This is a genomic window from Psychrobacter sp. NG25, assembly GCF_015234355.1.
Classification (GTDB): Bacteria; Pseudomonadota; Gammaproteobacteria; order Pseudomonadales; family Moraxellaceae; genus Psychrobacter.
Window position 1 is genome coordinate 1 of the sequence record NZ_JADGMV010000004.1, and the last position, 230,686, is coordinate 230,686.

Genomic DNA, 230,686 nt, shown 5'->3' on the forward strand with positions numbered 1-230,686 from the left:
CCTGCTGTCAATTTGTTAGATGTTAACTTGGGAAATTTTAACTACGCCACCTGGCGGTAATAATAAAACATACTTATGTTGATTTATGTAATCAGTCATTGTGACTTGAGTATTTGAAGATTATTGATGGAGCATGCTAATTATTGGACTTCAGGTTTTGTAAGTTAGGAAAGACTATGGCTAGTACTTATGAAAGAAATAAAAACCAGCTTATGTTCATTAAATAACTAAAAAAGGATTGAACAATTCTTTTGGCTTTGGTATGTTTCAAGCCATGTTTTCATTTCGTAGGAATTGAATTCCATCATGCGTAGTTCGGGCCGGTACAATCAGTACGGTCAATCGAATCCTCGTCTACCATTAATAAGGAAACCGCCATGACTAGTGCTGTTGCCCGACACTCCGGCACCGCGCTGCACCCGCTGCATGCGTTTTTTTTGGCCGGGATAGTGCCTCTGTTTATCGGAGTCTTACTTAACGATTACGCCTATTGGTCCAGCTACGAGCTGCAATGGAAGAACTTTGCTTCCTGGATGCTTGTAGGTGCGCTGGTGTTCAACGGTCTGGCCTTGCTAGGCTCGATTTTATCTCTAGTCCGCGCTGATAAGCGCATGGGTAAACCAGTAGCCTATTTTCTATTGCTACTGGCTACCTTTGTACTGGGTTTAATCAACTCGTTCGTTCATGCAAAAGACGTCTGGGCCAGTATGCCGACTGGGCTTATTCTATCTGTTGTCACTGTCATTCTGGCCTGTATTGCAACCTGGATTGGCCTCACAAGCTGGCGTATTGGAGGTGCAAGATGAAACCACTCAATATTTTATCAATATCTTTTTTAGTCGCTGCTCTCTTAAGCGCATGTGGCGAAAACAATGTAGACGATGCGGAACAGTTAGGTGCCAACCCGACCTTGCCCGAAGCCCAACGCGGTCTGTTACCCACTTTGAAAATCGCTGAGCCAGCAGGTTGGGGTGATAACCGACCCATAGTTCCATCAGGCTATAAAATCACAGCCATTGCCACTGACCTTAAGATTCCACGGCAGACGCTGGTCTTACCCAATGGCGACATACTGATTGCTGAGGGCAAGGGCGGTGGTGCACCCAAGCTACGTCCTAAAGACATTATTGCTACTTATTTCAAAGCCAAAGGCACCACATCCGTCAAAGGAGGCAACCGTCTGACTCTTTTGCGCGACAGTAATGGTGATGGTGCTTACGAGACACGTACTGTATTTGCCGAGAATCTGAATGCGCCTTATGGTCTTGCGCTAATCGAAGACCAACTGTACGTTGCCAATCAGGATGCGGTAGTGCAGTTTGATTATCAGCCCGGACAGACCACCGCTAGTGGACCGCCACGTAAACTCACCGATCTGCCTAGCATGGTCAATCATCACTGGACCAAGGCGATGACAGCCAGTCCGGATGGGCAATTCCTGTACGTGGGCATTGGCTCCAACAGCAATATTACTGAAAACGGACTGGATGTAGAGGCGGATCGCGCTAGAGTTTGGGAGATAGATGCCAAAAGCGGTGCTCACCGACCTTATGCAACCGGTCTGCGTAATCCAACGGCGTTAGCTATCCTGCCTGGCACTAACCAGTTATGGGCCGTGATCAACGAACGTGATGAGCTCGGTCCACGACTGGTACCCGATTACTTGACCTCAGTTCAAGAAGGTAAGTTTTATGGTTGGCCCTACAGCTATTGGGGACAAAATGTCGATCCGCGGGTCAAGCCAGAGCAACCTGATATGGTAGCCGCCGCGATTGCTCCAGACTACAGCCTTGGGTCGCACAAAGCTCCTTTAGGCATAGCATTCTCAACGGCAACCATGGGCGGCAAGTTCAGTGAAGGCGCATTCATCGGTGAGCATGGCAGCTGGAACCGTTCAGATCCAGCAGGTTACGACGTAGTGTTCGTCCCATTCAGCAACGGTAAGCCAGCCGGGGACCCAGTTAACTTTGTCACTGGATTCCAGGGTGAAAATGGCAAGACATTTGGTCGACCGGTAGGCGTGACAGTGGATCCAAAAGGGGCACTTATTGTTGCCGATGACCTGTCTAATACCATCTGGCGAGTGACTCCAACTCGATAATCGGCACGCAGAAAAACTCCTACGCTTGTTGCTTTAACTCGCGTAGGAGTACTGAATAACTGTTCTTTTATTATGACCGAACAACATAGACTATAGCCGCACCAAATGCCTTTTCGAAAACTAAATACCTCCGCTACTTTTCGCTTTTATAAAGGTAGGAATGCCTGACCCTTGCTGTCAAATCTGTACAGTGAAACTTGGGAGATTTTAGTTAAGCCGCCTGACGATAAAAGTCAAACCACATCTGTTTTGGCGAGCTGTAGCCCAAACTCTTTTGAATTCTCGTCTGAGTATAGTACAGCTCAACCTGAACCGCCCTGATATTGTCGGATACTCAACATTCTGAGAGAATACGACAATGAAAACACGCAACTACACTCCTGAGATTAAAGAACGCGTCGTTCGTATGCTCATTGAAGCAGCAAATGACTATTCATCTAACTGGTCATCTATTCAAACCATTGCCCCTAAGATTGGCTGCACACCTGAAACCCTACGATCGTGTCATAAAAAGCACATCGAGCGTACCATTCCTGTCTCAATGCAAGCTCAAAGTGACAAAGAGCGCATCAAAGAGCTTGAACACGAGAATAGAGAACTCAAGCAAGCCGACGAGATTATATGTAAGGCTGCCGCTTTTTTCGCCCAAGCGGAGATCGACCGTCCATCCAAATAATGGTTCAGTTTATTGATGACTATAGAGGTAGTTATTGGGCACTTGTCGCCTGAGCGTAGCTTTTAGGATTACAACTATTTTGCCACTTTGATGGTGACCTATGTGCTTAGTAAAGCAAATATAACATTGCCAGATCAAACGTTGTATAACATAACAGGTTTCGCTAATAAAAAGCTTAAGGAAAATAATTCGACAGTTTACCCAGCTTTAATAAGCTTTGGCTAAATATTCAAAGCAAAACTCAATAACACGCGTTTACCAGACTGAATTCGTGAAACACTGTGCTCATACTTATCGGGACGAAAAAAATAAACTCTGTCAAACAGATTTATAATGCAGTTTGAACACTCGAACACACCACCAAATTTAGGCTGAATTAAGACAAAGTTTAATTTGTAATAACGGCCTTTTTGCACGGGATCACAGTGCTTCATAACACTGTGGTTAGTAGGGTAGGTGACATAATTAATTGAAAAAACTCTACTACTGAAAATTGCTTTGTTGGTTACTCTTTCGGTCATATCTAATCCATTGTTTTACGTGTATTAAACGTCGCTTAACGCATCTCAAGCTAATTGTATTGGTTGTAACCTAGTTAAATACTAGCGCGAATAATGTAATGAAATGTTCTACTTAATCTGAATTTTCGACAATGAGTACTTGATAGGTAACGAATCAGCAACTTATAGGTAATTACATTAATTTTGCCAAAGAATTACATCAAAACTGCCAGTCATTATTATCTCACACTGCCATCGGATGACATTTACGATGATCACTGAACATTCAATATCAAAGTGACTTAAGATTGCTATCACCTTTGTTAAGTAATGTCTATCGTCTACGAGAAAAATCAGAGACTGACTGGACTTGGTTTATTGAGATATGTCGTGAGAAACTATCTATTGGGATTTTTGACCAGACAGACGGATAAGGATTTAATGGCAGATTTGGTAAAGGAGCTTGATACTAAGTGAGACACTTAACAAGACGACTGAAGCAATTCAAAGTATTAACATTAACTAGAAAAGTTCAAATAGTCATTCTGCTATTAACTTGGATATCGCTAGTAGTTTGGGCAATACTGAGTTGGCAAGGTAGAGACTTCCCTTTAGAGTCTGAGCTTAATTATAGTGAAGGTATTGTAGGCAGTTTGGACGTAGGTGAGGGAAATCACATTTTTATGTTGTTAGATCTCAGTAATCTTAACCGTAAAGAAGTATATGGGTGCAGCTATTCAGCTTTTGATACTGACTCCTCTTGTTTTGGCAAAAAATATTTAGAACCGATTGAAGGTAAAAAAGCCGTGATAGGGTGGTATATACAGAAAGATTTTCTAGGGTTTCATAATGGAATTAGACAGATGGTAAGTCTTGATGTGGAAGATGTCGAAGCTAGAATTAAGGAGGTAATCACTTATCAGGGGACTTTAGACGCTATAAAGGGTATGAATACGTATATGAATATGGGTTTTATTATATTTATAGCATTCTTTTCTTACTGGTTTTGGCGTTTTATGGATTTTATAGAGTAAAGAGGATACGGTTCTCTAGTGAGGACTTAAACCTTTGGCTGTAGGCTATATACGATAGTAGATATAGCCATCAAGGTTATGACAGTGTACTTGGTGGTGTACATGCAGTGACTAGTTTTATATAATTTATTATTGATAATAAAAAAATATAGGTGTGCTATGGCTCGTTTATCGCAATTATTTGATTTCAACTTAACATGGCAGATTGGGTTAGCCTTTATGTTAGGTATTGCTTTTTGGGCAATGATTAACATCTGGTCATTGCTTGGCACGCTTACCGGAGCAATCATTTTATTTATTGCTTACGGGATAGCGAAAAAATGGAGGTTTGTGACAACGAAAATAACTGTGTCAGATGTTTTCTATTTTATCGTTCCTACAATATTCTTTCAAATCTTAATAAGTACGCTATACAGCCATTGAGTAATTTATATGTATACCCTAGCGGAACCAGCTACTTTACTCTTCAAAGCTATTAACAGACTACTCAAAGCAGACTGTTAACATGGAACCATCTATAACAGACTTTTGAATTATAGGACTGGTTGCTGTACTTTTTTCCTATCATTAGCCTATACCCAAAACATAAAACTTCTAAACGACAACCTATCTATCATTAGACTTGTTTCTGTTATTAAACGATAGGGTGGTGTTCTAAAAAGTATGCTGGCGATAAAAGTCAATAAGAAATCTATACTAAGTTCTCTGGTTCTATAGGGGTTTTCAAAGCCTCAAAAATTGTTAAAATTTTAATCAGCATACTTTTTGATACACCACCAACTATATTTACGATGGGCAATTTTAAGGTGAGAATATGAATGAACTTATAAAAGCTGAGTTGTTGGAATTGAGAAGACATATCTTGACCGACTACCAACCTGCTAAGGTATCAATACAAGCTATGAAATTTTTGCTTGATTATTCTAACGAGATACCTTATGAATTTCAGAGTGATCTGCACAGCTTGATAGCAATGGATATGGATGAATTCATATTACCTCAAAAGGAATGTATTGAAATTATTGATAGACTAATCGCTTGGCGTTCATGATAAAAAGGCTCATTAATCAATTAATAGACTACTCATAGTAGACTGCTGTAGTGGAACCACTTAATGAGCAATGATAAGTTCCGATCTTTCCTTGGCCACATCAGCGATAATATGTCGTAAGCACTTAGCCATTTTTTGAATATCAGGATAGCTATGACCTGATTTGAGTAGACTAGCTATAATCTTGCGCTTTTCGGTATCTTTCCTACGTTCTAAATACTTACCTTCTGCCTTAGCAATACCTTGTATCTGACGGTTACAGCGATTCTCATAATCTTTTCGAGCAATAGCTGCAAGCATATCCAGCATCATCGAGTTAATGGCCTGTAATATACTGCTCATAAATTCAGTGCTGCTTTCAGGTTGAAGAGCCATATATGAGGTCGGCAGCTCTTTGATACGATAAAGAGGTTTTTTCTGATAGCATTCTTTTTAGAGTATCCCAATCAGCTTGGCTCAAACGTGCCAAGCGATTCATCTGCTCAACTAAGATAACATCGCCCTTATGAGCATCTTCAATCAGCTGCGTAAGCTTTGGTCGCACCAAGATAGCTCCTGATTAGTTTTCGACATAGAAGGCAGCAACTTTGTGGCCATGATCGTTGACAAATGCTATGAGTTCGCTTTTGGTACGCTTACATCTTACTCTTTGGTAGACGCTCATAGATACGCTCTAATAAACATAAACACCTAAAATAGTCTGTTATAAGTGGTTCCATTATACCAGTCTGTTTTAAGTGGTCTGTTAATAGGTTTGAAGGGTGAAATAACTGGTTCTCTTGGGGTCTGGGCTATTTTTATATAATGGTTAGCTTCGTGCTAAGGCCATAATTCTTCTTATAATTAGGATGCTGTAAATCTCAAGCTAGGCTTAAACAGCTAGCTTTACTGCAAACTTTCTTGAAGAGTTTCAAATAGAAATTGAGCATAGCTTTTAGCTACAACGTTCATTTCCTGCATTTCTATCGGTAAACTTGGAATCCACTCTAAAACTAGATTTGTTTCTTCATCGTAGCTCGAGCAATCTAGAATAATATAATTTCCTTCAACTGACTCAGCCACAACTGCAAATTTTTTAGGCAAACAATATTCTTCTCTACTTTGCAAAGTAAGCCATGCAAAATTGGGAATAGAAGAGTCATAAAAGTTATCATCAATTACACCATAGAATTCATTACCTAATATACTTCCTGCTCCGTACTTTTTAACAAATGTTAAAAAATCTGTAGGCAGTATCAAATCTAATACTTTTTCTACATCCAAAATTAAATTTTCTGATTTTGGACCAACAAAATAAGCATCGTCAAAAGGATTATTTTCTATTATTTTAAATGCTTCTTTTAAGTAATTTTTAATCATATTATTCTCTATTATTTAAAGTCCCCCCTATGGCATGATTGGTCCTTGTGCCCCTATTTGAATTAATATTTAGGGGTGAAAACTATCCTGCCATATGGGGGAACTGGTGCTTGTGCAAGAGATCTATTAATTTCATGTACACCACCAAGTACACTGTCATAACCTTGATGGCTGTATCTACTATCGTATATAGCCTACAGCCGAAGATTCGAATCCTCACTAGGGTGCCGAACCTGATAATCCCCACCAAAAAATAGCCTATTTTGGACGGTGACAGCCTAGCCTGTCATCAAATCTTTTCTTGACACTCTCTTAACTAGCAACATCAACTAAAAAACTCCTTGACATAATCACGGTTTTTTTTCATTTTCAGGGCATGGTCGTTTTAAGCATCGCTTACTAAAAACTTCAACAATGCTGGTACATTTTCTCTAGCACTACGCCCAGCACCGATTAGCGTGGCAGAACCAGGGCTTGCCCAGTCGCCATAACCAAACAACCATAAGCGCGGCTCTTTTACGGCTTGTCCTTGCTCTACTTGTATTTTTCCATCAGCTTCAATGATATTTAAAGGCTTCAAATGATCAAGTTGTGACTTGAAGCCAGTGCACCAAATAACAGCATCTATCGGCTCTTCATTGCCATCAGCCCAAATGACACCTCGTTCTATGAAGCGTTCAAACATAGGTATAGCATTTAAAACTCCTCTATCGCGTGCCGCTTTGACAGGGGGTACCATAACGATATCCCCTATACCGCCTACAGGGTTATCGCTACTACTAGCATTAATACGTGCTGTGGCGCGCTCAAACAGGACGCGTCCGTCGACATCATCGTTCAAAAACAATGGCGGCTCACGTGTTACCCAGCTTGCATTTGCAACCTCAGTCAGCTCGGCATAGATTTGCGCGCCCGAGTTGCCACCCCCGACTATTAGCACACGTTTGTTTTTGTAGTCATCTATACCTGCGTAATTGGCAGAGTGGCATTGCGCGCCAAGATAGTGCTGCTGTCCTTCTATGGAAGGAATTATAGGATGGCTCCATGTGCCAGTCGCACTGACCACGGTTTTTGCCAGCCAAGTGTAACGACCATCGGTGAGCCGCAAGCAGTCATTTTCATCATCACGCCTGACGCTTTGCACATGATAAGGACGGTATATAGGCAGCTGGTAATGCTGTTCATAGTCACTCAGATAATTGAGTACTTCGTCTCGATGAGGATACTCGCTGTTTTTGGCCTTTGGCATTAATCGACCGGGTAGAGAGCTCATAGCGGCAGGAGAAAACAAGTGCAGTGATGGCCAAGTATGTCGCCATGCGCCCCCATTTTGATCTTGACTATCCAGAATAATAAAATCAAGTTTGGCCCTTCTGAGATAATAGCCGACTGCCAAACCTGCTTGACCTCCACCAATGACTACTACATCGAATATCTTAGTTGACATAACTATCCTTATTCTCTGCTATAGAGATATTAATTTCTCATATTAGAATTTACTTTTTATCTTATCAGAGAGTATCGTCACCTGTCTTTTATCTAGACTACTATTATATTTAGTCAACTCTCACTGATATAAAAACACATTTTTCAGTACTTAAAAACAATATAATAAACGCCTTTACATACGAATTATTGTATATATAATAATTCGTATGTAAAGGCGTTTCTCGAGGGGTACCAATATGAAAAACACGAATAAGAAGACAGTATTATTCCTTTGTACCAGTAACTCAGCCAGATCACAGATGGCAGAAGTATTACTAAAGTATAAAGCAGGTGATAACTATGATGTCTATAGTGCCGGTATAGAAAAAGGTGAGGTAGACAAGCGTACTATCCAAGCATTAGAAAGGTTTGATTTGGATGCTAGTGGCTTAGAATCTAAGCATGTCGATGAATTTGAAGGACAGTTCTTTGATTATGTGATCACTCTATGTGAGAAAGCCAGCACCGAATGTAGAAGCTATCCTCATACAGGCAAACAGCTGGCTTGGGATATGCCAGATCCTAAAGCGCGCGAAGGCAGTCATTCTTTCTCTACCACCTTGATGGAGTTAAACACGCGCTTAACCATGTTCCTATCTGTGGAGCAGAACTCTATACATTCCAACAAAATAATAGAGTCTAGCGTTGATGATGTAGAGGGTTCAGTCACTACTGAGTTTGATCCTATTACCTTTTACAAGAGTTTAACAGATGAGGTTCGGCTAAAAGCATTGATGTTGATTGAGTACCATGGTGAGCTATGTGTGTGTGAACTGATGGAAGCATTGGAAGAGGATAGCCAGCCAAAAATATCTCGTAACCTCGCTGTTTTAAAAAAGGCAAATGTCATTACTGATCGAAAGCACGGTCAATGGGTGTTTTATCGTATCAACCCGGAATTGCCTTTGTGGGCAAAGTCTGTGGTCGTACAGACAACAGAAAATAATGTGCATCTGATTGAAAGCGAGATTGTACGGTTAGATACCATGCAAAATAGACCTGACCGAGCCAGTTTCTGCAAATGATCATGATTATATCGGTCATGCTCATACTGGCAATGAGCATACCGGCAAATAAACCCAATGAATATTTCTGAGGTAATCATTCTATATTTCATAAACCCTGTATTTAATCAATCTTGTACTTAATAAATCTTAAATCTCATAAATTTTAAAACTAATTAAAACCGTATCTCATATTGGTTTGAATGAAGAGGTGCGTTTTGCACCTTCCTATATCTAATAATGTGGAATAGCACTAGGAGTAATACCATGACAATTAAAGTGGGCATCAATGGTTTTGGTCGCATGGGCCGTTTATCAATGCGCGCAGCATTTGACTGGGACGATATCGAAATCGTTCATATCAATGATCCAGCAGGCGACGCTAAAACTCTCGCTCATTTGATGACTTTTGACTCGGTACATGGACGCTGGCATCACGAAGCCACACATGAAGGAGAGTCGATCATTATCAATGGTAAAGCCATTCCCTGTACACAAAATAAAGCGACCAAAGATACAGACTGGTCGATGTGTGATGTAGTTATCGAAGCATCTGGAAAAATAAAAACCAAAGCATTACTACAAGCCTATCTATATCAAGGGGTGAAGCGTGTGGTTGTCACCGCCCCTGTAAAAGAAGAAGGTGTGTTAAATATCGTCATGGGTGTGAACGAAGACCTATACGATAAGGACACATATCCCATTGTCACTGCCGCATCTTGTACCACCAATTGTTTAGCGCCTGTGGTCAAAGTAATACACGAAAAAATAGGTATCAAACATGGATCAATGACGACTATCCATGACATTACAAACACCCAAACGATATTAGATGCTCCCCATAAGGACTTACGCCGAGCGCGTGCTTGCGGTATGAGTCTGATACCAACCACAACAGGCTCTGCCACCGCCATCACTCATATTTTCCCTGAGCTAAAAGGCAAGTTAAACGGTCATGCCATTCGTGTGCCTTTAGCCAATGCTTCGATTACCGACTGCGTATTTGAAGTGGCACGTGGTACTACTGTCGAAGAAGTAAACGAGTTACTAAAACAAGCGTCTGAAAATGAGCTGAAAGATATATTGGGTTTTGAAACCCGCCCGCTAGTGTCAATTGACTACAAAACAGATCCACGTTCAAGCATCATTGATGCGCTATCAACGATGGTCGTCAATGACACCCAAGTGAAGCTCTATGTTTGGTATGACAACGAATGGGGTTATGCCAATAGAACGGCTGAACTAGTACGGATGGTTGGTCTAGCAGATAAGGGTTAATCATGGGGCTGTCATCCATCACGAACTTATCATCGCAAGTGAAGCAATACTTAGTCATCACGGGTAATTATTGGGCATTTACCTTAACTGACGGCGCACTACGAATGCTTGTGGTGCTGCATTTTTATCAGTTAGGCTATAGTCCGTTAAGTATTGCTATGTTGTTCTTATTTTATGAAATCTTTGGTGTTATCACTAATCTGGTTGGGGGTTGGCTTGGCACCAGCCTTGGACTAAATAAAACCATGAATATTGGTTTGGCGATACAGATAGTTGCCCTAGCTATGCTGGCTGTACCTGCGGATATGCTAACCGTGGTCTATGTCATGGTGGCACAAGCATTATCTGGTATTGCTAAAGACTTAAACAAAATGAGTGCTAAAAGTGCCATCAAACTATTGGTACCAAAAGATGCTGAGAGCCAACTCTATCAATGGGTAGCTATACTAACAGGCTCTAAGAATGCTTTGAAAGGCGTTGGCTTTTTTATAGGTGGTTTGCTACTGACTCTGATAGGGTTTAAAGGTGCTGTTATCTTGATGGCAGCACTACTGAGCATTGTTTGGATATTTAGTTTGTTAGTGCTAAAAGAAGACATTGGCAAAGCCACCAATAAGCCTAAATTTAAAGATATCTTTTCTAAAAGTCCAGCTATCAATATCCTGTCTGCGGCACGACTGTTTTTGTTTGGGGCTAGAGATGTTTGGTTTGTCGTGGCCTTACCTGTATTTTTGGCAGTGACTTTTAACTGGAGTCACTGGTGGGTAGGTAGCTTTATGGCAAGTTGGGTTATTGGCTATGGTATTGTACAATCTGTTGCCCCTTACTTTACCGGTAAGAAAAAAGGCGTTTTACCGACAGGAAAGGCCGCGTTTTTATGGGCGAGCTATCTAACTTTTATTCCTGCAGCGATTGCATTGGCTTTATACTTTGATTTTTATATACAGGCATCAATCGTTATTGGTTTGCTGATATTTGGCGTCGTATTTGCTATTAATTCATCGTTACATAGCTATCTTATTGTGAGCTATGCTGACAGTGATGGCGTATCGCTGGATGTAGGATTTTACTATATGGCAAATGCGATGGGACGACTCATCGGTACGGTGCTTTCAGGTTGGGTATATCAAGAGTTTGGTCTAGAGGCTTGTCTTTGGATATCAAGTTTATTTGTGGCAATAGCGGCCTTACTATCACTAAAACTGCCGACTCATTATAAAGAGGCGGCATACTGATTAGGCTTTTATTAGTAAATATACTGTTTATTTGAAGTCAAAACATACTCATGATGATATAGAGTTTATCTCAGTTGCACTGCGTTCGTTTTATCATGGATTGGTTATGAGCTATGCTTAAAGAAGCTATAGAACCCAAAAAAAACCGACTTTTCCCATAACGGACGTTATGTTAAAAATTTTTGAGACAAAAAACTTAGTTTGCAATAGATAGCTTTTCATCTGTAATCAGCATCATATGAATAAAAAAACGTAGTAGCGGTGAGTATTGCCATTTGTTCGTTTGTTCTCTATGGTCTTGACTAGCAATACCGATATGGAGAGCATTTTTCGACTCATTAGATTGCTGCTTAATATCTTGATAGTCAGTAGATGATATAGTTTTCATCAATAAAGCTTCGTTGCTACTCATTAGCCAGCGTTTCAAAGGCAGCAGTTTCTTAGCAATATCAATGAAACGCTTCAACTCATTCTCATCTCCTTTTCTAAATGGTAGGTATGCTCTGCTACTAGACAGTTTTTGACTACATATCTCAATAAACCAAGTCCAGTCAGCCCCTGACTTTTCTCGTAGACGATAGGCATTATTTAACAAAGGTGACAGCAATCTTAAATCACTTTGGTATTGAATGTTCAGTGGACTTAAGACAGTAGTTTCTGAGTCTATGAGTTTTACAAAACGAGGTTTACCGTGTTTGGTAGTGATGTTGGCAATCTCGCTCGCACGTTCTATTAGAACCTTTGCATCGTGAATAGAAATATTTGCTAACTGGGCTGCTTTACTTGAAGAAATCTCTTTATCATAGGTCTGTAGTAGCAGCTGTACTCGGTTTAGACCATAACGACCAAACAATTCATCAGTGGCTGGCGTATTGGTACTCAAGAGAAATTGCTTATCACAGTTTTCGATCGTGAATTTCGGTGACTTGCGTTTGCCTTCTATAATATTTTTAAATAACAGTGTACGAATACTAGGTATGCTGACGCTACTATTACTAACAGTCGCATTATTTTCCTTAAGCTTTTTATTAGTAAAACCTGTTATGTTATACAGCGTTCGCTCTGGTAATGTTATATCTGTTTTACTAAGCGCATAGGTCGCCATCAGAGTAGCAAAGTGATTGTAATACTCAAAGCTACGCTCAGGCGATAAGTGCCCCATAATACCTGATAGAGCGTACCAGCGATCTTGTGCATCTGTAGGCTCTCCAAGTAGGCCTGTTTTTATACGTAGTACGTCGCTTTCGTCATAATCGGTGAGCGCTTCTACGAGATCTGAAGGGCCTACTAGCGCTAAAGATAGGTTGCTCACTGCCGTGTGCCTAAATCCATGAAAGGTATGCTCTACCACGTTATCATCTACCGATATGTCTTTTAAGACTCGTTTGAGTAACTGCAACGGAACATGGTCATCAATAGGGCGCTGATCCGATGATAAGGTAAAGATAAATTTGTTTGAACTGTCGCCAATATTACTCTGCACAAAGTTAATAAAAAATTTCAGCTCATTAGGTTTGAGGAGGGCAAATAAGGGAACGCGGCGAATACTACTTTGAGTCTTGGTTGGACGATAGCTATTGGGTCTTATTACCACTGATGGTACAGATGTTTTTAAGCCTTCGATGTCATTATACTTAAGTCCCAACAGCTCTTTTTTGCGCATTCCAGTACGATAGACTAAGATAAATAGAAGCACGAACATCTCCTGCTCCAATATATCTACAGAAATCAGTATCTGCGTAATAATGGCTTGATACGCTTGCGGTGATATCAGCTCCGCACGTACACGCCGACCATTTTTGGACTGCTGGAAGTTCACGGAGGGTAGGTTGTATTTGCTCTTAGCAAAGTTGTGCATACTCTTTAATAAATTGGCAGAATATCCAATGTCAGTATTGTTTCGTACGACAGCTTTGTATTCTAAGATGTCTTCATAGAGCTCTTCAAACTCTTCCTCTGACCAAATATCAAGCGGCTGAGCTGTTGTGAAATATAACCATTCATAGCCTATGGTTCTAATATATTTCAAAATAGACTCATTACTAAGTGATTTTGACTCTTTTCGATTGAGTAAACTTAGCACCCAATCTAATAAAATTTTTTCACTTAAGTCATCGTATTGCTCATAGCGTTTTTGTACTCTTTCGATAAGAGTAGGCGGCTTTTTGCGGGTTTTTTTCTTTTTCTGTTTTTTATCCATTTTGAAGTCTTTAGTCAGATTCATAATTAAATCAGACTTTCTAACCTCTATCTTTTTGGTAGAACTACTACTAGATGTCTCGTTTTGATTAACAGAGTTTTTGCTGATAGACAGCGTCAAAATATGTTCTAGATCATACGGTTCCTCTTTATGCTGATATTTTTGGTTCAAAAACCGACCAAAGTCCTGCGTGCTCAGTCCAGCCGTGTTATGCATACCTCGCAGCACCCCAACTGAAGCATGATCAATATCAGCGTCCTCCAGCTCCTCCCAGTAGTAACTGGCGTAATATAAAAACCTCGAAAAAGGAAGTGGCTTAATACCCAAAGGCTTGATCACGTCAGACAAAGCCACGGTCAAATATTGTTTTATCTTATCTTCTGACAGCTTGGCAATGATATGTGTGGTCTCTGCTTGACTGCTGTTTTTATGGTAATGCATCAGCCAACACTGACTGACCATATCTACAACGATTTGCTTGGTGTTATAAAGTTGGTCACTTTCTTCTTCTCGCTCGTTACCAAAGCGCTTTTGTACAAAACGCGGCGAGACCATTATCCTTTCTTTGATGAATGGCTGATACTCTTTGGTGAGCAATGAGATAAGCCACCCTTGAAGCATTTGTACCTCGTTAATGCCACCATATACAATCCCTGAAAATATCAGCCAGCCTATGATTTCCTCTTGGCTGTAATCGGTTGTTTGCTCCCAATTATGCTTTACGGCGCTAATAATTTTGATCAGTGCTTTACCGTCTTTTAACCAAGCTGTATTTGTAATTAGTGGATTGATTTTAGTAGGCTGTGGCGCGATTATCTTAGGATAGTGATGCTCAGCAAGCATATAGTGCTTATTTTGATAGTCAACGAACTTAACGACGATTTGCCAGACATGTTTGAGTGTTCTGGATGACTCGTAAGCTTTTGCAATTTTGTTTTCAATGATTGACTGAAACTCATCAAATCCCTCTTGAGACAATGGTTTTAATTGCTTATAAAGCGCTCCCTGAAACTGGTTTAAAGATTGACTCCAAGATAGCCATGACAAATCAAAATAATCGCTAGAGCTTGGCAGAAATGAAAAGATGCGCTCATCGGGCCAAAGCGCTTGTTTGTAATATTTATCAAAAGACTTTATGAATCCGATACTTCCAGGATGAATCCTTTTTAATGACTCCCATTCGGTTTGTAAGTCGGCGAGTAGCTGTATCTCACGTGTCCTTACCGTGTCACTGTCTTTGAGTATAAATGGATAAGGCACGTAGCACTTTTTTCTACCATCAAACTTTGCTAAGTTATTAATAATTTTTGGTAGCTGTATTTCATTTATTAGCATGGTCAACCTCTGCAGGGCTCGTTGCCAAATGATTTGAATTAGGGTAATGGTTGATTGTGATATCTGATAACCCAAGCTGTGCTGCGATCTTTTCAAACACGGACGCCACACGCTTAATATCTGCTTTACTACTTGATGAGAAGCGCCCCAATACTTCTTGACGAGCTTTCTCATGACCAATAACCGTGTTAATCAGCGATAAGGAAACGCCAAGCTTTTCAAGCTGCGTACGAACAAAGTGGCGTGTCCAATAGGGATTGGCGTCAATGATGTGCTTGGTCATATGATAAGCATCGCCACGCTTAATGTCTTTAAGAGTAGGGGACTTAGCAGTAGGAGCTCGCTCATACAACAGCTTTAATAGTGCTTCATCATTACCCAAACGGATATTATCAATGATAGCGCTGATGTCATGATGACCTTGGTGTTTTGCCTGATAATTAATCAAATACGCTCTATAGTCTGTTAGATGGCGTATAAGTGTAGGGCATAGTGGAATGAGACGATCACTTTTAACTTTCTTAACAGGCTTGTCATTGATGAGCAGCCAACCCATATCAAGATCGATATCGTACATCTTGCCAAGACCGTTATTTGGTCGCACGCCCGTTAAAAGGCAAAAGACAAACCATACAAAAATACTGGTTCTATTAAAGTGCTCCTCATCGTTTGAACTTTGATCAGTCCAGTACTTTATCTCATTTACGATGTCGCAAACTGTTTCAATCTTTAGCGCAAACCCTGACCCCACTGTATATTTGCGCCAAGCGATGATATAAGTTAGGTCAAAATTACTATTGCTATTAAATATACCCAGTGCTGATTTATAGTGAGCCATAAGTGCTTCGCTGGTGTGGCTACTATAGTACATCGCAGGAGCATGGGACGCAGGCGTGCGACAGATGATATCGGCGATATGTGCATGACAATCAGGTGTATAACGAGAGAGCACGACATGTAGTGCAGTCTCTATACGATTGACGGACAGGTACGGCAATCCAAGGCTGCTACGTAAGGCGGCAAGATAAGCCGTAAAATCTTCTTTTGATGGTAACTCGCAAGCAAGTAAATCATCTATCAGCCACACCGGCAGTGGAACTTTGATGGTATCAGAAGTATTTTCATAATCATTTTCGAGCAGTGTTTGGCTTGTGGAGCTTTCGGTAATACCTAAGCTGTGTTTAATGTAATACTTTTTACCTTTAAGATTGAAAATCCTAGGATGACCGATATAGCCGGGTATTAGTAAGGACTTAACTGGAAGGCCAGTAAGCATCGATAACAGTAAAATACCCGCACAGGTTTTATCAGTCTCTGATTCTGGCAAGGTACTGGCGTCTTGGTTGAGTGCAGCAAATAACGCTTGGTAGCCGGCAAGGGAGAGTAAGCGCGTGTTAGAGTTAAGCGCGAGATTGCGCTGAGACATGTAGTTCTGCTGTAGCGATAAATCTATAGTTTGGAGTGGTATAGAGTGTTTGATTAACGAGTTTGGATATTCACCATAGCTGACATAGGGTGCCTCATAGTGATCAATACGCTCTTCAAAGCTGGTGGTTAACCCTTCATAGCTTTCAGTGTTAGCGTCTAAAAATGCAAGATCTATGGCGATAGCGCTGTGTTCTATATCATCATGTGTGTTACCCCATGCATCATTACTAGGCGTAGTATTCCAGTTGTGACTCGTTGCAGTAGAGTCTAAGGGTAATTTCGATGTGTTATCTGCTAAGTTGATAGCTATAATTTTAATATGTTTAGGCGGCTTCTTATACTTGGGTCTAGGCTTGCGTGACGTATGCGCATTTTGATAGGCGGTCGTTATTTTTTCTATTTGGCTCAGTTTATCTTTTGCCACTTTCTTTTCTTCGGCATGAGTAGCTTGCTTATCATTTAACAATTCATATGCACTTTTTTGCTGCTCTAATAGAACAGTGAAAATGGTGCATATGCTTTCCACATTCATGGTCATTTGAGTTAAATCAGGTAGTTCATGCCAAATCCATATTCGTCTAGGAGATCCTGAAAACTGAGCCTGTTTGAATTGCATCAGTATATTTTTGGTTTGCTGTTTTGGCCAGTGCTGCGTCAGCATCACACTGGTGTGCATTGCTATGGCTAGCCAAATTAACCGTTTCTGTAGGTAGTCATGCTGATGTTCATTGATAGAATGTTGCATGAGAATAAGCAATTGCATGATGAGTGGTTTTTTTGCTAATTCTGATCTACTAATAGTCATAGAAAGCTGAGGAACTGGCCTTCTTTGTAATACCTGTAATATTAATCTTAGTAGATTTTGAGGATTATCATCTGGTTGGCTATAGCTATTGTGTACTGCTAAAGTGATCTCAGATATGGCAGTCGATACTGCTTCTGGATATATAAAATTTTGGTCATTATCAATTTTTTTGATGATTTCTGTTAATGCTGGCGCATTCTCAGCATTCTCAGCATTCTCAGTATTCTCAGTATTCTCAGTATTCTCAGTCATAAAACACCCTTAGAAGGTCGCTTGTAATAAGTTTGCTCACTTATATTTATAAGCCGACAAAATGTAGCAATAGTAAAAATATTTTTACCAAATAATTTTTTATTCATCTCTGGATCCAAGATCTTGTTTAGCTGCGAGTAAACAAGCCTGATATCTATTGTCTTGTTATGTTGAGCAATGAGATTGATAAGCTCGTAAAAACTGATGTCAAAATTAAACTGATTCTTTGGTATATATTTCACGTCTACTTCTTTTCTTAATACATCAAAATCAATATAAGGGCTTTTTGCTATATGAAATAGCTCAAAGTTATTGAGCAAGAACCACTTTTCTTCCTCTTTTATAAAGCAGGTAAGTTTTGAGCAAGCATTACTTTGCTCAAGTTCGATAGCATGGCTATTCAGAAGTGGTCTGATATGGCAGGTATAAATATCAAACAGACTAATGATTTCTGGATATACAAGCACATTGAGTGTTTGTAGCTTAGCGATCGACAGTGATTTCATATCTTTCCCACTAAGATATTGAGTTGATGACTTGGTCGTTGTATCCCGTGTATTGACCTCCACTAATAACTTACGAGTATTAGCAAACAATTGAAAGCCAATTTGTGAGGTTTTGAGGCAAAAACTTAAATTAAGCGACAGCTGATGACGTCTTACTACGCTTCTGAGCTTTTGTAGACAAAACTGATGACAATTCTATCTATAGTGACTCAGGAATTAGCTAGAGTTTGTAGGTGAGTGGTGTGAATATAGAGATGGTTTAGGAGTAAAAGATGAAGTGAAAGTATCGTATTAGCAGAAGGGTAAAGCTCAGATATCTGATGCAGATTGATATTTTCTACTAGATATTGCAAAGTTTTTTTGCTCTGTGATATATCTCCATAAGTATCGAGTTGATAGCATTCTGACGAATTTTCATAGATTTCAATGTCTATACAGAGCCATGCAGTACTTGCGCTGGCACGTAATAGCGACCAAGTTAGGCTATGAAAATTTACTGGTATTTTTTTGCTACTGTCTGTGCAGATACGTTCATTGATAAACTGCCTCGAATAATCAATGCTTGCTATTTTGGGAATGACCTCTGTTTGCGTCGCTACTGAATACTCTCCTAAAGGCTTAATTAATCCATAAAAACTTAAAGAGTTAAGGGTAAAGTATTTGATATCGACTAACTCTTCGATCACCTCATCATCATACCTATAAGTGAAGCGTTGCTCGGCACCTTGAACAGGTTGGTTTTCAAATGTCAGGCTTCCTTTTGGTATTACTTTGATCTCAATTGACTCTTTATGACCATATACAATAGCCGATAAGGTTCTACAGCTTTCCCTCGTATAAATATTGAGTAAGGTAATCTCGATAGAAAGTTGATTCACTCTCTAATCAGCTCAGAATCCTAAGAAAATGGTGTGATCTTTAATTCCTATCTATTACAGCCCCCTAGATATTTATATTGAGTGTTTTTTATAACTAAATTTGATATTTGGTGAAATAGGTTTTGCAAAAAAAATGTGTACAGTTGTATAGTGAAGTAACAACGATATTAATACAAGGTAACCAATTTCAAATTATATATTATTACAACCGAAGGTAATTACATCATAGGAATCATCTAATGATACGACCATAAAAATTATTATTGAAGTGTAATTCTAATACGGATAGTATTATTTTCAATTATGAGTAATAAATAATTAATTAAGTTGACATTAATTTTTGATTCTGCATTTAATAAATTTTTTACCCTAAATTTTTTCATATTGTAAAATTCTATGTTTTAGATTTTATAAAAAATATAATTACTTAGTGAGTAAAATTCTATTTATTATTAGACTATATTTTGTAATATAACATCTAATTAATAGATCTAACAAAATGGAGTGTATTGTGATCACACGGACTGCGAGCAACATTACCAAAGACTCTGTTTCAGCTATGGATATAGCAGCTCGCCTAAAAGAAGGTAGTCTTTGTCCGGTAGCGATTGTTGAAGAGACATTTGCAAACATAAGAGCTTCTGATCCCGCTATTTTTACAGAGTTGCTCGAAGAACGGGCGCTGAAAGAAGCCTATGCTTCTAGAAAACGCCACCGTGAAGGTAATCTACTTAGTCTATGGGATGGTCTCCCTATCGCATGGAAAGACCTTTTTGATATAGAAGGTCGAGTCACTACCGCAGGATCTATTGTATTAAGATCTAACGCACCTGCTACTCATGATGCCGATATGGTTGTAAATGCCACTCGAGCTGGCCTCATATCGATAGGCTGTCTTAATATGACTGAATTTGCCTATTCTGGTCTAGGTCTTAACCCGCATTTTGGTACTCCTCAAAACCCACATGGTACAGGCCTTGCTCGTATTCCTGGTGGCTCGTCATCAGGTTGCGGCGTCGCCATCGCCCGCGGACTAGTACCACTTTCTGTCGGCAGTGATACTGGGGGTTCGATACGTATTCCTGCTGGATTAAATGGCATAGTCGGCTATAAAGGTTCTAGTAGAGCGTTTCCAAAAGGTGGTACGTTTCCACTCTCACCGACATTGGATACCTTTGGTCCACTTGCTGCTGACCTAAAAAGCTGTATCGGTGCGTCAGAAATTCTCAACGGGCGAGACGTCGCAATGCCCAAGCCAACATCTATCAGTCAACTCAAATTCTTTATTCCTAGTAATGTTGTCTTTGAAGATGCACAAGATGCTGTGATAGAGAATTTTGAAGCCAGTGTTCGCGCTTTAGAAAGCGAAGGGGCAATGATCACTCGGGGAGTGAGCAATGAGTTTGGAGAAATAGAGACCCTTGCTGCTAACCACGGTTCCTTGGTTGGCACAGAAGCGTTGGAATTGCACTGGGATCTTGTCCATTCTGAGCACGCGACCCAGATGGATCCACGGGTACTTGAACGTATAATTAGTGCGGAGAACATATCCGCACGTGACTTAATTGTTGTCCAAAGAGAGCGCGCAAGATTAATTCAAAAAAATAGCCAAATTCTAGGTGATCAAATTGTGCTATTCCCCACTACTCCTATTACTGCACCTGAACTTAAACCGCTTGAACAAGATAGTAATTTGTATGTACGTACTAACAAACTCATGCTACGTAATACAGCGCTTGGTAATTTCCTCGATTGGTGTGGTGTTGCCTTACCAAATGGAATAGACCAGAACCAAATGCCGACCAGTATTTTAATGTCAATGCCCGGTGGCCGAGAAAATGACTTGCTGGCGGCAGCACTTACTGTTGAAAGGCTACTACAGTAAAACTTCTAATAACTACCTGATAAATAAGTAAAGAAAATATAAGATCTTTAAAGAAATAAAACTAAACTAAAAGTGTCAAAGGAGAGAGACATGAGTAAAAAAACTATTATATGCGGCTTCGGTACAGATGTAGATTCAGTAGCAGGGTGGATTGGATCATATGGTGGCGGTGAAAGCCCGTCAGACATCCAGCGCGGGGTTTGGGCGTCTGAAGTTGGCGTTCCGCGCCTGTTAAGGCTTTTTAAGAAGTATGATCTACGCACCTCATTTTTCGTCCCCGGCCATAGTCTTGAGACCTTTCCTGATATTGCCAAAATGATTGTTGATCATGGTCATGAAGTAGGTGCGCATGGTTACCTGCATGAAAACCCTATTGCTATGACTCGCGCTCAAGAAGAAGCCGTGATGGAAAAATCCGTTGAGTTGATTACTAAGTTGACTGGGCAAAGTCCACGTGGTTATGTTGCTCCTTGGTGGGAGATGTCTAAATCTACCCCTGAGATTCTTGCTAAATATAATTTTAAATATGACCATAGCCAAGGCTACCGTGATTTTCAGCCTTTCTATGCTAGAGTTGGCGATGATTGGACTGTCATTGACTACTCGAAAACTGCAGAAGAGTGGATGCAACCTATGACCCATGGCGACGAGATTGATTTGGTTGAAATTGCTGCCAACTGGTGTGTGGATGATTTACCACCAATGTTGTTCATGAAAAACGTCCCTAACAGCCATGGCTTTGTCAATCCGCGTGATATTGAACAAATGTGGCGTGATCAATTCGATTGGGTATACCGTAATATGGATTACGCTGTGTTTCCTTTTACAATTCACCCCGATGTCTCTGGACGTCCACATGTACTCATGATGCTTGAGCGTCTAATTGACTATATCAATGGTCATGAAGGTGTTGTTTGGATGCCATTCGAAGATATTGCTGCTGATTTCCGCACACGTTTCCCATTTGAAGGCGGTAAGCGTCCGGAAGTTATTTAAGAACACTGTATTGATGAATTCATGGATCTTGGTGGCATTGTTAAAAGTACTGCTAAGATCATATATAGGGAGAACAGCCATGTGTAGTGCATGTGGAAACCCAGCTGCCCTAGGACATTGGACAGAAGCAGGTGCACAGAAGGGTGGTATCCGTCTCAGGGCGATGTTTAATCGAGTATCCATTTTGAAGCGAGTGCTGAAACCTTATGGGTTTTCAGTTTATGCCGATGGGGTGATCCCGCAAATTCAGCTGATATGTCCAGGTGGGGCTAGAGTAATGGTCAATAATTTAACCGAGCTGTGGGCTGAAGTAGAACGCCTTCAAGGTTTTCCAATCGACCCCTTAGAAACTCAATCAATGGCTTGACCTTAATGCAAATATTTCAGGAAAATCGTCTTAATATCGTTCTATTGAGCGGCTATTTAGGTTCAGGTAAGACGACATGGCTGCGTCATGCGCTTTTTACCAAAGTGTTTGGCAACGCTCAAGTTTTCATTCAAGAAGCGGCCCAGCAACCAGTGGATGACTTACTGTTAGGTGAGGCGATGAGTGTCACTGTTTTGACCGGAACTGCTGGTACTCCTAAGGGTAAAGAAGAGCTGATATCAGCATTACTTGAAGTAGCTGAGTTTCGAACGAGTGGAAGGTCAATCGGTTTAACTATTGATCAGCCTGATACTCTGATCATAGAAACAAGCGGCTTAGCTGATCCCGAAGAAATCATAGTTGCTATTAAAGAGCATCCCGTTTTGATTTATCATTTCGTCCTCAAAGAAACTATCATCATGGCTGACGCCCTACATTTTCATGTGGCGCTAAAGACTGACACATTGTGTCGTCAGCAAGTTTTATCAGCCGATCGTATTGTCATTGCAAAATCAGAGGAAGCGTCCGAGCAGTCCTTATCGAACCTAGTTTCAGCCATTGGCAAAATCAATCCAGCTGCACCAATTTCCTTATCCACATTCGGTGTCGAAAGCCCTGTACCTCTACTACCAGTGCCGACCGAAATCTACGAATCGATTCTCACTAATGCGTGCGCATCAACGACTGTGGTTTCGTTGACGATTCCTAAAGAAGTAGATTGGGTTGGGTTTACTATATGGCTCTCAGCTTTGCTGCACGCTCGAGGTAATACGATCCTGCGAGTTAAGGGTGTTTTGCATACGGATGAAGGCGCGCTATTACTGCAGTCTGTACGTAAGATCATGCAGCAACCTGAAGTTTTACCGCCTGAGAAAAGCGTCTCTAGACCTGGAGATATTGTATTTATAGGGGAGGGGATGAATCAAGAAGCTTTACTAGCTTCTCTATCTTCTTTTTTAGGACAAAGCTGAATTACTCATGTATTTAGGTTCAAACATCGTCTGCACTGGTACTAAAGCAAGTTGATTTTCAAGCCAATCTTTAGGACTATTCGCCTCAATATGTATGGTCTCACTTTTAGTATTGTAGGTATAGCAAGTTATCTTAGAACTGTCCGTTCATTTGAGTAACATACCAAAGCATACTTGTCGCCACTACCTTAGTTATCTTCATAATTAAGAGATAGCAAGAGCACACTATAATTTGAATGGATGCTATCTTTAAAGGCAACATAACTTAGCAAACAAAACATCCTCAGCTTAGCAACTAGGGGTTTTTTTGTCTGACTTCCTAGTTCTGCTAAATATCTACTATAATCGAATTTTTCAGCAATGACATCTGCCAATTATCTTAGACCCTGCTATCATTACCTCACTATAATAACCAGCAATTTCCCAGCGCGTTAAGGAATAACAAATGCCCGACAGTACTGCCAGTCATATTACCCAAATCAATCAAGACGACATCAATAAAGCCGTATGGAATGCTTGTGACACGTTTCGCGGGGTCATCAGTGCCGATACTTATAAAGACTTTATCTTAACCATGCTGTTCTTAAAGTATTTGTCTGACGTATATCGCGATGAGTACAATAAGCTGGTCGAGCAGTTCGGCGACAACCCCGAGCTGATCCACGCCATGATGTCCAAGCAGCGTTTTGTATTGCCTGAAGGCGCAAGCTTTTGGGACTTATACGAGCAGCGCCATCAGCCGGGCAACGGTCAACGTATTGACGAGGCGCTACATGCGATTGAAGAAGCCAACGGTACGAAGCTCAAAAATGTCTTTCAAGACATCAGTTTTAACACCGATAAACTGGGTCAAGAAAAGCAAAAGAACGAGCTGCTACGCCACCTATTAGAAGATTTTGGTAAAGACATTCTGAATCTAAGTGCTGAGCGTGTCGGTAGTCTCGATGTGATTGGTAATGCGTACGAGTATTTAATCAAGCATTTTGCCGCTAGTAGTGGAGCGACGGCTGGCGAGTTCTATACGCCGCCTGAAGTGTCCAATTTGCTAGCGACTATCCTTGAGCCTGTTGAGGGTGATGAAATCTGTGATCCAGCTTGTGGTTCAGGCTCGCTACTCATTAAGTGCGGGGCGATGGTACGCAACAACTCAAATTCCAAGAAGTATGCGCTATACGGTCAAGAAGCCATTGGCTCGACATGGGCACTGGCCAAGATGAATATGTTCCTACACGGCGAGGACAACCACCGTATCGAGTGGGGCGATACCATCCGTAATCCGCTGCTACTCGATAAGGACGGCAAGCACTTATTACAGTTCGATGTGGTGACGGCCAATCCGCCGTTTTCACTGGATAAATGGGGTCATGAGGATGCCAGCAGCGATCCTTACGGTCGCTTCCATCGCGGTGTACCGCCCAAGACTAAGGGCGACTATGCCTTTATCAGTCATATGATTGAAACGCTCAAGTCTGCGACTGGCCGCATGGGTGTGGTCGTACCACATGGCGTGCTATTCCGTGCGTCAAGTGAAGGTAAAATCCGTCAGCAACTCATCGAAGAAAACCTGCTCGATACGGTGATTGGCTTACCCGAAAAGCTATTCTTTGGGACGGGGATTCCAGCCGCTATTCTGCTGTTTAAAAAGAACAAGACCAATGACAAAGTTCTGTTTATTGATGCCAGTAATGAGTTTAAATCAGGTAAAAATCAAAACCAGCTGACTGAAGATAATATTGCTAAAATCATTGAGACGTATAAGGCGCGAGAAAGCGTCGATAAATACGCGTATCTAGCGAGCTTTGATGAGATAAAAGAAAATGACTTTAACCTAAATATTCCACGCTATGTCGATACCTTTGAGGAAGAGGCGGAGATTGATCTGGATGCGGTGCGTGCTGAGCGTCTTGAGTTAAAGGCTGAGTTAGAGAGTCTAGAGACTGAGATGGCAGGGTTTTTAAAGGAGTTGGGTTATGGTGCCTAAAGGTTGGAAATCTGTATATCTAAATGATATATCTGAAAAAATAATGGTAGGCATTGCTAGCGCAGCAACTCATGCATATTGTGACGATGGCATTAGAATGTTACGTAACCTAAATATAAAAGATGGTTGGATTGACGATTCAGATATTCTATTTGTAAATGAAGAGTATGAGAAACAACATAAAAATAAACGGTTGAAAACAGGAGACATATTAACTGTTAGAACTGGTTATCCTGGCGTATCTGCTGTAGTGCCGGAAAAATATAATAATGCTCAGTGTTTCACATCTTTAATTACTAGATTAAATACATCTAATGCACTACCAGCTTATATTTGTCGCTTTATTAACTCAGAATACGGTAAGAAATATATTACATCTGGTGAAGCTGGAGGAGCACAGAAAAACGTAAATGCAGCAATCCTAAAGAAAATGCGTATTCCACTTCCACCACTTCTAGAACAACAAAAAATTGGCAACATCCTATCCACTTGGGATAAAGCGATTAGCACGACTGAGCGTTTGATTGAGAATAGCACCCAGCAGAAAAAAGCCTTGATGCAGCAATTGCTGACGGGTAAAAAGCGTTTGCTTGATGAGTCGGGTAATCGGTTTGAGGGTGAGTGGGAGAAATACCCTGTAGGTGATATTTGTCAATCAATTGTGCCTGGAAGAAATAAACCTAAAGAATTTGATGGGGATATCCCATGGGTAACCACGCCAGAGTTTCAAGGGCGTTATATACCCTCTAAACTGCAAAAAAATTATATATCACAAAGTGTTATTGATGAATGTGGAGCTAAATTAGTACCTGAAGGTGCAGTTGTCATTGCAGCTGTAGGAGATTTGGGATTAACAGCAATAGCTTCAGAAACTGTAGTTTTAAACCAACAGCTTCACGCTTTTATTTGTGGCAAAAAGGTCTATAACGAATATCTGTTTTATTGGCTTTCATACCAGAAACCCTATATGGAAAGTATAGCTTCAAAGACGACAATTCAGTATATGAACAAGAAAAACTGTGAAAGTATTCCAGTAGGATTACCAACTTTAGAAGAACAACAAAAAATCGCCACCGTATTAACCAATGCCGATAAAGAAATTGAGTTACTTGAGCAGCAATTAGCTGATTTGCAGCAAGAGAAAAAGGCGTTGATGCAGGTTTTGTTGACGGGTAAGAAGCGGGTGGTTGATGGGGGGGTGCTTGATGGATATTGACATTACAAATAACATCAACCCGAGAAATATTCAAGATAGAGAAATAGACATTTCATTTAAAGATGCGACAGGAAAAGAGTTCAAATTTAATACTCTATATAAACTACAAGATTTTATAGCTTCTGAAACAGAGTTTTGGATTAAAGCTGAAGAGCCTCTTCAAATAAATGAAAGAGTGAGTCTTGAAGAGCGAACTCAAGTGCATAACTTTAGAACAGAAAAGACCCCTTTAGTTTATTTAATAATGAGCACTGGTCGATGCTTCCAAGATTTAAATCACAGATTTGAGATTGAGTTACATGGATATTTATTTGATACCCAGCCAGACCAAGACAATAAAATAAAAATGGCTATAAACTCTGTCCAGTATGGTCTTAACGGGGGTCAGTTCAATCACTGGATATGGTCCGAACATGTACTTTGTAGAAAAGGACTTAATATATTTAACGAGTCCGGCGCAATAGCAGCTAGTAGTTTTTTTGAAGCTTTCATTGAAAAACCTACATTTACCAACCTAAATAGTTTAGAAGGCTTCAAAGGTGCTCTAATAGCTTACGAATTTCAGATGCAAGGTGAGAACGGTTTAGAAAATAGGATAACTCTCGAAGCCAAATCCGTGAAAGACTTAAAAGATAATATTCTTGAGATACGAGATAACTTGTATACAGACGTGAATAAATCTAAGGAAGAATTCGATAATTGGAAAAAGGGTACAGCCGAATCATACAAGACGGATACCAAAAATTTACATGAGTCTCATAATAAAAAATTCAATCAATGGCTTGTTAAAGTTGAAAACCTTGAAAATACGTATAAAGAAAAATTACGTTTAGAGCCTGCTGCTAGCTACTGGAACACCAAAGCAGAGGACTATAAAAAGTTAGGCAATCGGTGGGCGTTCATTCTTTCAGGATTTGTCGCTGTTGGACTTGCCATTTTTGGTGTTTTATTTTATACGTGGGTAAATGCTCAAGCTACTGAGATAAGTATAGATAGTCTGCAGGGGGTTGTCCTGTTTATTACCCTTCTTTCAGTCTATGCCTTTGCTATAAAAGCACTTTCAAAATTGGTATTTAGCTCTTACCATTTGCAACGTGATGCAGAAGAGCGAGAGCAATTGACCTATCTATATCTGTCATTGACTCATGAAAAAGATGATTTTGATACCGATGCACGCAGTATTGTATTACAAGCCTTGTTTAGCCGAGCAGATACAGGGCTTATATCAGGTGATTCTAGTCCAACTATGCCTGGAGTACATGAGATTATTAATACGTCGTCTAATAGGTAGAGGTGTATGATGGATCTAAGATGTACTAGCCGCACCTTACGCGGCTTTTGGAGTAGTCAGTAGTTCTAAGGCATTAGATAATACTAGAATAAGAAAACCGCCCTAATTAGGGCGGTTTTGAATTTGGAGGGAGCTAAGGAATTGCACCTACGGTAATACTCTCCACAACGGGTTGGCACTAGTGCTTACTTGCAGCTGCACTCCCAGTATACCGCGCTCCAACTTACGTAATTTTTCAACTTATTCATCGTCATTTCTCCTTTTTAAGTATCTATACGTTCTAAGTACAGAAAACAACACTTTGACTTGTAGGTCAAAGGATAGATCCATGGGAATCAGTAAGAGAGCACCAAGTGTAAACCCAACCACTAGAGAAGTTGTTTGCTAACGAATCATACAAAAACATTAGCATATGGCAATTATATTCATTCGACCAAACCATAGTCAAGAGTTAATAAGTATTGACACCAATTAAAATATGACACTATAATAGTGCTAACACTAAATTGATGTCGTAAAATATGGGGTTAAGATGAGCAGCAAGATTCGTACTCAAAACCAAGATGATTGGAAACGTTCTCAAATTAGGATGCCTCAAGAGCAACATGATGAAATTGCCGAATTTGCTAAAGAGCATGATCTATCTCTCAATTCGGCAATGATTGATTTGATTGATAGAGGGCTTTCAACTCTGTATTCAGTAAACCCATCTAGCGTTAAGATTATCAATCTAGAAAATGGGATAAAACGTATTATTCACGGAAAAATGATTAACTCGTTTGACATCGATTTTAAACAGGAACTAAGTGATTTAAAGAAAGATATACAGATGTATTTGGAGTACATGAGTGAGTCACGTTCATTAAAAGATAGGTTTATGTTCTTTAACAAGAATGTTTTTGTGTATGAGGGTGGGCATCACCTTGATATAGTAGATGACGGTGTTGGCAGTCTTAATTGGCTAATTGTTGAAGATCACATAACTGATAAACATATGAAGTATCTTGAAAGTAATAAGTAGCTAAAAATATGTAATTGAATATTGTTTTCAATAATTAAAAAAACGAGAGTGTCTATGAAAGACTTTATTTTTAATACGTTTGACTCGATTGTCTATTGTTTGATGTTCTCTGGTAGAGCATTGCTAGTAGCTACTATCATGTTAATTACAACTTTAATGATTACTTATTTTACTCCAAATGAAATTGAGTTTTTGACTCAATCGATATCCTTTATGCCTTTTCATATGGCGATTTATACGATAGGTGGTATATACGCCGTCAAAACTTTTATCACTATATGGATTAAGGATTATAGGAATGAGTACATTCCGCGTTGGATGTTAGACTGATAATTCTAATACTTCTCGCAAAATAAGATTCTTTATAGATCGATCACATAAAAAAGCGACTGGATATACTCATGGACATAAAAAAACTCACGCTAAATAATCTAGGACGCTTTGAAAACCTTGAGGTAGACTTTGCCCCAACTGAGAGTTATCAGTCGAATGTCACGGTATTCATTGGTAATAACGGTGCTGGTAAGACTTCCATACTAAACGCACTAGCAACTTCTTTAAGCTGGTTCGTTGCACGTTTGCGCACTGAAAAAGGTAATGGCACGACCATCGATGAGCTGAATATCATAGACAATGCGTCAGCTGCTGGTATTTCATTATACTTGTCCGATGATATTAAAATGGATAGTGAGATATCATTTTCATTATACCAATGGACGCTCGTAAAAGTACGAAAAGGGCGTAAAAGTGAGAAGTCTAGCAATCTAAGTCAACTTTCTAAGCTGGTAGATAATTACCGTCAGAAGCTCACCGATAATGACAGTGCCAGCCTGCCTTTGATTGCTTACTATCCAGTCGAACGTTCAGTCTTGGACATTCCGTTAAAAATCAGAAGCAAGCATAACTTTGATCAAATAGACGGCTATGACAGTGCGCTCAATCAAGGCGTAGACTTTCGGCGATTTTTTGAATGGTTTCGTGAGCGTGAAGATATTGAGAATGAGGAAGAGAGTAGAAGATTTGACGAATTTATGGCAAATGACTTTGCTGAATTTATAGAAGTAGACAGTTTAATTAGTAATTATGAAGAAAGAATTAACGAAGCAAATGTAAAAGATATAAATTTTTTAAGGAAGGAGTTTGAAAATATAAAGAAAGCCATGGATCTTATTAAGAAAGTAGACGACGAACATCAAGACAAACAACTAAACGCAGTGAGAAATGCTATTACAGCTTTTATGCCTGATTTCAGCAATATTCGCGTTCAGCGTAAGCCACGCCTACATATGGCAGTTGATAAAGACGGTCGATCATTAAATGTGCTACAGCTCTCGCAAGGAGAGAAATCACTTATGGCATTAGTAGGTGATATCGCTCGTCGCCTAGCTATGATGAATCCTGAATTGGATAATCCTTTGCACGGTGATGGCATCATCTTGATAGATGAAGTCGATATGCACTTGCATCCTAGTTGGCAGCGTAACTTAGTGCCGCGCTTTACGACTACTTTCCCCAATTGTCAGATCATACTAAGCACACATTCGCCTTTAGTTATTAGCGACCAAAAAGATATTTTAGTCTACTTGTTAAATGATGGCGAGATCATCGCACTGCCTCCTTTATATGGAGAAGATGTCAATACGGTATTGCTAGAGGTGATGGATACCGACATTCGTGATCATGACATTAACGAACAGCTTGGCAATCTTTTAGATGCCATACAGGATGCTGATATTGTCACTGCAAAGATCTTGATAGAGACGTTAGAAAATGAGTTGCCATCAGGAAATATGGAGCTTGCCAAAGCAAGATTACTGCTTCGTAAAAAGGAGCTGCAACTTGCGAAAAATAACTAAGCAAGCAGGGTTTGAGCCACAAACCCTTACCCGCTGGAAGCGAGCAAACCCTCATGGCAATTATGATAACTTGAATAAAGTAGAAAGAGAAGATATCCGGCTTGCTTGTGCCACAGAACAGTTCTATCTTTGTGCATACTGCTGTAAACCCATCTCGGGGAATGGCAAAGATTGCATGAATGAACATGTCTTAGCTAGACGAATAGCACCGAATAAAAGCCTTGATTATACCAATATAGTAGCCAGTTGTAGGACACCTAAGCAATGCGATAATGCACATGGTTCGCAGCCATTGCCACTTACGCCTTTTGATATTGAATGTGAGACAGACTTAAAATTTAAGTTAAGTGGTAGAGTGGAAGGCAAAACTGCTCAGGCCAAAGAAACTGTTCGCGTATTAAATTTGGGCAATGACAATAAATCTTTGGTTGAGCAAAGAAGGCAATTTGTACAAGCTTTATTATTAGGTAATGGCATCGATCCTAATGATCTCATAGATGATAGTGATTTAATCCAAATGGTCATTGATGATTTATCGCATCCTAAGAATGGCAAACTTGAAGCCTTTGCGCCAATTGCTATAAATGCATTGAGACAATGGGTGGCGTAATGTCTAATAACACGATCAACTTCGCCGAAGAATTCAGCTCAAAAGTCCCTGCCTTAACCTTGCTGACTACATTGGGCTATGAGTTTATTTCGCCCAGTCAATGCCATGCCATGCGCTCAAAGGTTGCTTTAAACAAAGCCACCAATCAAGTGATGCTCCTGCCCGTTATGCGTGCATTTTTAGCCAAGCAAACTTTTACATTTGAAGGTAAGGCGCATCATCTATCAGACAGCGCCATTGATAAGATCATGCACGAGCTAAACCCTGCCATGAACTTAGGCTTGCAGGCGGCAAACGAGGCGTTATATAACGCCATGCTATATGGCGTGACCGTGACTGAGTTTATCGATGGTAAAAAAACCTCGCAAACCATCGCTCTGATAGATTGGAATAACATCGATAATAATAGCTTTCACGTGACCGAAGAGCTGGTGGTACTGAATAGCGAGGGCACGAGTAGTCGTAGACCTGATATCGTCTGCTTTGTGAATGGTCTACCGCTGGCAGTGATCGAAGCCAAACGCCCTGATTCGAGTAGAGAGTGGCAATCGACCAATGCCCAAGCGGTGTCCCAGCATATTCGCAATCAAAAGCCAAAAGAAATTCCGCATCTATTTGCCTATAGCCAGTTATTACTGGCCATCAATGGTAATGATGGTCTGTATGCCACCTGCGGTACGCCTGAGAAGTTTTGGGCAAAATGGGTCGAAGAAGAGATCTCTGAGCCTGAGTTTCATCGTTTAAAGAACCAAGTACTCAGTCCTAAGCAAATTGATAATTTGTTTGGTGATCGTCCTGCTTCTATTAAAAATGAATATCAGTCATTGATTGCTGGGGGTGATCTGGTCGTTACCGATCAAGACCGTTTAATCATCAGTCTTTTGCAGCCACAGCGTCTACTTGAGATGACGCGCATGTTTACCTTGTTTGATAAAAAAGTGGGCAAAATTGTCGCCCGTTATCAGCAAGTCTTTGGTATCAAAGCCCTGATTGAACGTATTAGTAGTTTCGATGAAAAGGGCAGTCGTGAGGGCGGTGTCATTTGGCATACCACAGGCAGTGGTAAATCTTTTACGATGGTGTTTTTCTCCAAAGCACTTATTTGGTTAGAAGAACTCGCCAAGTGCCGCGTCATTATCGTCACCGACCGTGTCGATCTAGAAACTCAGCTTAGTAAAACCTTTGCTTCTGGTGGTGTACTTAGCGATCGAGATAAATCCGATGCCATGGCAACTTCTGGTCGCCGCCTAGCGCAGCAAATCGGGCATGGTAATGAACGCGTTATCTTCTCTATTATTAATAAGTTTGGCTCAGCCGTTAAGTATGATGAATGTTATAACGACAGTCCAAACATCATCGTCATGGTCGATGAAGGTCACCGTAGCCAAAACGGTGAGAATAATATCCGTATGGCACAAGCCCTGCCAAACGCTGCCTTTATTGCCTTTACAGGCACGCCGTTACTGAAAGATGATAAGACCGAAAACAAATTCGGTAGCATCATTCACTCTTATACCATGCAGCAAGCAGTCAAAGACAAAACCGTTACCCCATTGTTATACGAAGAGCGTATCCCTGAATTGAATACCAATGACCAAGCTATTGATAGTTGGTTTGACCGTATCACCCAAAAGCTTACCGATGATCAAAAAACGGATCTCAAGCGTAAGTTCTCCCAAAAAGGTCAAATCTATCAGGTTGAAGGTCGTATTGAGCTGATCGCTCATGATATCTCTGATCACTTCCAAAACTTTAAACAGCAGCACCTAAAAGGTCAGTTGGCTTGTGACTCTAAAGCCTCAGCTATCCGTTATAAAATGGCATTAGATAAGATTGGCAAAGTGACCTCAGTGGTTGCCATGTCACCACCTGATACCCGTGAAGGGCATGACACCGTTGATGGTGAATCAAAAGACATTGTTCAAAACTGGTGGCAAGATAATGTCGCCAATCAATATGGTGGTGATGAAAAAGCCTATACCAAAGCTATCATAGAAGCCTTTAGTCAGGACGATGGCCCTGATATTATGATCGTTGTCGATAAGCTACTAACGGGCTTTGATGAGCCAAAGAATACCGTACTGTATATAGATAAGCCCTTAAAGCAACATAATTTGATTCAGGCAATTGCTCGTGTGAACCGCTTGCATGAGAAAAAGCGTTTTGGTTATCTGATTGATTATCGTGGCATCCTAAAAGAGCTGGATATCACCATTGAGAAATACCAAGACTTAGCAGAACGTACGCAAGGAGGCTTTGATATTGAAGACCTCAAAGGTCTGTATAACGCGATGGATACTGAGTATAAGCAGCTACCAAGACTACATAGCGAGCTGTGGGCGATATTCTCATCAGTGAAGAATAAACAGGATGGGCAAGCGTTAAGACAAGTGCTAGCACCTAAGATGCAAGAGATCGACGGCAGAGTAGTCGATACCAAGCTCAAAGAACGTGATGATTTCTATGCGGCTTTGACCGAGTTTTCTAACGCCATGAAAATTGCATTGCAATCGGCGTCTTTCTTTGAAGACAAATCATTTGATAGCAAACGTGATCGTTATAAACAGGATCTAAAAGCCTTTGTTAATCTACGCAAGCAAGTGCGCGAGGATGCTGATGAAACCATCGATTACGATGAGTATGAAGCAGATATTCGCAGCTTACTCGATAAGCATATTGCAGGGCTTGAGGTGAAAGAAGCAAAGGGCGTTTATCTAGTCGATAACTTAGGTAAGCTGGGAGAAAACGTTAAGCCTGAAGCGATGAGTGACGATGAAGCACGCAACCAAACCGATAAAATCACTGGTCGTGTTACTAAGATGATTGAGCAAGATTTGGCTGATGATCCTTATGCCCAAGAGTATTTTTCTAAATTGCTTAAGCAAGCGATTGCGGATGCCAAGGCAATGTTCGATGCGCCAGTGAAGCAATACATGATGTTTGCTGACTTTGAGCAAGCCGTCAAAGACCGTGATGTCGCTGATGTACCGAATGAGTTTATCGATGATAGTGGTAAGTTAAACAAACATGCTCAGGCATATTTTGGTTTGTTTAAGCACTTATTTGATGCTGATTTCTTGATAGATAAAGAGTTAGATAACGACAAGCTAGTCGCTTACGCCTTTGAGATTGATAATATCGTTAAGACAGCAGTGGCTGAGTATTCTATTAATCCAGCAGAGATCGAAAATGCTATTAGTGTCAAATTGCTGCCGATGTTATTTATGGATTTGGGTATCGATAAAGCGCAACAGCTCATCGAGGAAGTGCTAAAGATTACCCGTCTTGGACTTTCAAGAGACAAGTAGCCTAAGAGCAGCAAGAGGGTAGTAGGCAATGACTGAGAATGGTGTGTTTTATTATGGTCAAGATAAAATTGACTATGAAGTTGTGCGTAAAGAAGTAACTTATAAAGAAAAGATAAACCAGCCTGAAAGCGACAAGCTGATTGCTAAAAAGACCAAGCCTCGCAAAGTGGTCATCAAAGTACATCCTGATCAGCGTGTGGTTGCCACCGCACCTGTCGATGCTACCGATGAGATGATTTATGATGCCATGATGAAGCGTGCGCGCTGGATATGGCAAAGCCTACAAGGTTTTGCCAAACAACAAGATCATGTATTGCTCAAGCGTTATGTCAGCGGTGAAACCCAATTTTATCTAGGCCGTCGTTACGTGTTAAAAGTGATAACCAATATAGAAACTGCCAATGTAATACATAGCACTGTGAAGCTTAGTCGCGGTAAGTTAAATGTAGAATTGTCTCAAAGCGATTCTACATTAAATAGTGAAGAACGAATTACTATCGTCAAAAGCCTAATTGATAAATGGTATAAAGATAAATTTACATCAATCTCTAGAGAGAGGCTTGATGCCTTGATACATAAGGCTTCATGGGTAAAAAATAGTCCTTCATTGAGACTGATGTTAATGAAAAAACAATGGGGTAGCTGCTCTACTAAAGGCAATCTAATACTTAATCCGCATTTGGTAAAAGCACCAAAGGAATGCATTGACTACGTTATACTACATGAGCTCTGTCATATCGCTGAGCATAATCATAGCGAAAACTTTTGGCGGCTACTAACGCAAGTAATGCCGAACTGGAAAGAGGTGAAAGCTAGGCTTGATGGGATGGCTGAGCTTTATTTGAATGAGTGAGTATTAGTCATTGCTGCTACGGCAATGACTCTAGGATTATAGATAGTCCCATCTATCGAAACTTTCATAAGATGCATTCTAATTTCTATAATCCTCCCTTTTCTAGGTTACTAATATATATATTATTGGTATACTTGCCTGCTGTATAAGAACAAACAAATGTCTTTATTGTTGATTGATGGCGATAATTTTAGATCCTTTAGAAAATTATCATGAATGCTAAATTGATTTCACCTTTTGTCTTACTTTATAACTGCCAGTTAACTTGATCTAAGTATCAGCTGTATCTTTACAGTGCGCTATTAGAAAAACAGCTACAAGACTATTTCGAGAAATGAAATGCTTATATCTTCCATACCTACATCTACCCAGCATAGCTGGAAAAATATAGAAAATATTTCTATTATTGAATCAAATGAGTCATTGCTAACCATCCCAAATACGGAAAACCTAAAGCAATTTCCCATTTATTTTGATCATAATATTCCTCATGCCATCAATATTTGTGTTGCCAGGCATTCTGTTACCCAAAGATTACAACAAGCTGCTAACTTACTTCCTGACCATCTAGGTATTTTGGTACTTGATGCTTGGCGTTCTCGTGCTGTGCAAAAAGCCCTTCAAGAAGAAGTTGGTAATACTATTAAGATTAAGTATCCACATCTTAGTGTCAGTGAGCAACAACAGCTTCTATCAGATTTTGTTGCGCCCGCGCGAGCAGATTTTATTAGCCCGCATTTAACAGGGGGCTCTGTAGATATCACTCTGTTTGAGCGTGAGACAGGTGAGTGGCTAGATATGGGTGCTGATTTTGATGAACCTACAGAACGCTCACATACTCATTTCTATGAAGATCAGCCTGAGCATCCTGCTTGTCAAAACCGACGCTTGTTATATTCAGTTATGAGTAATGTGGGTTTCACCAACTTACCCACTGAATGGTGGCATTTTGATTATGGAAATCCACTTTGGGCCTATTATAACCAACAAAATCATGCCGTTTATGGCGCCGCTCATTGGGATGCTGTGACCCATTAATGACTACTACTTCTCCATTTTGAGACGTGTCTATATCAAGTTAAAGGAGGAATATTATGGAAACATTGATTCAAGCAGATGATCATTTAGCCTTATGGGCGTTTGTTATGGTCGCAGCAACCTCTGCTATTTTTATCGAACAACGTTATAAATGGGCAAGTAAAATTCCAGGTGCTGTCATTGCACTATTAATTGCTATTGCCGCATCCAACCTAAAAATCATCCCAACAGATGCACCTACATATGACATCGTCTGGGGTTATATCGTCCCACTAGCAATACCTTTGCTATTGTTCAAAACCAATATACAGTCTCTTATTAAAGAGAGCTGGAAATTATTACTGTTGTTTTTAGCTTCGTCTATGGCAACTATGGTTGGTACTATTCTTGCATTTATGGCTCTACGTCATTACATTCCAGAATTAGACAAAGTAAGTGGCATGATTTCAGCGTCATACAGTGGTGGAGGGGTGAACTACGCCGCCATGTCAGCCAAGTTAGCACCAAGTGAAAGCATTAATGCAGCTACTATTGTGGCTGACAATATGATGATGGCTTTTTACTTCTTGATATTAATTGGCTTAGCTGGAATACCTATTGTACGTCGCATATGGGGTTCGCCACATACCGATGCAATTGAGAAAAATCCGGAAATGTTAAACAGTCGTACATTGTCCGAAGCATTCTGGAAGCCCAATCTTATTTCTTTAAAAGATATTGCGATTTGCTTGGCTGCTTCAATGCTAATCGTATTAATTTCGTTCAAGCTATCAGCATTTTTACAGGCGCTATTGGGCACTAGCGATAATATTGTAGTTGGCCTTATCATTAGTTTGATTACTGATAAGTATCTTTTGTTAACGACAATCACGTTTATAATAGTTTCTATCTTTAAAAGCTCTTTTGAAAAGCTTAATGGTAGTCAAGAGTTGGGTACTTACTGCATTTACTTGTTCTTTGTAGTCATCGGTATTCCAGCATCAATTGGTTTGATAGTGACTCAAGCACCACTGCTGTTTGTATTTGTCTTGATAATTGCTATGGTCAATTTAGCGATCACCATGGGAGTGGGTAAACTGTTCAAGTTTAGCGTTGAAGAAGTAGTGCTGGCTTGTAATGCCAATATTGGTGGTCCGACGACTGCGGCAGCGTTAGCTATTAGTAAGGGTTGGGCTAACTTAGTAGGCCCTATCTTGGTTATCGGTACGGTAGGCTATGTAATCGGAAATTATGTAGGCACTATTGTATATTTCCTAGTGACTCAGATTGGTATGTAGTTATTAAAATAGAAAATACCATCAGTGTCGACCTTTGACTTCTTGAAGGTTAGACAAGAAAAAACCATATCAGTTGTACGTTTTTATATATTGTTCAGGAAATATAGACTAAGAAATAAAAAGCAAGCCACTAGAGGTGGCTTGCTTTTTATTTACTTTCTGAAAAACTTTCTAGTTATGGCGTGCCTGCATGCCCCACCTTAACTTGCACAGCTAACATACGTCCTTCGGTTTCTGCCTCAGATGAGACTTTAGCCTAGATTGGAAAGCTCCACTTAAAAAGGTACAAAAGAATATCTTGATGACGGTTATTTTTTAGCACTAGATGCTTACGGGGCCTATGATAAGGCTAAAGAAGCTAGCGTAGTCTGTAAGGTGTAATCTTATAAAAGTTTTAGTTAAAATATAGCTGAACTGACTAAAATGAAAAAGCCTCAACTTATGAGCTGAGGCTTTTTTTATTTTTCTGATTCAAATCTAGCAGATACTCCTCACTATCTAAAGCTCTACCTACCTAAGACAAGCTGCCCACCAGAAAAGCTGATACATCCATCACAGAACCAAGAGTTCAATCTCCTTGCATAATGTATATCTGCTGGAACATCTAATTGATAGGGACGACCACAGTACTCACAGTGTATGTCATCTAAATAAACCTGACATTTTGCAAGCGTAGCAAATAATGCATCAAGCTCCATGTCGTGGTCATAACAAAGTATTTTCAAATGCGCTATATAATCACTAGGGGACACATAAGACCAATACTCATGGCACAAATGCTTTGCTGTACCCTCTAGAGCTAAATCAAAGACGAAGTTCATACTCATAATATTCTCCTTAGTACCCATAGCCAGTGTGTGGTAGTAGCTCGTAAAGCGCACTCCGTAGCTGACCACGCATCTCATCAAGTACATAGTCAGGATTGGCATCTAAGCGTTTCTGAACCCATATGCGCAGCGCCATATGATTATCAAAGCAACTATCCACGTTTAAGAAACGAGCCAAACCACTACCTGACTGAATACAGAGCTCACAAATGAGGTAGTTACCTATATTGTTTGCGTCATTACTGACATAGCCACTAGGTTTGAACGTCGCATGCAGTTTATCGTAATCAATGATTTTCATTGTGACGTCTCCTTGTCAGTAGATACCTGAGCAATCTGACTGCGATTGACCAATGCTTCAAATGCACTACCATCCTGCCTAGTCATATTCGGTACGTAACGGCTATACGTGTTAAACAACATCTTGGTCGTAGAGTGTCCCATTTGGCTGGCTATCCACTCAGGACTTTCGCCAGCAGCTAACCATAACGTCGCTGCAGTATGACGGCTCTGATAGGCATTACGCTTCTTGAGACCCAAGATCTTAAGAGTAGGGTGCCAAACACGCTTATTCACATTGTTATAATCAAGTGGTTCACCTGTATGCGCGCAAAACACATAATCAGAGCGTCCATAAGTAATTGTCTGCTGCTCTTTTAGAGCGTCATAGACCCAAGGTGACATTTGAATCGCACGGTAAGACTCCTGAGTTTTAGGAGGAACAATTTTGCCTTTGACATAAGCTTGTTTGATCACAATCTCACGTCGATTAAAGTCAATGTTTTCCCAAGTCAACCCATCAATCTCACTCGTACGCATCCCTGTAAAAAAACGTACCAGATAATAATTGCGATAGTCTGCTCTCACACCGTTAATAAACGTCCAAACCTCATTCAGTGTGAATGGTTGAATATCCGTTTTAGGCTGTTTGAGTGCATTGATATCGTAGTAAGGATTATCAAACTGATAGCGTTTAGCTGCTTCTTTTAGTATCATACCTAAAGGTACCATGATCGAATTGATGCGTGCCGCTGACAGATGTTTGTTAGCTTTTCCGTACGTTACTTTGGCGAGCGATGAACGGAAGGCTAATACATCTGTCTTTTTTATGAGATGAATGGGCTTAGTCCCAAACTTAACAATCAAGTACATATCAATAATCTCCTTTATTTTGCGCTTGTAAGTATCACGCCATTCAATTTCTTTTTCAGAAAACCATAATTTTGCAAACTGTTCAAAAGAGGGCGTATCGGTATTAATGCATTCCTTGCGATCGTTTAACGCTACCATTTCTGCCGCTTTATCACTTTTTGGAAAGTACTTAGCATAGTTAAACAAACCTAGGATGATTTCTGCTTCCATTTTCTCAATCACTTTTTCAAGCTTTTTGCGATTCGCTGGAGTGTCCGTCAGGTTTGTCGTCTCCCGACAGCGTATACCCATATAATAAAAATCGACAAATAGCATATTGCTACCTCTGCGGGTTCTAATACTAGCCATCCTATTTCTCCTTATTGTAGTGCCATGGCGTTGATGCTACCGGCGATGCCAGTGCGCATATCTTTTTCAATCTCCTCCCAAATGTACAAAATCTTACGACCACCGAACGGGCGTATATAATGAATGCCCTCGATAAGCACACTATCCTTGAGCTCATTACGGATAGTACGAGGGTTATATTTGATGAGCTCAGAAAGCTCTTGGGTAGTTAGGTAGGTATGTGACATAATAAATTCCTTGTAAGCCAATTAAATAACTAGGTTGTTTTATCAAAATAACAAATAATTCTATAAAAGTAATTTGTTGTTCGATACAAGTACTTTACTAGCTATCGTTAGTCGATACAAGTACTTTTTTAGTCTATTAAGGAATTATTAATGATTTTATGTAATTTACCAGTGCTACTAGCTGAACGACGTATGAAGGTTGCAGATCTAATAAGAATGACAGGAATTAGCAAGTCGACAGTGCACAAGATATATAACGAACAGACTTCAAGAATAGATTTTGACACTATGGATAAAATTTGTGAGGCGCTAGATATTGAAGTAGGTGATTTATTTACTTATGTACCTAACGAGCCGCTAGATAAAGAGAAATAAATCTTGAAAGTGTTTTAGATAATTTAGGGTAGAGGTCGAAAGTGCTACTCTGAAAGAAAGGTGAATTAGAGAGCAGGCGCAACTTAGGCACAATTTGGGCACACACGTTTTTTGATGACGTTTACTGAAAGTGAGAAAAGAGGAGATTTGAATCGACATATAGTTTCCTTTTCCTCTATAGCCCATATATTACAGACAAAAAAAGCCCCAATCGTGAGATTGGGGCTTTCTAAATATTTGGTAGGCATAAGCAGACTCGAACTGCTGACCTCTACCATGTCAAGGTAGCGCTCTAACCAACTGAGCTATACGCCTATTTAGGTCATGCATTTTAGCAAGTTTTTCAAACTTTGCAAGCCTTTTCTATAACAATAATGACTTATTATCATAATATCTGATACGGCTTCAGATATTTAGTATTTATTAATACATTTTATTTAGTTTTAATAAATACTTATTTAATTAAGTTTAGTTTTTATTGTTAATTAGGTTGCAAACCCTACTATTTATCGAGATAGAGCTGATATGATATATCTTTAACTTTAGTGATAATGATAACGATTTCAAGTCAATCGTGTTCATTAAGAATAAAACGAGCACAAGTTGGAGGATAATATGGGTCTATTGGTAGACGGACAGTGGCAAGACAAATGGTACGATACAAAATCTAGCGGTGGACGCTTTGAGCGTGAAGATGCAGGCTTTAGGAACTGGATCACGGTAGACGGTAGTGCAGGGCCGTCAGGCGTAGGAGGCTTTAAAGCTGAAGCCAATCGTTACCATTTGTATGTTTCACTAGCTTGCCCTTGGGCACATCGTACCCTCATTTATCGTAAGCTAAAAGGTTTAGAGGATATAATTTCCTTATCTGTCGTCCATCCGTTTATGGGTGAGAATGGTTGGACGTTTGCAGCAGGCGAGAGCGTTATTGCCGATCCAATAAACAACGCCTCTTATGCTTATGAGATTTATACTGCGGCAAAACAAGACTATACAGGCCGCGTCACGGTGCCTATTTTATGGGATAAGCAGACTAACACCATCGTAAGTAATGAGTCGTCAGAAATTATCCGTATGTTTAACTCAGCTTTCGACGAAGTTGGTGCTGTAGCAGGTGATTTTTTACCGACTGAGTTATTAACAGAAATTGATGAGATTAATGCCTTTGCCTATTCTGCGATAAATAATGGTGTATATAAAGCAGGGTTTTCTACCACGCCAGAGGCCTATGAAGAGGCTGTGGGTGAGTTGTTTGCAGCACTAGATACACTTGAAGGTCGCTTAGCAACTCAGCGTTACTTGGTAGGGAGTACGATAACAGAGGCCGATTGGCGATTGTTTACGACCTTAGTACGTTTTGATGCTGTTTATGTCGGACATTTCAAATGTAATCTGCATCGCATCATTGACTACCCAAATCTATGGGGATATCTGTGTGATTTGTACCAAGTGTCGGGTATTGCGGAGACGGTGAATATGACGCATATCAAGCAGCATTATTACACCAGTCATGCCAATATTAATCCTACGCGTATCGTACCTGCTGGCCCAGTGATTGATTTTAATGAGCCGCATGACCGTGCACGTTTATAGTTTTATCTATTAAAAAGCATTCAGACAAAAAATAGCCCCAGCTACTATATAGTAGTTGGGGCTATTTTTTATGAGGTGACAGGCCGTTTACTTAATACTAAGCATTGTTTAGCTGGCGTGCTGCTTCTAGAGCAAAGTAAGTCAAGATACCATCAGCACCAGCGCGACGGAAGCCAATTAAAGACTCTAAAATGACCGCGTCACTCAACCAACCGTTTTGAATGGCTGCCATGTGCATGGCGTATTCACCAGAGACTTGATAAGCAAAGGTTGGTACACCGAAAGTGTTTTTGACTTCACGAATCAAATCTAAGTATGGCTGACCAGGTTTAATCATCACCATATCAGCACCCTCATTGATGTCCATGGCCACTTCATGCAAGGCTTCTGCACGATTGCCAAAATCCATCTGATATTGTTTCTTATGACCACCTTTTAAGTTGCCAGCACTACCGACTGCATCACGGAATGGACCATAATAGGCAGAGGCGTATTTAGCCGAGTAGGCCATGATAGCAGTATTCACAAAGCCTTCAGCCTCTAGGGCATCGCGCATGGCTTTAATACGGCCATCCATCATATCACTCGGTGAGATAATGTCAGCGCCAGCGCGTGCATGTACCAATACTTGCTTCACCAATACTTCGACGGTTGCATCATTGACCACATAACCGCTGTCATCGAGCAAACCGTCTTGACCATGTGAGGTATACGGGTCTAAAGCAACATCTGTCATAACTACCATTTCTGGTACGGCATCTTTCACTGCTTTTACCGTACGTGCTGTCAGGGCATTTTCATCATATGCTGATCTGCCGTCCGGTGTCTTTAGTGAGTTGTCAATCACAGGGAAGATATCGATAGTCGTAACACCTTCTGCTAATAGCTCTTTGGCATATTTAATCAGTAGGTCAATGGATAGGCGCTCGACACCTGGCATGCTCGCAATCGTTTCGCGCTGATTTTCGCCCTCTAGCACAAAGACGGGGGCGATGAAGTGCTTAGGGTGCAGCTCAACTTCACGAATCATGGCGCGTACATTATCGTTATAACGTAAGCGACGTAAGCGGGTGGCAGGATATTGGCGATTGAAGGTATAAGTCATATTAGTCTCGCTACATGGTGTTATCTGAGTTTTGATTTAGGTTTTTTATTACAGAAGGTTATAACAGCAGAGTTATAGCATGATATTAAAAAATCTATCGCTACTATAACCAATAGTGACAGTAGAAAGCAAAAAGCCCCACCAAGTCGGTAGGGCTGATTGTACGTATCGACTGTCAATGTGATGATATCGTTACGTCACAAGATGATGATTGTATGATTTAAGGCCTAACAATCTTTGTAACGTGAACCGACTCTACGCTATTTTTTAATTAAGCGCGTTTCTTCAGTGATCACACCTACGGCAGCATCTTTTTTACCATCATCGTTAACATCGACAACAGCAGTAGGTTTAAAGGTAGTCGTTTCTACAGGTTGTGCCTGTTTGATAGCCACGGCTTCTTGTTGAGACGCAACACGTGCCGAACCAGCCGCATCGATAGCTTTGGTCGCTTTTGCCTTATTGGTATTGGCAGCTACATTGGCGATTTGCGCTAAATTAGTATGTTGCGGCACAGGGATAGCAGTCGGTATGTCTAGATTGGAACCACCGCCGAGCACTTGATACAACTCAATCTGGCTAATGATTTTTTGTAGTTCTAAATTCAAGATACCTTGCTGAGTTGAGAACAACGAGCGCTGGGCATCGAGAACGTCTAGATAGTTAGAGATACCGGCTTTGTAGCGAGCATTGGCAATCTGATACGTCTGGTCAAAGTTATCCTGCAAGCGATACTGTGCGTCGAGCTGATCACCCAGTGTGGCACGTGTCGCTAGTACATCTGATACTTCGCGGAATGCCGTTTGGATAGAGTTCTCATAGCTAGTAAGCGTTTGCTCACGTTCAATCTGCGCCACATCATAGTTGGCATCCAAGCGACCAGCATCAAAGATAGGCACGCTAATGCTAGGGCCAAATGACCAGCCAACCGAGCCAGTATTAAATAAGTCGTTCAAGCTACCACTACTGACACCAATACTACTGGCTAAACTGATAGACGGGAAGTAAGACGCGCGCGCTACTTCGATATTGGCACCAGCGGCTTTCAGGTTGTATTCCGCTTGCAGTACATCTGGGCGATAGCGTAGTAGCTCACTAGGCAGTCCAGCACTAAATATCTGCTGGTTAGTGATGTTGGTAACAGATGCGTTCGGAATAAGATTACTAGGTATAGGTGCACCGACTAAATACTGCAAAGCATTACGGGCTGTTAACACACTGCTTTGTGCACTCAGCATCGCAAGATTGGCGTCTTCTAATGAGGCGCTGGCTTGTAAAGAAGCCAGCTTGTCATCAATACCAGCCTCAAAGCGCTTAGTAGTGATAAATAGCGACTCTTTACGACTTTCATAAGTTTTAGAAGCCAGTTCCAGCTGTGCTAGGCTATAACTTAAGTTAGCGTAGCTTTGAGCAATATTACTGATTAGACTGATTTGAGTGGTATCTTTTGCGGCAGTGGTGGCCAAAAAGTTCTGTAAAGCCTGATCTTTTAGGCTTGAGATTTTGCCCCAAAAATCCAGCTCGTAGTTTGCCAAACCTAGATTGACGTTATAGCTGCTACTAGAGTTACGATCCACGCTATTTTGAGCACTGCGAGAGTAACCACCACTACCATCAATCGTTGGCAGATCACTAATATCAGTGATTCGATATTGCGCACGCGCTTTTTCAATGGCCAAGCGTGCATTCTCAAAGTCTTTATTGTTTTCAAGACCGAGCGCAATTAAACTTTTTAAACGCTCATCGCTATAAAAATTCTGCCAGCGTTGACTGGCGATACTCGCCTGATCAGCACTACTGACAGTTTCTTTGTCATACGCACCATAGGCTTGCTGAACCGGAATATTAGGCTCAGCAAGTACAGGACGCATATCCGCTTTTGGGATGGTGTTACAGGCAGCCATGCTTATTGCTAAAGCGGTCAGGCCTATTAGACGACCGCCATTTCTGCGGGCGCTAGATAATGATAAAGGGGTAGAGGTCACGGGGCACTCACCTGTCGTTGCGCACGCGCCGGCAGTAATACTGACTGCCGAGTGTGCTGAGTTTGAGGTAAAAAGAGAACGAAAACTCATTGTGTATTATCTCCTAAGTTCACAGGCTGATAACTCTTAGAGAGAGTCGGGCTTTGTGGATCACCGTTTGGTGTATGTGGCGTATTATCACCACCGTCGTCTCTGTCATTTGGCTTATTATTCTCATACTTATGAGGAAAGATGCTACGTATCCAAATATAGAACATTGGGATAAAGAATACACCTAATAATGTCGCACTGACGACCCCGCCAAGTACACTGGTACCGATGGCGCTTTGGCTGCCAGAACCAGCGCCAGTGGCTAAGAATAGTGGTACAACCCCAAGTCCAAAGGCAAGCGATGTCATGATAATAGGGCGCAAACGTTGACGCGCTGCTGTCATCACGGACTCTTTGAGACTATAACCAGCTTCTTGATAGTCTCTCGCAAACTCGATAATCAAGATGGCATTCTTGGCAGAAAGCCCGACCACAGTCAGTAAGCCAACCTGTAAATAAACGTCGTTAGAGAAGCCGCGCATCCACGTAAATAGCACCGCGCCTAAAACGCCAAGTGGAACAACTAATATGACAGAGAAAGGTATCGACCAGCTCTCATACAGAGCAGCTAGACATAAGAATACCACTAAGAGCGAGATTGCATATAGCAATGGAGCCTGAGCACCTGATTTTTTCTCTTCAAGTGACGTGCCTGTCCACTCATAACCGACGCCTTCCGGTAGATTGGTTATCATCGTCTCTACCGCAGCCATTGCTTCACCCGTACTGAGTCCAGCAGCAGCAGCACCCTGAATGTTCATAGAAGGGAAACTGTTGTAACGGGTCAGACGCGGAGAACCTGCCTGCCATTCACTGCTAGAGAACGCATCGAATGAAATCATATCGTTATTGTCATTACGTACGTACCATTTACCAAGATCGTCAGGGTTGGTACGACTACTCGGCTCGCCTTGTACATAAACGCTCTTAATACGACCACGGTCAACGAAGTCATTGATATAACTTGAGCCCCATGCAGTCGAGATAACGCTATTGATACTAGACATCGACAAGCCATATGCAGCGGCCTGTTCTTGATTGACATTGACTTTGAGCTGCTGTGCATCCTCTTGACCATTAGGACGTACACCAGAGACTTGGTCGTTTTGAGCGGCCATACCCAACAACATATTGCGGGCTTCGAGCAGCCCTTCATGACCGACGTTTCCGGTATCCTGTAGCATCAAGTCAAAACCACTGGCATTACCAAGTTCAGTAATAGCGGGCGGTACAATCGGAAATACTTGCGCCTCATTAATCTGAGTAAAGAAATAACCCATTGCCCGGCCAGCCACAGCTTGCGCGGTGTTTTCATCACCTGGGCGTTCATCCCAATCTGACAAGCGTACAAACGCCAGACCCATGTTTTGGCCTGTTCCGGCAAAACTAAAGCCTGCAACGGTAAAGACAGAGGCAATATTGTCGGCTTCTTGAGTATCGTAATAGTTTCTAACTTTATCCAGTACGTCTTGTGTCTGATCAAGTGTAGAGCCAGAGGGGAGCTGAACTAAGGTAAACATAATACCTTGATCTTCTTCTGGCAAAAACGAACTAGGAATGCGTAAAAAGACCACCGTCATAATACCAATAATGGCAGCATAGCCAATTAGATATAACCATTTACGACCGAAGCTTTTACCCACGAAGCGCTCATAAGAGATGCTTGCTTTAGAGAAACTACGGTTAAACCAACCGAAGAAACCTTTTTGAGTGGCCATATTACTCTTGTCATGGCTCTTGCTACGTTTAAGCAAGGTCACACACAGGGCAGGGGTAAAGATAAGGGCAACTAAAGCCGATAGTACCATGCTGGTAATCAAGGTAATGGAGAACTGACGATAGATAGCACCAGTTGAACCGCTAAAGAACGCCATAGGTACAAATACTGCTGATAGAATCAGAGCAATACCGACAACAATCTTACTAATTTCACCCATCGATTGAACGGTAGCATCTTTGACAGAAATGTCAGGATCTTCTTCCATAATCCGTTCGACGTTCTCTACGACTACGATGGCATCATCGACCAGTAGTCCGATAGACAGTACCATCGCAAACATGGTCAGAACGTTAATACTAAAACCTGCGATATACAGCACACACAAGGTGCCGAGAAGTACCACAGGTACAGCCAATGTCGGGATAATCGTGGCACGCCAGTTCTGTAAGAAAATGAACATGACGATAAATACAAGCACAATAGCTTCGATGAGCGTATGTACTACTTGTTCAATAGACAACCGAACGAATGGTGTCGTGTCATAAGGAGTAACCGTGGTTAGGCCAGCAGGAAAGCTTTGTTCCAACTCAGACATACGAGCACCAAGTGCTTCGCGCGTATCAAGTGCGTTAGCGCCACCTGCCAAGGATATACCCATACCAGCGGCTTCTTGACCGTTAAATAGTGAGTTAACACTGTAGTCTTGACTTCCAATCTCAACATCTGCCACATCGCTTAAGCGTACTTGCGCGCCTGAGGCATCCGTTTTCAATAATATGTTTCTAAATTCATCAGGTGTCTGTAGGTAGCTTTGTACCGTTACCGTGGCGTTGATAACCTGTTGCTCAGTGTCAGCGGGCGCTTGACCTAACTGGCCTGCAGAGACTTGCGCATTTTGCGCACCGACAGCAGTGATGACATCAGAAGGCATCAAGTTATAGCTACGTAAGCGTGCAGGGTCTAGCCAGATACGCATCGCGTAGGTAGAACCAAATACACGAACTTCACCAACACCTTCGACACGGCTGATCTGATCAACGATGTTTGAGTTAATGTAATCGGCAATATCACGGCGATCCATACTGCCATCTTCAGAGATGAATGCTTGCACCATCAAAAAGCTGCTAGAGGATTTGTTGACTGTGACACCTTGACGCTGAACGGATTCAGGTAGTGAGCTTGTTGCCGCTTGAAGCTTGTTCTGTACCTGTACCTGAGCGGTATCAGAGTCAGTACCAGTCTCAAAGGTGAGCGTCACTGATGCGCTACCGTTTGACGAGCTGGTTGATGACATATACATCAAACCATCAAGACCTTTCATTTTTTGTTCGATGATCTGAACAACTGAGTCTTCGACGGTTTGCGCACTGGCACCAGGGTAATTTGTGCTAACTGTAACAGTCGGCGGTGCAATACGTGGGTACTGTTCGATCGGTAGATTAATGACCGATATCACCCCGATGAGCATGACTAAAATAGCCAATACCCATGCAAAAATAGGGCGATTAATAAAAAAACGTGACATAGTATATCCCTAAGTCTTCCTATCTTTGAATGGAATTAGTTAGCTGCATCTTCCGCAGGTTTCTTGGCCGTGTTGCTCTCAGCAGGTTTCTTAGTTTCTGTTGCTGCTTGCTGTGGTGTTTTGGCCGAAGTACTAGCAGGCGCGCTATTTCCAGTTGATGCTGGCGTAGCGTTTTCTACAGGCTTGGCAACGACTTCTTGATCAGGCTTAACTTTTGAGCCACCTATGACGACCAGTTTTTCGCCTTCTTTGAGACCGTCAGTTACTACCCAATTACCATTATAAGTACCATTCACTGTGACAGGGCGTACTTTGATTTTATTGTTTTCATCAACGATATAAACCTGAGTTTCACCTTTAACAGAGCGTGTGACAGCACTTTGTGGTACCAGTACCGCATTGTTGATCACACTTTGGGTCAAGCGCGCACTGACATACATGCCTGGTAGCAGAATACTGTTACTATTCGGGAAGATTGCACGTAGAGTGACAGCACCAGTTGACTCATCAACCTTTGCTTCAGACAATGCCAGTTCGCCACTGACGGGATAAACCGTGCCATCTTCTAATACCAACTCAACGGTATTCAATCCCGCTTGAGCCTTGCCAGCAGAAATCTGTTGACGCAGTTTAAGTAGCTCGGATGAAGACTGGCTGATATCGACATAGATAGGATCTAGGCGTGAGACAGTCACAAGTGGATCAGCTTGGCTTGCGCTAACCAACGCACCAGCAGTAAAGCTCGAGCGATCGCTACGACCTGATATTGGGGCACGTACTATAGTGCGGTCCAGATCTAGTGAGCTGGATTGCAAACCCGCTTTGGCGCTTTCGATACCTGCTCTTGCACTTTCGATACCTGCTTTTGCTTGACCAATAGAAGCGTTGGCACTTTGTACAGCAGCTTGCGCCGTACGGACAGTGGTTACCGCTTGTTCATATTGTTGTTTAGAGATGGCGTCAATTTCGACCAATCCGCTCAAGCGCTGCAAGTCGTTTTGAGCTTGAGACAGTGTGGCTTGTTGGCTAACCAGATCAGCTTGTGCATTGACGCTATTAGCCACTGCTGTCTGATAGTTGGCCTGTGCCTGTTGTACGGCTGCTCGACCACTCGTCACAGAAGACGCATAGTTGTCCGTATTAATACGATAAAGTGGTTGACCTTTTTTGACTGTACTTCCTTCACGGAACAGTATTTCGTCAATGACTCCATTAACCTGTGGACGGACATCTGCAGTTTGATAGGCTGATGTGCGACCAGAAAAGGTTTGTACTTGTGGTACGGTTTCAAAAGTTACGGTCTGTACGTTGACGACGGAGGGTGGCATTTGCTGCTGTGCGGCATCCCCAGCGGCATCCTCGTTACTGTCACAGCCCACCAGTACAGCTCCAGATAGTACAGCTGCTATTACAAGCGCAAGATAAGAGTGCTTCATCAATGTCCTCGTCAATAATATAATTGCGGTATAAATAAAAGAGTAATAATCAGTAGTAGCGTTCGAGATATTGTTATTTGTCATATAGTCATTCCACTATAATTGAATCGACTATATGACAATCAATGCTAAGCGTTATGAATAATAGATCTACGCATGACAATATTGATTGTTTAATAAATATAAAGATGGCTACTGGTACTAAATATATAATTAAATAGTTAGATTTAGCCAGTAAACATAGTCCGCTATTATAAACTAAAGGGTTAACCCCACAGTCAAGCTAATAAAAACAGTTATTCTGAAAAACAAATCCACATTTGTTCTTATGAACTGTACAAACATTGAAGAGGTAAGCATCACAAGAGATAACGTTTACCATAGCGTAACGTTGTGACAGCGCAAGACAGTGTTGTTTTTTTGTTATAGAGTCTATTTTTATATACATATCTGAGGTTGTACTTAAGAAATATTGCGCAGACAGCAAAAACGTGATTTTAGCAATACCTAAAAACATCTTTGACCTGAGCGAAGGTGCATGGAGTATCAATCAAGGTTTCTTGATCAAACATTATCCGACTGTCAAAACAATCCTTATACGATTATAGTACTGCGAGGATTTATAAAACTTAAAGAAAGGTAACGATTTAGCTGAGATATTGGTTATTAAGAGACAGCTTTTTGAGTCGTTAGCTTCCTATTTGTGAGTCATTAAAAAATGCTGCTCAAAAATGAGCCGTCTTAATCCCTTGATAGTACAGAGTACAGACGACTCACCTTAATTATACTAACCGTGCGCTTGCGAGTTCAGTCAATTGATACAAGCCTGTACGGTAGCGGTTGTCAGGTAGAGTGCTTAGGGCGTCTTGAGCCAGTTTGGTTTCTTCCAGCGCGCGCTGCTTGCAGTAGTCTAGAGCACCTGAACGACGTACCAAGTCGATAAGTTGCTCAGCGTTCGGTGTCTTACCTGTCTGCACAGCAATACGAAGCTGCTCATAGCCTTCATTGTCGCTATTTTTTAGCAGTTCAAGTGCTTTGATAGTTGGTAGAGTTGGTTTGCCTTCAGCAAGATCATCGCCGAGGTTTTTGCCCATCACTTCACTATCACCACTGTAATCAAGCACATCATCGATGATTTGGAATGCATTGCCGAAGTGCTGACCAAAATCACCCAATGCCTGCATATATTCTGTCTTGTCTTGCAAGATAGCAGCACCTTGGGTCGCCATCATAAACAGACGCGAGGTTTTGCCATCGATAATACGCAAGTAGTCATCTTCTGTAGCGGCAGGATTATGCTGATGTTGTAACTGCAACACTTCACCTTCAGCAATATCACAGGTACCATCTGAAAATACCTGTAGTAATGGTAAGCTTTGAAAGCCGACCAATAGGTTGAAGGCTCGGGCAATCAGATAGTCGCCGACCAGTACGGCTGTGGCATTATCCCATGTAGCATTGGCGGTTGGCTTACCTCGACGCTGACCTGACTCATCAATGACATCGTCATGAACGAGCGTAGCGGTGTGCAGCATCTCGGTGATGGCCGCTAAATGCATGGCTTTTTCTGATGGATTGTCATTGAACATGCGTGCACATAATAATGTAATCAGCGGGCGCATACGTTTACCACCAGCATTAATCACGTGCTGTGAGACGCTCATTACCAATTGAACTTTGGAATTAAGACTACCGAATACTTGCTTGTCCATAATCTCAAAATCATCAGCCACGATACTTTGGATATCAGCATAGTTAGGTGTTGATTGAGCCATTGAATCTGTATTATTTGAAGGGGTGATGGTCATAATAAATAGTCATATTAATAAGAGTAGAAAGAGTTTTTAGCCTTGATGCTTTTTAACCTTGAGCCTATAGCAGGCAAGGCATTTTTCTATAATAGCATAGCTGTGTCTTTAAATTGTTGGTTAAAGCATTTAGAGAATAGAGCGATTATATTTTATACAATACTTATGGTATATAGCTATTAGCAAAGAATGCTAGAACCAGTCTAAATGATACCTCTATAAACTCGCCTGTCTTTGCTGTACTTTTATAGGTAAGCATGAGTGATAAAGGACTAAAAGGACTATAAGTAACTGATTATATAAGTTATAATAGCGGCTGTTAGGCATAAACTGTTATCCATCATTGTTATTTTAGCTGGTTTTTATTGAGTAGCCTCTCAGATGCGTTCACAATCAACAGCTTATATAGTAATAACGGATAGGGTTATTAGTGTAACCACCTTACAAAAACAAGATGCGCGGCTTGCTTTTATGAGCAAAAAGCCGTAAAATCTTGCCTTTAATTTTTCCCTGTCGTGTTCGTCGTAAAAGCGTTGGTATAACATCAGCCACGGCACACGGGTTAAACGGAGTCATACAATGTACGCAGTAATCAAAACTGGTGGTAAACAGCACCGTGTAGTCGTCGATGAATTGCTTAAAGTTGAATTACTAAAAGCAGAAAAAGGCGAAACAATCAAATTTGAAGACGTATTGATGGTTGTTGACGGCGATAACGTCAAAATCGGTCAGCCTGTCGTTGAAGGCGCTAGCGTAGAAGTTGAAGTTGTTGAGCATGGTCGCGGCGAAAAAATCCGTATCATCAAGCACAACCGTCGTAAGCATTATCACAAAGAACAAGGTCACCGCCAATGGTACACCTTGTTAAAAATCAAAGCCATTAATGCCTAATTACCCATTTAGCAATTATTGCTAAACAGTGCACTAAATGCTTAAGAGTTACCGCATCAGCGGTAAGTCAAATTAACAAGGAGATTTTCTCATGGCACATAAAAAAGCTGCCGGTTCGAGCCGTAACGGTCGTGATTCAAACCCAAAAATGCTAGGCGTAAAAATCTTTGGTGGCCAAGCTATCACAGCTGGTAACATCATCGTTCGTCAACGTGGTACAGAATTCCACGCAGGCGAAGGCGTTGGCATGGGTCGTGACCATACTTTATTTGCACTGAATGACGGTGTTGTAAAGTTTGCGACCAAAGGTAAATTTAACCGTCGTTATGTGACGGTTGAAAACGCATAATTATCTATTTAAGTCGTTTTATTCTTTGAATAAAATGATCGGATAATTAAAAAAGCTCCTATTGCCTTATGGTAATAGGGGCTTTTTTTACGTGTATTCATTCTTATTGAAGCTTGCCAGAAGTAGTGAAAAATAATAAGAAAAACGGCTCATACTACTTAATAGCTTATAACGAATGCGTTTACAAGCGTGTATGGCAGGCGTAGTAATGATTGCAAATCATGACTAGGCGCGCAATAAAAAAACTGGCACACTGTTGTCATTGTTTATGGGCACCAGTTTTATATTGGTCAGATAAGCACTTACAGAAAACAAAAAATTTAATGAGATGTTTTACTTTTAAGCGACTATTTTTCAAAAGCTACTATGCTTTTTTAGAGAGGATTTATAATGACTTTATCAATGAACAAATCAATCAAACAAAAAATGATGAACGGTGCTCTAGCGGGTGTATTAATGACATCACTTGGCGTAGCAGCTCCTATGATTGCGATGACTCAATCGGCAACGGCAGCACCTGCAGATAACTTGACCGCTGCTAAGCGTTTGAATACGCTTTTGACCAACACTAAGAGCATGACAGCCAACTTTACCCAAACGACTAAAGGGGCAAACAGTGGTACGTTTAGTGGCTCTATGAGTGTTCAACGTCCGAACAATTTCCGCTGGGAAACGAAGTCACCATCACAGCAGATAATTGTTGCTAATGGCAGCTCAATGTGGGTTTATGACAAAGATTTGGAGCAAGCGACCAAGCAAAACGTCGATAGCCAAGTGGGTAACACCCCAGCACTATTGCTATCAGGTGATCCGAGCAAAATTGATCAGAACTTCAAAATCACTCAGCCATATTCTAATAAAAACTACTATGTACTCTATCCAAAATCAGACAGTGCTAGCTTCAAGAGCTTATCAATGAGCTTTAGCGGTGGTAAGCCAGTGATGATGGTACTAAATGACAGCCTTGGCCAGACCACATCGATTAAGTTCAGTAATATCAAATTGAATCCGAGCATCAGTAGCAGTCAGTTCAAATTCACACCACCAGCAGGTGTTGATGTTATCAATCAGTAAAAATTAATCACGACGCTATAGTTAGTGATTCAATAAAAAGGACAAACCTTAAGTGGTTTGTCCTTTTTTGTGGCAGCGAGTATGGCTATAAGGTTATATGTTATACCGATATTGTACTTTGAATATCTTTAAAGGTTTGAGGGTCTAAGACATTGCTTTGATAGCATCCATATCTGGCATCGGTGGTAATTCATCTAAATCACTCAATCCAAAGGCATCTAAAAATTGCGGTGTGGTATGTAGCAATGCAGGACGACCTAAAGTATCTTTATAGCCGTCTTCTTTGACCCAACCCTTATCAAAGAGCTGCCTAAGTATGTTACTCGATAGCGTCACACCGCGTACATACTCGATGTCACTACGGGTGACGGGTTGTTTGTAAGCAATGACACTTAATGTCTCCAGTAACGCTTGGCTGAGGCGCTCCTGACGTTGTGGAAAAACGGTCTGAATGAGGGCGCTGTAGTTATCTGCTATTTGTAATCGATAGCCACTGGCAGTCTCGTATAAGCTGAGCACGCCTGTATCCAATCGTGTTTGTAATAATGCGAGCGCTTGTTTTAGCTCTTTGGTAGACAAAGCCAGATGCTTCTTTAATACAGTGGCAGTTAGAGGCGTTTCTGAAGCATGTAATAGCACTTCGATATCTTTGCTAATACTTTTAAATCTTTGCAGCTGATCATCAGGTAGTGATGAGCGTTCAGTTACTGATATCGCTTGTTGTGTCTTATCGTTTTGTACCATGTCATTTGGTATTATGTAGTTTGGTACTGTGTCTTCAATATCTACCATCGAGAGTACGCTCTTTTATAAGTATTGTATTTTAAATATAGGGTAGGTTAAATATAGTTGGTTCAATAGCATTTAGATACAAGGAAAGCGAGTGAAAGTACGATAAGCAGTAGACTAAGCGAGACTAACACCGTATCCAGTTGATAGAGGATTGACTATATTGCTAAGCCAACCACTGCAAGGTCAATGGCCCAATGTGCGAGTCGTTTCTAGGATCACTATTAGTAGTAGGGCTGCTTGCCAGATTAGCATGCACCACACCGACCAACTGCCGTTTTATTAGCTCTAATACTGCGACGAAACTGACGACCACACCTATCTTACCTTGTGCTTTATTCAGTAACTCATAAAAAGAGCGTGCACCGTCGGTACTAAGCTGTCGACTGATACTCGCGATACGATCAGCAAGCGGTACAGCATCAACTTTAATGTTATGCATCTGATAGTCGGGCTGTAGTTGCATCTTAAACAAACTATCAATCAATAAATTTGGTGAGTAGTTTGGCAGTTCGGTATTCATGATTTCTTGACTGGGCATACTCACCATGGCCAGAAAAACATCGCGCTCAAGACGAACCAAATTGTCCAAGCGCTGACTGGCTACCTTAATCTGAGCGTAGGCTTCAAGACGTTCAATCAATTCTGCCTTTGGGTCGCGCTCATCGGTAGGTGCTTCTGGTTTAGGCAGTAATAGCTCTGTTTTGATGGCGATCAACGTTGATGCCATTAGTAGGTAGTCGCCTGCCAATTCAAAATACTCAGTATCTAACTCACCAATGTATGCCAAATACTGCTCAGTGATGGGCAATATTGGCATTTTAGTCAGGTCAACATTGTTCTTTTTGACCAAATACAACAGAAAATCCAATGGTCCAGCAAACTGCTCTAGCCAAATGGCGAAAGCTTGCGGGGGCACATATAAATCTTCTGGCAAATGTTGTACTGGCGTCTGATAAATACGCAACGACATATCATGAGCGTTGGCAGAGGATACCGGTATCATTTCTGGTACATGGTCTGTCTTCAATGGATTACTTAAGCTTGGCAAGTGGACGAATACCAATGGCACGGCGAGTCTTGTCTAGTTGCTTACGGCTATGACGACGTGCTTTTTCTGCGCCCATTTGCAAGATTTCTTCAAGCTCTTTCGGATTGGCCATCAGTTCTTGATAACGCTCACGGAATGGTGCGATTTCATCGTTTATTTTTTCAAACAAGGATTTTTTTGCATCGCCCCAACCAATACCAGCTGCAAACTTCTCACGCATGTCAGCAATTTCTTCAGGCGTCGCAAAGGCTTTATATATCTCAAAAATAGCAGAGTCGTCAGGATCTTTTGGCTCTTCAGGCAGCTGTGAATTGGTGACGATTTTCATGATGGCTTTATGCATCTGTTTTTCGGCGCTGACTTGCGGATTAGAATCACCGAACAGAGGAATGGTATTGCCATAGCTCTTGCTCATTTTACGGCCATCAAGTCCAGTCAATAATGGGATATTGTCATCGACGACCGCTGATGGTAGCGTAAAGAGGGTTTTGTAACGATGGTTGAAAGTACCAGCAATATCACGCGCCATTTCGATATGCTGTATTTGGTCGCGGCCAACAGGGACATGAGTAGCATTGAACATCAATATATCAGCTGCCATGAGTACAGGATAGCCAAATAGTCCCATGTTGATACCTTGATCAGGATCGACATCTTCTTTGTCCATATTGATATCGACCGCTGCTTTATAAGCGTGAGCACGATTCATCAAACCTTTGGCACATGAGCAATTCAATACCCATGCTAGCTCTGGAATTTCAGGCACGTCTGACTGACGATAGAAGGTCACACGCTCTGGGTCTAGACCACAGGCAATCCAGGTCGCGGCAATCGCTTTGGTTGACTCATGAATGATAGCGGGATCGTAACAGCCAATAATGCCGTGATAATCTGCCAAAAAGAAAAATGCTTCATCGTCACTGTTTTGAATAGCTTGGATGGCTGGACGAATCGCACCAACATAATTACCCAAATGTAGGGTGCCAGTTGGTTTAATACCAGTCAAAACACGCTTTACAGCTGCTGCCTCAGTAGAGGTTTGATTGTTAGATGTACTATTACTAGTCATAGGAAATCCGTTATTTTGTTTATCAAATTATTATAAATGCGTTGTTATCTATGAGTCGATCATAGTGAAAATATTGGCCACAAAGTATAACAAACTTTTCGACCATTTTTCTTTGGAATAACGGCTACTTATAGATATCTGTGCGACCTGTCGGACCGTGTTTGAAGCGCCGATGAAACCACATCCACTGGGTGGGATCGATACGAATGAGTCCTTCTAAGACTTCATTAACCTGAGTAGCGTCAGCAACTTCATCATTACTCGGATAGTTACTTAACTCAGGCGTAATCGTTAGGTGATAATGCGGACGTTTACCCCTTGGTAAATTGTCCGGCGTTTGACGATAAGTGTGTAGCGCCATTAGTGCGGGTGGATGTGTCTTGTCGCCCAATTTAGCCATACGTCTTGATGCAGTAATGGTAGCTGCTGGCACACCGAAAAATGGTGCCATAACGCCTTGTTTAAGACCATAGTCTTGATCAGGCGAGTACCAAATAACATGTTTTGCCTTGATAGAGCTGACAAAACTACGCATGTCTCTGCTCGCTATTTGCTTACCAAGAATGGTACTGCGCCCATTATAAACAAACCAATCTAATAGGGCATTGTTCTGAGGTCGATACATACCATCCATTGGAAAGAACTGCGTACATAACATACCACCTAGATCAAGCATCGTATAATGTGCACCGAGTAAAATAACAGGGCGCCCTTCATTTTGTGCGTTAACTAGATGCTGTAAGCCTGAGATAGAAACCGTGCGAGTAAAGACATTGGGGCGAAACCAAGCGCACAAGGTTTCGAACACTCCGATACCCTGATTGACAAAGACTTGCTTGGCCATCAATTCACGTTCAACTTCCGGCTTTTCTGGAAAGGCCAGCTTAAGGTTGATCAACGTATCACGTCGGCGTGAGCCTGCTACTTTATAAAGTAAAGTACCCAGTTTACGACCCAGCCAAAACTGATAGCGCAATGGTAAGTAAATCAGTGGCAACACCAAAGCGAGCAATAACCATATACCCCAGTATTTAGGCGATAAAAACTGCCATTGAAAGGGTTTCTTATCCGCTTGCGCTGTACGCTTATGGGTTTGCGTAATCGTTGGCGTACCAGCAGGGAGTGCTGGTGACTTAGCCGACGGCTGTATGCTTGGTGAGGGCATGCTGTCTTTTGAAGGTTGCTTACTGGGGTCGTATTGTTCTGGCGCTTTCATAATATCCTTTTGCAGCACTTTTATGGCATCGGGTTATAGCATCTTATAGCATTGTCGCTATTGATGAAAAGTTATTATGATAATGGGGTAGTGGTAGCGGGTTTACAAGTTGGTCTTTGGCAAAGTAACTCTATAAAAATACTATGAATTGGCATATCTATAAAATATATAAGATAAAGATTCTATCTAATAAATAGCCATAAAAAAACCTTACAAGCTGCGAACAGCTTGTAAGGTTTTGCAAATCTACTCTTTCATTTAATGCGAATACTATTGCTCTGAGATAAAGACAACAGTCGCAAAAAGATAAGAGATAGCTTTGATTAACGTTTCGAGAATTGTGGACGTTTACGTGCTTTACGTAGACCCAATTTCTTACGTTCAACTTGACGTGAGTCACGAGTAACAAAGCCAGCTGCTTTTAGAGCAGGTTTCAAAGCTTCGTCAGCTTCGATTAGCGCACGAGTGATGCCGTGGCGGATTGCGCCAGCTTGACCACTAATACCACCGCCTGCAACAGTTACATATAAGTCATATGCGTTAGCAGAGTCTAGTAGTTCTAATGGTTGACGTACTACCATGCGTGAAGTTTCACGGCTGAAGTATTCGTCAAGTGGCTTGCCGTTAACGACAATGCTACCAGTACCTTTTGATAAAAAGACACGAGCAGTAGAAGTCTTACGACGACCAGTTCCGTAATTGCGTTCCATAAGTGTATCCTTAGATGTCTAGTGCTTTAGGTTGCTGTGCTTCATGTGGATGTTCAGTACCCGCATATAGTTTCAGCTTCTTGATCATCGCATAGCCAAGAGGGCCTTTTGGAAGCATACCCTTAACTGCTTTGTGTAGAACATCTTCAGGCTTATGTGCAAGCAATTTACTGAAGTTAGTTTCTTTGATACCACCTGGGTAGCCACTGTGACGATAGTATTTTTTATCTTGTGCTTTTTTACCCGTTACCGTGATTTTGTCAGCATTGATGACAACAATAAAGTCACCAGTATCAACGTGCGGTGTAAAAGAAGGCTTATGCTTGCCACGTAAGCGAGTAGCAATTTGAGTGGCTAAGCGACCAAGGGTTTTGCCGTCAGCATCTACGACATACCAGTCATGGGTCACTTCAGCTGGTTTTGCACTAAGTGTTTTCATGATAAAACCTTAAAATTAGAATTCGTTGAGAGTTTAGCTGGGAACGGGGCTCTCAAAAAACAGACTGCACATTATAAGCAGTAGAGCCTACGCTTGCAAGCTGCATTAGGGTTTATTTTTGCCTTATATACATTTAACTGCAGCGTTTGGCCAGTTTTAAGCGGTTTTAGACATTTTTAGTGGGTATTAAATGATTTCTCAAACAAGACAAATTACATAACCGTAAATGTTATGTTTGGTAATCACCGTGCAATTATGACGATGATAGCCGATAAAGTCCAGCGACAACTTGTCCAACTTTGGTTTGTTTCAAGCATTCAAACGCCACGACCTCTAGAGTTGTCTGCGCTTGAGCGGTTAAATTGTCATTCAAAGTATTTGCCAATTGCTGCAGTTGGCTCTCTAAATCTTTGTCAGCTTCCAAATAAATCAGCGTGTCAGTATTAATTAACGATTGAGTAATCAACACCGTCAAAATCGGTTGCCACAGATCTTGAGCATAAGGCGGGTCAATGAATACGATATCAAAAGTCTGCGGGACGACTGGCTGCTGGCTCAAGACTTTCTCTGCTGTGCCAGTGATGATTTGATGGCTGTCAGCATCAATCCGCAGTTGTAAAGCACTTTGGCGTAGCATATCGCTTTGCGCATTATTTATTTCAATAAAAGTACAATGTGTAGCGCCGCGAGACAGCGCTTCAAAGCCTAACACGCCACTACCAGCGCAGCTATCTAGCACATAAGCCCCATGAATATCAGCCAGTAGCCAATTAAACAATGTCTCGCGTAGGCGATCAGGCGTTGGACGTAAACCTTCTGCGTCGATAAAGCTTACAGTACGGCGTTTAAACTGGCCACCAATGATACGTACATCGCCACCAGCAGATGCCTTTTTTGCTTTATGGCTCTTTTTAGTATCTCGGCTGCTTATAGACTTTTTCATGATGTTTTCTCGCTGACCGTCTTTTTATTCAGGCGTTGCTGCTTCTGTTACAGTTTCAGTTTGCTCTTTTAGAGCCTGCTCTTCTTTATCACGCAGCGCATCCCGCAGCGCTTTATCAAATGCCTTTTGACGTTTGATGGCTTTCAACTCATCAGCTGTTGGCGGCAGTATAGGGTTGGTTTTGCGTTGTAAGACCCAGTAATCAAATAGGGCACGACCGATAGGTGCGGCGACGGTACTACCACCACCACCGTTTTCGACCAATACAGCAAGGGCAATCTGAGGGTCTTCTACTGGCGCAAAGCCATTGAACCAAGCATGATCCCAATGACGCTTATCTATTGCGGATTTGTCATAACGCTTACCTTGTGCAATCGATTTTACCTGAGCTGTACCTGTTTTGCCGGCGATACGATAACGAGGGGTATAAATACCGTGTGCAGTACCACTTTTGACAGTGTTTTCCATAGCATCGTGCATACGTAACCAATCAGAAGGCTGGCCGTTGTATTCAATTTTGCCATCAGGTTTGGTGATAACTTTGACCTCTGCTGCACCATCGCTATTTTTTAATAAGTGCGGCGTAATATGATAGCCCTTATTCGCCGTCATGGCTGTGGCATTGGCCACTTGCAGCGGCGTGGCTAGAAAATACCCTTGACCGATACTGACGGAGATGGTTTCACCTGGTAACCAACGTCTATCATAAGTGTCTTTTTTCCATTTTGGCGATGGCATGACACCTGACTTTTCATTAGGCAAATCAATCCCTGTTTGCTCACCGAAACCAAAGCGTATCATCCAATCATGTAGACGTTGTATTCCCATCTCGTAGGCCAACTTGTAGTAATACGTATCTACTGACTGCATGATTGATTTTTTGAGGTCTACCGTGCCATGTCCGCCTCGTTTCCAATCACGAAAACGATGTGAGTCACCTGGTAAGCTAAAATAACCGGGGTCATAAATAGTCGTGTTCCAGTTGCGCAGACCATAATGAATACCGCCCAAGCCTTCAAAAGGTTTGATGGTAGAGCCGGGTGGATACATACCTTGCAAGGCACGATTGTATAACGGCTGATCAAGATCATCGCGCAAATCACCGTAGTCTCTAAAGGAGATACCCGAGATAAAAGGATTGGGGTCATAGCTTGGGTTACTGACGAAAGCCAATACATCACCATTCTTTGGATCGATTGCGACAATGGCACCGCGACGACCATCTAGTTGCTGTTGGGCGATCGTTTGTAAGCCATAGTCCAAGCTCAACGTAATATCGTTACCTGCTACAGGAGGCTTGGTATCTAATTGACGGACAATATTGCCAAGGGCATCCGTTTCGACTGATTGATAGCCCGGCTGTCCGAGTAAAATATCTTCATAGTAATCTTCGATACCAATCTTGCCGATGAGATCGGTACCAGCGTAGCGCTCTTTATCAATGCGTTTACTTTCTTTGTCATTGATACGACCGACATAGCCAATGACGTGTGCAAATAGCTTGTCATAAGGGTAAGAGCGCGTTAGCTTACTCTGAATGCTGACACCACGGAAAAAGGGCTTACGTTCACTAAATTGTGCCAGTTGTGCATCAGTCACGTCGATTTTGATCGTGACAGGGTCATTCTTGCTTTTGCTCAGGCGCGCCAAAATATCAGTGATGTCTTTTTCTGTCAGATCAAAAATAGGCGCGAGTAGCTGTAATGTACGCTCTGGTTTTTCGACTTCGTTAGGGCTTAACATCGCGGTAAATACGGGTTGATTGTCCGCGAGTATGACCCCGTTACGATCATAAATATAGCCGCGGCTAGGCGGTGCAGATATCAGCTTGATTCGATTGTTATCGGCTTGTGTTGTGTACTTGTCATGGGCATAGACTTGTAGGTAGCCATAACGCATTATCAGGCCGCCTAAGCCAATGAATATTAAAAATCCAAAGACAATAATACGACTGGTAAAAATTCGATTGACCTGATCAGTGTTGGGAGTTATCGGTTTATTCATATAAAGTCAGAGCCCAAACGGTCAGTAAGTCAATTAAAGAGAAATAAGATAGGCGGGGTCGTTAACCAAAGTGCGGTGAGCAAAAAGGATAATACAAAGGATTTCAAACACATAAGCGATATGGTTGGAAATGATGACATATACAATCTGTCTATAGATATTCGTTGTCACTTAATCACAAATTATAACAGAACAAACGCGAGGACGCAGTACTTCGCTGCCGGTTTTGTCTTTATTATTGGCATATCAATGATAGCTTATATTTCTGCATTTTCCATCTGATGTGAACGATAAAACGTGTCATGTCTAGTCACAACTTGGCTAGGGTCTACGTGTGCTAATGGATAGCAAGTATGCTAAAATCAGGCGGTTTATTTTATAGTCATTATTATGGGTAGAGCGTGTGTTTGTGCAGCGTTCTAATGTGCTAACGGTATGTTATTAGCAACGACAATCAACCTGTCAGGGACAAGATAAGTCATGGACACAACTTCATTGTGGCAGACGATAGCTGAGCACCCAGAGTTCTTTGCCATGCTAACCATTCCGCCGGTAACTGCATTCGTTACTTGGATACATGTGTGGATGGCGCTCAAAATGCTGTTTTATCCGGTTAAGTTTTGGGGTATTCGTATTCCTAAATTTCCGTTTTTTGGGTTGCCGGGTATTGGCTGGCAAGGTATCGTGCCACGCAAAGCTGGCAAGATATCAGGTGTCATCGTTGATCAGACGCTGTCAAAACTGGGCTCACTTGATGAGTTCTTTCAGGCGATGGAACCTGAGCAGATGGCCGTCTTTATCACTGATACAGTCGATAAAAACCTTGAGGCACTGATTGATGAAATTATGCTGGATCATTCGCCTGCGCTGTGGGGCAATCTGCCTTATGCGTTAAAGCGTCGTGTCTATGCCCAAGCACACCAAGAGCTGCCCAATATTATGCAGTCGTTGGTGACAGACTTGACCCATAATGTCGAAGATTTGGTTGATATGCGTAAGATGATCGTCAACACGATGGAGAATGATCGTCGGTTGATGGTTAATATGTTTTTAAAGGTAGGCCAAAAAGAGATCGATTTTATTTGGCATATCAGTGCCTTGATCGGTTTGATTTTCGGTCTTATCCAAATGTTCATATTTTTGGTAGTGCCGCAGCATTGGACAGTGCCGTTTTTTGCAGCAATTTGGGGCTTTCTAACCAATTGGATTGCCATTTGGATGGTGTTCAATCCGGTCGAGCCACATTTTATCCCCTATGTTAAGTTTTTTACTGTACAGAGCCATTTCCCATTTATAAAACCACAGATACCGCGTATTGATCGATACCGTCTACAAGGTGGTTTTATGAAACGTCAAGAGGAAGTCTCTGAGGTTTTTGCTGAGATTGTGGTAAAGGATTTGGTGACACTTGAAAACATCATGAATGAGATGATGTATGGTGACCGTGCTGTGCAAACGCGCGCGCTAATGAAGTCACATCTATATAAAGTGCTAGAGTCACCGGTGATTAGTACGACGTTGCGCGTAGGATTGGGTCGCCGTGAGTATGGCCAATTAAAAAACACGATTATAGATAAATCCATTGTCGCAACGATGGTGCCGCTGCGCGATCCTGAGCTGAATGAGAGCCGAGCGAGCAAGATATTTGGACTGTTTCGTGACCGTATCCGTGCATTGACGCCAAATGAGTTTCAAAATTTATTACGTCCCGCTTTTCGTGAAGACGAGATGACGCTGATTGTATTGGGTGGCCTGACGGGATTTTTGGCTGGTTGGCTGCACCTTATCTTGGTGTTTTTTCCATCGACTTAACCAGATATTAAATTTTATGCGCTTTATACACATCGCATACAGAGTGGATACAAAAACGTGACAAGTTGGCGCTAATGTACCATGCTGTAAGCGTCTCAAGATGCAAGGTCTAGTGACGCTCACCATCGCAATCATAAATATAGCAGTCACAAATACTGGATGCTTATAACGTCTTAACATTCTAATCCATCAAATAAACTATGACCGTATCAAGGTAAACAAGGTTAGACCGTATGTTAATCACAGAATTGGGTTATTTTGCCTTGCTCGCCGCCTTTATGTTGGCGATTTTGCAGGTAGTATTACCGACCATCGGTATCATGCGCGACCACGTTGCATGGCAGCGTCTAGCGCCAAGTTTGGCATGGGCACAGTTTGCTGCAATGATTACCTCATTTGCCGCGCTAATGGCAGGCTTTTATTACAATGACTTTAGCCTCGTCTATGTCACTCAACATTCTAATACTCTGTTGCCTTGGTACTATAAGTTATCAGCAACGTGGGGCGGACACGAGGGTTCATTGCTGCTTTGGATGACCATTATGGCCACTTGGTGTGCGCTGGTATCTTATTTCAGCCGTGGTCTACCATTGTCTATGCGTGCGCGAGTCTTGGTGATATTAGCTGGCGTGCAGATGATGATGCTAGCGATGCTTATCTTTACCTCATCGCCATTTGACCGTACATTGCCTAATTTACCTGTTGATGGTGCGGATCTAAATCCTGTGCTACAAGATTTTGGCTTGATTATTCATCCACCGATGCTTTATATGGGCTATGTGGGTTTAGTCGTGCCATTTGCTTTTTGTATGGCGGCATTGTGGGAAGGCCGTTTAGATGCGGTATGGACACGTTGGTCGCGTCCATGGGCGCTAGCTGCTTGGGGCTTTTTAACCGTTGGTATCGCACTAGGCTCATGGTGGGCTTATTATGAGCTTGGCTGGGGTGGTTGGTGGTTCTGGGATCCAGTAGAGAATGCGTCACTGATGCCATGGCTGGCAGGTACGGCATTGCTACATTCGCTTGCTGTTACTGAAAAGCGCGGTGTGTTTAAGGCATGGACTATTATGCTGGCGATTTTTGCCTTTGCACTCAGTTTACTGGGCACATTCCTGGTACGCTCAGGCGTGATTACCTCTGTGCATTCGTTTGCCGCTGATCCAACTCGTGGTCTTGTCATCTTGGTGATTCTTGGTGTGATTATCGGTGGTGGCCTGTTGATGTTTGCTGTACGCGGCTGGCGCTTGACGGTCGAAAGTCAGTATCAGTTAATTTCACGTGAGTCGTTCTTAGTTATTAATAACGTCATCCTTTTGATTTCGACTTTGGTCGTATTGCTCGGCACGCTATATCCTATTATTGCTGATTCCTTCAATTTAGGACAAGTATCTGTCGGCCCTCCGTATTTTAATGCGCTATTTGTCCCATTAACTTGGTTGATATTAGTCGCGATGGGTATGGGCTCCAATATACGCTGGAAAAAAGACAGCCGTCCGCTATTGGGCGCCGGAATGGTGATTGCGGCGAGTAGTGTTGTATTGGCAGCAGTTATTGCATATTTCACTAGCCCGTCTGCGATGCTTAACATTGGTGTTACGTTGGCAGTCAGTTTTTGGGTACTGTTCTGGATGGTGGTGGATTTCAAAGACAAAACCAAAAATGCCCCGAGTTTTCTTAAAGGCTTACGTCAATTACGTCTGAGCTATTGGGGTCAACAGACTGCTCACGTTGGTGTGATTGTGGCAGTTATTGGTATTGCATTTACCAGCACGTTGAGTATCGAGCGGGATGTCGCGCTTGGACCAAATGACAGTGTTCATGTCCAAGGTTATGACTTTACAGTAAAAGGCTTTAGTGAAGTAAAAGGCAGTAACTTTGATGCCACACAAGCTGAAGTTGAGATAACCAAAGACGGTCAGGCGGTGACGACACTGTACCCTGACAAACGTAATTACATCATCAGCATGATGCCAATGACAGAAGCGGCTATTGATGCGAGTCTAATGCGTGATGTGTACGTAGCACTTGGCGAACCTATCGCAGAAGATAGTAACGAATGGGCCTTCCGTATCTACGTTAAACCGCTTATCCGTTGGATATGGCTTGGTGCTTTGATCATGGCATTTGGTGCGCTGTTGAGCATGCTGGATCACCGTTATCGCATTAAGAAAGCCAAGACGCCTGCGCAAATTGCGGCAAGCAAATCAGGCTTTACGACAGTGACCGATTTGGATTCACCAGCAATAAAGATGGGGGATAAGTAATGAGTACATCAAATCATTCTTCTGACCCAAGTCCGAAAAAAGACAAGGCAAGCAACACAAAAACCATGAACAAAAAACAGCTTAAGTTATGGTTTGTTATTCCGTTAATTGTATTCCTTGGTTTTGTCGTCATGTTATATATGCGTTTGGGTAAACCAACGGATATCGTTACCAATACGGCACTTGAGCGCCCAGTACCAACGTTTGAGCTGCCACTGTTATCAGACACTAGCCGCATCATGACCAATGAGAATTTGCCTGATAAGCCGTTTTTGATGAACATTTGGGGCTCTTGGTGTCCAACCTGTATCATTGAGCACCCGTTTTTAATGCAATTAGAAGAGCGCGGTGTCAACCTGATCGGTGTCAATTATAAAGACGATATTGGCGATGCGTTAGGGTACTTAAACCGAGGTGGTGATCCGTTCTCGATGTCCATTCAGGATTTGTCTGGTCAGTTTGCATTAGACTTGGGTTTGACGGGTGCGCCTGAGACTTTCATCGTCGATGGTGAGGGTATTATTCGTCAGCATATTATCGGTGAGATCAATGAAAGCAACTGGCAAAGTCGTATCACGCCTTGCTTGATGGTACTCAATGAAGCCAATGATAAAAATATCAGTCCAGAGCTTAGTCAGGTTCAGGAGGCGTGTCAATGATCGCTTATCAAATAAAGAAGGCGACGCTACAGTTAGCAGGCTTTATCATTGCTTGTCTCTTAAGTATTAGCAGTTATGCTGCAATTGAGGTCTATGACTTTGATTCTCCGCAGCAAGAAGCTCAGTATCGTGGTCTCATTGAAGAGTTTCGTTGCCCCAAATGTCAAAATCAAAATTTAGCAGGTTCTGATGCACCAATTGCTCAAGACTTAAAGCAAAAAACGTATGATCTGATAAAAGATGGTCGTAGTGATGGTGAGATTCGCGCTTATATGCAGGAGCGTTATGGCGACTTTATTAGTTATAAGCCGCCTGTACGTCCATCAACGTGGATTTTATGGTTTTTTCCGCCATTATTGCTCATCATTTTGGTTGCAGGTTGGTTCTGGCAAAGCAAACGACGTCAGCTTGTGGCGAGCGGGGAGAGTGGGTTGACAGTAAATAGTACTGCCACAGCGCTATCTTCTGCCGAAAAAGCTGAACTTGATCGCTTGTTATCACGCGCTGAGAGCGATGATAAGAAAGATCATGACATCACAAGTCTCGAGGACAAAAAATGACCATATTCTCTACTGTGGGCTTATTTATTGCTCTAAGCTTACTTACAGCCTTAATACTTGCTGTGATTACTATCATACCGTGGTTAAGATCGCCTCGTTCACAAGAAAAACAAGTAGACAATCAGCTATTAGATATCAACGTTGCGGTGTTCCGCGAGCGTTTAGCAGAGCTAAAAACCGATAAAGATAGTGGCACTATTGACGACAGTCACTATGAAAATCAAAAGCTTGAGCTTGAGCGTCAGCTGTTAGATGCTCAGCGTGAAGTCACACCGATGGTCACACCTGGCATCAAGAGTCGCCTGATTATTATCGTTTGGGTGCCTGTGTTGTCGGCTATGGCGTATGTTATGGTCGGCGATCGTACTCCTGTGTTTGAGCTGTGGGCAGCCGAAGACAAAGTCAGCCAAGTAGCTGATGACTTACTAACTGGTAAGATTGATCAGCCACCTGCTTGGGCAATCGAAGATGGTCAGCAGCTGATTAGTGCTATGCAAACCAATGTCTATCGCCATGCCGATGATCCCAATCGCTGGATGCGCCTATCGGAGCTGTTCTTATCATTAGAAGCGACCGATTCGGCACTAGAGGCTTTGTCACGCGCTTATCGTTTAACACCAGACAATGAAGAAATCGCGACTACTTACGCACAGATTAGCTTTTTTGCTAATAAAGGTCAGTTAGATTCTAATACTCGCCGAGTGCTAGAGGGCGTATTGGCCAAAAATCCTGCGCATGAAGGCGCGCAAATGCTCATGGCAATGGGTGAGGCACGCAGTAGTAACTTTGATCAAGCACAAGGCTGGATTAGACGTCTACGCGAGAGCATTTCTGCCAAGCCTGGCGACCATACTCAAGCGCTATCGAGTTTGGATGAGTTAAGTGCCAGTGTGAGTGCTCAGAAGCAGCAAGCGTCTGAAGGGGTTGAAGTCACTGTGAAAATCAATGCAAGTCTGTTGCCATTGGTCAAGGCTGACGACGTGCTATTTGTGGCAATACGTGACGTGAATGGTGGTCCGCCATTTGCAGCTAAGCGTTTACCGATTAGTGTCATTAAGCAAGGTGAAGCCAATATTAGCCTAAGTGATTTGGATGCTATGATGCCTGAACGTACTTTGAAGTCTGCTCGAGACGAGAAGGTGCAATTAGCAGTCATCGCACGCATCAGTCATAGCGGTACTGCTAGTGCTGAATCAGGTGACTTGTCAGGCAATCCAGTCGTGATTGGCGCTGAACAAACTGAGGTCAATGTAGACATTAATCAGCAAATCCCTTAGTCTGTTTATCTGTTGCTAGCACCTATGATATAAGCGCTGTTGTCCGATATAGCAGCATGCAACAGTATTATATGAACAGGTAAGTCATCGCAACTTATCGCCCCAAATAATTAAAATACTTGAGCTTTGCAAGGCCACAATGTAAGGTAGCCTTGCAAACAACCAATCCCAACGTTGTATTAGTCCCAAAATCCTATTTATTAAGGAGAATCGTATAATGATGCGTATTATTTTGCTAGGTCCACCAGGCGCCGGTAAAGGTACCCAAGCCCAGTTCATTTCGAAAGAATATGATATCCCGCAAATCTCAACTGGCGATATGCTGCGTGCAGCAATCAAAGAGGGTAGCGAGCTTGGTAAAAAAGCCAAAGATATCATGAATGCTGGTGGCTTGGTTTCTGATGACCTTATCATTAACCTAGTGAAAGAACGTATCGCTAAGCCTGATTGTGTCAATGGTTGTATCTTTGATGGTTTCCCACGTACGATTCCACAAGCCCAAGCGCTTGCAGATGCTGACGTTGCTATCAATCATGTGGTTGAAATCAGCGTTCCTGATGATGAAATCGTCAACCGTCTGTCTGGTCGCCGCCAGCATCCAGGCTCAGGTCGCGTTTATCACGTCCATCACAATCCACCTAAGCAAGACGGCCTTGATGATGTGACTGGCGAAGCGTTAATCCAGCGTGAAGATGATAAAGAATCTACGATTCGTGATCGTCTAGCGACTTATCATGAGCAGACATCTGCACTTGTTGGTTTTTATCAAGATAAAGCCAAAGAAGGTGCTGATGCGCCTAAGTATGATAAGTTCGATGGTACTCAAGGTATCGATGATGTGAAGCAACAAATCTTATCAGCTCTAAAAGGCTAATCGCTTATTATAGATTGTTGATAGCATTATCTAAGACCCTGCTAATTATTCATTAGTAGGGTCTTTTTTATGCCTCACTATAAAGAAAAGTATTCCTACAAAGATAAGTGACCAATAGGGTATAAAAAAGCCGCTTACTCATTATAAGTAAACGGCTTTTAAATACTGCTATATCAATACGTAATCAAGCTAAAGCTTATGCATTACCTTGAGCATCAACTTGCGCTTGCTGCTGGCTTTGCGCGTAAGCTTGATCAAAGTTTACAGGTGCTAGTAGCAATTGTGGGAAACTACCACGTGTCACGATGTCACTGATGACTTCACGAGCGTATGGGAATAGCACGTTAGGGCAGTAGGCACCCAAGATTTGACCGATTTGGTCTTCTGGAATGTCTTTTAATAAGAAAATACCCGCTTGATGAACTTCAGCGATAAAGGCTGCTTCATCAGCATTTTTAGCCGTAACGCTCACGGTCAAAATGATTTGATAATGATCATCATCAAGCTTTTCAGCATTGCTAGATAGGTTGATATCAAGCTCTGGGTTCCACTCTTTGGTGAATACACCAGCGCCTGGCACTTCAAGTGACATGTCTTTTACATAGATGCGTTCTAGTGCCAATTGTGGTTGTGCTTGTTCGTCAGCCATGGTAACTCCTCTAAAATTGAATCAAATAATTGGGAAAATGGTCATTTTAATCAAAGTTCATTGTAATATAAATCGAGACTGAATCTCGACATTTTTATCAATACTTTTTATTGCTAGTCTTGAACCTACCTCTTTCTCTCTATCTTTGTATAAGCTGAGGTGGGTTCAAAAACAGGCAGCAGATTAACCCGCTAATAGCTCGTCAAGTTTGCCTTGTTGGTTCATCTGATTGAGCTCGTCGAAACCACCGACAAAGGTATCACCAACGAAGATTTGTGGCACCGTGCGATAGTTATTGGTTTTTTTCATTAATGCTTGGCGCTCTTCGCTACTGATGTCATGCATGCCAATCTCTTCATAAGCAACGCCCTTTGTTTTTAGCAGTTGTTTGGCGTTTGAACAGTATGGGCAGATAGGGGTCGTGTAGACTTTCACAGATACGGTCATGATGAATCCTTATTTATTGGTTTAGAAGGTAAACGTTTTATTGTAATCCGTTACCAGCACATAAATTGATATTAAAAATATATTTGGTGATGCTCATTATTAAAGTGGGGATGAGCATATCAAATTCAAGATGCTGGCGCATAAAAGCGCTGAGGGTAGCATAAATGTCACAAAAAAAAGACACCCATCGATAAGGTGTCTTTTTTAGCGTATCAATCAGATATCAATCCATGCTCGCTGAGCATTTTTCTAAATAGTCATAAGATTTGCTATTTATGCAAACTCGGCTTGGCTTTGCCTTTGTTCTTTGGCTTGACATCTTTTACACCAACCAACGGCATGCCAGCACCTTGCCAACCACCAACACCACCTTCTAAGCGGTAGACGTCATCTTTACCGATCATCTGAATCGCAGCGCCTGCTTGCACACCCATATCACAGATAATAATGACGGGTTGCTCAATGGCACGAATTTCTTCTATGCGGTCTTTGAGATCAGTGAAAGGTATGTTGCGGCTGCCTTGGATATAACCTGATTCAAACTTCTTTTTGGCACGAATATCGATCAGCTGCGCATTTTGCGAGTTAACCATCATACCAAGGGTATTAGGCGATATTTTTCTGCCGCTACGTTTGTTTTCAATAGCAAAAAATAGCACGGCAAGTACGGCCAATATACCAAATAAAAACGGGTGGTTGCCCACAAAATCCAGCGCACGATCCAAACCATACCTCCAAAAAATAAGTGTTCTGTTAAGCCGAGAAGCCAGCCCAACGATATTGAACAAGGCGCTATTATACCGATTAGACCATCCATAGTAAACGTGTGATGGTCAACCTAGTGATGAACGATTAGTAAGGCCGCGATTAATAAGGTTTAGTATCGGCCTCTTCTCTAAGGGTCACAAGGTTTTCGACACGGCGCTGCAATACTTCACCATCAGCCACGGCTTGCCATAATGCGCAGCCTTTGCTGTTGTGAGTGTGACGACAATCGCGGAACTGACAGTAACCAGCCAGGGGTGCTAGCTCAACGAAGCCAGATATAATATCATCTGGACTCAAATGCCAAATACCATACTCACGGATACCGGGCGTATCGACGATGCCACCTTGAGTCAAGTCGTCTGGATTAAACGGCAATAAGCGGCTGGTGGTGGTGGTGTGCTGACCGAGCTTCGAGTTTTCAGAGATGATGTTTACCACTTGACCTGATTCTGGCAGCAGTGCATTAATTAAGCTGCTTTTACCAACACCAGATTGTCCTGCAAAAATAACCAGTTTTTTGTCTATGTATCGTTTTAGCTCATCCAGTCCTTCTTGCTCATCGCTATCAGCGACGTTTTCAGGGCAGTCGACTGAGGTTAAGACGCTCTCATACCCAAGTGCTGCATATTGTGCCAACAACTCATTGGTATCGACGCCGTTTTCTTGCGCCAGTAAATCGGCTTTGTTCAGTACTAATAATGGCTTCACATCAGCAAGATGACAAACCACTAGATAGCGATCAATCAGTGTGGGTGCCGCAGCAGGCAGTGGCGCAAAGACAATGGCCAAAATATCGACGTTGGCAGCGACAGGTTTGAGCTTATGATAGCGGTCAGGTCGAGAGACCAGCGAGGTGCGTGGTTTGACAGACTCAATACGGCCAAACCCTGTATTGGAGTCGGCATTCCAGCGCACTTGATCACCAGCCGCTAGCATCGGCAGGTTGGTACGCACATGACAACGCCAAATATCACCCAACTCAAGCGTTTGCCAAAACGGCTCAGGATCATCAGGCCCAATCTCTGGCTGCTCAGGTATCACAGCAGGCAAACTGGTGACTTGTACCTCTAGTTGCTTACCGTAATGCGCCATGACCACGCCATCCATCAAACTGTCATCGATGCTGTCTTGACTTAACAATTGCTGCTTATCGATGCGACGAATCTGCTGTTTGGTCAGTTTGCGTTGCCGGATTAATGCCATGGGTTTGAACCTATTAAAAAAATATTGCTAAGTGTAGCGTGAAAATTTGCTAACATACAGCCTAAAGCGCCTATACCAGACGGTGGTTTTGTAATGTTTTGGGTTTTTGAGACGTTATGAATCCGTCAGCGCAACATAATATCATTTGAGCATGACCATTTATATGTGGTTTATTTAGTTCAGATTGCCCCAAAGTTGTTCCAAGCTTTATTGACCATAGGACAAAATATGAGTACCGATGACCATCCCAATAAAATTAAAATCAGAAACCAAGGCAAAAAAGGGCTGGTATGGATTGACCTAGAAATGACAGGTCTTGATACCGTCAATGACGAGATTATTGAGATTGCCACTGTCGTTACTGACGAAGATTTGAATGTACTTGCCGAAGGCCCGGTGTTTGCCATTAAGGTATCTGATCAAGTCTTAAATAAGATGGATGACTGGAATACCAAGCAACATGGTCAGTCAGGGTTGGTCGACCGTGTGCGTCGCAGTACCGTGACATTGGCAGAAGCCGAAGCTGAGACCATTAAGTTTTTAAACAAATGGGTCGATAGCGGCAAGTCGCCAATGTGTGGCAACTCAATCTGTCAAGACCGTCGATTTATGGCGCGCCAAATGCCAGAGCTTGAGCGTTTCTTCCATTATCGCAATCTAGATGTGTCGTCGGTTAAAGAGCTTTGCTTCCGCTGGCGCCCTGATATCTTAAGAAACTTTGAAAAAGGCGGCAGTCATTTAGCCCTAGATGATATTCGTGATTCTATCCGTGAGCTAAAACACTATCGTCAGCATTTCTTTAAGTTAATTCCTTAAAACGGAAAGTGCTCTAGATACAAGCGAGCAGTTGCGAGAGAGTAAAAAGGGTCTGTTGATAGTTCAACAGACCCTTTTTGTTTTTTAATATATATGCAAAAGCTACATCAAACGAGTGCTTTAAACTCAAACAATCCAAACTCAGTATCATTATTACTAAAACTGTCACTTGATTGTTCATCACCTATCACTGCACCAATAACGGCACTGACTTTCGGCTGGCGTGTTTCTGTATCTAGTAGTCGCCAATCACCTAAGACATAACGGATTTTATCATTGGCAGCTTGATGAATGTCTGGACGATGCGTGTGCCCATGTAATAAGGCATCATTATCAGCCATTACTGTACTGACCGCGTCTGCATTGACATCCATAATATGGGTGGCTTTATTGGCATTATTTCTCTGACTCTTCTGTCGCATTTTATCAGCGATTGCCAAGCGTTTTTCTAACGATTTATTGAGTAAATACCATTGAGTCAAACGGTTGCGCATTATTTTACGAAAGAACTGATATTTTTTATCATCGGTACAGAGCGCATCGCCATGCTCTAATCGGTAGTTTTTCTGCCCAACGTTTAGGATGTATGGCTCATAAATAAGCTCACCACCGAATAAATTACAAAATGGTTGATCTAACAAGAAATCACGATTGCCATGCATTACTAAAATCTCACAGCCAGCCACTCGCAGTGCTTTTAATTTCACGATGAGCGGGGTGAGCCAATGGGTTTGGCGTTCATCCTCTGACAACGATAGATAAACATCATCACCTAGCCATACTTCGAACCAATCACCCAAGATAAACAGGCGCTTGAGAGCAGGTAGGGCAAGGCAATCGTCAAGCAGTGCCAAAAAAGCCTGCACTAAGGCAGGCTCTTCAGGCGATAAATGCAAATCGCTAATCAAAACTTGGCGCACCTCGTGAGGGCGGGTCGTGATTAAATGATTAAAAGTTTGCATTTATCTTTATCCTCGTGACTTATCAGAATGCTCTTTTGAAAAGTTATTCTAATAAGTGCTTATTGAGTAAATACTACTTAACTGCTAATGAGAGACAATTACTGAGTAATGATAGTCGCTGAGTTGATAACGACTGGCTCTTTTGGCACATCAGCATGCATACCGAAACGACCTGTTGGTACGCCGCGCATTTTTTCGATGACATCCATACCGCTTGTGACTTTACCAAATACAGTATAGCCCCAACCTTGCATGTTTTTGCCAGTGTGGTTTAGGAAGTCGTTGTCTTTTACGTTTACGAAGAACTGGCTGGTTGCTGAATGCGGATCTTGCGTACGCGCCATCGCAATCGTACCTTTGTCATTCTTTAGACCGTTGTCTGCTTCGTTTTCAACTGGAGCATTGGTTGGTTTTTCATTCATTTCAGCGTCCATTCCGCCGCCTTGAATCATGAAACCATCAATGATGCGATGAAAAATCGTACCGTCATATTGACCCGATTTTACATAGTTCAAAAAGTTTTCTACGGTTTTTGGCGCTTTTTCTTCATTGAGTTCGATAACGATCGCACCCATACTGGTGTCTAGTTCTACTACTGGTGGCATGTCTACCATGGGGTATTCCTTTTTGATTACGGCGCCTTAAATGACGCTGTCAAGTGGTGGATAAAAAGTTGGTTAATAAAAAGTCATGGGTAGTCTAACGGCTTTTTTAGTCTGTGTCATGTATCAGGCTGTTAATGCGTTCGCAAAAGCTGATAGAATAACGCAACTTTAACTTTTTATTATCATTTTTGATAACCTGTTTTTAATAGTTTGGTTTGAATTTTCCATGATGTGTGATGGCATGCATCATGAACTGACAATTTGCGTTAGGAGCAATACCCGATGAGTGAGAACTCAAGCAATAATGCACAAAAAGACGAACACAAAAACGACTTTATTCGTAATATTATTCGTGACGATATCAAAGCGCAAAAACAGCAACAGATTGTGACGCGTTTTCCGCCTGAGCCAAACGGCTACCTACATTTGGGTCATGTAAAATCTATCTGTTTAAACTTTGGTGTGGCCAAAGAATTCGACGGTGTGTGTAACCTGCGTTTTGATGACACCAACCCAACGGCAGAAAAGCAAGACTTCATCGATAACATCGAAAATGATGTGAAATGGCTAGGATTTGAGTGGTCAGGTGAAGCGCACCATGCGTCAGGCTACTTTGATCAGTTGCATGGATGGGCCGTACAGTTGATTGAACAAGGTGATGCGTATGTTGACTTGCAATCGCCTGAACAGATGAAAGAAAACCGTGGCTCATTCAATGAGGCAGGCACGCCGTCTCCGCAGCGTGACGCCAGTGTTGAAGAAAACCTAGCGCTCTTTAATGATATGAAAGACGGCAAGTATACTGAGGGCAAAGCAGTGCTGCGCGCCAAGATTGATATGGCAAGCCCAAACATGAACATGCGTGACCCTGTCATCTACCGTGTCATGCATCAAGCGCATCATCAAACAGGGGATAAGTGGTGCATCTATCCTATGTATGATTTTGCACATCCGCTCTCTGATGCGCTCGAAGGGATTACTCACTCACTATGTACGCTAGAGTTTGAAGACCATCGCCCGTTCTATGATTGGGTCATCGAAAAAGTTGGTTTTGCCACGCCGCCGCACCAGTACGAGTTTAGTCGCTTAAATGTGGACCATACATTGACCAGTAAACGCAAACTTAAGCAATTGGTTGATGAAAGTATCGTTAGTGGTTGGGATGATCCGCGTATGCCGACGGTCGCTGGTATGCGTCGCCGTGGTTATACGCCAGAGGGTTTACGTGACTTCTGTGAGCGTGTAGGCGTGACGAAAGTAGATAGCGTGGTTGATTTTCGCTTATTAGAGTTTAGTATTCGTCAATCGTTAGAGACGACCACTGCCCGTGGTATGGCAGTACTCAAGCCATTAAAAGTGACCATTACTAACTTTGCGGAAGCGGTTAGCAGCTGGGAATCTCTAAAAGCGGATAGTGTTAACGCGCGTTTTGATGCTGCCGCACAAACCTTATGGTTGACTCAGCCGAACCATCCTAATGTCGATATGGGCGAGCGTGAAATCCCATTCACCGAGACGATATATATCGATCAAGGCGATTACGAGATTGTACCGCCAGCAGGCTATAAGCGTTTGTCACCAGAAAAGCCAGAAATCCGCTTGCGTAATACCTATGTGTTGGCAGTGACTGAGCATATTACGGATGAAGCGGGCAATGTGGTCGAGCTAAAAGCCACCATTGATCCGACTACTTTGGGTCAAAATCCCGAAGGCCGTAAGGTCAAGGGGGTCATTCATTGGGTATCGGCCAGTCAAGGCGTTCCAGCAACGGTACGCATGTATGAGCAGTTATTTAGTGTTGAAGACCCAAGCAGCGTTGCTGACGTCCATCAAGCATTGAACCCTAACTCGTTAACTGAACTCAATGCCGTAGTTGAGCCATCACTTGCCAATGCTGATGCTGGCACGCGTTTTCAGTTTGAGCGTGAGGGCTACTTTATCTCTGATAGCGAAGACCACAGCACGGATAAACCAGTCTTTAACCAAATCGTTAGCTTACGCGACAGTTATAAACCTGCTTAATGCGTAACAAGCCATGCAAATAACGTTTGTTTTGAGACAATACTGAACAATAGTAGTTTGCAAGCCTGCCCATTTCTAGTACGCTAGGGATGGGCTTTTTTGTGCATCTGTAAAGTTGAGTATCGTAATATTTAAGGAAATGAGAATGGCAAAGTTTTTAAACAGTAGTGGTACGACTTATCATTTAGAAGAATTAATTAAAAATGCCTCTGATAGGCTGATTATTATTAGTCCGTATCTAAAGCTTAATGAGCGTATTAAAGAATTATTAGAAGACCGTAATCGTCTCAAAATTGATATTAGAATCGTTTATGGTAAAAATGATCTACACCCTGAAGAAATAAATTGGCTCAAAAACTTAACCTTTATTCGTACCAGTTTTTGCAAAAATTTGCATGCGAAATGCTATCTGAATGAAAATGAGTGCATCATTACCAGTCTGAACCTTTATGAGTTTAGCCAAGTCAATAATAATGAAATGGGCGTGCTGATTTATCGTAATGAAGACAGTAAGCTTTACGCCGACACTTATGAGGAAGCCCAACGCATCATCCGAATCAGTGACGAAGTGAGAATGTCACTTGAAAAAGTGACTGAAATTGAATCTGGAACGGATGCTAGCTCTAATAACAAAGCCGCACCTAGTCATACGACAGTGAATACTAACGCTAATACAACGGCAAAACCTACGACAGAAGCGGCGATTCCGAATTACTCTAGGTTGACGACTGCCAAGCTTGCTAAAGAGCTTGGGTTCAAAACTCAGGCATTAAATGATAAGCTGCTTGCAGCCGGTTATTTAGAAGCGCAAGAAGGTGAGTTGGTCTTAACAGATGCTGGACGTGCAGCTGGTGGCACTAGCAAAAAGGGCAAGTTTGGTGAATTTTGCTTATGGGATGCAGGGATGGTCATCTAGTTGATTCTCTAGAAATGTATGGGTTTATTTATTGCCAAATAGAATAAGCGCATTACAATCCTTCACAAGACAGTCATAACCAGTTTGTTAAGATAGAATGAGTTTTTTGCTGACGTGCTTTACGTTATTGTGTAGTATCTGACTGAGTATGTTGATAATAATAGAGAGTGTGGATATCTATGGATACTAGCACTAATCACTAACAAAGCTAAGGAATCAAGAATGGCACATTTACGTTTAGGCGATACCGCACCAAATTTTGACGCTACCACGACAGACGGTGACATCAACTTCCACGAGTGGGCAGGTGATAACTGGGTTGTTTTCTTTTCACATCCAGCTGATTTCACGCCAGTTTGTACGACTGAGCTTGGTCGTGCGGCTGCGCTTAATGGCGAGTTTCAAAAGCGTGGTGTTAAACCAATCTGTATCTCAGTTGATGGTATAGATGATCATCATGCTTGGGCAAAAGATATCGGTGAGACACAAGGGACCGAGCTGAATTTCCCAATCATTGCCGATCCAAATAAAGAAGTCGCTGAATTGTATGACATGATGCATCCAAATGCAGACAGCACTCATACCGTACGCAGCGTTTTCATCATTGATCCAAACAAAAAAATCCGCTTAACCTTAACGTATCCTGCGAGCTGTGGTCGCAACTTTGACGAGATTCTTCGCGTTATCGATGCTCTGCAACTGTCTGACGAATATAATATCGCGACGCCTGTAGACTGGAAAGATGGTGATGACGTGATCATTCCACCAAGTGTCAAAAACGAAGATATCGCTGCTAAGTATCCTAAAGGCTATACCGAGGTGAAACCTTATCTACGTACCACACCTGCACCAAATAAGTAAGTTGAGCGTACTTGCCCTGTGATAATAGATATTAAGCCCTATAACGTTACGTTATGGGGCTTTTTGTTGCTCATATAATAACCAGCGTTGGGTTTAGCAGTTGACTGACTATATGATGGAAAAAGAACCATAGATTATGTCTAGGTAATATCATCTTTGAATGATATATTTTTAATGAGCGTTATCTACTATAAAAACCAACAGCATTCATTCGCTCTTCAATCCATATTTTAAGGAGTTTGCCATGAAAAAACTATACGTCACCCGTACTGCACCGAATCCACGTAAAGCACTTATTTTATTAGCATCAAAAGGTATTGATGTTGATGACATGGACGATATTGATGTTATTGACATAGATTTTGCTGCTAATGAGCAGAATTCAGATGAGTTCACTGCAATGAACCCGATGCGTACTGTGCCAGTGCTCAAGTTGGGTGATGGTACGATACTTAATGATTCACAGGCCGTGTGCGAATACCTCGACCGCGTCTATGGTGAGCGCTCTGTGATGGGTAATGATGTCATACAACGCGCACAAGTTTGTTCTATGCGCCGCATTGCAGAGTTTGAAGTGTTATATAACTTCATGTTGGCGTTTCAGCACAGTAATCCCGCGAAAGCCCAACGTGTTGAACAAGTGCCAGAGTTTGTTGCTCCATCTATCGCACGAGGGGTCAAAACACTCGCTTATTTTGAAAACATACTAGAAGGCTGCGAGTATTTGGTCGGTGATCAATTGAGTTTTGCTGATATTGTTCTATATATAGGTTTAGACTTTGGTAAAGTGCTCAAGGTTGATCCTAATGAGCAAGGTGAAAATATTGCCCGTTTTTATCATATGATGAATGAGCGGTTTAGTATCAAAAACATGGCAAAAGCCAAACCTGCTCACAAAGAGGACTGAGGCAAACACTAAAAATTAAAAATCATCTATAATCAGCGGTCTTAAGTAGTTGATAGTACTGTCAACTACTTAAGATCGTTTTTATGGATGGATGGCACGTAAGAATAATCTGTAAATAGCAGTTACTATGACTACATAAAATTAAACACTTCGTTACAACCACCGTAGGCATCAGCGCTATAGTGGTGAAATCGTTACGGTTTTTGTGTTAGATACTGTTTGCTATATGACCCTAAAATTCGTAATCTACTCTCAAAGAGTTGATAGTTTAAAGCTTAGTTTTGCAAAAAGGATAATCACGATGCATGTGAGTAGCCAAAAGGTACGATTGTTATGACATCGTTTATTAGAAAACAGCCTGTTCGTTCGGTGTTGGTACTAAGTATGCTAGCCACCAGTTTGGCATTAAGTGCTTGCCATGGACCTTCTGACGAAAATGAAGGACTAGATGATACGGGTGTAGCGGCTAGTGAAGCTGCTAATAACGGTGCTATTAATCAAGATGCTATTAATACTGATGCGACGGACAAAGAGTTTATATCCGATAAAATGAGTGTTGAAGACGCAATGATTAGCAATCTTTCACGTTATCGTTGGACACTGATATCTGCAACTGACAGTCATGATCAACCACTAGATATATTGATGCAAATCACAGACCAAGTACGACTGTCACTCAACCAGTATCAGGGTCAGAATACTTTAAACTATAATGTTGGTTGTAACACCATAAGTGCGACTTATCAGTTGCAAGGTGCCGCTTTAACCGTTGAAGATAGCATGAGCACTAAAATGTCCTGTGGTGATCTTAATAAGGCTGAAGACAACTTAAGTACGCTGATGCAAGGTGATAGCGAACTGGTATTGGCAATGGCTAACGATGCTAGTGTTGATAGTCTTAAAAGTGATACACCAATATTGACACAGACTACCAGTGATGATGATACTTTAGTTTGGCAAGGAAAGCTGACCCCGAAAGCCAGATATAATAGTAAGGGCGAGGCTGTATTCTGGGCTGTAAGTGCAGACATGGTACCATGTGCTGATAATAACCCACAGATGTGTTTACGAGTGAAGCCTATTACTTATAATAGTCAGGGTATTAAAACCAATGAAGGTAAATGGCGCGTATTTATTGGTGAAATCGATGGTTATCAGCATGATGGCCAGCATGAAGAGGTATTACGTCTACAGCGCTATCGATTAGACGGTAGCGGTACGGCAGATGATACTTCCAACACATCAGATGACGAATATGCTTATGTATTAGATGCAGTCATTGAAAGTTCAGTAGTAGAATAGATTCTTTTATTATCGTTATGAATACATTGAGTCAATGATTCAAAAAACAGGCGTCCAGATGATGCGTGTTTTTTTATGGTCGTATAAAAGACTCTGTATTTAACGCAAATTGCCTAAGTCTTCTTCCGTTAGACGCCAACGGCCTTTCTTTTTAGAAGCACCGCGTCCACGCATAGCACTATTCAATATCAGTTTGTTCATTGAATGGCTTGAGTGAGCGTGACAGATGGCGCAGGCGAGTCCATCAGCAGCGTCCTGTTGTGGTACTACATCTAGAGACAAGATACGGCAGACCATCTCTTGCACCTGCTCTTTTGCTGCAGCCCCATAGCCGCAGACAGCTTGCTTGATTTGTCGAGCCGTATATTCTGATACTTCTAGGTCCAGTGCTACCATGGCAGCAATCGCTGCACCTCGTGCCTGACCAAGCTTAAGCGCAGAGTCTGGATTTTCAGCCATAAATACCTGCTCAATAGCCGTATAAATAGGCTCGTCTGCATATTTCAAATGATGCTGGGTGATTCGTGTCAGACCATTAAAAATACGCTTAAGTCGTTCAGGCATCTCTTTGGTATCCGTACGAATAGTACCTGCATCGATATAAGTTAGTTTGTCGCCGGTTTGTTGAACAATTCCATAGCCCGTCATGCGTGAGCCTGGATCAATCCCGATAATAATGGCCATAATATCCCGTCTTGCTTACATTTTATATTATATTCAATCCTATATAAATCGGATACAGTGTCAGACTCGCTCAGCCTACTACTCGTAGTACTTTCACTCAAATTCCTTGTATCCAAATTATATTGTACCAACTATATGGCTTAAAAATTAGCCGTAAGTTTGATAGTATAGCAATCAATCCCCATATACATCATATGTTAGCCATCTTAATTTGCATGGCGCTCAATTTATTGGTTTTTATTTTATAGGACGACACTTTATGGGTCAGATAGTTGGTATTGCCATCGTTTGGTTTATTATCGAGATGCTGCTTTGGTATTTGCTTGCTCAGTTTATGAGTGGTTGGTGGGTGTTTATGTGGTTTATCATTGCCGCCGTCATCGGTATCTCACTGCTGCGTAAAGGAATGGCTGCACTGAATCCAATGGCACAGCAGATGAAAGCTGGTGGCATGACGAACCCGTCGATGCGTCCGCAAGAGTCGACCATGATTAAAAGTGTCGCGATGGCAGCAGCAGGCATTTTACTGCTTATACCAGGTGTACTCAGTGATTTGCTTGCGTTATTGGTCGTATTACCACCTGTACAGAAGAAGCTTAAAGACTTTGCCAATAACTATGTCATGAACAATCAGCAGAAAATGATGGAAATGATGGCAAAGCAGATGGGTGGTCAAATGGGCGGCGGTCAAAATCCCTTTGGTGGTATGGGTGGTCAAAACCCATTCGGCGGAGCAGGCGGCACGAATGGCCAAAATCCATTTGGTCAGCAACAACAAAACCCGTTTGGTGATGTGTTCAAACAGCATACAACCGTTGATGGTACTGCCAAAAACATCCCTAAAGATGTAAAGAAAATTACAAAGTCTGCTAACGATGAGTAATAAATAAAATAAATAGCAGGCATAGAAAAAGCCCCTTTCGTCGATGACAAAAGGGGCTTTTTGTTGGTTGTAACCGTATTATCGTAAACTTATTTGTTGTAAATAAAACGGTCAATAACCGAATAAAACAACCGAAGTGCCGCTGTAAGATGGTGACCCATGAACCGTGAAGTTCAGGGCGGATGCGTCATCATCTCTGCAGGTTTCCTGATACACCGCAAGCGGTGCAGGCATACACAATGAGACGATAGGTACCACATCCTGGTAAAGCATTATCGGCTCAGGGAATAAACATCTACTAGCCAACACTTCAGAATATAATTATCTTAACCAATGGATTGAATGATTGCAAGTACGATTTACAGATTGATACGTAGGATTAATGATTACGTGATTCATGTCGAGTTTTAACCATTTTTGAATGATTTAGGATCATATTAGGCGCTTAATTACTAGTTAAAAATAGCGATTTTTCAGCTATTTTGAGATGTGTGTTAATATAGAGGGCTTTAAACTTCCTAGTACAGCATCATAGGCGTTCATTCACTTGAGGAGCGGTAATTCATGACCCATAATCAGCAACAATCAGAATTTATCAACGATAGTCAGGCTCAACTCAATAATAAAAGCGACAGCGATAATAATAAAAAAATACCGCATGTCTTAATGATATTAGATGGTTTTGGGCATCGTGAAGACGATAAGGACAACGCAATTGCTGCTGCCGATATGCCAAATCTAGATAAAATTTATCAGCAGTATTCACACGGATTGATATCTGCTTCAGGAAAAGATGTTGGTTTGCCAGATGGTCAATTTGGTAACTCAGAAGTTGGGCATATGAACTTGGGTGCTGGCCGTGTTCTTTATCAAGACTCGACTCGTATCTCCAGTGAAGTGAATAATCGTGAGTTTTATAAAAACGAAGCATTGGTAAATGCTGTAAAAGCGGCAAATGAGCTTGGTGGCAACGTGCACATTATGGGGCTGTTGTCGGACGGTGGAGTGCATTCGCATCAAGATCATATCGAAGCGATGTGCCATTCAGCACTTGTCCATGGCGCCAAAAACGTCTTTGTCCATTGCTTTTTAGATGGCCGCGATACACCGCCAAAATCTGCTGATAAATACATCAATCGTTTGCGTACACATATCGGCAAGCTCAATGAGCACTACGAAGGTGGTCGAGTACAGATTGCGAGTATTATCGGACGTTATTATGCGATGGACCGTGACAACCGTTGGGACAGAGTGCAAAAAGCCTATGAGCTTATCACTGAAGGTAAGGCTGACCGCTTGTCGACCCGAGCCGATGGTGCTGTACAAGCTGCTTATAAAGCACGTGAGACAGATGAATTTATCAGTCCTACTACCGTAATCGGGCGTGATGAAGTGCCATACACGGTTGATGATAATGATGCTTTGATTTTTATGAATTTCCGTTCTGACCGTGCTCGTGAACTGGCACAAGCCTTTGTACTGCCGGATCATGAATTTTCTGGATTTGCGCGAAACAAGCAACCTAAACTGGCCGCTTTTGTGATGCTGACCAAGTATTCAGACGTTTTGGCGGATAATTCAAAAACAAGTATCGCGTATTATCCAACGTCATTGACCAATACACTTGGTGAATATCTGCAAGATCAAGGCAAGACACAGCTGCGTATCGCAGAAACCGAAAAATACGCTCATGTAACATTTTTCTTTAGTGGTGGACGTGAGGATGAGTACAACGGTGAGACACGTATTTTAGTACCTTCTCCAAATGTGGCTACTTATGATTTGCAGCCTGAAATGAGTGCACCTGAAGTGACAGATAAGTTGGTAGAAGCGATTGAATCTGGCAAATATGACGTATTGGTCGTGAACTATGCCAATGGTGATATGGTTGGTCACACGGGTATATTTAATGCTGCTGTACAAGCGGTAGAGGCATTAGACGTATGTGTGGGTCGTGTGGCGACTGCAGTGCGAGCCGCTGGAGGCGACATGCTAATCACGGCTGATCATGGTAACTGTGAGCAGATGCAGGATTATGACAGCGGTCAAGTACATACTCAACATACTACTGAACTAGTACCTTTTATTTATGTGGGTGGCAAAAGTTTAAAAGTGCGTCATGGTGGTAAGTTAAGTGATATCGCACCAACTATTTTGGCATTGATGGACATCGAAGCGCCAGTTGAAATGACGGGTGAGAGCTTATTATTGCCAGCATCATAATTGGTGACAGATTGTCGTTGTTAGAAACTAAAAAAAGGAAGGATATCTATTATCTTTCCTTTTTTTGATACATTTTGCCTAAGATATTTGCAATACTATTCTAGTTTTAAACATACGCTTGGTGTTATGTTATCAGGCATGTTTGATAAATATATCTATAATAATGATATTGTACATTCTATTATTTAAACGAGTTGTCCTATGCATTCTATCTATTCTGTGCGACTGTCTCTCTCTAAGCGATTGGGTAAACCAGCGCCGAATTTATCTATCATACCGACTTTTTTTAAGCCTGTATTGATGATAGGTTTGCTAGGATTGAGTGCTTTTACTATACAGGCACAGGCAGCAATCCTACCCGATAAAGGTGCAAGTAATCCTACAGCCAACCTACAACTTATCAGTTTAAATGATGATGAAATAGCTGCCGAAAATGACACTCATAATTTATCAGATATTGCTGATATGCTTGAAGCTGCAGACGATGCTGATGACTCAATAGATAGTGTGCCAGATGAAAGTGCTTTAACTGACGATACGGATGATATCGATACCAGTATTCCGTCTGACGTTGCGCAAGTATCACTGAATGCCATTTCTCCAGAGACGCTTAAGACGTTTGTCGCAGTAGTGGATTTAGTGCGCCGTGAATATGTAAATACGGTGAATGATGAAGAGCTATTCAGCAATGCGATGAGTGGTATGCTGACCAAGCTTGACAGTCATGCTGAGTTTTTAGATGCTGAGGCGTACGAAAATCTACGCGCTTTTACAGAAGGTGATGTCGGTGATGTCGGTATCAAGGTCACTTATCAGCCTGTAGTTGGCTACTGGGTAATTACAGACGTTGATGAGGATTCACCTGCTGATAAAAAAGACATCGCTGTTGGTGATTATTTGCATCAAATTGGCGATCTCAAACTGGATGCTAATAAAGAAAGTAACGATATTAAGCAACTCCTGACAGGGATTGCGGGTACGCAAGTAGATATTGTGACCTCGAGAGCTGGTCGCCGCAAACATACCACTAGCTTACAGCGTAATAATAGTCACCCTCAAGTCGTTGAAGCAAAGCTAAACAATGGTATTGCCGTTATTAAGTTACCTGCTTTTCAAAATAATAGCCGTGAAAAATTATTGGAAAGCTTGATCGATTTAGAGGCACCCGTATCTGGTATTTTATTAGACATGCGTGACAATCCAGGTGGTGTATTAACGTCAGCGGTGAGTGTTGCCAGTTTATTCATGACTGACACTGATGTGGTACAAGTGAAAGCTCGTCAAAGTGACACACGGACTCTATCGACTCAAGGTGCCGCATTATTAGAATCATTGCCAGTTGTTGTTTTACAAAATAGATATTCGGCATCAGCAGCAGAGGTATTGTCTAGTAGTTTACAAGCACAAAAGCGAGCCACTATTGCTGGTGAGGTCAGCTATGGTAAGGGGTCAGTACAGTCAGTCATACCACTCAATGATGAGCAAGCCGTTAAATTGACAGTTGCTAACTATATGACAGCATCAGGCAAAAAGATAGATGGTATCGGTGTAAAGCCTGATGTCACATTATCAGGCAATGAGGGTACATGGGAGCAGCAGGCACTCGAGATACTACAAGCACAAAAGTTAGGTTCAGGTATTCGTTTTGTTCGAAAGCCTACTAAAAGTGATAAGGGCTTAGAGGCCGAAGGTAGCTGATTAAGTAGTTGTTACTCATTATAGATTATAGATAGGCTATAGAGTCAAATCATCACTATAGTCAATCCTCTATAAAAGAGTGACAGCGTTAACCTCGCTTGAAGTATTACATATACATCTGCACTCGGTTGCCCTGTATCTCTTTTAAGCTGAATCAACTAATAAATGTTTATGATTCAGACTCATCCTCAGATATTTCTAATTTTTTCATGCGGTAGCGCAAAGAGCGAAAAGTCGTACCTAATAGTTCGGCTGCCTGAGTTTTGTTCCATCCGGTTTTTTTGAGAGCAGTAATAATCAGTTGCTTTTCTTGCTCTTGCAAGTAAGTTTCTAGCCCTTGAACGGGTAATTGGCCATCAGATAATTCGCTTATATTGACCTTTTTCTTACCTTCTTGTTGGGTAGAGTCAGGGTTGATGGACTCTTCATCGTTATGAGATGTTGTAGGGTTTAATATTTCTGCTTGATTGACTGATGAACGCTGTCTCATAGCAGGGAAGTGCTGAGTGCTAGTGCGATAAGGGTGCAAGTTGGTTGTTACTTGCTGGATCTTCGGTGCTATTGCTTCATGTGTTGGTTGGATGGTTTTTTCACCCGCTTTTAGCGTTCCACTCACTACCTTATCGTTTAACTCAGGTTCTAGTATTTGAGCATGACTGATATCAATATCTGTAAGACCTAAGTGATTGACGTCAATGTGTGAGCTCTCTGCTAGGGTCACGGCTCGCTCAAGGATATTGCGTAGTTCACGGACGTTGCCGGCAAAGTCATGATGTTGCAAGCGCTCGCAAGCCTCATTGGTCAATGATGGTGGCGTCTCCAACTGCCATTCATTAGTAATCATGGCCAAAAAATGCTCAGCTAAAACAGGTATGTCGTCACGACGTGCATTTAGAGTAGGAAGTTTTAGTTCAATCACATTGATACGGTAGTACAAATCTTGTCGAAACGCACCACCTTGTACCAGTTGACTTAGGTCTTTATGGGTCGCAGACAATATACGAATATCTACCGGCAATTCCTTGGTATCACCAATCGCTCTCACTGTTTTTTCTTGAATGGCACGCAGTAGTTTTACCTGCATTGCGAGCGGTAAGTCTGCTACCTCGTCTAAAAATAGCGTACCACCGTTTGCTTGTTGGAACAGTCCTTGTTTGTCAGCGACAGCACCAGTAAAGCTGCCTTTTTTGTGACCAAAAAATTCTGACTCCATGAGCTCTGAAGGTATAGCACCGCAGTTAACTGGTACAAAGCTACCATCTCTACGTGGGCTTAAGTCGTGAATCAGTCTGGCAACCACTTCTTTACCTGTACCTGATGCGCCTGATAAAAAAACAGGCGCTTGTGAGCGAGCCAATTTTAAAATAGTTTTTTTCAGAGGATGCATTACGGCAGAATTGCCGATGAGCCTACTGTCTAACATTTTTTGCTCAGGTGAAGATTCAGGTGTGGTACTTGCTGCATGGTCTTGGTGGATAACTTTTAAGGCATTTTCGACCAGTTGGCGTAAGCGCGGTAGCTCAAGGGGTTTATTAACGAAATCAAAAGCACCAAGTTTGAGTGCTTCAATCGCTAGGTCCATACTACCATGGGCAGTAATAACCGCTATTGGGGTGCTAGAACTGTTACTTATTTCTTTTACCAACTCTAGCCCTGACCCATCAGGGAGCTTTAAGTCGGTCAAGCAAAAATCATAGTCATTGTCTTTCCAGAATGATCTTGCTTGTGACAACGTATATGCCACATCACTTTTGATGCCCATTTTGGTCAAAGTAATTTGCATTAATCGGCACAAATCTACTTCATCATCGACGACTAGCGCGGTTGTTGTCATACATTATCTCATTGTGTTCAATAGCTATAGTCTGTCCTATACAATTCAGTTACGGTGTCAGGAGCGTTCAGTCTACTGTTTGTAGTACTTTCTCTCGCCTTTTTTGTATTTGAATTATCTTAAACTGACTATATAGAATTAAAAAAATAAATAGTAAACCTTAAAATCAACATAACTCAATGGTAAAAATTCTGCCAAAGAATAAGACTGTTACTTACAAAATATTTTTATTCACTTCATTTTTATTTATTGTGCCATACGTATTAGCCTAGACAGAAGGTGCTATCAAACGAAAGCATGTTTTCTTATGCTCAGGTATATAAAGTAAACGAGTCTGATTGGCCTCACAAAATGCTTGCGATAAATATAATCCCAAGCCTGTTCCCGCTTGATCTGTAGTAAAGAACGGATTAAATAAATGCTCTAAACTTTCGGCGCTCACACCAGCACCATCGTCTAAAACATCGATTATAACATCGTTGTCGGCACAATAAATCTCGATTTCTACATAAGCATGAGGGTGTGCATAGCTACTATAGCGTAGGCCATTATTGATTAAATTGATCAAAACTTGCTCTAACTGATGAGTATCAAATGATATGGTAGGTTGCGTTTTTACTCGTAAAAAAACGTCATGTCCTTTGAAGTAGTTTTCTAAAAATGTTGGCATCCACTCAGCCAGTATGATTGACTGCTGACTTGCTGCTTGCTGGCGCGACAGTTTTAGGACATCCTCTATAATACGATTGACGCGTTTTGTTTGCGCAAATATCATTTTGTAAAGCTCATAATTACCAGACAGGTCGACATTTGAGTTACCAACCACTATATTCTCATCTGTGGTATTTCTTTCCTCAATTTCTATTACATCTTCCATTAACAGCTGACTGGCCTGAGAAATAGTCGCTAAAGGATTTCTTATTTCGTGGGCAATACTGGCGGTTAACTGTCCTAGAGATGCTAGCTTTAACTGTTGAGCGCTGGCTTGCTCACGGCGTAAATCTTCTAGCATTATTAGTTTGCTACCATCCTTTAATGGAATGATATATACGCGTAGTTTGCCGAATATAGAGGCATTTGCTACTGAAGGTAGGTCGTAAGTAAAAGTACAAGATTGTCCTGCTGAGACTGACAAACAGGCATGCAAGAGTTGCGTATGTTGTTTGCTAAGCTGTTGCTCAAAGTTGGTTAATAGTTCAGTGTAGCTCTCATGTCGTGTACTATCTAACTCGTCAGATGCGCTTGGCAATGGTACCGATGAATTGTAGGGGAGGCTGAGTAATTGGTGAGCGGCAAGATTGGCTAAGACGACATGCTGTTTGTCGATGACGATGACACCATTAGCCATCTGCGTGATGACTTCTTGATTGATGACATTCAATCGTGCTACTTCTTTGGCATGACTCGCGGCTACTTTTTCGAGCTGTACTAAGCGATAGGAGATCGACCAACTCAATCCACCAACTGCCAAAAAGCTGGCTGACATGAGTAAAGCGTTACCTAAATTGGCCAAATTCATACTATTAGCAATGGCATAAAAAAATTGCTGATAAATGACAAAAATAATAGCAAGTAGCGTAATGACTAAGGCTTGTGAGCTGTGTAACAGCATAAAGCTAGCTGCTACTACTACCATATATAGCATGGTCAGCTGTAAATCAGGTGCACCAGCTGAATAAAGCAATAAGCTCAATATAGTAACGTCTAAGACCAAGCCAAAGGCCAGCTGACGTCGCATCTTTTTATGCACTACATAAAATAGCCCAAGCAAGATTAAACTCAGTAAAATATAAAAACTTAGGACAGTTTGTTGCAAAAAGCTTGGTAGAGAGGCGATATTGCCAGTCTGAGCAGTTATATACACCATCAACATAGAAAATAGGCCAACGATGAAGCGGTAACTGCTATAGATTAGCCCTAATCTGCGTAACTGTATTAGCGGAAGGGTCTCATCTTGATGTAAATAATCAGTAATAGCAGACTTCATAAATTGACCATAGTAAAGAAAAGGTGGCTAAACGATTTATGGTTGAATAAGACCGTGACGAATGGCCAAATGAGTCAATTTGACATCACTATCAACACCGACTTTTTCGTAAATACGATAGCGATAAGTGTTAATGGTTTTCACACTGACGAATAGCTGATCGGCTATCTGTTGAGGGCTTTGACAGTTAACCACCATCATTGCTACCTGCTTTTCACGGTCACTTAATAGATCAAATGGTGAGTTAGCATTATCTGATAACAGCACATCGGCCAATTGTTCGGCAACATCTTGGCTAAAATAGCGTCCGCCTTGATAAACCTTCTTAACAGCTCTTATCATCTCATCAAGGGGTGTGCCTTTAGTAATATAACCATTGACACCTGCTTTGATAAGCATCGAAGGATAAGGCTGTGCGGACATGCTACTGACGGCTAATATTTTAACACCTATATCAAGCTGAATTAAGCGTTTGGTTGCTTCTAGTCCACCGATATTGGGCATGTTGACATCAAGCAAGACCACATCAGGACGCAGCTGTTTAGCCAACCTAATAGCCATATCACCACTGTCAGCTTCGCCGACAACTTCGATGTCGATACTGTCTGATAGCATGCGGCTAATACCCATTCTTACCAAATCATGATCATCTACTACCAATACTTTAATCATAACGATACTCTTTATTTTTTGTCAGAATGAATGTTTAACTGATGCTGAATGACAAGTAGTTTCAAGTCATTTGAGCTATTTTCTAATCTTGGAACACAATATACTGCTAACGTATTATGTCGTTATTACTACGCAATATAACAAAATATGAATGGTCGCTTGATTAACAGTCAACCTATGTTTCTAAAATGTGAAGCAATGTTTCTATAGTATAAAGTGGTTGTAGCGAAATTTGAATTAGGTCAAAATAAACTACTAAATCAGTTTGATAGATTAAACTTAAATGCAAACCATGATACACTAAAAATACAAAAACTCTATATGAGTACTTACAAACACATCCATAAAGGCTACGTACGTTTGTGACGTCAGGCAGGGTATAACTGACGTGATAACGACAGCAGGGGGCATAATGAAGCAACTACCATTAACCAAACAGCAATTAATCGCTGCTATGATTTCATTGAGTTTGGGCAGTGCTGCACAAGCCGCACTTACGATTAATGGTAGCACTGATACTGGATCTAGTGCTCGTATGAGTTGGGGCGGTGCGGACAGTCTATCTGAAGCACGTAACATCATGTACAAGTCTAACAGCTCTACTATCAAAAAAATTGATAATGGTTCTGGTACAACAACTTCTAACAGTTTTGGTAGTAGTAACAATAGTTACAATACCACCTACCGCGGTGCATTCGGTAGTAGTGATATGATCCCTATTAGTACTGATTCTCGCAGTGTCGCTGTCATTGACGCTGAGACTGGTGAGTCTATTTATGAAAAGGATGCCGATGTTGCGCGCCCGATGGCCAGTATTACTAAAGTAATGACCGCTATGGTGGTACTGGATGCTGGTCTCGATATGCGCGAAGAGATTACTCTTGATCCAGAAGACTTCGTCGGTCCTAAGCGTGCAAGCTCGAACCTAAAATCTGGCGATCGTATGAATCGTGCTGAAATTTTATTAATGGCATTGATGAAATCAGAAAATCCGGCTGCAAAAAGTTTAGCCCGTAACTATCCAGGTGGTTATAATGCCTTTATGCGTGCGATGAACCGTAAGGCTCAAGACTTAGGAATGACGACCGCTTTCTTCGGTGACCCAACGGGTCTCGATAAGCGCAACGTTGCTTCGCCAAAAGATCTTGTGAAAATGGTACGTGCTGCTGGTAATTACGATGTGATTCGTCGTTTCTCTACCACGAAGAGCTATGACTTCTTTGTCTCAAACTACTCAAGTGGCAACCGCACTTATAAAGCCAACAACACAAGTAGCTTGGTTCGAGACGGCAGTTATCCAATTGGTATCTCAAAAACAGGGTTTATCAATGAAGCGGGTCGTTGCGTCGTGATGGAAACGCGCGTGAATAACCGTCCAGCGATTATCGTAATCTTAGGGGCGAACAGCTCAGCCACGCGTTGGGGTGATGCCAAAAATATTCTTAACAGTTTAGCGACACGTCGCACAGTTTAAGCTTATTGGTTTGGTACTTATAAAAAAGCTGTTATGTGATATAACAGCTTTTTTATTGTGTGGATATTAAGGACACATTGTATGATTAAGTCATCAAATTTTTTAATGCCAAAGCTATACTTATTGACAAACGATGATGAGTTTTCAATTCTATATCAGAAGTTAGAAGCAGCATTAGCAACTGGCTTAATTGCGCTACTACAAATCAGGCGCAAGAAGATACTCGCGTTACCTAATGGCGAGTCGCAACTGTACGACGAGGCGCTACAAATAGTTGATTTGGCAAATACGTACAACGTTCCAGTTGTCATAAATGATGATATTAACTTGGCAGCGAAGCTTGGTGTCGGTGTGCATCTGGGTCAAAAAGATGGCAGTGTTCGTGATACACAAAAGTATTTAGCACCGAACCAGATTATTGGTCGCACTTGTCACTGTGAGTCAGCGTTAGTCGAAGAAGCAAAAAGCGATGGTGCAAGTTATGCTGCAATGGGCGCAGTCTTTACTTCTACAACCAAACCAAATGCCGATATCGTTTCACATGAGCAGCTTGTTGCCGGTTGTCAGCAAGGCATAGACATGTGCGTGATAGGTGGTCTGACGGCTGAAAATGTCTCGACTCTAGCGGGGTTGCCTATTAAATATGTCGCAGTAGTAGGCGATATCATGGATTTACCAGTAGCGCAAATCGCTAAACGTTGCCAACAGTGGCAGCAGGCATTTTCTGAGTGGGAAAAACCTGCTTTATAGTCTATTTATTGAAAATATAAGCCAAATGTTATTCAGCATGTTCCATACATAGTGTGGCGTAGGGTAGGGCTTCTAAGCGTTGTACTTCGATTTGCTTGCCGCATACCTCACACTCGCCATATGTGCCGTTTTCGATACGGCTTAAGGCATTGTCGACATAAATTAAGCTTTGGTGTGCTTCGCCCATGAGGTTCTTGCGCATGTCATTTTGACGATATGAGATGGCTTGATCTTCCCAGTGCTCGTTTAGAGCATCTTGTGGGTTTTGAATATGGTCTTCAATTTTATCGATTCGAGTCTCATACTCGTTTTTTAGTGCTAACAGGTTTTGCTTGGCAGTCTCTAAGTTGATGCTCATTATATTCTCCTAAGGATGGGTTGTTTTTATTATCTACAATTATATCGTAGAGACGTTGACGGTTGAGTACCACCACAAAATGTTACTGGCTCTTTAATAAGGTTCAAAGAATAAGCGTTGAGTTTTTGGTAGGTTCCACATGAGCTATCGACAGAAAACTGGTAGAATACACCGCCGTTAATTTTTGTCTAAATAGATATGTTGATAATCGAATAATAAACATAAAGAATTATCACAAAGGTAGCGTTCAGTTTAGGAAAATAAAGATCAACATAGATAACAGTTGGTCGACCCTCTTTTATAAAAAATATGTAATAACACATGTCATAGCAATAGCAACCGTAAATTAACCAACAGATTGATGTATAGGAGCAGGTAATGAATTTTTTGCGTATGAGTGAGCTGAACTTAACGGATAAAGTCGTGTTAGTCCGAGAAGATCTAAACGTACCTATCAAAAATGGTAAAGTTACGAGTGCTGCTCGTCTGCAAGCAAGCCTACCTACTATAAAGATGGCACTAGAAAAAGGGGCTGCTGTTATTGTTTGCTCACATCTAGGCCGTCCGACTGAAGGCAGTCCTGAAGCAATATATTCATTAGAACCTGTTGCTGACTATTTAAGCGAAAAACTAGCAGCACCAGTGAGCCTGAACCGTGATTATTTGACGCAAGGCGCTTCTATCAAAGCTGGTGAAGTCGTACTACTAGAAAACGTGCGTTTCAATGAAGGTGAAAAGAAAAATGATGCCTCTTTAGCCAAAAAATACGCAGATTTATGCGATGTATTTGTGATGGATGCTTTTGGTACGGCACATCGTGCGCAAGCATCAACAGAAGGCGTTACTCAAGCCATGCATCAAATGGGAAAAACAGTCTGTGCAGGCCCTTTGTTAGCTGCTGAACTTGATGCACTGAGTCTAGCACTTGAGACCCCAGCTCAGCCGATGTTAGCTATTGTTGGTGGATCGAAAGTATCGACAAAATTAGAAGTTTTGCACAGCTTGGCAGAAGTATGCACACAGATTATTGTTGGTGGTGGTATTGCTAATACTTTCTTAGCGGCTCAAGGTCATAGTGTTGGTGCGTCATTGTATGAAGCAGATTTAGTAGATACAGCTCGTGACATCATGAGTAAAACTGAAATTTTACTGCCTGAGTATGTCGTCGTTGCTGATAAAAACGACATCGACTTTGCTGACTTTACTGGCTCACTGCAAAAGGCAGCCGCAACGATTAAGTCTGTTGACTCGATTGGTGACAATGACATGATATTGGACATCGCACCAGAGAGCGCAAAACAGCTTGCCGATGCGATTATCAATGCGAAGACTATTCTATGGAACGGCCCAGTGGGTGTATTTGAAGTAGATGCTTTCGGCCAAGGTACACATATAGTGGCAAATGCTGTTAAAGATAGCCAAGGTTTTTCAATTGCTGGTGGCGGCGATACGTTGGCAGCAATCGATAAATATCAAATTGCTGATGGTGTCAGCTATATGTCAACGGGCGGTGGTGCATTCTTGGAATTCGTAGAAGGTAAAGTGCTTCCAGCGGTTGCAGCGCTGCAAATTGATGCTTAATTAAGTCGATGCTACCTAGACGTTTGGTAACATTAGACGTACAACTAATGTTAAGCATCTCATGTAGGCTATCGAAATAATGTGATGGTTATCGCTTTTTTAGTCTGTCTTCAGACCAGTTATAAGCAATAGCCGTTGATTATTAAGTCATTATTATTTATCTATATACTTAAAATTATTATTGCATGTCTCATTTGCACTCTATAAAATAGTGCCACCATGTATTTTGACATGTCTTATTTACGAGAGGTTTATTATGTTAAAACGTCATTTGTTACTTGCTAGCGTACTTGCTGGTACTTTTGCAGTTACTGCATGTAGCCAACAGACAGAAGAAAACGCTGAAGCGACTACTGAGTCTGCTGCTGATGACATTTCTGCTGAAACTGAAGCGACTGCTGCTGACGCTGAAGCGGCTGCTCAAGACGCTGGTACTGAAGTTACCGAAGGCGCAGAAACTGCTGGTGCAGCTGCTACAGATGCATTGCAAAACACTGGTGATGCTATCGCTGAAGGTACTAGCACTGTCGTTGAAGGTACTGCTTCTGCGGTATCTGAAGGCGCTACTGCTGTTGCTGAAGGTGCGGACGATATCGCTGTTGACGCTGAGCAACAGTATTAAGTTAAGTAGTAAGCTAAGTAATAAGTCACTTCATTACTGATTTATTGACCTGCTATTGATTGATAGAATAAATCAATAGATTAGTAACGAACATAGATTTTTGTATTATAAGCCTCATGATATATTAGAAAAGCCTTGGTGATAGCCAAGGCTTTTTGCATTTCTTATTTTTAATTTGAAACTTTATATGAACTAACCTATTAGCCGATCATTTGCAGAATGCGCTAAAATAAAGCATAGACTAAACATATAAACAAATAGTCAGGCAACGACTACGAAGACAGAGCAATTTTTGTTATAATCATCGCGTATTCATTGTCCTGAAATGATTCACTATTATGCTGATTGACAGTGCTATTACTGTTATCAAGCAAAGTTTTTTGCTAATGGCTTTAAAAGCCGTCATTTCAAGAGCTATTTTTAAAATACTATCCAAAACTCAATCAGAGAGCGTTTTATGGCCTTAATATCTTTACGTCAACTTCTAGATCATGCCGCTGAACATAGCTATGGTGTTCCTGCCTTCAACGTCAATAACCTAGAGCAGATGCGTGCAATTATGATGGCTGCAGATGCCTGTGATTCACCTGTTATCGTCCAAGCCAGCGCTGGTGCACGTAGTTATGCAGGGTCAGCATTTTTGCGTCACTTGATTATTGCTGCTATCGAAGAATGGCCACATATTCCAGTCGTTATGCATCAAGACCATGGCATGTCACCTGCGATTTGCCAACGTTCAATCCAGCTTGGCTTTTCATCAGTGATGATGGACGGCTCGCTTGGAGAAGATGGTAAGACACCGATGGATTATGATTATAATGCTAGCGTGACTCGTGAAGTCGTTAAGATGGCACATGCTTGCGGTGTTTCTGTAGAAGGTGAGATCGGTTGCTTGGGTAGTCTTGAGACTGGTATGGCAGGCGAAGAAGACGGCTCTGGTGCAGAAGGCGTATTGGATCATGAGCAACTATTGACCAGTGCTGACGAAGCTGAGCAGTTCGTTAAAGACACCAATGTCGATGCGTTAGCCATTGCTATCGGTACTAGCCATGGTGCCTATAAATTCACACGTCCACCTACAGGTGACATTCTGTCTATTGAGCGCGTAAAAGAGATTCATGCCCGTATTCCTAACACGCATTTGGTGATGCATGGTTCGTCATCAGTACCGCAAGAGTGGCTAAAAGTCATCAATGAAAATGGCGGTAATATTAGTGAGACTTATGGCGTACCTGTTGAGCAAATCGTTGAAGCGATTAAGCATGGCGTACGTAAGGTCAATATCGATACAGATTTACGTTTGGCATCAACGGGTGCTATTCGTAAATTTCTTGCAGAAAACCCGAGCGAGTTTGATCCACGTAAATACTTCAAAGCATCTATGGTCGCAATGTCAGACATCTGCACCAATCGTTTTGAAGCTTTCGGTTCTGCAGGTCAAGCGCATAAAATTCGTCCAACTAGCCTTGAAGGTATGGTGAACTTTTACCAGTAAGATTTGTCTGGTAAAAAATAGCGGACAATAAAGCGGCAGCTGATGTCGTTTATACAATAACCTATATAAGAGGTAGTAAGTGATGATCGGATTGATTACCGGACAAGTGCAATATTTAATGGCACCAACCGCTTGTATCATGACTACCTCTGGTGTTGGTTATGATATTGAGCTGCCATTGCCTTCATTTTGTCAGCTACATCTCAATGAGCAGGCAAGTATTTGGACGCATTTTCATGTGCGTGAAGATGCGCAGCTGCTCTATGGATTTATCGATCGCAAAGAGCGAGATGTCTTTCGTCAGTTGATTAAAATCAATGGTGTTGGGGCAAAAATGGCCTTGGCTATGCTATCTGCGATGTCAGCAGCTGAGCTCAAAATGCACGTTGAGCAGGATTCAGAGACAGCCCTGACTCGTATTCCAGGTATCGGTAAAAAAACGGCACAACGTTTGCTGATTGAACTAAAAGACAAACTGAAAAATATTGAAGTGGATAATAGCAATTTAGAGTTCGCTATTCAGCCTGCTGAGATTTCTGCCGAAGACAATATCATCGCTGAAGTAGAAGGCGCTTTGATTAGCTTGGGCTATAAAGAAAAAGAAGCCCAGCAAGCCATTAGAGCCGCTAAGAGTAATGGTGATGTCTTTGTAGATACGCAAGGATTGTTAAAAGCCACGCTACAGCAGCTATCAACGTTTAAGTAGTTTTGGCTACTATTGCTACTAATGGTTACATCAGTAAACATCGAATAAATAAGCGACATTAATTGTCGCTTATTTTCGTTTTGGCAGATAACTTTTAATGTTTTGCATGACTTATAGGTGGCGTTTGGTTATGCTATTTATTACCTAATTTATTAATATAATGATAAAAACTATGATGCAAGATCGTTTGATTAATCCACTAGAAGGCGCAGGGGATGCTCCTGATTCCAATATTCGACCAGCATTATTGGCCGAATATATTGGCCAGCCAGTCGTACGTGAGCAGATGGAAGTGTTTATTGGTGCAGCGCGAGGCCGTAAAGAAGCGTTAGACCATACCCTTATTTTTGGTCCGCCTGGTCTAGGTAAAACTACGCTTGCTAATATTATTGCGCGTGAAATGGGTGGCAATCTGCGCTCGACCTCAGGGCCAGTGCTTGAGCGTCCAGGCGATCTGGCAGCCATGCTGACCAATTTAGAGGAAGGTGATGTACTATTTATTGATGAGATTCATCGATTGAGTTCAGTTATTGAGGAGATACTATATCCAGCAATGGAAGATTTTCAGCTGGATATTATGATTGGTGAAGGGCCTGCTGCCCGTTCTATCAAGCTTGATTTGCCACCATTTACCTTGGTTGCCGCAACCACTAGAGCAGGGCTGTTGACGTCGCCACTGCGAGATCGCTTTGGTATCGTACAGCGACTTGAGTTCTATAATATCGCCGACCTAACGACGATTGTCAGTCGTGCAGCACGTTTGATGCGTGTGCCTATGAGTGAAGATGGCGCGGTAGAGATTGCCCGTAGGGCGCGTGGTACACCACGGATAGCCAATCGTCTGTTGCGCCGTGTTCGTGATTATGCCGAAGTCAGGGGTGATGGTAGTATCAATGGTGCGATTGCAGGCAGTGCGCTAGATATGCTGGCTGTTGATAGACGTGGTCTCGATCATTTAGACAGACGCTATATCGAAATATTGCATGAGCGTTTTGACGGGGGGCCTGCAGGTGTCGAAGCGGTAGCAGCTGCTATGGCAGAGGATAGGGGTACACTTGAGGACGTAATTGAGCCCTACTTAATTCAGCAAGGCTATGTGCTGCGTACGGCACGTGGTCGTGTATTAACTCAAATGGCGATTGACCAAATGCTATAGTATTCAGTATTTAGCATAAAAAATGCGCCTGCTTCTCATTAAAAGCAGGCGCATTTCTTTGTTTGAGTCTAAAGTCACGAGGCTTTTTCTGAACTAAGTAAATAAAAGATAAAGCTGGTCTTTAAGCTAATATACGCCAAATTACAACTAAGATAGCCAATAGATAAAAAATAGGGGCAAACCAACCGACTTGTATGGCGATGGCAATGGAAACGGCAAAGCCTGCCAGTGCTAGCCAGTCACGGCGACGGTCATTGAGCATGTCAGCACGAATTTGCTGTATCTCTCGTAGTTGACTGTCTTGGCGCGCGCCTTGTGAGGCAAGACTTTGTAAGCCTTGATCTAACAATTTTGGAATATCGGTTGTAGACAGTAACATCTCAGGTAACTGTTGGCGAAGCTGCTGTAAGTTACGCATAGGGTCTAGCTGCTCTTTGATCCAACTGCTTAGAATGGGCTTGGCAAGTGACCAAATATCAAGATCAGGATATAAATCGCGACCAAGGCCTTCAACATGTACCAATGTCTTAAGCAGTAGCATGAGCTGCGGCGGAATGCTCATATGATGACGGCGTGCAATGTCTAGAATTTGCATTAAGACACCAGCAAAGTCGATATCATTAATGGATTTTTTTAGCATTGGCCCAACGGTGCGCTTCATATCGCGCATCAAGGCGTGTTTGTCAGTATTTGGCGGTATCCAACCTGCTCGGCTCACAACATCAACCATTGCCGTAAAGTTGTCATTCATAACTGCCAGCAGCATACGCGCGACGATGAGTTGATCGTCTTTCGATAAAGTGCCCATGATGGCACAATCTAGACCGATATAACGTGGCTCATGACCTAAATCGACCGCTGCCATACCTGCGTGTAGTGTTTGAACTGGCGGCGTCTCTACGAATACATTCCCCGGATGCATATCAGCATGAAAGAAGTTATCACGGAAAACTTGGGTAAAAAATATCGTCAAGCCTTTTTTGGCCAGTGTCGCACGGTCATAACCAAGTTGATCAAAAACCTCAACCTGCGAGATGGGAACGCCTTGAATACGCTCCATTACCATCACATTTTTGGCCGCATCATAGACTTCAGGCACATACATCAATGCTGAACCCAAGAAATTATTGCGCATTTGAGTGGTATTGTCTGCTTCAAGGGTTAAATCTAGCTCGTTAAGCATGACTTGCCGATAGTCTTCGACAATATCAATAATATGTACAGCACGTGCCGCTTCGATACGCGCAGACGCCCAGTTGGCTAATTCACGTAGTAGCTCAAAGTCAGCAACAATGGTGGTACGGATATCGGGACGAACCACCTTTACGACGACTTCACGGCCATCATGTAGGGCAGCAGTATGAACTTGAGCGATAGAAGCGGCTGCCAGTGGTTTGATGTCAAAGCGTGCAAACAAGGTTTGGATAGATTGTCCAAGACCGTTTTTATTATCTTGAATTTGTGCAATAGCAATCTCAGCATCAAACGGTTTGACTTTGTCTTGTAGCTGAACCAGTTGCTCAATAATCTCAGGTGGCACCAAATCACGACGCGTAGAGAGCAGTTGTCCCAGTTTTAAAAACAGGGTACCCATGTCCTCAAGTGCATACTTGATGGCATTGGGTTGATGTTTTTTGCCCCACGCAGCATGATGCGTACGAATCAAGCGCGCTAAAGGTTGTAGCTGCGGTGCCTCTTCAAGAGGTAAGTGGGTGTCAAGACGATACATGGCAGCGATACGCCAAAGCTCGCGTAATCGGGCATGGTGGGATAGTAGCATGAGATTAAGTACTCTAAGTAAATTTAAAAGATATGATCAGACTAGATAAATTTTAGAGGTAATACTATCATGGTAAAGATATTTTAAGAATGGCTGAGCCTTACATTACTCATTTAGGGCAAATTGGTTTTATTAAAAATTTCTACAAGGATCTAAAGTGAAAATAAATAAACTATGGTTGCCACTATTTTCAATGATTTTTATTACTCACGCTGCTTTTGCGTTTGAGTGCGATTCACCTGAAAAAGAGATCTTTGACACTACAGATTGTCTATATTCTGGGCGCGCCATAGTTATGGATGATAAAACCCAAAAAGTTGGATTTGTAGATGAAAAGGGAGAGGTAGTGATCCCGCTTATTTACGATGATGGACATAGGTTTTCAGAAGGCCTAGCCTCCGTTTATCTGAAAGGGAAAGTTGGTGTAATAAATACTTTTGGAGAAGTCGTTGTCCCATTTAAATATGATCTTATCCCTCTTTTTTCAGAAGGGTTTGCATCCATTTATTTGAAAGGGAAAGTTGGAGTAATCAATAATTTGGGAGAGATTGTTGTTCCCTTTAAGTATGATTATATCGCTCCTTTTTCACAGGGGTTAGCTGGAGCGAAAAAGGGTAAGAAAATGGGCTATATTGATTCAATGAATAATATAGTAGTCCCTTTTATTTACGACCAAACAGATAGGTTTTCAGAAGGCTTTGGGGCAGTCAAGCTAAATGATAATTGGGGATTTATCGATAGAGGAGGCAAAGTAGTAATACCCATAAAATTTGAAGAAATTGGTAATTTTCAAGAAGGTTACGTTGCTTTATTAACTAACAGTAAATTTGGTTTTGTTGATACAAAGGGAGAGGTTGTAATCTCTCCAAAATATCAATATGCTTTCAAATTTTCAGAGAGCTTAGCAAGAGCAAGTATAGACGATAAATGGGGGTATATTAATAAGTTGGACGACATAATAATACCTTTTAAATATGATTATGCCACTGACTTCAAAAATGGATTAGCTACGGTTACTGTAGATGAACAAAAATTTATAATTGATAAAAAGGGCAATATCATAGAAAAAATTAATAAACAGTAAATACGTTATACAACAACAAAAAACTACTCGTTGCCTCTAAGCTTTTCCTGCTCTTCTTTGACAGCAGCCAGTTTGGCTTCTTCACGTTCGACATCAGCACGTAGCTTTAGGAGTTGTTGCTTGAGGTCATTTACTTCTGCCGTCTCAGCAGGATTAGGAGCGCTATTGCCCGCTACGTCATTTGCCCAATCACTGACATCGTTAAAAGCACGCTTAGCACCATGACGCCAGCTACCTTTAAGCTGTGAGATAAGCAGATGCAACTGACTAGCCATGGGTCTACCAATGAATGGCTCAAGCTGTCCAGCTACGTCAGGATCAAAGCCTGCGACCAACTGTTTGAGCTGCATCAGAACTTTATAGTCACCAGCGATAGGCAGATTGCCCTCAGTGCCGCGCATCAGGTTGAGCAGTTGAGCGGGGTTTTCTACAGTAATGGTACAGTCTGGTTGACTATGACCCAAACGTGCTCGCTCCATACTGGCTTTTTGGCGTTCATTCATCTGACCACTTGGCTCAAATACGCTCTCTGTCGTGACAGGCTCAAAGCGTAAACGCTCGTGAGTAAACAGCACATCTAGATTGATTTCAGGCATGCCCATATTCAGTCGTAACACTTTGCCAGCAAGTGGTGCTAGACCTGCTTTAGTAATCTCATCACTAGCAATGGCAAGGTTGATCAGCTTTTCGGCACCAGCTAATAGGAGGACAGTCAGCATAAGGCTCTCGCATCGTTAAATGAGCGCCTCTGCATTAGCTGCATCAGCGCATAGTATGTTCGTGTCAGGCTCAATAAGGTCTTACTAATCGTACTTTATCGTTATGCTTTAAAGCCACGATGTACAGCAACGATACCAGCAGTTAAATTATGATAATCACAATTTTCAAAGCCCGCTTGTTGCATCATTTGTTTCAGGGTTTGCTGATCAGGGTGCATGCGAATCGATTCTGCTAAATACTTATAGCTTTCTGAATCGTTGGCGATGATTTTACCCATCAATGGTAGCGCGGTAAAAGAGTATAGGTCATACGCTTTTGATAATGGTTCAAATACAGGCTTTGAAAACTCTAGTATTAATAAACGACCGCCCGGCTTCAACACGCGATACATGGCTTTTAGCGCAGCATCTTTGTCTGTGACATTACGCAGACCAAAGCTAATGGTTACTAAGTCAAAGCTTTCATCATCAAACGGGGCCAACGTCTCAGCATTTGCCAAGACAAAATCAACGTTATTACAGCCAGCATTGATCAGGCGCTCACGACCCACTTCCAACATGGCAGCGTTGATATCAGATAATACTACGTGACCGTTTCGACCGACTTCACGGCTAAAGACTTTAGCCAAATCTCCAGTACCGCCCGCGATATCAAGCACATGCTGACCTGAACGCACACCTGATAAGCTTATGGCATAACGCTTCCACAGACGATGGATACCGAAAGACATTAGGTCATTCATAATGTCATATTTTTTGGCAACAGAGGTAAAGACATCAGCCACGCGCGCCTGCTTTTCTGCTTTATTGACTGTTGTATAACCAAAATGCGTTTCTTCTGCGCCGTCAGTATCAGACGTATGCGGGTTATTGATGTCATCACGCTGATTGAAAAGGGTTTGTTTGGCCGCTTCTACCTTTGAAGAGACATTTTCTAAGGTGCTATTGGTATTATTAATGGTGTCATTGGTTGGCATAGTGGTTTGTTGGCCTTGTGGTGTTCCAGTTGGTAAGTCTTGGACTTGCGTGAAGTCATTGCTCTTTACACTATTATTGTGGTTTTTGACATCTGTCATTGGCACTGTCTTTACGTTCGCAGTTTGTGCCGCTAGTACTTGGGCTGTGATATTTTGATTGTTGGCGATACTATCTTTTACCAGCTGATCTTGTAAATGACCGTTGGTTGTCGTTGGTTGGTCGAGATGCGTGTTTTTATTATTTGCAGTATCGGTCATGGTGTTGTCCTATCGTTCATTTTTATGATTGTATTTCTAAGAGATATAAGATGGCGATGAGTCAGGTGTAATATGTATCCTATGATACACCAAACGTCATTGGCTTACCGCCATTATCCGTATCATGGACTTGGTCAATAATCAGCAGCTCACGCTCACAAAAAGGCTCGATAAAATCACTCACACTTTTAAGAGGTTTCATGGCTTTAAACCCTGTATCTATAAAGTCGTAAAGTGGCTGAAAATTATAGCGATACGCAGTGCCTTTAGCTAGGGCAAAGGCTTTTTTGAGCATAAACGAGTTCAAGTGCTTATCAGTGCGGTAGCAGACATCTTTTAGGTTACGAATCTGTACTCGGCGCTCATCAGCTTCATCGACAGCACGATATGCAGCAAGCATATTGTCTTCGTTGACTGGTAACGCTTCAGCAAGCAACCACTGCGCCAAATGCAAATCGAGCTCAATCGCTAAAATTGCTGCTTGGATGCCCATGCTACCTGCTTCTAGCGCAGACTCTTTAGCTAAGCGCTCAAGTTTTTGAGCTTTGGGTAGAATGCGTGCTAACTGCTTAGCCAGTAATTTGAACTCGTCACCACCATATAACTGTGTCAGAAAATAATCTGCCATCAGTTGATTCTTTGGCTGTTCAAAGAGGTCGCTGTGCGTGTGTTTAATCCGCGTTTGTTGCCATGACTGTACGTCTTTTAGCTTGGCATCTAACGCCAAATCTTCATGATAGGGCAGTGCCCAAAAACGTGTCAAATGCTGCTGTAAATCGGCTAAAGCGGCCATAATATGTAAACCTACAAATAAGTAAAAGTGGTAAAAAATATAATCAAACTGATAATTTATACTTAGTGTCTTACACGGATAGACAGTTATTAAACCATGTATCCAAGATTGTGTTCACAATAAAAGAAAATAAAGTAGAATACAAATGTCAAACTGTTACATAGCATCGTTATTTACTCGATTAATCGAATGCTATGATTAAAAAAATGCGTTTTAAATCATAGGATGATTTGGGTTATGAGTAAACAAAGTAATACGACTGAACCAACCGCACCAGAGTCAGTCAGTGCGCAATTTAGTGAGCAGGTTGTCGATCAGCGTCTGACGCCAAACCCTCTCAGTCAGTTTTCTATGGATACAGATTCGCTGAGACTGGCCTTGGTTACCGCTCAATACGCTCTACGAGCAACGCGGCAACAAACACCACCCACCCTCAATAAGCCAACAGGTTTATTAGTATTGGTTAATGGGATGGAGCAGGCAGGCAAAGGAACCGCAGTTAAGCAGCTGCGAGAATGGGTTGATCCTAGGCTACTCAAGGTTGAGGCTACGATTGGTTCTTGTCCATTACCGTCTCAGCCTATTTGGCAAGCGCATACCAAAGTGATGCCACGTCATGGTGACGTAATGATTTACTTTGGGAACTGGTATGCTGATTTGCTTTACAACGCTATGCGAATGGCGACATCAGACAGTGATAATGAGCAGTCAAAAAACAAAAGCTCAAAAGAGAAAAAATCGCTACCTATCGATAAATGGCAGGCATATCTAGAGCAGCAACTCATCAAGTTACAAGCCTTTGAACAAGATCTCGTTGCCAACCAAACTAGACTATTAAAGTGCTGGTTTCATGTCGATATTGAAACCCTCCAGTCACGGCTGAACGACAAAGAAGCTGACCCACATTTTCTGTATCAAATTGACTGGAACAGTCAAAAAGTTATCGAAAAATTTAATGAAGTTGCCACAGCCTTATTACGACAGCAAGATGACTGGGTCATTATTGATGGTGATGATAAGTCACAAGCGGCTGATCAATTTTGTCATGAAGTGCTACATGCGATGCAAACTGCACTAGTGAGTAGTAAAGCAAGCTCGACTGAAACGGCTAAAAAACAAAAATCATCCGATAAATCAGAATCTAATGACCAGACAAATCAAGCCTTGGATCTAAATGCGTTTAAATCGGTAAAAATACCGAAGCAATTAAAAACCATCGTTAATGTAGACATAGATAAGTCTGACTACCGCAAAGAACTGGCAGAAAAGCAAGCGCGTTTCGCTGAATTGCTACGTGCGCGCAATGGTCGGCATGTGGTATTTGCCTTTGAAGGTATGGATGCTGCTGGCAAGGGTGGGGCAATTAAGAGATTGGTCGCGCCGCTCGACCCACGTGAGTATCAAGTCTATAATATTAGCGCGCCAATGCTGTATGAACTACAACACCCTTATCTATGGCGCTTTTGGACAAGGTTGCCTAACGAGCAAACTAATCATATCAGTCGTGTCGCCATCTTTGACCGGACTTGGTATGGACGTGTGTTGGTTGAGCGTATCGAAGGGTTTGCAACGCGCGATGAGTGGCAGCGCGCTTATGATGAGATCAATCGTTTTGAGGCGGACTTAGTAACTGCAGGCACGATCGTTATCAAGTACTGGCTGTCTATTGATAAAAAAGAGCAGCTTAAGCGTTTCGAAGAGCGTCAAGATACACCGCACAAGCAATTTAAACTAACGGATGACGATTGGCGAAACCGTGATAAGTGGTCTGATTATGTGCAATCTGCCGCTGATATGTTGTCATATACAGATACCAAAAATGCTCCTTGGTGTGTCATCGCTACGAATGAAAAACGCCAAGCACGATTGGACGTATTAGATCATGCTATTGAACAATTATCTCTAGCATATGATAGCTAGTACTTGTTTTTATACTGGCTTTTATACTTGGTTGACTTGTACTACTTTTAAATTGAATCGACTATAGTCAGCCATAAAATAATAGGGTTATATTGTTCAAATACTGGCAGTTACAAATCTCGCAATATCATCATGCATTATGCGCTCATATTTAATATAATAGAGCGCGTAATAGCTTCTGCTAAATAACAATTCTGATTTAGCAAATATCGTGTTTTGGTTATTTGATACAGATACCTTAATAATTACGACAAAAATTGTTACAATAGCCACTACTAGTAGTACCATAAATATCACTATGAAATATCTAAGCCGCAAGATGCTGTAATCAGACGATTTGGCAATATTACTTGCGGCTTTGTGACATGTTGAGGGATGTGTTTTTTGCCTTGACCATAGTTAGTTTAAGACCATTTAAAAGCATGTTGCGTGCTTTATATATGCTACAACAGGCATTATGAGTAGCAGCGCAATGTTATCAACCTCATATAATTTCAATCAGCTTACGCAGGACGTATTAACGTATGGGTATTAGCAGCAGTTCTACAGAGTCAGTCAAAACCGTTGGCTCTATGAGAATAAATCTATTTTTTGCCATTTTACTGATTGCGATGACTTCCTACTTTTTGTGGTGGGGTCTAGATTACACAATGCGTCAACAGACCACGCTATTTATTGTAGCGACTGCCTTTGGTGTCTTTATGGCATTCAATATCGGCGGTAACGATGTTGCCAACTCTTTTGGTACGTCGGTGGGCGCAGGGACGCTGACTATCCCGCAAGCATTGGGTATTGCCGCGATATTTGAAGTATCGGGGGCAGTCCTCGCAGGCGGCGAAGTCACTGACACGATTCGGAGTGGAATTGTCGATCTAGATGGTCTATCCGTGACGCCCAATCAGTTTATTTATGTCATGCTTTCCGCATTGATTGCTGCGGCATTTTGGCTGTTATTTGCGACCAAAAAGGGCTTGCCCGTCTCGACCACTCACTCCATTATTGGTGGTGTGATTGGTAGCTCCATTGTTTTAGGTATCACGTTAGGTGGTACTGATATGGCGTTATCAACGGTAGACTGGGGAACAGTTGGAACGATCGCTATTTCTTGGGTGTTGTCACCATTGCTAGGTGGCATCCTGTCCTATCTCTTGTATGGACAAATCAAGAAAAACATCATTGAATATAATGATAAAACAGAAGCTTATATTGCGACGCTAAAAGGCAATAAAAAAGTCTTAAAGCAAAATCATCGAGAGTTTTTGGATGGTTTGACAGAGTCTGAGCAGTTGGCCTATACGTCAGCTATGTTACGCGATCAAGAAATCTACAAAGATGATGATTGTGACGTTGAAGACTTGGAGACTGATTACTACAAAAAGCTTTATGATATTGAGAACGAGCGCAGTAGCCTTGATACGCTAAAAGCCCTTAAGCAATGGGTTCCTATCATTGCTGCCGCGGGTGGTGCAGTGATGACCTCTTTAGTCGTCTTTAAGGGCTTAAAGAACGTCAATAATGGCCTGACGACCTTACAGGGTTTCTTGATTATGGGCATGATAGCGGCGCTAGTATGGCTAGCGACCTATATCTATACCAAAAGTATCCGTGGTAAGCATAAGGAGGACTTGACGAAAGCGACATTTATTATGTTTAGCTGGATGCAGGTCTTTACGGCATCAGCATTTGCTTTCAGTCATGGCTCAAACGATATCGCCAACGCTGTCGGTCCTTTTGCGGCTATTATGGATGTGATTCGTACCAATAGCATTGCTACAGAAGCGGCAGTGCCACCTGCTGTGATGCTAACCTTTGGTGTGTCATTGATTGTCGGTCTATGGTTTATCGGTAAAGAAGTGATTCAGACAGTGGGTACGAACTTGGCAAAAATGCATCCTGCTTCTGGCTTCTCAGCTGAACTGGCTGCTGCTGCTGTTGTTATGGGTGCATCGACCATGGGATTACCTGTATCAAGCACGCATACGTTAGTAGGTGCGGTATTGGGTATTGGTATTGTCAATAAGGATACCAACTGGAAACTTATGAGACCGATTGGTTTGGCTTGGATTGTTACGCTTCCTGCAGCGGCCACCATGTCTGCCATCAGCTATGTCATATTGAGCAACATTTTTTAAGGTCCCGCTAACCTTATTAGTGAGTGAGTGAATGCATTTTTATGACTGAGTTTTTATAGCTAAGTTCAATATAATAAAAAACGCTTATCGGCATTATGCTGATAAGCGTTTTTATATATAGCCAATCCTCTATAAATTGGATACGGTGTCAGTCTCGCTTAGTCTGCTACTTGTAGTACTTTCACTCGCCTTCCTTGTATCCAAATTATATTTAACCGACTATATCCATTTAAGATTTAATCAGTGCCAAACTGTTGGCGTTTTTTAGCAAAGAAGCGATCTAAGCGATCCATTGCATCTTCTAATTCATGTAGATTGGGTAGGAATACTAAGCGAAAATGATCTGGTCTGTCCCAGTTAAATCCCGTACCTTGTACCATTAAGACATTTTCTTCAGTTAATAAATCCATCATGAAATCCATGTCATCCGTGATAGGGTAAACGTCAGGATCTATCTTTGGAAAACAATAAAATGCGCCTTGAGGCATGGTGCACGAAATACCTTTAATAGCATTGAGACGTGTTACAGCCATTTCACGCTGTTTATACAAACGACCTGTCTTGGAAGTAAGGTCTTTCATACTTTGGTGGCCACCCATCGCTGTTTGGATGGCATATTGCCCCTGAACATTAGAACACAAGCGCATAGATGCGAGCATGTCTAATCCTTCGATAAAGTCCGTGGCGTGTTGCTTGCGACCAGAGACCATCATCCAGCCTGCACGAAACCCTGCGATACGGTGTGACTTTGATAAGCCATTGTATGAAAGGACCAGCACGTCGTCAGTCAGCGTGCTCATTGGCGTATGTACGGTGTCATCATAAAGAATACGATCGTAAATCTCATCGGCCATAATGATGAGATCATGCTCTTTAGCGACGTCGATAATTTGTAATAGCAGCTCATCGCTATAAAGCGCACCGGTGGGGTTATTAGGGTTGATAACCACGATGCCCTTTGTTTTACTGGTAATCTTAGACTTGATGTCTTCGATATCAGGGTGCCAGTTATCTTCTTCGTTGCAACGATAGTGCACGGCTGTACCACCAGACAGATTGGCTGCTGCTGTCCATAGCGGGTAATCCGGCATTGGAATGAGCACTTCATCGCCATCATTCATCAACGCTTGCATGGTCATGACAATCAGCTCAGATACGCCATTACCCAAATAAACATCACGCACATCAACAGCTGATAACAATCCTTTCGATTGATAATATTGCAATACCGCTTTACGCGCAGAAAAAATCCCTTGAGAGTCTGAATATCCAGTCGCTTCTGCTAAGTTCATCGCCACATCACGCAAAATTTCATGCGGTGCCTCTAGACCAAACGGTGCTGGGTTGCCGACGTTTAATTTTAATATGCGCTTGCCTTCCGCTTCCATTCTATTTGCAGTCTGTAGTAGGGGACCACGAATGTCGTAACAGACATTTTGTAATTTATCAGATTTTTTAATTGTATTCATAGAGTGACCACTCTTAGTATTGTGTTGTGAGTTTTCTCGAGCGTTAGAGGTTGTAGAGATTGTTTTCGATTGACTTTGGTCTGTATGGTTGGGCTGTATGTCTACAGGTGAAGAAGCAGATGAATCGTCATTCTTGCCTGAACCACCATTTATGGATTTTGTCGTAGCACTGGCTTCGTTTTGAAGTTCACCGCGTAGTAAATAGCCTTCGCTACAGCCTAGAATGCGTGCTAACGTCGGCAGCTTAGACGAGACAATACCGTTTGTGCCACGTTCCCAGTTAGAGATAGCACCACGACTGACCTTCGCACCTGCTGCCGTCATCGCTTGTGCCAATTGTTCAGCGGTAAAACCTTTACTGCGACGCAGCTGTACAAGTCGCTCAGCTTGTGCACTTTTATTCTTATCACTAGCCATAATCAGTTAAGCCTGTGTTCATCAATAGATTTGTAATAAAAAAATTACTTTAATTGAAGAGTAATGTTTATGTACTAATGCAAGATATTATTGCATAAATAATAGCAATGCAAGTTAACTTTAAAATTATTAAAAAAATGAAAGTAAATCTTGCATTTATAAGTATATGAGACAGCTTTATACTAAAATGACACATGATTACCTATTACTAATTGCTTTACCAACATAATATTATTGTAATATATACCTTGAATATTGGAGCAGTAACCAATAGATAGGGCGCATCGTTTTTAGAAAGCAATAACGATAAAACTCAAATAGTAGCAACATAAAATATTAGATAATACCTATCTAACTAAGGGTAAATTATGCAAGATAATCAACTTAGCAAAGAAGAAATCAGCCAGTTAACAGAAGCTGACTGGAAAGAGCGTTTAAGCGCTGACGAATATCATGTGCTGCGTGAGAAAGGCACAGAGCGTCCGTTCACAGGTGTTTATAATGATGCGACCGATGATGGCGTTTATCGTTGTAAAGGCTGCGGTGCCAGCTTATTTGACTCAAGTAATAAGTTTGATGCTAGCTGCGGTTGGCCAAGTTTTGACCAAGGAATCGATAACAGCGCTATTGAAGAGCATGTCGATAACTCGCTCGGCATGACTCGTACAGAAGTAACCTGCAGTAACTGCGGCGCGCATTTGGGTCATGTATTCCCTGATGGGCCTAGTGAAACGACTGGCATGCGCTACTGCATTAACTCAGTATCTATCGATTTGGATAAATCTGAAAAGTAGTTGTCAGCTGTTTAGATAAGCTTAGAAGTACAAAAAGGAAGCACTATGCTTCCTTTTTATTTGTTGGTACTCTTTTTATTTGTTGGTACTCTTTTTATTTATTGGTAGTATGGTTGTGGTTGCTACTAAGAATGCAGTAAGGCTCAACAAACAACTAAAATAATAATTCAATTAATTCAAACAATTTAAGGATAGATGATGAGTACTATTTATGATTTTACGGCTGAGCGCATGGATGGTAGCTCGCAAGCCTTTTTAGATTGTCAAGGTAAAGTGCTACTAATCGTCAATACCGCCAGTAAATGTGGATTTACGCCGCAGTTTGAAGGCTTAGAGTTGTTATATCAACAGTATAAAGATCAAGGACTGGTGGTTATCGGTTTTCCTTGTAATCAATTTGGTAGCCAAGATCCAGGCAGCAATGATGAGATTGGTGCGTTTTGTCAAAAGAATTATGGTGTCAGCTTTCCAATGATGGCAAAGGTTGAAGTGAATGGAGAGGATGCTCATCCGATCTACGAATGGCTCAAAGAGCAAAAGGGCGGTGTGCTCACAAATGGCATCAAATGGAATTTTACCAAGTTTTTAATTGGTAGTAATGGGCAAGTCATTGACCGCTATGCACCAACGACCAAGCCAGAAGCCATTAAAAATGATATTGAGCAAGCATTAGCCAATAAATAAGTATCGAACTCAAAAAACATTGGTTTTTTATAAAAGTATAAAATGAATAAAAACATATGCTTGCTAGAAATTTCGATAAAAATGCAAAAAATATGTGAAAAAGTCGAAAATACTGTTTGACACCCAACTGTAAATCTATATAATACACACCCACAGCAGCAGAGCTTAGTGACAAACTTAAGAGCTCAGTTGATGTTGAATAAATTGCATAGCAATTGTTCGCGGGTGATTAGCTCAGTTGGTAGAGCGTCTGCCTTACACGCAGAATGTCGGCGGTTCGAATCCGTCATCACCCACCACTACTTTAGCGAAGTGGACCTCTTCATAAAGGTAAGATGCTAAAGAGACCTAAGCAGCGGTAGTTCAGTTGGTTAGAATACCGGCCTGTCACGCCGGGGGTCGCGGGTTCGAGTCCCGTCCGCTGCGCCATATTTAAAACGAATTTAAACTTTCGAGTTTAAGCAAGTTTCGCCTCAAACATTAGATTGTTTGAGGTTTTTTTGTGTCTGTGATATCACCTAAAACTCAGATTGGTGTGTGACTAGACTTTCTAATAGAAGAGAGCAGACCATCTAAAATATTTACGTCCTAATGCTGTCCTTATTCTCTGCCTTTCTATTCTATTTCTTACTTTATCGTGTATCGCATTTTACGATTGATCAAAGCAAAATAGCGTTTTTTATTTGATATGCATGTTTGCTCAGGTAAAATTTCTCATAGCAAAGTTTGATTTACGTTCTGTTTTCAAAATAGATTGACTGGCAAACAAGACAATCACACCAACTAAGGAAAACACACCAAAGGCGTAGAATGCAGTAGCAGCACCATACCGATCAACAATTAAACCAGTAAAGATGACAGGCACACTAAGCCCTATATATGCCATCAGAAAGTAGCCTGCACTCGCACGTGCTTGCTCATTGCCAGCCGAGCGTGCGACTCCTAGCATACCTCCTAAATAGACAAAGCCATAACAACTACTGCTAGCTAAAAAAGCGGCCAAAAGAATCACTGGAAGGTTGGCGTTCAAAGTTCCCCAAGCCAATAAAGCATAAGCCGGTAGTAAGATCAAAAGACCAAGCTTACTTGAGACTTGAGGGTCAAGTTTTCGGGCGATTGGTTGAACGATCAATCCGCAACTGATGGCTAACATAGAGGATATCCCCGCATACTTAGCGAGTCCATGCGTGGCCAGTACTGAGGGAATAACTGACAATACCAATCCTGTCGTTGCCCAACAAATCAAAATACCACTGCCATACCAGACGACTTCACGGTTAAAATAAGGTAGCCGTAGCATAGATGTGGGCAAATTAGTGCGTTTAGGTGCTGTCTCTGGTAATTGATATAACAAAAACATAGCGAATATCCCGCTAGCTAGCAGTAAGAAAAAACTGGCTGGCTGATCGGTTTCATAAAACATCAAAGAAACTGTCGTCAATACAGGACCAAGACCAAAACCTATCGTCGTACTGGCCGTTACCCACGCTGTTGCACGCATCGTATCTGATGAGCCAAGCAGCTCAATCATATAGGCAGTCGCCGTAGCAGCCATCAGAGCCGTTCCCACACCCAGTATGAATCGTGCTACTGCTAACGCTCGTGTGTAAGGATAAAATAGCATGAGAGCCGTCGCTGTTATTGATAACGCTAAAGCTATTAAAATTGTCTTGCGGCGTCCGATCCGATCAGACAATCCGCCAAAAGCCAACAATACAGGTATGACGCCTAATACATAAAAGGAAAACGCTATCGTAGTTGCTAGTACGCCATAGCCATCATTGTGTGCGTAAACGGCATAAAGCGGCCCTTGGATATTGACGCTTGTCGTTATTACGCATAAGGCAAAAGCCAGATATTTATTATATTTTTTCGTGGTCATAGATCGCTACTTTTTGAAGAATAATCGTTGAATTGGCTGGGGTTAGTGTGATTCACAGTAGAGTCTCACATCCACCTCTACATCGTTTACGTTCAATGATTAAAACAAAAGCGCAGTAGGTTATCTATATACAATCCAGTACAATTAGACAGAACTGTTTGGTCTATAGAACCCATACAGTTCGAAAATCAAATCAATATATTGTCCCATCTGCAATTTTGAGACAAGACATCCATAGAAGCTGACCTATTAAAAACAGTAAAAATATGAATAATAAATTCACACGCATCGAAATTGTCATGGCTGACATAAAAGAGAAAATAGCGACCGTTATCTACATGCCAGAGTCGCGACTACCTTCTGTTCGTGCCGCTGCCAAAGACTATGGGTTCTCGCTATCTACCGTGGTTGAAGCCTATGAGCGCTTGCAAATCGAGGGAGTTATCTACTCTCGTCCGGGTGCAGGGTTCTATGTGTCAGAGACGACAGCGCCGCTATCATTGACAGATATAGCGCCAAAAATTGACCGAGTGGTAGATCCATTGTGGGTATCACGGCAGTCGCTGGAGCCACCCGATAGTGCGCTAAAGCCAGGCTGCGGCTGGTTGCCAGCGGATTGGCTGTTTGAAGCAGGTATGCGCCGGGGTCTACGAAATGTGGCAAAAGCTGACGCGTCCATTATCAGTGAGTATGCAACGCCGCTAGGACTGTTAGCATTGCGTCAACTACTCACGCGACGTATGGCAGGATTGAGTATCAATGCAGAACCTTCACAGGTGATATTGACGGATTCGGGCACTCAAGCGATAGATTTGATTTTTCGATTTTTACTGATACCAGGTGATACGGTTGTCGTCGATGATCCATGCTACTTTAACTTTCGAGCACAATTGCTTGCCCATAGAGTCAAAGTGGTTGGTGTGCCTTATACGCCAAATGGGCCAGATGTAGATGCCTTTGCAGCGATTTTAGATGAGCATAAGCCGCGCCTGTACATTACCAACGCTGCTATTCACAATCCTACGGGCGCAACGTTATCACCTGCCACGGCATACCGTGTATTACAGTTGGCCCAAGCGGCTGGTTTGTACATTATCGAAGACGATATTTTTGCAGACTTTGAAGTTAAGCCTGCAGCGAGATTGGCGGCTTTAGATGGGTTATCACGAGTATTCTATATAGGCAGTTTTTCTAAAACATTATCCGCATCCCTACGCTGTGGTTATATTGCAGCGCCTATGGAATGGGTCGAGAGTTTGGTAGATTTAAAGATAGCCACTGGCTTTGGTGGCAGTCAGTTAGCAGCGGCTGTTGTGTTCTCCGCATTGACTGATAGCGGCTATCGTAAGCATATGAATGATATCCATACACGGCTGGCAAGCGCGCGTACTCACACGCTACCACGATTGGCTAAATTAGGCATCGTACCGTGGCTGCTCCCACAAGCAGGCATGTTCCTGTGGTGCCGATTACCTGAAAATAACAATGCGACCGAATTGGCCAATCGTTGTTTATCCAAAGGTGTGGTATTGGCGCCGGGCAATGTTTTTAGCCAATCGGACAATGCTGAGAACTTTATGCGGTTCAATGTGGCGCAGATGAATCATTCAAAGATCTTTGAGGTATTGGCTCAATCGATGACTTAGTGCGCTGCCTAAATATCAAGTGGTTAATATGAAACCTATGGTAAGGGGGTATAAGTTGCCTTGTTTCTCAATATTTCAACTTTTATATGATGTTTTTTAAACGAATTTAAACTTTTGAATTTAAGCAATTTTCGCTTCAAGTATTAGTTTACTTGAGTTTTTTGTGTGTCTGCTCAAATGCCTTTTTTGTATAGGCCTTTTCTTTTAATCTTCCTTACTAAAACATTTACGCATCAAATTTCCGCCTTACGGGTGTATATCTTGTGGATGAAAATCATAGAATCAACAATATATTAGCAAGCAATCGCTTTGTAATGTTAGTAAATAAAAAAGTAAATTTTTGTTGTGATAATATTGCTGTTGCATTAGTATCTTCAAATTATAATAAACAATTGTTATTGCCGCAGTGAGTCTGTTATTAGCAATAACCTGTCGCAGATGACTACTATGCGCAGACTAATAATTTAATGATCGACCAGTTATCTTTATAACTAATATCCCTTCTCTTGAGTAAGACATATGCTTGGATTCAAAATGAATCGAAAACTAGACTTTTACCTAAGCGTATCTCTATTTGTATTTATACTAATAAGTATGACCACAAAATATGCTGGTATAGGATTCCCTAAAGAAGACTCCCTCTTTTACACGACAGGTATTTTAGGTCTTCATGACAATGTGCGTCACACTAAACACCTAACGCTTGATAATGTCGCGGGTAAAACAGAGACTCAAGTTTTTGCATGCGGTTATTCATTTTTCGATAACGGAAGAAGTAGTGATTGTGGGAACAATTTTTATAAACCCTATCTAAATGAAGAAGCGACCATAGGATGGTACATACAAGATAAGTTTTTAATATTTAAAAACAATGTACCTCAAGTGGTGACTGTAGAAGTCGATGATAAGGTGATTATAAGCTACACCGATACTCTCAGGAATATTAATAGTAATAACAAAATCTCCAAGTTTATGGTTTTATTTGCTTTTCCGTTTTCTGTTTTCATGTACTGGCTATTTAGTAAAGTGGGTAAAAAACCAATTAATAATTGACCAATTATCTTTATAACTAAAACCCCTTATCTTGAGTAAAACATATGCGTGGATTCAAAATAAAGCGAAAACTGGACTTTTACGTAAGCGTATCTATATTTGTATTTATACTAATAAGTATGACTACAAAATATGCTGGTATAGGATTCCCTAAAGAAGACTCTCTCTTCTACACGACAGGTATTTTAGGTCTTCATGACAATGTGCGTCACACTAAACACCTAACGCTTGATAACATCGCGGGTAAAACAGAGACTCAAGTTTTTGCATGCGGCTATTCATTTTTCGATAACGGAAGAAGTAGTAACTGTGGTAACAGTTTTTATAAACCCTATCTAAATAAAGAAGCGACCATAGGATGGTATATACAAGATAAGTTTTTAATATTCAAAAACAATGTACCTCAAGTGGTGACTGTAGAAGTCGATGATAAGGTGATTATAAGCTACACGGATACTCTCAGAAAAATAAATAGCAAGAATAAACTTTATAGATTTATGATTTTATTTGCTTTTCCATTGTCAGTGTTTATGTACTGGTCGTTTAGTAAAGTGGGTAAAAAACCGATTAGTAGTTAATGAATAAATACTTCATCACATTGGGTAGCGATTAGGGGGGGGGAATACTTAGCTCGTAAACTGTTGCAAGATCAAAAGTCATTACAACAAAGAAAAACACATTATTTTAGGGAATTTCTAAAAATGACGTATTAGATAACTTTTATAAGAAATAATTTATGTTCAAAAATCTCAGAAAATTTAGCGATTTATCGAAATCTCAAAAAATTCATATCGTTATTCTCTTATTAACATTATTTTTTTTCCCATCTAAACTTCTTTTAGAGTGGAGTGGTAGAAATTTTCCTTTAAAGTCCGAGCTGCATTATAGTGAAGGGATATTAGACTATGAAGGGTTTGGCGTCACTCTAAAATCTATAGAAGAACCTAGTAAAGATATTGTTTTTAGTTGCCATTATACAGCTTTCACGACTAGAGATTCTGGCAGTTGTATGGATCGTAAGAATATTGAACCTTATTTAGATAAACCTGCAAAGATAGGCTGGTATTTTCAACCCGATTTTTTAGGGTTTAGTAATGATTTCCCACAGCTAGTAACCTTGGAAGTTGAGGGGGAGCAGAAAAGATATTATAAAAAAACATTAAAATTTACTAAAGATGCAAACATGATTTTTTTAGGCATAACTTTATTTATAAATATTTTTTGGTTATGGATTTTTATGAAAATTGTTTATCCGAAAGATACAATTTATGAAGAAAAATAATTCCCAAATCACATTAAAGTCAGATACTCATAGCTAGTTTGAATAATAGATAGCCCTATAAAAATTGAGAAAATCAACAACGCTCATTCCTTGCTTTATCTGATGAGTAAATTGCAAGAATATCATCACATTCTTAGTTGTGAACCAGTATTTACTTTAACTCACAAAAAAACCGCCTTTAATCAAAGACGGTTTTTTTGTTTTAGCTTATTGTTAGACAGTCTATTTATACTAGTCTTGTAGATAGCTTAATAGGCGCATAAACTCAATGTACATCCACACTAGCGTGGCAAGTATACCGATACTGAATAGCCACTCGTAGTCTTCTGAGATGCCCATTGCCACACCGCGGTCGATATTATCGAAGTCCAATAGCAGTGTGAAAGAAGCAATAACAATAACGAATAAGCTAAAGCCAATAGCGATAACACCGCCTTCAAACAAGAAAGGTAAGCTTGAGCCGAATGCTAAAGAAAGCACCCACTGAGCCACATAGACCAGCATGATAGCGATAACCGCTGAGGTCACAATTGAACGGAACTTTTGAGTCACTTTAACCAGACCCGAACGATATAGCCCTAGCATAACGGCTGCGGTGACAAAGGTTGCACACATGGCAGTCACTGGCACGCTTGGATACATTCTCATAAAGAACAGTGAAATGCCGCCTAAAAATATACCTTCTAGTAATGCATAAGGCACAGCCAAAGTCTTGGCTTTTTGTGGCTTAAAAGTGATGAAAAGAGCGAGAACGAATGCAGCAATCATGCTACCAAAGGCTGCCATCGTAATAAAACCCTGCGATAGACCTGCCATAAGGGCATAAAAGAAAAAGCCCACACCAGTGATAGCTGATAGCCCAAGTAATAGACTGGTCTTTTGAATCACGCCTTTGACCGTCATTGGATTCCCGCCGATCGCAAGTTCTGCGCGACTGACAATAGGATTGGCCATATATATGTCCCTAATAATAAAATATAAATGAGTTAGATAACAGCTACTTTAGCAAATTCGCCATTATTGTCAACTGTGTTTGCGTGACGGCTATAAAGGCCTCACGACATTCTGCAGTTGGTTATAGAATTATAATAATGTGATGCTGTGTAGCTAAATAAACACGTTTAAAAGTAACGTATGATGGCTTTTATATGGGGTCGATTACGACAGTTAACAACGATAATTCATAAACATGCTAGTCTAAGCGCTCATTTATCGCTATCATTACCTAGTATTTTACCGTTATACCGAGCCGTTTTATGGAAAACTCAGCGCAGTCAGCCAGATTGCCACACTTACATGAGTCAGAGCTGTTTCACGCTATCAAAAACCCTGCCTTTAGGCGTATCGGATTGATGGGCCGTGCAGGCAAGCGTAGTGTCACACAAAGCCTCGTGCAGATTGCCCAAACGATCAATGATATGAATCTCACATTGATTATGGATGTGAAGACGGCCAACTTACCCACATTGAATCTCACTGAGATTGAAAAAGTTAAAATCGTTAAACGCAGTCTAATCGGTGAAATTTGCGACTTAGTCATCGTTGTTGGTGGGGACGGGTCTATATTGCATGCTGCCGAAGCTTTGGCACGTTACCGTGTTCCTGTGCTAGGCGTTAACCGTGGTCGGCTTGGGTTTTTAGCAGATGTAAAGCCTGATGAGGCGGCGTTTAAGCTACGCCAAGTCTTGATGGGTGATTACCAGCTAGATCATCGGTTTCTGTTGACCATGGAGATACGAGAAGGTCGTAAGATTATCCACGAAGACATGGCACTCAACGACATCGTATTACATGCTGGAAAGTCAGTACACATGATTGATTTTCAGATGAAAATTGACGAGCATGATGTTTATAGACAGCATAGCGATGGCTTGATAGCTGCCACACCGACTGGGTCTACCGCTTACGCATTGTCAGGCGGTGGCCCTATCATTCATCCAAGTATGGATGCCATCTGTCTGGTACCTATGCACCCGCATACGCTATCTAGCAGGCCTATCGTAGTGAGTGGTAACAGTGAGGTGTGTATTCGTATTCACGAAGACAATCGCACGCAGCCGATGGTCAGTGCAGACGGTAAGCCGAGTGTGCCACTTGAGCAAGAGCAGCGGCTCTATATTCGCAAGCACCCTGATAAGTTAACACTGTTGCATCCACCAGGGTTTGACTTTTATGAAGCCTGTCGTACAAAGTTGCACTGGAACGTCCATGCTGAAGAATTCAGTCTGGATGTCGATGATGATATTATGGATGATGACGAATAACTTTATCCGTTATATAAAAACGTTAGATAGAATATGCTATAAAAAAATAGTAGTGGAGAGTAGATAAGATGGATAAGCAAACGATATTGGCAAGTTTGACGCCAGAAGTGGCTGATAAATTTCGTATGGCGATTGAGATAGGTAAGTGGCCTGATGGCCGTAAGCTAACCGCTGAACAGCGTGAAACTTGCATGCAAGCCATCATGGTTTGGGAGCATGAGCACCTACCACCTGCTGAGCGTACTGGCTACATCCATAAACCAGTAAAAGACGATGGGTCTGTCGTTGGGGCAGAATGTGATGTTGAGCATGAGCATCATTATCCCAATATGCCGAATCCTAAAGGGGCTGTGCAACCCGTCAAGTTTCGTGATAAATAAAGACCTATTATCGATGTAAGCCACAATAAAAAAGCCACGCTATATATAGTGTGGCTTTTTTATTGCTTGATGGTTTATTAAAGTGCAGTCGTATCGACACTAGGGCGTACTGTTAGTGGGTTTTTTTGCATCAAAAACCCTTGCCAACCCCAATGTAAAAAATTACGAATATTGGCATGATCGGTACCATTAGGGGTTGCTTGAACTTTGGCATAATGTTCACCGAATAGTTTTAGCGTGTCTAATTGATCAAGACCATGGAGCTTAGCAAAGCCAAAAATCTTTGCACTGCCTTCGTTTTCACCAGCTGCATTATGTACCATGCCATTAACAAAAGGGGCAGGTGCATAACGATAAAAATCATCAATAAAACTGATGACATCATTGAATCCAATGGCTTTTTTATTCAAACCATTAAGTAGAGCCGATATGTCTGATTGGCGAATACTCATAAATAAATGACCTCAGAGCAGATTAGAAAAGTGAAATATATCGATTAGCGATTAAAATAGTCTTCATCATCGAAAGAAGGCGCAAAACTGCCTTGCTCAAGATGTTGCATTTGCGACTGTACAGAACGCTCATGCTGAATACGTTGGTAAATCTCTTCGCGGTGTACGGCAATATCTTTAGGTGCATTTACACCGATACGTACTTGATTGCCTTTGACACCTAGGACAGTCACACTGACCTCATCACCAATCATTAGCGTTTCGCCCACGCGGCGTGTCAAAATTAACATGCGTCACACTCCTTATGTCGCATCAACAAATTATTACTCATTAGATTACTTCTCAATTGCAGGACATCACCGCAGTATTAAACATACTATATATCAGCATAACTAAAATAATTAACGTAGTGCCAAGGGCGGTGATGATAGGTAGATTCATTTAGCCCAAATGAAAGCCTATTATAGGGGGCATGGCAGAGACTGTCACGAGTTTTCACAAAACTATTAGGTAACTACTAACATCAGCAATAATAAAAAATAAAAATAGGATCTCAAGAGACCCTATTTAATTGAACGTATTATTGACTGTTATTAGTAACCCATGAGTGATAACTGTGTTAGCCAAATCTATTATCGTTAATTAAAATAATAGTCCAGCCACCATAAAGAACACATCAGGATTATAAGCGGCTATTATAGCCCAGCGATTTTACTTTCGCCATCTTCGCGATCCAAACCAAATGCGGTATGTAATGATTTAACCGCTTTTTCTAAATGTTGATCTTGAATCAGTACAGATACTTTGATTTCGCTGGTCGATATCATTTGGATATTGATGTTGTTTTCAGCGAGCGTCTGGAACATAAGACTAGCGACACCGGCGTGCGAGCGCATGCCAACACCCACTAGTGAGACTTTCACAACTTCACTGTTACCTAAGACTTCTTTTGCACCAATCTCGTCTTTAACTTCTTCATTCAGCACTTTCATGGTTTTGTCTAAGTCAGAGCGATTGACAGTAAAAGTAAAGTCGGTTGTGCCATTGGTCGAAAGGTTTTGTACGATCATATCGATTTCGATATTGGCGCGTCCAATCGGACTCAAGATAGCAGAGGCAATACCAGGGTGATCAGGTACACCGCGTACTACAATTTTTGCTTCGTCTCGGTTAAAGGCGATACCTGAGATGATTGCCTGTTCCATACTATCTCCTTCGTCTATCGTAATTAAGGTGCCGACATTGTCTTGAAATTCTTGGTCAAAGCTACCGTCTGTATTTTCATCAAAGCTAGATAGTACACGTAAAGGTACACCATATTTACCAGCGAACTCTACTGAACGAATCTGTAGAATTTTAGAGCCAAGACTTGCCATCTCAAGCATTTCTTCAAAGGTAATTTTCTCAAGCTTTTTGGCTTTTGAGGTGACGCGAGGGTCAGTAGTGTAGACGCCATCAACATCGGTATAGATTTGACATTCATCGGCGCCCAAAGCTGCCGCAATAGCGACACCAGTAGTATCAGAGCCACCGCGCCCTAATGTGGTCGCGTTGCCTTCTTCATCAATACCTTGGAAGCCTGCGACGATGACAATATTGCCAGCATCTAATTGCTCACGAATATTTTTATCATCGATGCTTTCGATACGGGCTTTGTTGTGGGCGCTATCCGTCTTAATTGCGACTTGACGGCCAGTAAATGAACGCGCACCAATACCAAGCTCTTTAATCGCCATCGCGAGCAATGAGATAGAGACCTGCTCACCTGTTGAGACCATTTGATCGTATTCACGAGGATCAGGCTGAGTGCTAATTTGGCGAGCCAGATCAATCAAACGGTTGGTTTCGCCGCTCATGGCAGAGACCACAACGACCACTTGATGACCGTTGTCATGCCAGCGTTTGACTCGTTTGGCGACGTTTTTGATGCGGTCGATACTGCCCATCGAGGTGCCGCCGTATTTCTGTACTATTAACGCCATAAAAATCTACCTATTATTCATTAATGGCCTTTTGTTATCATCAATGAGAGCCAATGTCGCCATGTGACGCTCAATCGATGTTTGCATAGACAAAGCCGTATTATAAGAGTTGCGCCCTATGCCTTTCATTTATTCAATGGTGCTTGTATTCCATGGTACTTATATTTAATGGTACTTAGCAGTTAATGAATGAACAAACAATATGTCCAAACGTTGACCTTTATATCATATCTATGCCACCACGTTAAGTGCTAGTGCGGCTTAGATGTATGGCGATTGGTTATAATGGTTATAACCAATCACGTATTGTACACTTGAGGATGCAGCGTTTTGCTCAGTTGGCTCTCTACTATCTAGCCAAGCTGGTCTGCAATCCAAGCAGGTAGGGCATCGATGACTGCTGTACTGTTGCCAGATTTTGGTGCGCCGCCTTGTGCATAGTCAGGCTTACCGCCACCTTTGCCACCTAGCTCACCCGCTAAGTGACGAATGATATCACCCGCTTTTACTTTGGCTATGACAGACTTCGCAACACTGGCTGCTAGGGCTAGCTGATCGTCTTTGTCACCCACCAATACAATCACGCTATCTGGAAGTTTCGATTTGATATCGTCCATTAGCGTACGGATTGACTTACCATCGACACCGCTTAACATGCTGATAAGTACTGGCGTACCTGCGATAGTCTGCACGTCATCGAGTAAGTTGGCTGCTTGGGCACTAGCGATTTTTTGTTGCAAGCGCTCTAGTTGTTTTTCTAGATCGCGTTGCTTATCTGCCATGGTGCGGACACGCTGTGCAACTTCAGGGCGTTTTACTTTAAGCTGACTGGCAAGCTCGCTTAATTGTTGCTCGCTTTGCTGAATGTTTTTGACTGCATTCATACCAGTAACGGCTTCAATACGGCGAATACCAGCAGCAATGCCTGACTCGCTCGTGATTTTCAACAGGCCAATATCACCAGTACGCTGTACATGCAAACCGCCACACAGCTCGATAGAGAAGGGCTTGCGTTGACCATCTACGATACTGTCTGTACCCATGGTAAGCACGCGAACCTCACTGCCGTATTTTTCACCAAACAGCGCCATTGCACCGTTTTTCATGGCTTCATCAATCGACATGTTCTCGATACGGGCAGGGGTATTGGCTTGGATTTGCTCATTGACGAGACGTTCGATACGGCTGATTTCAGCAATGCTAACGGGTCTGTCATAAGAGAAATCAAAACGTAATACTTCGCTTGATACTAGTGAGCCTTTTTGCGTAACCTCATCACCCAATACTTCTCTTAGCGCTGCATGTAACAGGTGAGTAGCCGAGTGGTTTTTGGCACTGGCTGCACGGATGCTAGAGAGTACTTGTGCATCAGCCACTTGCTTAACATTAATCTCACCCATGGTGACAACACCATAGTGAATAATGGCTTGACCAGATTTTTTGGTATCTTGAACTTCAAAGACACCAGATGCGGTACGAATTTCGCCCAGCTCACCAACCTGACCACCACCTTCGGCATAAAATGGGGTACGGTCAAGTACAACAACACCTTCCATACCTTCATTCAAGCTGTCTGCCGAATTGCCGTCTTGATAAAGCGCGTCAATCGTCACGCCGTCTTCTTCAAGTTGCTCATAACCAATAAAGGTCGTCGGCGTTTCTACTTGAATGACGCTGCTATAATCGACGTCGAATTTACCGGCATCACGCGCACGCTCACGTTGTGCTTGCATGTGCTCATCGAACTCAGCCTCATTGATAACAATACCGCGCTCACGAGTGATGTCAGCGGTCAAATCAAGCGGGAAGCCATAAGTGTCATACAGCTTAAAGGCTGCCTCACCAGAGAGAGTGTCACCATCTTGCAATCCTTCAAGTTCGCTGGCAAGCAAACGCAACCCTTGCGCTAGTGTCTTAGCAAACTGTGTTTCTTCTTTTTGAATGGCATTTTCAATAGCGCTTTGCTTATCTTTTAGCTCAGGATAGGCGTGGCCCATTTCGGCAACCAATGGTGCGACCATCTTATAGAAAAAGTCACCATCTGCACCCAGCTTGTTACCATGGCGCACCGCACGACGGATCACACGGCGTAGCACATAGCCACGGCCTTCATTGCTTGGTGTGACACCATCAGCAATCAAAAAGGCAACGGCACGAATGTGATCGGCGATGACTTTCAATGATGATTGCTGTTCATTGTTAATTTCTAAAATCTCAGCTGCCGCATCCATCAAATGGATAAACAAATCGATCTCGTAGTTGCCATGGACGCCTTGCATGATGGCACTAATACGCTCAAGACCCATACCTGTATCTACGCTAGGTGCTGGTAGTGGCAGTAACGTACCGTCTTTTTGACGGTTAAACTGCATAAATACGCAGTTCCAAATCTCGATATAGCGGTCACCATCTTCTTCAGGTGTGCCCGGTAGGCCGCCTTCGATATCGGCACCATGATCATAGAATACTTCGGTACAAGGACCACAAGGACCAGTGTCACCCATCGTCCAAAAGTTATCTGACGCGTACGGGGCACCTTTGTTATCACCAATACGAATGATGCGATCACTTGGAATACCGATGTTCTTGTTCCAAATCTCAAAAGCTTCATCGTCGGTTTCATAAATGGTGACATACAGACGGTCTTTATCAATCGCTAACCAGTCGCTTGATGTCAAAAACTCCCAAATGTACTCAATACCGGCTTGTTTAAAGTAATCTCCAAACGAGAAGTTGCCTAACATTTCAAAGAACGTATGATGACGTGCGGTATAGCCGACGTTATCTAAATCGTTGTGTTTACCGCCAGCACGTACGCACTTTTGCGAGGACACAGCACGTGTATAGTCACGTGGTTCCATGCCCAAAAACGTCTCTTTAAACTGATTCATACCAGCATTGGTGAATAGCAATGTCGGATCGTTATGCGGAATCAGACTAGATGATGGGACTGTAGTGTGCTGCTTGCTTATGAAAAAATCGATAAAGGCTTGGCGAATATCGGCTGAGCGAAATGGCTGGCTCACAGCGGCTCCTTACTGACGGATAGAATTGAGTAGATTAAGTAAAATAATTTTGCAAGCGATTTTAGCACAAACGCCCAAGCTCTTGGTACAAGAGTTACAACTGCAAGGTTATTCTGTGCATATATAGGCAATACTATATCAGCCAGATAGCGTGTCAGGATTGTTAATTCTGCTATTGGTAGTGCTTTCACTTGCGTTCATGATTGTATTAAAATTATCTTGAGCTGACTATAGCCAGTATTTTAAAGCATGAAAAAATGCTGGCCTGAAAACGAATTAGTTGGTCAAAATTGCTGCATCAGTTTCATCCAATTTATCTTGTATGAGTGGATTGGATTCAATTACTTGTACTGGTAAGTAGCGCAGTTGTAGTTTAATGGGTAAGTATTTGGGAAAGTTTGTTGCCATATCTTGGGTAATTGCTAATTCAATTTGACGGACATCGTATGAGCTAGGTGTTGTTTCCCCGCGAATGACAGCACGTACGACTTGATTTTCATCAACGGTGTCGAATTGGGTGTTGGTTAACACGTTGCCCTTATCAATGAAGTAACTATTGATGGTTTCTTTGACATTACTCTCAAATACTTGCTGCTTGGCATTGGTCTGTAGATTGATGGTTAAATAAGTACCCAAGCCACCTAACAATAATAAAGTCACGGCATTACGTCGCAAAAAAGTTAAGTAGGTGTTTGATTTATAATCGTCATCAACCAAGCGGCGGAACCCTAGCAGCCAAAGTACTAAGGCATTGGTAAATTGAATGGCAATAATGTTGGTGATGGCTAATAAAAATGCACCGAGTCCGAGCTGTAGCTCACCATTAGCAAATAAAATACCACTAGCAGCCAGTGGTGGCACCAGTGCTGTGGCAACGGCTACGCCCACAACGGCAACCGAGAGGTGCGGCGAAACCATCGCATAAGCACCAGCAGTACCACCTGCCAGAGCAATCATTAAATCCATAGATGTTGGCTGAGTACGCGATAGTATCTCTGCTGTTAAAGGCTGGTCTTTGTGTAGCCACCCCACGATAAAGCCAACCAATATTACCAATGACACACCGATGAACATGGTGATGAGGGATCTGCGCAGTAGCGGCATACGGTGGTCAATAATGGCTAATGCGACACCAGTAATGGGTCCTAGCATCATGGCAACTAGCATGGCGCCAATGACAACGGCTGCTGAATTGGTCACCAGTCCATAACTGGCGATAATGGCAGACAGTATGTTCATGATGAAATACATTTTGCTCGGCAGTGCGTTTGCTTCAATCCTGACACGTACTTCTGGATAATCTACCTTTTGATTGCTAAATTGTTCAGCAACAAACTGCTTATAAGACTCAAGTTTGGCTTCCTTTTGTTCTTTAACTTCCTCCTCTTGAGCTTCTTGATCGTTAGCTTCATCTTTGATAGCGTCTTTTACAGTATGCTCTATATTTTTCTGACCGTCTTGTTTTGTGCCAGTCTTATGCTTATTTGCAATAGCGTTTGTTGATTCGTTGACTGATTGCTCTGTATTCGTATTATTTTTTATCGAGCTATCTTCTATATCACTATCAGAAACCGTGACTTCAGCGTCGGCTTCCTCTTGAGAGGTTTGCTTAGTGCTGTCAGCATCATCCTGAATTTGCTTTGTCGCTTCAGGATTTTCTGAGTTGATATGTTCAACATCGGTATGGTTTGAATCTGGTTTAGTCTCTGATGTTAGGTCTTCAGTAGAGGATTGTATTTTATCTTCAGACGTTTCAGACTCTGACGTTGTGGTATTAGGTGTCTCTAATGTCGCAACTGCTACGTCTGGGCTGACTGACTCTATGATTACCTTTGCTTCAGGATTTTGTGTATCTGCCATGTCCTTATCGGATTCATTTTCATCATGATTCTCTAAATACTCTGAAGATTCAGCATTTTTTGAGGTACTGTCTGGCTCAGAGCTATCAGTCTCATTCGCGACCATAGCTTGTTCTTTTGTAAATTTAGTCATCACTAATGAGTCTTTGGTAGTACTCATGTTATTAGACGGTTTTTCTTCAGATGAGGTCATAGCAGGTAACTTTCTTAAAAAGTAAAAGAAAGTCGTTATTGTAATGATAAATAGAGGAAGGTGTATGAGTTTTTTGCGAACGAACAAAGAAGTTCAGTGTTAAATGATAGCAGTTGGAAAGTAATGCTTAGACTATGAGAATAAAACCTTAATATTAGCATGGCTTTTGTTATGAATCATCTGTTATGGCTACTCTGTGGGTCTATATTAAATACTTACTTTTAATGTGGGTTTAGTGTATAAAGGTACTATATCCACAATAAAAGTAAGGATTATCTTATGAACTGGCCATTATTTTCTGTCATTTATTCAATAGCAGCAACTGTTACCATTGGTGTGTTTATAGTTGCCACGCTAGTCACAGGTTTTAATGAGATATTGCATGTGCAAATAGCAGTCGCATTGGGAATTTTGGTATCTATCCCAGCAGGGTTATTCTTTACCAAAAAAGTGGGTAGTATTACTGGCAATGAGGAAGGGTATAAAGTGTAAGATATTTTCAGGATATTCAACCATCATTTATGTTCAGCCATAAAAAAGACCTTGATATATCAAGGTCTTTTTTGGTAACTATAATAGTGGAGCGTTATTGAAGTTCGACCACTGCGCCATTCTCAACGTTTGCATAAACCTCTAGTACATCCCAGTTGGTCAAACGAACACAACCTGCTGACCCTTGACGACTGATGCCTTCAGGTACTGGTGAACCATGTAAACCATAAGAAGGTTTAGACAATCCCATCCAAACGACACCTACTGGATTATTTGGTCCTGGTGCGATCATATGTACTTTCTTTTGAGCACCTTCGCCGACTGTTGACTTATACCAAGGCATTTTTACTTTATTGATGATCTTGAACGTACCTTTTGGTGATGGTGTAGCAGCACTACCGACAGTCGTCGGATAGGTAGCAACTAGTTTGTCACCATTGTATGCATACAGGGTTTGGTCTGCTTTGTTAGCAACAATACGGTTGATACGTTGGTTAAGCTCGCCACGGTTGTTCAATACGGTGATGGTTTCACCGACTTTGTATTCTTTGTTCTTGTTCAGCTTATCAAGGTAGCGTACGTCCATGTGGAAACGCTCGCCCAACATCTCTTTGATATCTTGATAATACAAACCTTTCATTTTTGACTTGGCTTCTGAACCAGAAGGAGTAGTCGCAAAGTTGGTATCAAGATCTGCTTTAGTCAGCGTATAGGTGACCAGTACGGGCTTATTAGCAGGAATGTTTTTGACTAAAGCGTCCCATGTTTTTTGGTCCATTTTACCGTTAGCAGTCAAACCTTTCATGGTTTGAAAGTTGATAAGGGCTTTTTTACTGTTCATACCCCATCCACCATCGATAGGACCAGGAGACGCATGGTTCCAATCCAGTAACGCCTGCATCTTGATAGTCATCGCTGAGTTGACTTTCATGTTTGGTGACCAGACAGAACTATTCACTTGCTTGGCATAGTTTGATAGGTTCAAGGTAGTGTGTCTTTTACCATCTTTGTCTTCGATATTTTTGATGGTAGGGTCATCACTAAAGTCTTGACGTTTTTCGTTCTCAGGCAATTCAAAAGAAAGTGGGTCAGATGAATCGATCGATGCCAGGTTGCTAGGAGCAGCAACCGCTTGACCTTCGCTTATATCGTCAGTACGGTCAGCCTGCTCATCTTTACGCATCAGCTCAGCTGCGCTCATATTATCAGGCGCCGCCGCTTTCGGTGCTTGTTTTGAATCGATTAGCTGCGTCATGTTGTCAGTCGCTGTACGACTGTCTAACGAGTTGCTGCGATTTTCTTGCACATTGAGGCTAACTTTTTTCGCAAGCGAATCCGCTGTACGTACTGGCAATGTGCGAGTCGTATCGGCAGTGGCAGCAATGGCACTAACGCTGACAGCAGCGATAGAAATAGCAGTAATAATAGGCTTTATTTTCATCATGTTGAATCACTTGTAGTTGGTACTAATGTGGCTATTATGCGCATAATTTGGATGCTTCGCAAACTTTAGACACATCTTTTTTCACTTAATGCTTGCCAAACGTCAACTGCTGACGTATTCACTACAGTTGGGTAATAACTGAGCGAGAGTTTATATAGGGTAATAGCTCATTATATGATTCAAGCCTCTTACATTTTTCATTATTTCCATAAACACAAAAATGCAAATATTGGCGCTACTTAGTGTTTATGTCTATAATGTATAATTAGAATATTAATTAATAGATCGGCTTTTATTAGAAGCGATTTAACCCACCCACATGTCGTCAACGAACATGTAATCAGCAAGGTATGATATGTCAGAAGACCAAACAATGAGCGCAGAAGAGTTTCAAAACCAGTACTTCAATGACGATAGTCTAGAAGATAATATGGCGTTTGATTTGGAGTCTGGGCTTCTCGGTGAGGACGATCAATTTGCCAATTTGCATGCAGAGCTAGAAGAAGCGCGAGAGCAGCTCGTCAGTATTCGCGATTTCATTCGTTTTTCAGTGACTCAACTACGCAATTATGATGTGGTTGTCGCCCAAGGTACTACCGATGAATTCGCAGAGGCATCTGCCATTGTATTACATTCATTGTCTCTAGATTGGTCAGCGAATGAGCAGATTCTTGACTGTCGCTTGACGACTTCAGAGAAGCAGTTGGTGTTAAGCCTGCTAGAAGAGCGCATCGCTGAACGTAAGCCACTCAGTTACTTGATTAACTTATCATACTTCTGTGACTTGCCTTTTTATGTCGATGAGCGTGTTTTGATTCCACGTTCACCGATAGCAGAATTGATACGTCAGCAGTTTCATCCTTACTTTGAGGTGAATGAATTGGCTAAGCCTCTGGGTACTAGCCCTAATGAGCAAGGCGTAGCGTTTTACGATCATGGCCTAGACGTCAAGCAACTGTCGCAGCCTGAGCGTATTTTGGATATGTGTACCGGTTCTGGCTGTATTGCTATTGCGCTTGCGACTCGTTTCGTCGATGCACTGGTTGATGCTGTCGATATCGATAAAGGTGCGTTAGAGGTGGCAATGGTCAACGTCGATCATCATGATCTTGGTCATCAAGTGAATGTGATTGAGTCAGATCTGTTTGCGAAGATACCTGCTGAAAACCAGTATGAGCTCATCGTGACTAACCCACCGTATGTCGATGCAGCTATCATGGCTGACTTGCCACCTGAGTTTTTATATGAGCCTGAGCATGCACTAGCTGCTGGTCAAGATGGACTAGACTTGGTACATCGTATCTTGTTTGAAGCGCCAGATTATCTGAGTCCAGAAGGTCTGCTAATCTGTGAAGTGGGCGATAGCGAATGGGCATTAAAACAAGCCTATCCTGAAATTCAGCTTGACTGGTTGAAATTTGCCCACGGTGGTCATGGTGTTTTTGCGATTACCTATGATGAGCTGATGACCCATCGTCAGTTATTTGCCTCTTATGTACAGCTGTTAGATAGCATTCAATAGTCAAATATGAATCTTGTTCAGGCGTTAGTTATCATAATAATCGGTAATTTTCGCCACAGTCACAAACGATGAATAAAATAAGCATAAGTTGCGTTTACTTATTTAAGGATAGATATGGCAGGCAATAGTATCGGACAGGTTTTCACTGTCACTACGTGTGGAGAGTCGCATGGCGCAGGCCTTATGGCTATCGTCGATGGCGTGCCACCCGGTTTGGTTTTGTCTGAAGAGGATTTGCAAGTAGATTTAGATCGTCGCAAACCAGGCACGTCTAAGTACTCGACTCAGCGCCGTGAATCTGATGAAGTTGAAATTATCTCTGGCGTGTTTGAAGGTAAAACGACCGGTACATCTATTGGCTTACTGATTCGTAATACCAATCAAAAATCTAAAGATTATAGCGAGATTAAAGATACTTTTCGTCCAGGTCATGCTGACTATACCTATAGTATGAAATATGGCTTTCGCGATTATCGTGGCGGTGGTCGTTCATCAGCACGTGAGACGGCGATGCGCGTTGCGGCTGGTGCTATTGCAAAGAAATATCTGCAAGACTGTCTAGGCGTGCAAGTCCGTGGTCATGTGACTCAGATTGGCAATGAATATAGTAACGTCACAGATGCTAGCCAAATTGATTGGGAATTCGTCAATAGTAATCCATTCTTTTGTGCTGACAAAGAAGCGGTGACTCGTTTTGAGTCATTAATTGACAACTTGCGCCGTGAAGGTACCAGTTGTGGTGCGCGTCTAGAGGTTATCGCAAGCGGTGTCCCTGTTGGACTTGGTGAGCCAGTGTTTGATCGATTAGATGCAGATATTGCTCATGCGATGATGAGCATCAATGCGGTAAAAGGCGTTGAAGTTGGTGATGGTATGGCAGTGGCTGGGCAGTTCGGTCACAGCTCTCGTGATGAGCTAACGCCAGACGGTTTCACTGCCAATCATGCTGGCGGTATATTGGGGGGTATCTCATCAGGGCAAGACATTCGTGTCAGTATTGCGCTCAAGCCAACGTCTAGTATTACCACCGCTGGCAAGAGTATCAACACGCAAGGTGAGTCGATCGATATGCTGACCAAGGGTCGTCATGATCCGTGTGTTGGTGTCCGTGCCACACCTATCGCAGAAGCCATGCTAGCGATTGTATTGCTTGATCATTACCTGCGTAATCGTGGTCAAAACGGCGATGTAAAGCAGCCAGTAGAGTCGATTACATAGCTTTAGTGTTAGTAGTAACACTAGCACCAGTACCAGTATTTTTATCGTAATGTGATTTAAAAAGCCCTGCGCTGGCTCTAACGATTTCTGATTAGAGTTAGCGCAGGGCTTTTTCATGGATGAGTATAAATTTCTTAAATTAGTGGGTTACTATCTGATGTAAAGTTGAATAAGTGCTTAAGCAGCTATTTGATAAGCATCAATTGCCACACACCGTTGATGGCGAAACACCAATAACACCTGCTGACTGGGAATAGCGAGCCAATGTCCAAATTCAATACTATCGATGCTTTGATTTGACAAAATCTGTGCGCAATGATGACGACTATGACCCAGTAAGCTTTTAATCAATTGACTTTCGATAAGCTTGTTATTAACAATATGGTTGGTAATAAGTGTGTGTTGCATCGTATTTCTATCCTTAATCTGTCTTACGAATTTGAATAACGCTATCGTAAGACAATGAGATAGAAAACCTGTGTAGGAATGATGGAAGTTTAATGAATTTTATTCGCGAGCTAAAGGCAGTGTGATACTAACCATCACACCAGAATGTGAGTATTTAATAACGCTACTTTCGCCATTTTTAGCATCTTCATTACGATGCACGTTGTCAATCGCAACATGACCTCCATGGTGTTCGATTACTTGCTTTACTAATGTCAGACCAAGGCCAGTGCCTTTTTTGAGAGTGTTGCCAGAGGTGCTAGGCTGTTCTGGTTTGGTTTCTGCGATTGAGTGTTTATCGAGTGGTGTCTCTGATGACTGGTTGGGCTGGCTGGCTGTGCTATAAGTGGCTTGGCTCTGATGCGATAAACTAAAATAGCGGTCGAAGGCTTTTTTCACGGCATAGTCAGGTAGTAATTTGCCATCGTTAAATATATCAATAGTCACTGTCTGCACTGTATTGTGAATATGAATATTGACCGTACTCTCAGCAAAGTGGATGGCGTTATCCAATACGTTTTGTAGCACTTGTACCAACCAGAACTGATCAGCAAAGACACTGGTATTTGCCAATATATTCGGCTGTAAATGTATGGTGTCAGTAAAGCGTGCATCATCGATATAGATGTCAATAGGTGCTAAAAGCTGCTGCTGCAATTTAGCGGCATTATTTTTTGCAAGGGTTTGTAGTAATGGTAATAGAGACGTTAGCTGTTGGTTTAGCTTAAAAGTTGGTTGCTCAATTTTGGCAAGTAACAGTAATCGATCAATTAACTGCTGCATTTTTATGCTTTGTTCACCGATAGTTTGGATCAGCATCTGCCGATCTTCAATGTCTAATGCGCTACTATCGAGACCATCGTCCTCTAACAGTTCACTGCTGGCACGAATGGCGGTCAATGGGCTTTTCAACTCATGGGTGAGGGTATGGACATAATCAGTCACATAAGAACGATTCTCCAATCTATGCTTCATGGATTCAATCGTATCTGTCAGGCTATTAAGCTCATGACCTAAGTAAAAATAGGGTTTTTTGGTATCCTCAGCCAGTGCACTGGTATATTGGGTAACCAAGGTAATGCTTTGCTTAAGCCACCAAGCTACCAGTCCTGCCAACATCAGGGCAGCGATGCTCATGAACAGCGCCGTGATGAGCATGCGATTGCGCGTATCATCCAAATAAGGCAATACGCTAGCGACAGGCTTACCGACGCTGACGATGCCAATCAGATTGCCAGCGGCGTCTTTTATAGGCTGCGCCACATACATAATAGTGCCATCGCGCTGATTGTGATCTCGCGTGGTACTTCTTGCGCCATATTGACCTTGTAGAGTCAAATAGACATCGTTCCAACGACTATAATCTTGCCCCTCATCGTTGTCAGGATAAGGCAGAGAGTCATATATAACCATGCCCGAACGGTCTGTGACATATATCCGAAAACTGCTATAGCTTTTATTTTTATATTCGGGCTCTCTGGTTTTGTTCGTCGCTGGCGTGCCAATGAATGCTGAATCCAGTCTTGCTTGATAAGCCTCCTCATATAGCTGCCCAGACGATAATGGCACCTGCAAGCTGACCGCAAGCAATTTACTGGTATCTAATAAGGTGTCTTCGATGACTTGCTGCGCTGTTGGTTTGACATAGCCAAATAGCTGAGTAAATACAACCACACCGCAAATGGTTAATACCAACGCAACGGCTAACCAAATTCTAAAAAATATACTCAGATTTAGCAGTCGTTTTGGCTCAGTCGTTTGCTGCGCGGTGCCAATAGGATGTAACTTTGCATACCAGTTACTTTGATTAGCATTAGCAGGATGATCAACGCTATTATTAGCGTGGTTATCAACGATATCATTCGCTTTATTGGTCATATTTTTATCAGTGTTGCTTGCAGTTATAGAAAGTCAGTACTAAGTAAAATATAGCTAAGCGGGACATAACGCATAGCCCAATCCACGGTGTGTATGGATGACATCGATGCTAGCATCTACGGTAGCCAGCTGCTTACGAATTGACTTGATATGGCTGTCTATCGTTCTCGCCAAGCGATGATCCGGATAGTCACTGACTGCATTTAACAGTTGCTCACGACTGAATACTTGATTGGGTGCTTGTAATAAGGTCAATAAGATTTTGCGCTCGGTATTGCTCAGCTCTAGCTTTTGCTCTTGCCACATCAATGAGTAATTGAGCGGTTGGTAATGCCAGATACCGGACTGACATTCAAACGTTAATGCTTGCCCAGTCATATTATTAGACGGGTTGTCATTGTCTATTGAGGTAGTAGGAGCGGATGACTGTTGAGACAGCAATTGCTCACGTCGCCAAATGGCTTTTAGGCGGGCGACCAACTCTCGCGGGCTAAAGGGTTTGGCACAGTAATCATCGCCGCCCATCTCCAAGCCCAAAATACGATCGACCTCATCACTACGTGCCGTCAAAAACACGATAGGAATGTCTTTTAAGGCATCGATATCAGGTGTATGGCGTATTTGTTGACACAAGCTGAGACCGTCACCATCTGGCAAGCCAACATCCAAAATAATGGCTGATAGATCGCTTGCGGCCTCACTATGTAGCATCGGCAGTACGCTACTGGCATTGTCCAACCATGTGATTTGCCAGCCTTCACGCTTGCAAGTGACCTTGAGCGACATTGCGATGGCGGGATCATCTTCTACCAGTAAAATATGAATCATGACGGTATACTTATTTTAGAAAAATGTGTAAAAAATGGCTGCTTGACGTGACGGTTAATAGATAATAATCGCACAGATACTGTCAGTGTCCACTCTGCTGAATAAAGTTTGTATTTGGAGCTATGGAAAGACTCCAAAGTTGTTGGGATTATCCTAGCATAAAAGTCCCAAGGCATTTTGTGAATGCTCGTCAAAAGCGATGAAAAATTGATGGAAAAAATGAGAGGCGAACTGTTTTCACGTTTCGTGGTGCTGATATGACAGTCGTTGATTAACTGAATGAGTCAAAGCAGACGTTGAACTAACCTTTGTATCAATACTCCAGCATACAAAAAAGCCAACCAAGTTGTGACTCAGTTGACCTTTTAGTTATTAGCAGGACTTGTTTATAAATGTTCAATACAGACTAGCTCAAACCTTTGCAGTTTGCGTAGTACGTAACGGTTGCGGGCCAGTCAGAAAAAATACCTTTTACTCCAACATCTTGCGCCAGTACATCTATATAAGTCATCATATCACCATCGTTATTAATGGCATTGCCTAAGTCAGTATAATACCAGTCACCACCTGCCGCTAGCGGCCCTGAGCGCTCAATTGACCAAGTAATAATATCCAAATTAAGTGCTTTGGCTTGTTTGGCATAAGCGGAAGGTATCATTTTACCTGTCTCGTCAGTGGTTACCAGTATCCACGGTGGTGGGGCAATGGTCTTAATGCCACGCGCTTTTATATTGGCTAGTGAGTGCTTCCACGTGCTGGGATCATTTTTATCAAAGGTTTTGCCAGTTGCGGTCTCATTGCTATCGTCAATTAAATATATAGCATTGGCACCAAAAGCAGGCTCGTTTTTAATCCAGTAATCCACATCTTCAATATTAAAGGACTGCGCAAACACGTCACTGGCAGCCACGCCTGCATTTTTATAAGTGTCAATCAGCTGTTGACGATAAGCATCTACGCTATAGCCGTTAAATGGCATAGTGACGGCTGGTGCTTTTAGCTCTGGCGTGTGTTTCATACCTAGGCTTTGAGCAAGCTTAATATGTTCTTTTAATGTGAGCACTTGACCATTTTGTGAATATAAATCAGTTCGCCATGCAGCCGTTGCATTCATATAATCATTGAGAGTGGTAGCTGTTTTATCCGCGGCATCCATTTTTCCTGTGAGGGTCTTGAACTCATTTGCGCTAATGTCTGATGTGCGACATTCAATGCTGTCAGCATTGGTCAGCACACCGTTGGCGTCGATAATTGGCGGTACGGTACACTGTTTGGCCAGCGAGGTCGCCAGAATATTAGTAGTGGTATGCAGGTCGTCTTGCGCATGGCGGCAGACCAGCTCGCCGTCATTGGTAAAAGCCACATCGCATTCTAAGATGCCTGCGCCCATTTGCGCTGAGGCGACATAGCTGTCATAAGTGTGTTCAGGTAATTGCAGCGGTGCACCGCGATGCGCGATAGAAAAGTTCGTTTTGCTAGGCGTTTGCGCACTACAAGCCATCAGCTCGTCTTTTAATGGTCCTGCATCCATGTCATTGACCAAGTAGAATGGCCGCACACCATATGTATAGGCTTGAGGTTTGGCATGCGGGTTTTTTGGTAGTTGTTTTAGTGATGGCTTAATGGTTTGGTTGGATGTTTGAGTCAATGTGGTATTGCGTATATCGTCTGCGGCCATTGATAGAGTGCAAGTGGCCCCTAGTGCTATGGCTATACTGACCATCTTAACGGTTTTAAATGGCGTTTTTTTGAGTTGATTGAGCGTCGCCACTGAATTATCTAACATTGTCATGTAAACTGTCCCTACAAAAAGTGAAAAATAATAAGTACAATATTGCTGTCATTTATCCATCCCTTACGTTACCTGATAATTTTTAAAAGATAATGACAGGCGAGTGATTGTTACAAAAATATTTCGCTTCCAATTCTCAAAGCTAAACTATCAAAATTGTATTAAGGATCAGTCATGACTGACTATTTAGACGCTGTTATTGTTGAGCATAACCCTAGCCAAAAAACCATCAACCGTGCTGTCATTTGGTTGCATGGCTTAGGTGCTAGTGGTCATGACTTTGAGCCTGTGGTACCGCAGCTGGGCTTGGCTGATGATATGGCTGTACGATTTATTTTCCCACATGCACCAAAGCGTGCAGTGACGGTGAATGGCGGTATGGTCATGCCAGCTTGGTATGATATTTTAGAGATGAGTTTAGAACGTAAAATCGATGTTGCACAAATTGAAGAGTCTGCCCAACAAATCAATGATTTGATCAGCCGTGAGGTTGAGCGCGGTGTCTCTCCTGAGCATATCGTTATTGCCGGGTTTTCGCAGGGCGGGGCAGTGGCTTATCATGTGGCACTTGGCTATCCAAAGCGTTTGGCTGGTTTGATGACGCTCTCTACCTACTTAGCGACCAATGATAATATCGATTATAGTGCTGCTAATAAAGACATGCCAATTTTGATTGAACATGGTAGTCATGATCCGGTTGTCCCTGTTGTTTTGGGTGAGCAGGCACAGCAATTATTGTCCGATAAAGGCTATAACGTGGCATATCATACTTATCCGATGGCGCATCAAGTATGTATGCCGCAGATTCAAGCGATTGGTACATGGTTGAACGCAGTACTTGCTTAGATAGCTGAGCTGTAACGTAATGTAATACAGGCCTTATAAAGGTTGAAACCTACCCACTACCTACTATATAATAGTCGACCTTATTGGGGATGTTCTGGCTTCGACGCTGGTAATGAAACTCAATGATGCATGTCGAGAGTATATGTCCTCTCGTTAATCCAACATATATTGTTATAGTCGCAAACGACGAAAATTACGCTCTAGCAGCATAAACCCTGCTTACTAAGTTGCTGATCACCTACAGTTGGTCAACTAAGTTGAAGCGTCCGCATGTAGGCTCGCCACAAGGGATTGTCTCAATCGCTTGGGTTCAAAAGTAGAGAATCGGCTAATCCATCCTGACTGTCGGATCGGTGCAGACTAAAATTAAAGACAGAAACTAAACATGTAGATTCATGAGCGTAATGCTGGCGGACGCGGGTTCAACTCCCGCCATCTCCACCAAATATTAAAAATCCGATCACTCAATGTGGTCGGATTTTTTTTGTCTAAATTTTAGGTGTCTGTATCCAAAATGGCCATGAGTTACCGTTCAGAGCTGGAGTCTAGGAGAGCAAACATTATTTTTTCATCAATTGAGGTCATAGTATTCGCTTGTTTTAACCAATAATTCTGATTATTCTCAATTGTGGCCTATTCGGATTATCAGATGATATACCAATAAGAATAAGCTGACGTTCAAACAACTACAGGGAATGTACTATGTTAGGGAAAATGATGTATCAGCCATTGCTAATCAGTGGTCTTATTGAACATGCTGCACGCTATCATGGTGATACAGCGGTTGTTTCCAAAGAAGTCGACGGACAGATAATGCATACTGACTGGCTTAGTGTGTCCAACAATTCAAAACGTTTGGCCAATGCGCTGGCTACACTTGGATTAAAGTCCTCAGAACGAATCGCTACGCTGGCTTGGAATAATCATCGTCACTTAGAAGCGTGGTATGCGATTTCGGGGAGTGGTATGGTCTGCCATACTATCAATCCTCGATTATTTCCTGAACAGCTTAGCTATATTATTAATGATGCTGACGACCGCGTATTGTTCTTTGATGTGACATTTTTGCCGTTGATTATGGCAATTAAGGGAGACATCAAAGGTGTTGAGCATTTTATTTGCTTGAGCGCTCGAGATGAAAAAGTCGTAGAGCAGTTATCGAATGTACTGTTCTTTGACGAGTTGCTAGCAGAGCATTCTCCTGATTTTGACTGGCCTCAACTCGATGAGGCGACTGCCAGCTCCTTATGCTATACCTCAGGCACGACAGGCAATCCTAAAGGTATTTTATACACTCATCGCTCCTCTGTACTTCACGCAATGGCATTATGTATGCCTGACGTCTCAGCACTATCTGCGCAAGATGTTTTACTGCCGGTAGTACCTATGTTTCATGTCAATGCATGGGGCACTCCTTATGCTGCTGCATTAACAGGTTGTTCTCTCATATTGCCTGGCCCCAATCTAGACGGTGACAGTCTAGTCTCTCTCATTGATGATTATCAGGTAACAGTTGCCTTGGGCGTTCCGACGATTTGGCAAAGCCTATTGACTGCTGCAAAGTCTAAAGGCAGCAAGCTTGAGAGTATGACGCGCACTATCGTTGGTGGCGCAGCGTGTCCACCGTCAGTTATCAAAACATTTAGAGAAGATTTCAACTGCGATGCGGTACATGGCTGGGGTATGACTGAAACCAGTCCGCTTGGGACGATGAATCAAATAAAAGCCAAGCATAAATCGCTGAGTAAAGAAGAGATTAATGATTTACGCAAGTCTCAAGGTCGCCCGCCTTATGGCGTTCAGCTACGCTTGATAGACACTGATGAGCCATCCAAGCGTGTAAAAGAAGATGGTCTGTCTCAAGGTCGTTTGCAGATTAAAGGGCACTGGATTATCAATGACTATTACACAGAGAACCCTGATGCCATCACTGAAGACGGCTGGTTCGACACGGGTGATATTGCCACCATCGATGCAGATGGTTACATGAATATCCGTGATCGCTCAAAAGACTTAATAAAATCTGGTGGCGAGTGGATATCTTCGGTGGAGCTTGAGAACATCGCAGCCGCACATCCGGAAATCAAAATCGCGGCGGCCATTGCGGCAAAGCATAAAAAGTGGGGCGAGCGTCCTGTATTGATCGTCGTAAAAGAACAAGATTCAGAAATCGACGAGGCGCAAATATTGAGCTTTTATGAGGATAAAATTGCCAGCTGGCAGATACCAGATAAAGTTATTTTTGTAGAGAGTATTTTGCTTAACGGTGCTGGAAAAATGGTCAAAAAAGATTTACGTGATAATCATGGCGATGCCCTGTTGGCTATATCGTAGTATATTTTGACCTCATAAATGCATAAGGTGTTTAGTCAGTGAATTGGTATTGAGAGATGAATGTAATGATAAAGGGCTGACAGTCTTAGACTATTAGCCCTTTATTTTTTTGGTGTTTTTTGTGCATTGAGTAATAGATAAGTTGATATAAAGACACTATTTTAAGGTTTAGCATTAATCGACGAAAGTAGATTAAATAAAGATTGATAAAAGAATGTCACAGTAATATAGTTCGAATTTATATTATTCATTTATTAAGGCTTTTATTTATGAGAACTTGGTCAGCATTTTTTATCTCTATATTTATGCTAGCGCCTGTCATGCAGGCAAATGCAAAGAATACACCTTGTTCTGGCAAGATGGGTGGCATATCGCATTGCCAAGGTGATAAATTCGTCTGTAAAAATGGAAAGATCAGTCAGTCTAAAAAATCATGTAGCTAATAAATGCTAATAGCTTAAACAGATGATTGAGATGTAGATTGTTCTCTACGAATAAAATAAGAATGATTTGGTACAAGTATTAGCGACAAACACTGCTATAACCTTTAGCTTTCAATATTTCTAAACCATAAAAAATCCGATCACTACAAGTGGTCGGATTTTTTATGGTTGAGTTTATTATTTCAATCGTTTTTAATAAATAGCTATGCTGTGTTTCATAACAATACATCGAAAGAGTTAGCTTGTTATAGAAGTCAGTAACTGGTATTTCGACTTTATAGTTGATTCAGTTTAAAAGAGGTACAAGGCAACCAAGTGCAGACTTATATGTGATACTTCAAGCGAGGTTAACGCTGTCACTCTTTTATAGAGGATTGACTATAGATAATAAAACTATTTACCTTGATAAACCGGCTTACGCTTCTCTACGAAGGCTGTGACACCTTCGATAAAGTCATCCGTTTTTGCCATCATAGTCTGTTGTTCAACTTCCATATCTAAGGCTTCATTTAAACCTGTAAACGCATGCACATTGAGCATATGCTTCATCGAGGCCAATGCTTTACCTGGTAACTGGCTTAAGCGGTTTGCTAATGCCTGTACGCTCGCCTCTAACTCATCGGCACTAACCACGCTATTCACCAGATTTAAGCGCGCCATATCTTTTGCTTTAAGCTTATCACCCAACATAACCAGCTCGGTGGCTTTTGCTGCGCCAACCAGTTGGTTTAGCAAATAGATACCGCCTGCATCTGGAATCAGGCCAATATTGACAAAGGCTTGTACAAATTTGGCATTGTCAGCCGCAATACGGAAATCACAAGTTAAGGCTAAGTTCATGCCTGCGCCAGCTACTGCACCTTCTAACTTAGCAATAATAGGTTTATAAATATTACGCAACTTTAGGCTGACTTCTCCAGCACCTTCCACCATGCCTTTTAGTTTGCTTGAAATAATGTCTTTATCCAGACCTTCAGACAGCATTTCTTTTATATCGCCGCCGCTAGAAAAATTGCCACCTGCACCTTGTAAGATAATGACACGCACTTGGTCATCGGCCTCGGCCTCAGCAAGTGCTTTCAACACGCCATTTTTTAGAGGCGTACCAAAAGCATTTAGGCTTTTTGGGTCATTGAATGTAATGGTGGCAATATGCTGTTCGACTTGATAATCGACTAAAGGCTGCGACATGGTATCTATCCTTGTATAAGTTTTTATAAGTATCTTATGGTCGATCATATATGAGTCAGATACGCAAAATCTACGGTTTGTAGTACTTTCACTAGCCTTACTTATATCTGAACTATATTGAACTGACTATGTAGACAGCATATTACTATAGCAGTTTGGCATGATTATAAAAGTGGGTTTTGTGGGCGCTCAAGACACATCGAAATTTGATAGGTTATGCTAAAATGCCAAAAGCTGTGTCAGGGAATTATTTATGAAGATGCTAGAATCCTGAGGGATATATTAGCCTCTCTTATCTATCAAACAAGGACGTTATTATGCCAGTCATTAAAATCAATGATGCAGATATTTATTATGAAGACAGTGCACCAAATGATGTGCAAAAGCCAGTCATGGTATTTGCCCACGGTCTGCTGTGGAGTACGCAAATATATGACGAACAAGTCAAACATTTCCAAGCAGATTATCGCTGTATCGCTTTTGATTTCCGTGGACAAGGTCAATCGCAAATTACCAAGTCTGGCTATGATATGGATGCGCTCACAGAGGATACACTTGGCCTGATTGCTGCGCTTGGCATTGATAAATGTCACTTTGTAGGATTGTCTATGGGTGGTTTTGTCGCTCAGCGAGTTGCAATTAAGCGTCCTGATTTACTGCTATCGCTTACCTTATTAGCAACGTCTGCTGATCCTGAAGATCCTAAAAATATGCCGCAGTATCGTAAACTTGTCCAAGCCATTCGTTGGTTAGGTAGCAAGCGTGTGAGTAATAAACTCATGCCTATTATGTTTGGCAATACTTTTTTGGCAGACAAGCTGCGTAAAGTGGAACGCAAGCAATGGCTCACGATGCTACAAGGCAATCGTAAAGGTGGTGTGATCAAGGCTACGATGGGTGTGATTGAGCGTAAAGGGATCTATGAGCAGCTTGGTGATATCACAACACCTACATTAATTATCGTTGGTGATGAAGATGTAGCGACCCCTTATGCAAAGGCTGAGCGCATGCATTTTGCGATTGCAGGGTCCAAGCTAGCGATTATTAAAGGTGCGGGTCATACGTCATCTGTAGAAGAGCCAGAGCAAGTAAACCGAGTCATGAGTCAGTTTCTAGAAAATTGCGTGTAGTCAGTGAACGACTAAACCGCTACGGTGTTATCCTCCTTAGATATACTATTTGTACAATCTGCAGTCGGCTGCCTTGTACCTATTTTAGAGTTCTTTGACTATAGTGTATTAAAGCCTCATTCTTAGGGTTAAACTTGGCATAAAAAAGCAGCTATCAAATGATGATAGCGGCTTTTTTGTGCTATAAATCAACTATCAGATAGCTACATTCGAGAGCTGTATTCACTACTGCCATCATCAATAGTTCCAAATACTTCGGCACGATTCACGACCTCAGCCGCCCAAGCGCGATGCGTGGCTGGCTCTAACATGGTGTTGTTATATTTGAATACCGCTTTGGCTTCGCTATGAAGTATCGCTTGCGCCTCATCCAAGGTGCTGAGTGGTACGCAATAGGCTTGCTGTACCAAAGCAATTTGGCTTGGATGAATGACAGTTTTGCCAACCAAACCTAAGCTGACATCATGGGTCAGCTCCTGCATAAACAGTGTTGGTTGATCTAAGTATTCAAACACGGGTGCCGTCAGATAAAAGCCATGTGGCACAAAGCAGCCAAGCAGCTGATAGGCTAGGGTGCCGATTGGCGTATCATAGACAATACTGTGCTTAGGTCGCCTGAGACGCAGCGCGGCAAACAAGTCATTGCCACCGATACGCAGTGCAAACACTGGCTGGCTAAAAGCTTCTTTAAAACCGATGGCCAGTTCTTGATTGTGATGTGGATTGAATAAGGCGGCAGTCTCAAGCGTGGGCATCAATAGTTGCTCGGCACTTAGATTCTGACAAGCCATGCGCCAGTTGGATAAGCTATACATATCGACTTTTGGCATGACGAAACCATCGATGAGATCGATATGAGGGTAGTCCGCCAACTGTTGCAGCATCATCGGATTGCGCGGACGAATAAATACCAACGGACGAGTTGGATGTTGAGTTTTGATGTCTGCTTTTCTAGAGGGGTTATTGATACTATCGACATGCGTAGCCCATGTGTCGAGTAATGCTTGCAAGCGATCAAGCGCTAAGTCGACGTCACTATGGCTGACCGCATCTTCTAAACAAATAATAATACTATTAATCGTGGGCAGCTTGTCACGTTTGATGACCTGCCATATATCTTCGCGAGTTGCAGGCATATAAAGGCTAGCACCAAGCTGATAAGGATGGTGGGTGTGTGGTTTAACCATTGCATGACGCTCAGTAAATAGATGAGCGTAAGACTGGGAATGGTTATAGAAGCTTGCTTCGTTGTGTGGCGTATCTGACATAGTTGGCATCATAAGTAGTGATAAGTAAGGAGTTATAAAAAATCGAAGTTATTATCAAGTGGCATGGCTCAAGGGTCATTACTTATCAACAGCTCTAAATATAGTTATAGTCAATCCTTTATAAAAGAACTGAAACAACTATATTAAAAAATAGCCATTAGCTGTCTTTGGTGCGTTGCTTGATTAGAGTGATGGCTTGATAAGGCAGTATTTTATCACCTAATACACTGATAGCGATATCTCGTTGCGCACATAAATGTCTGAGTAGTATCGTATCTGGATGATCGGCTGTTGCTAGCAAAATACGTTCAGGATCGCGGCGTAATATTGCTCTTGTTGCTTCTGCAATGGTTGGCTTGATTCGGTTACGATTGTCGATAGCATAATCTGCTGCGAGCGTATCGATTAAGTCAGCCGTTTGATAACGAGGTTGTTTATATAGTGACAAACATTGCAAAGAGTTGGTCAGTACACGACGTGCTGCATCGATGCGATCGATGAAGGCTAAACTGTGATCTGAAGCTACCAAGTTATCATAAAAAACACTGCGATGTAGCCCTGATTGCGGCTCGGTATATAAGCTGCGTGATATCAGTCCTGACACGGTACTGTTTAGTAGCCCTGATGGAATCAACCAGTCTTCTTCGCTAGCAGCAAGCCAAGCGACACCAGCCGGATCAGCCAGCGTTAATAATGGAATCACACCTTTACCCTGATGAAAAATATTAGCGAAATTTGAATGGCTAGGGTTTCTAAATACCTCTAGGCTACGGGATAGCTCTTGGTAAATAGCGCCTTTACCTGTCCATCCGTCAACGAATACAATTGGGCTGTTTGGATGTGTTTTTAATATTAATGCTAGGGCGACAGAATCCAAACCGCGGTCACGAATGATACTAATGCCGTAATGTATGCTTGGCAAAGCGTGGCGGCTATCAGTATCTGCTAACGCACGCTGTAACAGTACCCCAATCGGCAGACCTGCGCGCACTAAGCTGACTAATACTAATGGATTCTCAGTATTAACGGTCTGCTCAAAAGTACCTTGTAATGTATGAGCCAAGTTAGCGATATCAGTCGCAGTTCTATTCGTACCTTGCTCTAGCGCCTGATGATAGAGTCGCTCATGCATCGCTGTTGGTGCATCTTCTAATGTTAACATATCAGAATAATGACGCTGGCCACTTTGGATGAGCGCTTCTTTTTGGCTGACCGGCACATCAGCCACGGCATCTTTATCAACGATATCGAGCAGAACGGTCACATCACTGGCAAGGTAACTGCCTGAACCGTAACTTTTTAAGTCGGCTGTTTTTGTATTGAGGTTATTTGAAATCATGATAGCAATATTGTCACTCATTATAGGAAAAGGTGAGGATCGAGAGAATGAATAACCTAGCCTATCACAAAGGCTGTAACTGCGATTGTAACTGCGAATGCAGTTGACCGTGATTGGGCATTCCATACCAGTCTAGCAATTGCAGAAATGGCAAGTCCGCTAGGCTGTCACCAAAGCCAAAACTAGGTCGCTGACTGTCTAAATGATGCTCTAATAAAAACTTTACAGCATGATGCTTATGCACGGCACGCGGCAATATCGCTAGATTATTTGCATTCACGTGTACATAAAAGTCTTGATCAAAATCACGTATCAGCGTTGGCAACTTTTCAGCTAAATCTATCAATGCTTGATGGTTTTTGTGAGCATGTTTAATAGCCAAATAAATGGTTAATTCTGCAGCAACAGAACCATTATTGAAGCTATCGATATGCGGTGTAAATACGAGCTGACTACCATCACTTTTGCTGTAATTGGCGAATACTTGGCTCAGCTGATTTAATTTATCTTGCAATGGTGCAAGCTGGTTATGCATATGCTGTTGCCACTGGGCTTGTAGCTTGCCATCTTTACTGAGAATAATCGCACCATGAGTCAGGACTTGCCAACTTTCAAAAGGCAGCTTCACGCGTTTGATTTCACTACGGTCACGGGCAGTGACGACTACCAACTCAGTGCTGGCAAGTAGCCAATTAAATAGCACCGCTTGACGTTGACTCATAAAGCTTAATGGCTCGTCTTGCTTATTGACGGTCGCACAAACCAATTGCTCAGGCTCCGTAGTGGGTAAGTCCCATGCGTCAATTTTGCGTTGAGTTTGGAATAGCGTATCGTCTAAATCCATTAAGGCATAGGGTTTTACGATATTTGCATTGGGCTGAAAAAATGGGGTGGTCATAGAACCGTTCCTAAACGTTAAACAGAATGTTATATAGTAAATTAAGGCGTAGGACTAACCACCAGTACGTTATCTAAACCTTGCCACATGTCATCAACGCTATCGCTTGAGGTCTCTACACACAGCACAATTAAATCCCAATCACTAGGCTCGACGTTATAAGCAAAGTTGGTCATACCAAGCCCATAATTATCACTAAAGCTTAACATGGTGGTAATCGCACCACCCAGAGCAATGGGTGACCGTGTCAAGGCACTAAAGTTAACGGTTTTTTTAGAGTTTTTAACCTGACCTTCAAGCCATTCAGCCAATAAAAATGGCAGCCACACAAACTCATTACTACCTAATACCAGAATTCGCTCAGGCAACTGCTGTTTGTCAAACGGTGCTTGATCACTAAAACTCGTCAATGCTGCTTGAAAATTCTCCAAATAGTTAACGAACCCATCGGTACTGTCTGGTGTGGGGAAACGTCCCCAATTGCCCGTGTTGCCTAATGACTGACTACCAGCATCAGTGGTATCGACCGATGGCATGGTAATGGGTTCAGGATTGGGTGCATCCGTCCATTGCCAAGCACCAGATAGTAGATGATGACGATGAAAGTCAATGTTCGGTAAACGAGCAGATATGGCGTCGTCTACATCCGCTGTACCTTGATTCTGACTTAGAGACCAGTCAACCAACGTGGTGAGGTGCACTTGCTCTAATTGGCTTAGCCCTGCATTGCGTAGTGCTGTGACGACATTGACGCAAGTATTACCCGTTGACGCTTCATCATCGACCATAATCAAAGTTTTACTGGCCAGTAGCTGTGCTTGCGTGATTTTATCAGAGCTTTGGTAAATGAGATGCTGGCTAGCATGACTGTGGTCTTCGCTGAATGTGGTCAGCAACGTTTCACTGTTATCATCATTGTGTTGCGCATGACGCGTAGAATTTAATAATAAAGCATTAGGGTAACGCGTTTGTAGTGCTTGATGGACGCCAGCCGATAAGCCAACGGCCGTCTCTGCCATGCCAATAACCAAAATCGGCTCAGGTAAATCGCTAGGCACTAAATTTGCCAGATCCGTAAAAGCACTACGCATCGTACTAGGCGCTACCGGAATATGACGGCCTAAGACTTTTGACACAAATAAAAACGCACGTTTTGGATTGATACGCTGGGCAAACCCGAGTAAGTCTTCTAATTGATAGTTGTCATCTTTTTGCGAGTCGTTTTTAGCCGCTGCTGGATTAATTTTATAAGTCAGATCAAGCGTACCGCGAGGTAAGGCGATACTTCGCTTATAGGTTTTATGAGATGTTGTACTATTTTTAAAATCAGTTATCACTTAGTTCTACCCCATATTTTTCACAGAGATAACGTAGGTCGCCATCTATATTTTGATGTTTTGGCACAAACTGCCATTGGTTGCCAGTTCGGTTTAACGTAAATAATATTAGGCTTTTACCTGATTTATTTTGGACGTCAAATTTGCCTGAGAATAATAATGTATTTTGCTGCTCATCAGTGATATTTAATTCAATAGTGGTTTGCTGTGAGTCAGTCGCTAAGCTTTCCAGTTCACTTGATAGCACGAAGTTAAGTTGTTCAATGCTAGTAGGTTGCTGGCTTAGATTACAACTGAACTCAGATACTGATGTATTACTTTCGAGCTGCTGATTTAGTTCGATTGAACCATCCTCGCTATGCGTTTGACCATAAAATATCATATCTTCATCACCGCGTACCTTTGCAGTGGGAGTCACTCTAAATAAGACAGCATCGATAGTAGGTGCTGTTGATATTTTGACAAGAATAGGAGCAGCTGGGAACAGGTTAGAATTTGGCTTAGTATTAATCGTTTTTTTATTAGCAGTTGTAGCGGCTGTTAAGGCCTTCTGTATTTTAATCTTTGCCCACATGCCATTAGATTGCTTTCTAATATCATATAAACGCAGTGCAATCATTAAATTAGAAAATTTATCATAGCCATACTTATCGAGTTTGATGTCATTATGGTTTTTATTAAGCTCGCTGGCTATATAAGAGAGATTCGACCAACCATTATGAGCATTAGTATTTTCTTTGATTATTTTATTTAATAGGTTAATTAAGTGCGTTTGTGTCTGTAGTTGTTGAGTTGTCCATTGTTTTGATGAATTATTATCAGGTGCTTTTTTAGGAGAAAGGGTTGTTTTCGGAGAATTGCTATTATGCAGCTCGTGCAATAAATCTTCTACATAAAAAAATTTATCACAAGCCTGCGAAAAGGCGCTAACCGTATTACGTTTGCCAAAGCCAAATACCTTTACATGGTTTTTGCGAATACGTAAAGCTAATGAGGTAAAGTCACTATCACTTGATATGAGACAAAATCCATCGTAATTATTTCTATACAGCAAATCCATGGCTTCAATGACCATGCCTATATCAGTGGCGTTTTTGCCTTTAACATAAGCGAACTGCTGCATAGGATCGATAGCATATTTGAGTAATGCTTCTTGCCAACTTTGAATATGAGCATTTCCCCAATCACCATATATTTTTTTGCAAGTAATATGACCAAGCTTTTCTATTTCTTGCAAAATATGGCCAATATTTTTTGCTGATGCATTATCAGCATCGATAAGTATGGCTATATTTTTGAGCTGAGCTGACATTTATATTCCCTAATACTTTTTCTTTAAGTCACTGTTTTATATTTTTTAGGTTCGTTCCATGATTCCTCAATCTTGACAGCCAACAAGCCATAGCGCACCGCGGCTTTGTTTGCTCAACTGCGGTGTGGTTAGTGGTGGCACTTTTGCATGAGGCGAGTCTGATAAGTCATCTAAGCCAATGCCAATGCCAGCGCTCGCTAGCAGGGCAGATAATAACTGAAATTTCACTGCGTAGTTCATGTTTTGTGCATGTTCGTGTACGAGGCTAGAGGTTACCATACCGACAACTTCACCAGTAGGCAGTAATAAAGGACTGCCACTAGAGCCGGGCTGAATAGGTGCGGTGAATTGCATATAGCGAATATCGTTACCAAATCCTGTCAGACCTGAGATACAACCTTGCGTGACTTGTAATTGGCTACTCAGTCCTGACAACGGGAATCCCAGTGTGGTAATGGTCTCTCCCAAATTATCAGAGCATCGCTGCGCTAATGGCAAATAGCTAGGCAGAGGTTCGCTTACTCGAATAATAGCTGAGTCGCTGCCGATATCGCTAAGGACTACTTGCGCTTCCCGATCAGGCTGGCCTTGCTGACGGACACCAATCATCGCTGCTGACTCAATCACATGATAGCAAGTCAATAGGTGATAGGGGTCAATAGCGAATGCTGTTCCCGTCCAAGTCTCACCAGGTTGAACGTGACGTGGCGGTCGCGACTCGTTGTTTGGCTGAGTTCGCTGTTGCTGCTGAGCCGATTGAATAAGTGCATGCGTATCTGGCGGACGGGTATCGAGACTGATTTCGACTCGATGCTCTACGCTTGCTAGTCCTTGTGTAGAGCTTTCGCCCAGTGCGCGGCATTTAAACTGGCCGTTACGTCGATATATTTCCAATACAATGGCAGCTTTGATATGACGCTCATTTGCAGTGAAATCATATTTTATCTCATCATTGTTGAGTGTTAAACAGATATTATTGAGTTCAATCGCTGGTAGGTTAAGGCTTGGATCATGATAGACATATGCAATCAATTGCAAAGAAACAACACCTTGCGTATCAAATAATTTGGTCAAATCTAGCTGCCATGCGCTTGGATTATCATTGTTGTCTAATTGAGCCCAGTCCTTGGGTTGATGAAGGTAGGCAGGGCTACAAGCTGCTTTACGACGTTCATTTAACGGCAGCCATATCAGTCCAAGTTGCTGCCCAAATGTAAGCTGATCTGTTGTAGAAAAGGCAACCGAACAATTAGATTGCGTGATAATCGTATTTGCTCCTAGCACTAACGCGGTCTGTACAGTCATCATATGCCTCTAGTTCAGTCGATTATAAGTCATTATAGACAGTTTTTAGATAGCTGTTTAAATAACTATGGGGTCACTAAAAAAACCGATATTTGTGCATTATAATGGTTTTTGTTTATAATTCGGTATAGTTAATACATCACTGTTCTAAATTCTAATATTAAGCTAAAGCATCTAGTAAAAAGCAAACTTTAAAAATCACTCTAAACTGTAATTCAAAAGGCCTATTGCTTACTTTTAATTAAATAAAATAAGTCTCTATTTTTGGCTTTCAACCACCTATCGGATAATATCGCCATTTATCCGGCGATATTGAGTTAGCTCTTGTCATAATATATCTACTCAGTAATAATGCTACATAATTGCTTCTATAAAGTAACTGATTTTTATTAGAGAAGGGTTAGGTAATGGTCAAACCTGTAGATATTTTAAATATTATCTATGAGTAATTCTCTTGTATTAGAAGGGCAAAAGCTAAGAAGAATAAATATAAAGCTGAGCTTCATTGTTAGTGATAAAAAATTTATCAAATACATAAAGTGCAAATTCGCTTGTTCCGTATCAATAAGTATTAAAAGAAAGTAAATGTCTTGAACATTGCCTTCTCGTCACATTCATTCGACAAGAAAGTCGATAAACCATAAGTCTGAAACTGAATTTATATTAGCCATTGAGCTTGCATAGACAGCTTAATACTAAAAAGTTTAGCGATTTTTTAGAAAAGGAGTGATCTTTGAAATTTTCTTGTTCATTGGAAACGTCTTCTGAGCGGATTCGTTTGGTTAATGTTATCTCGCCACTTATTAAAGCAGGTTACCAACTCGTAACCCAAAGACAAGAGCCTTCAGAAAATGGTGGCAACATTATTCATGTTGTTGCCAAAAGCCAAGGATCAAAGACACAAGAAGATTTAATCGATGATCTTTCTTCTATTGAAGGCTGTACACTTTTTCAGCTAGAGATAGATGGAGAGGGAAGTGCGGATACAATACCATCAGCAGTAGCATCAGCACCACCGGTAACACAAGATTTAGATCAGAAAAATGCGTTAGCAGCTATTGGTGCACAGTATCCTGACATCGCCGATATCGTTAGGCACTATGAGGCCAGTTTGCCACATGAGAGTCGTGCTAAGGCAATGCATGAATTAGGACGCAAAGTGGGAAGTGGGATCTACAAGCGTGACTATTCACTTGGTAGCCCATTAAAAATGCCAACCACGATTAATCGCGAACTTGTACCAGCATTAAAGAGCTTTTCTAAGGTTAAAGCTAAGAATAATTTGGTTGCTTTGACTAAATGTCCATTCTGCAAGTTGTCAGATAGCAACCATTCAGGCTGTCACTTTGTAGTGGGTTACATAGATGGTTTCTTATCAAGTAATCCTGCCGTAGACAGAGTTCGGGTTGAAGAATCAAGTTGTGGCGCTGGCACTACCAATATTTGTGAATTTATCATCTGGTAGAAAATAATTATTCATAGACAGTTGAATGCCTATGAAAAACAGTAATAAATGCATAAAGCAATGTCAGTTCATTAAAACGCACATTGCTTACGCTCAGTTTTTATTAAATATAAAGGTCGAAAAAATGATTGAAGTTGAATATAACCTGCTTTTGGTTGCTATCTCGTATGTTATTGCCGTTATTGGTTCTTTTGTTGGTCTAAACCTTGCCATTCGCGTACCATCAGCCAAACCAGGAGGCGATCTGTACTTTTGGGTAGCATTATCTTCAATCGCGATCGGTGGTGCGATTTGGTCTATGCATTATATTGGTATGATGGCCGTTGACATGAAAATGCCAGTCACTTATGACTTGGGTTTGACCGTTATTTCAATGCTACTTGCTATTTTGTTTGTTGCCGTTGGTATTGTCATCGTCGGCCGTGGTTCGTCGAGTATTGCCAAGTTGATCAGTGGTGGCGTGCTTACTGGACTGGGAGTTGCAGCAATGCACTATACCGGTATGGCCTCAATGCAGATGGATGCAACCATGTCATATAACATACCACTTTTAATCACTTCGATTGTCATTGCAATCGTGGCAGCAATGGCTGCGTTATGGTTAGCATTTAATCTACGCGGTACGGTACAGCGCTTTGGTAGTGCATTCATTATGGGTATCGCTGTTTGTGGTATGCATTATACTGGTGTAGCAGCGATGGAAATGAGCGCTACTGCTGGTCACACAATGTCTATGAGCCATACACATGACGGTGCGATTACTTCATCGATTATCATCTTTATTGGCTCAGCAGTTGTACTCGGCTTACTATGGTTCTTAGCATCTAAAAATGCTCCTAAACAAGAAAACTTAGTATTTGGCGAGTAATGATATAGTTGATTCAGTTGAAAAGAGAGTCAAGGCGACCGAGTACAGATGTATATATGATACTTCAAGCGAGGTTAACGCTATAACTCTTTTATAGAGGATTGACTATAAGCCACGACTGTTCTGTCTATTGAATGGTTAATACAAAAAAAGGTTTTTAGATATTATTCTAAAAACCTTTTTTTATGTTGAATAGCCAATGTATAGATAAGGGTTTATCTACACTCTAATCCGTTGTTGGCTCTTCGACTTTTACACCTATCATGATTGAACGTACTTGGCATGGGGTTATTTTCTGAGCGATATCAGCCAGCTTTGGTTTATCAGTCAAGCCCAACCAGTAGGCAAAGCCGACCTGTGTTAAATCTACACCGCTATGAGTTGTGTAACCAATACCACCAGATGGGCGACTATTAATCTCCAGTACACGGTGCTGACCATCATCATCGGCCTTGGTCTGTACACTGACGATACCATCACAGTTGAAAGCTTTGATTAATGGAATGACGACATCCATAACGGATTGCTCGTAGCCGATATGCTGGATTTTCCCTGTTTTATAACGAGTAATAGCAGCCAATACTTCACCATATTCGCATACCACATCGATAGAGTACTCTTGCCCTGACAAGTAAGGCATTAATAACATCGGAATAGGGCGCTCATGCACCATTAAGCTATTTGTGTACGCATTTATAAATTGGGCAGTACTGATTTTTTTCTCTTCGGTAAAGTACAAATGCTCAAAGCTATCGTATTGCTCCTCTTCTGCTTTACCTAAATCTAATCGCCAAAACCCTTGCGCAAAAATACCAGTAACTGGTTTGACACACAAAGGCTGATGGCCATGTTCGGCAAGTAGCGCCTCAAGCTGCTCAGTCGTATCAAAGCGCCAAGCATCAGCAACAGGTATGTCATGAGAATGGCACTGTTGCATAAAAGCAAATTTATCATCGATTGATTCTAATGATGCAACACTGGTTGCGCCAGTCAACAAGCGAATACCTGCTGCATCAAATACCTCTCGATGGGCCTCATAATCAATACCATTTCGACCAGTCAATAATACCTTTACGTTGTGCTGTTGAGCATGTTCTAGGACGAACTGCCAACGCGGTATAACGGGCTCAGGTTCAACGTCAACTTCCTCACAGCTGTCTATAGGAGCTATAGTAGGTTCGAGATAGACATCATCCGCAAACTCAAAAATCTCAGGTCTGTCGTGACGGTGTGAGGCGATGATGTTGAATGATGCATCAGACTGGGTTTTTAGCGCTTGTAGGCTGGCTAACATATCACGCTGGCTTGACTGGCCTTCAGCTAACCAAGCCGCAGTTGAGATTGTAGGGTGATTATCGTTAGCAGTGTTATCCATAGTTCTCTCAGCAGTATCGTAAGTTTTAGATATAATTGGATAACGAAATACCGTCATCGCAAAACCAACAGCAATATAGATAAGCTAAAAATGTAGCTAACCATCCAAGTCATCATATTGCTGATAGTAGAGCTATTATATACAAATGCTAGTCGTTATAAATGATACTGATAAAATAGTATGAATAAGAATGCTTAAGGTTTATTTTGGGATTTTTAACACTTAACAGAAGACGTGTATCGACTAAAAACCTTGTAATAACCGTGCTACTATATGCTGATAGTAGACATAATAAATACATTGATATAATAAATAAATGAAAGGATGAGTAATGAGTCAAACCCTAATCGCAGGTGCCAATGCGCCACTACCGACGGACAATATTAGCATTCGTATCTTAAGCCAAAATGCGATTGATTGTGCTGCTTATCGCCTAGCTGCCGATGGTAAGGTACGTGGTGATGGAGACATGATATTTTATGGGCAAACACGTAGCGATGATAGCAGTGTGAGTTTTCGAGGTCATGATAGCGATGGTTTTTTTGACATCAATTTGCCAGCGCAACCTGCAAATATTGAAAAAATAGCACTGGCATTCTCTAGTGATAAAACACTTGCTCAAGTCGGTGATGTGGATATTCAAGTACTGCAAGGCAGTCAAGTACTGATGACTTGTCAGCTTAGTAGTGCAGGGCGCAATGAAAAAGCAATTATTTTAGCTGAGTGCTATCGTAGGCAGGGCAGTTGGAAGTTTAGATTTATTGCTCAAGGTTTTGAAGGTGGTCTAAAACCTTTGTCAGAGCATTTTGGTGTTGAGATCGCTGATGAGGCACCAGTTCCAAACCAGTCACAGAACCAAGCTCAAAATCAGTCACAGAGTCAGGCTCAACCTATCAACACGCAGCGTCCAATCAATACTCAAAAAGCGGGTAGTGCGCCTCAAGCAAACACACCACCACCGATTCCAGCCAATCCTGCTATAAACCTAAGCAAAGTAACCTTAACTAAAAATCAATCTAGCATCAATCTCAAAAAACGTGATGATTTTGGTAAAATTACTGTGAATTTAAACTGGAATCAACGACCGAATGCTGATCAGAAAGCACCCAAAAAAGGGCTCTTGGGTGATCTGTTCAAGCAACATAAAGCGGGTGGTATTGATTTAGATGTTGGTGCGATGATTCACCTGAAAAACGGTGAAAAAACGCTTATCCAAGCGTTGGGTAATCGTTTTGGTAGCTTACAATCAGCGCCTTATGTTTGTCTGCGCGCCGATGACAGAACAGGTCAGATAAGTGGCGGTGAGTGGCTGGATATCAATGGTCAGCAGTGGTCGCAGATTGAGGAGGTCTTTATCTTTGCCTTTATCTACGAAGGTGCACCGAACTGGGCACAAACAGATGGCGTGGTAACCATTGCGGTACCAGAGCAGCCACCGATTGAAACGCGTTTAACAGAAGGCACAGGCAACTTGCCCATGTGTGCAATCGCTCGTTTGGTCAATCAACAAGGCAGTATCAATGTTGAGCGTATCAACCAATACTTTAAAGGTCACCAAGAAATGGACAAAGCCTTTAATTGGGGGTTTAGCTGGAAACGCGGCAGTAAATAGTAACTAAGTATTAACGGCTGCAAGAATATCGATTGGTACAAAAAAATAAGCCCTTCTATAATAGAAGGGCTTATTTTTGTTGAATATGCTTTAACATTCAAAAATTTTCTAGAGTCAATTATGCATGCGGTGTGATAGCAGGCATCAAATCATGAAAAGTGCGACCAGACGCTGTTTCGCCAATGGCATGCATCTTCCATTCATTGTTATGGCGATAAACTTTTGCCATTACCATCGCTGTGTGTCCACCTTGCGCTGATAAGTTATAACGTGCCACTTCTTGATTGTTATTGGCATTGACGATACGGCAAAATGCATTTTCTACGGTCTCAAAAGTCTGACCAGTAAAGCTGTTAACCGTAAAGACAAGTGATACAACATTAGCAGGAATTCTAGATAGGTCTACGTTGATGACTTCATCATCGCCATCGCCATCACCCGTACGGTTATCACCAGTATGTACAATGCTGCCATCTTTTGATTTTAGCTGACTGAACCAAATAGCATCGACCGCCTGTTTATTGCTATCAAACATGATGCATGAAGCATCAAGATCGATAGAGTCGCCGCCACTACCGCCACCGAATAATTTACCTAAGAATCCACCTTTTTTCTCTTGTGGTCCCTGTGCGACATCCCAGCCCAAACCTAATTTTACCTGCGTGAGGTCACCACCAGCTTCTTTGCTAAGTGAGATTTTTTGACCTTTTTGTAAGCTAACTGCCATGTGATTATCCTTATAGTATCAATATTGAGAAATATGAACTGAGTGTAGTGTTACCACTCGTCTTCCTTGCTATCTAAGTTTTTAAAAATGTTGTAATAGTTTTGAGTAAAGTGTTGAATAAAATCTATATATGACATTATACAATTACAAGATATTGCCTAATAAGCCGCTACTGCCACCGCGACCGCCTGAGCTACTACCCAATACGCTTTGTAGCCAGCCTTGGTAGCTATCACGATTGCGCGAACAGATAATGACTTTGCCAGTCCCAGAGAAGTTCAATACCATGCCTTCACCACTGGTGACAGAGTTGATGATATTGCTCATGAATCCTTTTTTCTTGCTGGTAGACACTGACAGCTTATAATCTAAGTTAGAGTCCCAGCAGACCACGTGACCATTATCAATAATGACGTCTTTACCGGGTTCTACATCGATCTCGAACAGTGAGCCAAACCCTGATACCACGACCTGACCTTGGCCTTGCGTCTGCATAACCATGAAGCCACCAGTATCACCAAATACCGCACCGCCAAGGTTGCGTTGAATATTGGCTCTGATATCAACGCCAGTTTGCGCCGCTACAAAAGCACCATCGCTCAACGTATACTGCTGAGCACCGCAATCAATGATTTGCATATCACCATCAAGCGTGGGTGCAAGCAAGCAATCACCTTCACCATTGACCGCTTCGATTTGCTGTTGAAATAATGACTCGTCATTAGCGAAACGGCGCATCAGTGACTGCATTAACCCGCCTTGCAGCTTACCTTTTAGTTCAAGGTTTGATTCCATCATCACCATTGCATTGGCTTCACAATAAATCGAGTCGCCTTTTTTGAGATTACAATGTAAAAAAGGTTCGATGGTACCGATTAAGCTAAATGTTGCAGCCATGATTTACAAATCCTTATTCTAATTTTTAATATGTGCGCTTGATAGCTATATTTATGTATATGGCTGTTTCTGTATATGGTTCTATATAAGCTATCTTTAAGACTTTGGCTTTTTTGGTTAGCCAATTAACATTAAAGCCATCAAATGCTTTAAAAGGGCACACTTGATGGCTTATTTATATCGTAATCAACTATATGATTGCGATATTTATTTTGCTAAGCGATTACGTCAAAGCTAAGCTTATACGTTTACGCCATAAGAGCCCGCTAATGGTCCAAGACCACCGCTGAAGCCTTGACCCACGGCACGGAATTTCCAGTCGCCGCTGTGACGATATAGCTCGCCAAAAATCATTGCCGTTTCAGTGCTGCCGTCTTCTGATAGGTCATAGCGTGCAATTTCACTGCCGCCATTGTCATTAACGATACGGATGTAAGCTTCGCCTACTTGACCGAAGTTTTGGTTACGGGCTTGACCTTCATAAATGATAGCACAAAGTGCTACTTTATTAACGTCAGCTGGAATGCTCGCTAGATTTACTTTAATAGCTTCATCATCGCCATCACCTTCACCAGTACGGTTGTCGCCTGTGTGCTCAACAGCGCCATTGTCTGACTTTAGGTTGTTAAAGAAAATGAAATCTTGGTCGTTACGTACTTTACCTGCTTCATTGACCAAAAAGCCAATCGCATCTAAGTCAAACTCTTGACCGTCAGTAGCGCGTGGATCCCAGCCAAGACCGACTGTAATATTGGTTAAGCCTGGCGCTTCTTTTGATAAGTTTACGTTGCCGCCTTTTGTTAAGCTAATAGCCATATAAATATCCTATTGATTGGTAATTAAATAATAAAAAAATGAACTGAAAATGGTGCAAAGGTTGATACGTAAGCGTACACAGTTAATAACTCTACCTACATGTCACGGCCTGCATATCATTACGTTTTACTATACTAAGCGTTTGCTTAGTAAGCAAGGCGTATTTTGTGCACTTACTATATGTTTCCTAAGAGACATAATGTCCCTGTATATCTGATACTTTTTAACAATCTTGATAGCAATACTTAAGGTGTTGTTATCAAAAGTAAATTGTTGGTCTATCACCATTTGTAGATTAAACAAGAAGAGTCAGCGTTTAGCTAATAGAAACACGCTTTCTTAAAAAATAGCTTTAAAACGAAAAAGGGTCATGCCAATATATTTAGCATGACCCAGAGTAAAACTTGTCATATTTAACGGTGCACATCGTCTTAAACAACTTATCGATAAAAGTATTAGATGATAGTCTTTAGTCGCCGAAAACAGACCAGCCAGTTTCTTGTACAAACAGCTCTAATGCTTTGGTTCCAAGCTTAGAGTTGCCTATATGATCGAGCCCTGGAGACCAGACGGCGATTGAACCTTCACCTGGTGCTATCGTCAAAATACCACCGCCAACACCACTCTTACCTGGTAGACCGACACGATAAGCAAACTCACCAGAGCCATCGTAATGACCACACATCATCATCAGCGAATTAATCCGTCGAGAACGCTGTGCATTGATAACCCTAACGCCTGTGTGCTCATTAATACCATTAGACACTAAAAATAGGCCAGCTTGAGCTAACTGTTGGCAGTTCATCGCAATCGAGCATTGATGAAAATAAGTACCCAAGACTTTATCCACGTCATGCTTTAGACGACCAAAGGATTTCATAAAGTAGGCCAATGACGCATTTCGATCTTTATGTGCCATTTCGGATGCAGCCACTTTGTGATCAAAACTGATTGAGTCGTCATCTGCGATAAAGCGAACAAATTGTAGTATCTCGCCCAGTGTCTCTTTCGGTTCATGTCCCATCATGATGGCATCCACTACCGCAATCGCACCCGCATTGATGAAGGGGTTACGCGGCCTACCAGATTCGTGCTCTAGCATCATAATCGAATTAAAAGGGTCGCCAGATGGTTCACGACCGACGTGTGTCCAGAGTGCATTACCTAATTTGCCGAGACCGATGGTTAAGGTGAATACCTTTGAGATACTTTGAATAGAAAATAGTGTACGCGCATCACCCGCTGTATAGACTTGTCCGTCAGGTGTCGCTACCGCAATACCAAACTGGTTTGGGTCGACATGAGCCAGTTGCGGGATATAATCTGCTACTTTGCCACGATCGGTTTCATTTGCCATTTCTTTAGCAATGTCATCAAGAATTTTTTGTATATTAATCATGTAGTCGTATTTTTATAATGTTATTAAAGGATGGGATTTTAACTGAATAAAGAATGATAGTAATCATGTAATTGCATCTTAATGATTGGTCAATCTGGTATACCGATGAATGCCTCATATATTTATAACCTGTCGCTTTAATTAAGCTAAAAAAAGCAGGTCATATCAATTTTTTGATATGACCTGCTTAAATACATCACTAGATGCTATATGAACGACATGCCTTAATTCAGACTTGCCTTTTCAGCCTTACGATAATTAAGTGATGCAACAAATGCCCAACCAATGAAGGTAATGCCGATCAGACCAGTAATGAGTTCTGGTACATGGAACTTAACCGACAACAGCATGATAATTGCTAATGCACCAATCGCATAATGTGCGCCATGCTCGAGATAGACAAACTCATCAAGCGTACCTTTATCGACTAAGAAGATAGTCATAGAGCGTACAAACATCGCACCAATGGCAAGACCCAACATGATGACAATAACGTCGTTGGTAATGGCAAATGCACCAATAACACCATCAAAACTGAATGAAGCATCAAGAACTTCTAAGTATAAGAAACCGATGATACCGCCTTTCATGATAGCGCTAGTCGCCGCAGCACCCGAACCGCTTTCTTCGTTCTCTAAGCCTTCTTCGAGATCACCTTCGAGCATGCCAGAGACAACCTGTACGCCAAGATAAACGAGAATACCCCAGACACCTGCAATTAAGACGGCACCCGACTGCTCAGCGCTGGCCCATGATACGGCAATCATTAAGACAATGAGAGCGACAAACACGCTCATAGCATCGACTTTGCCAAGCTTAGCCAAACGGCTCTCTAGCCAATCAAACCAATGGACTTCTTTTTCATCAAAAATGAAGTTCAAGAAAACCAATAGTAGGAAAATACCACCAAATGCTGAGATTTCAGCGTGATGCGCCATTAGTCTGGCTGAGTATTCTTCTGGTTGATACAGCGCTAGATTGATAACTTCCATCATGCCAAGATCAGCGGTAACCGCGACGATGACAATAGGGAAGACCAAGCGCATACCAAATACTGCAATCAAAATACCAACGGTTAAAAATATCTTCTTCCAAAATTCGTCCCAGCCCTTGAGAACTGAAGCGTTGACCACCGCATTATCAAACGATAATGAAATCTCCATGACGGCCAAAATAGCGGTAATAGATAAGGTGGATATCATGCCACCCATACCGCCATGTGAATATCCCCACCATGCCGCTACCGCTAGGGCAATAGCTGTGAAGATAAAATCTAAATAAAAATGTCTCATGACACATCCTGTCTGGTTGCGTAAAGCTAAGGTCGGCCTATTATAGACACAAACTGCAAAAAAGTGGTTATTGCTAACCACCTTTGATAGGTAATTCTAAACGAAACGCAGAGCATTACTAGTCATTTGGTCACTATAAATTGTGACTATTTGCAACTATGTCAGCTTTACGTTTTAGACGTGATAACGACGATTGATAAGCACCTAAATGTTAATAGAATAGGGTTTTAAATATCAACGCCATATTGCTGACACATCGCCTGTAGACCACCTGAATAGCCTTGACCAACGGCGCGGAATTTCCATTCACCGTTATGGCGATATACTTCACCAAATACCATTGCCGTCTCGACAGAGTAGTCTTCAGCCAAATCAAAACGCACGACTTCGGTGCCTGTTTCTTCATTAACGACACGGATAAAGGCGTTAGCTACTTGACCAAAATTTTGACTACGTGCCGCAGCATCATGGATAGTCACGGTGACGACGATTTTGTCGACATCAGCGGGTACTTGAGTTAGGTTTACTTTGATGACTTCATCATCACCATCACCTTCGCCAGTACGGTTATCACCAGTATGTTCAACGGCACCATTGTCAGATTTAAGCTGGTTATAAAAGATGAAGTCATGGTCACCGCGCACTTTACCAGCACCACTTAGCAAGAATACGCTTGCATCAAGATCAAACTCTGCGCCTGATGTGGCACGCTCATCCCAGCCAAGACCGATAAGTAGCTTGGTTAGGTTTGGATCCGTTTTGGTTAGCGATAAGTTACCGCCTTTATTAAGTGATAAAGCCATGAGAATATCCTTGTTATTAGAGTAGGGAGAGGTGCAATATTAAAGCAATAACTATGCAAAGAAGTACAGCTAAGCGAGAAAAATCGATAGTGGGATTAACATTATCAAAAAATTATCGCCGCAAAACTATTGCTTAATAACGCCCTATCATAACAACAAAAAATGACCCAATCAAAGCTGATTGGGTCATTGTTATGTTTCATAAAAAATTGAGCGTAAAACTTAAGATTTAGTGGCTTACTAGATGACCGTTTATATGATTAGTCATCTATAAATTCTTATCTAAAAGCTGTCATTTAAAAGCTCTGATGATAGGCCTAAAATTATGGACTGTCGCTTAGAAACTCTGACGATGGCGAATCTCAAAGCTCTGATGAATTGGTTTTTTGATATTGAAATCAAAGCCAATAGTCTTTTGCGTAATCTCAACAATATCGTAGCGCTCAGTCAACTGCTCATCTAGCTCAAAGCGAGTAAAGTTGTTTGAGAAGTACAACACACCATCTGATGTCAGGCGATTCATCGCACGATTGATAAGGGCAGCATGGTCACGCTGTACATCAAAAGTACCTTGAAACTTTTTAGAGTTTGAAAAGGTCGGTGGATCAATGAAGATAATATCGAACTGCTCGGTATTGTCTTTAATCCATTCGAAGATGTCAGCAGCAACGAACTGGTATTTATTGCGGCTAACGTCCAAGCCATTGAGTACAAAGTTCTGTTTGCCCCAATCTAGATAGTTCTGTGACAAATCGACACTGGTGACTTTTTTCGCGCCAGCCAATGCAGCGTGAACACTCGCCGTACAAGTATAAGCAAATAAGTTCAATACCGCCTTGCCGCGACTGTTGTCCTTGATACGGGCACGCATGTTACGGTGATCGATGAACAGACCAGTATCAAGATAATCTGTAAAATTCACGTAAAGATAAGCGCCGTCTTCGCGCGCAACATGAAACTTGCCACGTTTTTCTGTGGTGTTCTGCTTGCTATATTGATCATTACCAGACTGGCGTGCACGCGTTTTGATAAAGATTTGTTCGCGGTTAATACCAAACACTTCACGGATACCCATCAATGCCAAGTTAAAGCGCTTTTTAGCTGTCTCAGGCGGGATAGTTTTTGGTGGTGCATACTCTTGTACATGCGCGTAGTCACCGTATAAATCGATCGCGACTTTGAAATCTGGCAGGTCAGCATCGTAGACACGTACATTACTGACGTTGTCTTTTTTCGCCAGTTTCTTCAGTTTAGCCAGATTTTTTTGCAAGCGGTTGATGAAGTCTTGTCCATCTTCTACTTCAATCTCACGTTTCTCAAAGCGACTCACGAGGTTGCCCGTTTGTCCAGCAATTAGGGTGCCATAGCGGAAATAAACGGTGATAGCACCATTATGACAACGCAACGTTTTTGGTTCTTTGATCGGTAAGATATCGACTTGTTCGACATGAGATGCCAGTATGCCAAGCATCGGATCAACGCCACTACCGGCAAAGCTATCTTGCAAAATAAGACCAATCGCTTGATATAACGGCTTAATCATTTCCTCATCACCCAAACGCTCACCATAAGGTGGGTTGGTGATAATTAAAGGATTGCTCAATCGACCATCACTGACGAGGGGACTTAATACAGCACCCAACTGGTCAAGGGCGCGAGTCTCGATATCGAGTAGCGGGAGTAAATCTTGTAAACCTGCGGCAATGATATTTTTTTCTGTGGCAAGAATTGCACCACTATCAGCGTCGAAACCTAAGATTAGCGGTAGGGTGTCAGGCTGCTCGTTTGCAATCTCCAACGCTTCGCGGAAACGTGTCTGTGCATCATTGATCATTTCTTGCCAGAGCACATCGTCATGATGCTGCCATTGATAAAAACCAAATTGATTGGCGGCCTTATCGATACCAACCGCATAATCACAATGCATGAGTAGCGCTTCAATGATGAACGTTCCAGAGCCACACATAGGGTCGATTAATGCATTGTAGAAAGGCGCATTACCATCTTCGTTCTTTTTGTGCCAGCCTGCGCTATAGAGAAGGGCAGCCGCCAAGTTTTCTTTGAGTGGTGCCTCGGTCATCGCCACACGATAACCACGGCGATGTAGGCTGGTACCTGATAAATCTAAATACAGCTCAGCTTGCTTGTCATTCACGGTCGCAAAAATAGAAAAATCTGGATTTTTGCTATCGACGTTAGGGCGGCTGTCATAAACTTCATTAAATGTATCGGCAATCGCATCTTTAATACGCAGCATCGCAAACTGCTGGCTGACGGCAACGCGCTTGTCTACAGAGAGACGAATCGCAAACGTTTGCTCCAAGCTAAACTGCTCAGTCCAATTGACTGATTTTGCCAACCCATAAATTTGCTCAGCTACATCGTACTCGGCATTGATGTTTTTACGTTTAATCAGCATTAACACACGAGAGGCGACTCGTGACCAAAGACAGATAGTATATAGGTCGCGTAAAGTACCCGTAACCGCTAAACGGCCCGTACTTTTGACTTCGCTGGCAATACCAAAACTGGTCAGTTCGGTCTGTAGCGGTGCCTCAAGCCCATCGGCACAAGTGATGATAAGGTCAAGCGACAACTCTGGCGAAGCTGCTACTAAAGTTGAGGGCGCGGTTGTTTCGGTCATACGGATACCTGTGGGCTAAATTGATAATTAATGCACATCATAAAATAAGATGTTTAACCGACAATTTTACCATATTTCAATAAATTTAGTTTAAAAGCTATCTAGGATTATAAGATTGAATGTCACGGTGTTCAATAAACCAGTAATAAACTGGTAAGTTAACGCAATATTTGTTCTATACTAAAAAAATGGAGACGATAACCACAGTAATCGTAGCAGACAACCATCCAATATTTTTGGAAGGGTTGATGCTTTTGCTTGCACGTGTGGAATGGCTAGATATTGTAGGCCATGCGACTGATGGCGATCGAACATTACATCTAATAGAACAGTATGAGCCAGATATTGTCTTAATGAATGTCACGATGTCTGGTATAGATGTCGAAAACATCGTTCTCTCGGTTGAAAAGCAATCACTCATCACGCAATTGATTGCATTGACTACTGTCAATGATGGCGCTAAAGCACAGCAATTACTCAATATTGGATTGTCAGGTTATGTGTTAAAAAATACGGCCTTTATAGATTTATTAGCCATTATCAAGCAGGTTCGTACAGGCAAAAAATTCATATCCCCATCATTACTGGCCAGTCTGAAACCTATCATAGCCAAAATTAATAAACCTCAACTCACTGTACGTGAAATCGAAGTGCTAACCTGCATTGTAAAAGGGGATAGCAACAAAAAAATCGCACGCGATCTCGGTATCTCCCAGCGAACCGTTTGCTTTCATATGAGCAACTGCCTTAGAAAGCTAGAAGTTTCTAACCGCACACACGCCATAGTACAAGCGGTCAATCATGGGTTGATTGATATAAATTAACTCAGCATGGCTATGTAGTAGCAAGGTGCTGGTACAGCGTTACTTTTAGTACTTTTAGTACTTTCTTCTATTGTTCTCGATTGGGTCTCAATTTAAGGTTTGTGGGCTCTTTCTTCTCTTTCAGTGTGTCAGGGTTTTCTATTGTTTCTCTCTCCGTTTTACTTACTGTAAATTCATGACGCGGTACAGCCGCTTTTAAGATGCCGTTGCGATTGGGCTTCTTGTTTTTGCGAGAAGTGCTCCAGTTATGATCTTTTAATGTCATATCGTCGTTATCATATTCTTCAGGATTTAGGTCATGATCTGAACGTGAACGATGATGAGTACTTTGTATGATTTCATCTGAATCAGAACTGGCTGTTGATGGAATGGGTCTGTCAGATGATAGAGTTTGCGATGTGATAGAAGGGCTGATTGAAATATCTTGTACGATCACCTTACCACCGCCGGGACCGGCAAATGCCATAGTAGACAGTAGTGGCACCATGCTAATACCTATCAGTGTTTTTGTTACTATTTTCATAGTATTACTCCTTAGAATCATCCAATGATAAAGTAAGGTAACCCTCATATTGATAGAGTCGATAGCTACCTGAGACTACCTAAAAAACGTTCTATATACCTGATTATCATAGCAAGTACTCATGACAATTGTACCTGTAGAACTCTACAGTTATGTCTGTTATGAGATTGGTTTACAGTGATGGATAGCCCACTATTTTGTTATTAGATGATATAAAAATAGCGGTACAACTGAGATAGACGGGTGAAAAGCCGAGATAAATAAATATGGAGCGTGACCATTATGAAAATGCCGGTGATATTATTTTTATTATTGACTGTGCCTGCTGTTACTGCACAAGCGCAAGATAAAGTTGCTTATATTCAACCGAGTAATGTCATATTGAGTTCAGTAGGCGATAAAGCCTGTGATGAGGCATTTGGTGCGGTTAATAATGCTGATAAATGCGGAGAGGGTGCCAGTATTTCAGACTCAGGCAATCTCATTTTGAGATCCAGTCAATCTATTCGACAGACTCAGCCACAATCTCTACAGATATCACAACCTCAAAATGAGCATCCTAGAGTGGTCTCTGAATCGCTAGAATTTAGCCATCATCAAAGTAGTGAATCGTCGCAAGACATACATGTGCGCAAAGAGTCGACGCTGATTTCTAAAGTGGCACGCCCGAATCATTATCCAGCTTCGTCAAAGCGCCATAGTAATCGAAAATCTAACAAAGCCACTCATGGTATTCAAGACAAAGCAGAGTTGAGTGATGAGCAAATGAAATTGGATTCTTTCAAAAGAGAGTAAGGTTTCTGATTATCAACTTGACAGAAAATAATTGCTAGCGATAAATGCATGTTTACGGTTATGTTGAAATATAGCATCATCGGTGTCGGTGAGTGACTTTTAGCCGTAAAGTAATCGAATCGCTCATAAACTATCTGTTCAGCGAGTATCCACTTAACGGTAGGATAGTACCCTTATGAAACCTTTAATATATTGCTTGCTATTCATCTTATTACCTACGGTCTCTATGGCAACCATCTACACCAATCAAGCAATGATAGATAACTTATCAGCCTATGATACTGTTGATGAGACGGATATCGATTCCGTTCTATTAACGGTGATGGATAACACGCCAAGCATAATGACCGTCTATCCCACCGAAGGGTACTACTATTTTTGGTTTTATCATCATGGCAATTTAATACGCGGTAATCTGCTGTTTAGTCATGATTTAGTCGCTAAAAATGAAGTATCGTTTGCTTATTATTATGATGTTGAAGGGGAAGGCGGAAGACAGTCTGAAACCCACCATAAAATATATTCGAGTGCAGATGGCTTAATACTAACCAAGATAGCACCACAGAAGTATCAGTTACATTATAAAGGTATCAATAAAACGGTTGGTTTGAACATTCCAACAAGCGATTATGAGTCTATTAGCAATGAAGATTTTTTAGGCAATATGCAAGATGAATCTGGCGTGAAATTTGCGTTTGTGTTCAATCATAAAACCAAGCAATTTTATTATCTATTAGACCAGAGCCAAGATTACGAATATTACTATGATGTGTCACCGCATGTTAGCGTAGGTGCTCGAACAGGGTTTGTATATTTTCATGACAACACGACTGTACCATCGCGAAAAATACTGGTAGGTATTGTACAAAAAAATTCGTATTTGAATAATTTTTATGACGGGCCGTTTGATCAATTGCCAGATCATAATCTTGGCCGTACAGAATTCCAAGATTATATTGTGTTGGCGTATCCGTCGCTGGCAGGAAAGGTAGACAGTCATGGGCATTTCTTAGAGTCAGATAGTACAAGAGTCGCCATAGATAATTATGTACACTATACCGATTTAAGCGTCTTTAAATACCTTGAGCAATGTCATGAGCAGTCTATTGAATGCGTACAAAATTTTATTACACTAACAGAACAACCATAAACTATTATTGGTTTTATTTGATATTAAGGCTGAATGTTGTTTTCAGGGTGGATATGACTGTCTGGTGCTACCCGTTGTGTCGTCGTTGCAAACGGTTTAGTTGCGATAGGGTAGTCGACGTCTTTTGGCATCAGCAAACGCATATGTGGATAAGGGGTTGAGATGTTTGCTGCATCGAAAGCGCACTTGATATCTTCTCTCAAATGTTCTTTGATTTTCGGCATACGTGCCACAGCGGCTGGCTTAACCCAAAAACGTACGATAAAGAACACACCATACTCACCAATCTCTGCCACGGTGGCCGAGGTTTCAGGACGGCTAAGTACCACCTCGGTGTCGGTAAGCACTTGCAAGATTTCCTTACGGGCAGTGTCAATATCATCTTCGAAAGCAATACGTACACGAACATCAAAGCGTATGAAGTTCTTGGAGGTTAGGTTGATTACCTCAGAGGAAGCAACATTAGAATTCGGGATAATGACAGTGATATTGTCTCGAGTCAAAATATGAGTGGTACGTAAGGCGATAAGTACCACACGGCCCTCATTCTCATTGATATGAATCCAGTCGCCAACTTGAAAGGACTGCTCAAGTAAAATAGTAATACCAGCGATAAAGTTAGCAAGCGTCGATTGAGCAGCAAAACCAACTGCTAGACCTACAATACCCAAACCCGCTACTAGTGAGACGATATCAAAGCCAAACTGCGCCATAACGCTGGCAAGTCCGAGTACCAATAGCAGCACGGACAAGATGTTTTTGAGGAGCTGCTCTATGGAGGCGTTGAGGCCATAATGCTGTAACACTCTATGGATAATTTGCCCTGAAGAGGCCCAAAGCACATAGTAGATACCGGCCCACGTACTGGCCTTTGCCGTCGCTTTGATGGTATCTGGTTCAAAGTAAATCTGACTCATGATAGCGATTAAGCTAGCTACAACCCAGATATAGCGCAGCACTGAGCGTACAATTTTGGTTCGACGCTCATTTAAACGTATCTTCGCTTTGCTTTGTTTGAGGATATAAATAGCCAACCAATAAAAAAATCCTAATACTGCAAGCAGTATTAGGATTTTGATGCCAGTACTTGCCAGATCCACTGCTTGAGATGACCAGTCAAGTGACTCTTCATCTGCAGATCCACCAAGCGCAAGATAGAGGCTAGTATGGAGATCACGTATGATCTCTTTGAAAAAATCAGTAATACTAGCGATTGGCATTTTTTGGTCCATGCAGATTCTGGTATATGCAAAGTATTTAACATAAGGTATAGGATTATAAGTTACCTTAAATCATCAGTGCAATCAAACATAAGAGATGTGCTGATTGACACTGAGTATACCTGTTTTGCAGGTGCGACTGAGCTGATAATTAAGAGCTATTTTTCTGAGTGTCTTGATACTGATAAGGTATCTCCATTTTATGCTGCACATCACGTAAAGCAGTGCGTAGACCTTCCAATATCGTTGGGTGATAAAAAGGCGTGTCAAGCATGTCTTTGACACTCAAATCATTGGTAATTGCTGATGCCAAAATATGACCAATATATTCAGCATCAGGGCCTACCATGCTAGCCCCTAAGATCTTATCTGTTTTTTTACAGCCATATATATGTAATAAACCACAATTGACGCCCATCACACGACTGCGGCCTTGATTATCAAAACTGACGCTGCCGATCACATGCTCTAGATTTGAGTCTTGTTGAATTTCTGGCAAGGACATACCAACATTGACGATTTGCGGTGAGCAAAACACGATAGAGAATGGTGTGGCGGGTGGGCGAATATAGGCGTTTTCTTCGTTTTCGCAGACCATACTTCCCGCACTATAGCCTTCATCACTGGCCACATGTAGCAATGGAATATGTGCGTTGGCATCACCCACAATATAAACGTTTGAATCACCAATCTTACCTGTTTTTTTACTTAAATCTTTTGGGCGATTTTTGTCATCAAGTTCGACACCTAGGTTTTCAACGCCTAGCTGTTTGATATTATTACGGCGTCCTGTCGCGACTAGTACGTATTCACCTTGCCATTGTTTCGACTCGCCAGCACTGTCTTCATAATCAATAAATGCTGTTTTATGCTCTGCATTTGTCTGGGTGCCGACATTATTAATCTCACTACCCAAATGCATGGTTAACTCACCACTCAGGCAATCAATTGCTTTGTTATTGATATCGTCATCTTTGAGTCCGGCAACACGTTTGACTCGATTGAATAATGTCACGTCCACACCTAAACGTGTCAACGCTTGAGCTATCTCCAATCCTATCGCACCTGCACCAACGACTGCCATCGTTTTCGGTAGATCTGTGAGCTCAAAGACGTTATCAGAAGTGAGTATCGTATCGCCCAGCTTCTCAGTCCAACCGTCTGGAATGAACGGGGAGCTACCAGTTGCGATAATGATTTGTTCTGCCTCGATTAGCTCATCATTGACTTCGATGAGCCCTTGCTTATTGATATGAGCTCGACCATCTATTTTCTTATCATCAGGCCATCCTTCGACTTGTTTTTTGATGTAGCTAGCAAAGTGATTGCGCTCATCACGGACACGCTGCATGACTTGCTTACCATCTATCTGAACGGTAGCATGAACACCAAATTTAGCAGAACTTTTAGCATTATGAGCACGCTCAGCGGCTGCAATCAATAGTTTACTTGGCATACAGCCGACTTGGATACAAGTGGTTGTCCAAAAGCCATCATTGATAATGACAATGTCGTCATGAATTTTGCTGGCTTGGCGAAAGGCATTTTGACCAGCGGTACCTGCACCGATGACGGCTACGGATACTTTGCGAGTGACTTTGGGTGCTGCATTATCAACACCAGTCTCAGATTGTTTATTCATAGTATTCTCACATTATGGAGGCGGTAGCCTTGAATGCTTTTATTAGTATTTGGCACCGCATTATTATTGTCGTTATTATCAGTGCTTATTTTAAAGTGACTTTGTATAAAAATGGCTTTATATAAAAGTAACTTTATATCATTTATGACTGTCGTGATTTATGGCTGTATTGGTTAAGAGGTTATGTTGATTAAGGCGCTAATATTTCAAGCAACCGTTCGGTATAGCCCTTGGCACGTAGATTGCGCTGAGCGTGAGTTAGCGTACCATCCGTATCGAAAACAAATGCGGAACGGACTAAGCCGAGCGTTATTTTTCCATACATATTTTTTTCTTTAATAACGTCAAAGTACTGGCAAAGTTTTTCGTCAGTATCACTAATAAGCGCGATGTTTAGGTCTTGTTTAGCGATGAATTTTTCGTGAGACTCAACGCTATCACGTGAGACACCGATGATGTCATAGCCTAGTTCATCAAAGTCGTTGAGATGAGCGGTAAACTCTGTCGCTTGCGTGGTACAGCCAGGCGTATTGTCTTTTGGATAAAAGTAAAGAATAAGTCCTTTATTGGTATTGCTGATCATCTCTTTTAGGTTTATCTCGTCATGGACGAAGTTGCCATCTAGCTCTCGTACTATGGTGATTGGGAAGTCAGGTAGTGTGAGGTTTTCTGTGGTTGGCTTTGCCATTATAAAGTCCTTATTAATTTTGATTATATATTGGCTGTATTTAGTTATCGTATTCTTATTATAGGGGGATTCATTGGAATTCATAATGAGTTTTACATTTTACTTGTCTATTCCCAACAAAAAAGACTGGTAATGACCAGTCTTTTGTATGTTGAGCAAGTTGTCAATTAAGCAGGTTTTTGTGGTTGCTTTAAGTCTAAGCCAACGGTGCATTGCTGCAGTTCTTTTTGCATTTTTTTGACATAAGGTAGGCCAGAAGGGTCTTTTTTATCTTGCGCGTAGCTTTCTATTTCCCACATTTGACCGATGGTCATGTTGCTACGGACGTCAATGGTGCAATTACACAGCTTGGTAGCAGTGCCTTTATCCGCGACTTTGTATTTGACCGCACCATCAATGCAAGTATTGATATTTTCTTTTTTGATATCGGCAGCGTTCGCTTGTGGCATCGCAAAAATAGCAGCTAGAGCTAAAGGTAATATTGGTAATAACTTCATAAATATCCTCTTACAGGTGGCATCAGTTCTTATATTTTGTACTAAAAGCACTAATAGGTGATGATTGGTATGGGTACTTGTGACTTTCGATGAAGGCAATCGCCCATACCATAGCAAGTATATTGACTAAAATACAATGGCGACATGCTGTGTTAATGCAAGCGAATGTTGCGCTAATGTTGAGCACTGCCATTATTTAGTATGAATCGTAATAAGACTCCGCTTATACTATTTGCTAAGATTGATAGTGGGTAGGGTCAGCAACGCCAGCTTGTTCAAAGCCTTGACGACGTAATGTACAGCTGTCGCATACACCGCAAGCAAGGCCGTTTTCATCGGCACGGTAGCAGGAAATGGTCTGTCCATAATCGACACCGAGTGATAAGCCAAGCTCAATAGTTTTTGCTTTGGACAACTGCTGCAATGGCGTTTGAATCGATAAATGGTGTCCAGTGACGCCTGCTTTTGTGGCAAGGTTGGCCATATGCTCAAAGGCAGCAATGTATTCCGGACGGCAATCAGGATAGCCAGAGTAATCGACTGAGCTGACCCCGATGACGATATGATTGGCATCAGCCACTTCTGCCACTGCTAGCGCATACGATAAAAATATGGTGTTGCGGGCAGGGACATAAGTGTTAGGAATGGCGTCGTTATCGATTTCATCACGGTTTTTATTAGGGAATTTATCTGAATCACCGTCAGGAACGATCATATTATGATCTGTCAGGGATGAGCCGCCGAGTTGAGCGATGTCGATATCGATAATTCTGTGATTAACTTCAGCCGTCTCAGCGATAGTCTTGGCTGCGACAAGTTCACTATTATGACGTTGACCATAATTGAAGCTGACGGCTGTCACAGAGGCATAGCGTGCTTTTGCCCAATATAAACAAGTAACCGAGTCAAGCCCGCCTGACAATAGTACGACGGCATTTTGGTTGTTGTGAAGGCTATCTAGTTCGCTATCAAGCGCTGTGTTATCGGCGGTACTTTGTGAGGTAACGTTAGTCATAATGGTATCTATTATTGGTTTACGAAAAATGGTTATTTTAGCAAAAATCCAGCCGTTACAGAACCATGAAGCCATTATTTAATGTCCTCTTTTCAAACTGTTAGCAAATTTTGTTATAATCGCTGCTTTTAAAGCATCAGTGTTAGTGCTTGCCTATTATGTCTGACAGCACTGTAATAGCAGTTTGCTGTATAGCAAAATCACCCTTGTAAAGATATTGAGTAACTTATGACTGCAGCGACCTTGTTTACGCCAAAAATTACGCCAGAGTTTGATGAGATGTCTGCTGATGCAGGTATGGCTGACCATACTTTAGAGACTGATGGCATGGAAGATGATGATACCGCTGAGGATGATTTGATGGCGGAGCAGTTATCACCTACTCAATCAGCACAGTTCCGCAAGCTACAGAAAAAACTGCGTAGACAAGTATCTTGGGCGATTCGTGATTTTAATATGATCGAAGAGGGTGATGTGGTGATGGTCTGTGTGTCAGGCGGCAAAGACAGCTATACGTTGCTTGATATCTTGTTATTGCTCAAGCGTATTGCCCCGATTAACTTTGATATCGTCGCGGTGAACCTCGATCAAAAACAACCTGGCTATCCCGAAGACATTTTGCCCGCGTATTTGAACGAACAGGGCATCGCTCATTATATTTTAGAAAAAGACACTTATAGTATCGTTAAAAGCGTGGTGCCAGAAGGTAAGACTTATTGCTCTGCCTGCTCACGTCTGCGCCGCGGCTCGTTATATGGTTTTGCTAAGCAGATTGGTGCCACCAAGATTGCACTTGGTCATCATCGCGATGATATGTTGGCGACGTTCTTTTTAAACTTATTCCATGGCGGTACGCTCAAGTCTATGCCACCTAAACTATTGAGCGATGATAAGCAAAACATGCTTATTCGTCCACTGGCTTATGTCGAAGAAAAAGACATCATTGAATACGCCAAATTGAAAGAATTCCCAATCATTCCATGTAACTTGTGTGGTAGCCAAACCAATCTACAACGAGCCATTATCAATGATATGCTGCGAGAATGGGACGATGCTCATCCACAGCGTTTGGCTTCTATTTTCAAAGCAATGCAAAACGTTGCCCCATCGCAATTAGCAGATCGTGAATTATTTGACTTTGAAGGGTTGAGTCTTGATCGTGATGACAACGAGCGTTTGTTTGAAGGGGATAATATTCAAGCAGGGCAGACCGATAGTCTTGCCGAAATTGGCTTGCCTATATCACCAAAGACCCAAACGTTTAGTCCGAAGTTTATGAGTGATAAACAGCAACAGCCAGAATCGGATCAAGCGTCAGAAGTCAGTCGTACAGCACAGAAAATCCCAACGATTAATCCTGTTATTTAACACTTTACTTGCTAAAAATATAACTGATAAAAAAACCAGCTCATTATTTATTAATGGCTGGTTTTTTTACATCTGCAGATTATATCTGATCAATCAGGTTGTTTTTTTTCGAAAGCTTGTAAGGGTACAAAACTAACATTTGAACGTGGTAGCTTGGCGACATCTTGCATACGCCAGTTATTTGTACCGCCGTTACTGACTTGCAGATAGTATTTGGCTTTTACTGGATCCATATCGACTCGCGCGCTATATTTATTACCTTCTTGGTGCTGCAATATCACATCATGGTCTTTTTTGATATCAGTGGCATGCGAGATAGACAGATTTAGCTGTTCTGGATAAACGAGCGGCGTACCATTTAATAATTTACCTGATTGCAAGCTTTGCTCAGGATAATCTAAATAGAAGGTAACATCCCCATTATCAGCAAATTGCATTTTGCCATGTAGGTCTAAATCATAAGTCAGCTTGTCACGTGACACATCTTGATAAAGAGTCTTGCCATCCATATACCAATCGTCACGTACGACACTGTCCCGAATCTGATAAGAATAGTAAACAAAGTAGATACAGGCTACTACCACAAATGCTGGCATGCCAATCACAAAGATAACGACCATGTAATTTTTATACCATGGCTGAGTGTCTTGATGCTTAAAGTTTGATGCTGGATTAGACATAAAGTACCTATTAATCAGATATCTGGTTTGTCAGACATCTATAAACTGTATCAACGAACCATCTGACGGCTACATGCTGCCAGTGTAATGATAAATGGTTTACCTGCTAGTCATAGGCCAACAGGTAATATGTATAATTATATACTAGCGAGGCGCTCAATAGTTTATTGAAGCCTACTGACCTTGAGTAGTAAAGACATTCTGTTTACTGACTTTATATTGTCCATCTTCACTGGTCACATTTAGAGTGATGGGCGTCTGTTCGAAATCGATAACATCTGGGTCTCCATAGATACTAACCGGCATATCAAAGCTTTCGCCTGCCTCTAGTGGCACATCATTAAATCGTAGCTCTAAACTCAAACCATCTTTCGGTGCTAGTGTTATTTTATAGGCATGAGGATTCTGCGTTTTATTGGTCAGTTTAACAATATAACTGTTCTCAATCATGCCTTGATTGTTTATGGATGACAACTGATTACGGTCACGACGAATATCAATCTCTAAGGGCACACGATCCGTCAATGCATAAACAAGACCACCACATAAAATAGAAATAACTGCTAAATAGGCAAATAAGCGTGGACTGAATACACGGGTATCTTCTTTTTCTGCCAGCTGTCGTTCTGTCGTGTAGCGGATGAGCCCACGAGGGTAGCCTACTTTGTCCATAATATCATTACAGGCATCAATACAAGCGGCACACTGAATACAACCCACCTGCAATCCGTCACGAATATCGATACCAGTAGGGCAGACCTGCACACACATTGTACACTCAATACAGTCGCCCAAATGCTCAGGGTTTGTGCCTTTTTTGCGTGCACCACGTGGCTCACCACGTTCGTAGTCATAGGATACAACCAGTGTATCTTTATCAAACATCACACTCTGAAAGCGACCATAAGGACAGATCTGGATACACATCTGCTCACGCATATAGCCTGCATTGGCATAGGTGGCAAAGGTAAAAATAAACATCGATACCCATACCCATGTTGGCCAATCAGGAATTGGGACAACCCCAATCATTTGCCAGCTTTGGTACAGATAGTCTGTGCCAGCGACGTAGCTTACAAAAGTCGCTGCTGTGATAACTGAAAGTACAAACCAAATAAAATATACAGCAGAGCGTTTAAAGGCTTTTTGTGCGCTCATTGGTTCTTTATCGAACTTTATGCGCTTATTGCGATCACCAATGATCCACTTTTCAACATACTGATACAAGTGTGTCCAAATCGTCTGTGGACAAGCATAACCACACCATACACGGCCTGCATAAACAGTCACCATGAATAGCATGAATGCGGCAATAATGGCAAAAGCGGCAATGAAATAAAAGTCCTGAGTCAGAAAGGTCGTACCAAAAATATAGTAATGCTGTGAGGGAACATCAAACCATATTGCTTGTCGGCCATTGTAACGTAGCCATGGCAAAAGCAAAAAAGCAGCCAATAGGGCATACATTGTGATGATACGAATATTTTGATAAAAGCCTTTAATGAACCTAGGATGAACACGGTGCTTGGTGGCATCCAAGTCAATTTGCTGTACAGGGATTTTATTGGGTTGTTGTGCTGACATAAACGTGCCTCTTTAAAAAAAGAATCAGTTTGCTGGCATGATGAACAAACATCTTTAATCATAAGATGTGTGAGCGAACGATGTTATCAATGTCAGTAGGTAGCGGATAAATATTTGTTAAACCATCTACCAAATGATCGATTACGAATAACTTAATGAAAAATAGCCCTATAAATCAGCGATTAATGAGCTGTTTTTGAGTGCGGCTATTTTAGCATTCTCCTTACTATAAATGGGGTAATAATATCAAAAAGCAATCAATATCTTATTCTCAAAACATGCTAGTTGTGTACTAATCAGTATTCAGATTTCATACATAGTCTAGGGCATGCTTGATGTTCGCAAATAGGCAGTGCTATGATCAAATGTTAAACATGACTTAGTGAAAGCATATAAAAAAGGGAGAACTGTAATAACAGTTCTCCCTTTTTTCAATATCATTCATTTACGACAGAGCAATCTACTAAAAGTATTAGTTAGCAGTAGCTTCTGCTGTTTCTACAGTTGGAGCAGTAGCAGCAGTTTGTTGGGTCACAGGCGGTGTTACCTTATCTGATAATGAATAAACATAGGCCGCAAGCAGCATGATACGTTCATTACCCAGTTTAGTCTGCCATTGTGGCATTACACCAGCACGACCATAACGTAAGGTGTCACGAATGGTTTCGCGCTCTCCACCGAACAGCCAGATGTTATCTGTTAGGTTTGGTGCACCTGTAGATACCATACCTTTACCTTCTGGACCATGACAAAGTACACAGTTAGTAGGCTGATTAAATAACGTCTTACCTTGTGTAACTAACGTTTGGTCTAGATCGTAATCGTTTTGATTGCCAGAGATTGATAGTACATACTCAGCAACTGCACGCACACCGTCTTCACCAAGGTTTTCACGCCAAGCAGGCATTGGTAGTTTTGCAGGTTCTTTCTTGTAATCTACACCAATGTGCCAGCCGTTATGTAAGGTCAGCAAGATATTCTCTGGCTTTCCACCATGCAACCAATCATTATCAGTCAGATTTGGATAACCTGTTGCACCTTTAGCATTAGAGCCATGACATACAGAACAGTTCTGTAAAAATAAACGGCTCCCAACTTTTAAAGCATTTGGATTTTCAGATAGCTTCTCAACATAAGGTGCAAGTTCTGCAACTTTGCCATCAATCTGAGCTTTTAAGTCTGCTGGTGCTGTTTCGCTATGACGCAAAGTCGATTGCATATCTGCAAGTGTGGCTAACGTTGATGTTGCACCACTAGCATCTGCTTTCGCCAAGATATTCTGTTCAAAGTTATCCGTAAATACTTTGTTGTTCTGTTCAAGCTCACTATATAGCTCGTTTTTAGAGGTCCATGGTACAGTTTCACCATCGACTTCTACAGTGGCAATTCCTTCCCAATGTTTTGGGAACATAGCTGGGAAAAATACCCAGTAAGCAACACCCCAAACAATCGAACCAAAAAATATTACTAGCCACCATTTAGGCAATGGTTTGTCATATTCTTTGATACCATCATAGGTATGACCAGTGGTGCCATCTTCTTCTACGTCAGGTTTGTATTTTAGAACAAATAACAAAACCCCAAGAATAAAGAGCCAACATCCGATACTTATTATAGTAATCCAAGAACTCCAAAAAAATGTCATCGTTTATCCTTATTGCGCTGCTCTTCAGACAAAGACTTTATATCTTCGTCATCAAGCGCAAGTTGTGCATCTTCTTCGAAGCGTTTTTTGTTTTTTGGCGAATACGCCCACCATGCAACACCTACGAAGGCAATAAAGGCAGAAACGGTCGCAATTGTTTGTAATTCACCAATACCCATTAGCGCTGTCCTTCCATCGCGGTGCCTAGCTGCTGTAGATAGGCAACCAAAGCATCAAGTTCAGTGGCACCAAGAACAGCATCTGGCGCTCCTTCGATATCTTCTTCAGTATAAGGAACACCAAAGCGATCACGGAATAGGCGCATTTTATCTTGAATGTTTTCACCATCTACTTCATTCTCAGCGAGCCAAGGGAAGCCAGGCATTACTGATTCAGGAACCAATGAACGCGGATTGATCAAATGCTGCTTTTGCCAGTCTTCAGAGTAACGTCCACCAACACGTGCTAGATCAGGTCCAGTACGTTTAGATCCCCACAAGAATGGGTGATCCCACGTTGATTCTGCAGCACGCGAGTATGGTCCGTAACGTTCAACTTCAGCACGTAGCGGACGAATCATTTGGGTATGACATACGTGACAACCTTCACGAATATAAATGTCACGACCTTCGAACTCTAGTGCCGTCCAAGGTTCCATAGTGGGAAGGGGAGCGTTAACCCCGCCTTCTTCAGGACCCTTGTTGTCATATATTAATGGTACGATTTCAACTAGCGTTGCAAAGCTAATAGCAATAACGATACCGATGACCAACAAGCCTGTATTTTTTTCAATAATTTCATGCGGTGTACCAGCCATGATAGCTCCTTATACGTTAGCTGCTGAAGGTTTATCAACACTAGTTTCATGATCCGTTGGATCAGCCACATCTACAGGCTTACCTTCTGGCATCTTGAGTGTTCTATAAACGTTGTATGCCATCACAAACATGCCCGACACATATAAGAAGCCACCAAAAGCACGACCAATATATGGGAAATGTGAGAACTCAACAGTATCAACGAAGCTATATACCAAAGTACCATCTGGATTGGTAGCAAGCCACATCATGCCTTGGCCAATACCTGAAATCCACATAGACACGATATAGAAGATCGTTCCTGCAGTCGCTAACCAGAAATGCGTGGTGATTAAGCTAATAGAGTACATTTTTGGTTTGTTAAAGATACGTGGTAACAATACGTATAGTGAACCAATGGTAATCATACCAACCCAGCCAAGCGCACCTGAGTGTACGTGTCCTACTGTCCAATCCGTGTTATGCGATAGCGCATTGACTGTCTTAATAGACATCATTGGGCCTTCAAACGTCGACATGGCGTAGAACGACAATGCAACAATCATAAAGCGAATGATTGGATCGGTACGTAACTTATCCCAACTACCTGATAACGTTAGTACACCGTTAATCATACCACCCCAAGATGGTGCAAATAGGATGATTGAGAATACCATTGCTAATGACTGCGTCCAATCTGGAAGCGCTGAATAATGCAAATGGTGACCACCAGCCCACATATATGAAGCAATCAATGCCCAAAAGTGAACGATAGACAAACGGTAAGAATAAATAGGACGACCAATCTGTACTGGAACGAAGTAGTACATCATCCCAAGGAATGCTGCCGTTAGATAAAAACCTACCGCATTATGTCCGTACCACCACTGCACCATCGCATCAGTTGCACCGCCAAATAATGAGTAAGATTTAAATGCGCTAACAGGAATCGCCATGCTGTTTACGATATGAAGTAGTGCAATCGTAATAATAAAAGCTGCAAAGAACCAGTTAGCTACATAAATATGTGAGGTTTTACGTTTGATGAGCGTACCGAAAAAGACAATGGCATAAGATATCCATACCAAAGCAATCAAAATATCGATTGGCCACTCAAGCTCAGCGTATTCCTTAGTCGAGGTCAAACCTAGAGGAAGGGTAATAACTGCTGATACGATAACCGCTTGCCAACCCCAAAAGGTAAACCAAGCTAAATAAGGCGCAAATAACCTTGTCTTACAGGTACGTTGCACAATATAGTAAGACGTTGCGAACAGGGCAGAGCCACCGAACGCAAAAATGACCGCATTGGTATGAAGCGGTCTTAGGCGACTAAAAGTCAGCCATGGAATGTCAAAGTTGAGTGCTGGCCATGCTAACTGTGAAGCAATGAACACACCAATACTCATGCCGACGATGCCCCAAACTACGGCCATTATCGCAAAAAATCTTACGATAGTAATTTCGTACTCACGGTCCACTGGGGCGACTGCTGTGTTTTGTAAACTCATTGGATGATTCCTTTACAGCCCGAATTATCAACAGAATTAACTAACTCTCCGCACTATCTGCATCATAATAATTGATGGTCAAATAGTAGTTGCGGTACATGCTGTTTTTTGGATTGCTTATAGTTTCAACGTTATTAGCTATCAATCTAAGCCATATATCAGATGGTGCTCATATATAGAGGCATTTAAAGTCACAGCGCTCATGGCCAATCGATAGTAGGATTATTAATAACTGTTAAGGTGAATAAGAAAATGCGCCGTTTTTGAGCATCAAACATCTAATGAGGCTAAGTATTTATCTTAATTATTACCAAAATTCTGTACCAATGAAGATAGATACCAATATCCATAGGGCCATAAAAATGCACTGACCATAGACGTATGCTAGCGGCGGCTGACAAAAAAACATGTTTACGTAATGTTTAGTTAAAACTCCCGACTCTGTTTAAGGGTATTGTAACGCAATCCTAATCAAATATCATCAGAACTATGCGGCAAAATACAAACTCTTTGGTAAAAACTCTAGCGAGCAACTTATTATTGCTACGCTATCCACCTATTTTATACACAATTTTGGCATGATTCTAGAGGTGGTCTTTGGTTAGAAATAGATGGTAAGTGTTATACGTTACTGTCAGTATGAAAATAATCTTGTAACAATGGCAGCATGAGTCATGTAAATAAGTTTTACTTATCATCAAGTCGACCTTTATAATGAGTCTAAATATGATGGGTAGTAGTGCTTTTATATCGTTGCTATCAGAAATTATTTTATAATTTGATGTTCAGTCAGGCGAGGGTGATTAAAACTTTAGCCTCACATAATACTAATTAAGGACAATAATATGGCAGTTTTTTTGACAAATGAATGGTTTGAGCAAGTTGAGAAAATGGGTCAAGAAGCGGGTGAGCTCAATTTACCACCAGCACTTGCAAATATGATCGTCAACTTAAAGGTTTCTGATACTGATCAAGATATTGAAGCCAACTTCACTAATGGCTTATTGCATCGCGGATTAAATGACGCGGCGACCACTACCTTGCTACTTGATCGTAGTATCTTGCAATCGATCATTACTGATTTTGATACCAACCAAATCATGGGTGCATTTATGAGCGGTAAAATTCGTGTTGAAGGCGATATGTCACAATTGATGGCAGTACAGACTGCTCGCCCAAGTACTGAGCAAAAAGAACTGTACTCTCGTATCAAGTCTATGACGACTATGGCGTAGTTTTATATTTGCATGGTTCTATGTGAATGATTCAGTTGATGTAAAAAAAGCCTCTAATTCATATTAGAGGCTTTTTTATTGGTAAATTTAATAACAATGCGTTTTTATCTGATTAACTCACTTTGGACTGTTGCGCTGCACTTTTTTGGTTTTGCTTATAGATAGCCGCCTGTAGCCAAACGTTAGCTTGTATATAATCATGCACTTTAATGATGGCTGTCTCTGCGGTGTTGAGCGCACCAACACGTATCACAAATGGGTCTGCGTCTTGTTCGCGTAGTATGACGACATCAAACAAAATAATAGATTTGCCATTAAAGACAGTCTCTTGTTTACCCAACACTTGACCTTGACACCATGCTTCGTCTTCTTGTCCTAGTGTATCGCCAAAGAGATATGCACACATATGACCTAAGTTGATTTCGACAGGCGCCATTTGTTCTTTGGTCTCAGGTTTCCACTCTTTGATTTGCTCTTGCAAATCGTCTGGTATCTTTCCATCATTGGCGGCAACAATGTCGTTAAAAGCACGATGATAGCGAATCGATTCTTGATCTTCGACCATAATCACTTCGTTTTGTTCGCTGTGTTTGATCTCGTGCGCCCAAGCGCTAAGGTTCACAAAGTAAGACGTATCTCGCTGATATAAATGACGATTGGTCGTATAAAGCTGATCAAAAGCATAAATGATACTGCCATCAGCCGTATGTAAGCGTAGTACGGCATCATGAGATTTGTCATTAGCGATGATACGCTCAATTTTACAATTCAAACCATATGGGCTATCGACACAAGGATAGGCATTGATAAAGCACTCAGGCTTACCATTTTTCATCGCCAATACTTGGTTGATGTGACAGGGCTGATTTTCAGATAGTAATAGACAGCTGTCTTGCGAGCTGACATTGCTATTAAGACCTTTAGGCATCGCTGCTTGTTCGATCATTTTCTGTAGCCACTCTGGTACATCATGGCTCATATCGTCAGTCAAAATTCGCCAATGATCAGCGTGACCTGCAGATTGCTCTTCAGTTAAGGTTACCTTAGTAGGAGACTGGATGTTTTTATATTGGTAATTAATGGTCATGAGAGTACTCAAAATTAAGTCAGCGTGAAGTCTGTCGCTATAGCTGCGGTTGCTGGTCATCATAACCTACTATGCTAAATATGGGTCTATGATGGTTAGCAATGTTGTTATCAGCAAAAGGTCAACAAACTACAATGAATGGGTAATGACAATTGTCCTTAGCATACAATATATAGGTATTGACGCAAGTAATAGCAAGTCCCGCATAAAAAATAGTAACAAAACCCTATTTCTTAGCAAAAAACATACTCAGTTTTTGCTAATGATTGGCACATATCAGCCGATTTGTGTCAAACTAGCTCCCTTTTGACGGCTGTCTTAAGCCCGTCTGAAACCCAGTTTGTGTGCTTGTTTTATAGCATATAGCCAATCCTCTATAAATTGGATATGGTGTCAGTCGCACTTAGTTTACTACTTGTAGTACTTTCACTTGCTTTCCTTGTATCCAAATTATATTGAACCGACTATATATAAAGTCGCACGTAGATAAGATAAAGAGTTTGAATATGTTTCGTCCTTTAGCGTTATTTATCGGCTTACGATATACCCGAGCAGAGCGTAGTAATGGTTTTATCTCCTTTATATCGCTGATCTCGATGATTGGTTTGACTCTTGGGGTTGCCGTATTGATTACGGTGCTGTCGGTCATGAATGGTTTTGATCGGGAGCTAAAAACCCGTATTCTGGGTATGGTCCCGCAAGCAACGGTCGTCTCATCTGAGATTATCAGTGACTGGGAACAATTGGCAGACAAGATCAAAGAAGACCCAGAAGTGGCAGCGGTAGCGCCGTTTATCCAACTGCAAGGGATGTTGACCTCAAATGGTCAGGTTGCAGGAATTATGGTCACAGGCATTGAACCTGAGTATGAGAAAAAGGTCTCTATCATCAACGATCACATGGTTGAGGGTAGTATTGATACCTTGCAAAACGGTGACTTCAGTATTGTGCTGGGTGAAGAGATGGTGCAATCATTAGGGTTGCAACTCGGTGATAAAGTCACGTTAGTATTGCCAGAGGCATCACCGTCAGCAGCCGGTGTCATACCGCGATTTAAGCGTTTTACCTTGACGGGTATCTTCACTATCAGTCCAGAAGTCGATAGTCTGATGGCCTTTATTCCTATGGGTGATGCTGCAAAACTGTTACGTTTGCCAGAGGGTGCGCAGGGTGTGCGTATGAAGCTTAATGATATCTTTACTGCGCCAATTGCCTCAGAAAAGGCAGCTGCGATTGCCCCTGATAGATTGTATCCGAATAATTGGACACAGACTCATGGCAATCTGTTTGGTGCAATTCAGATGGAAAAAGCGATGGTAGGCTTACTGCTCTTTTTGATTATCTTGGTTGCAGCCTTTAATATTGTCTCTAGTCTCGTCATGCTTGTCACGGATAAGAAAGCGGACATTGCAATCTTAAAAACCTTTGGTGCATCACCTCGATTGATTACCCAAGTGTTTATGGTTCAAGGTGTGGTCATCGGTGTCATCGGTACTGTTGCTGGCACGATATTGGGTGTGATATTTGCTCTCACAGTCAGCGATATTTTGGGTTTCATCAATCAAGTCTTTAACCTGAACCTATTTGATGCGTATTTTGTGAACTATTTGCCGTCAGAGTTGCGTGTGCTAGATGTGGTGTTGATTACTGGTGCATCGTTTGTATTGAGCTTTTTGGCAACGATCTACCCAGCACGTCGCGCTGCTAAAATTCAGCCAGCACAAACACTACGCTATGAGTAAATGATTTTATAAAGCATCAACTATATAAATAGAATAAAGGAAATACCATGTCTGCCATTTTAGAGGCGAAAAATATCAACAAGATATATGATGAAGGGGCAGTTAGTACGCAAGTATTGACTGGCTTGGATTTGACGGTTAAGGCTGGCGAGCGTATTGCTATCGTTGGTACCAGTGGCTCAGGTAAGAGTACATTGCTACATTTGCTAGGCGGTCTTGATACACCTACTACGGGTGAAGTGTGGCTACATGGTCAATTATTAAACAGTATGAATGAAACCGAACGTGGTGCGATGCGTAATAAGCATTTAGGGTTTATTTATCAGTTTCATCATCTGTTGGCTGAGTTTACGGCTATTGAAAACGTCGCTATGCCATTATTAATGCGACCGAAAGTATCGACGACTGAAGCGCGTCAACAGGCGATTGATATTCTAGAAAGTGTCGGTCTAGAGCATCGTCTGATGCATAGACCAGGCGAGTTATCAGGCGGTGAGCGTCAGCGTGTGGCGATTGCCCGTGCGCTTGTGACCAAGCCATCGCTTATCTTGGCAGATGAGCCAACCGGTAACTTGGATTATGATAATGCCCAAAGCGTTTTTGGACTGTTGACCGAATTACAAAACACGATGCAGACGGCACTACTGATGGTGACACATGATCGCAATCTGGCGGCATTGGCAGATCGTCAGTTATTACTGCGTAATGGTCATTGGGAACAGTATTAAGCCCCTTATGTCTAACAAGGATAAACATAATGAATGAAAATGAAGATCCAATCGAAGCTTTTGGCAGCGCCGAAGAAGGCAATGCGCCGCTACATTCTTATATGGATACGGCATTGTTCGATACGATTGATAGACAGGAGCAGATAGATCTGCTGACACCTGTCTTTGATGCCATTACTTTGGCTGGTGTCGACTACGATCTCAAAGCTCAAGATAGTGCAACAGGCAAACGCTATACGTTATTTAAAGGTGAGAAGGTGATTGAGGTCTTTGTGATGGATAGCAATCTCACCAATAATATTACGGAAGCTATAGAAAATAGCAAAGACGTGTAGTGTAGATAGCCTAGCGTACAGTTGATGTTGTTAGTAATCTATAATCTAATGGCATCTAGCCTAGTTTAGGATTCAGGCGGTTTGTCAGAAGGTATATCCTGACGGTTTTGCCAGCTGACGACCGTTTTATAGCGCCAAATGGCTTTAAATGCCAGTCCGCAAATAAGGCTAGTCAACACCGCCAAAATCGTAAGCCCGATACAAAATGCCGCAATCGATACAGTGCCGCGATAGGTAATAAATGGATTGGCACCATCTGACAACGCCCACAAACTAAAATCAGCAATCATTCTTCCAATAAGTCGAAGGCTTAGCACTGGCGCGTCGATAATTTTAGCGCCGATGTAGTAACCGGCATAAAAGATAGGCAAGCTAGTAAGCGGATTGGTAATCCAAGTCAAACCGAGCGCCATCGGAACATTGGCACGGAAGATTAATGAGCCGACCAACGCTATCAGCATCTGTCCCGGCAATGGAAAAAATGCGCTAAGCACGCCAATGTAGACCGCTTTATTTAGGCTGTGACGATTGAAGTGCCATAATCGTGGATCAGCTAAATGCGGTGCAAACAGTTTTAAGGTGCGACTTTCTAGAATTTTCTCTGGTGTAGGAAGCAGGCTTTTTAGACGTTTTTGGGGCACAAGATTGCCTTTAATCGTTAACTACAGCCCGATCAATTATCTTGATGGACTGTTATAAGGTAATATTATTAATAAAAAATAAGGATTAGATTATATAGTATGATAATGTCAGAGTATCGTTATCGTACTATGTATGAGCAGTATAGGGTAATATAAATATAAATGCCATTGTATGACGTATTAGCTACCGCTCGTTTGGGCTCAATTCTATGCCGATACTTCTCTGTGGTGGCAGGTGATTTATGGTGGTAGGTTGCTGCCCATCGTAACCAATGACTATATTTAGCCATATCATAATATTTATATCATCAAGCAAGGAGTGCTGGTGTATTGGTTGATTTGTAGTTTGATTATTAGCGCTATGATGGGCGTGTTGGCAGTTTCAGATAATATGCCGACGAGTCCATTATTAATGGATATTGCTAATGTCTCTATTGCAACTTTATCACTAATGGCGCTTGCTATCGTTTTGATTATCCTTGTTCAATTCAATATACCTTCCGTCAATATCAGCCGTTCCTCGCAAAAATCTTCTAGTTACTCTCCACATTATCCTAAAATATTCTTTCGTATCGCCAATCATTTGGTAGTCGCTATACTGGCGATTGGATTGGTCATCGGCAGTGCGATGCAAGCTTTGCTAAGCCACCAACAAGCAGAAATGACAGCAGTCACTGAGCCTATGCGTGTGCAAGCGTTGGTAACCGTTGAGGGGATAAGTGATAGCGTCTATGATGTAAATACAGAGAGTGGCTATCGACAAGTGGCGGTTATTAATCATATGTCACCGCTGGTATCAGAGTTAACATCGCAAGACTTAGATGATATTACCGCTGATTTTTTAAGTAATAGCAAAAATAGCCTAAGTAAAAATACTGCAAATAATGATACGTCGTATGGTAACCATTTAGATAGCAGTGGCAGTGGCAGTGGCAGTGAAAGTATAGAGTACCGTGTATTACTCAATGCCTATCCAAAAAAATCTCTATCCAAAACGTCTTCAGACAGTGATCAGTTTGCAAAACTAAATCATTTGCAGCCAGGTGATCAGTTGTTTATGAGTTTGACGCTTGCGCCACTGGCTACCTCTGAACAAGCGCTAAATAATCCGTCTGGTTTTGATAGCTATCGTTGGTTGCGAGGTCGTCATATTGATGGTGTCGCAAACATATTGGCGGTTAGTACGTCGAATTTTTCTAATGGTAAGCCATCAAACATAGCACCTACTTCCGATAGCTATCTTCAACGTTTGCGTACTCGTATTGACCAAGGGCGTTGGCAATTACGACAGCATTTCTATACCGATTGGAGTGATAAAACCACAGCAGAGCAGCAAGCAAAAGCTGTCACACTGAGCCTGCTGACAGGCGACCGTAGTCTAATCAACCGCGATACTAAGGATTTGTATCAGCTGGCAGGTATCTCACATTTACTGGCAATATCAGGGACGCATGTATTGTTTTTAGCGATTGTGCTGGCGGGTGGTGCAGTTCTAATCTTTGATCGATTCTGTCCAGTTGCTTATCGCTATATACCACGTTGGCAAGTGCGTTGGTGGGTGATGATTGGTGCGGCTTTTGTTTATGCCTTATTCACAGGATTTGATGTACCCGCTGCCCGTACTGCATGGATGCTATTGGCGATAGGTTTGGTGCGTTTGACATTATTGCCTATCAGTACCATGCGTGTATTGTTTGCACTGGCAGTATTGATGGCATGGCTTGATCCTTATGTACTATGGCAAGCAGGATACTGGCTGTCTTTTATCGCAGTAGCACTACTACTTAAATACGAAGACACGTCCTATAAATACAGGCAAGTACCTGTATTCACTCATCAAGCTGGTGCCTACAAATCCAATGCTATAAATGAGTTGGCCAAACGTATTTGGATGATAGGTAGACGCATATTCAAATTACAGTTTTGGTTGTTTATCACTTTACTGCCCATTACGTTACTGCTGTTCGGTAAGGCCTCACTATGGGGGCTTTTCATTAATCTATTTGCTATCGGCTTATTTGGTTGGGTGATTGTACCGCTCAATCTACTGGCAGGGCTTTTTTATCTGTTGTTACCGACTATCGCTGATAGGATTTGGGCACTAGTCAGTGCCATCGTTGCAAGCTTGCATGAGTTGATGACGTGGCTGACGTCATTGCCCTCATTGTCAGAAGCATGGCTCTATACACCAGTAAATATGGCGATTTTATTGATGGTATTGCTGAGCATTTTGCCTTGGCTGTTACCACGTGGGTTTATCAGTCGTTGGCTAGCACTGCCGCCATTGACCATGCTAATGATGACTGTTTATGCCAATCAGCAGTCACTAACGATGAAACCAACGTTATATATATTACCAACAGGCGATCAATATATAAGCGCTGCCTTGTTGCAATATCCTATTATCAATTCTAAAAATACTAATAATGGGAGTGTCAGTTGGTTATTTTTAGCCGATCACCGACCGCAAGCCACCCGAACGATGCCAAGTAACTTGACGGTAGAGAAGCTCTCAACGATGTTGGAGCAGCAATTGGGCAGTTTATCGATTAATAAGCTAGAGGGTATTACCGTACAGAGTGATAGTGTTGGATTAACAGATACGCTGATAACTGATGATAAGCGTGCTGACATTAATACTATAGGTTCTGAGCTATTACCACTGACGGTTGCACGATTAAATCAGCATTTATCCATTAATCAGTACTGGCAGGCCGGGCGTTTTGATCGTTGGCCTGAACTTCAGCGCTCATATAAGGTCGCCAGTCAATCTAAGAGTAAGTCAGATATTAGCGTACAAGGTTGCGAGCAAGGTAAAACATGGCAGCTACCGAATGGCGACTTGTCCATACAAGCATTGACAGGTTGGCGCACAATAGATGATGACAGCGTGTGGGATTGCACGCTCGCTATAGACACTGGTTTACCGATACAAGTATTAAGATACAATGCGGCTGATCCACTTAGGTCAGCACCTGTAGCTGTACAAACACTGCCATCAAACCTTTCATCCTTGACGCCTAATGTAGCAGAGACTACATCACGTCTGGTTTTGAATGCCGATACTCATCAACGTGTTTGGCAGATGTGGGAGTTGCTATGTTCAGCGAATCCATTATCTGGTCAGGTAGCTGCTGGTCAAACACCTATTAATCCAATAACTATTAATCAAACAACAATGCCATCTGATATTACATGGCTTGGGCACAGTGCATCGCATATAACTGCCGATGTATTAGATCGCCAAAGCATTAATCAAATTGTGACTTATGATGATGAAGCGCTAGAGGTAGCACTAACTATGGGTGCTAACTTCTAGATTGAATTCTCACACTAAACGCTAATAATGTACCTCAAAAAATTGCTTATACTCTCAGCGTTACAATATGTTGATATTTCACAGTTATACTATTGAACCATGATGAAAATGCGACCATACTTACCAACCTATTAATATAAATGACGCTTGCATTACAAATGCGTTGAGAGTAAGAACTAGCTTCTTACTACATTTATATTCTATATCATCTCTTTTATCGTTTTAGATTGTTTCTGACTTAGGAAGTTATATGCCCAACTGGCCACCAGACCCTAATAAACGTCCTGACACTTCGGCGAATCAGCCAGCACCCATTCAACAATCAAGCCAACCGACTGGACAAGAGTGGCGACTGCTGGAAAACACATTACTAGCTAGTGTGGTTGAACAGCGCCGCGCTCGTCGCTGGAGTATCTTTTTTAAATTATTGACCTTTGGTTATATCTTATTGATATTTCTGACCCTTGGCCGTGGTTGCAGCAGTGCATCAACAGGTATCGATGCAGTCGACAACAGCGAGCCACATTTGGCCGTGGTTGAGCTGCAAGGCGTCATTAGTAGTGGCGATGTGGCCAATGCCTATGATGTCAATGAAGCATTGACCCGTGCTTTTGAAAACAGTAATTCAAAAGCCGTTGTGCTAGATATCAACTCACCTGGCGGCTCGCCTGTACAGTCTGATGAAATTTGGCAGACTATGATGGAGTTGCGTCAAGAATATCCAGACAAGAAACTTTACGCAGTGATTGGTGATATTGGTGCTTCTGGCGCTTATTACATTGCTTCTGCAGCAGACGAGATCTATGTCAACCCATCAAGCTTGGTTGGCTCTATCGGCGTGATTATGTCGAGCTATAATATTGAAGGCTTGATGGATAAAGTCGGCGTAAAAGATCGTACTTTGACCGCTGGTGAGTACAAAGATATCCTAAGCTTATCGCGTCCATTGACTGACTATGAAGAAGGTCATGTCGAAAAAGTATTAGCAAATACGCACAAGCATTTCATCGATGCAGTGAAAGAAGGCCGCGGCGACCGTCTAAAAAATCCTGAACAAAACAAGTTGTTTTCAGGGCTATTTTGGACAGGTGAGCAGTCTATCGAACTTGGTCTAGCAGACAAGAAAGGTAGCATCGCGAGCTTAGAAAAAGAGTTAGATCTTGATACGGCGATTAACTATAGCCCAACAGATCCTTTTGAGTCGTTTATGGATCGCTTCGCTGTTAAGTTAGGTGCAGGCATTGGTTCAAGTGTCAATCTTGATGTCCTAACAAAAGAAGATGGCAATGTAGAGATGCGCTAAGCATTTTGTATTTTAGATTTACTGTGTATGATTGATAAGGCTGAGTATATGATTATGCTCAGCCTTATTTATATGCCAGATATTTCAGATATGTAAGATTTAATCATGATAAATGACACATAAGCTATCCATAATGATTCGATGAGAGCCTGTTATGACTGATGAACGCAATTTTCAGACCTTTGTTGCTTTACCTATCTCTAAAATAACAAATAAACCAGTTATTCATTTTGCACATGCCAATGGTATGCCAAGTGCTGTTTATCAGCCATTTTTTGAGAATTTAGCAGAGTTTTTTACGATTGAATATATTGCGATGCTAGGCGATACCCCAGGTTATCCCGTAGACGATCATTGGCGTAGTCTCACAAACCAAATTATTGATAGCGTGAAAGATGCTTGTGAGAAGCATGGCGTCGCGCAAGTAGTAGCAGTCGGTCACTCACTTGGCGCAATGTGTACCATGCAAGCATTGTATCGCGAGCCAAAGTACTTTGCGCAAGCGGTCCTCATGGATCCGCCTTGGATTTATGGCAAGGTCAGCCTGTTATGGCATTTGGCAAAGACAGCAGATAGATTGCCGTTGATGAATAACCGTTTAATGGATAAATTGTCACCCGCTGGAATATCCAAGCATCGCCGTGATGTATGGGATAGTCGAGCAGATGCTTATGAAAAAATGCGCAATAAAGGGTTTTTTAAGAATTTTGATGAGCGCAGTTTTCAAGGCTATATCGACCACGGCCTACACCAGCGTGCTGACGGTAAAGTAACTTTGGCCATTCCTAAATCGAGCGAAGTTGCCGTATTCCGTACCAATCCATCTTGGTATTGGTTGGCACCAAATCGTGGTCCTAAGGTGCCCGTAACTTTGATTATTGGTGAAGATAGCATATTCTTAAAACGTCACTTCCCTCAGCAAGTGCAGGCACGGTTAGGGGTGCCTTATACCACTCATGCAGGTGGTCATATGTTCCCGCTTGAACATCCTGACTCTGTATCGCTGCAAGTATTGTCATTGATTGAGCAGCAACTGTTAAAATAGTCGCCAATTATTATTAATGTTTTTCACAGACATGGGCTGAAAACTAGACTTTTGAGTAACGACTTTATGCTAAAAAATGCTACTGACGCACACAAGCAAGCTGCATCGCTTAACCATATGCCATTGTTTTCACACTTGGGTGCATTCCTACTAACGGTAGGCATGGTGATGGTGTTTTTTATCAGTCAGTTATTAGGAATATATGTCGCTGGCAAGTTGGTGTTACCTGCCACTCAAAATGCAACAGTAGGTGATATATTCTTATTTGGCGGTAATGATGGCACGGTTGTGAGCCTCTCTATCATTATAGGTTGTGTGTTAATAACAGCGATTACTGTCTCTGTCATTCGTTTGAGGGGAGGCAGTGTGCGTCAGTATCTGGTGCTAAAGTCATTTTCACCTATGGTTGGGCTGGGAATGGCTGGACTGCTATTGATATTTATGATTGCCAGTCAGGCGCTCACGTACTTTCTCGATGAGACGCCATTGGTATTTGTAGATCCCCTATACCAGTCTGTCAGTTCGGTATGGCTGCTGGTCTTTGCGATGGTCATCGTTGCACCACTATATGAAGAGTTGGTCTTTCGCGGTATCTTATGGACGGCTATCGCAGAACAGTTCGCTGATTCCTCTTATTCAACAAAGTATCGAGGCGCGATCGTTGCCAGTATTGTGACCAGTCTGATATTTGCAGTGATCCATGTACAGTATGGTATTTATGAAATCAGCACCATTGTTGTATTGGCATTGGTATTTTGCTACGCACGTGTCAAATCAGGGTCGTTATTATTGCCAATACTATTGCACATCGCTAATAACGGTGCGGCGATGTGGCAATATATGGCGCAAGTAGCTTAAATAAGCAGCTATGGTTCCTGCCTTATCAACAACGTATTTGTAGTCATTCTTGTGATGATAGAAGTGCCTACATATCAGGATTCAATAAGAAGACTTCATCTGCCGCGCGTTTGATATCATCAATGGTCAGCTGAGGTTTGCCACTCAATGCCTGACGCCATTTGCGTGCGCCCATGAGTCCTTGGAACAACCCTAAATAATGACGTGTCATCGTAGGTAGCGGTTCACCTTTGGCGAGTTGCTCTTCGAGATAAGGATAAAGCTGCGATAGAATCTCTGAGCGTTTAGGTGTTGGCTCGTCGCCCCATAGACTATTGGCTTCTGCTAATAAGTAAGGATTGTGATAAAACGCTCGTCCAATCATGACCCCATCGATATGCTGCAAGTGCGCTTCAATATCAGCGATTGTGTCAATCCCACCATTGATTTCAATATCGAGTGCTGGAAAGTCTTGTTTTAGGCGATAAACATCTTCGTAGCGAAGTGGTGGTATCTCGCGATTCTGCTTAGGACTCAGCCCTTGTAGCCAAGCAGTACGTGCATGAACGATGAATCGCGTACAGCCAGCCTCGGCGACTGCCTGCACAAACTCTACCATAAACTCATAACTGTCAAAGTCGTCAATACCGATACGGTGTTTAACCGTCACTGGAATATCGACTGCTGCTTGCATATGTTTGACCAAGTCTGCAACTGTATTAGGCTCTGCCATTAGACAAGCGCCTATCTTGTTATGCTGTACGCGATCTGATGGGCAGCCAACGTTGATATTGACTTCATCATAGCCATGCTGCTGTGCAAATTCAGCACATTGAGTCATCTCACTGTTGTCAGCGCCACCCAGCTGCAACACTAATGGATGCTCTTGCGTATCAAAGCGTAGATGCCGTGCGCGATTACCATGTATGAGGGCACCCGTACTGATCATCTCTGTGTATAAATACACGTGCGGATTAAAGAGCCGTGCAAAGTATCGATAATCTGTGGTTGTCCAGTCGATCATTGGTGCGACAGAGAGTCTTTTGTTGGTCATATCAACCATGATTGTTAAGCCTTAATATTCTAATCTTTGAGGGTGTGGGGTTTGGTACAAAAATGTTTATACCAAATAAGGGTATAAACATTTTAATGAATATCTCGATCTAGATAATCTGGTCGATTTTTTTGGCTTCGGGCAAATTATAGAAGTAAATGCCCATTATTATTCCAATAAAACCGATGAACGCAATGTAGAGTGCTGGTGAGAAAGCCACATAAAGAGTGGCATAGCCAAGCCCGAAAGGCACTAACACCCCGACAATGCCGTAGGCTATATTATAACAAAAAGCCATTCCAGTGAGTCTGACATTGGTTGGAAATAACTGCAAGATAATGGCCGGTATCATACCAATGATGCCAGCACAAAATCCTAACAGCGCATACATAATGAGGATATAGTCACCGCTCGACTGTAGATGATAAAAGAATGCCAGCATTTGTACGATTAATAGGATAGAACCAATGGTCAGAATTTTACCAAAATTTTGATGGTTAGAGATTATTCCATAAAAAATACAGCCAAGAATCATGAATATAATACCTAGACTGTGTGAAAATCCGAACAGGTCGCTATCTAAGGTAAAGTGCATCTCAATCAGATCAGGCAGCAAGAGTACGACTACAGTCGTTACGCTAGAAACAATAAGGGTGAGAATCATACCAATAAATAGTGAATGTTTGCAGTGCTTGAAGAGGAGGCGGAATGGTTTGGCAACGTAGTCGCTTGGTTGCGTGTTTTTCATTTCAAGGAAAAATGGCGACTCATCGATCCATCGCCATGCCAATAATGGCATAAGGCTTAAGGCAGCCGCGATGAAAAATGGTAAACGCCAACCGTAATCAGCCAATTGCGCCGTCGTCATGGCACTGGTCAGCCAAAGAAAAAAGGCATTAGAGAATAATACCCCTACATAGAAACTGGCGCTGACATAACTACAGACGACGGATGAGTACAGCCGTGGCACATGCTCTGCCACAAAAATCCAAGCGAGTGGTACATAAATACCAAATGCCATACCTTGTATAAATCGTAGAGTGATAAATAAGATGGGTGCAATCAAACCCCATTGTGCATAAGTAGGTAAGCTCGCCATTGCCAATAGGCTGAGTGCAGTGACTAATATACTGATTAGTAGTATGGGTTTGCGACCTTTAATATCACCATAACGACCAAAAACAATGCCACCAATTGGGCGTGCGAAATAGCCAATCGTAAACAGTCCAAGCCCTTGTATCTTTGTAATAGTTGGGTCGATGTTAGCAGGGAAAAAAGCGGCCGCCACAATATCTGAGATATATAAATAAATCAAAAAATCAAAAAATGCCACTGCACTACTAAAGCAGATAAACATTACTGTATTTCTGTCTCTAGAAGACATCAGTGCATATTGGGAACGGGAAGGCATAATAGATCACGCATATATAAAGGCATTCGTTAAGCCGGTTATTATCTAGATAACCGGCCATAATAAAAAACGACAAATCAGTATAAATAGATAGTGATTTGTCGAAAAAATAAAGGTTTGGTAGTTAATATATGAATATGATGAAACAGATGTCTAAGTTACAAGGGCTCTGAGAGTAAGCGAAAATTAATCACTCAGTCATTCTAATTTACCTCTAAATAGTCATTTCGAGGGTTATCAAGTATGAGCGCTACAATAGCCAGTCAATAGGTAGCCATGACATGATAGTCAGCCAAACATGATCACTGACATCGACACGCGGCTCTGAATCGTAAACTACTTTTTTATTATTTTCCATGGTTTGCCATTGCAGATTGCCATTGTCTAATAACTTTACTTCATAAGCTTTGCTTAATAAATCGTCGCCAAGTGCGCTATGCAACTGTCTCGCTAGCTCATCATCATTGATAATCACACCCATTTCGGTATTGATATTGGCAGATCGAGGGTCAACATTATATGAGCCAATGAATACTTGGTGGTCATCAACCGCAAAAGTCTTTGCATGTAGGCTGGTTGAAGACTGACTGCGCGCTTTCCACAGCTTGTTTTCACGTTGCTCTTCAGACGCGGTCGATTTTAGCTCATAGATTTTGACGCCGGCACGAAGCAGGTTAGGTCGCCATTGGCTGTAGCCAGAGTGCACAGCAGTCACATCGGTTGCATCAAACGAGTTGGTTAAAATTTTGATATCAATACCAGATTCGGCCAGTTTTACCAGCGTATTGACACCGTCTTTGGTCGGCACAAAGTAAGAAGAGATAATCGTTAGCTGCTTGGTTGGCGTACCTAGCAATGTCCGTAGCTGATGCACCAAGTTGGTATCAGCAGGGACGGATTTTGTCAATTTACCAACATCATCACTCAAAAACTGCATGTCTGTCCAACGAAAGGGCACACGTTTATTGATCAAATCGCTGTCTATCGTTGAGTCTTCGATTGCTGTTTTATAAATCGTTAAATCGCTCTCTGATTTTTTGTCATCTAAACCAAGTTTGTCTAACGCTGATAAAAAATCAGACGGTGCGCTATCATCAGCGGTGACTAGAGTTTCGATATCAAATGATAGTGGCGATGACCAATAACTGGTAAAGCTGTTATCAATATCTGCGACTACTCTACCAATCAGTAAAACATCTAAATCTGCAAATTGGCTATTTTTATCATTACTTAGGTATTCATCGCCAATATTACGTCCACCAATAATAGTGATTTGCTTATCAAAGGTCATGCTTTTGTTGTGCATACGGCGGTTGATACGAGGCAAGCCCGTGACGTAATTCAATGTTTGAAATTTACGGTGCATAAGAGGGTTGATAATACGTACTGCAATATTGGGGTGGCTAGAAAAACGCAGTAAGTGCTGATCGAATGTCGCGTTATTATTAAAGTCATCTAATAATAAACGCACAAGCACGCCACGCTCAGCGGCTTTCCATAAATCTCTTAACAGTAATTGGCCAGCTTGGTCGTTGTGCCAGATATAATACTGTGCATCGATGTTGCGTGTGGCCATATCCGTTAATATACTGCGAGAGGCAAATGCATTGGCACCAGTCACGATAGGGTGATAGCCTGACAATTCTGGATGAATATCATTTTGCTCACTAACGGCTGCCACTAGATCGATGTTGCTGGTTATAGGTTTTTCATTGTCTTGGCTGCTTTTAGGTTGATATAAGGCATCGACCCGCGCTGATAGTGCTTGGCTTTCAGGCAGATGTGGTTGCTTCGGTAAGCTTTGGCACCCAACAAGTCCTAAGGTAAGTCCAAGCGTTAGACTCAACGATAGATTACTTGGATCTATACTGAACATCGACATAAATGAGTTACCTTAGTAAGCCTTAATATAATAAAAATTCCGTTAAAAGTAAGCATGATATCCCTGTGTTTGCTGACAGAAAATAGTGCTAATTATGGGACAAGTAATAAAACTACCCAAGGTGGAACTTAGATCGCCGCTAAGCTTATCAGCTGTCGGCATCTATGCCTATTATAAATACGTTATTTTTGTTAGATTTAGTGGCTTGTTTATTGGTTGTTTAATTACTCTTTAATCTTTATTAATCTTCAAACCTATCTTGATATAGAGGTATATCGGTATTCAAAAATAACATTTGATAATCATCTGAAACCAGCTGTTTGGAATAAGTTGGCATGATATGATAACGCTGGTGTATTAGGGCGTGTCTTCATTTCAAAAATGGTGATAAAAATGAGATAAATTGCCGTCAAACAAGAAAAATAGCGCAGATGATATCGGGATATTAACCAGCTATTTGACGATGTTCGGCAAGATTTAGCCATTTTTAGCCCATTGAGATGACTATCGAGTGAATTGAAGACACACCCTAAGTCAATAATTAAAAAATAAGCAGTCACTTTTATTACAGTCAAATTTATAACTATCAAGTCTATAACTATCAGAGTAACGGAAGATTTATGAGTCAGTCGCAAACCAATGATGAAAGCAGTGTAAACAAGTTAGATCCAAATTGGCGCAACGATGCCTTAGATTTAGGGTTGGATTATGGCATGCAGACCATTGCGGTACGGGCAGGTCAGCATCGTACAGACGAAGGTGAACATTCAGAGCCTATTTTCACTACCAGCTCTTATGTTTATACCTCTGCTGCTGATGCCGCTGCGCACTTTGATGGCACCAAGACGGGTAATGTTTACTCACGTCATACCAATCCAAGCGTGCGCACCTTTGAGCGTCGTCTAGCCGCCCTCGAAAACGGTGAGCGTGCAGTTGCGACGGCTTCCGGTATGGGGGCGATTTTGACCATGTGCTTGGCCTATTTGAAAGCAGGCGATCATCTACTGGCGGCCAATCAATTATTCGGCTCATCCATTGGTCTATTTAATAATTATATGGCCAAGTTTGGCGTTGAAGTCAGCTATGTTGATTGCTTTGACAATGATGCGTGGGCGAATGCCGTTCAGCCAAATACTAAGGTTATTTATTGCGAAAGCCCAAGCAATCCGCTGGCACAGATTTGCGACCTTGGTTATCTCAGCCAATTATGTAAAGCCAATGATATCTTATTAGTGGTTGATAACTGCTTTGCCACGCCAGCATTACAGCGCCCATTAGATTTGGGTGCTGATGTGGTGATTCACTCTGCAACTAAATATTTGGATGGTCAGGGTCGAGTACTCGGCGGCGCGCTGGTCGGTAGCGATGAGCTCATGCAAGAAGCATTTACCGTGGTGCGTTCAGGCGGTATCAGTATGAGCCCATTTAATGCTTGGGTATTCACCAAAGGTCTAGAAACACTTAAATTACGTATGCAAGCACATTGTCAGAATGCCAATCAAGTGGCTGATTTCTTAGTCAACCATCCTAATGTGAGTACCGTGCATTTCTCAGGGTTGAGCGATCATCCTGCTCATGAGCTTGCCACGCGCCAACATCATATGAAGAGTGGCTATGGTGCTATCATGGGTTTTGAAGTAAAACCAACTGCTGACCTTGACTCAAAAGCTGCCGCTTGGCATGTCATTGACTCAACACGGATGGTGTCTATTACCAATAACTTGGGCGATGCGAAAACAACCATTACCCATCCGGCGACCACCACACATTTCCGTCTGACTGCTGAGGCTCGTGCAGAAGCAGGCGTCAAAGATGGTCTTATCCGTCTGTCTGTAGGTTTAGAAGACGTAGAAGATATCATCAAAGATTTGGCGCGTGGTTTAGACAGTTTGTAAAGATAACGGTATAATCGCTGTTAGCACTTTATATTAGTCAAATATCAATCATTTATTATTAAAAAACAAAAGAGGCAACTATGAATATTCAAGCATTGATGCAACAAGCACAAACGATGCAAAAGAAAGTCGAAGCAAATGTTGAAAACGCTAAGAAAGATCTTGCCAATAAAGAAGTGCACGCAGAAGCGGGCAGTGGTTTGGTAAAAGTAACCATGACTGGCCGTCATGTCGTTAAGCGTTTGACCATCGATCCAAGCTTGCTCGAAGATGAGCCAGACATGATCGAAGACTTAATTGCTGCTGCTATCAATGATGCCGTTCGTCAAGCAGATGACTTGTATGAAGAAACCATGGCTGGCGCAACATCAGGTATGGGTCTACCACCAGGTATGCAAGGCATGTTCTAATATCTATTCCAGAGATAATCTAACTTGTTAGACTTACTGAGCCTACTAGGGTGGTACTAGTCTCCCTCGTTATTTAGAATTTTTGGCATGGATAGGCGGCTTGTTTTATAGTTAATTGGCGATCTGTCATCTGACTATAATGTCTAGTAAATGGGGTTGTTATCGACATGATACGACCCCATTTTTATAGCTACGGTTTATAGATAAAGGAAGTGGTTTTGCTGACAGCCAAATTTGATCAGCTGGTAAAACAGCTACGTATTTTGCCAGGCGTCGGGCAAAAAAGTGCCCAACGTATGGCGTTACATCTGCTCACCAAAAAACGCCCACAAGGCATGGCACTCGCCCAAGCACTTGATGATGCGATGCGCGATATTGTTGAATGTCAGCGTTGTCATAGCTTCAGCGATGAGGCTATCTGTCCGCTATGTCAAGATCCTAGACGTGATGATGGATTGTTATGTGTGGTCGAAACAGCGGCAGATGTGATGGCGATAGAGCAGACAGCAGGTTATCGTGGACGTTACTTTGTCTTAGGCGGACACTTATCACCTATAGATGGAATCAGTGCTGATGATTTAAATATTGATCAGCTGGTCTGGCGTGTCAAACAAGAGCCTGTCGAAGAGCTGATATTAGCAACGGGTACTACCGTTGAAGGGCAGACTACTGCACACTTTATCAGTGAGGCTGTCAGTCGCCATGTCAATAAAGTCACACGCTTGGCGCAAGGCGTACCGATGGGCGGTGAGCTTGAGTACTTAGACAGTATGACGCTTGGTCAAGCCATGCAAAATCGCTCATTTTTATAGTCTTCTTATAGTATTTTTATCACCGTCAAGTCTTGCTCATTTGATTTTATGGTACTGTTATAATTGTTTTATTATTTAATTTTATTAAAACGTGGTTTAGCGTTTTATTTTCTCTTATTTATGCAGGTATCTGCCCGTGTCTAACCATGTTTCGAACGCTTCTACCCATTCAAACACTCAAGACGACGCTTGTGTTGCTAATGATATATCCAGTCAATCACTTGACACCAATGTCGATTCAGCAGTATTACCGCCACAACCAGATATCGATGCGTTACTAGACATCGCTGATGACGCTGCTGTCACATGGGTACGTGAGCAAAGCGGTCTGGCTCAAGTCATCAATGCATTGGCTACTTGCGGCCGCGTCGCATTAGATACCGAATTTATCAAGCGTGATACGTATTATCCACGATTGGCTTTGGTTCAGCTGAATACAGGTGACCATATTTATTTGCTAGATGCGCCGCAGTTGCAATTGGATGAACTGTGGCAGGCGCTGAGTGAAGTGGATGTAGCGATTTGGCATGCGTGCGGTGAAGATTTAGGTATTTTTTATCTGCTGTCTGGCTGTCCGCCATTGACCAATATATTTGATACGCAAATTGCGTTGTCTTATTTAACCGGCCAACTGCAGATGGGTTATCAGCAAGCGCTTGATGACCAGTTAGATATGCATATTGATAAAGAACAAAGCCAGTCAGATTGGCTACAACGTCCGCTATCGGATGAGCAAGAGCAATATGCGATTGATGATGTGCGGTTTTTGCCTGCGTTGTATTTGAGCCTTGAATATGAGCTAAAAAAACAAGGTCTGTACGATTATGTATGGGCAGATTGCCAGCTTTATGCCAGTGATTTATATAATACGCAGCACGTTGAAGATGATGCGATGTATTTAACGATGGCAGATTATCGCTATAATTCGCAGCAGATGGCGATACTCAAAGGAGTTGCTACGTGGCGAGAAGAGCTGGCACGTGCGACCAATCAACCCCGTACGTTTGTGATAAAAAAGCAAGCAGTGCGTGAAATTATCACTGAAAAGCCTAATAGCATGCGAGAGCTTGCGCATAAAACAACGATGCATCGCAGTATGTTGAGACTGTATGGTGAAGAGTTGCTGAAGGTCATCAAAGATGCAAAGAGTTTGCCACCTGCTGAGCATCCCGATTGTTTATTACCGCCTTATCGTTCAAAAAACAAAGTCCTATCAAAGGCGGTGCAACAAGCGATATATAATGAAGCGCAGAAAATTGGTGTGCCTGCTAATGTGCTGATGCGTAAAAAATGGCTTGCTCAACTGTATGAAGTTGTGGCTTTCAACAAAGGCATCAGCGAGTTACCACAAGGGCTAAAAGGTTGGCGCAATAATTGGATAGTGCATACCTTGATTCCAGTCATTGAGAAGCACAAAACTGAATTACAGCAAGGTATGGGGGTTCATGCTTAATAAGCATGAATGTCTGTTGGAGTTTGAGCGTTATTAATTATCAAAATCTCATAACGATCAGCGTGCAAATTGTCCATTTTGTAAAAAATATACTGCTTGTTTCGCAACGGATTTGTCGACTAGCATACCCGTATGTGAGACAGGCATCACGATATGATCGGCAGCTGCTTCAATCTTAGTCTCTTTTATATATACCGTGCCGTCATGCATCAGATGTTCTGCTGACGGTAGGTTATTTGTCTTACGCAATTTGCGATTGTGATAGGCTAGGATAGGTTGCCCTAAGCCTTGCGCTTTATTGCCAGCTATGACGCCAAGTTCAATACCTTTTGGCAAAGGCGCAACCGTGCCATCCAAAGCTTGCTCGTATGATTTACCGACAATCGAAGGAGCGAGTCGCCAAATATAATCGCCACTAACGCTGCCATTATGCGGCGTGCCTAGAGTCACACAGCGCCCAATTTTCCACTGAGGGTAGTGCGCTATAAAATCACGAATAATTAGCCCGCCTAAGCTATGACCAATGAGGTCAGTGGGTTTGTCAGGATTGTGATTGCTCTCAAGCCAAGCGTTTAAACGTTGACTGTTAGTCTTGATTCCATCACGCATACTGCGATAGCCGTATTGATGAGTATCAAAACCTGCTGCTTGTAAACGTTTGGCCAGTGGCCGCATAATCCATGCTGTTTGATGCAGACCATGTATGAGGATGACGCGATTTTTCTGTTGCATGTTTACTCCAACACCATAAAAGTCATTTTATTGTATCGATAAATACTATCATTATTTATGCTGCTTAATACTATACACAAAATAAAACCTCCAAATCAGCTACTGACTTGGAGGTTTGTTTTTTTATAAAAATCTATTTACAGTTTATCAAAGACTGCTATTACAAGTAGTTTTCGATACTTGGGCAAGAACACATTAGGTTCTTATCACCATAAGCGTCATCGACACGTGCTACGCTTGGCCAGAACTTATGAGCGCGGATATAAGGAAGCGGGAATGCAGCTGTGTCACGGCTGTATGGGTGCGTCCATTCGCCGCTAGTCACCATAGCAGCAGTATGCGGTGCGTTGACCAATGGGTTGTCTTCTAGCGTCCAACCATTTTCGCCAGCTTTGGCTTGTAACGCTTCAGCTTTGATAGATTTGAGCGCGCTGATAAAGCGGTCTAGCTCTTCTTTTGACTCAGACTCTGTCGGCTCAATCATCAAAGTGCCAGCAACTGGGAAGCTCATCGTTGGTGAGTGGAAACCATAATCCATCAAGCGCTTAGCGATATCGCTTTCACTGATGCCAGTATCTTCTTTTAACGGACGAATATCGATGATACATTCGTGAGCGACACGGCCGTTTTTACCTGTATATAGCACAGGGTAGTGGTCTTTTAGTTCAGCGGCCACATAGTTAGCATTTAATAATGCCATCTCAGTCGCTTTTAGCAAGCCATCACGGCCCATCATGGCGATGTACATCCATGAGATTGGTAAGATACTCGCTGAACCATAAGGCGCTGCCGATACTGCTGAGCAGTCTTTTTGCGCGTTATGTACAGGGCTTAGCGTATGGTTGGCCATAAATGGTGCTAAATGCGCCTTCATACCGATAGGACCCATACCTGGACCACCGCCGCCATGTGGGATACAGAAGGTTTTATGCAAGTTCATGTGCAGTACATCTGCGCCGACATCTGCAGGCTGCATCATGCCTACCTGAGCATTCATGTTGGCGCCATCCATATAGACCTGACCACCGTGATTATGAATAAGGTCACAGATTTTACGGATGCCTTCTTCGAACACACCATGCGTTGATGGGTAAGTGATCATCAAAGCACCTAGACGCGCGCTATGCTCTTCACATTTAGCAGTCAGGTCATCGATATCAACGTTACCATTGTCATCGGTTTTGACCACGACCACTTTCATGCCCATCATCATGGCAGTCGCTGGGTTGGTACCATGCGCTGACATGGGAATCAAGCAAACATCACGGTCAGTCTCACCCAATGATTCGTGATAGCGACGGATTGCAAGCAGACCCGCATACTCACCAGAAGCACCAGAGTTTGGCTGCATAGACACATCATCGAAACCAGTAATGGCTTTGAGTTGGTCTTGTAAGCTATCAATCATGGCGATATAGCCAGTGACTTGATCACGTGGTGCAAAAGGATGCACATTGGCGAATTCAGGCCAAGTGATCGGTAGCATTTCACTGGTCGCATTCAATTTCATGGTACAGCTACCAAGTGAAATCATGCTACGGTTCATCGCCAAATCTTTGTCTTCAAGCGACTTCAAATAACGCAGCATTTCATGCTCGGTGTGATGCGAGTTGAATACTGGATGTGTCAAGATATCATCGGTACGTAAGTGTGCACTATCAAGCGATACACTGGCAGCTTCAGGTAGATCATGCGCTTTACTAACAAACAATTGCGTTAAGACATTAAAGTCTGTTTGATCACTGATTTCACTGAATGAAACGGCTAGTTTGGTATCGCCCAGACGCCATAAGTTATAACCAACATTGTCCGCATTTTCAAAAATCTGAGTAGCCAGACTTTCTGAACCACAATCAACCACAACGGTATCGAAGAACTGATCATGCACCACGTTTAAGTTGCTGTCGTTAGCACCTTTAATTACATCTGCAAAGGCAGTAGCAAATGCATGGATACGCGTGGCGATACGTTTAACACCCGTTGGACCATGGTACACAGCATACATACCTGCCAAGTTGGCAAGTAATACTTGTGACGTACAGATGTTTGAATTGGCTTTTTCGCGGCGGATATGCTGCTCACGAGTCTGTAGAGCCATACGTAGCGCAGTATTGCCTTGCGAATCTTTTGATACACCAATGATTCGGCCAGGTGCTGAGCGTTTGGCTTTGTCAGAGAAAGCAAAGTAAGCCGCATGTGGACCACCGAAGCCCATTGGAATACCAAAGCGCTGTGTGCTACCCAAAGCCACATCTGCGCCCATATCAGCTGGTGATTTTAGTAGCACCAAGCTCATGATGTCACTAACCACACTGACGTACGTTTTATTTTCTTTAACAGCCGCGATAACGTCTGTTAAGTCTTTTACATCACCCTCAACACCGACGTATTGGAATAATGCACCAAAATAATCGCCTGATTTAGCAGTTTCAAAATCCCCAACGACCACGTCCCAACCAAAGTACTTGGCACGAGTATTGATGACATCTAATGTTTGTGGATAGACGCGGTCATCAACAAAAAACTGCATTGATTTGCTTTTGCTCACGCGCTTTGACATCGCCATGGCTTCAGCAGCTGCGGTTGCTTCGTCAAGTAGTGATGCACCAGCCAGTTCAAGACCTGTTAGATCGATACAAACTTGTTGAAAGTTAAGCAAGGCTTCTAGACGACCTTGAGCAATTTCAGCTTGATAAGGGGTGTAAGCAGTGTACCAACCTGGATTTTCAAGAACGTTACGCTGAATGACAGCAGGCATACGCACAGGCGAGTAACCTTGACCGATATAGCTCTTCTTAACGGTGATGTCATCTGCCATCGTACGCAGTTTCGCTAATGCTGCATGCTCGCTCATCGCAACTGGCAAGTCTAACTCTTTGTGCAAACGTACTGGCTCAGGCACGGTATCATTGATAAAGCTTGCCATGTCTTGATAACCAACAGCACTTAGCAAATCAGCTTGTTTGGTGTCATTTGAACCTAAATGACGGTAGACAAATTCAGCTTCGTTGAATAGTCCTTGAAAAGTATCAAACGTCGGGTTTTGAGAGATAGTCATGATAGTCCTTGATTAAGGGAGTAATAAAGTAGTAAAGAGATTAACTAAAAATAACGGCATGGTGCATTAGACGTAGTGCACAAACTGGTCTTGATCAAAGCGGTACTGGGTGTCGTAGACACCATTGTCAGCACGCTCGCCAGCACCAATCATCATAATGATATGTTGATCATTGTTTAAACCTAATAGTTGCTTCATGGCAGGCTCATCAAAGCCGCCCATTGCACAGCTGTCAAAGCCATGTGCGCGTAGTGCTAGCATTAGGTTTTCCGCCGCGAGCGAGGTGTTGTTGGTTGCCCAGTTCTTGGTGTCTTCAAAGGTATAATAAGGCGATTTAATCGGACCTTTCAAGCGTCTGACCACTTGAGTTGCGCCCCATTTAGCCGCTGATACCACATTAACTGGACCCCGTAAAAAGTCCAGTGCTACGACTTTGGTATAGTAGTCTTTGACCTTTTTTGGTACAGGCTTGTCAGGGTATTCACGTAGGATTTGCTGAGCATGACTTTGCCAGATATCAGTACGAGCCACGACCGCAATTAGGCGTGCTGATGTTTTTGCTGCGTTTTGATTCATGCAGTTCTTTACCGCACGCTTGCGATTATCAACATCATCGATGACATAGAATTCCCACGGCTGTAGATTGCTAGAATTCGGCGCCAACATGGCCAAACGCAAACAGTCTGCTAATACATCATCAGGTATGGGCGTGTCCGTAAAACGACGAACAGAACGGCGTGATTCAACCACGTCGCGAAACGCTTGTAGCTGCGGTGTATGAGTAGGCGTTGCAATGTTGTCTTTAAAGTCAGTGTTGGTGCTCATATTAGGATCCATGCTGGGGATTGAGTGATCAACTTGAGTCGTTATTGAGTGCACTTCTTCAATATCATCTGACAAGTGATTGATACGAATAAATCAAATAGCGGTTGGAAGTAATAAACGGTATGCAGGTTTTGAGGATAAAGCGTACAGATACCAGCTGCTGCCAGTATCTGCCATCATTCGACTTTTCGATTTAATAAGATGTGATAAATAGTGAACTCTAAACCAAGCGCTGCTAGTAGATTAGAGTATCGGGCTGATATTACAGCTCGTTTTCGTACTCATCAGCAGTCAGTAATGCTTCGTAGTCAGCAATATTGTCAGGCTTCATTCTAAAGAACCAACCTTCACCATATGGGTCAGAGTTGATGATTTCAGGATCATCTTCTAGTGCTTCGTTGATTTCCACAACTTCACCTGAGATAGGTGCATAAACGTCAGAAGCGGCTTTTACAGATTCAACCACTGAGATCTCGTCATCAACAGCGATGATATCGCCGACGTCTGGTAATTCAACAAATACCACGTCACCCAGTAGGTCTTGAGCGTGGTCAGTGATACCAACAGTGATAGTGCCGTCGTCTTCTAAGCGTAACCATTCGTGGCTGGCAATGTATTTTAGTTCTGCTGGGATGTTGCTCATGGTCTCTCTCCTACGTGATAGAGGTTAATTAACAAGAATAGTAAAGCTAAATCTAATAGAGGCTAATAATAGAATTTATAAAGCCTATGAGTCAAACTGCTGCTTGCCATTACGGACAAATGGTAGTTTAAGAACGCGTACATCAACGAATTTACCTTTGCCGCGTAGATCAACTTGGACGTTGTCATCATCTGATACGCTGGCAGGAATACGGGCAATCGCGATTGAGTTTTTGAGGCTAGGGGAGAATGTACCACTGGTAATGATACCAGTTTGCTCATTATCTGTGCCTTGATTGATGGTCACTGTCATGCCTTCACGCAATACGCCGCGAGTCGTTAGTAGTAGACCCACTTGCTTCATTGCAGTGTTGTAATCTTTTGACTGCTTGCGTTTGCTAACCATGGCAGCACGGCCGACGAAGTCACGCTCGTCTTTCAATGCCAGTGTCCAGCCCATGTTGCACTCATAAGGGCTAATAGAGTCGTCCATGTCATGGCCATATAGGTTCATACCGGCTTCCATGCGCAAAGTATCACGTGCACCAAGGCCTGCAGGTCTGATGCCATTGGCTTTTAATTGCTCAAAGAACGCTGGTGCATCATCGCCATGCATAATGACTTCGACGCCATCTTCACCTGTGTAACCGGTACGCGCGACGAACCAATCTGTGCCTTCGATATCCGTTAAGTCTGCACCAACGAAAGGCTTGAGTCCTGCTAAGGTATCTGCCCAGCTAGGTTTGGCTTGTGCCAGTTTTTCTACGGCGTTCGGACCTTGAACAGCAATCATCGCAAGCTCAGGGCGCTCAGTGATGGTAATGTCAAAGCTTTCGGCGACTTTGTGGAACTGTGCCATATCTTTATCGCGAGTGGCAGCATTAGAAACGATACGGTATTCAGTGGCTTCTTCATTCATCAAGTAGACGATCAAATCATCGATGACGCCACCTTGCTCATTTAACATACCAGAGTAGAGGGCTTTACCGACAGTTTTTAGTTTCTCAACATCATTGGCCAGCAGTTTCTGTAGCCATGCTTTTGCATCGCTGCCTTTAATATCAGCCACGACCATATGTGAGACGTCAAACATACCTGCATCAGTACGAACGGCTTCATGCTCTTCTATTTGTGAGCCATAATGAATCGGTAATTCCCAACCAGAAAAGTCGACCAGCTTGCCGTCACTGTCGACGTGAGACTGATATAGAGGAGTGCGCTGAGGCGCATGATTTTCGGTGTTTTGAGCGTGATTCTCTTGAGAGTGGCTAGCTTGAGTATCGGTCATAACAAATCCTTATGTGTACATCAGTCATACTCAAAAAGTATAGAAACGGATGCGCATTATCATAGTAGTGAGAAGCAACACTGCAAGGCGCAAGTATTACATCAAAGGGTGGCACAAAAAATAAATAGAAAACCGTAGACCAAACAGACGCTGAACGTCGGTTTAAGCAATAGCCCTATCTGTCCTGTGACCTGAGATTTTCAACACGAATCATCATTATGTGGTTTTTAATCTAAACCTGCTATTGATGATAGCGTATTTTCTCCCCTTCGGTGGGTAAAACGTCGTCCGTTTTACCGCTCTCCAGATTTGTTATGCCTAATGTTTGAGTTATACACGCTTGATGGCGTTTAACTAAACAATAATGACATGTGTTTTTCAGTCCTTTTACCTGAGCGATTGGCAGGGTAGATGCGCCTTCGGTGGTCGTATAGCAATTATATACATCGTATGACCAATGCGGTTTGATACGAGGCGGATGCTTATAGACTCTCTCCTGAAAAACGCTTTTATTATGAAAGGTTAATACTATTTTTACAAGACATGAACCGCATTAAAGTGGATAATTTTGGCAAAAATGACTTTTTGAGAGGGCAATCAGTACAAGTATCAATAAATAGACGGTTTTTACGTCTGTGAAATTGTAGGAAATGGGGGGCGATTACTGAGACCAAAACATAAAGCGACTACTGATAATCGCCCAAAATATGCTAACCTATGGCGATAGTTTCTGATAGGTTGTTTTTATGCATTGCGATATTTATAAATTTCCAAAACATGACGATATGTACGTCTATATTGCTCGCCCTGATTATCCAGATGATACCAATGAGATTAGGGATTGGTTGGGTGTTTTGCCCAAAGATTTCCGTGCAGGCTTAGGCCGTAGTAAGTTTGTCATGCATCTAGATTTGGCAGCTACGCCAACGCTGGCCCGTGTTGATAAAGCAGAGGTATTGGCAAAACTAGAGTCACAAGGCTATTTTGTGCAGATGCCGCCGCAAGATGTCATGCGCCGCCAAGCTGAGCTACGTGCCCGTGAATCGCAAGATAATATTTACGACTAGTGTCCTTATTTTAAGGAAATTGTTGCAAGGTAATTTTAGATGAATCCTTGAGACAAGATCCTTAGAAAGTAATCAATAAAACGTTTAGTAAACATTTGGTCACATGCATTTTGGTAGAGAGTCGTGATAAACTAGCGGCCTATCAAGTGTGCATGTCGATGATGTATTCGTTGTTATTTATGGTAAGGCAGTATCTATTGTCTGCCTGCAAAAACGAAAAGACGCACAATTTATAAACGCAAATAGTGAAACGCGTATGGACTGGTTAAAAAATATCGTACATCTCTTACCGTTAGAAGCCATCAGTGATATTCTCGGTGAGGTTGCTATTTGGTGGGGGCAGATGGTCAAAGACGTGCCGCCTGCCGATTTACCAATGTATGCTTACCTTGGCGGTGTCGTTATCGTATTGGTATTATGGTTGTTGGTCGCTCGTATGCTACCGAAACCGCTAGGCGGTATGAGTTGGATGGTACTGTTTGCTGTTCTATTAGCACCTGGTACTGCCCTAAACGACCCTAGTGTATTGGCACCAGCCAGCATCAATGTGGTTTATGCCTTTATGATGAAAGACTTTGCTGGCGCGATAGCTAATATGGTACCAATATTAGTAGTATTAGTGGCAGGCTTGTTCGTTGGTTTTATTTGGCAGCTCATTCGTGGTGCTTTTGAGTCAAGTCTAGACAAAGCACGTAGAAGCAGTGCAGAAGATACGCAAGCGACGATGCAGCTGACAACAGGCAGTTATTTGGCAGGAAGTACTACGTTGACTGAACAGCCTGATGACACGCTACAGTCTAGCAAAACGCCCTTAGCTGCTAAGGTTGAAACAGATGTCAGCCTAAAGAAGGATAGTAGCTTAACGAAAAAGTCTAAGATGGATAAATCGGATAAGTTATAAAGCGGTTGTTAATAGTAAGTGCTTTATAAATAATTCAAACCGCTGAAGTAGTCAAATAAGACTTTATAAAAAAGACACCTTGCGTGTCTTTTTTTTTGAGATTTTTATGTGAGATGCTCTACCTACGATGAGAAAGTTATACTATGTTTGTTAATCAACAACTTTATTAATCAATAACTGCAATAATCATGAAGTTTAGCAATCGCGAACGCATGAGTATTTTGGCAATGAACAAGGCTGTGCTAATCTAAATGATTGTTTATTTTCCATCGATTACTTTTAATAATTTGATGGCTCTTATTTGATAGCCCCTAACAGCCTAAATGTATAACAATAACTGAGACTCCATTATGACCATGACTGACAAGACTAAGAAAAGCTTTACTGGCACCAGTAGTTATATTGCTACTGACGATTTACAGCTAGCAGTAAATGCAGCAATGACGCTACAAAAGCCACTGCTGATCAAAGGTGAGCCGGGTACAGGTAAGACGCTACTGGCAGAAGAGGTGGCAGAGAGTTTAGGTATGCCCCTGATTACTTGGCATGTCAAATCGACTACCAAAGCTGAGCAAGGGTTGTACGAGTATGATGCAGTATCACGCTTACGTGATTCACAACTGGGTGACGATAAGGTTTACGACATTGCCAACTATATCAAACCAGGAAAATTGTGGGATGCATTTACCAGTAAAGAGCGCAGTGTGCTACTGATCGATGAGATTGACAAAGCTGATATCGAGTTCCCAAATGATTTGCTGCATGAGCTGGATAAGATGTCATTTTATGTTTATGAAACGGGCGAAACCATTACCGCAGCGCAGCGTCCAGTAGTGATTATCACGTCGAATAATGAAAAAGAGTTACCAGATGCATTTTTGCGTCGTTGCTTCTTTCATTATATTGATTTCCCTGAAGAGGAAACCATGCGTCAAATCATCGAGGTGCATTTCCCTGATATTCAAGAAAAAATGGTCAATGATGCGCTCGATATCTTTTATAAGCTGCGTAATATTCAAGGTCTCAAAAAGCCACCATCAACATCTGAATTGGTCGATTGGTTAACGCTATTGCTTGCTGATGATATGGCACAAGTAGAACTGGAAGAAAACTTGCGTGGTGAAAAGTCTATTCCGCCACTATATGGTGCACTGCTTAAAAACGAAGCCGATGTGAGTCTATTACAGCGCTTTGCCAATATGATGCGTCGTTAAAAGGAAAAGTACATTGTATTTCGATGAGCAGTTTAACGCTTTCGTTTTAGGAAGTAGTAATGATGAAGCATTATTAAATACACTTGAAGTATTGCTTTTTAAAAGTAGTACTTCAAGTAAGTTTAATAGCGTATCTGATAAGTTGGATGACTTTTGGAGATCTAACTTTATAGGAAACTTAACAGTAGAACAGATGAATAATGAAAATCTCATTCTTGCTCTAAGTCAATATATTCGTTCAAAATCAATTGACAAAGACATAGTGATCAAATTGTTGGAACTCAATCAACCTAGGGTTATCAAAGCAATACGTCAGTCAGGCATTATTGCTAATGCTGACCATTGTTCTTGGGAAGTTTTGAGAGAGATAAACAATCAAGTTGATTTGTTAGAGTTCAAGGATTTTCTACTTACAGTGGAATACATACAACTACAGTATCAAGAACGTTGTAATGCTTATAGAGAGCTTAAGAATCAAACACAGATTGACCAAGTAACTGCTATGATATTTAGCAGTTTATATGCTTGTGAGTATTTGATACTAAGTCCAAAAAGTATAGATAATCTTTATACCAAAATTCCTTATCAATATGGTGTTGAAGAATATATACCAGTTGAAAATGTATGGAAAGCGTTCAATCACATTATTACTAGTGCTAACATTCAAAAAAAGGAATTCACAGAAAAAACATTAGCGTTAATTTTTAAAGGTACTATGATGCCTTTTGTATTAGGCCAAAATTTAAATGATAAGCTTATAACTAGTTATGATAGTTTTAAAAGAATGGTAGCTTGTCAGATTGATATTAATTTGTATCGAGATCAAGTTATAGACTCTTATTGTTTTGATTTAGAAACAAATTACTATTTAGAGAACAATCAACTAAAGCTTGAATCTAGTAGTAAAGAACCTGATTTATTTTCAGATAAGCTAACTATTTTATCTATTTATTGGTTATACAGAGGTTTTAATTCTTTAGAAGAAAGCCCTTATCTTATTCAGTTAGATAAAGGAGTTAATTTCAAAGCAAATCTAGAAGCTTTAGCAAAAACGCAAGGTATCATTTTACAGTTAGAAGAAGTGTATGGAATTAAGAAAGCTGACTTTGGTGAAGTATATGATTTATCTACTTTGATATTCACTATGCTAATGATTCAGGCTCATTTTGAATATAATTTTGTTCAACCATTTAAAGATATTACTCATAATACTAAAGCTCATCCTTTTATAGCATTGGAACAGTTAGTAATAGAAGGACTATCTAGAGGTCAAGATAGATTACCTTTAAATCATACAAAAATGAAAGATAAAGCTATCAGTATGTCAAATTGGATATTAGAAGGTAGCGGAAATTCAAAAAAGAGAGAAATGAGTCGTATCTTGGATTTTTGGTCGCAAGATTTGCGAGAAGGGGAAAGCTCTTCTTACGGGGAAAAGTCTTTTTATAAGCTTGATGGTTATATGTTTTCACTGCCATGGGTGACTTTTCAGAAAAACTTCAATACAGCCACCATAAATACTTTTAGAAAATTATATAAAAACAGAGCTAATTTGAAATCTGAAACAGACTTAATGGAGCAAAATTTAGCTGGGTTATTAGCTAAATGTAAAGGCAGAGTCTACAGTCAGTATGAGCCTTCAGAATCTGGAGTAGGTGAGATAGATGCGATTGTAGTAACAGATAATAAAATTCTAGTTATTGAGCTTAAATCTACTTATGTAAAAAGTAGCGTTAAAGAGATATATGATTACAGAAATTTTGTACTGAAGAAAGCTGCGTACCAATTATCACGCAAGTCCAGCTATGTTAGAGATGTTTTTTTGCCTAGCTTAGGGCTTGATAGTTCTCAATTTAGTATTCATTCATGGATTGTAGATACTACGTTAGAGTTTGACCATGAATATATTGATGGTTTCTTAAAAATATCTTTTGAAGAGTTAGTAATTATTCTAAACGGGCATGGACAGTATTTTTCAAATATGCTCGATAACGACAATACTAATAAAAATCCTCTTAGTGCTTATGAAGAGAATTTAGAGGCACTGATTAAAAGCATTGAGGATAATGCTTTTTGGAATACTAACTTACCGCTTATGAGTTCAATTCAAGATTTAAATAATGCTTCTACATTAAAGGCATAATCATGTTCATAAAACTATTTTACACCTTACGTACTTATGGCGTGCCAGTCAGTACGCGTGAGCTGCTAGACCTCAATGCTGCGCTTGAGCAGGGGCTGATGATGCAGCCGCACCCAGAAGACCCAACATTGACCACCTTTGCCAGTCGCGAAGATATGTATCGATTGATTCGGCTATGCATGGTTAAAGACGAGCGCCACTTCGATAAGTTCGATCGGGCAATGGCGGATTATTTTGAAGGTGCCGACAGTTTAGATTTGGATGAGCTATTGGCCAAGCTGACGGACGTGCCTAAAGAGTGGTTAGACTTGAAGTTAGACCCAAAAAATCTAACCGAAGAGCAGCGTCGACTACTCAAAAAGTATGGCTCGCTAGAGGAGCTAATGAAAGCGCTGGAGGAGCGCCTTAAAGAACAAAAAGAACGTCATCAAGGTGGTAGCAAATGGGTTGGTACAGGTGGTACTTCACCATTTGGTGCCTATGGCGATCATCCAGAAGGCGTTCGAGTCGGTGGTGAATCTCGTAAGCGCAGCGCGGCCAAAGTCTGGGAGCAGCGTAAGTATCGAAATCTCGATGATGATAGTCAGCTCGGTACTCGTCAAATTCAAATGGCGCTGCGTAATTTGCGTCAGTTTGCACGGACAGGCAGCGCAGACGAGCTTGATATCAAAGAGACCATTAGGCGAACAGCGAAGAAAGGCGTGCTCGATATTCATATGCAGGCTGAACGCCGAAACCGTGTCAAAGTGTTGATGCTGTTTGATGTGGGCGGCAGTATGGATGTTCATGTTGAAGCGCTTGAAAAACTATTTTCTGCGGCAAAAAACGAGTTTAAAACCTTAGAGTTCTTTTATTTTCACAACTGTCTTTATGATTATGTGTGGAAAGACAATAACCGTCGCCATAGCGCACCGATGCCAACCTATGAGCTGCTGAATAAATATGGCCGAGAGTATCGCGTTATATTCGTTGGTGATGCGTCTATGTCACCATATGAGTTGATGACGGTGGGCGGTAGCGTTGAGTATATGAATAATGAGGCGGGTATCGTATGGCTAAAACGGGTACTGGATCATTTTGATAAAGTCGCTTGGCTCAATCCAGAAAATCCTACATATTGGCAATATACTCAAACCATCGTTGAAATCAAAAAGCTCGTGGATAACAAGATGTATCCCATGACCTTGCATGGCGTGGAAGAGATGACAGGTTACTTAGCACGGTAGTTTTGACGTTTATGCTATAGTCAATCCTCTATAAACTGGATATGGTTTCAGTCTCGTTTAGTCTACTACTTGTAGTACTTTCACTTGCCTTCCGTGTATCCAAATTATATTGAACCGACTATAACTTATAAAATTTATTAAGTCTGATTGAATTCTTATGACAGCAGCCGTTATGACGAAATAATGGCTGCTTTTTTTGTTTAAAAATAAGCAAGATGACAATTCGGCATTGGTATACTGAGTAAAACATGATAACATTCATTTTAAATGAATCTTATAGGTATTCTTATTTAAGATATTTACTTAAAGATTCTTATCTCTTGTTTTTTAATCTATCAATTCGACCACACACTGAGAAACAACATGGCTTCACCAAAAACATTAGAAATCGTCACAGCAACCGTTCCTGTACTTGAAGAACATGGCATTGCGATTACCACCGTATTTTATAGAAACATGTTTAATGAGCATCCTGAGCTGTTAGATATTTTTAATGAGACCAATCAAAAACTAGGACGTCAACAGACCGCTCTAGCTACAACAGTATTAGCCGCTGCTAAGCATTTGGACAAATTGGCTACGCTATTGCCGCAAGTGACACAGATTAGCCATAAACATAGAGCGTTACAGATATTGCCTGAGCATTATCCTATCGTTGGTAAACATTTGATCGGTGCGATAAAAGAAGTGCTAGGAGAGGCAGCCACTGACGACATCATTACCGCTTGGACAGAAGCTTATAATGAGATCGCTTCGGTATTTATTCAGATTGAACATGGCATGTATGAGCAGGCGATGTGGCAAGGTTTTGCGCCTTTTAAAGTGACCGAAAAGGTAGCGGCTGCTACGGATATAGCAGCCTTTACAGTAGTGCCAGTCAATCAGAGTGAGAACAATGCAAACAATGACTCAGCAAACAGTCAAGATATTGACCTGAGTAAATTGAAGTTAACCGCTGGTCAATATATTACGGTGAAAACAGATCCGGCAGACAGCGACCATATTGCGCTGCGTCATTATTCTTTATACTCTGCCAGTACCGATGCAGGTATTCAGTTCGCTGTTCGACGTGACAACCGCAATGAGCATCATGGCTTGGTTTCTAACTATATGCACGACCAATTAGAAGTGGGTGACACGGTTTTATTGTCTGCACCAGCTGGTGACTTCGCGCTTAATCAAGATTTGGTACAGCAGAATGAGATTCCGTTGGTATTGATGAGTGCTGGGGTCGGGGTAACACCTGTGCTGTCTATGCTAGAGGCACAAGTACTGGCCAATCCGAAACGACCTATTGTTTGGGTTTATGCGTGCCAAAATGCCACACATCATGCTTTTTCTGCTCAGGTAGAGGCCTTACTCGCAAAGGCTGAAAACGTAGAAAAGCATATTTTTTACTTTGAATCGGGACAGCTATTAGATGCTGCGTGGCTTGAAACACTGCCTAAGCCTGCCGATATCTATGTATGCGGATCAATGCCGTTTATGGAAAGTATGATTGATGGCTTAGTGGGATTAGATCATGGTGTCGATAGCGTTCACTATGAACCGTTTGGCCCTAAGATGAGCTTGGGTGGTTAGTTTCTAGCGATTGTTAGCCATTAAGTATTACTAATAACAAAAAAAGCACTTGGATGACAACGTCATTTCAAGTGCTTTTTTATTCAACGTAATATGAGGATAGATAGGGAGTTGGGCATTAATATTGAAATATAGATGCGTATTACTCTTTATTCTCAACCACACCAATCATCACACCCATCTCTTTTTTATCGTGCGTATCGATGCTAGGCGCATATAACGCCGATGCAATCCCACCATCTAAGAACAGTGCATTCGGGCAGCTTAAGTTGTCTTTGAATAGGGATGCAAACTGATAAAACGTGACGGGTTCATCGCTATTCACAAACTGTATGCTGCCATCATCACAAACGCCAGCACCATTGCGAATTTTAAGTGAGGTGCTATCAGGTTTGAACTGTGGATGTATCTCGTTATTGATAACCAGCATTGGGCCTGATTGTGTTGCATACCAAGGCTGTGCTTTGCCTTCTGCAAGCAACTCATTTAAAGCATTACTTTCAGTAATTTTTACGTTCCCAGACTTATCCCACCACATGACACCATTGGGTAGTAAATGAAAATTGCCACCACCTTCTTTTGTATTTAGCGATTTGAGTTCTTTGCCTTCGATGACGGTATAGCCAATCGGCGCATAGTCTTTATTATACATACCCGCATTCATCGCAAAGCTAAGTGCTTGATTGTCAGGTAAAGTCGTCATTAAATTATCAAAAGTTAGCAAGGGTTGCGCACTCTCAGACTGTTGCCAAAACAACTTTAATGAATAACGGCCATCAGTCAATGATTCCGCTCTAATACGACAAGCACTATAAGAAAAAGGGGTGTCTTGAGAATGGCATGACCAGTTTTCTGTGTCGCTGCTACTGGCATCAATGCTTGTTGGTTGGCAAGCACTGATGCTAAGCGAGAGTAAGGCAATGGTCCATAAAGGTAAGGTATGAGCAAAACTTGGCATTGATTATAGATCTTTTATAATGAAAAAATATCAGAGGTCGTGGCCTATATAAGGTTAATCATTCATAGGGTTAATCACTGGCTTTTAGTCACTGCTAGGTGGGAAATCGCGAAAGGTATTATTAACATTGCCCATCATGATACCAGTAGTATTATTGTTTACTTTATCGTCCGTTGCTTGATCACCTGCTTTTAAAGTTGGCGCTTCGGTTTGTTTGCCTGTATCACGCGAGTCTTTATTGTAGGCAATCAGCGCATCATTATCGGCAAGGAAACTATCCGCTGTCGACATTACCCACATCTGATTGAACACGTCTGCACGGGCACTTTGATCAAGTAATGCACCTCTATCGGTGAAATAAAAGAACTTCGACAGCAGTTTGATTTGCCCATCGTCTAAACGACGTGCAATATGATAAGGCTGTAACTGACTTGGATGCTGTAAACCGACTGCGCCAACGATGCTGGCTAGTGATTTTAGCGTGTTTTTATGGAAGCTTGCGACGCGCTCCGCCTTGCTTGGCACATCTAAGGCCTTTTGGCGATATGGATCTTGGGTAGCGACACCCGTTGGGCAAGTGTTGGTATGACATGAGCGAGATTGTATGCAACCGACCGCAAACATAAAGCCACGTGCCGAATTACACCAGTCTGCACCCAAGGCAATCATACGAGCGATATCAAAGCCAGAAACGATTTTGCCGCTCACGCCCAGTCTAACCTTGTCACGAATACCAGCGCCGACCAAGGTGTTATGAACCAATAGAAATCCATCAACCATCGGCATGCCGACATTGTCCATGAATTCGACAGGTGCGGCACCAGTACCACCTTCAGCACCATCAATGACGATAAAATCAGGATAGTTATCCATCTCAATCATGGCTTTGACAATTGCCATAAACTGCCAAGGCTGACCAATACAGAGCTTAAAGCCAACAGGCTTGCCACCTGATAATTCCCGTAACTGCTGCCAAAAAGCCACGAGCTCGCGTGGGGTGCTAAAAGCGGTATGTGAAGAAGGTGAGATGCAGTCTTGACCAAGTGGTACTTGACGCGTGTCAGCAATCTCTTGGGTGATTTTCTCCGCTGGTAATACGCCGCCCTTACCTGGTTTGGCACCTTGAGATAGTTTGATCTCAATCATTTTTACTTGTGGATCGACGGCTTTTTCAGCAAAGGACTGTGCATCGAAATTGCCATTGGCATCGCGGCAACCGAAATAACCCGTACCCAACTCCCAAATTAAATCACCGCCGAACTTGCGATGATGAGGACTGATAGCACCTTCACCTGTGTCGTGAGTGAATCCGCCTAATTTGGCGCCTTGATTCAGCGCCATAATGGCATTGGCTGACAAGCTACCAAAGCTCATCGCTGAGATATTAAATACTGACATCTCATGCGGCTGCTGACAACGTTCACCACCAACCATGATTTTAAAGTCTTTATTCTCTAGAGGTTGGCTGACCGCTGATTGCAAAAACCACTCTTTGCCATGCGCATATAGGTCATCCAGCGTACCAAACGCATTGGTATCACTGACGTTCTTAGCACGCTGATAGACCAAAGCACGCTGCTGGCGCGAAAACGGTACTTGCTCTTTGTCATCCTCGAGCAAATATTGACGAATCTCAGGGCGAAAGTCCTCTAATACATAGCGGACATGACCGGCGATAGGGTAGTTATTTAGGATGGCATGCTTGGATTGAATGACATCGTAAATGCCCAAAGCTACTCCAAAGCCACCAATAAGAATCAGCCACCAGTTCAATAATAACAACCCTGCTAAAAACAGAAAAACGGCTGCACCAAAGGTGCTATAGCGCAACAGTACACCGGTCAAATAGGGTGAGTTACTTTTTGGTTCAGGGTTTAGATTGGTACGAGATTGGGGCATAGCGAGGCTCGGTAATAAAACATGGAAATTAAAAAACGCGATAATTATATATAACAGATAAAAAGAACATGTCTCAAGCATCAATACGTATGATGTCGACGACAGATAATATTTATCTTAACTTATAATTAACGCGCATATTGTACGGTTATGATATCACGGCTTAGCGGTAATTGAGTAAGGTATGCTTGTGCCATGGCTTTTTCAACATACCACTCGCACCAAAGTTTTCTGCTCATCAATGGTTTCAAATTTAATTTCAACGGGCAAAAATTGCTCAATCAGCCAGGCTTGGGTTTCGGTATGCTGACTGATGATTCGTGCGGTAAATTCGCCACCACCGGATAATGCTAATGGCAATAGCAACTGGTCTGTTAAGTACTCATCGACTAGCGCATCGGTTCTGAATAGATAGCGTTTAATCAAGCCTGCTAGTCGATTGCCCATTTTCTCAGCTGACGTGCGTTTTTCACCTAGTAGCGTAAATATTTCGTGATGCAGATGATCGCCACATTCATGAGTAACCTGTGCATAGCAAGTATTGCCTTCACCGATACCGTCCAGCTTATTGGCTTTGGTGGTAATAAGTGAGTCATCTACTACGCTTTCAAGCAGTACGGATTTAGCGCTGGCAAGCTCGCGTTTGCCAATGTCATATTCCAAATTTAGGACGCTGGCTACTAATGCGATATTTGTCAGCGCTCCACGTTCGGTTAGCATTAATGGCTTGGAGTCAGCACGGCGCATGAATGGTGTAATGGTTGCCTTAATCACGCCGCCGCCAATGGGTGCAAAGCCTGCTTGCACACATTCAATATTCACTTGCATGCCTAATTTCGCCAGTGCAGGAACGAATGCCTGCTGCAAAAAGTCCGTGGTGGGTGCTAATGGATTATGCGTACCGCCTTTTATGCTTACTGTTGAGAGGACACTTTGATCTGTATTAGCAAACAGTAGAGCAGGGAGTAGCGTTTGTAAGACCAAACTGGTACTGCCAGCCGAGCCAATATCAAAATGGTAATCACCTGATCGAATCGCACTCGGCGCAAAGCGAAATGATGAACTGCCCAACACTGCGCCTGATACGCTAGCGTTTGATATCTGTTGTGACGCTTGTACGCACATTAGGTGTTGACGCATCAATCCAGATTTGGCTCGCCCAGCACGGATATTAAACATTTCAATGGGTATGCCTGTTAGCATCGATAATGAGAGAGCGGTACGAATGATTTGTCCGCCACCTTCGCCAGTGCTGCCATCTATTTTCAGGGTCACGCTCTTGGTGCTCGCAGTATGGGCACTGGCATTACTGGCGCTTTGGTTGGGCATAAAGCTCATTGGTAAACTCTCAAAGTTTAATTTTTCGTAAAGCGGGATGTGATTATTTTATCGTGTGTGCTTAAATTGCTATTAAATAAAAGAGCCTAAAAAATACGGTATGACGCATATTTTTTAGGCCCTGTTCATCTATCAAAGTTTAGCTTTAGATATCAACGTTTAGCTGTTGAATTTTTTCGCTAATAACTCTTTGATAAACGTCACGACGGCTGCGCTGTGCTCAGAGTTTTTGATTTCATCTAATAGCTCAGCTTTTGACATGCTTTGGTATCTTTGTATGTCTTCGCTGCTGATGTTTTTTGCGCTGTCGATCAAGCCTGATAGGCCGTTTTCATCGTTATCACCGCCTGTTACAGCGCCTAACATATCGTTCATATTTAACATCGGTATTTCCTCATATAAAAGTAATTATCAAATGCTTCAATGTGAAAGTGCTTATAAATCTGTGCTGTGGTCACATACCACGCACATCTTAGTCTACCGTATCTATATTCGTTTAGGGGTATTAAAGTCGCTCATGCAAATGATTTGCGCCAAATTTTTTGCATATCGCTACGGATAAGTAGAGCTTCTGCGAGTTTCATTTTGGTTCTCTCTTATTATAATTAGGATTCAATATCGCCCCAAAAATCAATATGATTTGGTGCATCGATTATTGGAAACTTATCTGACAATTCAAAACGAAATTCATGAGCAAAATAGTGTGCTAAATCGTATCCATAGTAAATGATGTCTGTCTGATAAATAGAAAAGACAGGGTTACCAGTTTTATGCGGTTCACTAGGAATGTATCGGTGCGAGTAAATCGGTATAATTTTAGGATAAGTCTCATAATAAATTTCAGCGACCATAATATTTTTATTAAGATCATTAGACTTTTCACCCCATTCTTCCATCCAGAATGCATTATGCTCTATATCAAACACTATGCCACTAAATGGCCAATCTATTCTTTTACGAATATCCATGGCCTCAATTTTTGACTGTAAACCTAGTCGCCAGTTAACAAAACCATTAGATATGGGCAGCTCTTTTTGTAAAAAATATTGTAAATCAGGTGTAAACCTTAAATTGAATTTATTCTCAATTTGTTGAACTTCTTCATCAGATAGTCCATGTTCAAATTTGACTTTTTTTGCTTTGAGTTTTCGTATGATTTCTATAGTTTGAGCATGTTTCATAAGTTTGTTCTCCTTTGAAAAAATTACTAAAACCATTCATGACCGATAACTTTCCAGATTTCATCACCGTAACCATCGAGGTTTTTAGGTATATTGGGATTACCTAAGTAGTCCATATTCTGCTCACGCATAAACTCTAAAATGCTTGATTTCAAAGCTTTGCAAAAAGCCAGTCTATCGAAGCAAAATTTTTCCACATTATTAATCACAGGTATTCCTAAAATTAACCAGTCCATTGGTGGGTTTGGTGAGACTTTAAAGTTAACCTCGCGACTGTAGTCATCGATTACGAAGTAGTACACATTTTTCAAAGGCTCTTGTTGTAATACAAAACCAATCTCAACTAAGTTTAGAATATTTTTGAAAATATCTAAAAACTCACACTTAAGTATAGCTGTTTGATTGATTTTAAATTCAACGTAGTAAAAGCCTTGAGAATAGCCAATTCCAAAAACTATTTTGTCTAAATTCATGCTTTACTCCTCAACAAACTAACCTTTAACACAAACCACCTGACGCAGTGTATGTACCACTTCTACCAAATCACTTTGTGCTTGCATGACGTCATCAATATTTTTATAAGCCGCTGGAATCTCATCAATCACATCCGCGTCCTTTCGGCATTCTACGCCCGCAGTCTGTGCAATTTGATCGGCTACCGTAAATACCTTTTTGGCTTCGGTACGTGACATGATACGACCTGCACCATGCGAGCAAGAGCAAAACGATTCTTCGTTTCCTTTACCGCGTACGATGAATGATTTGGCACCCATTGACCCCGGAATAATTCCGTATTCACCAACGCGGGCACGGACAGCGCCTTTGCGGGTCACAAATACTTCTTCGCCATAATGTTGCTCTTTTTCTACATAGTTATGATGACAGTTCACCGCTTTTACCGCTGCATCAAACGGCTTAGGTATGATTTGGCGTAGCGCTTTGATGGCTTTTTCCATCATGATTTCGCGGTTTTTAAAGGCAAAACGCTGCGCCCAGCCAACCGCAAACCAATAATCATCGAAGTGCTCTGTACCCTCGGCAAAGTAGGCCAAATCTTTATCTGGCAAGTTGATAAACCACTTGCGCATATCTTCACGTGCCAGCTCAATAAAGTAGCGACCAATGGCATTACCCACACCGCGTGAGCCTGAGTGCAGCATGATCCAAACTTGATTGGTTTCATCAAGGCACACTTCGACAAAATGGTTTCCCGTACCCAGCGTACCCAAATGGTTAAGGTTGTTGGTGTTTTTTAGGCGAGGGTGCTTTTGGGTTATATAGTTAAAGTCATCAACCAGCGTTCCCCAACCGTTCATTACCGTGTCGTCAGGGTTCGCCCACGCGCCAACATCACGGCGTGACCCGCGACCACGCGTTTTACTACGACCATGTGGAATGGCTTTTTCCAGTTCGGTACGCAGACCAAGCAAACTATCGGGCAAATCGTTTGCGGTTAGGGTGGTTTGCACTGCCATCATTCCGCAACCGATATCGACGCCAACGGCAGCCGGAATAATCGCTTCTTTGGTTGGCAATACCGTACCGATAGTCGCGCCAATACCGACATGCACATCAGGCATCACCGCAAGCCATTTGTATACAAAAGGCATTTTTGAGGCTTTGATCAATTGATCGTGCGCTTTTGGGTCAACGGGCACGCCTTTGGTCCAAAGTCTGATCGGTGTTCCACCGTCTTGAATGATGTTATGAGTGGTTGGTTGCATGTTGTATTCCTTAGCATTGCAAAGTTTGTTTATTATGAAAGGTGATGCTTACTTTATATAATGCTAAGGGCGTGCCAAGTTTTTAATATACTCAAAATTTAATCGTAAGTATTTGATATTTATGATTTAAGTAATATTATTTTTATACATCTAAAGTAGGTTAGTGAAAATATTGAAAAATAAATTTATAAAATATTCTATTAGTATAGTATTTATTCTATATATTAATATTTTTATCCTATAACGCTCATACTAAATTTTCGTACATGCACCAATATTTTGGATGATTGAACCTTATGCCTAACAAAACCGCCGTCATCGGCTTCCTCGGTACTACCTTAGATAATGGCTTTAATGATAAGCGTTGGCAACGTTGGCGTCCAACCGTCAGTTTGGGGCTGCATGACGAGCTACTGGTCGATGAGCTGCATATCTTATATAGCAAGCGCGATAAACGGCTGTTTAAAATAATTGTCGATGACGTGGCACAAGTTAGTCCGAACACTACCGTTATTGGTCATCATGTGGCGTTGACCAGTCCGTGGGATTTTGCCGACGTTTATGCTGAGCTGTATGACTTTGCCGCAGGGTTCGATTTTCAGGATAGTACCGATTACTTGCTGCATCTGACCACAGGTACGCACGTGGCGCAAATTTGCTGGTTTTTATTGGTAGAAGCACGCTTTATTCCCGCTGATTTGATTCAGACTTCTCCTTGCCCAAGACCCGACCAAGCTGATCCGCAAGGTCGCTATCAAGTGATTGATTTGGATGTCTCGCGCTATGATGGATTACGTGAACGCTTTGAAGCAGAAAAACAGCAGCATTGGCAAACCTTACAAGCCAATCTAGTCACCCAAAATGCCGCTTATCAAAAGCTCATATCCGATATCGAAAAGGTCGCCACACGATCAACCGCACCCATACTATTGATGGGCGCAACAGGGGCGGGCAAGTCTCAATTGGCAGGCCAAATTTACGCGCTCAAAAAAGTCAAAGCCAGCACGCAAGGCAAAAACATGCTCGAACAATTCATCGAGGTCAACTGCGCCACGCTGCGTGGTGACACCGCCATGAGTGTGTTATTCGGTCATGTCAAAGGGGCATTTACGGGCGCTGCGACGAGTCGAGACGGGCTGTTAAAGTCAGCAGATGATGGATTGTTATTCTTAGATGAAATCGGTGAGTTGGGGCTTGATGAGCAAGCGATGCTATTAACCGCACTGGAGGAGCAGCGCTTTTATCCGCTCGGTAGTGATACGCCGATTAGCGTGTCGTTTCAGCTAATTGCAGGCACCAATAAAGACTTGCGGCAAGCGGTCGCTAATGGCGAGTTTCGGGCAGATTTATTTGCGCGTCTTAATACATGGACGTTCTTTTTGCCATCACTTAAAGATAGGCTAGAGGATTTACCTGCCAATATCGACTATGAATTGGCGCGTTTGGGTAGCGAGCAACAGCAGCAATATCGATTTACGTCAGAAGCAAGGCAATTGTATGAAGCTTTTGCGATGAGCAAGGATGCGACATGGCAAGGGAACTTTCGTGATTTGACTGCCAGTATGATTCGTCTGACCACGCTGGCTGAGAGTAAAGTGATTCGCAATGATGACGTACAAGCGGAGATTGAACGCTTAACGCATCTTTGGGAATTACCTGATCGTTTGAATGGATTGAATAGGTTAGGTAGTGATAGTAAAGGCAATAACGCGAATAAAAATAGCCTAAGTAATAACAGTTCTAATACTGCTTTAGATAGCGAAACCATCGAACAGGGTAGCCATCACATTTTACGCCAATATCTTGATGAAGACATGCTAATAACTATTGATCCGTTTGATGCGGTGCAATTGGCATATGTGATTGAGGTATGTATCAGCCATAAAAAACAAGCGGCGGCTGGGCGCTATCTATATGCGAACTCCCGCGATAAATTAAAAAGCCCGAACGATAGCGATAGATTGCGTAAGTATCTGATGAAATTTGGGCTTAGGTTCGATGAATTGGGGTAGATTTTTCTGCTAACCAACAAACGAAAATGAGTCAAATAAAGTATACTGTTTAGTATGATTAAAAAGATAAGGCAGTATCATGAGGACTAAACCAACTTATGCACCGTATGGTTTTATATTGGGTGCATTTACGCTAATGGCAATGGTATCTCCAGCATGGGCGAGTAATGGCGATACGGTTGATTGTGAAAAGGCCTATTCTACCTATGCGATGGAATATTGTGCCGCGCAAGAGAGAGAAGATGCTACTAAAATTATGCGTCGATATCTGATTGCCAGTTATTCTCAATACAATGAAAATCCTGAGATTGTTGAAGCCATCAAATCCTCTCAAAAAGCTTGGGAAAAATATGAATATAGTAATTGTGATGCGGTCTATACATCATGGACGACAGGGTCAATTCGTGGCTTAATGTCTATTAACTGTAGTACCCGAATAACCAAAAAACGCACGCATGAGTTGTGGCTGAATTACTTAACTTATATGGATAGTACACCGCCGGTTTTACCTGAGCCTTTATTAGATTAAATGAAACAGGTAGTAATTATTGTTAGATGTTTTGGCATTATATTTCTTATGATGGCTTAGAAAACTTATTCCTCACAGTTAAAGCATTGCCTATCGTCATCATACATTTGACATACAAGATAATCCAATCTAATCGCATCATATTCTGACTTTAAGTATTGATTGTCATAAGTGATATTTTTATCGTACTCTAAAAAGTTATATATTTTTTGATAGTTTACAGGTTCGATATTTTCTTTTGACCACTGTTCTATGTCACCACATGTCGGACGGTTCCAAAAGTGAGATTTTACTATAAATGTTTGTTCTGTCTCACTATTAGGGAAGATATCATCTAAATATTTGGCATGATGAATATTAATATCCTTGTCACAGCCTGTCAGGAGTAGGCAAATAACAATGAGGCTATAAAGGTGTTTTGACATTGTAACTCTTAAGGATTATTGTTTTTTATGATAATAAAAAGGGTGTAAACAAAAATATTTTCTTAATGGCGTAACGATAGTTTGATTATTGGGATATACCTCTACTTTGAAGCTGCAATAAGCTGCTTGTCCTATATAAGCGGGTTTTTTCGTAAAAGTCACACCATCTAGCTCGTATATATTTTCATCTGTAAGATAGTCTCCGAAATAGAAATAATCTATGCCAAAATAAATATCTTTATCTACAAAACGATTTTTTACATACAATGTCATATTCTTTGACTTCATTTTCTCAATCTTGTAGCTTAGTTTCCAGTCATTGAGTTCTTTAACTGTCGGCTCTTCCCCTGTGTCTACATATTGCAAAGAATTAAATCTTGTTGGTGCACCTGTGTGGTTAAATATTTTAATCTGTGGACTTGTCAATAGATCGAAAATTTTTAGCAAAATAAACATTAGAACGAGGGAAAAAAGGATCTTTTTTATATTAAAAGTCATAGCTTTTAACCACTGGTATGTCTACCGAGAAGTTGATTTGGTAATTATGGGTCGTGTCTTTCTCATCAATAGTGCCATTGCCGTCACTGTCGGATTGGGTGATAAAGTAATAACGCGCAACTTGCGGCATCCATTTGGTCTGCTGTACAAACTCATTATCAGGATGCAGTTTGGTCAGTTGCTTACCCATGTTGTCACTCATGTATAACGCTTGTTGACGCATGATATTTTTGTCTTCTTCGTCAGGTTGGTTAGGCGTCTCAGAGACATGGTAAATGATATGATTGAAAGGGGTATTGATTGTTACTGTTTTGGGATCTCTAGGGGCATCTTGCTCTGCATAATAATTATCTTCATGATCTATATCAGCCGACATTTCATTGTCATATACGAGAGCTTCCTCTTGTGAGATATCTTTAGCTGAAAATAGTTTGTACTGAGTGGTATATGGTAGAAATATCTGATCGATGATGAAATTGTCATTGGGCATCAGTTTTTGCGTGTTACCTGTCGCTATCTCTTCAAACACAAAGTTGTTGGCATGAGTTCCATATTGATAAGTACCCTGTTGCTCAAATATAGGATAGTACATTTCTCCTTTTCTAGATTTGATACTGCTTAAGCCGGTTTCGTGGTTTTCTATATCAATCGGGGTAATAGGGTGCAATAGTGCGGGAGTACCATTGATATATTGTGGAAACTGTATGCTAGTAGGAACCAGCACAGTTGTGTCTGTCGCTGCGTTTGCTACATCGCCTGTTTGGCTAGCATTGTCGGCCTGATTATTCGCAGCGTTATTATTGTCAGCCTGCTGGCACGCGCTAAGCATTAGTGCACACAGTAAGCCAATGCTTATATTCATTCCCAGTTTTGAACTCAAACCAAAACCTAAATAAGAGGCTTGTGCATTCTGACTTTTATTATGATGTCCCATCAGTAATCCTAATTAACTGTTGTTTTGTAATCAGTCTTTATCATATACAGATATACTGAATTTTCAATCAAGTTAAATGGAAAGTACGTGGAATAATCTGAGACTTATTATCTGTTATGATACTTTCAAAGATAATGTCATCACTGAATGATTTTCTATGGAACTATGATATGCACTTGCTCACGTCAACGATTTGTATTTCTTTAGCTATCTTATTAACTGCTTGCAACCCATTAAATCGAGAGGATGGAGCAGTCATAGATAATTCGGCTGCCACAATAGGTATCACCGAAAAGGCGGCATTTGAGTCATTATTAGTGGCTTTAGAACAGCGTCCGAACGCAGATCTGGATTGTTTACAGTTTCTCCCTGAGAGTAACAATGATGACGCCATAGCGACAACTTGGGAGTTTGCCGCTATTGAAATTCACGATGAAATCTGCGGTGGCGATCCTTACGTTGGTCATGTTCGTAATCGCTATAAGGTTAGTGCAGACGGTTCGGTGATGATCTATGATCCTATAGACGCTGAATACAAACCATTTTAATTTCCAGCACCAATCCGCTCCGCCAATGCCTGCAACTTCGGCACTATCATCGCCGCATAGCCATCCGCTTCCCAGTTGGCACTTGGCACACTGGCATTGAGCGAGTAGGTATATTGCCCAGTCGCGACATCAAACACGCCAACGGCGACTGCCAATATATCGGTAGAAAACTCCCCATCTGATACTGTATAGCCATATTTTTCATGATGCTCTGCCGCGCTGGTTAGGGCTGTTTGCGCATGGTCATAATCCTCGGTGGATAACTGCTCTTGTAAATTATTCTGAATCACAGCTTGTCTCGCTTGCGTACTTACCGCATAAAAAGCGCGTCCGATAGCAGTGCGTGCCACAGGTACAGCGGAGCCAACCTGTAAGTTGACCGATAGGCGAGCAGGGCTACGACAGCAGGCGTGATAGCGCATTTCTCCTTCGACTTCGGTCGCTAAATTCACAGATACTTCATTCTCACTAGCAAACTGTCGCAGTAAAGGCTCAGCCGCTGCGACCATATCGTGGCGACTCCACGCGGTCGCACTGAGACGTACAGCACTACTGCCCAATTGATACTGTCCGTGCTCAGTGACACGTAAAAACCCAAGCGTGGTTAAGGTATGGATAAGGCGAGTAATGGTTGCCTTTGGCAGATCTGTCATCTGACACAATTGCTGATGGGTGAGCCTATCATCATGTTCAAATGCTGCGAGTAAAGATAGCCCACGACCCAATGCAGTTACAAACTGCCGATCATTATCTTCCTTGCTTTGCTCAAGCGTGGTCGTCATTCGTTCCAATAGCGGAGTAGCTGTTGATAAGGGTTTCGTCATTTTATACTCATCTTTTTTTGATAAAGGTTTACAGCGCAGCGAAAGTTTGCTTAAATGGTTTTAAATTATGAAACTAAGTTTTGCACAGCGGAATTATGAAGTCAATAGCCTATTATCTAAACCTATCTATTAATCACAATTCGTCAGTCAGGATGACTGATACCAAGGAGATCCACATGGCAACATCTACTAGCCCACGCTTTGATTGGGAAGATCCTTTCTTATTACGTGACCAGCTCACTGAAGAAGAACGCATGGTCACAGACAGCGCGCGTCAATTTTTTCAAAAAGAGCTAATGCCTGGCATTATCGAGGCCAATCGCAATGAGAATTTCGATCGTAATATCATGCGTCAAATGGGTGAGATGGGTCTGCTTGGTGTCACGATTGAGGGCTATGGTTGTGCAGGTCTATCAAGTGTTGCCTATGGTCTGATTGCTAAGGAAGTGGAAGCTGTTGATTCGGGTTATCGTTCAGCGATGAGCGTACA

General features: G+C 41.9%; 197 protein-coding genes, 3 tRNA genes, 2 other RNA genes, 1 pseudogene and 2 riboswitches (1 of these 205 cut by a window edge). Of the genes and pseudogenes, 100 read left to right on the forward strand and 103 right to left on the reverse strand.

Going from position 1 to position 230,686, the window contains the following annotated elements:
• Positions 1–377: 377 nt before the first annotated feature.
• The 6 genes from IPZ60_RS07070 to IPZ60_RS07095 all read left to right on the forward strand — a co-directional run bounded on the left by IPZ60_RS07070 (position 378) and on the right by IPZ60_RS07095 (position 5,362).
• Positions 378–806 (forward strand): DUF2231 domain-containing protein, encoded by a 429-nt coding sequence (locus IPZ60_RS07070; RefSeq protein ID WP_194197143.1) that lies wholly within the window; start codon positions 378–380, stop codon positions 804–806.
• Positions 803–2,101, forward strand: coding sequence for a sorbosone dehydrogenase family protein (locus IPZ60_RS07075; protein WP_194197144.1), 1,299 nt, complete (start codon positions 803–805; stop codon positions 2,099–2,101). The genes IPZ60_RS07070 and IPZ60_RS07075 overlap by 4 nt, the downstream gene beginning before the upstream one ends.
• A 358-nt stretch (positions 2,102–2,459) precedes the next feature.
• A complete protein-coding gene (locus tag IPZ60_RS07080; RefSeq protein ID WP_194197145.1) occupies positions 2,460–2,777 on the forward strand; it encodes a transposase in 318 nt (105 codons plus the stop codon).
• A 973-nt stretch (positions 2,778–3,750) separates the two neighbouring features.
• Complete coding sequence (locus tag IPZ60_RS07085) at positions 3,751–4,311, forward strand: hypothetical protein (RefSeq protein ID WP_194197146.1); 561 nt, start codon at positions 3,751–3,753, stop codon at positions 4,309–4,311.
• A gap of 159 nt (positions 4,312–4,470) precedes the next feature.
• Positions 4,471–4,734 carry a hypothetical protein gene (locus IPZ60_RS07090; RefSeq protein WP_194197147.1) on the forward strand — a complete coding sequence of 88 codons (264 nt, stop codon included), beginning with the start codon at positions 4,471–4,473 and terminating at the stop codon, positions 4,732–4,734.
• 391 nt (positions 4,735–5,125) lie between these two features.
• Entirely contained in the window at positions 5,126–5,362 is a 237-nt protein-coding gene (locus tag IPZ60_RS07095) for a hypothetical protein (RefSeq protein WP_194197148.1), read from the forward strand.
• Positions 5,363–5,422: 60 nt separating this feature from the next.
• On the opposite strand, the gene IPZ60_RS14380 is transcribed toward IPZ60_RS07095, so the two are convergent.
• From IPZ60_RS14380 to IPZ60_RS07110, 4 genes are all read right to left on the reverse strand, one after another.
• Positions 5,423–5,737, reverse strand: a complete 315-nt coding sequence (locus tag IPZ60_RS14380) for a hypothetical protein (RefSeq protein WP_265087451.1) — start codon at positions 5,735–5,737, stop codon at positions 5,423–5,425.
• Positions 5,721–5,906: a recombinase family protein gene (locus tag IPZ60_RS14385; protein ID WP_370463023.1), complete on the reverse strand. Its 186-nt coding sequence runs from the start codon at positions 5,904–5,906 to the stop codon at positions 5,721–5,723. The genes IPZ60_RS14380 and IPZ60_RS14385 overlap by 17 nt, the downstream gene beginning before the upstream one ends.
• 341 nt (positions 5,907–6,247) lie before the next feature.
• Positions 6,248–6,721: an SMI1/KNR4 family protein gene (locus IPZ60_RS07105; protein WP_194197149.1), complete on the reverse strand. Its 474-nt coding sequence runs from the start codon at positions 6,719–6,721 to the stop codon at positions 6,248–6,250.
• Positions 6,722–7,106: 385 nt separating this feature from the next.
• A complete protein-coding gene (locus IPZ60_RS07110) occupies positions 7,107–8,168 on the reverse strand; it encodes an ArsO family NAD(P)H-dependent flavin-containing monooxygenase (RefSeq protein WP_194197150.1) in 1,062 nt (353 codons plus the stop codon).
• Between the two features lie 238 nt (positions 8,169–8,406).
• Here IPZ60_RS07110 and IPZ60_RS07115 point away from each other — a divergent pair, with 238 nt between their 5' ends.
• The 3 genes from IPZ60_RS07115 (at position 8,407) to arsJ (ending at position 11,726) form a co-directional block, all read left to right on the forward strand.
• Positions 8,407–9,234 carry a metalloregulator ArsR/SmtB family transcription factor gene (locus IPZ60_RS07115; protein WP_194197151.1) on the forward strand — a complete coding sequence of 276 codons (828 nt, stop codon included), beginning with the start codon at positions 8,407–8,409 and terminating at the stop codon, positions 9,232–9,234.
• Positions 9,235–9,480: 246 nt separating this feature from the next.
• Entirely contained in the window at positions 9,481–10,491 is a 1,011-nt protein-coding gene (locus IPZ60_RS07120; RefSeq protein ID WP_194197152.1) for an ArsJ-associated glyceraldehyde-3-phosphate dehydrogenase, read from the forward strand.
• Positions 10,492–10,493: 2 nt separating this feature from the next.
• Positions 10,494–11,726, forward strand: a complete 1,233-nt coding sequence (gene arsJ, locus IPZ60_RS07125) for an organoarsenical effux MFS transporter ArsJ (protein ID WP_194197153.1) — start codon at positions 10,494–10,496, stop codon at positions 11,724–11,726.
• A 196-nt stretch (positions 11,727–11,922) separates the two neighbouring features.
• Here the strand turns inward: arsJ and IPZ60_RS07130 are convergent, their stop codons facing one another.
• The 4 genes from IPZ60_RS07130 to IPZ60_RS07145 all read right to left on the reverse strand — a co-directional run bounded on the left by IPZ60_RS07130 (position 11,923) and on the right by IPZ60_RS07145 (position 19,130).
• Positions 11,923–15,261 (reverse strand): tyrosine-type recombinase/integrase, encoded by a 3,339-nt coding sequence (locus tag IPZ60_RS07130; RefSeq protein WP_194197154.1) that lies wholly within the window; start codon positions 15,259–15,261, stop codon positions 11,923–11,925.
• Complete coding sequence (locus IPZ60_RS07135) at positions 15,248–17,746, reverse strand: hypothetical protein (protein ID WP_194197155.1); 2,499 nt, start codon at positions 17,744–17,746, stop codon at positions 15,248–15,250. The genes IPZ60_RS07130 and IPZ60_RS07135 overlap by 14 nt, the downstream gene beginning before the upstream one ends.
• On the reverse strand, positions 17,743–18,252 hold the full coding sequence (locus IPZ60_RS07140; RefSeq protein WP_194197156.1) for a hypothetical protein: 510 nt from the start codon (positions 18,250–18,252) through the stop codon (positions 17,743–17,745). Before IPZ60_RS07140 ends, IPZ60_RS07135 begins: the two co-directional genes overlap by 4 nt.
• Positions 18,253–18,461: 209 nt before the next feature.
• On the reverse strand, positions 18,462–19,130 hold the full coding sequence (locus IPZ60_RS07145; RefSeq protein WP_194197157.1) for a hypothetical protein: 669 nt from the start codon (positions 19,128–19,130) through the stop codon (positions 18,462–18,464).
• Positions 19,131–19,641: 511 nt separating this feature from the next.
• Between IPZ60_RS07145 and IPZ60_RS07150 the strand changes: the two genes are divergently transcribed.
• The 14 genes from IPZ60_RS07150 to IPZ60_RS07215 all read left to right on the forward strand — a co-directional run bounded on the left by IPZ60_RS07150 (position 19,642) and on the right by IPZ60_RS07215 (position 37,800).
• Complete coding sequence (locus tag IPZ60_RS07150) at positions 19,642–21,015, forward strand: amidase family protein (RefSeq protein ID WP_194197158.1); 1,374 nt, start codon at positions 19,642–19,644, stop codon at positions 21,013–21,015.
• Positions 21,016–21,105: 90 nt separating this feature from the next.
• Positions 21,106–22,011: a polysaccharide deacetylase gene (locus IPZ60_RS07155; RefSeq protein WP_194197159.1), complete on the forward strand. Its 906-nt coding sequence runs from the start codon at positions 21,106–21,108 to the stop codon at positions 22,009–22,011.
• A gap of 79 nt (positions 22,012–22,090) precedes the next feature.
• Positions 22,091–22,378: a hypothetical protein gene (locus IPZ60_RS07160; RefSeq protein ID WP_194197160.1), complete on the forward strand. Its 288-nt coding sequence runs from the start codon at positions 22,091–22,093 to the stop codon at positions 22,376–22,378.
• A 5-nt stretch (positions 22,379–22,383) separates the two neighbouring features.
• Complete coding sequence (locus IPZ60_RS07165; protein ID WP_194197161.1) at positions 22,384–23,349, forward strand: GTP-binding protein; 966 nt, start codon at positions 22,384–22,386, stop codon at positions 23,347–23,349.
• 445 nt (positions 23,350–23,794) lie between these two features.
• Positions 23,795–25,330 carry a type I restriction-modification system subunit M gene (locus IPZ60_RS07170; protein WP_194197162.1) on the forward strand — a complete coding sequence of 512 codons (1,536 nt, stop codon included), beginning with the start codon at positions 23,795–23,797 and terminating at the stop codon, positions 25,328–25,330.
• Complete coding sequence (locus IPZ60_RS07175; RefSeq protein ID WP_194197163.1) at positions 25,320–26,546, forward strand: restriction endonuclease subunit S; 1,227 nt, start codon at positions 25,320–25,322, stop codon at positions 26,544–26,546. The genes IPZ60_RS07170 and IPZ60_RS07175 overlap by 11 nt, the downstream gene beginning before the upstream one ends.
• A complete protein-coding gene (locus tag IPZ60_RS07180) occupies positions 26,536–27,837 on the forward strand; it encodes a DUF6161 domain-containing protein (protein WP_194197164.1) in 1,302 nt (433 codons plus the stop codon). The genes IPZ60_RS07175 and IPZ60_RS07180 overlap by 11 nt, the downstream gene beginning before the upstream one ends.
• A gap of 532 nt (positions 27,838–28,369) precedes the next feature.
• On the forward strand, positions 28,370–28,858 hold the full coding sequence (locus tag IPZ60_RS07185; protein WP_194197165.1) for an Arc family DNA-binding protein: 489 nt from the start codon (positions 28,370–28,372) through the stop codon (positions 28,856–28,858).
• 401 nt (positions 28,859–29,259) lie between these two features.
• Entirely contained in the window at positions 29,260–30,714 is a 1,455-nt protein-coding gene (locus IPZ60_RS07190) for an AAA family ATPase (protein ID WP_194197166.1), read from the forward strand.
• Positions 30,698–31,324, forward strand: a complete 627-nt coding sequence (locus IPZ60_RS07195) for a TIGR02646 family protein (RefSeq protein WP_194197167.1) — start codon at positions 30,698–30,700, stop codon at positions 31,322–31,324. Before IPZ60_RS07190 ends, IPZ60_RS07195 begins: the two co-directional genes overlap by 17 nt.
• Positions 31,324–34,632, forward strand: coding sequence for a type I restriction endonuclease subunit R (locus IPZ60_RS07200; RefSeq protein ID WP_194197168.1), 3,309 nt, complete (start codon positions 31,324–31,326; stop codon positions 34,630–34,632). The genes IPZ60_RS07195 and IPZ60_RS07200 overlap by 1 nt, the downstream gene beginning before the upstream one ends.
• A 28-nt stretch (positions 34,633–34,660) precedes the next feature.
• Positions 34,661–35,485 carry a M48 family metallopeptidase gene (locus tag IPZ60_RS07205; RefSeq protein ID WP_194197169.1) on the forward strand — a complete coding sequence of 275 codons (825 nt, stop codon included), beginning with the start codon at positions 34,661–34,663 and terminating at the stop codon, positions 35,483–35,485.
• Between the two features lie 339 nt (positions 35,486–35,824).
• Positions 35,825–36,523: a M15 family metallopeptidase gene (locus IPZ60_RS07210; protein WP_194197170.1), complete on the forward strand. Its 699-nt coding sequence runs from the start codon at positions 35,825–35,827 to the stop codon at positions 36,521–36,523.
• Between the two features lie 56 nt (positions 36,524–36,579).
• Positions 36,580–37,800 carry a DUF819 domain-containing protein gene (locus tag IPZ60_RS07215; protein ID WP_194197171.1) on the forward strand — a complete coding sequence of 407 codons (1,221 nt, stop codon included), beginning with the start codon at positions 36,580–36,582 and terminating at the stop codon, positions 37,798–37,800.
• A gap of 506 nt (positions 37,801–38,306) precedes the next feature.
• Here the strand turns inward: IPZ60_RS07215 and IPZ60_RS07220 are convergent.
• The 4 genes from IPZ60_RS07220 to IPZ60_RS07235 are packed head-to-tail and all read right to left on the reverse strand — an operon-like array spanning position 38,307 to position 40,354.
• On the reverse strand, positions 38,307–38,627 hold the full coding sequence (locus IPZ60_RS07220; RefSeq protein WP_194197172.1) for a hypothetical protein: 321 nt from the start codon (positions 38,625–38,627) through the stop codon (positions 38,307–38,309).
• A 10-nt stretch (positions 38,628–38,637) separates the two neighbouring features.
• Positions 38,638–38,928: a hypothetical protein gene (locus IPZ60_RS07225; protein WP_194197173.1), complete on the reverse strand. Its 291-nt coding sequence runs from the start codon at positions 38,926–38,928 to the stop codon at positions 38,638–38,640.
• Entirely contained in the window at positions 38,925–40,127 is a 1,203-nt protein-coding gene (locus IPZ60_RS07230; RefSeq protein ID WP_194197174.1) for a site-specific integrase, read from the reverse strand. The genes IPZ60_RS07225 and IPZ60_RS07230 overlap by 4 nt, the downstream gene beginning before the upstream one ends.
• Before the next feature lie 11 nt (positions 40,128–40,138).
• A complete protein-coding gene (locus IPZ60_RS07235; protein WP_045447035.1) occupies positions 40,139–40,354 on the reverse strand; it encodes a hypothetical protein in 216 nt (71 codons plus the stop codon).
• A 150-nt stretch (positions 40,355–40,504) separates the two neighbouring features.
• On the opposite strand from IPZ60_RS07235, the gene IPZ60_RS07240 reads away from it, so the two are divergent.
• The gene (locus IPZ60_RS07240; RefSeq protein ID WP_020443849.1) at positions 40,505–40,729 is read left to right on the forward strand and encodes a helix-turn-helix transcriptional regulator; all 225 of its coding nucleotides are present in this window, start codon (positions 40,505–40,507) and stop codon (positions 40,727–40,729) included.
• 238 nt (positions 40,730–40,967) lie between these two features.
• Here IPZ60_RS07240 and IPZ60_RS07245 read toward each other — a convergent pair.
• Positions 40,968–41,044: transfer RNA gene (locus IPZ60_RS07245), tRNA-Val, on the reverse strand.
• Between the two features lie 300 nt (positions 41,045–41,344).
• Here IPZ60_RS07245 and IPZ60_RS07250 point away from each other — a divergent pair.
• Entirely contained in the window at positions 41,345–42,322 is a 978-nt protein-coding gene (locus tag IPZ60_RS07250) for a glutathione S-transferase family protein (protein ID WP_194197175.1), read from the forward strand.
• Between the two features lie 97 nt (positions 42,323–42,419).
• Here IPZ60_RS07250 and hemB read toward each other — a convergent pair whose 3' ends face one another.
• From hemB to IPZ60_RS07275, 5 genes are all read right to left on the reverse strand, one after another.
• On the reverse strand, positions 42,420–43,427 hold the full coding sequence (gene hemB / locus IPZ60_RS07255; protein WP_194197176.1) for a porphobilinogen synthase: 1,008 nt from the start codon (positions 43,425–43,427) through the stop codon (positions 42,420–42,422).
• A gap of 260 nt (positions 43,428–43,687) precedes the next feature.
• Entirely contained in the window at positions 43,688–45,502 is a 1,815-nt protein-coding gene (locus tag IPZ60_RS07260; protein WP_227669274.1) for an efflux transporter outer membrane subunit, read from the reverse strand.
• Positions 45,499–48,747, reverse strand: coding sequence for an efflux RND transporter permease subunit (locus tag IPZ60_RS07265; protein ID WP_194197177.1), 3,249 nt, complete (start codon positions 48,745–48,747; stop codon positions 45,499–45,501). Before IPZ60_RS07265 ends, IPZ60_RS07260 begins: the two co-directional genes overlap by 4 nt.
• A gap of 35 nt (positions 48,748–48,782) precedes the next feature.
• On the reverse strand, positions 48,783–50,183 hold the full coding sequence (locus IPZ60_RS07270) for an efflux RND transporter periplasmic adaptor subunit (RefSeq protein ID WP_194197369.1): 1,401 nt from the start codon (positions 50,181–50,183) through the stop codon (positions 48,783–48,785).
• 782 nt (positions 50,184–50,965) lie between these two features.
• Positions 50,966–51,991: a polyprenyl synthetase family protein gene (locus tag IPZ60_RS07275; protein ID WP_194197178.1), complete on the reverse strand. Its 1,026-nt coding sequence runs from the start codon at positions 51,989–51,991 to the stop codon at positions 50,966–50,968.
• A gap of 579 nt (positions 51,992–52,570) precedes the next feature.
• On the opposite strand from IPZ60_RS07275, the gene rplU reads away from it, so the two are divergent.
• The 3 genes from rplU to lolA all read left to right on the forward strand — a co-directional run bounded on the left by rplU (position 52,571) and on the right by lolA (position 54,305).
• Entirely contained in the window at positions 52,571–52,882 is a 312-nt protein-coding gene (gene rplU, locus IPZ60_RS07280; protein ID WP_110922591.1) for a 50S ribosomal protein L21, read from the forward strand.
• 91 nt (positions 52,883–52,973) lie between these two features.
• Positions 52,974–53,231 (forward strand): 50S ribosomal protein L27, encoded by a 258-nt coding sequence (gene rpmA, locus IPZ60_RS07285; RefSeq protein ID WP_021813611.1) that lies wholly within the window; start codon positions 52,974–52,976, stop codon positions 53,229–53,231.
• A gap of 390 nt (positions 53,232–53,621) precedes the next feature.
• Positions 53,622–54,305: an outer membrane lipoprotein chaperone LolA gene (gene lolA / locus IPZ60_RS07290; protein WP_110922592.1), complete on the forward strand. Its 684-nt coding sequence runs from the start codon at positions 53,622–53,624 to the stop codon at positions 54,303–54,305.
• A gap of 144 nt (positions 54,306–54,449) precedes the next feature.
• On the opposite strand, the gene scpB is transcribed toward lolA, so the two are convergent.
• The 8 genes from scpB to mrdA form a co-directional block, all read right to left on the reverse strand.
• Positions 54,450–55,097 (reverse strand): SMC-Scp complex subunit ScpB, encoded by a 648-nt coding sequence (gene scpB, locus IPZ60_RS07295; RefSeq protein WP_227669276.1) that lies wholly within the window; start codon positions 55,095–55,097, stop codon positions 54,450–54,452.
• A gap of 163 nt (positions 55,098–55,260) precedes the next feature.
• Complete coding sequence (locus IPZ60_RS07300; protein ID WP_194197371.1) at positions 55,261–56,100, reverse strand: ScpA family protein; 840 nt, start codon at positions 56,098–56,100, stop codon at positions 55,261–55,263.
• A 28-nt stretch (positions 56,101–56,128) separates the two neighbouring features.
• On the reverse strand, positions 56,129–57,214 hold the full coding sequence (locus tag IPZ60_RS07305) for a tryptophan--tRNA ligase (RefSeq protein WP_194197179.1): 1,086 nt from the start codon (positions 57,212–57,214) through the stop codon (positions 56,129–56,131).
• A gap of 124 nt (positions 57,215–57,338) precedes the next feature.
• Positions 57,339–58,430 carry a lipid A biosynthesis acyltransferase gene (locus tag IPZ60_RS07310; RefSeq protein ID WP_194197180.1) on the reverse strand — a complete coding sequence of 364 codons (1,092 nt, stop codon included), beginning with the start codon at positions 58,428–58,430 and terminating at the stop codon, positions 57,339–57,341.
• 323 nt (positions 58,431–58,753) lie between these two features.
• On the reverse strand, positions 58,754–59,140 hold the full coding sequence (gene rpsI, locus IPZ60_RS07315; RefSeq protein WP_110922597.1) for a 30S ribosomal protein S9: 387 nt from the start codon (positions 59,138–59,140) through the stop codon (positions 58,754–58,756).
• Positions 59,141–59,150: 10 nt separating this feature from the next.
• On the reverse strand, positions 59,151–59,579 hold the full coding sequence (rplM, locus tag IPZ60_RS07320) for a 50S ribosomal protein L13 (protein ID WP_010199223.1): 429 nt from the start codon (positions 59,577–59,579) through the stop codon (positions 59,151–59,153).
• Positions 59,580–59,832: 253 nt separating this feature from the next.
• Positions 59,833–60,522, reverse strand: coding sequence for a 16S rRNA (guanine(966)-N(2))-methyltransferase RsmD (rsmD, locus tag IPZ60_RS07325; protein ID WP_194197181.1), 690 nt, complete (start codon positions 60,520–60,522; stop codon positions 59,833–59,835).
• Between the two features lie 24 nt (positions 60,523–60,546).
• Positions 60,547–62,526 carry a penicillin-binding protein 2 gene (mrdA, locus tag IPZ60_RS07330; RefSeq protein ID WP_194197182.1) on the reverse strand — a complete coding sequence of 660 codons (1,980 nt, stop codon included), beginning with the start codon at positions 62,524–62,526 and terminating at the stop codon, positions 60,547–60,549.
• A gap of 480 nt (positions 62,527–63,006) precedes the next feature.
• On the opposite strand from mrdA, the gene IPZ60_RS07335 reads away from it, so the two are divergent.
• From IPZ60_RS07335 to adk, 6 genes are all read left to right on the forward strand, one after another.
• Positions 63,007–64,338 carry a hypothetical protein gene (locus IPZ60_RS07335; protein WP_194197183.1) on the forward strand — a complete coding sequence of 444 codons (1,332 nt, stop codon included), beginning with the start codon at positions 63,007–63,009 and terminating at the stop codon, positions 64,336–64,338.
• Positions 64,339–64,571: 233 nt separating this feature from the next.
• On the forward strand, positions 64,572–66,602 hold the full coding sequence (locus IPZ60_RS07340; RefSeq protein WP_194197184.1) for a heme lyase CcmF/NrfE family subunit: 2,031 nt from the start codon (positions 64,572–64,574) through the stop codon (positions 66,600–66,602).
• On the forward strand, positions 66,602–67,261 hold the full coding sequence (locus IPZ60_RS07345) for a DsbE family thiol:disulfide interchange protein (protein WP_194197185.1): 660 nt from the start codon (positions 66,602–66,604) through the stop codon (positions 67,259–67,261). Before IPZ60_RS07340 ends, IPZ60_RS07345 begins: the two co-directional genes overlap by 1 nt.
• Positions 67,258–67,821, forward strand: coding sequence for a cytochrome c-type biogenesis protein (locus IPZ60_RS07350; RefSeq protein WP_194197186.1), 564 nt, complete (start codon positions 67,258–67,260; stop codon positions 67,819–67,821). The genes IPZ60_RS07345 and IPZ60_RS07350 overlap by 4 nt, the downstream gene beginning before the upstream one ends.
• Positions 67,818–69,098, forward strand: coding sequence for a c-type cytochrome biogenesis protein CcmI (gene ccmI / locus IPZ60_RS07355; protein ID WP_194197187.1), 1,281 nt, complete (start codon positions 67,818–67,820; stop codon positions 69,096–69,098). Before IPZ60_RS07350 ends, ccmI begins: the two co-directional genes overlap by 4 nt.
• Positions 69,099–69,315: 217 nt before the next feature.
• Entirely contained in the window at positions 69,316–69,972 is a 657-nt protein-coding gene (adk, locus tag IPZ60_RS07360; RefSeq protein ID WP_194197188.1) for an adenylate kinase, read from the forward strand.
• A 196-nt stretch (positions 69,973–70,168) separates the two neighbouring features.
• On the opposite strand, the gene secB is transcribed toward adk, so the two are convergent.
• The 4 genes from secB to rsgA all read right to left on the reverse strand — a co-directional run bounded on the left by secB (position 70,169) and on the right by rsgA (position 73,039).
• Positions 70,169–70,621 carry a protein-export chaperone SecB gene (gene secB, locus IPZ60_RS07365; RefSeq protein ID WP_194197189.1) on the reverse strand — a complete coding sequence of 151 codons (453 nt, stop codon included), beginning with the start codon at positions 70,619–70,621 and terminating at the stop codon, positions 70,169–70,171.
• A gap of 183 nt (positions 70,622–70,804) precedes the next feature.
• Positions 70,805–71,068: a glutaredoxin 3 gene (grxC, locus tag IPZ60_RS07370; RefSeq protein WP_110922607.1), complete on the reverse strand. Its 264-nt coding sequence runs from the start codon at positions 71,066–71,068 to the stop codon at positions 70,805–70,807.
• 269 nt (positions 71,069–71,337) lie between these two features.
• Positions 71,338–71,793 (reverse strand): rhodanese-like domain-containing protein, encoded by a 456-nt coding sequence (locus IPZ60_RS07375; protein WP_110922608.1) that lies wholly within the window; start codon positions 71,791–71,793, stop codon positions 71,338–71,340.
• Positions 71,794–71,935: 142 nt separating this feature from the next.
• Positions 71,936–73,039: a ribosome small subunit-dependent GTPase A gene (rsgA, locus tag IPZ60_RS07380; RefSeq protein ID WP_110922609.1), complete on the reverse strand. Its 1,104-nt coding sequence runs from the start codon at positions 73,037–73,039 to the stop codon at positions 71,936–71,938.
• A 228-nt stretch (positions 73,040–73,267) separates the two neighbouring features.
• Between rsgA and orn the strand changes: the two genes are divergently transcribed.
• On the forward strand, positions 73,268–73,855 hold the full coding sequence (gene orn / locus IPZ60_RS07385) for an oligoribonuclease (RefSeq protein ID WP_194197190.1): 588 nt from the start codon (positions 73,268–73,270) through the stop codon (positions 73,853–73,855).
• A 107-nt stretch (positions 73,856–73,962) separates the two neighbouring features.
• On the opposite strand, the gene IPZ60_RS07390 is transcribed toward orn, so the two are convergent.
• Positions 73,963–74,817 (reverse strand): UDP-2,3-diacylglucosamine diphosphatase, encoded by an 855-nt coding sequence (locus IPZ60_RS07390; RefSeq protein ID WP_194197191.1) that lies wholly within the window; start codon positions 74,815–74,817, stop codon positions 73,963–73,965.
• Positions 74,818–74,915: 98 nt separating this feature from the next.
• Entirely contained in the window at positions 74,916–75,431 is a 516-nt protein-coding gene (locus IPZ60_RS07395; RefSeq protein ID WP_194197192.1) for a peptidylprolyl isomerase, read from the reverse strand.
• A 273-nt stretch (positions 75,432–75,704) separates the two neighbouring features.
• Between IPZ60_RS07395 and IPZ60_RS07400 the strand changes: the two genes are divergently transcribed.
• The 5 genes from IPZ60_RS07400 to IPZ60_RS07420 all read left to right on the forward strand — a co-directional run bounded on the left by IPZ60_RS07400 (position 75,705) and on the right by IPZ60_RS07420 (position 81,430).
• Complete coding sequence (locus IPZ60_RS07400) at positions 75,705–77,444, forward strand: glutamine--tRNA ligase/YqeY domain fusion protein (RefSeq protein WP_194197193.1); 1,740 nt, start codon at positions 75,705–75,707, stop codon at positions 77,442–77,444.
• Between the two features lie 145 nt (positions 77,445–77,589).
• The gene (locus IPZ60_RS07405; RefSeq protein WP_194197194.1) at positions 77,590–78,360 is read left to right on the forward strand and encodes a phospholipase D family protein; all 771 of its coding nucleotides are present in this window, start codon (positions 77,590–77,592) and stop codon (positions 78,358–78,360) included.
• A 222-nt stretch (positions 78,361–78,582) separates the two neighbouring features.
• Positions 78,583–79,221, forward strand: coding sequence for a peroxiredoxin (locus IPZ60_RS07410; protein ID WP_194197195.1), 639 nt, complete (start codon positions 78,583–78,585; stop codon positions 79,219–79,221).
• Between the two features lie 244 nt (positions 79,222–79,465).
• A complete protein-coding gene (locus tag IPZ60_RS07415; RefSeq protein ID WP_194197196.1) occupies positions 79,466–80,128 on the forward strand; it encodes a glutathione S-transferase family protein in 663 nt (220 codons plus the stop codon).
• 333 nt (positions 80,129–80,461) lie between these two features.
• Positions 80,462–81,430 (forward strand): META domain-containing protein, encoded by a 969-nt coding sequence (locus IPZ60_RS07420; protein WP_194197197.1) that lies wholly within the window; start codon positions 80,462–80,464, stop codon positions 81,428–81,430.
• A 99-nt stretch (positions 81,431–81,529) separates the two neighbouring features.
• On the opposite strand, the gene ruvC is transcribed toward IPZ60_RS07420, so the two are convergent.
• The gene (ruvC, locus tag IPZ60_RS07425; RefSeq protein ID WP_045446965.1) at positions 81,530–82,114 is read right to left on the reverse strand and encodes a crossover junction endodeoxyribonuclease RuvC; all 585 of its coding nucleotides are present in this window, start codon (positions 82,112–82,114) and stop codon (positions 81,530–81,532) included.
• A 259-nt stretch (positions 82,115–82,373) separates the two neighbouring features.
• Here ruvC and IPZ60_RS07430 point away from each other — a divergent pair, with 259 nt between their 5' ends.
• Positions 82,374–82,997, forward strand: coding sequence for an FxsA family protein (locus IPZ60_RS07430; RefSeq protein WP_194197198.1), 624 nt, complete (start codon positions 82,374–82,376; stop codon positions 82,995–82,997).
• A 124-nt stretch (positions 82,998–83,121) separates the two neighbouring features.
• Here the strand turns inward: IPZ60_RS07430 and ssrS are convergent.
• A non-coding RNA gene (ssrS, locus tag IPZ60_RS07435) (6S RNA) lies at positions 83,122–83,317 on the reverse strand.
• A 244-nt stretch (positions 83,318–83,561) separates the two neighbouring features.
• Between ssrS and gpmI the strand changes: the two genes are divergently transcribed.
• Together gpmI and IPZ60_RS07445 are read left to right on the forward strand one after the other, a co-directional pair.
• Positions 83,562–85,220 carry a 2,3-bisphosphoglycerate-independent phosphoglycerate mutase gene (gene gpmI / locus IPZ60_RS07440; RefSeq protein ID WP_194197199.1) on the forward strand — a complete coding sequence of 553 codons (1,659 nt, stop codon included), beginning with the start codon at positions 83,562–83,564 and terminating at the stop codon, positions 85,218–85,220.
• A 201-nt stretch (positions 85,221–85,421) separates the two neighbouring features.
• Positions 85,422–86,918 carry a S41 family peptidase gene (locus IPZ60_RS07445; protein WP_194197200.1) on the forward strand — a complete coding sequence of 499 codons (1,497 nt, stop codon included), beginning with the start codon at positions 85,422–85,424 and terminating at the stop codon, positions 86,916–86,918.
• A gap of 169 nt (positions 86,919–87,087) precedes the next feature.
• On the opposite strand, the gene IPZ60_RS07450 is transcribed toward IPZ60_RS07445, so the two are convergent.
• From IPZ60_RS07450 to IPZ60_RS07460, 3 genes are all read right to left on the reverse strand, one after another.
• Complete coding sequence (locus IPZ60_RS07450) at positions 87,088–88,752, reverse strand: sigma-54 dependent transcriptional regulator (protein WP_194197201.1); 1,665 nt, start codon at positions 88,750–88,752, stop codon at positions 87,088–87,090.
• 268 nt (positions 88,753–89,020) lie between these two features.
• A complete protein-coding gene (locus IPZ60_RS07455; protein ID WP_194197202.1) occupies positions 89,021–90,739 on the reverse strand; it encodes a PAS domain-containing sensor histidine kinase in 1,719 nt (572 codons plus the stop codon).
• Between the two features lie 36 nt (positions 90,740–90,775).
• The gene (locus IPZ60_RS07460) at positions 90,776–91,411 is read right to left on the reverse strand and encodes a response regulator (protein ID WP_194197203.1); all 636 of its coding nucleotides are present in this window, start codon (positions 91,409–91,411) and stop codon (positions 90,776–90,778) included.
• A 412-nt stretch (positions 91,412–91,823) separates the two neighbouring features.
• On the opposite strand from IPZ60_RS07460, the gene IPZ60_RS07465 reads away from it, so the two are divergent.
• Positions 91,824–92,885 carry a serine hydrolase gene (locus tag IPZ60_RS07465; protein ID WP_194197204.1) on the forward strand — a complete coding sequence of 354 codons (1,062 nt, stop codon included), beginning with the start codon at positions 91,824–91,826 and terminating at the stop codon, positions 92,883–92,885.
• 81 nt (positions 92,886–92,966) lie between these two features.
• Entirely contained in the window at positions 92,967–93,635 is a 669-nt protein-coding gene (locus IPZ60_RS07470; RefSeq protein WP_194197205.1) for a thiamine phosphate synthase, read from the forward strand.
• A 28-nt stretch (positions 93,636–93,663) separates the two neighbouring features.
• On the opposite strand, the gene IPZ60_RS07475 is transcribed toward IPZ60_RS07470, so the two are convergent.
• Positions 93,664–93,993 (reverse strand): TraR/DksA C4-type zinc finger protein, encoded by a 330-nt coding sequence (locus IPZ60_RS07475; protein ID WP_194197206.1) that lies wholly within the window; start codon positions 93,991–93,993, stop codon positions 93,664–93,666.
• A gap of 378 nt (positions 93,994–94,371) precedes the next feature.
• On the opposite strand from IPZ60_RS07475, the gene IPZ60_RS07480 reads away from it, so the two are divergent.
• The 5 genes from IPZ60_RS07480 (at position 94,372) to ruvB (ending at position 99,553) form a co-directional block, all read left to right on the forward strand.
• Positions 94,372–95,574: a phosphoglycerate kinase gene (locus tag IPZ60_RS07480; RefSeq protein WP_194197207.1), complete on the forward strand. Its 1,203-nt coding sequence runs from the start codon at positions 94,372–94,374 to the stop codon at positions 95,572–95,574.
• A gap of 256 nt (positions 95,575–95,830) precedes the next feature.
• Entirely contained in the window at positions 95,831–96,196 is a 366-nt protein-coding gene (locus IPZ60_RS07485; protein ID WP_110922626.1) for a hypothetical protein, read from the forward strand.
• Positions 96,197–96,653: 457 nt separating this feature from the next.
• Positions 96,654–97,691 (forward strand): class II fructose-bisphosphate aldolase, encoded by a 1,038-nt coding sequence (fba, locus tag IPZ60_RS07490; protein WP_194197208.1) that lies wholly within the window; start codon positions 96,654–96,656, stop codon positions 97,689–97,691.
• Between the two features lie 82 nt (positions 97,692–97,773).
• Positions 97,774–98,397, forward strand: coding sequence for a Holliday junction branch migration protein RuvA (ruvA, locus tag IPZ60_RS07495; RefSeq protein WP_194197372.1), 624 nt, complete (start codon positions 97,774–97,776; stop codon positions 98,395–98,397).
• A gap of 175 nt (positions 98,398–98,572) precedes the next feature.
• The gene (ruvB, locus tag IPZ60_RS07500; RefSeq protein WP_110922844.1) at positions 98,573–99,553 is read left to right on the forward strand and encodes a Holliday junction branch migration DNA helicase RuvB; all 981 of its coding nucleotides are present in this window, start codon (positions 98,573–98,575) and stop codon (positions 99,551–99,553) included.
• A gap of 121 nt (positions 99,554–99,674) precedes the next feature.
• Here the strand turns inward: ruvB and IPZ60_RS07505 are convergent, their stop codons facing one another.
• Positions 99,675–101,333 (reverse strand): AarF/ABC1/UbiB kinase family protein, encoded by a 1,659-nt coding sequence (locus IPZ60_RS07505; protein WP_194197209.1) that lies wholly within the window; start codon positions 101,331–101,333, stop codon positions 99,675–99,677.
• Positions 101,334–101,490: 157 nt separating this feature from the next.
• On the opposite strand from IPZ60_RS07505, the gene IPZ60_RS07510 reads away from it, so the two are divergent.
• A complete protein-coding gene (locus IPZ60_RS07510; protein ID WP_194197210.1) occupies positions 101,491–102,417 on the forward strand; it encodes a WG repeat-containing protein in 927 nt (308 codons plus the stop codon).
• A gap of 23 nt (positions 102,418–102,440) precedes the next feature.
• Here the strand turns inward: IPZ60_RS07510 and IPZ60_RS07515 are convergent, their stop codons facing one another.
• The 3 genes from IPZ60_RS07515 to IPZ60_RS07525 form a co-directional block, all read right to left on the reverse strand.
• Positions 102,441–103,136, reverse strand: a complete 696-nt coding sequence (locus IPZ60_RS07515) for an SCP2 domain-containing protein (RefSeq protein ID WP_194197211.1) — start codon at positions 103,134–103,136, stop codon at positions 102,441–102,443.
• A 101-nt stretch (positions 103,137–103,237) separates the two neighbouring features.
• The gene (ubiE, locus tag IPZ60_RS07520; RefSeq protein WP_227669277.1) at positions 103,238–104,371 is read right to left on the reverse strand and encodes a bifunctional demethylmenaquinone methyltransferase/2-methoxy-6-polyprenyl-1,4-benzoquinol methylase UbiE; all 1,134 of its coding nucleotides are present in this window, start codon (positions 104,369–104,371) and stop codon (positions 103,238–103,240) included.
• A gap of 79 nt (positions 104,372–104,450) precedes the next feature.
• Positions 104,451–105,164: a hypothetical protein gene (locus IPZ60_RS07525; protein ID WP_194197212.1), complete on the reverse strand. Its 714-nt coding sequence runs from the start codon at positions 105,162–105,164 to the stop codon at positions 104,451–104,453.
• Positions 105,165–105,401: 237 nt separating this feature from the next.
• Between IPZ60_RS07525 and IPZ60_RS07530 the strand changes: the two genes are divergently transcribed.
• Positions 105,402–107,084 (forward strand): ATPase, encoded by a 1,683-nt coding sequence (locus IPZ60_RS07530; protein ID WP_194197213.1) that lies wholly within the window; start codon positions 105,402–105,404, stop codon positions 107,082–107,084.
• Between the two features lie 524 nt (positions 107,085–107,608).
• Positions 107,609–109,216, forward strand: coding sequence for an inorganic phosphate transporter (locus IPZ60_RS07535; RefSeq protein WP_194197214.1), 1,608 nt, complete (start codon positions 107,609–107,611; stop codon positions 109,214–109,216).
• A gap of 236 nt (positions 109,217–109,452) precedes the next feature.
• On the opposite strand, the gene IPZ60_RS07540 is transcribed toward IPZ60_RS07535, so the two are convergent.
• Complete coding sequence (locus tag IPZ60_RS07540; RefSeq protein ID WP_194197215.1) at positions 109,453–111,102, reverse strand: aminotransferase class I/II-fold pyridoxal phosphate-dependent enzyme; 1,650 nt, start codon at positions 111,100–111,102, stop codon at positions 109,453–109,455.
• Between the two features lie 368 nt (positions 111,103–111,470).
• On the opposite strand from IPZ60_RS07540, the gene msrB reads away from it, so the two are divergent.
• The 4 genes from msrB (at position 111,471) to IPZ60_RS07560 (ending at position 113,009) form a co-directional block, all read left to right on the forward strand.
• Positions 111,471–111,896: a peptide-methionine (R)-S-oxide reductase MsrB gene (gene msrB, locus IPZ60_RS07545; RefSeq protein ID WP_194197216.1), complete on the forward strand. Its 426-nt coding sequence runs from the start codon at positions 111,471–111,473 to the stop codon at positions 111,894–111,896.
• 198 nt (positions 111,897–112,094) lie between these two features.
• Entirely contained in the window at positions 112,095–112,580 is a 486-nt protein-coding gene (locus tag IPZ60_RS07550; RefSeq protein WP_194197217.1) for a glutathione peroxidase, read from the forward strand.
• A gap of 223 nt (positions 112,581–112,803) precedes the next feature.
• Positions 112,804–112,879 (forward strand) — tRNA-Val (locus IPZ60_RS07555).
• Between the two features lie 53 nt (positions 112,880–112,932).
• A tRNA-Asp gene (locus IPZ60_RS07560) sits at positions 112,933–113,009 on the forward strand.
• Positions 113,010–113,280: 271 nt separating this feature from the next.
• Here IPZ60_RS07560 and IPZ60_RS07565 read toward each other — a convergent pair.
• Positions 113,281–114,462: an MFS transporter gene (locus IPZ60_RS07565; protein WP_194197218.1), complete on the reverse strand. Its 1,182-nt coding sequence runs from the start codon at positions 114,460–114,462 to the stop codon at positions 113,281–113,283.
• Positions 114,463–114,728: 266 nt separating this feature from the next.
• On the opposite strand from IPZ60_RS07565, the gene IPZ60_RS07570 reads away from it, so the two are divergent.
• The 4 genes from IPZ60_RS07570 to IPZ60_RS07585 all read left to right on the forward strand — a co-directional run bounded on the left by IPZ60_RS07570 (position 114,729) and on the right by IPZ60_RS07585 (position 118,443).
• Entirely contained in the window at positions 114,729–116,108 is a 1,380-nt protein-coding gene (locus tag IPZ60_RS07570) for a PLP-dependent aminotransferase family protein (RefSeq protein WP_194197219.1), read from the forward strand.
• A gap of 534 nt (positions 116,109–116,642) precedes the next feature.
• Positions 116,643–117,161: a hypothetical protein gene (locus IPZ60_RS07575; RefSeq protein ID WP_194197220.1), complete on the forward strand. Its 519-nt coding sequence runs from the start codon at positions 116,643–116,645 to the stop codon at positions 117,159–117,161.
• Positions 117,162–117,280: 119 nt separating this feature from the next.
• Positions 117,281–117,739 carry a hypothetical protein gene (locus tag IPZ60_RS07580; protein ID WP_194197221.1) on the forward strand — a complete coding sequence of 153 codons (459 nt, stop codon included), beginning with the start codon at positions 117,281–117,283 and terminating at the stop codon, positions 117,737–117,739.
• 158 nt (positions 117,740–117,897) lie between these two features.
• Positions 117,898–118,443: a hypothetical protein gene (locus tag IPZ60_RS07585; protein ID WP_194197222.1), complete on the forward strand. Its 546-nt coding sequence runs from the start codon at positions 117,898–117,900 to the stop codon at positions 118,441–118,443.
• Positions 118,444–118,674: 231 nt separating this feature from the next.
• Here the strand turns inward: IPZ60_RS07585 and IPZ60_RS07590 are convergent, their stop codons facing one another.
• On the reverse strand, positions 118,675–119,397 hold the full coding sequence (locus IPZ60_RS07590; protein ID WP_110922643.1) for a Bax inhibitor-1/YccA family protein: 723 nt from the start codon (positions 119,395–119,397) through the stop codon (positions 118,675–118,677).
• Between the two features lie 302 nt (positions 119,398–119,699).
• Between IPZ60_RS07590 and IPZ60_RS07595 the strand changes: the two genes are divergently transcribed.
• Both IPZ60_RS07595 and IPZ60_RS07600 read left to right on the forward strand, forming a co-directional pair.
• Positions 119,700–120,707 (forward strand): NAD(+) kinase, encoded by a 1,008-nt coding sequence (locus IPZ60_RS07595; protein ID WP_181416247.1) that lies wholly within the window; start codon positions 119,700–119,702, stop codon positions 120,705–120,707.
• A 68-nt stretch (positions 120,708–120,775) separates the two neighbouring features.
• Positions 120,776–121,087, forward strand: a complete 312-nt coding sequence (locus IPZ60_RS07600) for a YeaC family protein (RefSeq protein WP_110922645.1) — start codon at positions 120,776–120,778, stop codon at positions 121,085–121,087.
• 77 nt (positions 121,088–121,164) lie between these two features.
• Here the strand turns inward: IPZ60_RS07600 and IPZ60_RS07605 are convergent, their stop codons facing one another.
• From IPZ60_RS07605 to IPZ60_RS07625, 5 genes and pseudogenes are all read right to left on the reverse strand, one after another.
• Complete coding sequence (locus IPZ60_RS07605) at positions 121,165–121,539, reverse strand: HopJ type III effector protein (protein WP_110922646.1); 375 nt, start codon at positions 121,537–121,539, stop codon at positions 121,165–121,167.
• A gap of 122 nt (positions 121,540–121,661) precedes the next feature.
• A pseudogene (gene csrA, locus IPZ60_RS07610) lies at positions 121,662–121,829 on the reverse strand (carbon storage regulator CsrA); the annotation flags it as partial.
• Between the two features lie 405 nt (positions 121,830–122,234).
• Positions 122,235–123,521, reverse strand: a complete 1,287-nt coding sequence (locus tag IPZ60_RS07615; RefSeq protein WP_110922647.1) for an aspartate kinase — start codon at positions 123,519–123,521, stop codon at positions 122,235–122,237.
• Positions 123,522–123,874: 353 nt separating this feature from the next.
• Positions 123,875–126,547 (reverse strand): alanine--tRNA ligase, encoded by a 2,673-nt coding sequence (gene alaS, locus IPZ60_RS07620; protein ID WP_194197223.1) that lies wholly within the window; start codon positions 126,545–126,547, stop codon positions 123,875–123,877.
• A 276-nt stretch (positions 126,548–126,823) separates the two neighbouring features.
• Positions 126,824–128,599 carry a TIGR00341 family protein gene (locus IPZ60_RS07625; RefSeq protein ID WP_227669278.1) on the reverse strand — a complete coding sequence of 592 codons (1,776 nt, stop codon included), beginning with the start codon at positions 128,597–128,599 and terminating at the stop codon, positions 126,824–126,826.
• A 279-nt stretch (positions 128,600–128,878) separates the two neighbouring features.
• Between IPZ60_RS07625 and IPZ60_RS07630 the strand changes: the two genes are divergently transcribed.
• Positions 128,879–129,091 carry a hypothetical protein gene (locus IPZ60_RS07630; RefSeq protein ID WP_110922650.1) on the forward strand — a complete coding sequence of 71 codons (213 nt, stop codon included), beginning with the start codon at positions 128,879–128,881 and terminating at the stop codon, positions 129,089–129,091.
• A gap of 94 nt (positions 129,092–129,185) precedes the next feature.
• Here the strand turns inward: IPZ60_RS07630 and IPZ60_RS07635 are convergent, their stop codons facing one another.
• Positions 129,186–130,535, reverse strand: coding sequence for a L,D-transpeptidase family protein (locus IPZ60_RS07635; RefSeq protein ID WP_194197224.1), 1,350 nt, complete (start codon positions 130,533–130,535; stop codon positions 129,186–129,188).
• A gap of 355 nt (positions 130,536–130,890) precedes the next feature.
• On the opposite strand from IPZ60_RS07635, the gene prmB reads away from it, so the two are divergent.
• On the forward strand, positions 130,891–132,057 hold the full coding sequence (prmB, locus tag IPZ60_RS07640) for a 50S ribosomal protein L3 N(5)-glutamine methyltransferase (protein WP_194197225.1): 1,167 nt from the start codon (positions 130,891–130,893) through the stop codon (positions 132,055–132,057).
• Positions 132,058–132,171: 114 nt separating this feature from the next.
• A complete protein-coding gene (gene aroC, locus IPZ60_RS07645; RefSeq protein WP_194197226.1) occupies positions 132,172–133,275 on the forward strand; it encodes a chorismate synthase in 1,104 nt (367 codons plus the stop codon).
• 177 nt (positions 133,276–133,452) lie between these two features.
• On the opposite strand, the gene IPZ60_RS07650 is transcribed toward aroC, so the two are convergent.
• From IPZ60_RS07650 to IPZ60_RS07665, 4 genes are all read right to left on the reverse strand, one after another.
• Entirely contained in the window at positions 133,453–133,683 is a 231-nt protein-coding gene (locus IPZ60_RS07650) for a hypothetical protein (protein ID WP_194197227.1), read from the reverse strand.
• A 99-nt stretch (positions 133,684–133,782) separates the two neighbouring features.
• A complete protein-coding gene (creC, locus tag IPZ60_RS07655; RefSeq protein WP_194197228.1) occupies positions 133,783–135,600 on the reverse strand; it encodes a two-component system sensor histidine kinase CreC in 1,818 nt (605 codons plus the stop codon).
• Between the two features lie 54 nt (positions 135,601–135,654).
• A complete protein-coding gene (locus tag IPZ60_RS07660; protein ID WP_194197229.1) occupies positions 135,655–136,428 on the reverse strand; it encodes a response regulator in 774 nt (257 codons plus the stop codon).
• A 406-nt stretch (positions 136,429–136,834) separates the two neighbouring features.
• Entirely contained in the window at positions 136,835–138,220 is a 1,386-nt protein-coding gene (locus IPZ60_RS07665; protein WP_194197230.1) for a glycerophosphodiester phosphodiesterase family protein, read from the reverse strand.
• Between the two features lie 174 nt (positions 138,221–138,394).
• On the opposite strand from IPZ60_RS07665, the gene IPZ60_RS07670 reads away from it, so the two are divergent.
• From IPZ60_RS07670 to IPZ60_RS07685, 4 genes are all read left to right on the forward strand, one after another.
• Complete coding sequence (locus tag IPZ60_RS07670; RefSeq protein ID WP_194197231.1) at positions 138,395–139,066, forward strand: alpha/beta hydrolase; 672 nt, start codon at positions 138,395–138,397, stop codon at positions 139,064–139,066.
• An 85-nt stretch (positions 139,067–139,151) separates the two neighbouring features.
• Positions 139,152–139,510, forward strand: a transfer-messenger RNA (tmRNA) gene (gene ssrA, locus IPZ60_RS07675).
• Positions 139,511–139,768: 258 nt separating this feature from the next.
• Positions 139,769–141,400 (forward strand): long-chain fatty acid--CoA ligase, encoded by a 1,632-nt coding sequence (locus IPZ60_RS07680; RefSeq protein WP_194197232.1) that lies wholly within the window; start codon positions 139,769–139,771, stop codon positions 141,398–141,400.
• 269 nt (positions 141,401–141,669) lie between these two features.
• The gene (locus IPZ60_RS07685; protein ID WP_194197389.1) at positions 141,670–141,843 is read left to right on the forward strand and encodes a hypothetical protein; all 174 of its coding nucleotides are present in this window, start codon (positions 141,670–141,672) and stop codon (positions 141,841–141,843) included.
• 393 nt (positions 141,844–142,236) lie between these two features.
• Here the strand turns inward: IPZ60_RS07685 and IPZ60_RS07690 are convergent, their stop codons facing one another.
• A complete protein-coding gene (locus tag IPZ60_RS07690) occupies positions 142,237–143,034 on the reverse strand; it encodes an enoyl-CoA hydratase/isomerase family protein (protein WP_194197233.1) in 798 nt (265 codons plus the stop codon).
• A gap of 317 nt (positions 143,035–143,351) precedes the next feature.
• Between IPZ60_RS07690 and IPZ60_RS07695 the strand changes: the two genes are divergently transcribed.
• On the forward strand, positions 143,352–144,164 hold the full coding sequence (locus IPZ60_RS07695; protein ID WP_194197234.1) for an alpha/beta fold hydrolase: 813 nt from the start codon (positions 143,352–143,354) through the stop codon (positions 144,162–144,164).
• 203 nt (positions 144,165–144,367) lie between these two features.
• On the opposite strand, the gene IPZ60_RS07700 is transcribed toward IPZ60_RS07695, so the two are convergent.
• The 6 genes from IPZ60_RS07700 to IPZ60_RS07725 form a co-directional block, all read right to left on the reverse strand.
• Positions 144,368–145,432, reverse strand: coding sequence for an HpcH/HpaI aldolase/citrate lyase family protein (locus IPZ60_RS07700; RefSeq protein WP_194197235.1), 1,065 nt, complete (start codon positions 145,430–145,432; stop codon positions 144,368–144,370).
• 157 nt (positions 145,433–145,589) lie between these two features.
• The gene (locus IPZ60_RS07705; protein ID WP_194197236.1) at positions 145,590–146,771 is read right to left on the reverse strand and encodes a cysteine protease StiP domain-containing protein; all 1,182 of its coding nucleotides are present in this window, start codon (positions 146,769–146,771) and stop codon (positions 145,590–145,592) included.
• Between the two features lie 64 nt (positions 146,772–146,835).
• Entirely contained in the window at positions 146,836–147,669 is an 834-nt protein-coding gene (locus IPZ60_RS07710) for an HAD hydrolase family protein (protein ID WP_194197237.1), read from the reverse strand.
• Between the two features lie 41 nt (positions 147,670–147,710).
• Positions 147,711–149,006, reverse strand: a complete 1,296-nt coding sequence (locus IPZ60_RS07715; protein WP_320108726.1) for a phosphoribosyltransferase domain-containing protein — start codon at positions 149,004–149,006, stop codon at positions 147,711–147,713.
• Positions 148,996–150,318, reverse strand: a complete 1,323-nt coding sequence (locus IPZ60_RS07720) for an NYN domain-containing protein (RefSeq protein WP_194197238.1) — start codon at positions 150,316–150,318, stop codon at positions 148,996–148,998. Before IPZ60_RS07720 ends, IPZ60_RS07715 begins: the two co-directional genes overlap by 11 nt.
• A gap of 66 nt (positions 150,319–150,384) precedes the next feature.
• Positions 150,385–151,626: a trypsin-like peptidase domain-containing protein gene (locus tag IPZ60_RS07725; protein ID WP_227669279.1), complete on the reverse strand. Its 1,242-nt coding sequence runs from the start codon at positions 151,624–151,626 to the stop codon at positions 150,385–150,387.
• A gap of 730 nt (positions 151,627–152,356) precedes the next feature.
• On the opposite strand from IPZ60_RS07725, the gene IPZ60_RS07730 reads away from it, so the two are divergent.
• Together IPZ60_RS07730 and IPZ60_RS07735 are read left to right on the forward strand one after the other, a co-directional pair.
• Positions 152,357–153,088, forward strand: a complete 732-nt coding sequence (locus tag IPZ60_RS07730; RefSeq protein ID WP_194197239.1) for a hypothetical protein — start codon at positions 152,357–152,359, stop codon at positions 153,086–153,088.
• A gap of 124 nt (positions 153,089–153,212) precedes the next feature.
• Positions 153,213–153,956: an MHYT domain-containing protein gene (locus tag IPZ60_RS07735; protein ID WP_194197240.1), complete on the forward strand. Its 744-nt coding sequence runs from the start codon at positions 153,213–153,215 to the stop codon at positions 153,954–153,956.
• Between the two features lie 226 nt (positions 153,957–154,182).
• On the opposite strand, the gene IPZ60_RS07740 is transcribed toward IPZ60_RS07735, so the two are convergent.
• Entirely contained in the window at positions 154,183–155,331 is a 1,149-nt protein-coding gene (locus tag IPZ60_RS07740; protein ID WP_194197241.1) for an ATP-grasp domain-containing protein, read from the reverse strand.
• Positions 155,332–155,662: 331 nt separating this feature from the next.
• Between IPZ60_RS07740 and IPZ60_RS07745 the strand changes: the two genes are divergently transcribed.
• Positions 155,663–156,943, forward strand: a complete 1,281-nt coding sequence (locus IPZ60_RS07745; protein ID WP_194197242.1) for a TerD family protein — start codon at positions 155,663–155,665, stop codon at positions 156,941–156,943.
• 118 nt (positions 156,944–157,061) lie between these two features.
• Here IPZ60_RS07745 and IPZ60_RS07750 read toward each other — a convergent pair whose 3' ends face one another.
• From IPZ60_RS07750 to rlmKL, 7 genes are all read right to left on the reverse strand, one after another.
• Positions 157,062–157,670 carry a TerD family protein gene (locus IPZ60_RS07750; RefSeq protein ID WP_110922672.1) on the reverse strand — a complete coding sequence of 203 codons (609 nt, stop codon included), beginning with the start codon at positions 157,668–157,670 and terminating at the stop codon, positions 157,062–157,064.
• A gap of 144 nt (positions 157,671–157,814) precedes the next feature.
• Positions 157,815–158,567 carry a TIGR00266 family protein gene (locus IPZ60_RS07755; protein ID WP_194197243.1) on the reverse strand — a complete coding sequence of 251 codons (753 nt, stop codon included), beginning with the start codon at positions 158,565–158,567 and terminating at the stop codon, positions 157,815–157,817.
• Between the two features lie 240 nt (positions 158,568–158,807).
• On the reverse strand, positions 158,808–159,383 hold the full coding sequence (locus IPZ60_RS07760) for a TerD family protein (protein WP_110922674.1): 576 nt from the start codon (positions 159,381–159,383) through the stop codon (positions 158,808–158,810).
• Positions 159,384–159,852: 469 nt separating this feature from the next.
• Positions 159,853–160,782: a glutaminase gene (locus IPZ60_RS07765; RefSeq protein ID WP_227669280.1), complete on the reverse strand. Its 930-nt coding sequence runs from the start codon at positions 160,780–160,782 to the stop codon at positions 159,853–159,855.
• Between the two features lie 224 nt (positions 160,783–161,006).
• Positions 161,007–162,074: a DUF475 domain-containing protein gene (locus tag IPZ60_RS07770; RefSeq protein ID WP_110922676.1), complete on the reverse strand. Its 1,068-nt coding sequence runs from the start codon at positions 162,072–162,074 to the stop codon at positions 161,007–161,009.
• A 227-nt stretch (positions 162,075–162,301) separates the two neighbouring features.
• Positions 162,302–162,877 (reverse strand): TerD family protein, encoded by a 576-nt coding sequence (locus tag IPZ60_RS07775; RefSeq protein WP_110922677.1) that lies wholly within the window; start codon positions 162,875–162,877, stop codon positions 162,302–162,304.
• Between the two features lie 337 nt (positions 162,878–163,214).
• Positions 163,215–165,521 (reverse strand): bifunctional 23S rRNA (guanine(2069)-N(7))-methyltransferase RlmK/23S rRNA (guanine(2445)-N(2))-methyltransferase RlmL, encoded by a 2,307-nt coding sequence (gene rlmKL / locus IPZ60_RS07780; protein ID WP_194197244.1) that lies wholly within the window; start codon positions 165,519–165,521, stop codon positions 163,215–163,217.
• A 188-nt stretch (positions 165,522–165,709) separates the two neighbouring features.
• On the opposite strand from rlmKL, the gene IPZ60_RS07785 reads away from it, so the two are divergent.
• Complete coding sequence (locus IPZ60_RS07785) at positions 165,710–166,345, forward strand: response regulator transcription factor (RefSeq protein ID WP_194197245.1); 636 nt, start codon at positions 165,710–165,712, stop codon at positions 166,343–166,345.
• Between the two features lie 67 nt (positions 166,346–166,412).
• Here IPZ60_RS07785 and IPZ60_RS07790 read toward each other — a convergent pair whose 3' ends face one another.
• Complete coding sequence (locus tag IPZ60_RS07790; RefSeq protein WP_194197246.1) at positions 166,413–166,868, reverse strand: hypothetical protein; 456 nt, start codon at positions 166,866–166,868, stop codon at positions 166,413–166,415.
• Positions 166,869–167,150: 282 nt separating this feature from the next.
• Between IPZ60_RS07790 and IPZ60_RS07795 the strand changes: the two genes are divergently transcribed.
• Both IPZ60_RS07795 and IPZ60_RS07800 read left to right on the forward strand, forming a co-directional pair.
• Positions 167,151–167,663, forward strand: coding sequence for a hypothetical protein (locus IPZ60_RS07795; RefSeq protein ID WP_194197247.1), 513 nt, complete (start codon positions 167,151–167,153; stop codon positions 167,661–167,663).
• A 175-nt stretch (positions 167,664–167,838) separates the two neighbouring features.
• Positions 167,839–168,813, forward strand: a complete 975-nt coding sequence (locus tag IPZ60_RS07800; protein ID WP_194197248.1) for a hypothetical protein — start codon at positions 167,839–167,841, stop codon at positions 168,811–168,813.
• Between the two features lie 23 nt (positions 168,814–168,836).
• On the opposite strand, the gene IPZ60_RS07805 is transcribed toward IPZ60_RS07800, so the two are convergent.
• From IPZ60_RS07805 to queC, 5 genes are all read right to left on the reverse strand, one after another.
• Positions 168,837–170,033 carry a mechanosensitive ion channel family protein gene (locus IPZ60_RS07805; protein WP_227669281.1) on the reverse strand — a complete coding sequence of 399 codons (1,197 nt, stop codon included), beginning with the start codon at positions 170,031–170,033 and terminating at the stop codon, positions 168,837–168,839.
• Between the two features lie 151 nt (positions 170,034–170,184).
• Positions 170,185–171,675, reverse strand: a complete 1,491-nt coding sequence (locus IPZ60_RS07810; RefSeq protein WP_194197250.1) for a dihydrolipoyl dehydrogenase — start codon at positions 171,673–171,675, stop codon at positions 170,185–170,187.
• 190 nt (positions 171,676–171,865) lie between these two features.
• Positions 171,866–172,363 (reverse strand): peroxiredoxin, encoded by a 498-nt coding sequence (locus IPZ60_RS07815; RefSeq protein ID WP_194197251.1) that lies wholly within the window; start codon positions 172,361–172,363, stop codon positions 171,866–171,868.
• A 167-nt stretch (positions 172,364–172,530) separates the two neighbouring features.
• The gene (locus IPZ60_RS07820) at positions 172,531–172,860 is read right to left on the reverse strand and encodes a hypothetical protein (RefSeq protein ID WP_110922684.1); all 330 of its coding nucleotides are present in this window, start codon (positions 172,858–172,860) and stop codon (positions 172,531–172,533) included.
• A 235-nt stretch (positions 172,861–173,095) separates the two neighbouring features.
• Entirely contained in the window at positions 173,096–173,875 is a 780-nt protein-coding gene (gene queC / locus IPZ60_RS07825; protein WP_194197252.1) for a 7-cyano-7-deazaguanine synthase QueC, read from the reverse strand.
• 279 nt (positions 173,876–174,154) lie between these two features.
• On the opposite strand from queC, the gene ttcA reads away from it, so the two are divergent.
• Positions 174,155–175,243, forward strand: a complete 1,089-nt coding sequence (gene ttcA, locus IPZ60_RS07830; RefSeq protein ID WP_370463024.1) for a tRNA 2-thiocytidine(32) synthetase TtcA — start codon at positions 174,155–174,157, stop codon at positions 175,241–175,243.
• Between the two features lie 89 nt (positions 175,244–175,332).
• Here ttcA and IPZ60_RS07835 read toward each other — a convergent pair whose 3' ends face one another.
• The 6 genes from IPZ60_RS07835 to ccoN form a co-directional block, all read right to left on the reverse strand.
• Positions 175,333–175,923, reverse strand: coding sequence for a FixH family protein (locus IPZ60_RS07835; protein ID WP_194197254.1), 591 nt, complete (start codon positions 175,921–175,923; stop codon positions 175,333–175,335).
• A 174-nt stretch (positions 175,924–176,097) separates the two neighbouring features.
• A complete protein-coding gene (ccoG, locus tag IPZ60_RS07840) occupies positions 176,098–177,507 on the reverse strand; it encodes a cytochrome c oxidase accessory protein CcoG (protein WP_194197255.1) in 1,410 nt (469 codons plus the stop codon).
• A 472-nt stretch (positions 177,508–177,979) separates the two neighbouring features.
• The gene (gene ccoP, locus IPZ60_RS07845) at positions 177,980–179,152 is read right to left on the reverse strand and encodes a cytochrome-c oxidase, cbb3-type subunit III (protein ID WP_194197256.1); all 1,173 of its coding nucleotides are present in this window, start codon (positions 179,150–179,152) and stop codon (positions 177,980–177,982) included.
• Complete coding sequence (locus tag IPZ60_RS07850; RefSeq protein ID WP_194197257.1) at positions 179,149–179,331, reverse strand: cbb3-type cytochrome c oxidase subunit 3; 183 nt, start codon at positions 179,329–179,331, stop codon at positions 179,149–179,151. The genes ccoP and IPZ60_RS07850 overlap by 4 nt, the downstream gene beginning before the upstream one ends.
• Positions 179,331–179,969, reverse strand: coding sequence for a cytochrome-c oxidase, cbb3-type subunit II (ccoO, locus tag IPZ60_RS07855; RefSeq protein WP_194197258.1), 639 nt, complete (start codon positions 179,967–179,969; stop codon positions 179,331–179,333). Before ccoO ends, IPZ60_RS07850 begins: the two co-directional genes overlap by 1 nt.
• A 9-nt stretch (positions 179,970–179,978) precedes the next feature.
• The gene (ccoN, locus tag IPZ60_RS07860; RefSeq protein WP_194197259.1) at positions 179,979–181,460 is read right to left on the reverse strand and encodes a cytochrome-c oxidase, cbb3-type subunit I; all 1,482 of its coding nucleotides are present in this window, start codon (positions 181,458–181,460) and stop codon (positions 179,979–179,981) included.
• Between the two features lie 845 nt (positions 181,461–182,305).
• Here ccoN and IPZ60_RS07865 point away from each other — a divergent pair.
• Entirely contained in the window at positions 182,306–182,695 is a 390-nt protein-coding gene (locus IPZ60_RS07865; RefSeq protein ID WP_194197260.1) for an SCP2 sterol-binding domain-containing protein, read from the forward strand.
• Positions 182,696–182,807: 112 nt separating this feature from the next.
• Here the strand turns inward: IPZ60_RS07865 and IPZ60_RS07870 are convergent, their stop codons facing one another.
• Positions 182,808–183,782 (reverse strand): hypothetical protein, encoded by a 975-nt coding sequence (locus IPZ60_RS07870; protein WP_194197261.1) that lies wholly within the window; start codon positions 183,780–183,782, stop codon positions 182,808–182,810.
• Positions 183,783–184,288: 506 nt separating this feature from the next.
• Between IPZ60_RS07870 and IPZ60_RS07875 the strand changes: the two genes are divergently transcribed.
• The 3 genes from IPZ60_RS07875 to IPZ60_RS07885 are packed head-to-tail and all read left to right on the forward strand — an operon-like array spanning position 184,289 to position 186,587.
• Positions 184,289–185,524: a lipoprotein-releasing ABC transporter permease subunit gene (locus tag IPZ60_RS07875; protein WP_194197262.1), complete on the forward strand. Its 1,236-nt coding sequence runs from the start codon at positions 184,289–184,291 to the stop codon at positions 185,522–185,524.
• 47 nt (positions 185,525–185,571) lie between these two features.
• Entirely contained in the window at positions 185,572–186,252 is a 681-nt protein-coding gene (gene lolD / locus IPZ60_RS07880) for a lipoprotein-releasing ABC transporter ATP-binding protein LolD (RefSeq protein ID WP_110922693.1), read from the forward strand.
• Between the two features lie 29 nt (positions 186,253–186,281).
• A complete protein-coding gene (locus IPZ60_RS07885; protein ID WP_194197263.1) occupies positions 186,282–186,587 on the forward strand; it encodes a hypothetical protein in 306 nt (101 codons plus the stop codon).
• A gap of 65 nt (positions 186,588–186,652) precedes the next feature.
• On the opposite strand, the gene IPZ60_RS07890 is transcribed toward IPZ60_RS07885, so the two are convergent.
• Positions 186,653–187,228: a DUF2062 domain-containing protein gene (locus tag IPZ60_RS07890; RefSeq protein WP_320108727.1), complete on the reverse strand. Its 576-nt coding sequence runs from the start codon at positions 187,226–187,228 to the stop codon at positions 186,653–186,655.
• Between the two features lie 325 nt (positions 187,229–187,553).
• On the opposite strand from IPZ60_RS07890, the gene IPZ60_RS07895 reads away from it, so the two are divergent.
• The 4 genes from IPZ60_RS07895 (at position 187,554) to IPZ60_RS07910 (ending at position 193,753) form a co-directional block, all read left to right on the forward strand.
• Positions 187,554–190,547 (forward strand): ComEC/Rec2 family competence protein, encoded by a 2,994-nt coding sequence (locus IPZ60_RS07895; protein WP_194197264.1) that lies wholly within the window; start codon positions 187,554–187,556, stop codon positions 190,545–190,547.
• Positions 190,548–190,797: 250 nt separating this feature from the next.
• Positions 190,798–191,850: a signal peptide peptidase SppA gene (gene sppA / locus IPZ60_RS07900; protein WP_194197265.1), complete on the forward strand. Its 1,053-nt coding sequence runs from the start codon at positions 190,798–190,800 to the stop codon at positions 191,848–191,850.
• Positions 191,851–192,004: 154 nt separating this feature from the next.
• On the forward strand, positions 192,005–192,895 hold the full coding sequence (locus tag IPZ60_RS07905; RefSeq protein ID WP_194197266.1) for an alpha/beta fold hydrolase: 891 nt from the start codon (positions 192,005–192,007) through the stop codon (positions 192,893–192,895).
• Positions 192,896–192,961: 66 nt separating this feature from the next.
• Positions 192,962–193,753, forward strand: a complete 792-nt coding sequence (locus tag IPZ60_RS07910) for a CPBP family intramembrane glutamic endopeptidase (protein ID WP_227669282.1) — start codon at positions 192,962–192,964, stop codon at positions 193,751–193,753.
• Positions 193,754–193,820: 67 nt separating this feature from the next.
• On the opposite strand, the gene dusA is transcribed toward IPZ60_RS07910, so the two are convergent.
• The 3 genes from dusA to IPZ60_RS07925 all read right to left on the reverse strand — a co-directional run bounded on the left by dusA (position 193,821) and on the right by IPZ60_RS07925 (position 198,079).
• A complete protein-coding gene (gene dusA, locus IPZ60_RS07915) occupies positions 193,821–194,795 on the reverse strand; it encodes a tRNA dihydrouridine(20/20a) synthase DusA (RefSeq protein WP_194197267.1) in 975 nt (324 codons plus the stop codon).
• Positions 194,796–194,895: 100 nt separating this feature from the next.
• Positions 194,896–196,197 (reverse strand): MFS transporter, encoded by a 1,302-nt coding sequence (locus IPZ60_RS07920; protein WP_194197268.1) that lies wholly within the window; start codon positions 196,195–196,197, stop codon positions 194,896–194,898.
• 250 nt (positions 196,198–196,447) lie between these two features.
• Positions 196,448–198,079: a phospholipase D family protein gene (locus IPZ60_RS07925; protein ID WP_194197269.1), complete on the reverse strand. Its 1,632-nt coding sequence runs from the start codon at positions 198,077–198,079 to the stop codon at positions 196,448–196,450.
• Between the two features lie 620 nt (positions 198,080–198,699).
• Between IPZ60_RS07925 and IPZ60_RS07930 the strand changes: the two genes are divergently transcribed.
• The 4 genes from IPZ60_RS07930 (at position 198,700) to IPZ60_RS07945 (ending at position 202,649) form a co-directional block, all read left to right on the forward strand.
• The gene (locus IPZ60_RS07930) at positions 198,700–199,974 is read left to right on the forward strand and encodes an O-succinylhomoserine sulfhydrylase (protein WP_194197270.1); all 1,275 of its coding nucleotides are present in this window, start codon (positions 198,700–198,702) and stop codon (positions 199,972–199,974) included.
• Between the two features lie 80 nt (positions 199,975–200,054).
• Positions 200,055–200,384 carry a YbaB/EbfC family nucleoid-associated protein gene (locus IPZ60_RS07935; protein WP_110922703.1) on the forward strand — a complete coding sequence of 110 codons (330 nt, stop codon included), beginning with the start codon at positions 200,055–200,057 and terminating at the stop codon, positions 200,382–200,384.
• A gap of 218 nt (positions 200,385–200,602) precedes the next feature.
• Positions 200,603–201,196, forward strand: coding sequence for a recombination mediator RecR (gene recR, locus IPZ60_RS07940; protein ID WP_110922704.1), 594 nt, complete (start codon positions 200,603–200,605; stop codon positions 201,194–201,196).
• A gap of 136 nt (positions 201,197–201,332) precedes the next feature.
• Positions 201,333–202,649: a ribonuclease D gene (locus tag IPZ60_RS07945; protein WP_194197271.1), complete on the forward strand. Its 1,317-nt coding sequence runs from the start codon at positions 201,333–201,335 to the stop codon at positions 202,647–202,649.
• 57 nt (positions 202,650–202,706) lie between these two features.
• Here the strand turns inward: IPZ60_RS07945 and IPZ60_RS07950 are convergent, their stop codons facing one another.
• From IPZ60_RS07950 to gcvT, 5 genes are all read right to left on the reverse strand, one after another.
• Positions 202,707–203,381 carry an alpha/beta fold hydrolase gene (locus IPZ60_RS07950; RefSeq protein ID WP_194197272.1) on the reverse strand — a complete coding sequence of 225 codons (675 nt, stop codon included), beginning with the start codon at positions 203,379–203,381 and terminating at the stop codon, positions 202,707–202,709.
• 160 nt (positions 203,382–203,541) lie between these two features.
• Complete coding sequence (gene gcvP / locus IPZ60_RS07955; protein WP_194197273.1) at positions 203,542–206,439, reverse strand: aminomethyl-transferring glycine dehydrogenase; 2,898 nt, start codon at positions 206,437–206,439, stop codon at positions 203,542–203,544.
• Positions 206,440–206,505: 66 nt separating this feature from the next.
• A complete protein-coding gene (locus tag IPZ60_RS07960; RefSeq protein WP_194197274.1) occupies positions 206,506–207,264 on the reverse strand; it encodes a nitroreductase family protein in 759 nt (252 codons plus the stop codon).
• Positions 207,265–207,526: 262 nt separating this feature from the next.
• Positions 207,527–207,907: a glycine cleavage system protein GcvH gene (gcvH, locus tag IPZ60_RS07965; protein ID WP_110922708.1), complete on the reverse strand. Its 381-nt coding sequence runs from the start codon at positions 207,905–207,907 to the stop codon at positions 207,527–207,529.
• Between the two features lie 84 nt (positions 207,908–207,991).
• Positions 207,992–209,194 carry a glycine cleavage system aminomethyltransferase GcvT gene (gene gcvT / locus IPZ60_RS07970; protein WP_194197275.1) on the reverse strand — a complete coding sequence of 401 codons (1,203 nt, stop codon included), beginning with the start codon at positions 209,192–209,194 and terminating at the stop codon, positions 207,992–207,994.
• Between the two features lie 169 nt (positions 209,195–209,363).
• A riboswitch (glycine riboswitch) is annotated at positions 209,364–209,511 on the reverse strand.
• Positions 209,512–209,563: 52 nt separating this feature from the next.
• Positions 209,564–209,703, reverse strand: a riboswitch (glycine riboswitch).
• A 237-nt stretch (positions 209,704–209,940) separates the two neighbouring features.
• Between gcvT and IPZ60_RS07975 the strand changes: the two genes are divergently transcribed.
• From IPZ60_RS07975 to IPZ60_RS08000, 6 genes are all read left to right on the forward strand, one after another.
• Positions 209,941–210,261 (forward strand): YcgL domain-containing protein, encoded by a 321-nt coding sequence (locus tag IPZ60_RS07975; RefSeq protein ID WP_194197276.1) that lies wholly within the window; start codon positions 209,941–209,943, stop codon positions 210,259–210,261.
• A 256-nt stretch (positions 210,262–210,517) separates the two neighbouring features.
• Complete coding sequence (locus tag IPZ60_RS07980; RefSeq protein ID WP_194197277.1) at positions 210,518–211,162, forward strand: hypothetical protein; 645 nt, start codon at positions 210,518–210,520, stop codon at positions 211,160–211,162.
• A 356-nt stretch (positions 211,163–211,518) separates the two neighbouring features.
• On the forward strand, positions 211,519–212,376 hold the full coding sequence (locus tag IPZ60_RS07985) for a MoxR family ATPase (protein ID WP_194197380.1): 858 nt from the start codon (positions 211,519–211,521) through the stop codon (positions 212,374–212,376).
• 13 nt (positions 212,377–212,389) lie between these two features.
• Positions 212,390–214,519, forward strand: coding sequence for a nuclease-related domain-containing protein (locus IPZ60_RS07990; protein ID WP_194197278.1), 2,130 nt, complete (start codon positions 212,390–212,392; stop codon positions 214,517–214,519).
• A 2-nt stretch (positions 214,520–214,521) separates the two neighbouring features.
• Entirely contained in the window at positions 214,522–215,745 is a 1,224-nt protein-coding gene (locus IPZ60_RS07995) for a VWA domain-containing protein (RefSeq protein ID WP_194197279.1), read from the forward strand.
• 363 nt (positions 215,746–216,108) lie between these two features.
• Positions 216,109–217,326 carry a globin domain-containing protein gene (locus IPZ60_RS08000; RefSeq protein ID WP_194197280.1) on the forward strand — a complete coding sequence of 406 codons (1,218 nt, stop codon included), beginning with the start codon at positions 216,109–216,111 and terminating at the stop codon, positions 217,324–217,326.
• A 142-nt stretch (positions 217,327–217,468) separates the two neighbouring features.
• Here the strand turns inward: IPZ60_RS08000 and IPZ60_RS08005 are convergent, their stop codons facing one another.
• From IPZ60_RS08005 to IPZ60_RS08035, 7 genes are all read right to left on the reverse strand, one after another.
• On the reverse strand, positions 217,469–218,284 hold the full coding sequence (locus IPZ60_RS08005) for a phosphodiester glycosidase family protein (RefSeq protein ID WP_194197281.1): 816 nt from the start codon (positions 218,282–218,284) through the stop codon (positions 217,469–217,471).
• A gap of 84 nt (positions 218,285–218,368) precedes the next feature.
• Positions 218,369–220,183 (reverse strand): FMN-binding glutamate synthase family protein, encoded by a 1,815-nt coding sequence (locus tag IPZ60_RS08010; RefSeq protein ID WP_194197282.1) that lies wholly within the window; start codon positions 220,181–220,183, stop codon positions 218,369–218,371.
• A gap of 204 nt (positions 220,184–220,387) precedes the next feature.
• Positions 220,388–221,512: an RNA 3'-terminal phosphate cyclase gene (rtcA, locus tag IPZ60_RS08015; RefSeq protein ID WP_194197283.1), complete on the reverse strand. Its 1,125-nt coding sequence runs from the start codon at positions 221,510–221,512 to the stop codon at positions 220,388–220,390.
• Positions 221,513–221,680: 168 nt separating this feature from the next.
• Positions 221,681–221,905: a hypothetical protein gene (locus tag IPZ60_RS08020; RefSeq protein ID WP_194197284.1), complete on the reverse strand. Its 225-nt coding sequence runs from the start codon at positions 221,903–221,905 to the stop codon at positions 221,681–221,683.
• A gap of 221 nt (positions 221,906–222,126) precedes the next feature.
• A complete protein-coding gene (locus tag IPZ60_RS08025; protein ID WP_194197285.1) occupies positions 222,127–222,702 on the reverse strand; it encodes a hypothetical protein in 576 nt (191 codons plus the stop codon).
• A gap of 26 nt (positions 222,703–222,728) precedes the next feature.
• A complete protein-coding gene (locus IPZ60_RS08030; protein WP_194197286.1) occupies positions 222,729–223,175 on the reverse strand; it encodes a hypothetical protein in 447 nt (148 codons plus the stop codon).
• Between the two features lie 18 nt (positions 223,176–223,193).
• Positions 223,194–224,426 carry an RtcB family protein gene (locus IPZ60_RS08035; RefSeq protein WP_194197287.1) on the reverse strand — a complete coding sequence of 411 codons (1,233 nt, stop codon included), beginning with the start codon at positions 224,424–224,426 and terminating at the stop codon, positions 223,194–223,196.
• Between the two features lie 296 nt (positions 224,427–224,722).
• On the opposite strand from IPZ60_RS08035, the gene rtcR reads away from it, so the two are divergent.
• Together rtcR and IPZ60_RS08045 are read left to right on the forward strand one after the other, a co-directional pair.
• Positions 224,723–226,438 carry an RNA repair transcriptional activator RtcR gene (gene rtcR / locus IPZ60_RS08040; protein ID WP_194197288.1) on the forward strand — a complete coding sequence of 572 codons (1,716 nt, stop codon included), beginning with the start codon at positions 224,723–224,725 and terminating at the stop codon, positions 226,436–226,438.
• A 79-nt stretch (positions 226,439–226,517) separates the two neighbouring features.
• On the forward strand, positions 226,518–226,967 hold the full coding sequence (locus IPZ60_RS08045) for a lysozyme inhibitor LprI family protein (protein ID WP_227669283.1): 450 nt from the start codon (positions 226,518–226,520) through the stop codon (positions 226,965–226,967).
• Between the two features lie 65 nt (positions 226,968–227,032).
• Here the strand turns inward: IPZ60_RS08045 and IPZ60_RS08050 are convergent, their stop codons facing one another.
• The 3 genes from IPZ60_RS08050 to IPZ60_RS08060 are packed head-to-tail and all read right to left on the reverse strand — an operon-like array spanning position 227,033 to position 228,824.
• Positions 227,033–227,392, reverse strand: a complete 360-nt coding sequence (locus tag IPZ60_RS08050) for a hypothetical protein (RefSeq protein ID WP_194197289.1) — start codon at positions 227,390–227,392, stop codon at positions 227,033–227,035.
• A 15-nt stretch (positions 227,393–227,407) separates the two neighbouring features.
• Complete coding sequence (locus IPZ60_RS08055; protein WP_194197290.1) at positions 227,408–227,890, reverse strand: hypothetical protein; 483 nt, start codon at positions 227,888–227,890, stop codon at positions 227,408–227,410.
• Positions 227,880–228,824, reverse strand: coding sequence for a hypothetical protein (locus tag IPZ60_RS08060; RefSeq protein WP_194197291.1), 945 nt, complete (start codon positions 228,822–228,824; stop codon positions 227,880–227,882). Before IPZ60_RS08060 ends, IPZ60_RS08055 begins: the two co-directional genes overlap by 11 nt.
• Positions 228,825–228,994: 170 nt before the next feature.
• Between IPZ60_RS08060 and IPZ60_RS08065 the strand changes: the two genes are divergently transcribed.
• Positions 228,995–229,372 carry a hypothetical protein gene (locus tag IPZ60_RS08065; protein ID WP_194197292.1) on the forward strand — a complete coding sequence of 126 codons (378 nt, stop codon included), beginning with the start codon at positions 228,995–228,997 and terminating at the stop codon, positions 229,370–229,372.
• Here IPZ60_RS08065 and IPZ60_RS08070 read toward each other — a convergent pair.
• The gene (locus IPZ60_RS08070) at positions 229,369–230,196 is read right to left on the reverse strand and encodes an IclR family transcriptional regulator (protein ID WP_194197293.1); all 828 of its coding nucleotides are present in this window, start codon (positions 230,194–230,196) and stop codon (positions 229,369–229,371) included. The genes IPZ60_RS08065 and IPZ60_RS08070 overlap by 4 nt on opposite strands.
• Before the next feature lie 176 nt (positions 230,197–230,372).
• On the opposite strand from IPZ60_RS08070, the gene IPZ60_RS08075 reads away from it, so the two are divergent.
• Positions 230,373–230,686, forward strand: partial view of an acyl-CoA dehydrogenase gene (locus tag IPZ60_RS08075; protein WP_102091151.1) — the 5' portion only. 871 nt of this gene lie beyond the right edge of the window; only the first 314 of its 1,185 coding nucleotides appear in the window; the start codon lies at positions 230,373–230,375; its stop codon lies off the right edge, out of view.

Bases quoted from the DNA above. Each gene is read 5' to 3' on its own strand.
- IPZ60_RS07230 (WP_194197174.1), bottom strand. From the start codon at position 40,127: ATGGCTAGTATTAGAACCCGCAGAGGTAGCAATATGCTATTTGTCGAT.
- IPZ60_RS07180 (WP_194197164.1), top strand. From the start codon at position 26,536: ATGGATATTGACATTACAAATAACATCAACCCGAGAAATATTCAAGAT.
- gcvH (WP_110922708.1), bottom strand. From the start codon at position 207,907: ATGAGCAACATCCCAGCAGAACTAAAATACATTGCCAGCCACGAATGG.
- IPZ60_RS08065 (WP_194197292.1), top strand. From the start codon at position 228,995: ATGCACTTGCTCACGTCAACGATTTGTATTTCTTTAGCTATCTTATTA.
- IPZ60_RS07130 (WP_194197154.1), bottom strand. From the start codon at position 15,261: ATGCTAATAAATGAAATACAGCTACCAAAAATTATTAATAACTTAGCA.
- IPZ60_RS07810 (WP_194197250.1), bottom strand. From the start codon at position 171,675: ATGAATAAACAATCTGAGACTGGTGTTGATAATGCAGCACCCAAAGTC.
- IPZ60_RS07190 (WP_194197166.1), top strand. From the start codon at position 29,260: ATGGACATAAAAAAACTCACGCTAAATAATCTAGGACGCTTTGAAAAC.
- IPZ60_RS07775 (WP_110922677.1), bottom strand. From the start codon at position 162,877: ATGGCTTTATCACTTAATAAAGGCGGTAACTTATCGCTAACCAAAACG.
- IPZ60_RS07340 (WP_194197184.1), top strand. From the start codon at position 64,572: ATGTTAATCACAGAATTGGGTTATTTTGCCTTGCTCGCCGCCTTTATG.
- IPZ60_RS07690 (WP_194197233.1), bottom strand. From the start codon at position 143,034: ATGTCGCAGCCTTTAGTCGATTATCAAGTCGAACAGCATATTGCCACC.
- IPZ60_RS07765 (WP_227669280.1), bottom strand. From the start codon at position 160,782: ATGATTAATATACAAAAAATTCTTGATGACATTGCTAAAGAAATGGCA.
- IPZ60_RS07080 (WP_194197145.1), top strand. From the start codon at position 2,460: ATGAAAACACGCAACTACACTCCTGAGATTAAAGAACGCGTCGTTCGT.
- IPZ60_RS07580 (WP_194197221.1), top strand. From the start codon at position 117,281: ATGACTACAAAATATGCTGGTATAGGATTCCCTAAAGAAGACTCTCTC.
- IPZ60_RS07660 (WP_194197229.1), bottom strand. From the start codon at position 136,428: ATGATTCATATTTTACTGGTAGAAGATGATCCCGCCATCGCAATGTCG.
- IPZ60_RS07105 (WP_194197149.1), bottom strand. From the start codon at position 6,721: ATGATTAAAAATTACTTAAAAGAAGCATTTAAAATAATAGAAAATAAT.
- IPZ60_RS07445 (WP_194197200.1), top strand. From the start codon at position 85,422: ATGCATTCTATCTATTCTGTGCGACTGTCTCTCTCTAAGCGATTGGGT.
- rtcA (WP_194197283.1), bottom strand. From the start codon at position 221,512: ATGCCCAACCAAAGCGCCAGTAATGCCAGTGCCCATACTGCGAGCACC.
- IPZ60_RS08050 (WP_194197289.1), bottom strand. From the start codon at position 227,392: ATGTCAAAACACCTTTATAGCCTCATTGTTATTTGCCTACTCCTGACA.
- scpB (WP_227669276.1), bottom strand. From the start codon at position 55,097: ATGGTAGATATTGAAGACACAGTACCAAACTACATAATACCAAATGAC.
- IPZ60_RS07785 (WP_194197245.1), top strand. From the start codon at position 165,710: ATGGAGACGATAACCACAGTAATCGTAGCAGACAACCATCCAATATTT.
- IPZ60_RS07535 (WP_194197214.1), top strand. From the start codon at position 107,609: ATGGGTATTAGCAGCAGTTCTACAGAGTCAGTCAAAACCGTTGGCTCT.
- IPZ60_RS07665 (WP_194197230.1), bottom strand. From the start codon at position 138,220: ATGACAATGTTAGATAATTCAGTGGCGACGCTCAATCAACTCAAAAAA.
- IPZ60_RS07670 (WP_194197231.1), top strand. From the start codon at position 138,395: ATGACTGACTATTTAGACGCTGTTATTGTTGAGCATAACCCTAGCCAA.
- ruvA (WP_194197372.1), top strand. From the start codon at position 97,774: ATGATCGGATTGATTACCGGACAAGTGCAATATTTAATGGCACCAACC.
- IPZ60_RS07275 (WP_194197178.1), bottom strand. From the start codon at position 51,991: ATGACCATCACCCCTTCAAATAATACAGATTCAATGGCTCAATCAACA.
- creC (WP_194197228.1), bottom strand. From the start codon at position 135,600: ATGACCAATAAAGCGAATGATATCGTTGATAACCACGCTAATAATAGC.
- gpmI (WP_194197199.1), top strand. From the start codon at position 83,562: ATGACCCATAATCAGCAACAATCAGAATTTATCAACGATAGTCAGGCT.
- IPZ60_RS07300 (WP_194197371.1), bottom strand. From the start codon at position 56,100: ATGATACCGGTATCCTCTGCCAACGCTCATGATATGTCGTTGCGTATT.
- IPZ60_RS07465 (WP_194197204.1), top strand. From the start codon at position 91,824: ATGAAGCAACTACCATTAACCAAACAGCAATTAATCGCTGCTATGATT.
- IPZ60_RS07170 (WP_194197162.1), top strand. From the start codon at position 23,795: ATGCCCGACAGTACTGCCAGTCATATTACCCAAATCAATCAAGACGAC.
- IPZ60_RS07710 (WP_194197237.1), bottom strand. From the start codon at position 147,669: ATGACCACCCCATTTTTTCAGCCCAATGCAAATATCGTAAAACCCTAT.
- IPZ60_RS08030 (WP_194197286.1), bottom strand. From the start codon at position 223,175: ATGAATTTAGACAAAATAGTTTTTGGAATTGGCTATTCTCAAGGCTTT.
- IPZ60_RS07405 (WP_194197194.1), top strand. From the start codon at position 77,590: ATGGCAAAGTTTTTAAACAGTAGTGGTACGACTTATCATTTAGAAGAA.
- rlmKL (WP_194197244.1), bottom strand. From the start codon at position 165,521: ATGACCGAAACAACCGCGCCCTCAACTTTAGTAGCAGCTTCGCCAGAG.
- IPZ60_RS08025 (WP_194197285.1), bottom strand. From the start codon at position 222,702: ATGAAACATGCTCAAACTATAGAAATCATACGAAAACTCAAAGCAAAA.
- IPZ60_RS07680 (WP_194197232.1), top strand. From the start codon at position 139,769: ATGTTAGGGAAAATGATGTATCAGCCATTGCTAATCAGTGGTCTTATT.
- IPZ60_RS07335 (WP_194197183.1), top strand. From the start codon at position 63,007: ATGGACACAACTTCATTGTGGCAGACGATAGCTGAGCACCCAGAGTTC.
- IPZ60_RS07540 (WP_194197215.1), bottom strand. From the start codon at position 111,102: ATGGCTAGTGATAAGAATAAAAGTGCACAAGCTGAGCGACTTGTACAG.
- IPZ60_RS07310 (WP_194197180.1), bottom strand. From the start codon at position 58,430: ATGAAAGCGCCAGAACAATACGACCCCAGTAAGCAACCTTCAAAAGAC.
- IPZ60_RS07590 (WP_110922643.1), bottom strand. From the start codon at position 119,397: ATGGCCAATCCTATTGTCAGTCGCGCAGAACTTGCGATCGGCGGGAAT.
- rsgA (WP_110922609.1), bottom strand. From the start codon at position 73,039: ATGGCATTAATCCGGCAACGCAAACTGACCAAACAGCAGATTCGTCGC.
- IPZ60_RS07075 (WP_194197144.1), top strand. From the start codon at position 803: ATGAAACCACTCAATATTTTATCAATATCTTTTTTAGTCGCTGCTCTC.
- rplU (WP_110922591.1), top strand. From the start codon at position 52,571: ATGTACGCAGTAATCAAAACTGGTGGTAAACAGCACCGTGTAGTCGTC.
- ruvB (WP_110922844.1), top strand. From the start codon at position 98,573: ATGCAAGATCGTTTGATTAATCCACTAGAAGGCGCAGGGGATGCTCCT.
- IPZ60_RS08055 (WP_194197290.1), bottom strand. From the start codon at position 227,890: ATGACTTTTAATATAAAAAAGATCCTTTTTTCCCTCGTTCTAATGTTT.
- queC (WP_194197252.1), bottom strand. From the start codon at position 173,875: ATGACTAACGTTACCTCACAAAGTACCGCCGATAACACAGCGCTTGAT.
- IPZ60_RS07685 (WP_194197389.1), top strand. From the start codon at position 141,670: ATGAGAACTTGGTCAGCATTTTTTATCTCTATATTTATGCTAGCGCCT.
- adk (WP_194197188.1), top strand. From the start codon at position 69,316: ATGATGCGTATTATTTTGCTAGGTCCACCAGGCGCCGGTAAAGGTACC.
- IPZ60_RS07885 (WP_194197263.1), top strand. From the start codon at position 186,282: ATGAATGAAAATGAAGATCCAATCGAAGCTTTTGGCAGCGCCGAAGAA.
- gcvT (WP_194197275.1), bottom strand. From the start codon at position 209,194: ATGACCGATACTCAAGCTAGCCACTCTCAAGAGAATCACGCTCAAAAC.
- mrdA (WP_194197182.1), bottom strand. From the start codon at position 62,526: ATGAATAAACCGATAACTCCCAACACTGATCAGGTCAATCGAATTTTT.
- IPZ60_RS08070 (WP_194197293.1), bottom strand. From the start codon at position 230,196: ATGACGAAACCCTTATCAACAGCTACTCCGCTATTGGAACGAATGACG.
- IPZ60_RS07390 (WP_194197191.1), bottom strand. From the start codon at position 74,817: ATGCAAACTTTTAATCATTTAATCACGACCCGCCCTCACGAGGTGCGC.
- IPZ60_RS07140 (WP_194197156.1), bottom strand. From the start codon at position 18,252: ATGAAATCACTGTCGATCGCTAAGCTACAAACACTCAATGTGCTTGTA.
- IPZ60_RS07795 (WP_194197247.1), top strand. From the start codon at position 167,151: ATGAAAATGCCGGTGATATTATTTTTATTATTGACTGTGCCTGCTGTT.
- IPZ60_RS07485 (WP_110922626.1), top strand. From the start codon at position 95,831: ATGTTAAAACGTCATTTGTTACTTGCTAGCGTACTTGCTGGTACTTTT.
- IPZ60_RS07570 (WP_194197219.1), top strand. From the start codon at position 114,729: ATGAATAATAAATTCACACGCATCGAAATTGTCATGGCTGACATAAAA.
- IPZ60_RS07995 (WP_194197279.1), top strand. From the start codon at position 214,522: ATGTTCATAAAACTATTTTACACCTTACGTACTTATGGCGTGCCAGTC.
- IPZ60_RS07595 (WP_181416247.1), top strand. From the start codon at position 119,700: ATGGAAAACTCAGCGCAGTCAGCCAGATTGCCACACTTACATGAGTCA.
- fba (WP_194197208.1), top strand. From the start codon at position 96,654: ATGGCCTTAATATCTTTACGTCAACTTCTAGATCATGCCGCTGAACAT.
- IPZ60_RS07615 (WP_110922647.1), bottom strand. From the start codon at position 123,521: ATGGCGTTAATAGTACAGAAATACGGCGGCACCTCGATGGGCAGTATC.
- IPZ60_RS07905 (WP_194197266.1), top strand. From the start codon at position 192,005: ATGACTGATGAACGCAATTTTCAGACCTTTGTTGCTTTACCTATCTCT.
- IPZ60_RS07265 (WP_194197177.1), bottom strand. From the start codon at position 48,747: ATGTCACGTTTTTTTATTAATCGCCCTATTTTTGCATGGGTATTGGCT.
- IPZ60_RS07350 (WP_194197186.1), top strand. From the start codon at position 67,258: ATGATCGCTTATCAAATAAAGAAGGCGACGCTACAGTTAGCAGGCTTT.
- IPZ60_RS07695 (WP_194197234.1), top strand. From the start codon at position 143,352: ATGCCAGTCATTAAAATCAATGATGCAGATATTTATTATGAAGACAGT.
- IPZ60_RS07345 (WP_194197185.1), top strand. From the start codon at position 66,602: ATGAGTACATCAAATCATTCTTCTGACCCAAGTCCGAAAAAAGACAAG.
- IPZ60_RS07270 (WP_194197369.1), bottom strand. From the start codon at position 50,183: ATGAAGCACTCTTATCTTGCGCTTGTAATAGCAGCTGTACTATCTGGA.
- IPZ60_RS07305 (WP_194197179.1), bottom strand. From the start codon at position 57,214: ATGACTAGTAATAGTACATCTAACAATCAAACCTCTACTGAGGCAGCA.
- IPZ60_RS07635 (WP_194197224.1), bottom strand. From the start codon at position 130,535: ATGATGAAAATAAAGCCTATTATTACTGCTATTTCTATCGCTGCTGTC.
- ccoO (WP_194197258.1), bottom strand. From the start codon at position 179,969: ATGGCTGGTACACCGCATGAAATTATTGAAAAAAATACAGGCTTGTTG.
- IPZ60_RS07420 (WP_194197197.1), top strand. From the start codon at position 80,462: ATGACATCGTTTATTAGAAAACAGCCTGTTCGTTCGGTGTTGGTACTA.
- aroC (WP_194197226.1), top strand. From the start codon at position 132,172: ATGGCAGGCAATAGTATCGGACAGGTTTTCACTGTCACTACGTGTGGA.
- IPZ60_RS07650 (WP_194197227.1), bottom strand. From the start codon at position 133,683: ATGCAACACACACTTATTACCAACCATATTGTTAATAACAAGCTTATC.
- IPZ60_RS07975 (WP_194197276.1), top strand. From the start codon at position 209,941: ATGCATTGCGATATTTATAAATTTCCAAAACATGACGATATGTACGTC.
- IPZ60_RS07115 (WP_194197151.1), top strand. From the start codon at position 8,407: ATGAAAAACACGAATAAGAAGACAGTATTATTCCTTTGTACCAGTAAC.
- IPZ60_RS07605 (WP_110922646.1), bottom strand. From the start codon at position 121,539: ATGAGTATTCGCCAATCAGACATATCGGCTCTACTTAATGGTTTGAAT.
- IPZ60_RS07430 (WP_194197198.1), top strand. From the start codon at position 82,374: ATGGGTCAGATAGTTGGTATTGCCATCGTTTGGTTTATTATCGAGATG.
- IPZ60_RS07550 (WP_194197217.1), top strand. From the start codon at position 112,095: ATGAGTACTATTTATGATTTTACGGCTGAGCGCATGGATGGTAGCTCG.
- ccmI (WP_194197187.1), top strand. From the start codon at position 67,818: ATGACCATATTCTCTACTGTGGGCTTATTTATTGCTCTAAGCTTACTT.
- IPZ60_RS07625 (WP_227669278.1), bottom strand. From the start codon at position 128,599: ATGACCTCATCTGAAGAAAAACCGTCTAATAACATGAGTACTACCAAA.
- IPZ60_RS07400 (WP_194197193.1), top strand. From the start codon at position 75,705: ATGAGTGAGAACTCAAGCAATAATGCACAAAAAGACGAACACAAAAAC.
- lolD (WP_110922693.1), top strand. From the start codon at position 185,572: ATGTCTGCCATTTTAGAGGCGAAAAATATCAACAAGATATATGATGAA.
- ccoG (WP_194197255.1), bottom strand. From the start codon at position 177,507: ATGTCAGCACAACAACCCAATAAAATCCCTGTACAGCAAATTGACTTG.
- IPZ60_RS07835 (WP_194197254.1), bottom strand. From the start codon at position 175,923: ATGTCTAATCCAGCATCAAACTTTAAGCATCAAGACACTCAGCCATGG.
- IPZ60_RS07740 (WP_194197241.1), bottom strand. From the start codon at position 155,331: ATGGATAACACTGCTAACGATAATCACCCTACAATCTCAACTGCGGCT.
- IPZ60_RS07410 (WP_194197195.1), top strand. From the start codon at position 78,583: ATGGCACATTTACGTTTAGGCGATACCGCACCAAATTTTGACGCTACC.
- gcvP (WP_194197273.1), bottom strand. From the start codon at position 206,439: ATGACTATCTCTCAAAACCCGACGTTTGATACTTTTCAAGGACTATTC.
- IPZ60_RS07175 (WP_194197163.1), top strand. From the start codon at position 25,320: ATGGTGCCTAAAGGTTGGAAATCTGTATATCTAAATGATATATCTGAA.
- IPZ60_RS07600 (WP_110922645.1), top strand. From the start codon at position 120,776: ATGGATAAGCAAACGATATTGGCAAGTTTGACGCCAGAAGTGGCTGAT.
- IPZ60_RS07805 (WP_227669281.1), bottom strand. From the start codon at position 170,033: ATGCCAATCGCTAGTATTACTGATTTTTTCAAAGAGATCATACGTGAT.
- IPZ60_RS07205 (WP_194197169.1), top strand. From the start codon at position 34,661: ATGACTGAGAATGGTGTGTTTTATTATGGTCAAGATAAAATTGACTAT.
- IPZ60_RS07240 (WP_020443849.1), top strand. From the start codon at position 40,505: ATGATTTTATGTAATTTACCAGTGCTACTAGCTGAACGACGTATGAAG.
- IPZ60_RS07820 (WP_110922684.1), bottom strand. From the start codon at position 172,860: ATGAAGTTATTACCAATATTACCTTTAGCTCTAGCTGCTATTTTTGCG.
- IPZ60_RS07455 (WP_194197202.1), bottom strand. From the start codon at position 90,739: ATGAAGTCTGCTATTACTGATTATTTACATCAAGATGAGACCCTTCCG.
- ttcA (WP_370463024.1), top strand. From the start codon at position 174,155: ATGTCTGCTGATGCAGGTATGGCTGACCATACTTTAGAGACTGATGGC.
- IPZ60_RS07250 (WP_194197175.1), top strand. From the start codon at position 41,345: ATGGGTCTATTGGTAGACGGACAGTGGCAAGACAAATGGTACGATACA.
- IPZ60_RS07165 (WP_194197161.1), top strand. From the start codon at position 22,384: ATGCAAATATTTCAGGAAAATCGTCTTAATATCGTTCTATTGAGCGGC.
- msrB (WP_194197216.1), top strand. From the start codon at position 111,471: ATGCAAGATAATCAACTTAGCAAAGAAGAAATCAGCCAGTTAACAGAA.
- IPZ60_RS07750 (WP_110922672.1), bottom strand. From the start codon at position 157,670: ATGGCAGTTAGCTTACAAAAAGGTCAAAAAATCTCACTTAGCAAAGAA.
- IPZ60_RS07720 (WP_194197238.1), bottom strand. From the start codon at position 150,318: ATGTCAGCTCAGCTCAAAAATATAGCCATACTTATCGATGCTGATAAT.
- IPZ60_RS07790 (WP_194197246.1), bottom strand. From the start codon at position 166,868: ATGAAAATAGTAACAAAAACACTGATAGGTATTAGCATGGTGCCACTA.
- ccoP (WP_194197256.1), bottom strand. From the start codon at position 179,152: ATGACATTTTTTTGGAGTTCTTGGATTACTATAATAAGTATCGGATGT.
- IPZ60_RS07755 (WP_194197243.1), bottom strand. From the start codon at position 158,567: ATGGCTGCAACATTTAGCTTAATCGGTACCATCGAACCTTTTTTACAT.
- IPZ60_RS08035 (WP_194197287.1), bottom strand. From the start codon at position 224,426: ATGCAACCAACCACTCATAACATCATTCAAGACGGTGGAACACCGATC.
- IPZ60_RS14380 (WP_265087451.1), bottom strand. From the start codon at position 5,737: ATGGCTCTTCAACCTGAAAGCAGCACTGAATTTATGAGCAGTATATTA.
- IPZ60_RS07470 (WP_194197205.1), top strand. From the start codon at position 92,967: ATGATTAAGTCATCAAATTTTTTAATGCCAAAGCTATACTTATTGACA.
- IPZ60_RS07575 (WP_194197220.1), top strand. From the start codon at position 116,643: ATGAATCGAAAACTAGACTTTTACCTAAGCGTATCTCTATTTGTATTT.
- IPZ60_RS07160 (WP_194197160.1), top strand. From the start codon at position 22,091: ATGTGTAGTGCATGTGGAAACCCAGCTGCCCTAGGACATTGGACAGAA.
- grxC (WP_110922607.1), bottom strand. From the start codon at position 71,068: ATGACCGTATCTGTGAAAGTCTACACGACCCCTATCTGCCCATACTGT.
- rpmA (WP_021813611.1), top strand. From the start codon at position 52,974: ATGGCACATAAAAAAGCTGCCGGTTCGAGCCGTAACGGTCGTGATTCA.
- IPZ60_RS07815 (WP_194197251.1), bottom strand. From the start codon at position 172,363: ATGGCAAAGCCAACCACAGAAAACCTCACACTACCTGACTTCCCAATC.
- IPZ60_RS07155 (WP_194197159.1), top strand. From the start codon at position 21,106: ATGAGTAAAAAAACTATTATATGCGGCTTCGGTACAGATGTAGATTCA.
- rplM (WP_010199223.1), bottom strand. From the start codon at position 59,579: ATGAAAACACTTAGTGCAAAACCAGCTGAAGTGACCCATGACTGGTAT.
- IPZ60_RS07185 (WP_194197165.1), top strand. From the start codon at position 28,370: ATGAGCAGCAAGATTCGTACTCAAAACCAAGATGATTGGAAACGTTCT.
- IPZ60_RS07950 (WP_194197272.1), bottom strand. From the start codon at position 203,381: ATGCAACAGAAAAATCGCGTCATCCTCATACATGGTCTGCATCAAACA.
- IPZ60_RS07220 (WP_194197172.1), bottom strand. From the start codon at position 38,627: ATGAGTATGAACTTCGTCTTTGATTTAGCTCTAGAGGGTACAGCAAAG.
- ccoN (WP_194197259.1), bottom strand. From the start codon at position 181,460: ATGAGTTTACAAAACACAGCAGTCGCCCCAGTGGACCGTGAGTACGAA.
- orn (WP_194197190.1), top strand. From the start codon at position 73,268: ATGAGTACCGATGACCATCCCAATAAAATTAAAATCAGAAACCAAGGC.
- IPZ60_RS07110 (WP_194197150.1), bottom strand. From the start codon at position 8,168: ATGTCAACTAAGATATTCGATGTAGTAGTCATTGGTGGAGGTCAAGCA.
- IPZ60_RS07925 (WP_194197269.1), bottom strand. From the start codon at position 198,079: ATGTCGATGTTCAGTATAGATCCAAGTAATCTATCGTTGAGTCTAACG.
- IPZ60_RS07770 (WP_110922676.1), bottom strand. From the start codon at position 162,074: ATGAGACATTTTTATTTAGATTTTATCTTCACAGCTATTGCCCTAGCG.
- ubiE (WP_227669277.1), bottom strand. From the start codon at position 104,371: ATGACCGATACTGCAAATAATAAAAACACGCATCTCGACCAACCAACG.
- IPZ60_RS07260 (WP_227669274.1), bottom strand. From the start codon at position 45,502: ATGAGTTTTCGTTCTCTTTTTACCTCAAACTCAGCACACTCGGCAGTC.
- IPZ60_RS07800 (WP_194197248.1), top strand. From the start codon at position 167,839: ATGAAACCTTTAATATATTGCTTGCTATTCATCTTATTACCTACGGTC.
- IPZ60_RS07960 (WP_194197274.1), bottom strand. From the start codon at position 207,264: ATGAGCACCAACACTGACTTTAAAGACAACATTGCAACGCCTACTCAT.
- ruvC (WP_045446965.1), bottom strand. From the start codon at position 82,114: ATGGCCATTATTATCGGGATTGATCCAGGCTCACGCATGACGGGCTAT.
- IPZ60_RS07565 (WP_194197218.1), bottom strand. From the start codon at position 114,462: ATGACCACGAAAAAATATAATAAATATCTGGCTTTTGCCTTATGCGTA.
- IPZ60_RS07630 (WP_110922650.1), top strand. From the start codon at position 128,879: ATGAACTGGCCATTATTTTCTGTCATTTATTCAATAGCAGCAACTGTT.
- IPZ60_RS07525 (WP_194197212.1), bottom strand. From the start codon at position 105,164: ATGGCCGCTTTAGCCGATTTACAGCAGCATTTGACACGTTTTTGGGCA.
- rpsI (WP_110922597.1), bottom strand. From the start codon at position 59,140: ATGGAACGCAATTACGGAACTGGTCGTCGTAAGACTTCTACTGCTCGT.
- IPZ60_RS07505 (WP_194197209.1), bottom strand. From the start codon at position 101,333: ATGCTACTATCCCACCATGCCCGATTACGCGAGCTTTGGCGTATCGCT.
- IPZ60_RS07120 (WP_194197152.1), top strand. From the start codon at position 9,481: ATGACAATTAAAGTGGGCATCAATGGTTTTGGTCGCATGGGCCGTTTA.
- IPZ60_RS07930 (WP_194197270.1), top strand. From the start codon at position 198,700: ATGAGTCAGTCGCAAACCAATGATGAAAGCAGTGTAAACAAGTTAGAT.
- lolA (WP_110922592.1), top strand. From the start codon at position 53,622: ATGACTTTATCAATGAACAAATCAATCAAACAAAAAATGATGAACGGT.
- IPZ60_RS07865 (WP_194197260.1), top strand. From the start codon at position 182,306: ATGGCAGTTTTTTTGACAAATGAATGGTTTGAGCAAGTTGAGAAAATG.
- prmB (WP_194197225.1), top strand. From the start codon at position 130,891: ATGTCAGAAGACCAAACAATGAGCGCAGAAGAGTTTCAAAACCAGTAC.
- rsmD (WP_194197181.1), bottom strand. From the start codon at position 60,522: ATGAAAAAGTCTATAAGCAGCCGAGATACTAAAAAGAGCCATAAAGCA.
- IPZ60_RS07985 (WP_194197380.1), top strand. From the start codon at position 211,519: ATGACTGACAAGACTAAGAAAAGCTTTACTGGCACCAGTAGTTATATT.
- IPZ60_RS07095 (WP_194197148.1), top strand. From the start codon at position 5,126: ATGAATGAACTTATAAAAGCTGAGTTGTTGGAATTGAGAAGACATATC.
- IPZ60_RS07225 (WP_194197173.1), bottom strand. From the start codon at position 38,928: ATGAAAATCATTGATTACGATAAACTGCATGCGACGTTCAAACCTAGT.
- sppA (WP_194197265.1), top strand. From the start codon at position 190,798: ATGCCCAACTGGCCACCAGACCCTAATAAACGTCCTGACACTTCGGCG.
- hemB (WP_194197176.1), bottom strand. From the start codon at position 43,427: ATGACTTATACCTTCAATCGCCAATATCCTGCCACCCGCTTACGTCGC.
- IPZ60_RS07745 (WP_194197242.1), top strand. From the start codon at position 155,663: ATGAGTCAAACCCTAATCGCAGGTGCCAATGCGCCACTACCGACGGAC.
- IPZ60_RS08000 (WP_194197280.1), top strand. From the start codon at position 216,109: ATGGCTTCACCAAAAACATTAGAAATCGTCACAGCAACCGTTCCTGTA.
- IPZ60_RS07475 (WP_194197206.1), bottom strand. From the start codon at position 93,993: ATGAGCATCAACTTAGAGACTGCCAAGCAAAACCTGTTAGCACTAAAA.
- IPZ60_RS07725 (WP_227669279.1), bottom strand. From the start codon at position 151,626: ATGATGACTGTACAGACCGCGTTAGTGCTAGGAGCAAATACGATTATC.
- IPZ60_RS07875 (WP_194197262.1), top strand. From the start codon at position 184,289: ATGTTTCGTCCTTTAGCGTTATTTATCGGCTTACGATATACCCGAGCA.
- IPZ60_RS08060 (WP_194197291.1), bottom strand. From the start codon at position 228,824: ATGGGACATCATAATAAAAGTCAGAATGCACAAGCCTCTTATTTAGGT.
- arsJ (WP_194197153.1), top strand. From the start codon at position 10,494: ATGGGGCTGTCATCCATCACGAACTTATCATCGCAAGTGAAGCAATAC.
- secB (WP_194197189.1), bottom strand. From the start codon at position 70,621: ATGGCTGACGAACAAGCACAACCACAATTGGCACTAGAACGCATCTAT.
- IPZ60_RS07980 (WP_194197277.1), top strand. From the start codon at position 210,518: ATGGACTGGTTAAAAAATATCGTACATCTCTTACCGTTAGAAGCCATC.
- IPZ60_RS07850 (WP_194197257.1), bottom strand. From the start codon at position 179,331: ATGGGTATTGGTGAATTACAAACAATTGCGACCGTTTCTGCCTTTATT.
- IPZ60_RS07090 (WP_194197147.1), top strand. From the start codon at position 4,471: ATGGCTCGTTTATCGCAATTATTTGATTTCAACTTAACATGGCAGATT.
- IPZ60_RS07910 (WP_227669282.1), top strand. From the start codon at position 192,962: ATGCTAAAAAATGCTACTGACGCACACAAGCAAGCTGCATCGCTTAAC.
- IPZ60_RS07530 (WP_194197213.1), top strand. From the start codon at position 105,402: ATGAGTAAACAAAGTAATACGACTGAACCAACCGCACCAGAGTCAGTC.
- IPZ60_RS07515 (WP_194197211.1), bottom strand. From the start codon at position 103,136: ATGCTGACTGTCCTCCTATTAGCTGGTGCCGAAAAGCTGATCAACCTT.
- IPZ60_RS08020 (WP_194197284.1), bottom strand. From the start codon at position 221,905: ATGTTAAATATGAACGATATGTTAGGCGCTGTAACAGGCGGTGATAAC.
- rtcR (WP_194197288.1), top strand. From the start codon at position 224,723: ATGCCTAACAAAACCGCCGTCATCGGCTTCCTCGGTACTACCTTAGAT.
- IPZ60_RS08005 (WP_194197281.1), bottom strand. From the start codon at position 218,284: ATGCCAAGTTTTGCTCATACCTTACCTTTATGGACCATTGCCTTACTC.
- IPZ60_RS07920 (WP_194197268.1), bottom strand. From the start codon at position 196,197: ATGCCTTCCCGTTCCCAATATGCACTGATGTCTTCTAGAGACAGAAAT.
- IPZ60_RS07415 (WP_194197196.1), top strand. From the start codon at position 79,466: ATGAAAAAACTATACGTCACCCGTACTGCACCGAATCCACGTAAAGCA.
- IPZ60_RS07135 (WP_194197155.1), bottom strand. From the start codon at position 17,746: ATGACTGAGAATACTGAGAATACTGAGAATACTGAGAATGCTGAGAAT.
- IPZ60_RS07935 (WP_110922703.1), top strand. From the start codon at position 200,055: ATGAATATTCAAGCATTGATGCAACAAGCACAAACGATGCAAAAGAAA.
- IPZ60_RS07585 (WP_194197222.1), top strand. From the start codon at position 117,898: ATGTTCAAAAATCTCAGAAAATTTAGCGATTTATCGAAATCTCAAAAA.
- IPZ60_RS08010 (WP_194197282.1), bottom strand. From the start codon at position 220,183: ATGCCCCAATCTCGTACCAATCTAAACCCTGAACCAAAAAGTAACTCA.
- IPZ60_RS07070 (WP_194197143.1), top strand. From the start codon at position 378: ATGACTAGTGCTGTTGCCCGACACTCCGGCACCGCGCTGCACCCGCTG.
- IPZ60_RS07705 (WP_194197236.1), bottom strand. From the start codon at position 146,771: ATGATTTCAAATAACCTCAATACAAAAACAGCCGACTTAAAAAGTTAC.
- IPZ60_RS07870 (WP_194197261.1), bottom strand. From the start codon at position 183,782: ATGACCATTAATTACCAATATAAAAACATCCAGTCTCCTACTAAGGTA.
- IPZ60_RS07450 (WP_194197201.1), bottom strand. From the start codon at position 88,752: ATGACAACAACCGCGCTAGTCGTCGATGATGAAGTAGATTTGTGCCGA.
- IPZ60_RS07200 (WP_194197168.1), top strand. From the start codon at position 31,324: ATGTCTAATAACACGATCAACTTCGCCGAAGAATTCAGCTCAAAAGTC.
- IPZ60_RS07395 (WP_194197192.1), bottom strand. From the start codon at position 75,431: ATGGTAGACATGCCACCAGTAGTAGAACTAGACACCAGTATGGGTGCG.
- IPZ60_RS07700 (WP_194197235.1), bottom strand. From the start codon at position 145,432: ATGTCAGATACGCCACACAACGAAGCAAGCTTCTATAACCATTCCCAG.
- dusA (WP_194197267.1), bottom strand. From the start codon at position 194,795: ATGGTTGATATGACCAACAAAAGACTCTCTGTCGCACCAATGATCGAC.
- IPZ60_RS07235 (WP_045447035.1), bottom strand. From the start codon at position 40,354: ATGTCACATACCTACCTAACTACCCAAGAGCTTTCTGAGCTCATCAAA.
- IPZ60_RS07215 (WP_194197171.1), top strand. From the start codon at position 36,580: ATGGAAACATTGATTCAAGCAGATGATCATTTAGCCTTATGGGCGTTT.
- IPZ60_RS07760 (WP_110922674.1), bottom strand. From the start codon at position 159,383: ATGGCTATTAGCTTAACAAAAGGCGGCAACGTAAACTTATCAAAAGAA.
- IPZ60_RS07210 (WP_194197170.1), top strand. From the start codon at position 35,825: ATGCTTATATCTTCCATACCTACATCTACCCAGCATAGCTGGAAAAAT.
- IPZ60_RS07735 (WP_194197240.1), top strand. From the start codon at position 153,213: ATGATTGAAGTTGAATATAACCTGCTTTTGGTTGCTATCTCGTATGTT.
- IPZ60_RS07480 (WP_194197207.1), top strand. From the start codon at position 94,372: ATGAATTTTTTGCGTATGAGTGAGCTGAACTTAACGGATAAAGTCGTG.
- IPZ60_RS07460 (WP_194197203.1), bottom strand. From the start codon at position 91,411: ATGATTAAAGTATTGGTAGTAGATGATCATGATTTGGTAAGAATGGGT.
- IPZ60_RS08045 (WP_227669283.1), top strand. From the start codon at position 226,518: ATGAGGACTAAACCAACTTATGCACCGTATGGTTTTATATTGGGTGCA.